Source organism: Streptomyces aurantiogriseus (assembly GCF_014649375.1).
Lineage (GTDB): Bacteria > Actinomycetota > Actinomycetes > Streptomycetales > Streptomycetaceae > Streptomyces > Streptomyces aurantiogriseus.
Window position 1 is genome coordinate 115,344 of the sequence record NZ_BMSX01000004.1, and the last position, 230,686, is coordinate 346,029.

At 71.2% G+C, this 230,686-nt stretch carries 191 protein-coding genes, 2 tRNA genes and 5 pseudogenes (2 of these 198 only partly in view); 93 read left to right on the plus strand and 105 right to left on the minus strand.

Annotated features, from left to right (window positions below; all coding sequences use genetic code 11):
• The 5 genes from IE263_RS10005 to IE263_RS10025 all read right to left on the minus strand — a co-directional run.
• On the minus strand, nucleotides 1–168 hold the 5' end (the start) of the coding sequence (locus IE263_RS10005) for an HNH endonuclease family protein (protein WP_189934549.1). It extends 573 nt beyond the left edge of the window; only the first 168 of its 741 coding nucleotides appear in the window; its start codon is at nucleotides 166–168; its stop codon lies off the left edge, out of view.
• Nucleotides 169–579: 411 nt separating this feature from the next.
• A complete protein-coding gene (locus IE263_RS10010) occupies nucleotides 580–1,479 on the minus strand; it encodes an SCO6745 family protein (protein WP_189934551.1) in 900 nt (299 codons plus the stop codon).
• A 77-nt stretch (nucleotides 1,480–1,556) separates the two neighbouring features.
• Nucleotides 1,557–5,090: a transcription-repair coupling factor gene (gene mfd, locus IE263_RS10015; RefSeq protein WP_189934552.1), complete on the minus strand. Its 3,534-nt coding sequence runs from the start codon at nucleotides 5,088–5,090 to the stop codon at nucleotides 1,557–1,559.
• A 916-nt stretch (nucleotides 5,091–6,006) separates the two neighbouring features.
• Nucleotides 6,007–8,586, minus strand: a complete 2,580-nt coding sequence (locus IE263_RS10020) for an ABC transporter permease (RefSeq protein ID WP_189934554.1) — start codon at nucleotides 8,584–8,586, stop codon at nucleotides 6,007–6,009.
• A complete protein-coding gene (locus IE263_RS10025; protein ID WP_189934556.1) occupies nucleotides 8,583–9,371 on the minus strand; it encodes an ABC transporter ATP-binding protein in 789 nt (262 codons plus the stop codon). The genes IE263_RS10020 and IE263_RS10025 overlap by 4 nt, the downstream gene beginning before the upstream one ends.
• 476 nt (nucleotides 9,372–9,847) lie before the next feature.
• Between IE263_RS10025 and IE263_RS48350 the strand changes: the two genes are divergently transcribed.
• The 3 genes from IE263_RS48350 (at nucleotide 9,848) to IE263_RS10045 (ending at nucleotide 13,795) form a co-directional block, all read left to right on the plus strand.
• Nucleotides 9,848–11,521: an MFS transporter gene (locus IE263_RS48350; RefSeq protein ID WP_229910881.1), complete on the plus strand. Its 1,674-nt coding sequence runs from the start codon at nucleotides 9,848–9,850 to the stop codon at nucleotides 11,519–11,521.
• 175 nt (nucleotides 11,522–11,696) lie between these two features.
• Complete coding sequence (locus tag IE263_RS10040; protein ID WP_189934558.1) at nucleotides 11,697–12,113, plus strand: DUF485 domain-containing protein; 417 nt, start codon at nucleotides 11,697–11,699, stop codon at nucleotides 12,111–12,113.
• 101 nt (nucleotides 12,114–12,214) lie between these two features.
• Nucleotides 12,215–13,795, plus strand: a complete 1,581-nt coding sequence (locus IE263_RS10045) for a sodium/solute symporter (protein WP_229910928.1) — start codon at nucleotides 12,215–12,217, stop codon at nucleotides 13,793–13,795.
• 30 nt (nucleotides 13,796–13,825) lie between these two features.
• Here IE263_RS10045 and IE263_RS10050 read toward each other — a convergent pair whose 3' ends face one another.
• From IE263_RS10050 to IE263_RS10060, 3 genes are all read right to left on the minus strand, one after another.
• Nucleotides 13,826–14,776 carry a DivIVA domain-containing protein gene (locus IE263_RS10050; protein WP_229910882.1) on the minus strand — a complete coding sequence of 317 codons (951 nt, stop codon included), beginning with the start codon at nucleotides 14,774–14,776 and terminating at the stop codon, nucleotides 13,826–13,828.
• Nucleotides 14,777–14,970: 194 nt separating this feature from the next.
• Nucleotides 14,971–17,919: an SUKH-4 family immunity protein gene (locus tag IE263_RS10055; protein WP_189934562.1), complete on the minus strand. Its 2,949-nt coding sequence runs from the start codon at nucleotides 17,917–17,919 to the stop codon at nucleotides 14,971–14,973.
• 7 nt (nucleotides 17,920–17,926) lie between these two features.
• Complete coding sequence (locus IE263_RS10060) at nucleotides 17,927–18,922, minus strand: SMI1/KNR4 family protein (RefSeq protein ID WP_189935324.1); 996 nt, start codon at nucleotides 18,920–18,922, stop codon at nucleotides 17,927–17,929.
• 308 nt (nucleotides 18,923–19,230) lie between these two features.
• Here IE263_RS10060 and IE263_RS10065 point away from each other — a divergent pair, with 308 nt between their 5' ends.
• Complete coding sequence (locus IE263_RS10065; protein ID WP_189934564.1) at nucleotides 19,231–19,746, plus strand: YwqJ-related putative deaminase; 516 nt, start codon at nucleotides 19,231–19,233, stop codon at nucleotides 19,744–19,746.
• 167 nt (nucleotides 19,747–19,913) lie between these two features.
• Nucleotides 19,914–20,408, plus strand: a complete 495-nt coding sequence (locus IE263_RS10070; RefSeq protein ID WP_189934566.1) for an SUKH-3 domain-containing protein — start codon at nucleotides 19,914–19,916, stop codon at nucleotides 20,406–20,408.
• Nucleotides 20,409–20,471: 63 nt separating this feature from the next.
• On the opposite strand, the gene IE263_RS10075 is transcribed toward IE263_RS10070, so the two are convergent.
• Nucleotides 20,472–21,764, minus strand: a complete 1,293-nt coding sequence (locus IE263_RS10075) for a sensor histidine kinase (RefSeq protein WP_189934568.1) — start codon at nucleotides 21,762–21,764, stop codon at nucleotides 20,472–20,474.
• A 166-nt stretch (nucleotides 21,765–21,930) separates the two neighbouring features.
• On the opposite strand from IE263_RS10075, the gene IE263_RS10080 reads away from it, so the two are divergent.
• From IE263_RS10080 to IE263_RS10115, 8 genes are all read left to right on the plus strand, one after another.
• Nucleotides 21,931–22,791 carry a helix-turn-helix domain-containing protein gene (locus IE263_RS10080; RefSeq protein ID WP_189934570.1) on the plus strand — a complete coding sequence of 287 codons (861 nt, stop codon included), beginning with the start codon at nucleotides 21,931–21,933 and terminating at the stop codon, nucleotides 22,789–22,791.
• 15 nt (nucleotides 22,792–22,806) lie between these two features.
• Nucleotides 22,807–22,879: transfer RNA gene (locus IE263_RS10085), tRNA-Gln, on the plus strand.
• Nucleotides 22,880–22,991: 112 nt separating this feature from the next.
• A complete protein-coding gene (glmU, locus tag IE263_RS10090; protein WP_189934572.1) occupies nucleotides 22,992–24,440 on the plus strand; it encodes a bifunctional UDP-N-acetylglucosamine diphosphorylase/glucosamine-1-phosphate N-acetyltransferase GlmU in 1,449 nt (482 codons plus the stop codon).
• Between the two features lie 130 nt (nucleotides 24,441–24,570).
• Nucleotides 24,571–25,545 (plus strand): ribose-phosphate diphosphokinase, encoded by a 975-nt coding sequence (locus IE263_RS10095; RefSeq protein WP_189934574.1) that lies wholly within the window; start codon nucleotides 24,571–24,573, stop codon nucleotides 25,543–25,545.
• Between the two features lie 209 nt (nucleotides 25,546–25,754).
• Nucleotides 25,755–26,351, plus strand: coding sequence for a 50S ribosomal protein L25/general stress protein Ctc (locus IE263_RS10100; RefSeq protein ID WP_189934576.1), 597 nt, complete (start codon nucleotides 25,755–25,757; stop codon nucleotides 26,349–26,351).
• 72 nt (nucleotides 26,352–26,423) lie between these two features.
• Nucleotides 26,424–27,026, plus strand: coding sequence for an aminoacyl-tRNA hydrolase (gene pth / locus IE263_RS10105; protein WP_189934578.1), 603 nt, complete (start codon nucleotides 26,424–26,426; stop codon nucleotides 27,024–27,026).
• A gap of 137 nt (nucleotides 27,027–27,163) precedes the next feature.
• Complete coding sequence (locus tag IE263_RS10110; protein ID WP_373311932.1) at nucleotides 27,164–27,709, plus strand: hypothetical protein; 546 nt, start codon at nucleotides 27,164–27,166, stop codon at nucleotides 27,707–27,709.
• Nucleotides 27,710–27,842: 133 nt separating this feature from the next.
• Nucleotides 27,843–28,601 carry an LPXTG cell wall anchor domain-containing protein gene (locus tag IE263_RS10115; protein ID WP_229910883.1) on the plus strand — a complete coding sequence of 253 codons (759 nt, stop codon included), beginning with the start codon at nucleotides 27,843–27,845 and terminating at the stop codon, nucleotides 28,599–28,601.
• Between the two features lie 64 nt (nucleotides 28,602–28,665).
• On the opposite strand, the gene ppc is transcribed toward IE263_RS10115, so the two are convergent.
• On the minus strand, nucleotides 28,666–31,395 hold the full coding sequence (gene ppc, locus IE263_RS10120) for a phosphoenolpyruvate carboxylase (protein ID WP_189934584.1): 2,730 nt from the start codon (nucleotides 31,393–31,395) through the stop codon (nucleotides 28,666–28,668).
• Nucleotides 31,396–31,690: 295 nt separating this feature from the next.
• Here ppc and IE263_RS10125 point away from each other — a divergent pair, with 295 nt between their 5' ends.
• Both IE263_RS10125 and IE263_RS10130 read left to right on the plus strand, forming a co-directional pair.
• Nucleotides 31,691–32,701 (plus strand): acyl-CoA desaturase, encoded by a 1,011-nt coding sequence (locus IE263_RS10125; protein ID WP_189934587.1) that lies wholly within the window; start codon nucleotides 31,691–31,693, stop codon nucleotides 32,699–32,701.
• On the plus strand, nucleotides 32,698–33,375 hold the full coding sequence (locus IE263_RS10130; protein ID WP_189934589.1) for a TetR/AcrR family transcriptional regulator: 678 nt from the start codon (nucleotides 32,698–32,700) through the stop codon (nucleotides 33,373–33,375). The genes IE263_RS10125 and IE263_RS10130 overlap by 4 nt, the downstream gene beginning before the upstream one ends.
• Before the next feature lie 87 nt (nucleotides 33,376–33,462).
• Here the strand turns inward: IE263_RS10130 and IE263_RS10135 are convergent, their stop codons facing one another.
• The 3 genes from IE263_RS10135 to IE263_RS10145 are packed head-to-tail and all read right to left on the minus strand — an operon-like array spanning nucleotide 33,463 to nucleotide 34,877.
• Complete coding sequence (locus IE263_RS10135) at nucleotides 33,463–33,636, minus strand: CsbD family protein (protein ID WP_189934590.1); 174 nt, start codon at nucleotides 33,634–33,636, stop codon at nucleotides 33,463–33,465.
• A gap of 37 nt (nucleotides 33,637–33,673) precedes the next feature.
• Nucleotides 33,674–34,069 (minus strand): VOC family protein, encoded by a 396-nt coding sequence (locus tag IE263_RS10140; RefSeq protein ID WP_189934592.1) that lies wholly within the window; start codon nucleotides 34,067–34,069, stop codon nucleotides 33,674–33,676.
• A 1-nt stretch (nucleotide 34,070) separates the two neighbouring features.
• On the minus strand, nucleotides 34,071–34,877 hold the full coding sequence (locus tag IE263_RS10145; protein WP_189934594.1) for a trans-aconitate 2-methyltransferase: 807 nt from the start codon (nucleotides 34,875–34,877) through the stop codon (nucleotides 34,071–34,073).
• 119 nt (nucleotides 34,878–34,996) lie between these two features.
• Here IE263_RS10145 and IE263_RS10150 point away from each other — a divergent pair, with 119 nt between their 5' ends.
• Complete coding sequence (locus IE263_RS10150; RefSeq protein WP_057600602.1) at nucleotides 34,997–35,494, plus strand: MarR family winged helix-turn-helix transcriptional regulator; 498 nt, start codon at nucleotides 34,997–34,999, stop codon at nucleotides 35,492–35,494.
• Here the strand turns inward: IE263_RS10150 and IE263_RS10155 are convergent.
• Nucleotides 35,453–36,220, minus strand: coding sequence for a LuxR C-terminal-related transcriptional regulator (locus tag IE263_RS10155; protein WP_189934596.1), 768 nt, complete (start codon nucleotides 36,218–36,220; stop codon nucleotides 35,453–35,455). The two genes, IE263_RS10150 and IE263_RS10155, sit on opposite strands and share 42 nt — an antisense overlap.
• A gap of 258 nt (nucleotides 36,221–36,478) precedes the next feature.
• Between IE263_RS10155 and IE263_RS10160 the strand changes: the two genes are divergently transcribed.
• Nucleotides 36,479–36,934, plus strand: a complete 456-nt coding sequence (locus IE263_RS10160) for a GNAT family N-acetyltransferase (protein ID WP_189935326.1) — start codon at nucleotides 36,479–36,481, stop codon at nucleotides 36,932–36,934.
• A gap of 155 nt (nucleotides 36,935–37,089) precedes the next feature.
• Here IE263_RS10160 and galK read toward each other — a convergent pair whose 3' ends face one another.
• Genes galK through galT form a run of 3 tightly spaced genes read right to left on the minus strand, consistent with a single transcriptional unit; the run spans nucleotide 37,090 to nucleotide 40,270 of the window.
• On the minus strand, nucleotides 37,090–38,244 hold the full coding sequence (galK, locus tag IE263_RS10165; protein ID WP_189934598.1) for a galactokinase: 1,155 nt from the start codon (nucleotides 38,242–38,244) through the stop codon (nucleotides 37,090–37,092).
• Complete coding sequence (gene galE, locus IE263_RS10170) at nucleotides 38,244–39,212, minus strand: UDP-glucose 4-epimerase GalE (RefSeq protein WP_189934600.1); 969 nt, start codon at nucleotides 39,210–39,212, stop codon at nucleotides 38,244–38,246. The genes galK and galE overlap by 1 nt, the downstream gene beginning before the upstream one ends.
• Nucleotides 39,209–40,270, minus strand: a complete 1,062-nt coding sequence (gene galT / locus IE263_RS10175; RefSeq protein WP_189934602.1) for a galactose-1-phosphate uridylyltransferase — start codon at nucleotides 40,268–40,270, stop codon at nucleotides 39,209–39,211. The genes galE and galT overlap by 4 nt, the downstream gene beginning before the upstream one ends.
• Before the next feature lie 130 nt (nucleotides 40,271–40,400).
• Here galT and IE263_RS10180 point away from each other — a divergent pair, with 130 nt between their 5' ends.
• Both IE263_RS10180 and IE263_RS10185 read left to right on the plus strand, forming a co-directional pair.
• Entirely contained in the window at nucleotides 40,401–42,095 is a 1,695-nt protein-coding gene (locus IE263_RS10180; protein ID WP_189934604.1) for a sodium:solute symporter family protein, read from the plus strand.
• Nucleotides 42,096–42,131: 36 nt separating this feature from the next.
• Entirely contained in the window at nucleotides 42,132–42,515 is a 384-nt protein-coding gene (locus IE263_RS10185) for a hypothetical protein (protein ID WP_189934606.1), read from the plus strand.
• Nucleotides 42,516–42,558: 43 nt separating this feature from the next.
• Here the strand turns inward: IE263_RS10185 and IE263_RS10190 are convergent, their stop codons facing one another.
• From IE263_RS10190 to rsmI, 12 genes are all read right to left on the minus strand, one after another.
• A complete protein-coding gene (locus IE263_RS10190; RefSeq protein ID WP_189934608.1) occupies nucleotides 42,559–43,488 on the minus strand; it encodes an aminoglycoside phosphotransferase family protein in 930 nt (309 codons plus the stop codon).
• A gap of 223 nt (nucleotides 43,489–43,711) precedes the next feature.
• A complete protein-coding gene (locus tag IE263_RS10195; protein ID WP_189934610.1) occupies nucleotides 43,712–44,419 on the minus strand; it encodes a helix-turn-helix transcriptional regulator in 708 nt (235 codons plus the stop codon).
• Nucleotides 44,420–44,710: 291 nt separating this feature from the next.
• Nucleotides 44,711–47,038 (minus strand): outer membrane protein assembly factor BamB family protein, encoded by a 2,328-nt coding sequence (locus IE263_RS10200; RefSeq protein ID WP_229910884.1) that lies wholly within the window; start codon nucleotides 47,036–47,038, stop codon nucleotides 44,711–44,713.
• A gap of 124 nt (nucleotides 47,039–47,162) precedes the next feature.
• Nucleotides 47,163–48,986 (minus strand): outer membrane protein assembly factor BamB family protein, encoded by a 1,824-nt coding sequence (locus tag IE263_RS10205; protein WP_189934612.1) that lies wholly within the window; start codon nucleotides 48,984–48,986, stop codon nucleotides 47,163–47,165.
• Nucleotides 48,987–49,566: 580 nt separating this feature from the next.
• On the minus strand, nucleotides 49,567–51,372 hold the full coding sequence (locus IE263_RS10210) for an ABC-F family ATP-binding cassette domain-containing protein (protein ID WP_189934614.1): 1,806 nt from the start codon (nucleotides 51,370–51,372) through the stop codon (nucleotides 49,567–49,569).
• 186 nt (nucleotides 51,373–51,558) lie between these two features.
• Nucleotides 51,559–52,686, minus strand: coding sequence for an N-acetylmuramoyl-L-alanine amidase (locus tag IE263_RS10215; RefSeq protein WP_229910885.1), 1,128 nt, complete (start codon nucleotides 52,684–52,686; stop codon nucleotides 51,559–51,561).
• A 242-nt stretch (nucleotides 52,687–52,928) separates the two neighbouring features.
• Nucleotides 52,929–53,837: a 4-(cytidine 5'-diphospho)-2-C-methyl-D-erythritol kinase gene (locus IE263_RS10220; protein ID WP_189934617.1), complete on the minus strand. Its 909-nt coding sequence runs from the start codon at nucleotides 53,835–53,837 to the stop codon at nucleotides 52,929–52,931.
• Nucleotides 53,834–54,706 (minus strand): 16S rRNA (adenine(1518)-N(6)/adenine(1519)-N(6))-dimethyltransferase RsmA, encoded by an 873-nt coding sequence (rsmA, locus tag IE263_RS10225; RefSeq protein ID WP_189934619.1) that lies wholly within the window; start codon nucleotides 54,704–54,706, stop codon nucleotides 53,834–53,836. Before rsmA ends, IE263_RS10220 begins: the two co-directional genes overlap by 4 nt.
• A 211-nt stretch (nucleotides 54,707–54,917) precedes the next feature.
• A complete protein-coding gene (locus IE263_RS10230) occupies nucleotides 54,918–56,471 on the minus strand; it encodes a resuscitation-promoting factor (RefSeq protein WP_373311933.1) in 1,554 nt (517 codons plus the stop codon).
• Nucleotides 56,472–56,589: 118 nt separating this feature from the next.
• Complete coding sequence (locus IE263_RS10235; RefSeq protein ID WP_189934621.1) at nucleotides 56,590–57,468, minus strand: TatD family hydrolase; 879 nt, start codon at nucleotides 57,466–57,468, stop codon at nucleotides 56,590–56,592.
• A 57-nt stretch (nucleotides 57,469–57,525) separates the two neighbouring features.
• Nucleotides 57,526–57,966 (minus strand): hypothetical protein, encoded by a 441-nt coding sequence (locus tag IE263_RS10240; RefSeq protein ID WP_189934623.1) that lies wholly within the window; start codon nucleotides 57,964–57,966, stop codon nucleotides 57,526–57,528.
• Between the two features lie 306 nt (nucleotides 57,967–58,272).
• Entirely contained in the window at nucleotides 58,273–59,136 is an 864-nt protein-coding gene (gene rsmI, locus IE263_RS10245; protein WP_189934625.1) for a 16S rRNA (cytidine(1402)-2'-O)-methyltransferase, read from the minus strand.
• Between the two features lie 63 nt (nucleotides 59,137–59,199).
• On the opposite strand from rsmI, the gene IE263_RS10250 reads away from it, so the two are divergent.
• From IE263_RS10250 to IE263_RS10260, 3 genes are all read left to right on the plus strand, one after another.
• Nucleotides 59,200–60,951, plus strand: coding sequence for a dolichyl-phosphate-mannose--protein mannosyltransferase (locus tag IE263_RS10250; protein ID WP_189934627.1), 1,752 nt, complete (start codon nucleotides 59,200–59,202; stop codon nucleotides 60,949–60,951).
• Between the two features lie 189 nt (nucleotides 60,952–61,140).
• A complete protein-coding gene (locus tag IE263_RS10255) occupies nucleotides 61,141–62,781 on the plus strand; it encodes a penicillin-binding transpeptidase domain-containing protein (protein ID WP_189934629.1) in 1,641 nt (546 codons plus the stop codon).
• Nucleotides 62,782–63,273: 492 nt separating this feature from the next.
• A complete protein-coding gene (locus IE263_RS10260) occupies nucleotides 63,274–64,953 on the plus strand; it encodes a penicillin-binding transpeptidase domain-containing protein (RefSeq protein ID WP_189934631.1) in 1,680 nt (559 codons plus the stop codon).
• Nucleotides 64,954–64,960: 7 nt separating this feature from the next.
• On the opposite strand, the gene IE263_RS10265 is transcribed toward IE263_RS10260, so the two are convergent.
• Nucleotides 64,961–65,335: an SsgA family sporulation/cell division regulator gene (locus tag IE263_RS10265; RefSeq protein WP_189934633.1), complete on the minus strand. Its 375-nt coding sequence runs from the start codon at nucleotides 65,333–65,335 to the stop codon at nucleotides 64,961–64,963.
• Nucleotides 65,336–65,532: 197 nt separating this feature from the next.
• Here IE263_RS10265 and IE263_RS10270 point away from each other — a divergent pair, with 197 nt between their 5' ends.
• From IE263_RS10270 to IE263_RS10285, 4 genes are read left to right on the plus strand one after another with little or no spacing between them, the layout of a single operon-like run.
• Complete coding sequence (locus tag IE263_RS10270; RefSeq protein ID WP_189934635.1) at nucleotides 65,533–66,594, plus strand: energy-coupling factor ABC transporter permease; 1,062 nt, start codon at nucleotides 65,533–65,535, stop codon at nucleotides 66,592–66,594.
• A 1-nt stretch (nucleotide 66,595) separates the two neighbouring features.
• Entirely contained in the window at nucleotides 66,596–67,357 is a 762-nt protein-coding gene (gene cbiQ / locus IE263_RS10275; RefSeq protein ID WP_189934637.1) for a cobalt ECF transporter T component CbiQ, read from the plus strand.
• A complete protein-coding gene (locus IE263_RS10280; RefSeq protein ID WP_189934639.1) occupies nucleotides 67,345–68,121 on the plus strand; it encodes an energy-coupling factor ABC transporter ATP-binding protein in 777 nt (258 codons plus the stop codon). The genes cbiQ and IE263_RS10280 overlap by 13 nt, the downstream gene beginning before the upstream one ends.
• Before the next feature lie 11 nt (nucleotides 68,122–68,132).
• Nucleotides 68,133–68,600, plus strand: coding sequence for a MarR family winged helix-turn-helix transcriptional regulator (locus IE263_RS10285; protein WP_189935332.1), 468 nt, complete (start codon nucleotides 68,133–68,135; stop codon nucleotides 68,598–68,600).
• 318 nt (nucleotides 68,601–68,918) lie between these two features.
• Here the strand turns inward: IE263_RS10285 and IE263_RS10290 are convergent, their stop codons facing one another.
• The 3 genes from IE263_RS10290 to IE263_RS10300 are packed head-to-tail and all read right to left on the minus strand — an operon-like array spanning nucleotide 68,919 to nucleotide 70,708.
• The gene (locus tag IE263_RS10290; protein WP_189934641.1) at nucleotides 68,919–69,581 is read right to left on the minus strand and encodes a DUF5701 family protein; all 663 of its coding nucleotides are present in this window, start codon (nucleotides 69,579–69,581) and stop codon (nucleotides 68,919–68,921) included.
• A gap of 26 nt (nucleotides 69,582–69,607) precedes the next feature.
• Entirely contained in the window at nucleotides 69,608–69,988 is a 381-nt protein-coding gene (locus IE263_RS10295; RefSeq protein ID WP_189934643.1) for a VOC family protein, read from the minus strand.
• A 36-nt stretch (nucleotides 69,989–70,024) separates the two neighbouring features.
• Complete coding sequence (locus IE263_RS10300) at nucleotides 70,025–70,708, minus strand: CatB-related O-acetyltransferase (RefSeq protein ID WP_189934645.1); 684 nt, start codon at nucleotides 70,706–70,708, stop codon at nucleotides 70,025–70,027.
• A 135-nt stretch (nucleotides 70,709–70,843) separates the two neighbouring features.
• Between IE263_RS10300 and IE263_RS10305 the strand changes: the two genes are divergently transcribed.
• The 3 genes from IE263_RS10305 to IE263_RS10315 all read left to right on the plus strand — a co-directional run bounded on the left by IE263_RS10305 (nucleotide 70,844) and on the right by IE263_RS10315 (nucleotide 73,310).
• A complete protein-coding gene (locus IE263_RS10305) occupies nucleotides 70,844–71,509 on the plus strand; it encodes a TetR/AcrR family transcriptional regulator (RefSeq protein ID WP_189934647.1) in 666 nt (221 codons plus the stop codon).
• 159 nt (nucleotides 71,510–71,668) lie between these two features.
• Nucleotides 71,669–72,073: an organic hydroperoxide resistance protein gene (locus IE263_RS10310; protein ID WP_189935334.1), complete on the plus strand. Its 405-nt coding sequence runs from the start codon at nucleotides 71,669–71,671 to the stop codon at nucleotides 72,071–72,073.
• Nucleotides 72,074–72,146: 73 nt separating this feature from the next.
• On the plus strand, nucleotides 72,147–73,310 hold the full coding sequence (locus tag IE263_RS10315; RefSeq protein WP_189934649.1) for a serine hydrolase domain-containing protein: 1,164 nt from the start codon (nucleotides 72,147–72,149) through the stop codon (nucleotides 73,308–73,310).
• A gap of 213 nt (nucleotides 73,311–73,523) precedes the next feature.
• Here the strand turns inward: IE263_RS10315 and IE263_RS10320 are convergent, their stop codons facing one another.
• The gene (locus IE263_RS10320) at nucleotides 73,524–73,799 is read right to left on the minus strand and encodes a DUF1876 domain-containing protein (protein ID WP_189934651.1); all 276 of its coding nucleotides are present in this window, start codon (nucleotides 73,797–73,799) and stop codon (nucleotides 73,524–73,526) included.
• Between the two features lie 306 nt (nucleotides 73,800–74,105).
• Here IE263_RS10320 and IE263_RS10325 point away from each other — a divergent pair, with 306 nt between their 5' ends.
• The gene (locus tag IE263_RS10325; protein WP_189934653.1) at nucleotides 74,106–74,504 is read left to right on the plus strand and encodes a VOC family protein; all 399 of its coding nucleotides are present in this window, start codon (nucleotides 74,106–74,108) and stop codon (nucleotides 74,502–74,504) included.
• Between the two features lie 40 nt (nucleotides 74,505–74,544).
• Here the strand turns inward: IE263_RS10325 and IE263_RS10330 are convergent, their stop codons facing one another.
• The 3 genes from IE263_RS10330 to IE263_RS10340 are packed head-to-tail and all read right to left on the minus strand — an operon-like array spanning nucleotide 74,545 to nucleotide 77,881.
• A complete protein-coding gene (locus tag IE263_RS10330) occupies nucleotides 74,545–74,952 on the minus strand; it encodes a hypothetical protein (RefSeq protein WP_189934655.1) in 408 nt (135 codons plus the stop codon).
• Entirely contained in the window at nucleotides 74,949–77,519 is a 2,571-nt protein-coding gene (locus IE263_RS10335) for a DUF6185 family protein (protein ID WP_189934657.1), read from the minus strand. The genes IE263_RS10330 and IE263_RS10335 overlap by 4 nt, the downstream gene beginning before the upstream one ends.
• Nucleotides 77,501–77,881: a hypothetical protein gene (locus tag IE263_RS10340; RefSeq protein WP_189934659.1), complete on the minus strand. Its 381-nt coding sequence runs from the start codon at nucleotides 77,879–77,881 to the stop codon at nucleotides 77,501–77,503. The genes IE263_RS10335 and IE263_RS10340 overlap by 19 nt, the downstream gene beginning before the upstream one ends.
• Before the next feature lie 482 nt (nucleotides 77,882–78,363).
• On the opposite strand from IE263_RS10340, the gene IE263_RS10345 reads away from it, so the two are divergent.
• Both IE263_RS10345 and IE263_RS10350 read left to right on the plus strand, forming a co-directional pair.
• Nucleotides 78,364–78,705 carry a hypothetical protein gene (locus IE263_RS10345; RefSeq protein WP_189934660.1) on the plus strand — a complete coding sequence of 114 codons (342 nt, stop codon included), beginning with the start codon at nucleotides 78,364–78,366 and terminating at the stop codon, nucleotides 78,703–78,705.
• Between the two features lie 266 nt (nucleotides 78,706–78,971).
• Nucleotides 78,972–79,655, plus strand: a complete 684-nt coding sequence (locus IE263_RS10350) for a maleylpyruvate isomerase N-terminal domain-containing protein (protein WP_229910886.1) — start codon at nucleotides 78,972–78,974, stop codon at nucleotides 79,653–79,655.
• A 247-nt stretch (nucleotides 79,656–79,902) separates the two neighbouring features.
• Here IE263_RS10350 and IE263_RS10355 read toward each other — a convergent pair whose 3' ends face one another.
• The 3 genes from IE263_RS10355 to IE263_RS10365 form a co-directional block, all read right to left on the minus strand.
• The gene (locus IE263_RS10355; protein ID WP_189934662.1) at nucleotides 79,903–80,394 is read right to left on the minus strand and encodes a YbaK/EbsC family protein; all 492 of its coding nucleotides are present in this window, start codon (nucleotides 80,392–80,394) and stop codon (nucleotides 79,903–79,905) included.
• A gap of 184 nt (nucleotides 80,395–80,578) precedes the next feature.
• A complete protein-coding gene (locus IE263_RS10360; RefSeq protein ID WP_189934664.1) occupies nucleotides 80,579–80,788 on the minus strand; it encodes a hypothetical protein in 210 nt (69 codons plus the stop codon).
• 93 nt (nucleotides 80,789–80,881) lie between these two features.
• The gene (locus IE263_RS10365) at nucleotides 80,882–82,156 is read right to left on the minus strand and encodes a hypothetical protein (protein ID WP_189934666.1); all 1,275 of its coding nucleotides are present in this window, start codon (nucleotides 82,154–82,156) and stop codon (nucleotides 80,882–80,884) included.
• Nucleotides 82,157–82,682: 526 nt separating this feature from the next.
• On the opposite strand from IE263_RS10365, the gene IE263_RS10370 reads away from it, so the two are divergent.
• On the plus strand, nucleotides 82,683–83,156 hold the full coding sequence (locus tag IE263_RS10370; RefSeq protein WP_189934668.1) for a carboxymuconolactone decarboxylase family protein: 474 nt from the start codon (nucleotides 82,683–82,685) through the stop codon (nucleotides 83,154–83,156).
• A gap of 42 nt (nucleotides 83,157–83,198) precedes the next feature.
• Here the strand turns inward: IE263_RS10370 and IE263_RS10375 are convergent, their stop codons facing one another.
• A complete protein-coding gene (locus tag IE263_RS10375; RefSeq protein WP_189934670.1) occupies nucleotides 83,199–83,384 on the minus strand; it encodes a DUF397 domain-containing protein in 186 nt (61 codons plus the stop codon).
• Nucleotides 83,381–84,186: pseudogene (locus tag IE263_RS10380) on the minus strand (helix-turn-helix domain-containing protein). Before IE263_RS10380 ends, IE263_RS10375 begins: the two are co-directional and overlap by 4 nt.
• Nucleotides 84,187–84,234: 48 nt before the next feature.
• Between IE263_RS10380 and IE263_RS10385 the strand changes: the two are divergent.
• Complete coding sequence (locus tag IE263_RS10385; RefSeq protein WP_189934672.1) at nucleotides 84,235–84,678, plus strand: ATP-binding protein; 444 nt, start codon at nucleotides 84,235–84,237, stop codon at nucleotides 84,676–84,678.
• Between the two features lie 66 nt (nucleotides 84,679–84,744).
• Here the strand turns inward: IE263_RS10385 and IE263_RS10390 are convergent, their stop codons facing one another.
• Nucleotides 84,745–85,356: a lamin tail domain-containing protein gene (locus tag IE263_RS10390; RefSeq protein WP_189934674.1), complete on the minus strand. Its 612-nt coding sequence runs from the start codon at nucleotides 85,354–85,356 to the stop codon at nucleotides 84,745–84,747.
• Nucleotides 85,357–85,765: 409 nt separating this feature from the next.
• Between IE263_RS10390 and IE263_RS10395 the strand changes: the two genes are divergently transcribed.
• Nucleotides 85,766–86,014, plus strand: coding sequence for a hypothetical protein (locus IE263_RS10395; RefSeq protein ID WP_189934675.1), 249 nt, complete (start codon nucleotides 85,766–85,768; stop codon nucleotides 86,012–86,014).
• A gap of 140 nt (nucleotides 86,015–86,154) precedes the next feature.
• On the opposite strand, the gene IE263_RS10400 is transcribed toward IE263_RS10395, so the two are convergent.
• Nucleotides 86,155–88,404 (minus strand): MMPL family transporter, encoded by a 2,250-nt coding sequence (locus tag IE263_RS10400; protein ID WP_189934677.1) that lies wholly within the window; start codon nucleotides 88,402–88,404, stop codon nucleotides 86,155–86,157.
• A gap of 156 nt (nucleotides 88,405–88,560) precedes the next feature.
• Nucleotides 88,561–89,160 (minus strand): TetR/AcrR family transcriptional regulator, encoded by a 600-nt coding sequence (locus IE263_RS10405; RefSeq protein ID WP_189934679.1) that lies wholly within the window; start codon nucleotides 89,158–89,160, stop codon nucleotides 88,561–88,563.
• Between the two features lie 189 nt (nucleotides 89,161–89,349).
• Here IE263_RS10405 and IE263_RS10410 point away from each other — a divergent pair, with 189 nt between their 5' ends.
• Nucleotides 89,350–92,637, plus strand: coding sequence for a S41 family peptidase (locus IE263_RS10410; protein ID WP_189934681.1), 3,288 nt, complete (start codon nucleotides 89,350–89,352; stop codon nucleotides 92,635–92,637).
• Between the two features lie 91 nt (nucleotides 92,638–92,728).
• Here IE263_RS10410 and IE263_RS10415 read toward each other — a convergent pair whose 3' ends face one another.
• The 4 genes from IE263_RS10415 to IE263_RS10430 all read right to left on the minus strand — a co-directional run bounded on the left by IE263_RS10415 (nucleotide 92,729) and on the right by IE263_RS10430 (nucleotide 96,377).
• Nucleotides 92,729–92,929 (minus strand): hypothetical protein, encoded by a 201-nt coding sequence (locus tag IE263_RS10415; RefSeq protein WP_189934683.1) that lies wholly within the window; start codon nucleotides 92,927–92,929, stop codon nucleotides 92,729–92,731.
• 87 nt (nucleotides 92,930–93,016) lie between these two features.
• Nucleotides 93,017–93,901, minus strand: a complete 885-nt coding sequence (locus IE263_RS10420; RefSeq protein ID WP_189934685.1) for an SDR family oxidoreductase — start codon at nucleotides 93,899–93,901, stop codon at nucleotides 93,017–93,019.
• Nucleotides 93,898–94,803, minus strand: coding sequence for an alpha/beta fold hydrolase (locus IE263_RS10425; RefSeq protein WP_189934687.1), 906 nt, complete (start codon nucleotides 94,801–94,803; stop codon nucleotides 93,898–93,900). The genes IE263_RS10420 and IE263_RS10425 overlap by 4 nt, the downstream gene beginning before the upstream one ends.
• Nucleotides 94,800–96,377 (minus strand): flavin-containing monooxygenase, encoded by a 1,578-nt coding sequence (locus IE263_RS10430; RefSeq protein WP_189934689.1) that lies wholly within the window; start codon nucleotides 96,375–96,377, stop codon nucleotides 94,800–94,802. The genes IE263_RS10425 and IE263_RS10430 overlap by 4 nt, the downstream gene beginning before the upstream one ends.
• A 165-nt stretch (nucleotides 96,378–96,542) precedes the next feature.
• Here IE263_RS10430 and IE263_RS10435 point away from each other — a divergent pair, with 165 nt between their 5' ends.
• Nucleotides 96,543–97,187, plus strand: coding sequence for a MerR family transcriptional regulator (locus IE263_RS10435; RefSeq protein ID WP_189934690.1), 645 nt, complete (start codon nucleotides 96,543–96,545; stop codon nucleotides 97,185–97,187).
• Between the two features lie 43 nt (nucleotides 97,188–97,230).
• On the opposite strand, the gene IE263_RS10440 is transcribed toward IE263_RS10435, so the two are convergent.
• Entirely contained in the window at nucleotides 97,231–98,034 is an 804-nt protein-coding gene (locus tag IE263_RS10440) for an exodeoxyribonuclease III (RefSeq protein WP_189934692.1), read from the minus strand.
• Between the two features lie 80 nt (nucleotides 98,035–98,114).
• Between IE263_RS10440 and IE263_RS10445 the strand changes: the two genes are divergently transcribed.
• Complete coding sequence (locus IE263_RS10445) at nucleotides 98,115–98,597, plus strand: GNAT family N-acetyltransferase (protein WP_189934694.1); 483 nt, start codon at nucleotides 98,115–98,117, stop codon at nucleotides 98,595–98,597.
• Here the strand turns inward: IE263_RS10445 and IE263_RS10450 are convergent.
• Both IE263_RS10450 and IE263_RS10455 read right to left on the minus strand, forming a co-directional pair.
• On the minus strand, nucleotides 98,587–99,276 hold the full coding sequence (locus IE263_RS10450) for a response regulator (RefSeq protein ID WP_229910887.1): 690 nt from the start codon (nucleotides 99,274–99,276) through the stop codon (nucleotides 98,587–98,589). The genes IE263_RS10445 and IE263_RS10450 overlap by 11 nt on opposite strands.
• On the minus strand, nucleotides 99,219–100,586 hold the full coding sequence (locus tag IE263_RS10455; RefSeq protein ID WP_189934696.1) for a sensor histidine kinase: 1,368 nt from the start codon (nucleotides 100,584–100,586) through the stop codon (nucleotides 99,219–99,221). Before IE263_RS10455 ends, IE263_RS10450 begins: the two co-directional genes overlap by 58 nt.
• Nucleotides 100,587–100,756: 170 nt before the next feature.
• Here IE263_RS10455 and IE263_RS10460 point away from each other — a divergent pair.
• Nucleotides 100,757–101,488: pseudogene (locus tag IE263_RS10460) on the plus strand (ABC transporter ATP-binding protein); the annotation flags it as partial.
• A 233-nt stretch (nucleotides 101,489–101,721) separates the two neighbouring features.
• A complete protein-coding gene (locus IE263_RS10465) occupies nucleotides 101,722–104,127 on the plus strand; it encodes an ABC transporter permease (protein WP_189934698.1) in 2,406 nt (801 codons plus the stop codon).
• A 115-nt stretch (nucleotides 104,128–104,242) separates the two neighbouring features.
• Here the strand turns inward: IE263_RS10465 and IE263_RS10470 are convergent, their stop codons facing one another.
• Both IE263_RS10470 and IE263_RS10475 read right to left on the minus strand, forming a co-directional pair.
• Nucleotides 104,243–104,887 (minus strand): LuxR C-terminal-related transcriptional regulator, encoded by a 645-nt coding sequence (locus tag IE263_RS10470; protein WP_189934701.1) that lies wholly within the window; start codon nucleotides 104,885–104,887, stop codon nucleotides 104,243–104,245.
• Entirely contained in the window at nucleotides 104,872–106,113 is a 1,242-nt protein-coding gene (locus IE263_RS10475) for a sensor histidine kinase (protein ID WP_189934703.1), read from the minus strand. The genes IE263_RS10470 and IE263_RS10475 overlap by 16 nt, the downstream gene beginning before the upstream one ends.
• Before the next feature lie 173 nt (nucleotides 106,114–106,286).
• Here IE263_RS10475 and IE263_RS10480 point away from each other — a divergent pair, with 173 nt between their 5' ends.
• Nucleotides 106,287–108,314 carry a serine hydrolase domain-containing protein gene (locus IE263_RS10480; RefSeq protein ID WP_189934706.1) on the plus strand — a complete coding sequence of 676 codons (2,028 nt, stop codon included), beginning with the start codon at nucleotides 106,287–106,289 and terminating at the stop codon, nucleotides 108,312–108,314.
• Nucleotides 108,315–108,460: 146 nt separating this feature from the next.
• On the opposite strand, the gene IE263_RS10485 is transcribed toward IE263_RS10480, so the two are convergent.
• From IE263_RS10485 to IE263_RS10545, 13 genes are all read right to left on the minus strand, one after another.
• Nucleotides 108,461–108,691 (minus strand): acyl-CoA carboxylase subunit epsilon, encoded by a 231-nt coding sequence (locus tag IE263_RS10485; protein WP_189934708.1) that lies wholly within the window; start codon nucleotides 108,689–108,691, stop codon nucleotides 108,461–108,463.
• A gap of 15 nt (nucleotides 108,692–108,706) precedes the next feature.
• Entirely contained in the window at nucleotides 108,707–109,903 is a 1,197-nt protein-coding gene (gene metK / locus IE263_RS10490) for a methionine adenosyltransferase (protein ID WP_189934710.1), read from the minus strand.
• Nucleotides 109,904–110,674: 771 nt separating this feature from the next.
• Nucleotides 110,675–111,790, minus strand: coding sequence for a class I SAM-dependent methyltransferase (locus IE263_RS10495; protein ID WP_189934712.1), 1,116 nt, complete (start codon nucleotides 111,788–111,790; stop codon nucleotides 110,675–110,677).
• A gap of 53 nt (nucleotides 111,791–111,843) precedes the next feature.
• On the minus strand, nucleotides 111,844–112,596 hold the full coding sequence (fabG, locus tag IE263_RS10500; protein WP_189934714.1) for a 3-oxoacyl-ACP reductase FabG: 753 nt from the start codon (nucleotides 112,594–112,596) through the stop codon (nucleotides 111,844–111,846).
• The gene (locus tag IE263_RS10505) at nucleotides 112,593–113,723 is read right to left on the minus strand and encodes a beta-ketoacyl synthase N-terminal-like domain-containing protein (RefSeq protein ID WP_189934716.1); all 1,131 of its coding nucleotides are present in this window, start codon (nucleotides 113,721–113,723) and stop codon (nucleotides 112,593–112,595) included. Before IE263_RS10505 ends, fabG begins: the two co-directional genes overlap by 4 nt.
• Before the next feature lie 2 nt (nucleotides 113,724–113,725).
• Complete coding sequence (locus tag IE263_RS10510) at nucleotides 113,726–114,946, minus strand: beta-ketoacyl-[acyl-carrier-protein] synthase family protein (protein ID WP_189934718.1); 1,221 nt, start codon at nucleotides 114,944–114,946, stop codon at nucleotides 113,726–113,728.
• Nucleotides 114,943–115,197, minus strand: a complete 255-nt coding sequence (locus IE263_RS10515) for an acyl carrier protein (protein WP_189934720.1) — start codon at nucleotides 115,195–115,197, stop codon at nucleotides 114,943–114,945. The genes IE263_RS10510 and IE263_RS10515 overlap by 4 nt, the downstream gene beginning before the upstream one ends.
• Nucleotides 115,198–115,270: 73 nt before the next feature.
• On the minus strand, nucleotides 115,271–115,474 hold the full coding sequence (locus IE263_RS10520) for an MbtH family protein (RefSeq protein ID WP_189934722.1): 204 nt from the start codon (nucleotides 115,472–115,474) through the stop codon (nucleotides 115,271–115,273).
• 159 nt (nucleotides 115,475–115,633) lie between these two features.
• A complete protein-coding gene (locus IE263_RS10525; protein WP_189934724.1) occupies nucleotides 115,634–122,887 on the minus strand; it encodes a non-ribosomal peptide synthetase in 7,254 nt (2,417 codons plus the stop codon).
• A complete protein-coding gene (locus IE263_RS10530) occupies nucleotides 122,884–130,788 on the minus strand; it encodes a non-ribosomal peptide synthetase (RefSeq protein WP_189934726.1) in 7,905 nt (2,634 codons plus the stop codon). The genes IE263_RS10525 and IE263_RS10530 overlap by 4 nt, the downstream gene beginning before the upstream one ends.
• Nucleotides 130,785–131,789, minus strand: coding sequence for a 2,3-diaminopropionate biosynthesis protein SbnA (sbnA, locus tag IE263_RS10535; protein ID WP_189934728.1), 1,005 nt, complete (start codon nucleotides 131,787–131,789; stop codon nucleotides 130,785–130,787). The genes IE263_RS10530 and sbnA overlap by 4 nt, the downstream gene beginning before the upstream one ends.
• A 27-nt stretch (nucleotides 131,790–131,816) precedes the next feature.
• A complete protein-coding gene (locus IE263_RS10540) occupies nucleotides 131,817–132,032 on the minus strand; it encodes a hypothetical protein (RefSeq protein ID WP_189934729.1) in 216 nt (71 codons plus the stop codon).
• A gap of 321 nt (nucleotides 132,033–132,353) precedes the next feature.
• Nucleotides 132,354–132,620, minus strand: a complete 267-nt coding sequence (locus tag IE263_RS10545; RefSeq protein WP_189934731.1) for a hypothetical protein — start codon at nucleotides 132,618–132,620, stop codon at nucleotides 132,354–132,356.
• A 246-nt stretch (nucleotides 132,621–132,866) separates the two neighbouring features.
• Between IE263_RS10545 and IE263_RS10550 the strand changes: the two genes are divergently transcribed.
• Nucleotides 132,867–133,835, plus strand: coding sequence for a helix-turn-helix domain-containing protein (locus IE263_RS10550; RefSeq protein WP_229910889.1), 969 nt, complete (start codon nucleotides 132,867–132,869; stop codon nucleotides 133,833–133,835).
• A 387-nt stretch (nucleotides 133,836–134,222) separates the two neighbouring features.
• Here the strand turns inward: IE263_RS10550 and IE263_RS10555 are convergent, their stop codons facing one another.
• Both IE263_RS10555 and IE263_RS10560 read right to left on the minus strand, forming a co-directional pair.
• Complete coding sequence (locus IE263_RS10555; protein WP_189934735.1) at nucleotides 134,223–134,999, minus strand: ABC transporter permease; 777 nt, start codon at nucleotides 134,997–134,999, stop codon at nucleotides 134,223–134,225.
• The gene (locus tag IE263_RS10560; protein WP_189934737.1) at nucleotides 134,992–135,954 is read right to left on the minus strand and encodes an ATP-binding cassette domain-containing protein; all 963 of its coding nucleotides are present in this window, start codon (nucleotides 135,952–135,954) and stop codon (nucleotides 134,992–134,994) included. Before IE263_RS10560 ends, IE263_RS10555 begins: the two co-directional genes overlap by 8 nt.
• A gap of 230 nt (nucleotides 135,955–136,184) precedes the next feature.
• Between IE263_RS10560 and IE263_RS10565 the strand changes: the two genes are divergently transcribed.
• Nucleotides 136,185–138,416 carry an MMPL family transporter gene (locus tag IE263_RS10565; protein ID WP_189934739.1) on the plus strand — a complete coding sequence of 744 codons (2,232 nt, stop codon included), beginning with the start codon at nucleotides 136,185–136,187 and terminating at the stop codon, nucleotides 138,414–138,416.
• A 59-nt stretch (nucleotides 138,417–138,475) separates the two neighbouring features.
• Nucleotides 138,476–139,507: a 2,3-diaminopropionate biosynthesis protein SbnB gene (sbnB, locus tag IE263_RS10570; RefSeq protein ID WP_189934741.1), complete on the plus strand. Its 1,032-nt coding sequence runs from the start codon at nucleotides 138,476–138,478 to the stop codon at nucleotides 139,505–139,507.
• A gap of 117 nt (nucleotides 139,508–139,624) precedes the next feature.
• Here the strand turns inward: sbnB and IE263_RS10575 are convergent.
• The 7 genes from IE263_RS10575 to galU all read right to left on the minus strand — a co-directional run bounded on the left by IE263_RS10575 (nucleotide 139,625) and on the right by galU (nucleotide 145,251).
• Nucleotides 139,625–139,698: transfer RNA gene (locus IE263_RS10575), tRNA-Ala, on the minus strand.
• 83 nt (nucleotides 139,699–139,781) lie between these two features.
• Complete coding sequence (gene sepX, locus IE263_RS10580; protein ID WP_189934743.1) at nucleotides 139,782–141,077, minus strand: divisome protein SepX/GlpR; 1,296 nt, start codon at nucleotides 141,075–141,077, stop codon at nucleotides 139,782–139,784.
• A gap of 169 nt (nucleotides 141,078–141,246) precedes the next feature.
• The gene (locus IE263_RS10585) at nucleotides 141,247–141,855 is read right to left on the minus strand and encodes a GNAT family N-acetyltransferase (RefSeq protein ID WP_229910890.1); all 609 of its coding nucleotides are present in this window, start codon (nucleotides 141,853–141,855) and stop codon (nucleotides 141,247–141,249) included.
• Between the two features lie 59 nt (nucleotides 141,856–141,914).
• Nucleotides 141,915–142,457, minus strand: a complete 543-nt coding sequence (locus tag IE263_RS10590) for a MogA/MoaB family molybdenum cofactor biosynthesis protein (protein ID WP_189934745.1) — start codon at nucleotides 142,455–142,457, stop codon at nucleotides 141,915–141,917.
• Entirely contained in the window at nucleotides 142,454–142,933 is a 480-nt protein-coding gene (gene moaC, locus IE263_RS10595) for a cyclic pyranopterin monophosphate synthase MoaC (RefSeq protein WP_189934748.1), read from the minus strand. The genes IE263_RS10590 and moaC overlap by 4 nt, the downstream gene beginning before the upstream one ends.
• Nucleotides 142,934–143,017: 84 nt before the next feature.
• On the minus strand, nucleotides 143,018–144,343 hold the full coding sequence (gene glp, locus IE263_RS10600; RefSeq protein ID WP_189934749.1) for a molybdotransferase-like divisome protein Glp: 1,326 nt from the start codon (nucleotides 144,341–144,343) through the stop codon (nucleotides 143,018–143,020).
• Nucleotides 144,340–145,251, minus strand: a complete 912-nt coding sequence (gene galU / locus IE263_RS10605) for a UTP--glucose-1-phosphate uridylyltransferase GalU (RefSeq protein ID WP_189934751.1) — start codon at nucleotides 145,249–145,251, stop codon at nucleotides 144,340–144,342. Before galU ends, glp begins: the two co-directional genes overlap by 4 nt.
• 104 nt (nucleotides 145,252–145,355) lie before the next feature.
• Here galU and IE263_RS10610 point away from each other — a divergent pair, with 104 nt between their 5' ends.
• The gene (locus tag IE263_RS10610) at nucleotides 145,356–145,970 is read left to right on the plus strand and encodes a 5-formyltetrahydrofolate cyclo-ligase (RefSeq protein WP_189934753.1); all 615 of its coding nucleotides are present in this window, start codon (nucleotides 145,356–145,358) and stop codon (nucleotides 145,968–145,970) included.
• Between the two features lie 51 nt (nucleotides 145,971–146,021).
• Here IE263_RS10610 and IE263_RS10615 read toward each other — a convergent pair whose 3' ends face one another.
• On the minus strand, nucleotides 146,022–148,817 hold the full coding sequence (locus IE263_RS10615; RefSeq protein WP_189934755.1) for a penicillin acylase family protein: 2,796 nt from the start codon (nucleotides 148,815–148,817) through the stop codon (nucleotides 146,022–146,024).
• Between the two features lie 268 nt (nucleotides 148,818–149,085).
• Here IE263_RS10615 and IE263_RS10620 point away from each other — a divergent pair, with 268 nt between their 5' ends.
• The 6 genes from IE263_RS10620 to mscL all read left to right on the plus strand — a co-directional run bounded on the left by IE263_RS10620 (nucleotide 149,086) and on the right by mscL (nucleotide 154,923).
• Entirely contained in the window at nucleotides 149,086–150,585 is a 1,500-nt protein-coding gene (locus IE263_RS10620) for a potassium/proton antiporter (RefSeq protein WP_189935342.1), read from the plus strand.
• Nucleotides 150,586–150,862: 277 nt separating this feature from the next.
• Nucleotides 150,863–152,155 carry an MFS transporter gene (locus IE263_RS10625; RefSeq protein WP_189934757.1) on the plus strand — a complete coding sequence of 431 codons (1,293 nt, stop codon included), beginning with the start codon at nucleotides 150,863–150,865 and terminating at the stop codon, nucleotides 152,153–152,155.
• Between the two features lie 67 nt (nucleotides 152,156–152,222).
• Nucleotides 152,223–152,525 carry an FmdB family zinc ribbon protein gene (locus IE263_RS10630; RefSeq protein WP_189934759.1) on the plus strand — a complete coding sequence of 101 codons (303 nt, stop codon included), beginning with the start codon at nucleotides 152,223–152,225 and terminating at the stop codon, nucleotides 152,523–152,525.
• A gap of 135 nt (nucleotides 152,526–152,660) precedes the next feature.
• On the plus strand, nucleotides 152,661–153,494 hold the full coding sequence (locus tag IE263_RS10635) for an S-methyl-5'-thioadenosine phosphorylase (protein WP_189934761.1): 834 nt from the start codon (nucleotides 152,661–152,663) through the stop codon (nucleotides 153,492–153,494).
• A 154-nt stretch (nucleotides 153,495–153,648) separates the two neighbouring features.
• The gene (locus tag IE263_RS10640; RefSeq protein ID WP_189934763.1) at nucleotides 153,649–154,311 is read left to right on the plus strand and encodes an RcpC/CpaB family pilus assembly protein; all 663 of its coding nucleotides are present in this window, start codon (nucleotides 153,649–153,651) and stop codon (nucleotides 154,309–154,311) included.
• A gap of 138 nt (nucleotides 154,312–154,449) precedes the next feature.
• Nucleotides 154,450–154,923: a large conductance mechanosensitive channel protein MscL gene (gene mscL / locus IE263_RS10645; RefSeq protein ID WP_189934765.1), complete on the plus strand. Its 474-nt coding sequence runs from the start codon at nucleotides 154,450–154,452 to the stop codon at nucleotides 154,921–154,923.
• A gap of 55 nt (nucleotides 154,924–154,978) precedes the next feature.
• Here mscL and IE263_RS10650 read toward each other — a convergent pair whose 3' ends face one another.
• Nucleotides 154,979–155,161 (minus strand): hypothetical protein, encoded by a 183-nt coding sequence (locus IE263_RS10650; protein ID WP_189934767.1) that lies wholly within the window; start codon nucleotides 155,159–155,161, stop codon nucleotides 154,979–154,981.
• 439 nt (nucleotides 155,162–155,600) lie between these two features.
• Here IE263_RS10650 and IE263_RS10655 point away from each other — a divergent pair, with 439 nt between their 5' ends.
• The 3 genes from IE263_RS10655 to IE263_RS10665 all read left to right on the plus strand — a co-directional run bounded on the left by IE263_RS10655 (nucleotide 155,601) and on the right by IE263_RS10665 (nucleotide 159,013).
• On the plus strand, nucleotides 155,601–156,632 hold the full coding sequence (locus IE263_RS10655) for a P1 family peptidase (protein WP_189934769.1): 1,032 nt from the start codon (nucleotides 155,601–155,603) through the stop codon (nucleotides 156,630–156,632).
• Nucleotides 156,633–156,788: 156 nt separating this feature from the next.
• Complete coding sequence (locus IE263_RS10660) at nucleotides 156,789–158,009, plus strand: L,D-transpeptidase (RefSeq protein ID WP_189934771.1); 1,221 nt, start codon at nucleotides 156,789–156,791, stop codon at nucleotides 158,007–158,009.
• A gap of 257 nt (nucleotides 158,010–158,266) precedes the next feature.
• Nucleotides 158,267–159,013 carry a DUF6227 family protein gene (locus IE263_RS10665; RefSeq protein WP_189934772.1) on the plus strand — a complete coding sequence of 249 codons (747 nt, stop codon included), beginning with the start codon at nucleotides 158,267–158,269 and terminating at the stop codon, nucleotides 159,011–159,013.
• Between the two features lie 635 nt (nucleotides 159,014–159,648).
• On the opposite strand, the gene IE263_RS10670 is transcribed toward IE263_RS10665, so the two are convergent.
• The 4 genes from IE263_RS10670 to IE263_RS10685 all read right to left on the minus strand — a co-directional run bounded on the left by IE263_RS10670 (nucleotide 159,649) and on the right by IE263_RS10685 (nucleotide 165,667).
• Complete coding sequence (locus tag IE263_RS10670) at nucleotides 159,649–161,895, minus strand: PTS fructose transporter subunit IIABC (RefSeq protein ID WP_189934774.1); 2,247 nt, start codon at nucleotides 161,893–161,895, stop codon at nucleotides 159,649–159,651.
• A gap of 262 nt (nucleotides 161,896–162,157) precedes the next feature.
• A complete protein-coding gene (gene pfkB, locus IE263_RS10675) occupies nucleotides 162,158–163,105 on the minus strand; it encodes a 1-phosphofructokinase (protein ID WP_189934776.1) in 948 nt (315 codons plus the stop codon).
• Entirely contained in the window at nucleotides 163,102–163,863 is a 762-nt protein-coding gene (locus IE263_RS10680; protein ID WP_189934778.1) for a DeoR/GlpR family DNA-binding transcription regulator, read from the minus strand. Before IE263_RS10680 ends, pfkB begins: the two co-directional genes overlap by 4 nt.
• Nucleotides 163,864–164,158: 295 nt before the next feature.
• Nucleotides 164,159–165,667 carry an MFS transporter gene (locus IE263_RS10685; protein ID WP_229910930.1) on the minus strand — a complete coding sequence of 503 codons (1,509 nt, stop codon included), beginning with the start codon at nucleotides 165,665–165,667 and terminating at the stop codon, nucleotides 164,159–164,161.
• Nucleotides 165,668–165,876: 209 nt separating this feature from the next.
• Between IE263_RS10685 and IE263_RS10690 the strand changes: the two genes are divergently transcribed.
• A complete protein-coding gene (locus IE263_RS10690; protein ID WP_189934780.1) occupies nucleotides 165,877–166,851 on the plus strand; it encodes a helix-turn-helix transcriptional regulator in 975 nt (324 codons plus the stop codon).
• A gap of 70 nt (nucleotides 166,852–166,921) precedes the next feature.
• Here the strand turns inward: IE263_RS10690 and IE263_RS10695 are convergent, their stop codons facing one another.
• Complete coding sequence (locus tag IE263_RS10695; RefSeq protein ID WP_189935344.1) at nucleotides 166,922–167,689, minus strand: TetR/AcrR family transcriptional regulator; 768 nt, start codon at nucleotides 167,687–167,689, stop codon at nucleotides 166,922–166,924.
• 739 nt (nucleotides 167,690–168,428) lie between these two features.
• Nucleotides 168,429–169,427, minus strand: coding sequence for a sigma-70 family RNA polymerase sigma factor (locus IE263_RS10700; RefSeq protein WP_189934782.1), 999 nt, complete (start codon nucleotides 169,425–169,427; stop codon nucleotides 168,429–168,431).
• Nucleotides 169,428–169,631: 204 nt separating this feature from the next.
• On the opposite strand from IE263_RS10700, the gene IE263_RS10705 reads away from it, so the two are divergent.
• Nucleotides 169,632–170,162, plus strand: coding sequence for a GNAT family N-acetyltransferase (locus tag IE263_RS10705; RefSeq protein ID WP_189934784.1), 531 nt, complete (start codon nucleotides 169,632–169,634; stop codon nucleotides 170,160–170,162).
• An 84-nt stretch (nucleotides 170,163–170,246) separates the two neighbouring features.
• On the opposite strand, the gene IE263_RS10710 is transcribed toward IE263_RS10705, so the two are convergent.
• Nucleotides 170,247–171,011 carry a dioxygenase family protein gene (locus IE263_RS10710; RefSeq protein ID WP_189935346.1) on the minus strand — a complete coding sequence of 255 codons (765 nt, stop codon included), beginning with the start codon at nucleotides 171,009–171,011 and terminating at the stop codon, nucleotides 170,247–170,249.
• 175 nt (nucleotides 171,012–171,186) lie between these two features.
• On the opposite strand from IE263_RS10710, the gene IE263_RS10715 reads away from it, so the two are divergent.
• Nucleotides 171,187–171,696, plus strand: a complete 510-nt coding sequence (locus tag IE263_RS10715; protein ID WP_189934786.1) for a MarR family winged helix-turn-helix transcriptional regulator — start codon at nucleotides 171,187–171,189, stop codon at nucleotides 171,694–171,696.
• 36 nt (nucleotides 171,697–171,732) lie between these two features.
• Here the strand turns inward: IE263_RS10715 and IE263_RS10720 are convergent, their stop codons facing one another.
• Both IE263_RS10720 and IE263_RS10725 read right to left on the minus strand, forming a co-directional pair.
• Nucleotides 171,733–173,271 (minus strand): MFS transporter, encoded by a 1,539-nt coding sequence (locus IE263_RS10720; protein WP_189934789.1) that lies wholly within the window; start codon nucleotides 173,269–173,271, stop codon nucleotides 171,733–171,735.
• Between the two features lie 169 nt (nucleotides 173,272–173,440).
• A complete protein-coding gene (locus tag IE263_RS10725; RefSeq protein WP_189934791.1) occupies nucleotides 173,441–174,085 on the minus strand; it encodes a TetR/AcrR family transcriptional regulator in 645 nt (214 codons plus the stop codon).
• A 259-nt stretch (nucleotides 174,086–174,344) separates the two neighbouring features.
• Here IE263_RS10725 and IE263_RS10730 point away from each other — a divergent pair, with 259 nt between their 5' ends.
• From IE263_RS10730 to IE263_RS10765, 7 genes are all read left to right on the plus strand, one after another.
• Nucleotides 174,345–175,673, plus strand: coding sequence for a M6 family metalloprotease domain-containing protein (locus IE263_RS10730; protein ID WP_189934793.1), 1,329 nt, complete (start codon nucleotides 174,345–174,347; stop codon nucleotides 175,671–175,673).
• Nucleotides 175,674–175,830: 157 nt separating this feature from the next.
• Complete coding sequence (locus tag IE263_RS10735; protein ID WP_229910892.1) at nucleotides 175,831–177,708, plus strand: IclR family transcriptional regulator domain-containing protein; 1,878 nt, start codon at nucleotides 175,831–175,833, stop codon at nucleotides 177,706–177,708.
• Nucleotides 177,709–178,042: 334 nt separating this feature from the next.
• Nucleotides 178,043–178,507 carry a hypothetical protein gene (locus tag IE263_RS10745; RefSeq protein WP_189934796.1) on the plus strand — a complete coding sequence of 155 codons (465 nt, stop codon included), beginning with the start codon at nucleotides 178,043–178,045 and terminating at the stop codon, nucleotides 178,505–178,507.
• A 79-nt stretch (nucleotides 178,508–178,586) separates the two neighbouring features.
• The gene (locus IE263_RS10750) at nucleotides 178,587–178,994 is read left to right on the plus strand and encodes a hypothetical protein (RefSeq protein WP_189934797.1); all 408 of its coding nucleotides are present in this window, start codon (nucleotides 178,587–178,589) and stop codon (nucleotides 178,992–178,994) included.
• The gene (locus tag IE263_RS10755) at nucleotides 178,991–179,221 is read left to right on the plus strand and encodes a hypothetical protein (RefSeq protein WP_229910893.1); all 231 of its coding nucleotides are present in this window, start codon (nucleotides 178,991–178,993) and stop codon (nucleotides 179,219–179,221) included. The genes IE263_RS10750 and IE263_RS10755 overlap by 4 nt, the downstream gene beginning before the upstream one ends.
• A 102-nt stretch (nucleotides 179,222–179,323) precedes the next feature.
• Complete coding sequence (locus tag IE263_RS10760; protein ID WP_189934799.1) at nucleotides 179,324–180,208, plus strand: DNA-processing protein DprA; 885 nt, start codon at nucleotides 179,324–179,326, stop codon at nucleotides 180,206–180,208.
• A 12-nt stretch (nucleotides 180,209–180,220) separates the two neighbouring features.
• On the plus strand, nucleotides 180,221–180,976 hold the full coding sequence (locus IE263_RS10765; protein WP_189934801.1) for a hypothetical protein: 756 nt from the start codon (nucleotides 180,221–180,223) through the stop codon (nucleotides 180,974–180,976).
• A 12-nt stretch (nucleotides 180,977–180,988) separates the two neighbouring features.
• On the opposite strand, the gene IE263_RS10770 is transcribed toward IE263_RS10765, so the two are convergent.
• A complete protein-coding gene (locus tag IE263_RS10770) occupies nucleotides 180,989–181,330 on the minus strand; it encodes a helix-turn-helix domain-containing protein (RefSeq protein WP_189934803.1) in 342 nt (113 codons plus the stop codon).
• A 388-nt stretch (nucleotides 181,331–181,718) separates the two neighbouring features.
• A complete protein-coding gene (locus IE263_RS10775; protein WP_189934804.1) occupies nucleotides 181,719–182,048 on the minus strand; it encodes a hypothetical protein in 330 nt (109 codons plus the stop codon).
• A gap of 66 nt (nucleotides 182,049–182,114) precedes the next feature.
• Between IE263_RS10775 and IE263_RS10780 the strand changes: the two genes are divergently transcribed.
• The 4 genes from IE263_RS10780 to IE263_RS10795 all read left to right on the plus strand — a co-directional run bounded on the left by IE263_RS10780 (nucleotide 182,115) and on the right by IE263_RS10795 (nucleotide 186,037).
• Nucleotides 182,115–182,315, plus strand: a complete 201-nt coding sequence (locus tag IE263_RS10780) for a hypothetical protein (RefSeq protein WP_189934806.1) — start codon at nucleotides 182,115–182,117, stop codon at nucleotides 182,313–182,315.
• Between the two features lie 280 nt (nucleotides 182,316–182,595).
• Nucleotides 182,596–183,285: a helix-turn-helix domain-containing protein gene (locus IE263_RS10785; RefSeq protein WP_189934808.1), complete on the plus strand. Its 690-nt coding sequence runs from the start codon at nucleotides 182,596–182,598 to the stop codon at nucleotides 183,283–183,285.
• Between the two features lie 330 nt (nucleotides 183,286–183,615).
• Nucleotides 183,616–184,563, plus strand: coding sequence for a site-specific integrase (locus IE263_RS10790; protein WP_189934810.1), 948 nt, complete (start codon nucleotides 183,616–183,618; stop codon nucleotides 184,561–184,563).
• Nucleotides 184,556–186,037 carry a hypothetical protein gene (locus IE263_RS10795; protein WP_189934812.1) on the plus strand — a complete coding sequence of 494 codons (1,482 nt, stop codon included), beginning with the start codon at nucleotides 184,556–184,558 and terminating at the stop codon, nucleotides 186,035–186,037. Before IE263_RS10790 ends, IE263_RS10795 begins: the two co-directional genes overlap by 8 nt.
• Before the next feature lie 201 nt (nucleotides 186,038–186,238).
• Here the strand turns inward: IE263_RS10795 and IE263_RS10800 are convergent, their stop codons facing one another.
• Complete coding sequence (locus IE263_RS10800) at nucleotides 186,239–186,496, minus strand: hypothetical protein (protein ID WP_189934814.1); 258 nt, start codon at nucleotides 186,494–186,496, stop codon at nucleotides 186,239–186,241.
• A 560-nt stretch (nucleotides 186,497–187,056) separates the two neighbouring features.
• Between IE263_RS10800 and IE263_RS10805 the strand changes: the two genes are divergently transcribed.
• Complete coding sequence (locus tag IE263_RS10805; RefSeq protein ID WP_308430600.1) at nucleotides 187,057–189,861, plus strand: AAA family ATPase; 2,805 nt, start codon at nucleotides 187,057–187,059, stop codon at nucleotides 189,859–189,861.
• Nucleotides 189,862–189,999: 138 nt separating this feature from the next.
• On the opposite strand, the gene IE263_RS10810 is transcribed toward IE263_RS10805, so the two are convergent.
• From IE263_RS10810 to IE263_RS10830, 5 genes are all read right to left on the minus strand, one after another.
• On the minus strand, nucleotides 190,000–190,347 hold the full coding sequence (locus IE263_RS10810) for a WhiB family transcriptional regulator (protein ID WP_308430601.1): 348 nt from the start codon (nucleotides 190,345–190,347) through the stop codon (nucleotides 190,000–190,002).
• Between the two features lie 15 nt (nucleotides 190,348–190,362).
• The gene (locus IE263_RS10815; RefSeq protein ID WP_189934818.1) at nucleotides 190,363–190,866 is read right to left on the minus strand and encodes an SsgA family sporulation/cell division regulator; all 504 of its coding nucleotides are present in this window, start codon (nucleotides 190,864–190,866) and stop codon (nucleotides 190,363–190,365) included.
• A 308-nt stretch (nucleotides 190,867–191,174) separates the two neighbouring features.
• Complete coding sequence (locus IE263_RS10820; protein WP_189934820.1) at nucleotides 191,175–192,083, minus strand: GlxA family transcriptional regulator; 909 nt, start codon at nucleotides 192,081–192,083, stop codon at nucleotides 191,175–191,177.
• A 10-nt stretch (nucleotides 192,084–192,093) separates the two neighbouring features.
• Nucleotides 192,094–192,693, minus strand: a complete 600-nt coding sequence (locus IE263_RS10825; RefSeq protein WP_189934822.1) for an isochorismatase family protein — start codon at nucleotides 192,691–192,693, stop codon at nucleotides 192,094–192,096.
• A 202-nt stretch (nucleotides 192,694–192,895) separates the two neighbouring features.
• Complete coding sequence (locus IE263_RS10830; RefSeq protein ID WP_189934824.1) at nucleotides 192,896–193,858, minus strand: LysR family transcriptional regulator; 963 nt, start codon at nucleotides 193,856–193,858, stop codon at nucleotides 192,896–192,898.
• Nucleotides 193,859–193,907: 49 nt separating this feature from the next.
• Between IE263_RS10830 and IE263_RS10835 the strand changes: the two genes are divergently transcribed.
• The 12 genes from IE263_RS10835 to IE263_RS10890 all read left to right on the plus strand — a co-directional run bounded on the left by IE263_RS10835 (nucleotide 193,908) and on the right by IE263_RS10890 (nucleotide 206,339).
• A complete protein-coding gene (locus IE263_RS10835) occupies nucleotides 193,908–194,873 on the plus strand; it encodes a nitrilase-related carbon-nitrogen hydrolase (protein WP_189934826.1) in 966 nt (321 codons plus the stop codon).
• Between the two features lie 145 nt (nucleotides 194,874–195,018).
• Nucleotides 195,019–195,852: a sulfurtransferase gene (locus tag IE263_RS10840; RefSeq protein WP_189934827.1), complete on the plus strand. Its 834-nt coding sequence runs from the start codon at nucleotides 195,019–195,021 to the stop codon at nucleotides 195,850–195,852.
• 63 nt (nucleotides 195,853–195,915) lie between these two features.
• Nucleotides 195,916–197,700 carry a nitrite/sulfite reductase gene (locus tag IE263_RS10845; protein ID WP_189934829.1) on the plus strand — a complete coding sequence of 595 codons (1,785 nt, stop codon included), beginning with the start codon at nucleotides 195,916–195,918 and terminating at the stop codon, nucleotides 197,698–197,700.
• A 237-nt stretch (nucleotides 197,701–197,937) separates the two neighbouring features.
• Nucleotides 197,938–198,243 (plus strand): MSMEG_0570 family nitrogen starvation response protein, encoded by a 306-nt coding sequence (locus IE263_RS10850; RefSeq protein ID WP_189934831.1) that lies wholly within the window; start codon nucleotides 197,938–197,940, stop codon nucleotides 198,241–198,243.
• A 47-nt stretch (nucleotides 198,244–198,290) separates the two neighbouring features.
• Entirely contained in the window at nucleotides 198,291–199,589 is a 1,299-nt protein-coding gene (locus tag IE263_RS10855) for an MSMEG_0569 family flavin-dependent oxidoreductase (RefSeq protein ID WP_229910894.1), read from the plus strand.
• 14 nt (nucleotides 199,590–199,603) lie between these two features.
• Nucleotides 199,604–200,419: an amidohydrolase family protein gene (locus tag IE263_RS10860; RefSeq protein WP_189934835.1), complete on the plus strand. Its 816-nt coding sequence runs from the start codon at nucleotides 199,604–199,606 to the stop codon at nucleotides 200,417–200,419.
• Between the two features lie 58 nt (nucleotides 200,420–200,477).
• Nucleotides 200,478–201,008 (plus strand): MSMEG_0572/Sll0783 family nitrogen starvation response protein, encoded by a 531-nt coding sequence (locus IE263_RS10865; protein WP_189934837.1) that lies wholly within the window; start codon nucleotides 200,478–200,480, stop codon nucleotides 201,006–201,008.
• 10 nt (nucleotides 201,009–201,018) lie between these two features.
• The gene (locus IE263_RS10870) at nucleotides 201,019–202,134 is read left to right on the plus strand and encodes an MSMEG_0568 family radical SAM protein (protein ID WP_229910895.1); all 1,116 of its coding nucleotides are present in this window, start codon (nucleotides 201,019–201,021) and stop codon (nucleotides 202,132–202,134) included.
• Nucleotides 202,104–203,588 carry an MSMEG_0567/sll0787 family protein gene (locus tag IE263_RS10875; RefSeq protein ID WP_229910896.1) on the plus strand — a complete coding sequence of 495 codons (1,485 nt, stop codon included), beginning with the start codon at nucleotides 202,104–202,106 and terminating at the stop codon, nucleotides 203,586–203,588. The genes IE263_RS10870 and IE263_RS10875 overlap by 31 nt, the downstream gene beginning before the upstream one ends.
• Entirely contained in the window at nucleotides 203,585–204,436 is an 852-nt protein-coding gene (locus IE263_RS10880) for a carbon-nitrogen hydrolase family protein (protein ID WP_189934839.1), read from the plus strand. The genes IE263_RS10875 and IE263_RS10880 overlap by 4 nt, the downstream gene beginning before the upstream one ends.
• Complete coding sequence (locus IE263_RS10885) at nucleotides 204,433–205,266, plus strand: carbon-nitrogen hydrolase family protein (RefSeq protein WP_189934841.1); 834 nt, start codon at nucleotides 204,433–204,435, stop codon at nucleotides 205,264–205,266. The genes IE263_RS10880 and IE263_RS10885 overlap by 4 nt, the downstream gene beginning before the upstream one ends.
• Nucleotides 205,263–206,339: an MSMEG_0565 family glycosyltransferase gene (locus IE263_RS10890; RefSeq protein WP_189934843.1), complete on the plus strand. Its 1,077-nt coding sequence runs from the start codon at nucleotides 205,263–205,265 to the stop codon at nucleotides 206,337–206,339. The genes IE263_RS10885 and IE263_RS10890 overlap by 4 nt, the downstream gene beginning before the upstream one ends.
• 216 nt (nucleotides 206,340–206,555) lie before the next feature.
• On the opposite strand, the gene IE263_RS10895 is transcribed toward IE263_RS10890, so the two are convergent.
• On the minus strand, nucleotides 206,556–209,372 hold the full coding sequence (locus tag IE263_RS10895; protein WP_308430602.1) for an AAA family ATPase: 2,817 nt from the start codon (nucleotides 209,370–209,372) through the stop codon (nucleotides 206,556–206,558).
• Between the two features lie 494 nt (nucleotides 209,373–209,866).
• Between IE263_RS10895 and IE263_RS10900 the strand changes: the two genes are divergently transcribed.
• The 5 genes and pseudogenes from IE263_RS10900 to IE263_RS48360 form a co-directional block, all read left to right on the plus strand.
• Nucleotides 209,867–210,262, plus strand: a complete 396-nt coding sequence (locus tag IE263_RS10900) for a hypothetical protein (protein WP_189934845.1) — start codon at nucleotides 209,867–209,869, stop codon at nucleotides 210,260–210,262.
• 351 nt (nucleotides 210,263–210,613) lie between these two features.
• Nucleotides 210,614–211,216 (plus strand): ABC-2 membrane transporter-related protein, encoded by a 603-nt coding sequence (locus IE263_RS10905; RefSeq protein WP_189934847.1) that lies wholly within the window; start codon nucleotides 210,614–210,616, stop codon nucleotides 211,214–211,216.
• Nucleotides 211,217–211,858: 642 nt separating this feature from the next.
• Nucleotides 211,859–212,338: a non-structural maintenance of chromosomes element 1 family protein gene (locus IE263_RS10910; RefSeq protein ID WP_189934849.1), complete on the plus strand. Its 480-nt coding sequence runs from the start codon at nucleotides 211,859–211,861 to the stop codon at nucleotides 212,336–212,338.
• A 48-nt stretch (nucleotides 212,339–212,386) separates the two neighbouring features.
• Complete coding sequence (locus tag IE263_RS48355) at nucleotides 212,387–212,881, plus strand: helix-turn-helix domain-containing protein (protein WP_229910897.1); 495 nt, start codon at nucleotides 212,387–212,389, stop codon at nucleotides 212,879–212,881.
• Nucleotides 212,796–213,128 (plus strand): annotated as a pseudogene (locus IE263_RS48360) (transposase family protein); the annotation flags it as partial. The gene IE263_RS48355 and the pseudogene IE263_RS48360, both read left to right, overlap by 86 nt.
• A gap of 252 nt (nucleotides 213,129–213,380) precedes the next feature.
• Here IE263_RS48360 and IE263_RS10920 read toward each other — a convergent pair.
• Nucleotides 213,381–214,157: a polysaccharide deacetylase family protein gene (locus IE263_RS10920; protein ID WP_189935358.1), complete on the minus strand. Its 777-nt coding sequence runs from the start codon at nucleotides 214,155–214,157 to the stop codon at nucleotides 213,381–213,383.
• 997 nt (nucleotides 214,158–215,154) lie between these two features.
• A pseudogene (locus IE263_RS10925) lies at nucleotides 215,155–215,383 on the minus strand (enolase C-terminal domain-like protein); the annotation flags it as partial.
• Nucleotides 215,384–215,550: 167 nt separating this feature from the next.
• On the opposite strand from IE263_RS10925, the gene IE263_RS10930 reads away from it, so the two are divergent.
• The 3 genes from IE263_RS10930 (at nucleotide 215,551) to IE263_RS10940 (ending at nucleotide 217,979) form a co-directional block, all read left to right on the plus strand.
• Nucleotides 215,551–216,024: a nuclear transport factor 2 family protein gene (locus IE263_RS10930; protein WP_189934851.1), complete on the plus strand. Its 474-nt coding sequence runs from the start codon at nucleotides 215,551–215,553 to the stop codon at nucleotides 216,022–216,024.
• 766 nt (nucleotides 216,025–216,790) lie between these two features.
• A complete protein-coding gene (locus tag IE263_RS10935) occupies nucleotides 216,791–217,246 on the plus strand; it encodes an ATP-binding protein (protein ID WP_229910898.1) in 456 nt (151 codons plus the stop codon).
• A gap of 157 nt (nucleotides 217,247–217,403) precedes the next feature.
• Complete coding sequence (locus IE263_RS10940; RefSeq protein WP_189935362.1) at nucleotides 217,404–217,979, plus strand: TetR/AcrR family transcriptional regulator; 576 nt, start codon at nucleotides 217,404–217,406, stop codon at nucleotides 217,977–217,979.
• Nucleotides 217,980–218,572: 593 nt separating this feature from the next.
• Here the strand turns inward: IE263_RS10940 and IE263_RS10945 are convergent.
• Nucleotides 218,573–219,031: pseudogene (locus IE263_RS10945) on the minus strand (transposase); the annotation flags it as partial.
• 232 nt (nucleotides 219,032–219,263) lie between these two features.
• Between IE263_RS10945 and IE263_RS10950 the strand changes: the two are divergent.
• Together IE263_RS10950 and IE263_RS10955 are read left to right on the plus strand one after the other, a co-directional pair.
• Complete coding sequence (locus tag IE263_RS10950) at nucleotides 219,264–219,716, plus strand: SsgA family sporulation/cell division regulator (protein WP_189934853.1); 453 nt, start codon at nucleotides 219,264–219,266, stop codon at nucleotides 219,714–219,716.
• Nucleotides 219,717–219,875: 159 nt separating this feature from the next.
• Nucleotides 219,876–220,493 (plus strand): HD domain-containing protein, encoded by a 618-nt coding sequence (locus tag IE263_RS10955; protein WP_189934855.1) that lies wholly within the window; start codon nucleotides 219,876–219,878, stop codon nucleotides 220,491–220,493.
• 221 nt (nucleotides 220,494–220,714) lie between these two features.
• On the opposite strand, the gene IE263_RS10960 is transcribed toward IE263_RS10955, so the two are convergent.
• A complete protein-coding gene (locus IE263_RS10960; protein WP_189934857.1) occupies nucleotides 220,715–221,473 on the minus strand; it encodes an SDR family NAD(P)-dependent oxidoreductase in 759 nt (252 codons plus the stop codon).
• Between the two features lie 137 nt (nucleotides 221,474–221,610).
• Between IE263_RS10960 and IE263_RS10965 the strand changes: the two genes are divergently transcribed.
• Nucleotides 221,611–222,285, plus strand: a complete 675-nt coding sequence (locus tag IE263_RS10965) for a TetR/AcrR family transcriptional regulator (protein WP_189934859.1) — start codon at nucleotides 221,611–221,613, stop codon at nucleotides 222,283–222,285.
• Nucleotides 222,286–222,462: 177 nt separating this feature from the next.
• Here IE263_RS10965 and IE263_RS10970 read toward each other — a convergent pair whose 3' ends face one another.
• Complete coding sequence (locus tag IE263_RS10970; protein ID WP_189935364.1) at nucleotides 222,463–222,930, minus strand: nuclear transport factor 2 family protein; 468 nt, start codon at nucleotides 222,928–222,930, stop codon at nucleotides 222,463–222,465.
• A 122-nt stretch (nucleotides 222,931–223,052) separates the two neighbouring features.
• Nucleotides 223,053–223,604, minus strand: coding sequence for a carboxymuconolactone decarboxylase family protein (locus tag IE263_RS10975; RefSeq protein ID WP_189934861.1), 552 nt, complete (start codon nucleotides 223,602–223,604; stop codon nucleotides 223,053–223,055).
• Between the two features lie 1,161 nt (nucleotides 223,605–224,765).
• On the opposite strand from IE263_RS10975, the gene IE263_RS10980 reads away from it, so the two are divergent.
• Nucleotides 224,766–227,636, plus strand: a complete 2,871-nt coding sequence (locus tag IE263_RS10980; RefSeq protein ID WP_229910899.1) for a helix-turn-helix transcriptional regulator — start codon at nucleotides 224,766–224,768, stop codon at nucleotides 227,634–227,636.
• A gap of 367 nt (nucleotides 227,637–228,003) precedes the next feature.
• Here IE263_RS10980 and IE263_RS10985 read toward each other — a convergent pair whose 3' ends face one another.
• The 3 genes from IE263_RS10985 to IE263_RS10995 all read right to left on the minus strand — a co-directional run.
• On the minus strand, nucleotides 228,004–228,645 hold the full coding sequence (locus IE263_RS10985) for a TetR/AcrR family transcriptional regulator (RefSeq protein ID WP_189934863.1): 642 nt from the start codon (nucleotides 228,643–228,645) through the stop codon (nucleotides 228,004–228,006).
• Nucleotides 228,646–228,752: 107 nt separating this feature from the next.
• Nucleotides 228,753–229,967, minus strand: coding sequence for an acyl-CoA dehydrogenase family protein (locus tag IE263_RS10990; protein WP_189934865.1), 1,215 nt, complete (start codon nucleotides 229,965–229,967; stop codon nucleotides 228,753–228,755).
• A gap of 388 nt (nucleotides 229,968–230,355) precedes the next feature.
• Nucleotides 230,356–230,686, minus strand: the final stretch of a protein-coding gene (locus IE263_RS10995) for an alpha/beta fold hydrolase (protein WP_189934867.1). It continues 359 nt past the right edge of the window; only the last 331 of its 690 coding nucleotides appear in the window; its start codon lies off the right edge, out of view — the gene reads right to left on this strand; it ends in the stop codon at nucleotides 230,356–230,358.

A 230,686-nucleotide genomic window follows, 5' to 3' on the forward strand; every position in this document is an offset into this window, starting at 1 on the left:
CAGCGACTCGGCGGCCGCGAGGGCCGCTCCCCCGCCCGCTGTCCCGGTCGGTCCCTGTCCGGCGGAGCCGGTGCCTGCGGATCCGGTGCCGGCGGTCTGCTCCGTGCAGCCGGCCACGGCACACACCAGCACGACGGCGACCGCCGCCCCACCTCTCAGACGCCTCACGTGCGCCCCTCCCCTTGCCCGACCGCTGTCACCCGCACAGGGCGGCTTCCCCTGTCGGGCTCGCGTACACCGTAGGCGAGGGGCGTGCGGGGGTGGACGGGGGTGGGGGTGGGAGGTGCGGGCGGGAGGTGCGGGCCGCGCCGGTTTCCCGTGGGCCTTCGGGGCAGTCCACGCACATTCCTCGGCGCGAAAGGCGACGAGACCACGGGCCACGTACGCGTCCCAGGTCGACTCCGCGAAGCGGCCCGCACCGGCGGCTCGGCACGGACGGCGACCGGCTCGACCCGCCCGACCGGCCCGGACAGCGGCCGTGCCCGGCGACCCGGCGCGCGCCCGAGGCCGCCCGCCAGGACAACCGCCCGCAGGCGCGGCTTCGGGTTGCCGCACATCAGGCCGGGGCCGCCTCGACGGTCACACCTTCCCGATCCCCAGCGTCGACTCCGAGGGCAGCAGGCCGGAGCCGAGCGCCGCGACCCAGTAGTCGCCGAGCAGGGTGGCGAGGCGCTCGGTGTCCTCCGGGCCGAGAGCCTGCCAGGGGCCCAGGGCGAGCCGGTCGGTGTCCCGCTCGACACGGCGGCGCAGCTCACGGCCCGCCTCCGTGGCCGTGCCGTCGGCGTCGAGCAGTCCCCGAGCGGTCAGGCGCTCCCGCGCCGCCGCCCACTCCTCGGGCGTCCAGCCGCGGCTCTCGAAACGCTCGACGGACGCGGCGCCCACGGCGGCGAAGGACACCAGCGCCTCGACGGGGTCGAGGCCGGCGGTCAGCAGGGCGGCGAGGTGGCCGTCACCGCGGTGTTCGCGCAGGATCGTCGCCGCCTGCCACAGCTGGAGGTGCGGCTCGGACGGCCAGTCCAGTGCGGCGTTGGCCGCGGCGAGGGGGCGTCCCGCGAGGTCGGCCGCTTCGGCGGCGCGCCGGACGAGCGCGGCGGCCTCCACCAGCTCGGGACTGCCTGTGCGGTCGCCGAACAGGGTGCGATACGTCCGGTCGATCCCGCGCAGTCGCGCCGCCAGCGCCGCTTCGGGGCCGGCGGCCTTCCACATGCCGTCCACGTACCGGGCGACCATGCCCGGCCGGAAGCTGTAGAAGGCGGAGGCCACCGCCTCGGTGCCGACCGGACCGAGCGGCGCGGCCCGGAGCGGGAAGTAGCTCGACCAGCGGTCCTCGGTGGAGTAGCCGAGCGCACCGGCCTCCTCAAGGACCTCCGGCGCGAAGTACAGCACCGCGTGCAGCGGCTCCAGGAGATGCCAGAGGCGGCGCGCCTGAGCCGGCTGCACCTGCCCCTCTGCGTGAGCTCCCTCTTCGTGTGCGGACATGACGTCTCCCCCTCGTTCCGTACAGCGCTCGTCACGGCTCGAGACCGCCCCCGGGCCCCGGCCGGCCGCTACAACCGCTACGACCCCAGCACTGAAGCCAAGAACTCCCCGACCCACCCGAGAAGTTCCCGCCCGACGAGCGGCTTGCCGCCGACCTTCGCGGTCTTCGGGCGGGGGACGAGCACCTGGTGGACCGCCGGCTTGATGACCGACCCCGGATACAGCCGCTTGAGCCGCAGCTCCTGCGACTCGCGCAACTCCACCGGCGCGAAGCGGATGTTGGTGCCCTGCAGGACGATCTCGCCGACGCCGCACGCGCGCGCGAGCATGCGCAGGCCGGCCACCAGCAGCAGGTTCTCCACCGGCTCGGGCAGTTTGCCGTAGCGGTCGACGAGTTCCTCGCGGACGGCCTTGATGTCCTCCTCCGTGGTGGCGGAGGCGATGGACCGGTAGGCCTGCAGGCGCAGCCGCTCGCCGGGGGCGTAGTCGTGCGGGACGTGCGCGTCGACGGGCAGCTCGATCTTGACCTCGAGGGGCGGCTCCTCCTCGATCCCGCCGGTCTCCAGCTGGCGCCGGTAGTCGGCGACGGCCTCGCCGACCATCCGGACGTACAGGTCGAAGCCGACGCCCGCGATGTGACCGGACTGCTCGCCGCCCAGCAGGTTGCCCGCGCCGCGGATCTCCAGGTCCTTCATCGCCACGTACATGCCCGCGCCCATCTCCGTGTGCTGGGCGATGGTGGCGAGACGCTCGTGGGCGGTCTCCGTCAGGGGCTTCTCCGGCGGGTACAGGAAGTACGCGTAACCCCGCTCGCGGCCACGGCCGACGCGGCCGCGCAGCTGGTGCAGCTGCGACAGGCCGAAGGTGTCGCCGCGCTCCACGATGAGCGTGTTGGCGTTGGAGATGTCGATGCCGGACTCGACGATCGTCGTCGAGACGAGCACGTCGAACCGCTTCTCCCAGAAGTCGACGACGACCTGCTCCAGCGCTGCCTCCGACATCTGGCCGTGCGCGGTGGCGATCCGCGCCTCGGGGACGAACTCCCGCAGCCGGGCCGCCGCGCGGTCGATCGACTCGACCCGGTTGTGGATGTAGAAGACCTGGCCCTCGCGCAGCAGTTCACGGCGGATGGCGGCGCCGATCTGCTTCTCCTCGTACGGGCCGACGAAGGTGAGCACCGGATGGCGCTCCTCGGGCGGTGTGGTGATCGTCGACATCTCACGGATGCCCGTGACCGCCATCTCCAGGGTGCGCGGGATCGGGGTCGCGGACATCGTCAGGACGTCGACGTTGGCGCGCAGCTTCTTCAGCTGCTCCTTGTGCTCGACGCCGAAGCGCTGCTCCTCGTCGACGATGACCAGGCCCAGGTCCTTGAACCTGGTCTCCGACGAGAACAGGCGGTGGGTGCCGATGACGACGTCCACGGCCCCCTCGCGCAGCCCCTCCAGGACCGCCTTCGCCTCCGTGTCGGTCTGGAAGCGGCTCAACGCCCGTACGTTCACCGGGAACTGCGCGTACCGCTCGCTGAACGTGCCGAAGTGCTGCTGCACCAGCAGCGTGGTCGGCACCAGCACCGCGACCTGCTTGCCGTCCTGCACGGCCTTGAAGGCGGCGCGGACCGCGATCTCCGTCTTGCCGTAACCGACGTCGCCGCAGACCAGCCGGTCCATCGGGACCGACTTCTCCATGTCGTCCTTGACCTCGGCGATGGTGGTGAGCTGGTCGGGCGTCTCCGCGTAGGGGAAGGCGTCCTCCAGCTCGCGCTGCCACGGCGTGTCCGAGCCGAACGCGTGGCCGGGGGCGGCCATACGGGCGCTGTAGAGCTTGATGAGGTCGGCCGCGATCTCCTTGACGGCCTTCTTCGCGCGCGCCTTGGTCTTCGTCCAGTCGGCGCCGCCCAGCCGGTGCAGGGTGGGCGCCTCGCCGCCGACGTACTTGGTGATCTGCTCCAGCTGGTCGGTGGGGATGTAGAGGCGGTCGCCGGGTTGGCCGCGCTTGGCGGGGGCGTACTCCACGACCAGGTACTCGCGTGTGGCGCCCTGGACGGTGCGCTGCACCATCTCGATGTAGCGGCCCACGCCGTGCTGTTCGTGGACGATGTAGTCGCCCGCCTCCAGGGTGAGCGGGTCGATGGTCTTCCGGCGGCGCGCCGGCATGCGCGCGCCGTCCTTGCCGGCCGCCTTCTGGCCGGACAGGTCGGTCTCCGTCAGGACGGCGAGCCGGAGCGCCGGGTCGACGAAGCCGTAGTCGATCGAGCCGCAGGCGACGTGGACGAGCGACGGGGACAGCTCGTCCAGGTCGGCGTCCAGGCGGGCCGCCACCCCCTCGCCGCCCAGCACCTCGACGGTACGGGCCGCCGGGCCGTGGCCCTCGGTGACGAAGACGACGCGCCAGCCGTCGGCCAGCCAGCCCTTGGTGTCGGCGAGCGCCTTCGCGGTGTCGCCGCGGTAGGTCTCCGGGGCGTGCATGCCGAGCTGGAGGGTGTCCGCCTCCAGCTCGAGGTCGGCGGCGAACGGCGACACCGACCACCACATCATGTCCAGCTCGCGCGCGCGGTCGCGGACGTCCGCGATGGACCACAGGGAGGCCGCGCCGACATCGATGGGTGCCTCGCCGCCGCCGGCGGTGGCCGCCCAGGACGCCTGCAGGAACTCCTGCGAGGTCGCCACGAGATCGGCGGCACGCGTGCGTACCCGCTCCGGGTCGCACACGACGGTCATGGCGCCCTTCGGCAGGACGTCGAGGAGCAGTTCCATGTCGTCGACGAGGACCGGGGCCAGGGACTCCATGCCCTCGACGGCGATCCCCTCAGCGATCTTGCCGAGCAGCTCGCCCAGCTCGGGGTGCTGTTCGGCGAGGGCACGCGCGCGTGCGCGGACGTCGTCCGTGAGAAGCAGCTCGCGGCAGGGGGGTGCCCACAGGCCGTGCTCGGCGACTTCGAGGGAGCGCTGGTCGGCGACCTTGAAGTAGCGGATCTCCTCGACGTCGTCGCCCCAGAACTCGATGCGCAACGGGTGTTCCTCAGTGGGCGGGAACACGTCCAGGATGCCGCCGCGGACGGCGAACTCGCCGCGCTTCTCGACGAGCTCCACGCGCGCGTACGCGGCCGCCGCGAGGGCTTCGACGATCTCGTTCAGGTCGGCCGTCCGACCCGACTTCAGGGCCACCGGCTCCAGGTCGCCGAGGCCCTTGACCTGCGGCTGGAGCACGGAGCGCACGGGGGCGACGACGACGGAGACCGGGCCGGTCTCGGGGTCGTCGGGGCTGGGGTGGGCCAGACGGCGCAGGACGGCGAGGCGGCGGCCTACGGTGTCGCTGCGGGGGCTGAGGCGCTCGTGGGGCAGGGTCTCCCAGGAGGGGTACTCCACGACGCCGTCCGGGGGGAGCAGGGAGCGCAGGGCCGCGGCCAGGTCCTCCGCCTCGCGGCCGGTGGCCGTCACCGCGAGGACCGTCCGGCCGGTTTCGCGGGCGAGGGCGGCGATCGCGAAGGGGCGGGCCGCCGGGGGGCCGACCAGGTCGACGTGCATGCGGTTGCCGTCTGCGGCTGCCGGGATCGCTTCCGCGAGGGCGGTGTCCTTGACTACGGCGTCGAGCAGACCGTGCAGGCTCATGGAGGGCTTTCCGTCCGGGGGTGGCGAGGTGGTCCTAGGGGTCCTAGGCGGTTCCAGTGGTCCTAGGCGTTGCCGGGTGGTGCTGGGTGGTGCCGGGTGGGCAACGCGAAGGGCCCGACGCGTGTCACGGGCCGGGGGTGTCCAGAGTACGACGGGGGCGGGTTCATGTGCCGGGGCTGTGGATAACGCCGGGGGTGGCGGGGCGGGGTTTTCCTCGCCTCCGCTGCCCCTGCCCTTCCCGTCCCCAGGGGCTCCGCCCCTTCGACCCCGGCGGGGGTTCAGCCCCCGGAACCCGACGGGGCTCCGGCCCTTCGTCCCTCTCAGGGGCTCCGCCCCGGACCCGGCGGGTCTCTGCCCCGCTGCCCCCCAGGCAGGGCTGCCCCCCAGGCAGCGCTGCGCCCCAGGCAGGGCTGCCCCCCAGGCAGCGCTGCGCCCTGCAGCCCTCGTGGGGCTGCCGCCCCGCACCCCGCTTCGGCCCCGAACGGGCCTCGTCCTCCAACGCCGGACGGGCTGGATCACCCTGATCGGCGCTCGCCGGACACCGCCGGCCGGGCGGTGTCGGCGCGGTCGAGGCGACCCTGACCAGGGTGAGCGTGGGGCCGGCCTCTCAGCCGGCCGCGTCGGGCTGTGGGTGGGCACAGGCCCGGGGGTCCAAGGGGCGGAGCCCCTGGGGCGGGACGGCAAGGGGTCTCGGCCTCCGACGCCGGACGCGCTGAAACGCCCGACCCCGCCTGTCGACCGACCGAGTCGGGTGGCGGCGGGCACAGGCCCGGAAGTCCAGGGGGCGGAGCCCCCTCGAGCGGGACTGCGCGGGGTCTCGGCCCCGGTGCCGGACGAGGTGAGCCCCGTACAAGAAACCCGGCGCCGAAGAGTCCCCCGTGACTCCTCGGCGCCGGGCTCCCCCCGTGCGCGGTGGCTAGTCCGTCGCGATCGCGTTCAGTACGTTCATGCGGCCCGCCCGGAACGCCGGGATCAGCGCGGCGAACAGGCCCACGAAGGCCGAGGCGATGAAGACGCCGATGATGGTCGGCCACGGGATGTCGAGGACTTTCAGGCCCTCCAGGGCGAGGAGTTGCTGGGCCGTCGCGCCCCAGCCCATGCCCAGGCCGAGGCCGAGGAGGGCGCCGAAGAGGGCGATGACGACCGACTCCATGCGGATCATGCGGCGCAGCTGGCGGCGCGAGAGGCCGATCGCGCGCATCAGGCCGATCTCCCTCGTGCGCTCCACCACCGACAGGGCGAGGGTGTTGACGACGCCGAGGACGGCGACGACGATCGCGAGCGCCAGGAGGCCGTAGATCAGGTTCAGCAGCTGGCCGATCTGGTCCTTGAGGGCCTGCTTGTAGTCGGTCTGGTCGCGGACGGTGTACTGCGGATAGTCGTGCAGCGCGGACTTCAGCGCCGTGTAGGCGGCGTCCTGCTGGCCTTCCTTCGCCGTGGCGAAGACCAGCTGGTCGAGCGGCATCCTGTCGGCCGGGACGTACTTCGCCGCCGTCGCGATCGACGCGTACATCGCGCCCTTGTCGATCACCACGTCGTCACTGGTGATCGCGCGGACCGTGAGCGTCGCCGTCGTGCCGTCCTTGAAGTCGACGTCGACCTTCGAGCCGAGCTTGATGCCGTGCTCCTTGGCGAAGCCCTCGAAGACGGACATCGAGTCGGGCCGGTAGGCGTCCGCGAGGTTGCCGGCCACCGTCTCGGTGCGCAGGTCCGTCGCGTACGTCGGGTCGGCCGCGTTGATGGTCTCCTTCGCCGACGTCTTGCCGTCGGGAGTCCTGATGTCGGCGTCCAGGACCTTGTACTCCGTGACGCGCTCCATACCCGGCGTGGACTTCACGGCTTGTACGGCCTGCGGGGTGATCTGCTGGCCCGTGTCGCTCTGGATGATGAAGTCCGTGCCGACGGACTTGTCGAGCTGGTCCGTCGCCGAGGCGACCATGGAGGAGCCGACCACCGACAGGCAGGCGACCAGCGCGAGGCCGATCATGAGGGCGGCGCCGGTGGCGCCGGTACGGCGCGGGTTGCGCAGGGCGTTTCGCTCCGCCATCCGACCGACCGGGCCGAAGGCCCGCAGCAGGACCGCGCCCAGGACGCGGACCACGCCGCTCGCCAGCAGCGGGCCGATCACCACGAAGCCGATGAGGGTGAGCACCACGCCCAGGCCGAGCCAGAGCGAGCCCTCCTTCGCCTTGTCCGCTGCGGCGGCCAGGTAGAGGCCGCAGCCGCCGGCGCCGGTGAGGAGCAGGCCGAGCACGGCCCGTACGACACCCGCCTTGGCGTCGGCGGGGGCGCCGACGTCGCGCAGGGCGGCCATCGGGGAGACCTTGCCGGCGCGGCGGGCGGGCAGGTAGGCGGCGAGGACGGTGACGACCACGCCGAGGATCATGCCGATGACCGGGGTCGTCCAGGCGACCGTCAGGTCGTCGGTGGACAGGTTCATGCCAGTCATGCCCATGAGCTTCATCAGGCCGACGGCGATGCCGACGCCCGCGCCGACGCCGAGGATCGAGCCGACGACACCGAGCAGCAGCGCCTCGGCCAGGACGGAACGGTTGACCTGCCGGCGGCTGGAGCCGATGGCCCGCATCAGGCCGATCTCACGGGTGCGCTGCGCGACCAGCATCGAGAACGTGTTGATGATCAGGAAGATGCCGACGAGGAAGGCGATCCCGGCGAAGCCGAGCATCGCGTACTTCATGACGTTCAGGAACTCCCCGACGTCCTTCCGGTTGGCGTCGGCGGTCTCCTTCGCGGTCTGCACCTTGTAGTCACCGCCGACCGCGGCCGCGACGTTCTTCTTCAGCTGCGCGTCGGACACCCCGGCCGCGGCCGTGACGTTGACGTTCGTATAGACGTTCGACTCGCCGACCAGGGTCTCCTGCGCGGTCCTCGTGTCCAGGTAGAAGATCGCCGCGCCGGGGTTGGTGACCTGGAAGGCGGCGATGCCGGAGATCTTCGCGGTGTGCGTGCCGACCGCGGTGATCACGCCGATCTCGTCGCCGAGCTTCAGGTGGTGCTTGTCGGCGGTGTCCGCGTCGACCATGACCTGGCCGGAGCCCTTGGGCGCGGCGCCTTCGGTGACCTTCATGGTGCGGGCCTCGTTGGCGTTCCAGCTTCCGACGATGGTCGGGGCGCCGCTGGAGGGCGACAGGTTGTCCTTGTCGGCGTCGACGACGGTCACCGAGGTCGAGAAGACGGTCCCCTCCGCCGACTTCACGCCGTCCGCCTCACGGACCTTGGCGAGCACGGCGGCCGGCATGACCGGCGGCTTGCCGTTGCCGGAGGTCGTCTCACCGGTGTCCGAGGCACCCTTCGCGCTCACCGTCACATCGGAGGAGGTGGCCGCGAACAGCTTGTCGAAGGTGGTGTTCATGGTGTCGGTGAAGACAAGGGTGCCTGTCACAAAGGCCACCGACAGCAGGACCGCCACGGCCGACAGGGCCATGCGTCCCTTGTGCGCGAAGAAGTTGCGCATCGAGGTCTTCATCACGGTCATGACGTACGCCCCCGCGCGTCGAAGTCCTTCATGCGGTCCAGGACGGTGTCGGCGGTCGGCTTGTACATCTCGTCGACGATCCTGCCGTCGGCCAGGTACAGCACCCGGTCCGCGTACGAGGCCGCGACCGGGTCGTGGGTGACCATCACGATCGTCTGGCCCAGCTCGTCCACGGAACGGCGCAGGAAGCCCAGCACCTCGGCGCCCGCGCGCGAGTCGAGGTTTCCGGTCGGCTCGTCACCGAAGATGATCTCGGGGCGCGCGGCGAGGGCGCGCGCCACGGCCACGCGCTGCTGCTGGCCGCCCGAGAGCTGGGTCGGCCGGTGCTTGAGCCGCCCGGCGAGGCCGACGGTCTCCACGACCTGGTCCAGCCACGCCTTGTCCGGCTTCCGGCCGGCGATGTCCATGGGCAGGGTGATGTTCTCGATCGCGTTCAGCGTGGGCAGCAGGTTGAAGGCCTGGAAGATGAACCCGATCCGGTCCCGGCGCAGCTGCGTGAGCTTCTTGTCCTTCAGCCCGGTGATCTCGGTCTCGTCCAGGTGGATCTGACCGCTGGTCACGGTGTCGAGACCGGCGAGGCAGTGCATCAGCGTGGACTTGCCGGACCCCGACGGGCCCATGATCGCGGTGAACTGACCGCGGGCGATGTCCACGTCGACGTGGTCCAGGGCGACGACCCGGGTCTCCCCGGACCCGTACGCCTTGACGACCTGCCGCGCCCGCGCGGCAACGGCCGTACGCCCTCCAGTGCCCCCGTGCCTGGGAATGGTCACAGCCGAAGTCACGGTATGTCTCCTATGTCGGAAGTGAATGAGACGCGCGAAGTGCCGCGTCGGTACGTGATGAGTCCTGCGAGGTGCTGCGGGGTCCGCCGGGCCCTGCCAGGTCCTGCGAAGTGCTACGTCGAAGAGTCTGTCGGCGGAAAGGGGTCCGGCGCGCTGGTGCTCGGGCCCGTCTTTCCCGGGGGTTAACCCCACCCCCCGACCGTGGGGGTGGCCCGCCCCCAGCGGCGTAAAGCCAGGTTAAGGACGGCCACCCGCCCGTCTCGTCCTCCGGCGGTACGAACCCTCCCCCAGCCGTAGTACGGAGGTACCCCTAGGGGCCGTCCACCGACGGGTGGAGTGCTCCTCGGGGTCGGGTCCACCCTGCGGCTCCACCCTCCGGCCCTTTCAGGCTTCACCCTCCCGTCGCGTCAAGGTCAAGTGGGAAGCTGTGGGCAGCAGATAGCTGCAAGGGGCACGGGAGACACAGGGGGCATCCGGTGGGGGACACGCAACCCGCGACACGACACGCCGCACAGCGCACGGCCACCGGGAAGCGGGGAGCGGTCGTCGCCGCGCTCATGCTCTCCATGGCGCTGGCCGCCCTCGACTCCACCGTCGTCTCCACGGCGGTCCCTCAGATCGTCGGCGACCTCGGTGGGTTCTCCGTCTTCTCCTGGCTGTTCTCCGGCTATCTGCTCGCCGTGACGGTCACCCTGCCCGTCTACGGCAAGCTCTCCGACACCTTCGGCCGCAAGCCGGTGCTGGTGGCCGGCGCGTCCCTGTTCCTGCTCGGCTCGCTGCTGTGCGCCCTCGCCTGGAACATGGGCGCACTGATCGCGTTCCGCATCGTGCAGGGCCTGGGCGGCGGGGCGTTGCAGGGCACGGTGCAGACGCTCGCCGCGGACCTGTACCCGCTCGAGGAGCGCCCGAAGATCCAGTCGAAGCTGTCCACGGTGTGGGCGGTGTCCGCGGTCGCGGGTCCTGGCGTGGGCGGCCTGCTGGCGGAGTACGCGGACTGGCGCTGGATCTTCCTGGTCAACCTGCCCATCGGCGCGGTGGCGTTGTGGCTGATCGTGCGTCATCTGCACGAACCGGCACGGGGGTCGGCGCGGGAGCAGGAGCGCGCGCCGGACCGGGAGCGCGCGCCGGACCAGGAGGGCGCGCCGGACCGGGAGGGCGCGCCAGACCGGGAGGGCGCGCCAGACCGGGAGGGCGCGCCAGACCGGGAGGGCGCGCCGGCGCGCGCGCCGGCGCCGCGGTCGGGGCAGGAGCCGGATCGGACGTCGCCCGCACGCGCGCGTGTCGACTGGGCGGGCGCGCTGACGGTGTTCGCGTGCGGCGGCGTACTGCTGACCGCGCTGGTGCAGGGCGGGGTGGCCTGGCCGTGGCTGTCGGCGCCGTCGCTCGGCCTGTTCGGCGCCGGCCTCGCCCTGGCCGCGCTCGTCGTCGTCATCGAACGCCGGGCCGCCGAGCCGATCATCCCGGGCTGGGTGTGGCGCCGCCGTACGATCGCGGCGGTCAACCTCGCCCTGGGCGCGCTGGGTCTGCTGATGGTGGCCCCCACGGTGTTCCTGCCGACGTACGCCCAGTCGGTGCTGGAACTGGACCCGGTGACCGCCGGATTCGTGCTGTCCGTGTGGACGCTGAGCTGGCCGCTGTCGGCCGCCCTGAGCCAGCACGTCTACCGGAGGATCGGCTTCCGCGACACCGCCCTGCTCGGCATCGGCACGGCCACGCTGATCCTGCTGGCCTTCCCTCTCCTGCCGTATCCCGGGCAGGCCTGGCAGCCGACCGTGCTGATGCTGCTGCTCGGCGCCGCACTCGGCCTGTTCCAACTGCCGCTGATCGTCGGCGTGCAGTCGACGGTCGGCTGGTCGGAGCGCGGCACCACGACGGCCTCCGTCCTCTTCTGCCGCCAGACGGGCCAGACCGCCGGCGCCGCCGTCTTCGGCGCCGTCGCCAACGGTGTCCTGGCCGCCCGTCTCGGCGGCGCGGGCGACCTGGACTCCGTCACACGCGCCCTCGACGCCGGACCGGCGCACGAAGCGACCCGGCGCGCCGTCGCGGACGCCGTGCACGCCGTCTACCTGGGCGCGTCCTGCGCCGCCGCGCTGGCCTTCCTGGTACTGCTCCTTCTGGCGCCGCGCCGCTTCCCCGTCCTGAAGGACTGAGTTAACGCGGGTAACACCCCAGGTCAGCGGCCCACGCGCCATAGCAAGCGCATACCGACCGATCAGTTCGTCCAAACCCTCGCCTAAACCCCTACTCACCGGTAGCGTGCGTGACTCGCACCCCCCACCTCCCTGCGGTCCGCCGCCACGGACCCGAGCCACGCAAGGAGCCGGGATGTCCCACGGCCCGTTCCCGCACCACCCGACCCATCCCTGGCAGCCGCCACCCGCGGCACCCGAGCCCGCCCGCCCGCGACCCGCCCACCACGCGCCATCCGGCCACCACAGCGACCTGCGGATCCTGCGCGGCGCCTACCGCCGGCAGCGACGCGTCGCCACGCTCACCGCGCTCGGCTACTTCGTCCTCTTCCTCGTCCTGTCCGCCTTCGCGCCCTCCCTGATGACCAGCAGCGTCGCCGGACTCCCCGCCGGCCTGCTGCTCGCCCTGCTCCAACTCCCCGTCACCTGGCTGGCGATCGCCCTCTACGAGCACACCGCCCGCCGCCACGTCGACCCGCTCGCGCACCGCATCCGCAAACAGGCCGAACTCGACGCCAGGCGCACCGCCCGGCACGAGGGGACGACGCGATGACGGACACGACGACGAACGCGACGCCGGGCTCGAGTGACGAGTTCGACGGCATACGGCAGGCAGCCGGCAGCATCACCGAACTCAGCGGCGACGCACAGACGATGTCCCTCGTGGCGTTCACCGCGGTCGTCACCATCACCCTGCTGCTGTGCGTGATGACCGGCCCCGACCGCGACGACCTCGACGAGTTCTACACCGGCTACCGCTCCCTGTCCCCCCTGCGCAACGGCCTGGCCATCGCCGGCGACTACATCTCCGCGGCCACCGTCCTGGGCACCGGCGGCGTGATCGCCCTGTACGGCTACGACGGTGTCGTCCTCGCCCTCAGCACAGCCCTGTCACTGATGCTGCTGATGTTCCTGCTGGCCGAACCCCTGCGCAACGCGGGCCGGTTCACCATGGGCGACGCCCTCGCCCGGCGCATGCCCGGGCGCGCGGTACGCATCACGGCGTGCGCGGTCACGATCGCCGCGCTGCTGCCGATGATGCTGGTCCAGCTCGCCGGAAGCGGCCAGCTCCTCGCGTTCCTCCTGGGATTCTCCGGCGAGTCGGTGAAGACGGCCTGCATGGTCGGCATGGGCGTCCTGATGATCACCTACGCGGCGATCGGCGGCATGAAGGGCACCGCCCTCATCCAGATCCTGAAGATCGTCATGCTGCTCGGCTCCGGCGCCGTGGTCGCCGTCCTCGTCCTGCACCGCTTCGACTGGAACCCGGGCGCCCTGTTCGACGCGGCGGCCGCGGGCAGCGGGATCGGCGACGCCTTCCTCCGCTCCGGCCTGCAGTTCTCCACCGGCCCGTACCCCGGCCTCGACATGATCAGCTCCCAGCTCGCGGTCGTGCTCGGCGGCGCCTGCCTGCCCCACATCACCATGCGCATGAACACCGCCTCCTCCGCCCGCCAGGTCCGCCGCTCGATGTCCTGGGCGGTGTCGGGCGTGGCCCTGTTCGTGCTGGTCATCACGGTCGTCGGATGCGGCGCGACGGCCCTGATCGGCCGCGCGGCGATCGCCCGGGCCGACCCGCAGGGCAACACCGCCTACCTGCTGGGCTCCCGGGCCGCCTTCGGCCAGGACGTGTCCACGGCGGAGACGCTGCTGTTCACCACCGTCACGACAGCGATCTTCCTCACCGTCCTCGCCTCGGTCGCCGGCATGATCCTCGCCTGCGCCAACTCCCTCGCCCACGACGTCTTCGCCGCACGCGCGCGTGAGACGTCCCCGCGCCGCGAGATGCTGCTGGCCCGCCTGTCCGCGCTGGCCGTCGGCGTGCCGACGATCCTGCTGGCCGCCCAGGTCCAGCACCGCAGCCTCCAGCCGCTGGTCACCCTCTCCTTCTGCCTGGGCGCCTCGGCCCTGGCCCCCGCCCTCGTCTACAGCCTCTTCTGGCGCCGCTACACCCGAACGGGCCTGCTGAGCACCCTCATCGGCGGCACCCTGACCGTGCTCCTGCTGATGCCGGGCACCAACCTGGTCTCCGGCTCGCCCGCGGCCGCCTTCCCCGACGCCGACTTCAACTGGTTCCCGTTCACCACGACGGGCCTGGTCACCATCCCCCTCGGCTTCGCCCTCGGCTGGCTGGGGACGGTCGCCTCGGGCCGGAACAAGGCCCAGGAGCAGCGGCGTCAGTACGAAGCGGTGGAGGGATGGATCCTGGCGGGAGCAGTACGGAGGGGAAGCTGACGCGGGCGAGCGGGGAAGGCGACGGACGGACTACTCCACCTGGTCGAGGAGCGGACGGACCGACGACTCCACCTGGTCGAGGAGCGGACGGCCCGACGACTCCACCACACGCCCCGTGAGCGCTCTCAGACTGTCGCTCACGGAGTCCATGTGCGCCTGGACGTCGTTGCTCCGCTCGCTGTGCTCACGCAGCACCCGTTCCGTCTCCCGGGCGATGCGCTCCTCCCGGAGGCGGGCCTCGGCGAGAAGCGAGGAGGCACGTGCGCGTGCCTCCTCCTCCCGCCGGCGGGACGCCTCCTCCGCCTCGGCCAAGTCCCGCTGCGCCTCGGCCAGGGCCTCCTCGGCGCGGGCCATCGCCCGGGCATGCTGCGCGTCGAGGGCGGCGGCCCGTTCGGCGGTCTCACGCTCCAGCGCGGCCAACCGCTCGGCGTACTCCTTCTTCGGTTCGACGAGCAGGCCGGCGGTGCCGTGCCGCACCTCGCGCAGCGCCGTGAGCGCCTCGGTGCGGAACTCCTTCACCTTGCGCCGGGCGCTGACTCGGATGCCGTGCGCCTCGGCGCGCGCGGCGAGCAGCCGCCGACGGACGTGTTCCTTGGCCTCCGCGCGGACCTCGTCCGCCTGTTTCTGCGCCGCCTGGCGCATGGCGACGGCGTGCGCCTCGGCCTGCGCGACATGCTCGTCCGCTTCACGCCGGGCGCGTTCGCGCAGCTCGGCCGCCTCCTCCTGGGCGAGCTGGAAAATGCGCCGCGCGCGCTCCCCGAGAGTGTCGTACGTCTGCGGCTCGAGCCCCGTCGCAGACTCACGCAACTGCTTGGCCTCCACCACCATCTCCTGGGCGAGCACGGTGAGCCGTGCGACCCGTTCCCAGGCGGCGTCGCGTTCGGTGGTGAGCGCGGCGGTGTACGCCTCGACCTCTTTGGGCCGGTAGCCGCGCCCGCGAACGGTCACGAACCCCAGCGGTGACACCTTTGCGCTGCTCATTCTGTAGCCCCTCTGCACCGGACGGACGCGAAATGATGATTTCGGTCATATCTTGATGTATCAGGCTTAAGTGTTCATAACGCGACACTCCGCGCGTAGGCCAGCCACAGGCAATCCCGTACACAAAAGGACCGGGCCCGGTCATACGACCCGGCCCGGCCCTCGACACACAGGGTGTCAGCGAGGCGTACGCCTCACAGCAGCCCGTCCCACATCTGCTCCAGCAGCACCGACCACCAGCTGTCCGGCGAACCGAGCGCCGCCGGGTCGAGCGAGGCCAGCTGGGCCTGGAAGTCGACGGTCCAGCGGCCCGCCTGCTCCTGGTTCAGGCCGAACCGCAGCCGCCACATCCGCCCGAGCAGCGCCAGGCAGCGCGCGAACTCCGGCAGCCCGGTGTTCACGAACTGCGGCGGCACGGGCGCCCCGCCCGGCCCCGCCTCCACGGGTACCGCGACGATGTTCGCCGTCCCGTACTGCACACAGATCGCCTTGCCGAAGTCGCTGCCCATGACGAGGTACGAGCCCGCGTCCGGGGCCGGCTGCACACCCCGCTCCGCCGCCAGCTCCGCCAGCGTCGGCACGGGCCGCCCCGGCTGGGCCTGCGCCCAGAAGAACGGACCCATGTCCATCGGCAGACCCGCCACCACCAGCGTGTGCGCCACGACCGGCGGCACACCCTGCCGGGACACCGCCGCCTGCTCGAACCGGAACACGCCCGGCCCGAACGCCGCCCCCAGCTCCTGCGCGATCGCTTCCGGCGGAACCGGCGGCGCAGGCTGCACCGGCGGCAACGGCGCACGCACCGGCGCGGGGCGCGCCGGGCCGTCGGCCACCTGATGCAACTCGCCCTGGTGCGCGAGCAACTGCCGCATCCCCTGCTGCCGGCTCGCGTGATCCGTCCCGTACGGCGCGATACTCGTGATCCGCGCCTGCGGCCACTGCTCCCGGATCATCCGCGCACAGTACGCACCCGGCAGCTCACACGACTCCAACTCCGTGTGCAGCTCCAGCACCTGGTCCGGCGGCACGTTCATGGCGCGCAGCTCGTGGAAGATCTGCCACTCCGGATGCGGCGTCCCCGGCGCCGAACGCCGGATCAGCTGCTGCTCCGACCCGTCCTGCGCGCGGTAGCGCAACACGGCCTGATAGCCCGGGCCGACCGTCGGCTGCCCCTGCTGCGGATACCCGTACGCCGGCGGCTGCCCCGGCACCGGCGCACCCGGCGGCATCGGCTGCGGGGCACCCGGAGGCATCCCCGGAGCGCCCGGGACACCAGGTACGCCGGGGGCGTGCGGCGGCGGGGGCGCGCCGGGGCCGCCCGACGGGGGCGCGGCCAGCATCGTCTCCGCGTGGTGAACGGCCCCTTGCCCACCACCGGCAGCACCGTGCCCGCCCGGGGCGCCAGGCGTACCAGGGGCGCTCGGGGGCTGGGGTGCGCCGGGAGCACCCGGGATGTTGGGGGCGCCCGAAGGGCCCGGTGCGCTGGGGGCGCCAGGCGCACCGGGCGAGCCAGGCGTGTTCGGCACACCCGGGGCGCCCGGAGGCTGCGGCACGCCGCCCCCCGCGCCCATCCGGCCGGGGTCGGCCAGCATCGTGGCGGCATGGTGAACCCCACCCGGGGGCGTGCCTCCGGGGCTGTTCGGCGCGACGGGCGCGTCCGGAACGCCGGGAGCGCCTGGGACACCCGGCGCGCCAGGCGCATTCGACGCACCCGGGGCGCCCGGGGTACCTGGTGCGCCCGGGACACCCGGCCCGTCAGGGCCGAGCGCCGACACGAACTGCGTCGGCACGTACCCACCCGCCGGAGTACCGGGGGCGCCCGGACCGGAGGAGGGCGGAGGCGGCGGCGTGTTGCCGGGCCGCGCGCCCGGCGTGCCCGGCGCACTCGGCGGGGGCGGCGGAGTCGCCCCACCACCGCGCCCGCGACGTGGAGGCGGCGCCGCCTTGCTGGTCGCGGCGTCGGCGATGTCACCGGCGTTCGGCGCGAGCGGCCGCGCGGGAGCGCCCGGAACACCAGGCGCGCCCGGCGCACCAGGCACACCCGGGGCGCCCGGAGCCTGTGGCGCGCCCGCCCCCGGCGCACCCGGAGCCGGAGCACCGGGCCCCTGGGGATACCCGTACGACTGCGCACCCGGCGGAGGCGGCGGCGTGTTGCCCTGAGGGCCGCCCGGCGCACCCGGGCCCTGCGGGTAGCCGTACGAGGGCGCGCCCGGGCCGGGCGGCGGAGGGGGCGTGTTCCCCGGCGCGGACGGCACGCCCGCGCCCTGCGCACCCGGCGCACCAGCCGGCGTGTTCGGGTCGTCGAGCGCCGGTGCGACCGCCGTCGGCGGGAGCTGGCTGCCGCCCGACATGAGCGCCGTCTTGGCGTCGGGCAGGACGGAGGGCGGCGCGTCGTCGTCGGAGCCGCTCAGCGGCGGCGCGAACACGGTCGCGGGAAGAGGGACCGAACGATCCTCGCCGGCGTCGGCGTTGGTGTCCGTGCCCGTCCAGGGCGTCGCCCCGACGGGCGTGGCGGCCGCCCCGGAACTCGCGTCCACCGGCACCCCGGCGTGCGTCTGAGGCAACGACGGATCGGGCGTCACCACCCCACCGGAACCAGCCGGCCCACCGCCCGGCCCACCGGCCGTTCCACCCACAGCCGCACCCGAACCCGACCCGACACCCGCACCCACACCCGCGGCCGAGCCCGAACCGGAACCGGAACCGACAGACGAACCCGGCCCCGCAGACGCACCCCCGGAAGAACCCGCCGCCCGCTGCTCCCCGATCCCCAACTTGTCCGCCGCCTCCTGCAACCACTCCGGCGGCGACAGTAGGAACGACGTCTGGTTCAGATCCACCCGGGCCGCAGGCGCCGGCGCGGACTGCGCGGCCTCGCCCTCCGGACGGCCGTACTCCTCCTCGTACCGGCGGATCACCTCACCCACCGGCAGCGACGGCCACAGCGAGGCCTCCCCACTGTCCCGGGCGAGCACCAGCCGCTGCTCACCCCCGTCCGAGCGCGGCCCCTCCGCACGGTCCTCCGCCCAGACCACGAAGCCCAGCCCGAACTCCCGCACCCGCACCTCACGATGCTGGTACGCCGGGACATCCCCGTTGATCCACTCTTCCCCGCGCTCCTGCGCCTGTGCGAACGTCACCATCGCCCGATCACTCCCCCACGCCCACGGACGATACGGAAGCGGCCCGCGCGAACCCGCCGTCCACCATCAGATTCGCCACCGTCTCCAACTCCGGCGGCCGGCCCGCCAGCCGCGACAGGAACACGTCGAAATCCTCACCGCACGGCAGCAGCAGCCGCTCCGTCCGCTCGGCCGGGGACCACGCCGGATCGACGTCCCGCGCGTCGTCGTACGCGCAGAACCACACCGAACCGATCCGGTCACCCTTCACCTTCACGGCCAGCAGACCACCCTGCACGAAACCGACACCCAGATAGTCCTTGGTCAGATGGTCACGCAGACACTTGTTGACGTACACCAGGTCGTTGACGGCCGCCTCGTCCCGCACCGTGAAGAACGGCTGATCCACCAGCAGCCCCAACTCCGCGTCCAGCGCCGCCCCCACAGGCGCACAGCCACCCGCCGCCTTCAGAAACGACCGGTACGCGCCCGGCAACCGGTACCCGAGATCCTCCTCGACCCCCTGCACCTGCTGCTCCGTCACCGCCACGCCCGACTTCGGCAACCCGAAATGCGCCGGACGCGTCTCCTGCAACGGCCGCGTCCCCCGCTTGGTCTGGTCCACCGCCGCCGTCGCGACACCACCGTGATGCCGCAGCAACGCCTTCACCTCGACCGGGACCAGCTCCAGACGCCGCGAACCCACCGCGTGATGCCACGTCCAGCCGTGCGGAGTCGCCACATTCGCCACCGTGTCCCACAACTCGTGGCCCGACGCCGCCAACGCCGCGTTCGCCGACACATAGTCCGTCAGCCGCAACTCGTCGACCCCGAAACCCTCCGGCGGCTCCGCGATCTCCGCGGCCGCACGCGCATACGGCGAGAAGTCGGGGTAACCACGCTCGTCAACCCGTACCCCCCTCGGGTGACGTGCGGCCCGGACCGGATCCGGGAAATGCACGACCTGCCCGGCATAGGCCGCGTTCGGCGGCGCGGCTTGCTGCCCGAGCCGACCTGTCGTCATGGCGGTTGCCCCCTGCGGCACTCTGTACGGACCGCAGGGCCGGTCCCGCTTCCGGTTCCGACCACCACGCCCCGTATTCGACTGTCTCCAACGGTCTCCAACGCGCGTCAACCGCGCGCCGGGCGGTGCCGACAGCCTATGCGGTACGACGACACCGGTCACCGGGCCTCCGCTTCCGTGACCTGCCGTCACCCCGCCGTGACAGCACGCCCCGAAGCGGGCGTGTCGCACCGCCCCAGCTTCCCCACCGGCCTCGCCATTTGGCACCCTGTGACGTCCGGGGGGATGCACGGGAGGGGAAGACGATCATGAACGCCACGCAAACGGGACCGCACACCAACCACTCCGGCGACCCCCGCATCGGCTGGAGCCACGACGAAACCCCCCATGCCCCCACCCTCCGCCACCGCCGCGACGGCATACTCCCCACCATCGCCGCCGCCCTCTCCGTCCGCGGCGCCACCCTCACCGGCACCGCCGCCCGGAGCGACCAACCCCCCACCCTCCACCCCCTCGTCCAGGACTTCCTCGACACCCTCACCAGCGGTGAGCGCGACCGCTTCACCGGCCGCTGCGCCGAAGCACTCCTCATCTCCCGCCACCTCGCCGCCGTCGACGCCGCCCGCAGCAGACGCGCCGCCCGCAAGCCCATGACCAACGGCGAAGCCCGCAAAGCACTCAAACAGGCCAAACTCACCGCCCGGCGCATCCGCGAGGACGGCGACCCCCTCCACGGCAGCTTCGCCGCCCCCTGCCGCGCCTGCACCGCCCTCAGCGCCCACTTCGGCGTCCGCATCGTCGACCCGACAGCACCCGAGGACTGACCGCGAGGACCGAGCCGAGGGCCGACCCGAAGACCGAGCCGAGGACCGACCCCAAGACCGAGCCGAGGACCGACCGCGGCCCACCCCCACCACCGCACCACAACAGGCCACCGGCCCCACCCCCGACAGGCCACCGGCCCCACACGATCTCGACGAACGAAGGGCAGATGCACCCCGACCGCGCCTCCACCACGCGCTTCCCCGTACCCGTCGACGCCGCCCTGCGCGCCGCCGGCTGGCAACCCGGACGCTGGCACATCAAACAAGCCGAGATCTGGGCCGACACCCTCCGCGAACACACCTCACCCGCCGGCCACCGCCACGCCGTCTTCCCCGCCGCCGTCGAAGCCTGGGCCGAGTTCGGCGGCCTGCGCATCACCCCCACCGGCCCCGGCCGCCAGGTCGCCCCCGTCGCCCTCGACCTCAACCCCCTCCACGGCCTCCACCTCGCCCGCACCCTCGCCGACCTCGGCCGCGCCCTCGACACCGACGTCAGCCCCCTCGGCACCGAGACCGACACCCACGCCCTCCTCGCCATCGACGCCGAAGGCCGCGTCTACACCCTCGACCACACCGGCGACTGGTACCTCGGCGCCGACATCGATCACGCCCTCGGCGCCCTCGTCTCCGGCACCGAACCCGTCCGCCTCACCGCCGGCTGAGCCACCGAGACACCCGCCGAAGCCCTCACGCCGGCTGAGCCACCGAAACGCCCGCCAAGGCCCTCACGCCGCCGGAATCACCGCCGACACCCGAAAGCCCCCGGCCTCCGTCGGCCCCGACACGAACACCCCGCCCAAGCCCACCACCCGCTCCTTCATCCCCACCAACCCGTTGCCCCCCGAAGGCAACCGCGCCGACGACGCCGACCCCACCTCCGGCGGCGGCTCGTTCTCCACCTGCATCGCGATCTCCGCCACCCGATGCGCCAACCGCACATGCGTCTTCGCCCCCGCCGCATGCTTGTGCACGTTCGTCAACGCCTCCTGCACCACCCGGTACGCCGTCTGCTCGATCTCCGGCGTATACCCCCGCACCTCACCCTCCACCGACAGATCCACGACCATCCCCGCTGCCGCCGACTGCCCGACCAACTCGTCCAACTCCGACAGACACGGCCCCTCCCCCTCCTCCATCACCCGGGAAGCCTCAGCAGCCGCCCCCACCACCGCCAGCGGCACCGACGCACTCCGCGTCCCCTCACCACTGCGCAACACCCCGAGCATCTCCCGCAACTCCGTCAACGCCTGCCGCCCCATGTCCCCCACCAGCGCGGCGTTCTTCACCGCCTTCTCCGGATCCTTGCGCGCGACCGCCTGAAGCGCCGCAGCATGCACGACCATCAGACTCACCCGATGCGCGACCACGTCATGCATCTCCCGCGCGATCCGCGTCCGCTCCTCGTTGCGCGCCCACTCGGCCCGCTCCTCCGCCCGCTCCGCGAGCAACTGCAACTCCCGCTCCAGGCTGTCCGCCCGCTCCCGCAGACTCTCCATGAGCCGCCGCCGCGCCCCCACGTACAGCCCGAGCAGCAAAGGCGGCGCGATCAGCCCCAGCGACGTGGCGATCGAAGCAAAGGGGACGAACCAGTCCCCCAGATCCAGATCCCCCCGCACCATGTCCTGCCGCACCCGTACGAACGTCACGATCAACGTCCCCACCAGCTGCATCGCCGCCAGCGACCCGATGATCCGACGCGGCAACTCCGACGCGGCGAGCGTGTACAGCCCGACGATCCCCATCAGAAAGCCCATCTGCGCCGGCGTGATCGCGATCGCCACCAGCACCACCGCGATGGGCCACTGCCTACGCACCAACAACACGGACCCGGCAAGCAACCCGAAGACGACCCCCGCCGCCACCGGAATCCCCGCGTCCCGCGCGAACGGAACCCCCTCCAGCGCGCACTCCGCGGCAGACACCGCCGCCAGGCTCCAGTCGAACACCGCGCTGCGCCGCCTGGCCCACCACCACGGCCCTCCCCGAGCCGTCGCGTCCTCTTCCCCCGTCGTGGTCATGCCTCCAGCCTACGGGCGCGACCCCCGGCTTTTCCGGCGCATTTCCACGACTGGCCTACACCACACTCCGTAACCGAACAGCACCGAAACCCACCGGTATCCCTCGAACTGCTGAACCAGGGCCGTTCGAGGCCGGAACCCTCCATTCCGGCCGGACGGTATGTCCATGGCACATTCCCATGGCAAGTACGCGGACTTCGAGGGGCTCAGGGAGCAGGCGGTCGCGCTGCGGCGGGCGGGACTCAGCCGACGCCAGATCCGGGACCGACTCCGCGTCGACAACAACGACATCCTCAACCGGCTCCTGGAAGGCGAGCCGCCACCCGAGTGGACGAAGCGACCGAACGCGAAGGACGACCTCAGGGCCAGGGCGAGGGAACTCCGGCTCCAGGGCTGGACGTACGACCAGATCCAGGTGGAGCTGGGGTGCTCGAAGAGCTCGATCTCGCTGTGGGTGCGGGACCTGCCGAAGCCTGAGCGGCGTGACCCTGCGGAGCAGGCGAGGCTGGCGTGCCGGAAGAGGTGGGAACACGAGCTGGCCGTGCGGGACGAGCAGCGTCAGCGGACCAAGGCGGCCGCAGCGGCGCAGATCGGCGAGATGTCCGACCGCGACTTGTTCATGGCGGGCGTCGCTCTCTACTGGGCGGAGGGCTCCAAGGACAAGCCCTACGACCGCCGAGAAAATGTCCTCTTTGTCAACAGCGACCCCGACGTGATCCAGCTCTATCTGGCCTGGCTCGCCATGCTGGGCGTAGGACGCGAGCGCCTGACCTACCGCGTAATGATCCACATGACCGCAGACGTAGAAGGAGCCAAGCACTATTGGGCAGACTTGGTCGGCGTCGACGTCTCCACGTTCCAGAAGACGACGATCAAGAAGCACAACCCCAAAACTGTGCGTAAGAACGTTGGCGAGAACTACCGAGGCTGCCTGGTGATTCGGGTGTTGCAGGCAGCAGAGCTGTACCGCCAGATCGAAGGTTGGTGGAAGGGAATGGTGGCTCAGGCTCCAGCACGTCTCGGGTAAGGTCTGACGCAGCGATCCGCCATGGGGTAACTGGTAGCCCGCGGGCCTTTGAAGCCCTGTAGTGCTGGTTCGAATCCAGCTGGCGGAGCTGCGGGTTCGGGTCCTGACCTACACAGGTCAGGGCCCACTCCCATGTCCCCCAAGAAACGCCCCGGTATCCTTCGGATGTCCCCACCCCTACACAGCCGAAGGGCAACTCCGTGAGCGCCATTCGCCCGGCAGCCGTCGTCGTTCTCGCAGCGGGTGAGGGCACCCGTATGAAGTCGGCCACACCGAAGGTCCTGCACGAGATCTGTGGTCGCAGCCTCGTGGGTCATGTGCTGGCCTCCGCCCGTGAGCTGAACCCCGAGAACCTGGTCGTCGTGGTCGGGCACGCGCGGGAGAAGGTCACCGCGCATCTGACCGAGATCGACCCGGACGTGCGCACCGCCGTGCAGGCGGAGCAGAACGGCACCGGGCATGCCGTCCGGATGGGGCTGGAGGAGCTCGGCGGGAGCGTCGACGGGACGGTCGTCGTCGTCTGCGGAGACACGCCCCTCCTCACCGGTGCGACCCTCGCTCAGCTCGCCGCGACCCACCACTCCGACGGCAATGCCGTGACGGTCCTGACCGCCGAGGTGCCGGACGCGACCGGGTACGGCCGGATCGTGCGGGACCCGGCCTCCGGTGCCGTCACCGCGATCGTCGAGCACAAGGACGCGACCGAGGCGCAGCGGGCGATCCGGGAGATCAACTCCGGTGTCTTCGCCTTCGACGGGCAGCTGCTCGCGGACGCGCTGAAGCAGGTGCGCACGGACAACAGTCAGGGCGAGGAGTACCTGACGGACGTGCTCGGGATTCTGCGTGAGGCCGGTCATCGTGTCGGTGCTTCTGTCGCCGTCGATCACCGTGAGATCGCCGGGATCAACAACCGGGTTCAGCTGGCCGAGGCGCGTCGGACCCTCAACGACCGGCTTCTCACCGCCGCGATGCTGGCCGGTGTGACCGTCGTCGACCCGGCCAGCACGTGGGTGGATGTGACGGTCACGTTCGGGCAGGACGCCGTGATCCACCCGGGGACGCAGCTCCACGGGTCGACCCATGTCGGTGAGCGTGCCGAGGTCGGTCCGAACAGCCGGCTGAAGAACACCTCGGTCGGGGCGGGCGCCCGGGTGGACAACACCGTCTCGGAGAGCGCGCAGATCGGTCCGGACGCGACGGTCGGTCCGTTCGCCTACCTGCGGCCGGGCACGCGCCTCGGCGCGAAGGGCAAGATCGGTACGTACGTGGAGACGAAGAACGCCTCCATCGGGGAGGGCACGAAGGTGCCGCATCTCTCCTACGTCGGTGACGCGACCATCGGTGAGTACACGAACATCGGTGCCGCGAGCGTGTTCGTGAACTATGACGGGCAGGACAAGCACCACACCACGGTGGGCTCGCACTGCCGTACGGGGTCGGACAATATGTTTGTGGCTCCTGTCACGGTCGGGGACGGCGCGTACACCGCCGCGGGGTCCGTGATCACGAAGGATGTGCCGCCCGGTTCGCTGGCCGTGGCCCGTGGTCAGCAGCGGAATATCGAGGGTTGGGTGGCTCGTAAGCGTCCGGGCAGTGCGGCGGCGAAGGCGGCTGAGGCGGCGTCCCGGCCGGGCGGGAGCGAAGACTGACCGGAAACGAGTGCGCCAAACACGGCGTACCGTGATAAGTGCACACCCGCACCCACCAGCTGAGACGACCTCTCATGCCCAGCCGAGGTCGCTCGACACCCAGCTGAGACACCTCTGAGGAGACAGTGCTGTGACCGGGATCAAGACGACCGGCGAGAAGAAGTTGATGTTCTTCTCCGGCCGCGCCCACCCCGAGCTTGCCGAGGAGGTCGCCCACCAGCTGGGTGTCGGGGTCGTCCCGACGAAGGCCTTCGACTTCGCCAACGGTGAGATCTACGTCCGTTATCAGGAGTCGGCGCGTGGTGCGGACTGTTTCCTGATCCAGAGCCACACGGCTCCGATCAACAAGTGGATCATGGAGCAGTTGATCATGATCGACGCGTTGAAGCGTGCTTCGGCGCGTTCGATCACCGTCATCGTGCCGTTCTACGGTTATGCGCGGCAGGACAAGAAGCACCGTGGGCGTGAGCCGATCTCGGCGCGTCTGATCGCGGACCTGATGAAGACGGCGGGTGCGGACCGGATCCTCACGGTCGATCTGCACACGGACCAGATCCAGGGTTTCTTCGACGGACCGGTGGACCATCTGTTCGCGTTGCCGCTGCTGGCGGACTATGTGGGCAGCAAGGTGGACAGTTCGAAGCTGACCGTGGTGTCCCCGGACGCCGGCCGTGTCCGGGTCGCCGACCGCTGGTGCGACCGCCTGGGCGCCCCTCTCGCCATCGTGCACAAGCGGCGCGACAAGGACGTGGCGAACCAGGTGACGGTGCACGAGGTCGTGGGTGAGGTCAGGGGCCGGGTGTGTGTCCTGGTCGACGACATGATCGACACGGGTGGCACGATCTGCGCCGCGGCGGACGCGTTGTTCGCGCACGGCGCGGAGGACGTGATCGTGACGGCGACGCACGGTGTGCTGTCGGGTCCGGCGGCGGACCGCCTCAAGAACTCGAAGGTCAGTGAGTTCGTCTTCACCAACACCCTGCCGACGCCGGGTGAGTTGGAGCTGGACAAGATCACGGTTCTGTCCATCGCGCCGACGATCGCGAGTGCGGTGCGTGAGGTGTTCGAGGACGGTTCGGTGACGAGCCTGTTCGACGAGCAGTGAGCCGCTGACCGGGCGTGTGATCGCGCGCGCCCGGGGATGCTCAAGGTCGATTTTTCTGCGGCCTCCCGCGCCGAGTAGACTGCTGCAGTTGCTCGGCGAGGGAGGCCGTACGCGTGTGTACGGCGGTCCGTTATCGACGCGCTCTTCGTAGCAGGCCGTTCGTGGCCGGGTGACCACGTCCGTTCCGATTCCTACGAGGAGTGATCCATATGTCCGAGGTGAAGCTCGCCGCCGAGACGCGCACCGAGTTCGGCAAGGGTGCCGCGCGTCGTATCCGCCGCGACAACAAGGTCCCGGGTGTTCTGTACGGTCACGGCTCCCAGCCGCTGCACCTGACGCTGCCCGGTCACGACCTGCTGCTGGCGCTGCGTACGCCGAACGTTCTGATCTCGCTGGACATCGACGGCAAGACGAACGAGCTGGCGATTCCGAAGGCCGTGCAGCGTGACCCGCTGAAGGGCTTCCTGGAGCACGTCGACCTGCAGCTGGTCAAGCGTGGCGAGACGGTCACGGTCGAGATCCCCGTCCACACCGAGGGTGAGCTGGCCGCGGGTGGCAACCTGCTGGAGCACGTTCTGAACGCGCTGCCGGTCGAGGCCGAGGCCACCCACATCCCCGAGTCCGTCACGGTGTCCGTCGAGGGCCTGGCGGCCGGTGCCTCCGTCCTCGCCAAGGACATCACGCTGCCGAACGGCACCAAGCTGGCCGTCGACGAGGACGCGGTCGTTCTGCAGGTCCTGGCCGCGCAGGCCGAGGAGGCCCCGGGCGAGGCCGCCGAGGGCGAAGAGGCCGCTGCCGAGGCCTGATCCTCACCGTCGTCGTTTGTTCGTCAGCCGCTGTTCCCGCCGGGGACAGCGGCTGGCGCGTATCAAGGAGACATGGACGTGACGACCGACCCAAGTGCCCCGTGGCTGATCGTGGGCCTCGGCAATCCGGGCCCCGACTACGCCATGAACCGGCACAACGTGGGGTTCATGGTGGCCGATCTGCTGGCCGAGCGGATCGGGGGGAGGTTCAAGCGGGCGAGCAAGGCGCAGGCGCAGGTCGTCGAGGGGCGGATCGGTCCGCCGGGGCCGGGGAACCGGCGGGTGATCCTGGCGAAGCCGATGTCGTACATGAACCTGTCGGGTGGCCCGGTGAACGCGCTGCGGGACTTCTACAAGGTGCCGGCCGCCCACATCGTCGCCGTGCATGACGAGCTCGACATCGACTACGGGGTGCTGCGGCTCAAGCTGGGTGGCGGGGACAACGGGCACAACGGGTTGAAGTCGATGACGAAGGCGTTCGGTGCGGACTACCACCGGGTGCGGTTCGGGATCGGGCGGCCGCCGGGGCGGATGCAGGTCGCGGACTTCGTGCTGAAGGATTTCTCGTCGGCGGAGCGCAAGGAACTGGACTACTTCGTCGACCGGGCGGCGGACGCGGTGGAGTGCCTGGTGATCGACGGGCTGGAGCGGGCGCAGAGCACGTACAACTCCTGAGGCCGGACCGACTCCCGAGGCCGGACCGAATCGTGAGGCCGGGCCGACTCGTGGGACCGGGCGGTCGGCCGGAGAAAGGTACGGACAACTCGCCACTTGTCCCCCACCGAGGTTGACGGTTCGTTCAGGCATGGCCAATGATCCCCGCCATGCCTGCCACAGCCGCCCCCTCCCGTCGGCGCTCCCGTCAGGGGGCCTCCCGCCGGGGGTCCTCCCGCCGGACCTCGGTCACCGCGCTGCGCTTCGGCCGGCTTGCGGCGATGGGTGTGGTCGCCCTGCTCATCCTGATCGCGGGGGTGTGGGGGTCGTGGGGGACCGCGCAGCACGTGATGCTGACGAAGGGCCACGAACAGGGCACGATCAAGGTGACCCGGTGCGGTGCGGATGCGTGCACGGGGCCGTACACGCCGTTGTCGGCGGGTTCGACGGCACGCGCGCGTGTGGTGATCGAGAAGACGGTGGCGGTGCGCGCGGGGCAGACGTACACGGTGGTGGTGAAGCCGGACAGCGACGAGGTGGTGCGGTCCGGTCCCGCCGGGGTGCTGTACTCGTGGGTGCCGATGGGCGGGGCGCTGCTGCTGGCGTCGGTGGTGGTGGCCGGCGGGCTGGGGCGGACGCGGGTCGGGTGGGTGCTGGCGGGGTCCGGGGTGGCGTTGCTGACGGCTGTTTTCGTGACGATCTGAGGGCGGCGCCGTTCTCCGGGTGTGGAACGGGGGTTCGTTGCCTCTTCGTGCTTGACCTGAGGTCAGCGCGGGCCGGATGCTGAACCGCCCCCTCCACATCTTCCCCTTTCGTCACTCGAAGATGGATTGCCCCATGCGTACCCTCACTCGCGCCGGCGTTTTCGTCGCCGCGTCCTCGGCTGTTTTCCTGTTGGCCCCCGCCGCCCACGCCACGGGTGACGACACGTACACCGTGCAGCTGCGGCAGCAGCTGCCGCGGACCGCGACCACCGATGACGGGGGTGCGCCGCAGGAGTCGCGGGACGAGTGCCCCGGTGTCCCCGACGGCCAGGACGGCTGGCATTTCGTGCTGCCGGGGAAGTCGTCGGATTTCGTGAAGCTGACGGTGACCTTCGAGCCGGGCGGTCAGCAGGTGGTGACGGACTTCGGCCCGCCGTCCGACAAGCACGCCTACGTGTGGTCGCTCCCGGGGGCGAAGCTGACGTCGGCGGTCGCCGAGGTGCGCGGCGGTGAGCTGGAGCTGTTCAACCTCTCGCACACCTGCCCGGTGACCGGGGGCACGCCGAGCGGCTCGGCGTCACCGTCGTCGAGCACCAGCCCCGAGCCGTCGTCGAGCACGAGCACGTCCCCGTCGTCGAGCACGAGCACGTCCCCGTCCTCGAGCACGAGCACGTCTCCGTCGACGGGCACGACCACGGAGCCGACCGCGTCGCCCACCGGCAGCGGTGCCGCCGCCCCGGCCGCGTCCTCGTCGGCGCAGGCCGGCGGCGGTGACCTCGCCGAGACGGGCAGCGGCGCCCCGGTCGGTGCCCTGTCCGCGGTCGCGGCCGTGCTGGTCGCCGCGGGCGGTTTCCTGGCGTTCCGCCGTCGCAACGGCGCACGTCAGGGCTGATGCATGGACGAAGGTGCCCCCGAGCCGGTACGGGCTCGGGGGCACCTTCGTGTGTGAGCGGCGGTCAGCCGGTGTTGCGCAGGCCCGCTGCCACGCCGTTGACGGTGAGGAGCAGGGCGCGGGAGAGGAGGGGGTCGGGTTCCTCGCCGGCGGCTGCGGCGTCGCGCTGGCGCTTGAGCAGGGTGACCTGGAGGTAGGAGATGGGGTCGAGGTAGGCGTCGCGGATGGTGAAGGTCTGCTTGAGGACGGGGGTGGCGTCGAGCAGTTCGCGCTCACCGGTGATCTTGAGGACCTCGGCGACGGTGAGGGCGTGCTCGGCCTCGATGGTCTCGAAGACGTGCTTGAGGTCGTCGGGGACGAGGGTGTCGACGTAGTGGCGGGCGATCCGCAGGTCGGTCTTGGCGAGGGTCATCTCGACGTTGGAGACGAAGTTGCGGAAGAAGTGCCACTGCTCGTGCATCTCGTCGAGGACGGTGTCGAGGCCGGCCTCGCGCAGGGCCTTCAGGCCGGAGCCGACGCCGAACCAGCCGGGGACGATCTGCCGGGACTGGGTCCAGCCGAACACCCAGGGGATGGCGCGCAGTCCGTCGAGGCCGGCGCCGGAGTCGGGGCGCCGGGAGGGGCGCGAGCCGAGGTGGAGGTCGGCGAGCTGGTCGACGGGGGTGGAGGCGAAGAAGTACGCCGGGAGGTCGGGGTCCTCGACGAGCCTGCGGTAGGCGGCGTGGGCGGCGTCCGAGACGACGTCCATGGCGGCGTCCCAGCGGGCGAGGGCCTCGTCGGACTGGCGGGGCGCGGTGTGCAGGGCGGAGGCCTGCAGGGTGGCGGCGACCGTCAGTTCCAGGTTCTCGCGGGCCAGGGAGGGGATGAGGTACTTGTCGGAGATGACCTCGCCCTGTTCGGTGACCTTGATCTCGCCTTCGAGGGTGCCCCAGGGCTGGGCGAGGATCGCGTCGTGGGAGGGGCCGCCGCCGCGGCCGACGGTGCCGCCGCGGCCGTGGAAGAGGCGCAGGCGGACGCCGTAGCGGTGGGCGACGTCGCGCAGGCGGCGCTGGGCGCGGTGGATCTCCCACTGCGAGGTGGTGATGCCGCCGAACTTCGAGGAGTCGGAGTAGCCGAGCATGACCTCCTGGACGTCGCCGCGCAGGGCGACGAGGCGTCGGTAGGAGGGGTCGGCGAGCATGTCCTCGAGGATGGTGTCGGCGGCCTTGAGCTCGTCGGTGGTCTCCAGCAGCGGCACGATGCCGATCTTCGCCCAGCCGGCGTGCAGGTCGATCAGGCCGGCCTCGCGGGCGAGGACGGCGGCGGCGAAGACGTCGTCGGCGCCCTGGCACATGGAGATGATGTACGACTCGATGACCTCGGGTCCGAAGACCTCCAGGGCCCGCTTGACGGTGAGGAAGACGCCGAGGGTCTTCTCGCCGGCCGCGTCGACGGGCGCCGGGGTGGGCGCGAGGGGCCTTCTGGACCGCAGTTCCTTCGCGAGGAGCTTCGTGCGGTACTCGCGGGGCATGTCGGCGTAGCGCCAGGACTCCTCGCCGAGACGGTCGAAGAGCTGGCCGAGGGCGTGGTGGTGGGCGTCGGCGTGTTCGCGGACGTCCATGGTGGCGAGCTGGAGGCCGAAGGCGGACAGGGTGCGGATGGTGCGGTTCATGCGGCCGTCGGCGAAGAGGCCGCCGCGGTGCTCGCGCAGGGAGGTCTGGATGAGGGTGAGGTCGCGCAGGAGTTCGCTGGTGCCGAGGTAGTCGCGGCCGGGTTCGTGCGGGGTGCCCTTGGCGAGGCGCTGCTTGGTGTTCTCCAGCTTCTGCCGGATGCAGGTGGCCTTGAGGCGGTAGGGCTCCTCGGCGTTGAGGCGCTTGTAGCGGGGGCTGATCTCGGGCAGCCGCTCCAGGTCGGTCTTCAGGGACTCCAGGAGTTCCTCCGTGGCTCCGGTGTACCTGATGGAGTTGGAGAGGAAGCCGCGCAGCTCGTCGATCATCTCCAGGGCGTCGTTGATGCCGTGCTCGTGCTGGAGGATCAGGACGTCCCAGGTGACCTGGGGGGTCACGTTGGGGTTGCCGTCGCGGTCGCCGCCGATCCAGGTGCCGAAGGTCAGCGGACGGCTGTCCTCCGGGACGGTGACGCCGACGCGTTCCAGTTCGGCGGTGAGGTCCTCCAGGACGTCGCCGACGGCGCCCGCGTGCAGCTCGTCGAGGTAGTAGATGGCGTTGCGGGCCTCGTCGGCCGGTTCGGGGCGGACGACGCGCAGTTCGTCGGTCTGCCAGACGAGGTCGATGTTCTCGGCCAGCCGGGTGTCGTGGCGGCGGCGGTCGGCCTCGATGACGGGGGTCTCCAGGAGCGCGGCGACGCGCCGGAGCTTGTTCAGTACCGACCGGCGCGCGGCCTCGGTGGGGTGGGCCGTGAACACGGGGCGGACGTTGAGGTTGCGGACGGTCTCGCGGACGTGGTCGGGGTCGGCGTCCTTGAGGCGGTCGGCGGTGCGGGCGAGGAGGCCGCCCTCGGCGGCGCGCCTGGCGCGCAGTTCGCGGCCGCGGTGGACCTGCTCGGTGACGTTGGCCAGGTGGAAGTAGGTGGAGAAGGCGCGGACCAGCTTGGCCGCGGTCTCCAGTTCGGTGCCGCGCAGCAGTTCGGCGGCGGCCTCACCGTCCTCGCGGGTGAGGCGGCGGACCTTCTCGACCAGGTCGAGGAGCTCGGGGCCCTCCTGCCGGACGAGGGTCTCACCGAGGAGGTCGCCCAGTCGGCGGATGTCGGCGCGCAGCTCGGTGCTGGTCGTCGTCTGGTCGTCGGCACTGCTCACAGGTGCGGCTCCTTGCAGTGTTGAAGCTCGTCCGGGAGGGGAACCCGTCAAGTCGGGCCCCGCGGCGGGCGCCGCATACGGGCCAGAACATCCGGGAATGAATCAGAGCGGACCGCGCTGTCCGACCGTCTCCAAGGATAGGTGTCCGTGCGGACGCGCTGGCTTCCGGGCTCGTGCCGCCCGGGCTGCGCACTGCCATACTTACGATGCCGTAGGTTACGGAACCGTAGGAAAAACTCTCCGCGGTTGCCGGCCCGGCTTCTGTCTCGAATCCACGACCCCCCAGGGGACGCGCATGACCACAAGCTCCGACGTGATCGAAGACCCTTCGAAGGCGCCCGACGACTCCTCCACGCCCTCCGCCACCCTGGGTGGCGAACAGAAGCGTTCGATCGAGCAGATCACGCTGCTGCTCTTCATCACCGTGCCGTTCCTGGCGCTGCTCGCGGCGGTGCCGCTGGCGTGGGGCTGGGGGGTGAGCTGGCTGGATCTGGGATTGCTGGTCTTCTTCTACTTCCTCGGATGCCACGGCATCACGATCGGCTTCCACCGCTACTTCACGCACGGCTCGTTCAAGGCCAGGCGGCCTCTGCGGATCGCACTGGCGATCATGGGGTCGCTGGCGGTGGAGGGCCCGCTGGTGCGCTGGGTGGCCGACCATCGCAAGCACCACAAGTTCTCCGACGCGGAGGGCGACCCGCATTCGCCGTGGCGGTTCGGGGAGACGGTCCCGGCGCTGATGAAGGGCCTGTGGTGGGCACACATCGGCTGGATGTTCGACGAGGAGCAGACGCCGCAGGACAAGTACGCGCCGGATCTGATCAAGGACCCGGCGATCCGGGCGATCTCCCGGCAGTTCGTGCTGTGGACGGTGGTGTCGCTGGCGCTGCCGGCGCTGATCGGCGGTCTGGTGACGATGTCCTGGTGGGGTGCGTTCACCGGGTTCTTCTGGGGTTCGCTGGTGCGGGTCGCCCTGCTGCACCACGTGACGTGGTCGATCAACTCGATCTGTCACGCGGTGGGCAAGCGCCCGTTCAAGTCGCGGGACCGTTCCGGGAACGTGTGGTGGCTGGCGGTCCTGTCCTGCGGAGAGTCCTGGCACAACCTGCACCACGCCGACCCGACGTCGGCGCGGCACGGTGTGGAGCGCGGGCAGCTGGACTCCTCCGCGCGCCTCATCCGCTGGTTCGAGAAGCTCGGCTGGGCGTACGACGTGCGCTGGCCGTCACGCTCACGTATCGATTCGCGCCGGAACACCGGTGGGGACGGCTCCCGGCGCCGGAAGGTGACCGCTGACGCGGCATGATGGACGCCGTGGCGACCGACTCCAGCAGTACCCCGAGCAATGAGAAGCCGCGGCGGACGCGTCGCACCCGGATGACCGGTGCCGAGCGCCGCCAGCAGCTGCTGGAGATCGGTCGTACCCTCTTCGCGGCCAAGGGGTTCGAGGGCACGTCGGTGGAGGAGATCGCGGCGAAGGCCGGGGTGTCCAAGCCGGTGGTGTACGAGCACTTCGGCGGCAAGGAGGGGCTGTACGCGGTGGTGGTGGACCGTGAGATGCGCCGTCTGCTGGACATGGTGACCAGCTCTCTCACCGCCGGCCACCCCCGGGAGCTGTGCGAGCAGGCGGCCTTCGCCCTCCTCGACTACATCGAGGAGTACACGGACGGTTTCCGCATCCTGGTCCGCGACTCCCCGATCCCCCAGTCGACGGGTTCCTTCGCCTCTCTGATCTCCGACATCGCCACCCAGGTGGAGGACATCCTCGGCCGCGAGTTCAAGAGCCGCGGCTTCGACCCGAAGCTGGCTCCCCTGTACGCCCAGGCCCTGGTCGGCATGGTCGCCCTGACCGGCCAGTGGTGGCTGGACGTGCGCCGCCCGAAGAAGGCGGAGGTGGCGGCGCATCTGGTGAACCTGGCGTGGCACGGTCTGGACGGCCTGGAGCAGAAGCCGCGGCTGATCGGCCACCGCAAGAGCTGACCGCGTGCGTGGGCCCCCGTCCGGGTTCCGGCCGGGGGCCTCTTCGCGTTCCTGTCCGTGCTTCGTCTGTGCTTCGTGCGTGCTTCGTCAGTGCTTGAAGATGTCCTTCATCTTCTCCTTGGCCTGGCGTGCGTCGCCCTTGGACTGCCCGGCGCGGCCCTTGGCCTCCGCCCTCGCGTCGCCCGCGGTGCGCCCGACGACTTCCTTGGCCTTGCCCTTGGCCTGTTCCTTCTTCGCCTTGGCCTTCTGCTCTCGCGCCACCGTCGATCACTTCCAGTCAGGTCCGACTACGGTGTCGCTACAGCGGGTAACCCTGCCCGCGCCGCTCAAACTCCGGCCAGGGCTCCAGGAACTCCAGCCGGTTGCCGACGGGGTCCCAGGCATGGAAGCGCTGGTGGCCGGGGAGGTCGCCGTCCCGGACCACCCGCACGCCGTGGGCCTCCAGCCGGGCGGCGTACGCCTCGATACCGCTGACGCGGAGTCCCGGGTGGGCCTTCGGCGACGGCCGGAAGTCCTTCTCGATGCCGAGGTGGAGCTGGACGTTCCCCGCCTGGAACCAGCAGCCTCCCCGGGCCGCGAGCAGGGGCGGCTTGGGGATCTCGGTCATGCCGAGGGCGTCGGCGTAGAAGGGGCGCAGGAGGTCCTCGGAGCCGGGTGGGGCGGCGAGCTGGACGTGGTCGACAGCGGTGATCACCTCACGCCTCCTTCCGGGCCACCACGAACAGCCGGCGGAACGGCAGGACCGTGCCGTAGGCGTGGGACGGGTAGGCCTCCCGGAGGAGGTCGCGGTACTCGGTGACGAAGGCGTCGCGGGCCTCGGGGTCGTCGGCGAGGGCGGTGAGGACGGGGCGCAGGGCGGTGCCCTTGGTCCAGTCGAGGACGGGGTCCTCGCCCTCCAGGACGTGGTGGTACGTCGTCGTCCAGACGTCCGTGTCGCAAGCGAGGCGGGCGAGGTGGTCGAGGTAGACGCCGGGGGCGTGGACGGAGTCCTCGTGGCGCAGGACGGGGGCGAGGCGGTCCTTCCAGCGGGGTGTGTTGCCGAGGTCGCGCAGGAGGGCGTGCAGGGGAGCGTGGACGTTGTCGGGGACCTGGAAGGCGAAGGTGCCGCCGGGGGCGAGGCCGTCGAGCCAGGCGGGGAAGGCGTCCAGGTGGCCGGGGACCCAGTGGAGAGCGGCGTTCGACACGATCAGGTCGTACGTCTCCGTCGGCGTCCAGGTGGTGAGGTCGGCGTACGCGAAGTCGAGGCGCGCGCCGGCGTGCGCCTGCGCTTCGGCGAGCATCTGCTCGGAGTTGTCGTAGCCGGTGATGCGGGCGGTGGGCCAGCGGTCGGCGAGGACGGTGGTGACGTTGCCGGGGCCGCAGCCGAGGTCGGCGATGCGGGGTGGCCCTGCGGGCGGTTCGGTGGGCAGGTCGGGGACGCGGGCGAGGAGGTCGGTGAAGGGGCGGGCTCGGTGGCCGGCGTGACGCAGGTACTGCGCGGGGTCCCAGGTGGGGGCGGGCATGGGTGGGCCTCCTCGTCGTGACGGTTCCGGCGGGTCCAGCCTCCCAGCGAATTTAGCTTGACGTCAAGAGACTCGACATCAAGAGACTTCATGTCGACACAACCACTACACTGATCGTCATGGAGGACGAGGTCGATCGGCTGGTCGCAGCATGGCGCCGGGAGCGCCCGGACCTCGACGTGGAGCCGCTGGAAGTGCTCAGCCGGGTGAGCAGACTGGCCCGGCATCTGGACCGGGCACGCCGGCTGGCGTTCTCCGAGCATCAGCTGGAGCCCTGGGAGTTCGACGTCCTGACCGCGCTCCGGCGCGCGGGGGCGCCGTACCAGCTGTCGCCGGGGCAGTTGCTGACGCAGACGCTGGTCACGTCGGGCACGATGACGAACCGGATCGACCGGCTCGCGAAGAAGGGCCTGGTGGAGCGGCTGCCCGATCCGAGCGACCGGCGCGGTGTGCTGGTGCGGCTCACGGACGACGGCAAGGACCGCGCCGACCAGGCGCTGGCCGGCCTGCTCGACCAGGAGCGGGCGATCCTGGCCGAGCTGTCCCACGCCCAGCGCGGCGAACTGGCCGGACTGCTACGCCAGCTGACCGCCCCGTTCGACAACATCCCCGGCTAGGTCGGCCGGCCCGACGCCCGCGCGGCGCGCGAGGGCGACCGCGGCCAGCGTGGAGTGCACGCCCAGCTTGCCCAGCACGTTCTGCATGTGGGTGCGGACGGTGTGCGGGGAGAGGAACAGGCGCTCGGCGACGGCTTTGCGCCCCAGCCCCGCGACCATGCAGCGCAGCACCTCCCGCTCGCGGGGCGTGAGGGACTCCACGAGCCGCTCGCTCTCGGTGCGGTGCTTGCGCGCGGCCGTCAGTTCCCGCAGCACGCCCGTGAGCAGGGCGGGCGGCAGATGCGTCTCCTCGCGCAGCACCCCGCGGATGACGGTGAGCAGCCGCGACAGCGAGCAGTCCTTCGCCACCCAGCCGGATGCCCCGGCCTGCAGGGCGAGGGCCGCGCGGCGCGGGTCGTCCTTCTCGGCGAGGACGACGACCCGGACGTGCGGCTGCGCGCTGCGGACCCCGGCGACGAGGGAGATCCCGTCGACGAGCCCGTCCTCGCCCACCTCCTGCACGGGCACCGCGGGCCGTACGCCCGGCAGGCGGCCGCCCAGATCGGCGTCGACGAGCAGCACGTCGTACCGGCGTCCCTCGGCGGCCGCGCGCTCCAGGCTGCGCAGGGCCGCCGGGCCGCTGCCGGCGGCGGAGACGTCGACGTCGGGCTCGGCGGCCAGTGCGGCGGCGAGCGACTCGGCGAAGATACGGTGGTCGTCGACGACCAGGACTCGGATGCGAACCACGAAACCCCCTTCCCCAGGCTCCTTCACGGAGCAGGGGATACCCCAGGTCCGGAGAACGACGACCGGCGCGGGTACGACGCCCGGAGGGGGTCCGCCCACACGGCCGCCGCCGTGCAGAAACCGCTACCCCCACCTCGGGCGCCGTACCCGACTGTCTCGCCCCCTGATCAGCACCGGCCCCCACCGGTGCTGTTCACAGGGTAGGGCTGTGGGCGGGGAGGGGAAGGCAATTTGCAGAACTGGCCGTCCGGCGCGTTTATGGTGTGCCGCATGTTTCGTCTTGAGACAGAAGTCGACAGGACCCGGCGTGATCTTCTCCGCTCGCGGCTCCTCGACACCAACACGGCGGCCTCCCCCATCCTGCGTGCCCTGCGCGGAACACCCGCCGAACGCGAAACCCCGCTGCACGTCTGGGCGTCGGACGGCACCGGCGACCTGGCCGGCGGCCTCGTCGGCCACACCTGGACCACCTGGCTGCACGTCACCTACCTCTGGGTCGACGAACGCCACCGCGGCACCGGCCTCGGCACCCGCCTGCTCACGGAGGCGGAACGCGTCGCGCGGCAGGAACGGGGCTGCCGGCGGGTGCGGCTGGAGACCTGGGACTTCCAGGCGCCGGACTTCTACAGGAAGCGGGGGTACGAGGTGGTGTGCGTGATCGAGGACTATCCGCCGGGGGTCACGGAGTTCACGTTGACGAAGCGGCTGGGGTGAGCGGGGGGGGGCGGGCGGAGCGCGGCAGCAGCTCGAGGCGGCCGCGCCCGTCGGAGCGCGCGCGTATCGCGTCGCCCCTCACCGTCCCGCCCCCGCCCCCGAAAAAACCGTCAGCCCCGCACAGGCGTACGGGGCTGAGGAGGCTGCCGAAGAGCTCAGCTCACCCGTCGGGCCCCCGCCGAGGGCACCGCCTCGAACACGCGCGGGGCCGTCAAGCCGGCCGCGGCGAAGGCCTCTTCGACCGCCTTGGTGATGGTGTCGACGTCGGCGGCCTCCGCGAGGACGATCGCCGAGCCGCCGAATCCGCCGCCGGTCATCCGGGCGCCGAGGGCCCCCGAGGCGAGGGCGGTGTCCACGACGAGGTCCAGCTCGGGACAGGAGACACGGAAGTCGTCGCGCAGGGAGGCGTGGCCCTCGGTGAGGACCGGGCCGATGGCGCGGGTGTCGCCCGACTCCAGCAGGGCGACCACGCGTTCCACGCGCTCGTCCTCCGTCACCACGTGACGGACCAGCCGGCGGACCTCCTCCTCGTCGCCGAGCCGGGCGAGTGCCGCGTCCAGCTCGGTGTACGGGACGTCCCGCAGGGCGTCGACGCCCAGCAGGGCCGCGCCCTTCTCGCAGCCGGCGCGGCGCTTGCCGTACTCGCCGTTGCTGTGGGCGTGCTTGACCTGGGTGTCGACGACGAGCAGGCGCAGCCCCAAGGCGGCCAGGTCGAAGGGGATCTGCTTCTGGGAGAGGTCGCGGGTGTCGAGGAACAGGGCGTGGCCGGCCTCGCAGCAGGCGGACGCGGTCTGGTCCATGATCCCGGTGGGGGCGCCGACGTAGACGTTCTCGGCGCGCTGACACAGGCGGGCGAGCTGCCAGCGCTGCAGGCCGAGGTCGTACAGGTCGTTGAGCGCCAGCGCGACGACGACCTCCAGGGCCGCCGAGGAGGACAGGCCCCCGCCCGACGGGACCGTCGAGGTGAGGTGGATGTCGGCGCCGGCGACCGGGTGGCCGGCCTCGCGCAGCGCCCAGACCACGCCGGCCGGGTACGCCGTCCAGTTCCCGTCCGTCTGCGGGGTGAGGTCGGCCGGCCGCAGCTCGACGACGCCGCCCTCGACGTCCGCCGAGTGCAGACGCAGGACGCCGTCCTCGCGGCGCGCGACCGCGGCGGTGGCGGTGTGCGGCAGCGCGAAGGGCATCACGAAGCCGTCGTTGTAGTCGGTGTGCTCCCCGATGAGGTTGACGCGGCCGGGCGCCGACCAGACGCCCTCGGGCTCGGCCCCGTACAGCTCGACGAAGCCGTCCCGCACCTGCTCTGCGCCCACTACTGCTCCCTTGCGATCTTCTGCGTGAACTCCCACGCGTCCGCGACGATACCGGCGAGGTCCGCGCGGGACGGGTTCCAGCCCAGGCGCTCCCGGGCGGTGGCCGCCGAGGCGACCAGGACCGCCGGGTCGCCGCCGCGGCGGGGGGCCACGACCTCGGGGATCGGGTGGCCGGTGACCTTGCGGACGGTCTCGACGACCTCGCGGACGGAGAAGCCGTTGCCGTTGCCGAGGTTGCAGATGAGGTGCTCGCCGGGGGTCGCCGCCTCGACGGCCAGCAGGTGGGCCTCGGCCAGGTCCGCGACGTGGATGTAGTCGCGGATGCAGGTGCCGTCCGGCGTCGGGTAGTCGTCGCCGAAGACGGAGATCGCGTCCCGCCTGCCCTGCGCGACCTGGAGGACGAGCGGGATGAGGTGCGACTCGGGGTCGTGGCGCTCGCCGTACGCGCCGTAGGCACCGGCCACGTTGAAGTAGCGCAGGGAGACCGCGCCGAGTCCGTGGGCGGTGGCCTCGCCGGTGATCATGTGGTCGACGGCGAGCTTGGACGCTCCGTAGGGGGAGGTCGGCGCGGTGGGGTCGGTCTCGGTGATCGGGGTGTTGACGGGCTCGCCGTAGGTGGCGGCCGTCGACGAGAAGACCAGCTTGCGCACGCCCGCCTCGCGCATGGCGCCGAGCAGGGCCATGGTGCCGCCGACGTTGTTGTCCCAGTACTTCTCCGGCTTCACCACCGACTCGCCGACCTGCGAGAACGCGGCGAAGTGGAGGACGGCGTCGAAGGAGGGGTCGAGCCACTTGGCGGCGTCCCGGATGTCGCCCTCGACGAACGCGGCGCCCGCCGGGACGCCCTCGCGGAATCCGGTGGAGAGGTTGTCGAGGACGACGACCTCGTGTCCCGCCTCCAGCAGGTGCTGGGCGACCACGCTGCCGACGTACCCCGCGCCGCCCGTGACCAGATACTTGCCGCTCATGAACTCGCTACCTCTCGCAGTCGCTCGGCCGCGCGCTCCGGCGGCACGTCGTTGATGAACACGCTCATGCCGGACTCGGAACCCGCGAGGAACTTCAGCTTGCCGGACGTGCGGCGGATGGTGAAAAGCTCGAGGTGGAGCGCGAAGTCGTCGCGGTTGACGCCCTCGAACTCCTCCAACTGCCCGAACGGCGCCTGGTGCCAGGCCGCGATGTACGGCGTCGGCGGCTCACTCTCCCCGAAAATCCGGTCGAAGCGCCTCAAGAGTTCCAGATAGACCTTGGGGAACTCTGTGCGCGCCGCCTCGTCGAGGCCGAGCAGGTCGGGGACGCGGCGCTTGGGGTACAGGTGCACCTCGTACGGCCAGTGCGCCGCGTACGGCACGAACGCGACCCAGTGTTCACCCTCCAGGACGACCCGCTCCTCGGCGAGTTCGCGCTCGAGGACGGCGTCGAAGAGGTTCTCCCCGCCGGTGGCGTCCTTGTGTGCGGCGAGTGAACGCAGCATCAGGGCGGTGCGCGGAGTGGTGAACGGGTAGGCGTAGATCTGCCCGTGCGGGTGACCCAGGGTCACACCGATCTCGGCGCCGCGGTTCTCGAAGCAGAACACCTGTTCCACGGAGGGCAGATGCGACAGTTCGGACGTCCGGTCCGTCCACGCGTCGAGCACCAGGCGTGCCTGCTCCTCGGTGAGGCCGGCGAAGGAGGCGTTGTGGTCGGAGGTGAAGCAGACCACCTCGCAGCGCCCGGAGTCGCCGGCGAGGGAGGGGAAACGGTTCTCGAAGACGACGACGTCGTACGACGAGTCCGGGATCTCGCTCAGCCGGTCGCCCTGGGACGGGCACAGGGGGCACTCGTCGGCCGGCGGGTGGTAGGTGCGCCCCTGCCGGTGCGAGGCGACGGCGATGGAGTCGCCGAGGAGCGGGTCCCGGCGTACCTCCGAAGTGGTGACGGTGCGCTCCAGCGGACGGCGGTCCACCGCGTCGCGCACCGAGTCGTCCCGCAGGTCGTAGTAGATGAGCTCACGACCGTCGGCCAAGCGGGTCGAGGTCTTCTTCACCGCGACTCTCCATCCGTGCACCGAGCAATATCAACAAAGCTTCAAACAGAACCGAACACATAAAACCATAACCCCCCACGAGAGTCACCACCACAACCAAACAGAGAACCCCAAGCGAAGTGAGCAGTGCATGCGAACCCCCACGTATTTCGCGGCAGAGCCCCTGGCTGCGGAGCTACGGCTCCCCACCAACTGGCTCGACTACACGATCCTCGGGATCTACTTCGTCGTCGTCCTGGGCATCGGCTTCGCCGCCCGCCGCTCGGTGAAGACCAGCCTCGACTTCTTCCTCTCCGGCCGCTCCCTGCCCGCGTGGATCACCGGCCTCGCCTTCATCTCCGCCAACCTGGCGGCGACGGAGATCCTCGGCATGGCCGCCAACAGCGCGCAGTACGGCGCGTACACCGTCCACTGGTACTGGATCGGAGCCATCCCGGCGATGGTGTTCCTGGGCCTGGTGATGATGCCGTTCTACTACGGCTCCAAGGTCCGCTCGGTCCCCGAGTTCCTGCTGCTGCGCTTCGACCGGGGAGCCCACCTGCTCAGTTCCCTGCTGTTCGCCTTCGCCGCCATCCTGATCTCCGGCGTGAACCTGTACGCGCTCGCCATCGTCGTCGAGGCGCTGCTGGGCTGGCCGCAGTGGGTGGCGATCGTGGTCGCGGGCTTCTTCGTCCTGGCGTACATCACGCTGGGCGGTCTGTCCTCCGCGATCTACAACGAGGTGCTCCAGTTCTTCGTGATCCTGGCGGCCCTGATCCCGCTGTCGGTGCTGGGACTGAAGCGGGTCGGCGGCTGGGACGGCCTGACGGACTCGCTGACGAAGGCCCGCGGCGACGACTTCGTGACGGCGTGGGGCGGCACGGGCATCGGCAGCGACAATCCGCTGGGCGCGAACTGGCTGACGATCGTGCTGGGCCTCGGCTTCGTGCTGTCCTTCGGCTACTGGACGACGAACTTCGCGGAGGTCCAGCGCGCCCTGTCCGCGCGGAACCTCTCGGCGGCCCAGCGCACGCCGCTGATCGCCGCGTTCCCGAAGATCTTCATCGTCTTCCTCGTGATGATCCCGGGCCTGGTGGCGGCGGTCCTGGTCCCGCAGATCGGCACCGCGGACTCCGACCTGCAGTACAACGACGCGATCCCGTACCTGATGGAACAGCTGCTGCCCAACGGCGTGCTGGGCATCGCGGTGACGGGTCTGCTGGCGGCGTTCATGGCGGGCATGGCGGCGAACGTGTCGTCCTTCAACACGGTGTTCACCAACGACATCTGGGCGAAGTACGTGGTGCTCGGACGGGAGGACGCGTACTACGTCCGCTTCGGCCGGCTGATCACCGCGATCGGCGTGCTGGCGTCGATCGGCACGGCGTTCCTGGCCTCGTCGTTCTCGAACATCATGGCCTACCTGCAGACTCTGTTCTCCTTCTTCAACGTGCCGATGTTCGTCGTCTTCATCGTCGGCATGTTCTGGAAGCGGGCGTCGATGAAGTCCGGCTTCTGGGGCCTCCTGGCGGGCACCACGGCCGCGATGGTCAACTACTTCGTCCTCTACAAGCAGGACGTCATCGGCATCCCCACCGACCAGGGCGCCAACTTCGTGTCGGCGATCGCGGGCTTCGTGGCGGGCGCGGTGGTGATGGTCGCGGTGTCGCTCTTCACCGCTCCGAAGCCGGCGGAGGAGCTCCAGGGCCTGGTCTACGGCACCGTCTCCCCCGGCATGGCCGAGCCGCCCGCGCCGGGCGACGAGGCCTGGTACCGCAAGCCGGCCCTGCTGGGCTGGGGCGCGGTGATCCTGGCCGCCGCCTGCTACATCCCGTTCTCGTTCTGAGCCCGCCGACGCCGATCGCGGGAGGATGGAAAGACCATGTCCGAGCAATTCGAACCCGACGAGCGCGCGGCGGCAGCCGAGCGGCTGCGGCACGCGGGTTTCTCCGAGGCCGACGTCCAGCGGGAAGTCACCGAACTCGAGGAGAAGTCCGCGACCGCGGCCCGCATCTTCGACCTGCGCCGCATCATCGGCGGCCTGTTCGTCGTCTACGGCGTCATCGTCACCATCACCGGCCTGACCGACAGCGACGCGGATATCGCCAAGGCCCAGGGGATCAACATCAACCTGTGGACGGGCCTGGGCATGCTGCTGCTGGGGATCTTCTTCCTGGTGTGGCTGAAGCTGCGGCCCGCGGCCCATCCGACGCCGCCGGTGCCGCCGGTGCCGCCGGAGGCGGTGGAGGAGAAGCGGCCGGAATGACACCTGTACGGCTGTCCGTGGGCCTGGTTCGGCAGGGCTGACGTCAGGCGGTGCCGAACCAGGCCCGGGCGAGGGCGGGGAGGGTGCCCTCGAGGGGCGTGCCCAGCTCGCGCAGGTACCAGGGAAGGTTGCTGTACACGTGCAGCAGCGTGTACGCGAGGAGGGTGTCCGGGTCGAAGGTGTGGCCGTACGCGGCGCAGAGGCGGGCGAGCAGTTTGGGGTCGCCGCGGGTGACGAAGAGGCCGACACCGACGAAGTCGTAGGCGCGGTCGCCGATCATGGCGGGCTCGAAGTCGAAGAGGCCGGTGAGGCGGTGGGTGGCGGGGTCGAGAAGGAAGTGCTGCTGCATGACCTCCGTGTGCAGGAGGGAGGGGCCGGGCTGCGGGGTGCGGGGCAGCGGGACCGAGGCGAGGAAGCCGGGGATCTGCTCCACCCAGGCGGCCGCAAGGCCACGCTCGCGCTGCCGCTCCACGGCTCCCGCACGCTGCCGGTCCAGGAAGGCTCCCCAGTCGCCGGGACCGAGGACGTCCTGGAGGGGGCTGGGGTCGAGGGCATGGAGAACGGCGAGGGCCTCGCCGATCTCGGTGACAAGGCGTTCGCGGTCGGCGCGCGGGACACCGCCCCAGGTCTTCGCGAGGTTCTCGCCGGGGAGACGGGACATGAGGACGTACTGCCAGCCGTTGTCGTACGGGCCGAAGGCGTGGACGTCGGGGGTGCGGATCGGCAGCCTGCCCTGGAGGTGGGAGAGGACGCGGCCCTCGGCGATGCCGTCCTCGGCCGCGGCGCCCGGGAACAGCTTCAGCACGTGGTCGTCACCGACGGCGTAGACGGGCTGCGAGCCGTCCGGGAAGCGGGTGAGGGGGACGCCGGCGAGACCGAGGCGGGCGGCGAGGGCCTCCGCGCCGGGGCGCATGATCGTCTCGTCGGGGACGATCGCGTCCCACTGTTCGTCGGTTTCCACGGGGGGCAGCATGATCGGCACGGTAGGCGGCGGCCCCTGCCCGGACAACGGAGTTTCGCCGCGCGAGCACGGTTCGATGGCGTCGAGGGGCCTGCCGACCGTCACGGGCTGTCTTGCGCGGCTTCGGCGAGGGGACGGCCGGCGATCTGGTTCGACAGCGAACGCCGGCCATTCACGGTGACGGTCGAGGGCGAGGAGGCCGCGGCCGGCGGAAGTCCCGTGCGCGGCGCCGCGGTTACGACTCCGGCCCCGCGTCCGTCTCCCGAGGCCCGTGCGGCAGCGGACCCGCCCGGTCCAGCAGTCCCGTCCGCGCCGCCAGCGCCGCCGCCTCCAGCCTCGAGCCCACCCCCAGTTTCATCAGGACCCGCTGGACGTGTGTGCGGGCCGTGGACGGGGCTATGCCCATGCCGGCCGCGATCAGGCGGGTGTCCTCGCCGTCGGCGACGCGGACGAGGACCTCGACCTCGCGCGGGGTGAGCATCTGGAGCAGACGCTGGCCCTCGTCGTCGGGCTGGGCGGCGGGGTTCAGCAACTCGCTGAAGGCGCCCTGCAGGAGCTGGGGGGCGACCGCCGCCTCGCCCGCCCTCGCCTTCATGATCGCGCGTTCGACGCCCTCGATGCGCTCGTCGTGCCGTACGTACCCCGAGGCGCCGGCCGCGAAGGCCGCCGCGATGCCGCGCGGGCTCGGGACCGGGCCCAGGACCAGGACGGCGACCTGCGGCCGCTCCCGTTTGATCCGGACCACCGGGTCGAAGATCCCCGGCTCGGCCGGGGTCGCCGTGCCCAGCAGGCACACCTCCGGCGCCCGCGTGATCACGAGTTCCGCCGCGCCCGCGGCGGGCGCCGCCGCGGCGAGCACCCGGTGCCCCCGCAGTTTCAACGCCGAGGCGAGCGCCTCGGCGAGCAGTCGGTGGTCGTCGACCACCATCAACCGCACTCCCATCGAGCAACCCCCCAGTCCCCCCATGGATGCCCACACGGACACACAGGCAAAGCCAGATACCACCATGTGCACCTGGATCCTGCGCACAGACACGCACAGACAAAAGGTGCCCCCCGGCACCTCGTCCTTCATGCCCCCGGAAGCTACACGCTTGTTCGACGTTGCGCTGCCCCTACTCGTGAGAAGTGCCCCGGATCGCCGAAATTCCTCTCATTCGAGGGTGATGAGCGGTACGCGAACGGCCCCGCCCCTGAGCAGGGGCGGGGCCGTCGACGGCCGCCACGGGGGCGATCAGCCGCTCGTGCCGAACGCCAGCGCCAGGTACTCCTTGTCACCCGAGGCGGAGTCGTCCGCGTACCCCGAGGCCATGTACAGGTGACCCTGGGAGTAGATGATCTCGGAGTACTCCGGGAGCATGCCGGCCTCCGCGTCCCGCACCGACTCGGTGGCCGGGTTCTGCATCAGCTTGGTCTGCTTGAACGAGCCGCCGTCGATGCTGACGATCTGCCCGCCCTCGTCGTACGGCGGCCGCTTGTAGGCGATCAGGTTGCTGCCGTCCATACGCAGCGGGGTGAGCTCGTAGCCGTCGCCGGCGTCGGCGCGCTGGCCGGTCTGCTTGCCGGTGGTCAGGTCGAAGGCGACGATCTCGTTCGTACGGCTGTACTCGCCCGTGCCGTCGTGCTCCTCGGTCGGCAGGTACAGCCGGCCCGCGCCGACCGCGATGCCGGAGCAGTGCTCGATCCTGGTGATGCCGTCGCAGCGGGCCGCGAACTGCTCGCCCGGCGCGGAGATCCGGGTCTTCAGCTTGCCGGTCTTGTTGTCGATGGAGAAGAAGTCCGAGATGCCGCTGCCGTCCTGGGCGCTGTCGCCGACGTCGGCGGCCACGACCAGCGGCTCCGTCGACACGACGCTCGCGTACTCGATGCCGGTCGCCATCTTGTACTCGGAGATCACCTTCCCGGAGGCCGGGTCGATGGTCTGGATGTGCAGCTCGCGCGCGTCGAAGTCACCGCACTTGCGCACCGCGACCAGCTTGGGTCCGCCGCCGTAGCCGGCGTCGTAGCAGGTGTCGGCCGGCTTCGGCGCCCACAGCTGCTTGCCGGTGTCGATGTCGAAGGCCGCGCCGCCCTCGGTGGCGCCGAGGGCCACCGTGTTCCCGCTGACGGTGACGTTGTCGAAGGTGACCGGGTAGTCGCCGGACGAGACGGTCTTCGTCCACAGCTGCTTGCCCGCGGCGAGATCGATCGCCGCGACCTGGGTGCAGCCGGCCGAGGAGTCCTTCGCGGGCATCTTCGGCTGGAAGACGATCGCCGTCCTGCCGTCGTCGGTGGCGTGCTCACTGGCCGTGCACACCGGGCCGGGCAGCTTGATCGTCCACAGCTTGGTGCCCTTGTCCGGGTCGTAACCGACGACCTCGGCGACACCCGACTTCACGTATGCCTTCTCGGTCAGCCAGGAGCCGCTCACGATCACGCTGTCGTCCTTGGCGACCGTGGGCGACGGGAGCTGGAAGAGGAGCTTGGAGGCGGGGTCGGAGGGCACCTTCTCGGTGCCACCGGAAGAGGTGCCTCCGGAGCCGCCCTTGTCGTCGCCGCCTCCGCCGGTCGTGCCGCCGGAGCTCGCCGTCTCGTCCTTCTTGCCGCTGTCACCCGAGCTCGCGTACCAGACGCCACCGCCGACGATCAGCGCGATCGCGACGACCGCGGCGACGATGATGGCGACCTGGGCGCTGACCTTGCGGCCACCGCCGCCCGGCTGACCCGGCTGGGGGTGCAGGGGCATGGTGGGCTGGCCGGGGTAGCCGTAGCCCGGCTGCGGGTAGCCCGGCTGACCGGGGTGGCCGGGCTGGCCCGGGTAGCCGTAACCCGGCTGCTGGCCGTATGCCGGTTGCTGGCCGTACGCGGGCTGTTGGCCGTACGGGGGCTGCTGGCCGTACGCGGGCTGGTGGGCGTAGGGGTTCGGCTGGCCCGGCTGACCGGGCTGGCCCGGTGCCGGCTGGCCTGGTGCCGGCTGGCCTGGTGCCGGCTGGTTCGGGTAGCCGTAGCCCGGGCCGGTGGGGGGCTGGGGCGGCTGGGCGGGCGGGGCTGCCTGCGGGTAGCCGTAGCCCGGCTGGGGCTGCGGGGGCTGGGGCGGGGTGCTGGGTGCCTGCGAGGGCTGTGCGGGCTGTGCGGGCTGTGCGGGCTGGCCGGGCTGTGCGGGCTGGCCGGGCTGTGCGGGCTGGCCGGGTTGTGCGGGCTGGCCGGGTTGTGCGGCTTGGGCCGCCTGGGCTGCCTTGGCCGCCTCGAAGTTCCGCAGTACCTGGTCCGCGGTGGCCACCTGGTGGGGCATGGGACCGCCCGGGTCCTTGCTGAGCTGCGGGCCCTCGGGCGGGGCCTGCGGTGGCGGGGCCTGGGGCTGAGGGGCGGCGGGCTGGGGGGCGCCGAAACCGCCCTGGGGCGGGGCGTCCTGCGGGGCCTGCGGCGGCTGGGGCTGCTGGGGCTGCTGGGGCGCGCCGAAGCCGGCCTGCGGTGGGGCGTCCTGCGGCGGAGTGTCCTGCGGCGACGCGTCACGCGGGGGCTGGTCCTGGGGAGGGGTGTCCCGCGGGGGCTGGTTCGGCGGTGGGGGCGGCGGCTGGGTCATGGTGTGGGTACCTCGGGAGAACGCTCGGGGAGACGGGGCACGGGGCCGGGACGACAGGGCCGGGGAGAGCGGAGGGGCCGGGCGGCTGCGGAAGTACGCGCCGCCGCGGCCGGGGTCGCCCGCCTCACTTGCCGTAGGCGAGCATCAGCTTCTCCTTCGTGTCGTCGTTGCCCGTCAGCCGGGTGGAGGAGAGGTAGAAGCGCCCGTCGACCCAGGCGACGTCCTTCGAGTAGAAGCCGTTCTCGATGCCGACCGTGCTCTCGGGCATCTGCAGCAGCGTCGTGGGCGTGTGCGTGGAACCGGCGACAGGGATCGACACGACCCGGCCGGCCGCGTCGTACGACGGCTCGACGTACGCGACGAGGTTGCCGCCCTCCAGGCGCACCGGCAGCATCGACTCGTCGGCCGGGGACTTCACACGCCACTTCTCCTTGCCGGTGGCGAGGTCGATCGCGACGATCTCGTTGGGGCCGGTCGTCGCCTGGGTCGGCAGGTACAGGGTGTTGGCGTCGGCGGCCGTGCCCACGCAGCCGCTCAGGTTGCGCTGGAGGATGGCCCAGCCGCACTCCGGCGCGAAGTCCTCGTCGAAGGCGACCTGCGAACGGAAGCCGCCGCCCGGCTTGAACGCCGCGATGTTCCAGACGTTCTTGTCCTTGTTGGTGCTGTAGACGACCAGCGGATCGACGGAGTACGCGCGCTCGACCGTCCAGCCCTTCTCGAACGCCTGGGTCCACTTGACCTTGCCGGTCGCCGGGTCCAGCTCCTGCACCTCGTCGTGCTCGTTCGCGCCGGTCGCGTCGCAGGACGCCACCGAGAACAGCTTGGTGCCGCCCGCGAAGGCGGTGGGGAAGCAGGCGTCGCCGTACCTCTTCTTGTCCCACAGCTTCTTGCCGGTACGGACGTCGTACGCGGTGCCGGACTGGGAACGGCCCACCATCAGCGTGTTGCCCGTGAGGGACATCTGGATGCTGAGCACGCTGTCGAACAGCTCACCGTCCTCGACGACGGCCTTCCAGCCCTTGGCGCCGGTGTTGAGGTCGATCTGCTGGAGCTCGTTGCACTTGGCGCGCTCGCTGGTGCCGCTCATGTACGCCACGACGACCTTGTCGTCCGCGGTCTTCTGCGGTGTGACCGCGCAGATCTTCTGCGGGAACGTGAGGGTGTCCCAGGTGGGCCTGCCGTCACCGACGTTGTAGGCGACGATCTCCTTGTAGGCCGCCTTCACCGCCGTCTTGGAGGTGATCCACATGGCGGGGGCGTCGGCGCCGGAGGCGGGGGCGTCGGGTGCCTCCTTGTACCAGAGCACCTTGGCCTCGCCGGCCTTGCGGCCCGCGTTGAAGTCCTCCGGGTCCTCGCCGCCGTCGCCGCTGCCGTCGCCGGGGTTGACGGGGCTCTCGCTCGCGGTCGCCTTCCCGTCGTCGCTGGGTCCGGCGACCGGCTTCTTCTTGCCCTCGTCGTCCCCGCCGCCCGTGACCGCGAACACCGCCCCGCCGATCACCAGCAGCGCCGCCACCGCGGCCCCGACGACGAGGGCGGGCTTCCCCTTGAAGGGGTTGCGCGAACCGGGCGCCGGGGCGCCGGGGGCACCGGGGAACTGGGCTCCGGGCGGAGGCGGGTAGCCGTAACCGGGCTGCTGTCCGTAGGGTCCGCTCGGCTGGCCGTACGGGCCCGGCTGCTGCGGCCCGCCGTACGGTCCGGGCGCGGCCGGGGCGCCGTAGGGGCCGGCCGGCTGGGCGTACGGGCCGGACTGCGGCGGCTGTTGCTGCGGGTGGCCGTAGCCGGGCTGCGGGGCCTGTGGCGGCTGGGCCGGCATCTGCGGCGCGCCGAAGCCGCCGCCCTGCGGGGCCTGCGGAGCCTGTGGCGGCTGCGGTGGCTGGTCCTGGGGCGGCTGCTGCTGTGGTGCTCCGAAACCGCCCTGCTGCGGCGGCTGGTCGGGCGGCTGAGTCATCAGCGTGTTCCCCCTCGTTCACTGATTTTTAGCCACGCCCTGAGGTTCGTTACGGACCCAGAGTCGTTCTCACATGGTTCTCAGACGGCTCTTTCTATCACCCGGCACCGACAGCACACCGGCTCGTATCCGCCCCTGTTCCCAAGGGAGCACACCGCCGTGATGCCGTCGTTATGCGCCTTCACGCCCCCTTCACGCAGCGCACGCGCCGTCATCGCGCGCGGGGAGTGGGGGAGTTGGGCGGGGCGCGGGTGGGGGTTGTTCACGCCAGGGCAGGTGGGGGGCTTGGGGGGCGTGGGTGGAGTGATTCGCGCCAGGGGTGGTCAGGGGTGGGCTGCGCGAGCGGGGGTGAGGCGCGCGGTTGGGGCGTGCGGTTGGGGCGTGCGCGCCGACACCGGGGGCGCGCGAGGGCGTTACGGGCGCCGCAGTGGGCGGCGCGTCAACTGGTTGCGGGCGGCGCGTCGACCGGTTGCGGGCGGCGCGTCGACCGGTTGCGGGCGGCGCGTCGACCGGTTGGGCGCGCCGGGCGGAGCGGCGCGCCGCGGCTCACGGCGCGCGCAACCGCCGCACGCGCCCCTGCCTACGCGTCCTCCGCCAACTCCAGCCAGCGCAGTTCCAGTTCCTCGCGCTCCCCGGCCAACTCGCGCAACTCCGCGTCGAGTTTGGCGACCTTCTCGAAGTCGGTGGCGTTGTCGGCGATCTGGGTGTGGAGTTTGGTCTCCTTCTCGGAGATCTTGTCCAACTGGCGCTCGATCTTCTGGAGTTCCTTCTTGGCGGCGCGCTGGTCGGCGGCGCTCTTCTCCGGTACGGCCTTCGGGGCGGCCGGCGTGGCGGCGGCCGCCACGGCCTCCTCCATGCGGTGGCGGCGTTCCAGGTACTCGTCGATGCCGCGCGGCAGCATCCGCAGGGTGGCGTCGCCGAGGAGGGCGAAGACGCGGTCGGTCGTGCGCTCGACGAAGAAGCGGTCGTGGGAGATGACGATCATCGAGCCGGGCCAGCCGTCGAGGAGGTCCTCGAGCTGGGTGAGGGTCTCGATGTCGAGGTCGTTGGTGGGCTCGTCGAGGAAGAGGACGTTCGGCTCGTCCATCAGGAGACGCAGGATCTGCAGGCGGCGGCGCTCACCGCCGGACAGGTCCCCGACCGGCGTCCACTGCTTCTCCTTGTTGAAGCCGAACGTCTCGCACAGCTGCCCGGCCGTCATCTCGCGCCCCTTGCCGAGGTCGACGCGCTCCCGCACCTGCTGGACGGCTTCCAGCACCCGCCAGTTCGGGTCGAGTTCGGCGACCTCCTGGGAGAGGTAGGCGAGCTTGACGGTCTTGCCGACGGCGATGCGGCCGCCCGCCGGCTGGTTCTCGCCCTGTGTCCGGGCCGCCTCGGCCATGGCCCGCAGCAGGGACGTCTTGCCGGCGCCGTTGACGCCGACGAGGCCGATGCGGTCGCCGGGGCCGAGCTGCCAGGTGACGTGCTTGAGGAGCACCTTGGGGCCGGCCTGGACGGTGACGTCCTCGAGGTCGAAGACGGTCTTGCCGAGCCGCGAGGAGGCGAACTTCATCAGCTCGCTGCTGTCGCGCGGCGGCGGCACGTCCTTGATGAGCTCGTTGGCGGCCTCGACCCGGAAGCGCGGCTTGGAGGTGCGCGCGGGGGCGCCCCGGCGCAGCCAGGCCAGCTCCTTGCGGACGAGGTTCTGCCGCTTGGCCTCCTCCGTGGCCGCGATCCGCTCACGCTCCGCGCGCGCGAAGACGTAGTCGGAGTAGCCGCCCTCGTACTCGTGGACGTCGCCGCGCTGCACGTCCCACATGCGGCTGCAGACCTGGTCGAGGAACCAGCGGTCGTGCGTCACGCACACGAGCGCGGAGCGCCGCTCGCGCAGGTGCTGGGCGAGCCAGGCGATGCCCTCGACGTCGAGGTGGTTGGTGGGCTCGTCGAGGACGATGAGGTCCTGTTCCTCGATGAGCAGCTTGGCGAGCGCGATACGGCGCCGCTCACCGCCGGAGAGCGGGCCGATGACGGTGTCGAGCCCCTGGGGGAAGCCGGGGAGGTCGAGGCCGCCGAAGAGGCCGGTGAGGACGTCCCGGATCTTGGCGTTGCCCGCCCACTCGTGGTCGGCCAGGTCCCGGATGACCTCGTGGCGGACGGTGGCCGCCGGGTCGAGGGAGTCGTGCTGCGTGAGCACGCCGAGCCGCAGGCCCCCGGAGTGGGTGATCCGGCCGGTGTCGGCGTCCTCCAGCTTGGCGAGCATGCGGATCAGGGTCGTCTTGCCGTCGCCGTTGCGGCCCACCACGCCGATGCGGTCCCCTTCGGAGACGCCGAGGGAGACGCCGTCGAGCAGGGCACGCGTGCCGTACACCTTGCTGACGTTCTCGACATTGACCAGGTTGACGGCCATTTCTCTCCTGACAAGGGGGACGATCGACCCTCCAGGGTAGTCGGCGGGGCCGGTGGCCATCGGCGGGCAGGGTTTCTCGCCCTCGCCGCCCCTGCCCGTCCCCTTTCCGGGGCGCCGGTTTCCGGGGCAGCAGTCAGGGAACGGCCGTGCGCCCCGGGGGCACCACCACCCGGGGCGTACGGCGTTTCAGTGGCTCGGGCGGGCCGCTGCCGCCCGGACCTCGTCGAGAAGGTCGTACATCGTTCGGCCGGGGCATTCGGTGTCCAGCCAGTCACGGTGGCCGGAGACCGTCGTCACGTCCTTCGTGACGCCGTTGACCGGGTTGACGTAGGTGATCTTCGCCTGGGGGTCGAGGCCCTTGAAGCGGGCGATCACCTTGATCAGGCGGATCAGGGCCTTCTTGGCCGCGTCCGTCGGCGGTCGGTCGGTGAGGGTGCCGAGGAAGGCGATGCCGAGGTTGCCGGAGTTGTAGCCGGCGGTGTGGAAGGCGGTGACGAGCTTGCCGTCCGGGTCGAAGGCGGGGAGGGCGTCGTCGCCGGAGTAGCGGCCCTCGTAGACGGTGCCCGCCTCGTCGATGAGGAAGTGGTAGCCGATGTCGCCCCAGTCGAGGGTGACCGCGTGGTACTCGTAGATGCCCCGGACGGTCGCCGCGGGGTCGGGGTCGTCGTTCGGCGTGTCCGTGTGATGGACCGTGATCGACTGCAACGGGTAGTACTGCTCGGGCGAGTTGACCTTGCCGTCCTTGTAGCGCTTCGACTCGTCGGCGCCCCATGCCGGCCGCGGCAGGTACGGCACGCCCCGCACGCGCGTGGGCTCGGACGGGACCTTGAAGTGGCGCGCGGGGCCGTCGGTCGTGTCGATCGCGAGGGCGCGCACGGCGCTCGCGCCCGCGGGCGCCTTCAGCTCGTACGCCGTGGCGTCGCCGGCCGCGATCAGCGCGGTACCGCCGTCCTCGACGGTCGCGCAGCCGCCGTTCAGCGTCTGCCAGGTGCCGGGGGACGCCGTGCCGTCCGTGAATCGGATGCCCGCGCCGGCGCGTGCGCCGCTCCAGCGGACGCCGACGTAGGAGGCGGCGAAGGCGGCCGTGGCCGCGCCGGCGCCGGTGGCCGCGTCCGTGCGGGTGGCCGGGAAGGACTCGGTCTTCGTGCCGGACGGGGAGGCGCCGGAGCCGGAGCCCGAGTCGTCCGAGTCGGTCGCGGCGAACACCGCCGGGGTGAGGGCGGCCCCGGCGGCGACGGCTCCGGCGGCCCCGATCACGCCACGGCGCGAGAGGGGCGTCTTCCTGCGATGGGAGGGGGTGGGGGGTTCGGACACGGATGTGGCCTTCCACAGTGGTTCACGGGGGGGGAGCGCCGCGTGACAGTACGTCACATGCGGTGCTTTAAACATCAAGCGACCCTAGAGGCCCCTGATTTCTCCCGTGTACTGCGAGCGCAGTAATTCCGTGTGGAGATCTCGCGAAGAGTGTTTACCGCGTCACGAGGCGGCACAGAGGAGTCACGCTCCGCCTCCGTCCACCCATCCGCCCGTCCGCCCTTATGCCCTCTGACGCCGGATCAGCGCGACGGACGTCCGAGCACGGTCGCCCCCGGCGCCGGCCCCGACGCCGTGCGCACGCTCCGGCAGGTTCCGGATGTCCGCAGCGCCTCGGCGACCTTCGCTGCGGAGGAGGGGTCGCGCGCGAGGAACGCGGTGGTCGGGCCCGAGCCCGAGACGAGGGTCGCGAGCGCCCCGGCCGCGCGCCCCGCGGCGAGCGTGTCGGCGAGTTCGGGGAAGAGGGACAGGGCGGCGGGCTGGAGGTCGTTGGAGACGGTCGCCGCGAGTGCGTCGGGGTCGCCCTTGGCGAGGGCGTCGAGGAGTTCCTCGGAGGCGACGGGTTCGGGGATGTCGCGGCCCTCGGCGAGCCGGTCGAACTCCCGGAACACGGCCGGCGTCGACAGCCCCCGCTCGGCCATCGCGAACACCCAGTGGAAGGTGCCGCCGACCTCCAGGGCCGTCAGTTTCTCGCCCCGCCCGGTGCCGAGGGCGGCGCCGCCGACCAGGCTGAAGGGCACGTCGCTGCCCAGTTCCGCGCAGATGTCGAGGAGTTCGTCGCGGCTCGCGCGCGTGCCCCACAGCGCGTCGCAGGCGAGGAGCGCGCCGGCGCCGTCCGCGCTGCCGCCCGCCATGCCGCCGGCGACGGGGATGTCCTTGGCGATGTGGAGGTGCACGTCCGGCGTGCGGCCGTACCGCTCGGCGAGCGCGACGGCCGCGCGCGCGGCGAGGTTCGTGCGGTCCAGGGGGACCTGGCCGGCGTCCGGGCCCTCGCAGGTGACGCGGAGTTCGTCGGCCGGGGTCACCGTGACCTCGTCGTACAGGCCGACCGCCAGGAAGACGTTCGCCAGGTCGTGGAAGCCGTCGGGGCGGGCGGCGCCCACGGCGAGCTGGACGTTGACCTTGGCGGGCACGCGGACGGTGACGCTCACTCGGAATCCTTCTGCTGGTGCTCGGCGATCCGCGCGAACTCCTCGACGGTCAGCGACTCGCCGCGCGCCTGCGGGGACACACCGGCCGCGACGAGCGCCGCCTCGGCCCGTGCCGCGGACCCCGCCCAGCCGGCGAGCGCGGCCCGCAGGGTCTTGCGGCGCTGGGCGAACGCCGCGTCGATGACGGCGAAGACCTCGTTCTTCGAGGCGGTGGTCTTGAGCGGCTCGGCCCGGCGGACCAGCGAGACGAGCCCGCTGTCGACGTTCGGCGCCGGCCAGAAGACGTTGCGCCCGATGGCGCCGGCCCGCTTGACCTCGGCGTACCAGTTGGCCTTCACGGACGGCACGCCGTACACCTTCGAGCCGGGCGCGGCGGCGAGCCGGTCGGCGACCTCCGACTGGACCATGACGAGGGTGCGTTCGATGCTCGGGAAGGTGTCGAGCATGTGCAGCAGCACGGGCACGGCGACGTTGTACGGCAGGTTCGCCACGAGCGCGGTCGGGGCGGGGCCCGGCAGTTCGGTCACGTGCATCGCGTCGGAGTGCACCAGCGCGAAACGCTCCGCGCGCTCCGGCATGCGCGCCGTGATCGTCGCGGGCAGCGCGCTCGCCAGCACGTCGTCGATCTCGACGGCCGTGACCCGGTCGGCGGCCTCCAGCAGCGCGAGGGTGAGGGAGCCGAGCCCCGGCCCGACCTCGACGACCACGTCGTCGGGCCGTACCTCCGCGGTACGGACGATACGGCGGACCGTGTTCGCGTCGATCACGAAGTTCTGACCGCGCTGCTTGGTGGGACGCACACCGAGGGCTGCCGCCAGCTCACGGATGTCGGCGGGGCCCAGGAGGGCGTCGGGGGTGGGGCTGCTCACGGGACAAGGGTACGGGGGTGCGGTGGGGGCGGCTGCCGTACGGGGTGCACCGGGCGCGGCTGTCCAGGCTGCCCGGCGCTGCCCGGCGCTGCCGGCGCTGCTGCTCGGGGGTGGGTGGCGCGGCTCGGCGCTGACGGGGTGCCGCCCTTCTGCAGCGGGAGCCGCCCCAAGGCGGCACGACTGCCCGCGGTTCCACGCCTGCGGCCGGCGCTCAGCCCTGAAGTCGCGCCCCGCAGTGCGGCCAGGGGCTCGTGCCCTGGCGCATGTACAGCTTCTTCGCGCGGAGGGTCTGTTCTGCCGCCGAGGCGTCCTGGGGGCGGCCGGTGCCGCCGAGGCTGTGCCAGGTGCGGGTGTCGAACTGGTACAGGCCGCCGTAGGTGCCCGACGGGTCGACCGCGTTCGGGCGGCCGCCGGACTCGCAGGCGGCGAGGCCCTGCCAGTTGAGGTGGTCGACGCCGTGTACGGAGGTCGGCAGGGGTTTCGTGCCCACCTTCACGACCTGGGCGCGCGGCTCACGGACGAGCTCGGTCCTGAGCCGCTTCGGCCGCTGGCGGACGCCGTTGACGGTGCGCAGGGAGTACGTGACCCGTCGCAGCCCGGGCTGCCCGGCGCGCTCCACGACCTCCGTGCCCTTGAACAGGGACGGGTCCTCGGTGCGCCGTACCCGGAACGGGATCGCCTCCTCGCGCACTTCTTTCATCCCGGTGATGCGCAGCACGGTGACCGTCTGTCCGTCGCGCGGGAAGCTGCCGGGCGGGACGGACGTGGTGTCCTGGCCGCGCAGGGTGATGCCGGCCGCCTCGACCGCCTCGCGCACGGTCGCCGCGTTGGTGCGGATGGTGCGGGAGCGGCCGTCGGCCATGATCGTCAGGGCGCGCTCGGTGCGTACGTCCAGCGCGAGCCCCGCGCGTCCGATGCGCTGGGAGCGCGCGGCAGAGAGATACGCGCCCTCGGCGCGCACCCCGAGCTGTTTGAGCGCCTCCTCCACCGTGCGCGCCGTCGTCCACACTTCGCGCCGGTGTCCGTCCAGCGTGAGCCGTACGAGGCGCCCGTAGCGCACCGCGATCTCGTCGCCGCTGGCGAGCGCCGTCCCGCGGGCGGGCGCCACCAGGTCGTGCTCCCCCACTGTCACGCTCTGCTCCGCCAGCAGCTCGGTCACGTCGTCGGCGAAGGTGTGCAGGGTGCGCGGCTTGCCGTCGACGGTGAGCTCGATCGCCTTGTCCTCTGCGACGAAGGCGGTGGTGCCGCCGGCGAGGAAGGCGACGACGAGTGCCTGCGGCAGCAGACGGCGCACCGTGGATTCCGGGCGCTCGGCGAAGCGCGCCCTCCGCCGGCGCGCGGCCCGCCGCCTCGCTCCGGCGTGCGCGACGGGCGCCGGAGCCCACTCGACCAGCGTGCGCGCGTCACCGACGGCGCTCACCGTGACTCCCGCGCCGCCGACGCCGTCGACGACGCCCTGAACGCCGTACGCGCCGTCAATGTCCGCCACGCCCGGGCTCCCGGCACCTTCGGGATACCCCGCACCCCAGCCCACCTGACGTGGAAGCGTCGCTTCGGGCATCTCGTAGGCGGGCCGGTACGTGTCCTCGTACGCCCCGGGCATCTCGTACGCGCCGGGCGTGCCCTGCTCTCCGGGCGCCGCGTACGTCCCGTACGCCAGCGTCTCCGCGGTGTGCACGTCGAGGTACGGGTCGGGGGTGCCGTACGGGTCGGCGTGGGGGTTCTGTGCGTACTGCGCGTTCCACGGATGGGAGGAGTTGCTCACGCCGACACGCTCCAGGGGTCCTGGGGTCCGGAGGGGTCCGGATCGGGCCCCCAGAACCTAGCGGAGCCACCGTCACTCTCCAAAGCGACGCGGCTACTCAGAGTTGTGTTCGGATGAGTCAGTAGTCGAACGCGCGGGCCGTGTTGGCGGCGAGGGCCGTCGCCAGGGTGTCCTCGTCGATGCCGCGGACGGCGGCCATGGCACGGACCGTGACGGGGACGAGATACGGGGCGTTGGGCCGTCCGCGGTAGGGCGCCGGGGTGAGGAAGGGGGCGTCGGTCTCCACCAGGACCAGCTCCAGGGGGGCGACGGTGAGGGCGTCGCGCAGGTTCTGGGCGTTCTTGAAGGTGACGTTGCCGGCGAAGGACATGAAGTATCCGGCGCGGGCGCAGATCTCCGCCATGTCGGCGTCGCCGGAGTAGCAGTGGAAGACGGTGCGCTCGGGGGCGCCCTCCTCCTTCAGGATCCGCAGGACGTCGGCGTGGGCGTCGCGGTCGTGGATGACGAGGGCCTTGCCGTGGCGCTTGGCGATCTCGATGTGGCTGCGGAAGGACCGCTCCTGCGCCTCCTTGCCCTCCGGGCCGGTGCGGAAGTAGTCCAGTCCCGTCTCGCCGACACCCTTCACGTGGGGGAGCGCGGCCAGGCGGTCGATCTCGGCGAGCGCCTCGTCGAGCGCCCTCGCGCCCCCCGGCTCGCGTGCTCCCTGCCGGGACCAGCCGTCGGGGTCGCCGTGGACGATGCGCGGGGCCTCGTTGGGGTGCAGGGCGACGGCGGCGTGGACGCTCTCGTGGGCGGCCGCCGTTTCGGCCGCCCACTGGGAGCCGCGGACGTCGCAGCCGACCTGGACGACCGTCGTCACGCCGACCGACGCGGCTTTCGCGAGGCCCTCCTCCACCGTGCCGGACTGCATGTCGAGGTGGGTGTGGGAGTCGGCGACCGGCACCCGGAGGGGGGCCGGGAGCGGCGGCGCCGCGTTCTTGTCGGCGTTCGAAGGCATGCCCCGATCCTACGGAAGGCGCATGCCCGTTCGGCCGCCCGCCGGTCGCCGACCGGCTCAGCTCGCCTTGCGCTGGAAGGGGTGCAGCAGATCGGACAGGTGCCAGTGGTGGTGCTGCTGGGAGCGCTCGTCGTGGCCCTCGCGCCCCTCCCGCACCTCGTGCTCCCCGTCGGCCTCCGGCGCCTCCACCGGCCCGGCCGCCGGCGTGTGCCGGGACCCGCGGGCCGCACTGAGCACCGAGGAGACCTGCCCCGGCCGCATGATGCGTACGACGTGCCCGTCGCAGTTCTGGCACGTGGGGCGGCTCAGCGGGGACGGCACGATCCGGCCGTTCGCCACGTACTGGACGAACTCGTGTCCGTCGGCGTCGGTGTGGTGCTCGATCTCGTACGACTGCTCCCAGCCGTGCCCGCAGCGCATGCAGGCGAAGGAGTACGACTCGTGCACGACGGGGATCGCCGCGGTGCGCAGGCCGGTCTGCCCTGTGATGTCACTCATGCCAGCTCCTGATCGTCCGCTGGACAAACGCCCCCGGTGCGCGGGTTCCCCCCGGAACCCAGTGGGGGCGAGGGACGGGTGCGTCCCTGAGTCCAGTGGACTCCCCTGTCGGGGCGAAGGCATCAGACCTGTCGAGTGTTGGGTCCGATTTGGGCGTTCCTTGCCGAAGCGGCCTGGGCGAGGGGCCTGGGCTTTGCCTTTCGCGAAGGCGTTTTGCCCGGCCATGGGGCGCGCGCTCAGGGGAGACGCGCCCCGCTCAGAGGAGGCGTCCGCCCTGGTCAGGGGCGCGCACCGCAGGCGCACCCCTCATCCCACACGCCCCGCGTTCTTCGCGGCGACCACGGCGTCGAACACCTCCCGCTTGGGCACCCCCGCCTCCGCCGCCACCGCCGCGATGGCCTCCTTGCGGCGCTCGCCGGCCTCCTCGCGCACCCGCACGCGCCGTACGAGCTCCTCCGCGTCGAGTTCCTCGGGCCCGCGCTCGGGCGCCCCGGCCACCACCACGGTGATCTCGCCACGCACGCCCTCCGCCGCCCAGGCGGCCAGCTCGCCGAGCGGCCCGCGCCTGACCTCCTCGTACGTCTTGGTCAGCTCCCGGCAGACGGCGGCCCGCCGCTCTGCGCCGAACGCCTCGGCCATGGCGGCGAGCGTGTCGTCGAGCCGGTGCGGAGCCTCGAAGTACACCAGGGTGCGGCGTTCCTCCGCCACGTCCCGCAGCCGTGACAACCGCTCCCCCGCCTTGCGGGGCAGGAACCCCTCGAAGCAGAAGCGGTCGACGGGCAGCCCGGACAGGGCGAGGGCCGTGAGGACGGCGGACGGGCCGGGGACGGCGGTGACCCGGATGTCCTTCTCGACGGCCGCGGCGACCAGCCGGTACCCGGGGTCGGACACGGACGGCATCCCGGCGTCGGTGACGAGCAGCACGCGCGCGCCGCCGAGCAGGTCCTCGACGAGTTCGGGCGTGCGGGCGGACTCGTTGCCCTCGAAGTACGACACGACGCGCCCCTTGGGCGTCACGCCGAGCGCCTGCGTCAGCCGGCGCAGCCGACGCGTGTCCTCGGCGGCGACGACGTCGGCGCCGGCCAGCTCCTCGGCGAGCCGGGGCGGGGCGTCCGCGATGTCCCCGATGGGGGTGCCTGCAAGGACCAGGGTTCCGGGTGCGACTGTCACGTTTCCATCCTCGCAGGGGGAGAGACACGGGACTCGCACAGACGGGTTCCCTACGATGGCGCGGTGACCAGTACCGCGTCCTCCACGGACTCCACGGACTACCGGCAGGACCACGCGCCGCAGGACCAGCGGCCGACGTGGCGGCAGCGGCTGCGCCGTTTCGGATACACGACGGCGCCGAGCAGCGACGTCCGTGAACGGCTGGTGCCGCCGTTCGCCGAGCCGAGCCCGCGCCTGTGGCAGGCGCTCGGCGTGCCGCCCACTCTGGCGGACCGCGTCACGCGCTGGTCGGGCTGGGCCGGTCCGCTGCTGATCACGCTGGTGGCGGGGGTGCTGCGGTTCTGGAACCTGGGCAGCCCGAAGGCGGTGATATTCGACGAGACGTACTACGCGAAGGACGCGTGGGCGCTCGTCCACCGCGGTTTCGAGGTCAACTGGGACAAGAACGCCAACGACCTCATCCTCTCCTCGGGCGGTCATGTCGGCGTCCCGACGGACGCCGCGTACGTGGTGCATCCGCCGGTCGGCAAGTACGTGATCGGGCTGGGCGAGCTGATGTTCGGCTTCGATCCGTTCGGCTGGCGGTTCATGACGGCGCTGCTGGGGACGCTCTCCGTCCTGATGCTGTGCCGGATCGGCCGCCGCCTCTTCCGCTCCACGTTCCTGGGCTGTCTGGCGGGCGCGCTGATGGCGGTCGACGGGCTGCACTTCGTGATGAGCCGCACCTCGCTGCTCGACGGGGTGCTGATGTTCTTCGTGCTGGCGACGTTCGGCTGTCTGGTGATCGACCGGGACAAGGCGCGCGAGCGGCTCGCGGCGGCGCTGCCGCCGGACGCTGACGGCCGCCACCGCCCGGACGCGCACATCGCCGAGACCGCGCGCCTGGGGTGGCGCCCCTGGCGCTGGGCGGCCGGTGTGATGCTGGGGCTGGCGATCGGCACGAAGTGGAACGGCCTGTACATCCTGGTCGCGTTCTGCCTGATGACGGTCCTGTGGGACGTGGCCTCGCGCCGGGTCGCCGGTGCGCGCCACCCGTACCGGGCGGTGCTGAAGCGCGACACGGGCCTGGCGTTCCTGGCCACCGTGCCGGTCGCGCTGGTGACGTACGTGGTGTCGTGGACGGGCTGGATCCTCTCCCCCAGCGACGGCTCCGGCGGCTACTACCGCAACTGGGCGGCCACCGACGGCAGGGGCGGCAGCTGGACGTGGCTGTTCCCGGACTGGTGGCGCAGCCTGTGGCACTACGAGCACGAGGTGTTCGAGTTCCACACCCACCTGACCTCGCCGCACACGTACCAGTCGAACCCGTGGAGCTGGATCGTCCTGGGCCGCCCGGTCTCGTACTTCTACGAGTCCCCGGCGCCCGGCAAGGACGGCTGCCCGGTGGACGCGGGCGAGAAGTGCGCGCGGGAGGTCCTGGCGATCGGTACGCCGATGCTGTGGTGGGCGGCCTGCTTCGCGATCCTGTTCGTGCTGTGGCGCTGGCTGCTGCGCCGCGACTGGCGCGCGGGCGCGATCGCCTGCGGCATCGCGGCCGGCTACCTGCCGTGGTTCCTGTACCAGGAGCGCACGATCTTCCTCTTCTACGCCGTCGTCTTCCTGCCGTTCCTGTGTCTGGCGGTGGCGATGATGATCGGGGCGATCGTCGGCCGGCCGGGGTCGAGCGACACACGGCGGGTGGCGGGGGCGACGGGCGCGGGCGTGCTGGTGCTGCTGATCGCGTGGAACTTCATCTACTTCTGGCCGCTGTACACGGGGACATCGATCCCGATCGACGACTGGCGGTCGCGGATGTGGCTGGACACCTGGGTGTGAGTCCGTCACCGGATCGCCCAAATATCCCCAAAACCCGATCTCCGTTCGGACAACTTCCGGAAACTCCCGTCACAGGAGACCCCGCCTCCGCATACAGTGCGAGCACGACCCGGCCTTTCTGAACGCGTTCAGAAAACGCTCGGAGAGGCTCACGGGGGACCGAAGGGGAGAACGGGGAGGGTTCGCATCATGCGCAAGGGGGCCAAGGCGGCGATCGTCGGCTCGGTGTTCGCCGTGATGGTGGGCGGGGCGGGGTACGGCGCCTTCAACATCGTGAACGCGCTGAACGGGGACGGCACCGGCGGATCGGGGGGCGGCGAGCCGGTGGCGGTGAAGAAGAGCGGGCCGCCGAGCGACTCGGAGGTGAAGGACACGACCGCCCAGTTCTTCGCCGCCTGGGAGAAAGGGGAGGCCGCGGCCGCGGCGGCGCTCACCAACAACGCGGAGAAGGCGGAGCCGCTGCTGACCTCGTACGCGCAGGCCGCGCACATCAGCGGCGTGAAGATCACGCCGGGGTCGGCGACCGGGGACACCGTGCCGTTCACGGTGCAGGCGACGGTGTCGTACGAGGGGAAGTCCAAACCGCTGTCGTACAAGAGCTCGCTGACGGTGGTGCGGGGCATCACGACCGGGAAGGCGCTGGTGGACTGGCAGCCGTCGGTGGTCCATCCGGAGCTGAAGTCCATGGACGACACGCTCGTCACGGGTGAGTCGGCGGCGCCGCCGATCGAAGCCGTGGACCGCAACGGCAAGGTGCTGACGAAGGAGAAGTACCCCTCGCTCGGGCCGATCCTGGACCAGCTGCGCGCCACGTACGGCGACAAGGCGGGCGGGACGGCCGGTGTCGAGCTGGCGATCCGGCACGCCACGCCGGACACCGCCGACACCTCGCTGCTGACCCTCGCCGAGGGCAAGGCGGGCAAGCTGCCCACCACGCTCGACGCGGGCATGCAGGCGGCGGCCGAGAAGGCGGTGCAGAAGTACAGCAAGTCGTCGGTGGTGGCCGTCCAGCCGAGCACCGGTGAGGTGCTGGCGGTCGCCAACCACCGCGACGACGGCTTCAACGCCGCCTTCCTGGGAGAGCGGGCGCCCGGCTCCACCATGAAGATCATCAGCGCGGCCACCCTCATCGACAACGGGCTCACCACGGCGAACGGTCCGGCGCCCTGTCCGGACGAGGCGGTCTCCGAGAGCCAGACCTTCCACAACCTCGAGAACATGACCCCGAACAACAACGCGACCCTCTCGGAGAGCTTCGCCCGTTCCTGCAACACCGCGTTCGTGAAGTTCGCGGACGAGGTCCAGGTCGACTCCCTCACCAACGAGGCGCAGGATCGTTTCGGGCTCGGGCGGGACAACTGGAAGACCGGCATCCCGTCCTTCGACGGCCGTGTCCCGGCCTCCGGCGGCCCGGACACCGCGGCCAACCTGATCGGCCAGGGCCAGGTCCAGATGAACCCGCTGAACATGGCGTCCGTGACGGCGACCGCGATGACGGGCACCTTCCGGCAGCCCGTCATCGTGCCGCAGAGCCTCGACGACCGTGAGCTCGCACGCGCGCGCGGGCTGTCCTCGAGCACCGTGGAGCAGCTGCGCTCGATGATGAACCGCACCGCGACCAGCGGCACCGCCGCCGAGGTCATGTCCGAGCTGAGCGGCCGCATCGGCGCGAAGACCGGCTCCGCCGAGGTCGACGGAAACGCCCGGTCCGACAGCTGGTTCACCGGCTACCGCAACGACACAGCCGCCGCGGCCATGGTCGAGGACGGCGGACACGGCAGCGACGCGGCCGGCCCGATCGTGGCGACGGTGCTGCAGGCGGGCGGCTGAGGCGCACGGGCCGGCGCTGCGGGCGGCGGCCGAGCCCGCGCGGGGGCCGACGGCCGAGCCCGCGCACGGGGCCGTCGGCCCGGCGCGGGCTCGCGACCGCACGCCGGCGTGCGCCGAGCCCCGCACGCCGGGGGCGCGCGCACCCGCGCCCGGGTCGGCGGCTGAGGCGCCGGCGGAGGCCGCGGCACCAGGCCTGCCTTCAAGTCCGCGCGCGGGCCCGTGCCCCTGTCGGCGTCGGGGCGGGGAGCCCGGGCGCGGGTTTTTTCGGCCGAGGCACGGGCCGCGGGGCCCGGACCTGCGGTCGAGGCCGGGCAGGGAGCCTCAATCGGCCCGCTGGACGGGCCCGTCAGGGCGTGGCTGACGTCACATGTGACGTCTGTTCACGTGAGGGGACTCTAGGGTGGTCGTGGTCGTTGGGGTCGGTGAGGGCAACGGCAGCTGGCGGGGTCAGTGGGGCCGACGGGCTCCCGGGATCGCGGAGGATCGCAGGCAGTGGGCAAGAGAAGGCGCGTCGCCGAGCGACGGAACAAGCGGCCTGCCGTGGTCGCCGGCATGATCGCCGTCGTCGTCGGCGGTGCCGGCTTCGGCGTGTACGCACTGTACGGCGGCGGAGCGGCGGCCGAGGACGGCGCGAGCGCGGCTGCCGAGAAGAAGCCGGCGGTCAAGACCGGCCCGCTGTCGGCGACCGAGGTCACCACCGCGGCCCAGACGTTCCTCACGGCCTGGCAGCAGGGGAAGGCCGCCCAGGCGGCGGCCGTCACCGACGATCCGGCGGCTGCCACGGCCCTGCTCACCGGGTACACCAAGGACGCGCACATCACCGGCGTCACCCTCACCGCCGGCACGCGCGCGGGAAACGCAGGCAACACGGTCCCGTTCTCCGTGAAGGGCACGGTGACCTACAAGAAGACGACGAAGCCGCTGACGTACGACAGCAGGCTGACCGTCGTGCGGCGGGCGAAGGACGGCAAGCCGCTGGTCGACTGGCACGCCTCCGTGGTCCACCCCGATCTCGCCGACGGGGACACCCTGGTGACCGGCGAGGCCGGCGACCCGCCGGTCAAGGCGCTCGACAAGCACGGCGGTGAGCTGACCGCCAAGAAGTACCCGTCGCTGGCCACCGTGCTGGACGGCCTGCGCGAGAAGTACGGCAAGAAGGCCGGCGGCACGGCGGGCGTCGAGCTGCGGGTGGTGCGCGGCAAGGCGTCGAAGGCGAAGAAGGCCTCCGACAAGACGCTCCTGGAGCTCAGCGAGGGCACGCCGGGCACCGTGAAGACGACGCTGAGCCCGACCCTGCAGGCCGAGGCGGAGAAGCTGGTGGCGAGCCGTCAGCGCGCCTCGGTCGTGCTCATGCGGGCCTCGACGGGCGAGATCCTCGCCGTCGCCAACAGCAACCCCAACTTCAACACGGCCTTCCAGGGTTCCCTGGCGCCCGGCTCCACGATGAAGGTCATCACCTCGTCGCTGCTGATCGAGAAGGACCTGGCGTCGGCGGACAAGGCGCACCCCTGCCCGAAGTACTTCACGTACGGCGGCTGGAAGTTCCAGAACGACGACAAGTTCGAGATCAAGGGCGGCACGTTCAAGGCGAGCTTCGCGCGCTCCTGCAACACGGCCTTCATCAGCCAGGCGGGCGAGCTGGACAACGACAGCCTCACGAAGCAGGCGCAGCAGGTCTTCGGGCTGTCCATGAACAACTGGTCGATCGGGGTGCCCACCTTCGACGGCTCGGTTCCGGTGCAGTCGGCCGCCCAGATGGCCGCGTCGCTGATCGGGCAGGGCGGGGTGCGGATGAACCCGCTGAACATGGCGTCGGTCGCCGCGACCGTCAAGGCGGGCACCTTCCACCAGCCGTACCTGGTGGCGCCGTCGGTCGACGACCGCACGCTCGCCACCGCCTCGCGCACGATGTCGTCGTCGACGCTGTCGCAGCTGCGGGAGCTGATGAACTACACGGCCGCGTACGGCACGGCGGCCGAGGCGATGTCCGGGCTCGGCCCCGACTACGGCGCGAAGACCGGCTCGGCGGAGGTGGACGGCCAGGAGAAGCCCAACGGCTGGTTCACCGCCTACCGGGGCGACCTCGCGGCGGCGGGCGTCGTCCAGCAGGGCGGCCACGGAAGCGACACGGCCGGGCCGATCGTGGCGGCGCTGCTGAAGGCGGGCGGCTGAGCAGCCGTCAGTGGGTGACGTGCGGCCGGCGGCCGACGGGCTGTGCCGCCGCCGTGTAGGTGCGGCGCAGGAAGCGCAGCAGCGTCTTGGACTCGAACTGCACGACCGACACGCCCTGCGAGGAGTGGAACTCGACCACGGCCTGCACCCGTCCGCACGGCCACACCCGGACCTCTCCGCTGCCGGCCGGGGCGCGCAGGCCCTGTTCGAGGAGGGCGCGGGCGATGGTCCGCTCGTGGGCGCCGGGCAGTCCGACCCGGACGGTGCGGGGGTCGTCCTCGGGGTCGTAGCGCAGGACGACGGGGACGGCCGCGTGTTCCTCGTCGAGGAGGTCCGCGTCCGTGACGATGTGGGCTCGCGCGTACTGCTCGACTACAGACATCGAGACGCCCTCTCACCGTATGTGACCTGTGTGGAAGCTGTGCGTCCGCTCCCCCTCCAATGTCGCATATTTTCCGGAGGCCGCTCCTTGGGGCGGGGGTATCTCACATGTGCGATACACGGGAGCAACAGAGCGAGAGCAATGAACGAGTCACTCGCTCTTGCGAACCGTTCGCATTAAGCCACTATCATCGAACGGTGCACGTACCTGACGGATTCATCAACGCCCCCACCTCCGCCGTGACCGGAGTCGTCGCCGCGGGCGCCATCGCCGTGAGCCTGCGCGGCGCGCGCCGGGAGCTCGACGAACGCACCGCGCCGCTGGCCGGCCTGGTGGCCGCGTTCATCTTCGCCGTGCAGATGCTGAACTTCCCCGTCGCGGCGGGAACCAGCGGCCACCTGCTCGGCGGCGCGCTCGCCGCCATACTCGTCGGCCCCTACACAGGGGTCCTGTGCATCTCCGTGGTCCTGCTGATGCAGGGCATCCTCTTCGCCGACGGCGGGCTGACCGCGCTCGGTGTGAACATCACCGTGATGGGCTGCGTGACGACGGTCGTCGCGTACGCCGTCTTCCGGGGGCTGGTGAAGGTGCTGCCACGCGGTCGCCGGTCCGTCACCGTCGCGTCCTTCGTCGCCGCTCTCCTCTCCGTCCCGGCCGCCGCGCTCGCCTTCACGCTGCTGTACTGGATCGGCGGCACCACCGACGTGGCGATCGGCAAGGTCGCCACCGCGATGGTCGGCGTGCACCTGCTGATCGGCATCGGCGAGGCCGCGATCACCGCGCTGACCGTCGGCGCCGTCATCGCCGTACGGCCGGACCTCGTCCACGGGGCGCGCGGGCTGCAGCAGAAGCTGCAGTTGCGGGTGAACGGCGCACTCGTCGACGTACCCGCCGCCGAGGGGGCGCGCACGGCGCCCGTCGCGGCGCGCACCTCCCGGCGCACGCTGTGGGTGAGCGGTCTGGTCACCTCCCTCGTCCTCGCCGGCTTCGTCAGCTTCTACGCCTCCGCCAACCCGGACGGCCTGGAGAAGGTCGCCGCCGACAAGGGCATCGACGAGAAGGTCGAGGAGCACGCGGCCGCCGACTCCCCACTCGCCGACTACGGCGTCAAGGACGTCGACAACGCCCGCCTCTCCGGCGGTCTCGCGGGGGTGATCGGTGTCGGGGTGACCGTCGTCGCGGGCAGCGCGGTGTTCTGGGCGGTGCGCCGGCGCCGTGGCGTGGACGACGCGTCCCCGACGGCCGTGGAGAACGTCTGAGATGGGCGCCGGGCACGCGCACAGGCTCTACCGGCACGGGCACTCGCCCGTGCACGCCCTGCCCCCGCACACCAAGCTCGCGGCCACGTTCGCCTTCGTGGTGGTCGTGGTGTCGACACCGCGGGAGGCGATGTGGGCGTTCGGCCTGTACGCGGTCCTGCTCGGCCTCGTCGCGTTCCGCGCGCGCGTGCCGGCCGGTTTCCTGCTGAAGCGGCTGCTGATCGAGGTGCCGTTCGTCGCGTTCGCGGTGCTGATGCCGTTCGTGGCGGAGGGCGAGCGGGTGGACGTCCTGGGCGTGTCGCTCAGCGTCAACGGCCTGTGGGGCGCCTGGAACGTCCTCGCCAAGGGCACCCTGGGCGTCGCCACCTCCGTCCTCCTGGCCGCCACCACCGAGCTGCGGGAGGTCCTCCTCGGCCTGCAAAGGCTGAAACTCCCGCCGCTGCTGGTGCAGATCGCGTCCTTCATGATCCGCTACGGCGACGTCATCACGGACGAGCTGCGGCGCATGCGGATCGCGCGGGAGTCGCGCGGCTTCGAGGCGCGCGGGGTGCGGCACTGGGGGGTGCTCGCGAAGACGGCGGGCGCCCTCTTCATCCGCTCCTACGAGCGCGGGGAGCGCGTGCACCTGGCGATGGTGAGCCGGGGGTACGCCGGCGCGATGCCGGTGATCGACGAGGTGACCGCCTCGCGCGCTCAGTGGTCGTACGCGCTGACCCTGCCGTTCGCCGCGCTGGTCGTCTGCGTGTTGGGATGGGCTCTGTGACTGCTGCTGTGACGCCTCCGCCTTCCCTCGACGTGGCCGGACTGGCCTTCGCCTACCCCGACGGGCACCAGGCCCTCTTCGGCGTGGACTTCTCCATCGCGCGCGGGGAGCGGGTGGCGCTGCTCGGGCCGAACGGCGCCGGCAAGACCACCCTCGTGCTGCATCTCAACGGCATCCTCACCGGCGGCACCGGCACGGTGACGGTCGCCGGACTGCCCGTCGGCAAGCAGCACATGGCCGAGATCCGGCGCAAGGTCGGCATCGTCTTCCAGGACCCTGACGACCAGCTGTTCATGCCGACCGTGCGCGAGGACGTGGCGTTCGGGCCGGCCGCGGCCGGGATCAGGGGCGCGGAGCTGGAGGAGCGCGTGGACCGGGCGCTCGCGCGGGTCGGCATGGCGGAGTTCAAGGACCGCCCGCCGCACCACCTGTCCTTCGGGCAGCGCCGCCGGGTCGCCGTCGCGACCGTCCTCGCGATGGAGCCGGAGATCCTCGTCCTGGACGAGCCGTCCTCCAACCTCGACCCCGCGTCGCGCCGCGAACTCGCCGACATCCTGCGCTCGTTGGACGTCACCGTCCTGATGGTCACCCACGACCTGCCGTACGCCCTGGAACTGTGCCCGCGCTCCCTGATCCTGAGCGAGGGCGTGATCGCGGCGGACGGGCGCACGGCCGATCTGCTCGCCGACGACGCGCTCATGCGGGCCCATCGTCTGGAGCTGCCGTTCGGTTTCGATCCGCGCTCCGTGACAATGGGCGCGTGACGAACGGGCGCGTGACCAACGAGGAACCCCCCGCCGACGGCTCGCTGCTGCTGGACCAGCAACTGTGCTTCGCGCTGTACGCGGCCCAGCGCGCCGTGACGGCCGCCTACCGCCCCCTCCTCGACGAGCTGGGCCTGACCTACCCCCAGTACCTCGTGCTGCTGGTGCTGTGGGAGCGCGGCGAGACGACGGTGAAGGAGCTGGCGGCCGCCCTGCGGCTCGACTACGGGACGATGTCGCCGCTGCTGAAGCGGCTGGAGTCGGCGGGGCTGGTGCGCCGGGAGCGCTCGGCGCGCGACGAGCGCTCGGTGCTCGTCGCGTGCACGGGGCGCGGGGAAGAACTCAGGGGGCGCGCGGCGCGCGTACCCGGCGCCCTGCTCGCGGCGACGGAGCTCGGCGGCGCGCAGGTAGCGAGGTTGCGCGAGGAGCTGTGGCAGCTCGCACAACGGGCGGAGACGGCAGCAGAGCGCTCCCGCTGACACCGCCGCCCCGCGCTCCGGCCTCGCGGCCCGCGCTCCCGCCCCGCCAGCCACCGCCCCGGGGCAGCCCGGGACACCCGCCGGCAGGGCCCACCCCCGGTGACCTGAGACACCCGCCGGCGGGACCTACACCCCGCGCTCAGCGCGCACGCCCGGCGTGCACGCCCGGCGGCCTCACAACGCCACCCGCCCCCCGCTCCACCACCTCCCGCCCCCATCCCGGAGCGGGCGCCCGGGACAGCAGCCGACAGGGCCTACACCCCACGCCCGGCGCGCCCGCCCGGCGGCCTCACAACGCCACTCGCCCCCCCGCCCTGGCTACATCGCCCCGCCTCGGCCACCCGCCGAAGCCATGCCCAGCCACGTGTGCGGATTACCGGCCCAGCACCATCCCAGCTTCGGCGTGTTCCGGCTGATCCAGATCGCCGGGACCCGGCGGTCACTCGAGCGGGAGCCGCCGAGGGAGAAGCACTTGTTCTTGACGAGGAGTTGCGGGAAGTGGGTGACCAGGGCGACCCCCTCCTCGATGGTGAGCAGGGTGCGCCCGCGCTCGGCGATGACGTCCATGGCGTCGTTGGGGACGACATCGCAGAACTCCTCTCCCCGCTCGACGTCGAACAGGAGATAGGCGCGCCGGTCGGGAAGCGCCGTCGACGGGATGGCGACGAAGCGCTCCAGGGCGCCCGGTTCGAAGCTGCGGTCGACGAAGCCGGACTTGTCCTTGCCGCGCAGGGTGGTGAGGGGCATCGTCTGCTCGATCGGCACGACCTCACGGCTGACCACGAGCAGGAAGGGCACCCGGCCGCCCTCCGGGTCGTACGGCGTGGGGGCTGCGCCCAGGGCGAGGTCGCGCAACGGCGCGAGCAGCGCCGTGAACCGCTCCGGGTCGAGGCCGGCGAGGTCCGGGTAGCCGAGGTCGGTCAGGTTGCGGACCTGCCGGTCGAATTCGGTACCTGCGTCGAAGGAGGTCTGAGGAGTCATGCAGTCCTTTCGATGGGGGACGGTGGTCAGAGGTACGGCCTGGTGATCAGTTCGATGGCGTGTCCGGCGGGGTCCTTGAAGTAGACGCCGCGACCGCCGTGTTCGGTGTTGGTCTCGCCGGGGCGGGTCATCTGCGGGTCGGCCCAGTGCTCGACGCCCTGGTCCACGAGCCGGGCGTAGGTCCGGTCGAAGAGGTCGTCGTCGACGAGGAACGCGTAGTGCTGCATGAGGATCTCCTCGACCCCGGGCAGGACCGCGAACTGCAGCAGCACCCCCTCGTCGAGCAGCACGTTGGCGAACGGCCCCCACGAAGGCGCCTCGGGCAGTTCGAACAGCTCGCGGAAGAACCGCGCCGACTCGCCCGCGTCCTTGGCGGCGATGATGGTGTGGTTGAAGGTGACGGGCATGAGGGTCCCCCTGTTCAGGTGTGTGAGGCGCGCTGTTCAGGTGTGTGAGGCGCAGTCGTCTGCCGGAACGGCCTTCTCCAGGCCGTGCTCGGCCGCGATGCGCGCGATGTCGGCGGGTGTCCCGGCCATGATCGTGCGGCAGTTCTCGGTCACCAGGTCGACGGGCCAGTCCCACCACGCGGCCCGTAGCAGCCGCTCGACGTCGGCGTCGTCGAAGCGGCGCCGGATGGGCTTCGCCGGGTTCCCGCCGACGATCGTGTACGGCGGGACGTCGGCGGTGACCACGGAGCCGGCTGCGATGACGGCGCCGTCACCGATCCGTACGCCCGGCATGACGGTGCATTGGTAGCCGAACCAGACGTCGTTGCCGACGACGGTGTCACCGCGGCTGGGCATGCCGGTGACGATGTCGAGCGTCCGCTCGGTCCACTCCCCGCCGAACATGGTGAACGGGAAGGTCGACACCCCCATCGTCGGATGGTCCGCGCCGGCCATGAGGAACCGTGTGCCCGAGGCGATCGCGCAGTACCGGCCGATGACCAGCCGCTCGGGGCCGTAGGCGTACAGCACGTTGCGCTGCTCGAAGCCGGTGGCTCCGTCGGGGTCGTCGTAGTACGTGTACGCGCCCACCTCGATCTTCGGCGAGCTGACCAGGGGTTTCAGGAACACCACCCGCTCGTGGGCGGGCAGGGGATGGAGCACAGCAGGGTCGGGGGTCACTCGTAACAAGTAAGGGGTCCTCTCGACGGCCGGGGGCGGGCTCGGACCGCCCGCCCTCGACACGGGTACAAACTTATGTCCGACCTAGAAATATGTCAAGCACTTTTTTGGGTGCGACCTAGATATAGTGGAAGCATGAGCGGGCAGACGACGAGCCTGAGAGCCCTGAAGAAGCAGCAGACCAGGGAGAACATCTCGCGCCAGGCCACCAGGCTGTTCCTGGAGCGGGGCTTCGACAACGTGACGATCGCGGAGGTGGCGACGGCCGCGCAGGTGGCCAAGATGACCGTCACCAACTACTTCCCGCGCAAGGAGGACCTCGCGCTGGACCTGGCGGACGTCTTCGTCGAGATGCCGGCCACGACGATCCGCGAGCGCGCCCCGGGCGAGTCCGCACTGGCCGCGCTGCGTCGCGCCTACCTGGCTTCGGCGGCCGAGCAGGACCCGGTCATCGGCTTCTCGGGCCCGGAGTTCGCCCGCATGATCACCGGCAGCCACGCCCTGGTGACTCGCCTGCGCGACTTCCACGACGACCGGGAGAGGGCCATGGCCCGCGTCCTCACCGAGGAGACCGGCGCCGCCCCGGACGACATCCGCCCCCGCGTCGCCGCGGCCCAACTGGGCGCCGTCCATCGCCTGTTGTTCGAGGAGACCCTGCGCCTGACCCTGGACGGACGCCCCAACGACGAGATCGCGCAGATCGTCACCGACTACGCCCGCATCGCCTTCGGCGCCCTGGAGCCCTCCCTCGCCGACTACGCGGTCCGCCCGGCCGGCCGATCCGCCCTGACGTCACCCTGACGTCGTGTTACCCGCGGTTGCCACCCCCTGGTAAGCGAGCGCTCCCCTACCGGCCGGTACCTTGTGCACGATGTAATCGCACCATCCTCTGGGGGAGGGCCCGCCGTGACCGAGGACGACGCCGGCGCCGGCACTGTCGACACCCGTCCGACGAAGATCATGTACGTCGCCGAGGCGACCGCGCACGGTGGTCGGGACGGGTATGTGACCAGTCAGGACGGCCAGATCGAGCTGAAGGTGGCGATGCCGCCGGAGCTGGGCGGCGACGGGAACGGCACGAACCCGGAGCAGCTGTTCGCCGCCGGCTACAGCTCCTGCTTCCACAACGCGCTGATCCTGGTCGGCAACCGCGCGGGCTACGACCTGACCGGCTCGACGGTCGCCGCGAAGGTCGGGATCGGGCCGAACAAGTCCAAGGGCTACGGCCTCGCGGTCGCCCTCAGCGTGTCGCTGCCCGTGCTCGACGCCGACCTCGCCACGAAACTGGTGAACGCGGCGCACGAGGTGTGCCCCTACTCGAACGCGACGCGCGGCAACATCGACGTAACGATCCTTCTCGGCTAGCGGGACGCAGGAATCGCAGGCTGCGGGCGGGTGTTCTCCCCACGGTCGAAGGCGAGCCGAAAGGACGTAGGGCGTGGACGTGAACGGTGCGGTGGCCGCGGGCTTCGAGCCGGTCAGGGAGGCGTTCGTACGGAACTTCGAGGTGCTCGGGGACCGGGGTGCGGCGGTGACCGTCTACCGGGACGGGCGCAGGGTCGTCGACCTGTGGGGCGGCAGCCGGGACGTGGACGGCGGGGCGCCCTGGGAGCGGGACACCGCGCAGATCGTGCGGTCGGCGACGAAGGGGGTCGCCGCGGCCGTACTCCTGCTGCTGGTGCAGCGCGGGGAGCTGGATCCGGACGCGCCGGTGGGGGCGTACTGGCCGGAGTACAAGGCGGCCGGCAAGGAGCGGACGGTCGTACGGGATCTGCTCGCGCATCGTGCGGGGGTGCCCGTGCTGGACCGGCCGTTGACGCCCGCGGAGGCCGCCGACCCGGAGCTCGGTGCGGCGGCGGTGGCGGCGCAGACACCGGTGTGGGAGCCGGGGACGGACCACGGGTACCACGCGCAGACGTACAGCTGGCTGACCGGGGAGCTGGTGCGCAGGGTCACCGGGCGGACGATCGGCGCGTGGATCGCGGAGGAGATCGCCGGGCCGGTCGGGGCACAGCTGTGGCTCGGGCTTCCGGCGGAGCAGGCCGCGCGCGTGGGGCGGGTCGGGCAGGTCGAGACGCCCGCGCAGGCCGGGGCGTTGAGGACGCGGCCCAAGCGGGCCGTCGCCGACGCGTACGCCGACCCCGCCTCCCTCACCCGGCGCGCGTTCGCCGCGATCACGCCGATGCCCGACGAGAACGACCCCGCCTACCGGGCCGCCGCGCTGCCCGCCTCCAACGGGATCGCCACGGCGGACGGCCTGGCCCGTTTCTACGCGTCGCTGATCGGCGGGGTGGACGGCGGCACACGCCTCTTCACGCCCGAGACGGTCGAGCTGGCGCGTGGCGAGCGTTCGGCGGGGGCGGACCGCGTCCTGGTCGTGCAGACCCGCTTCGGCCTCGGCTACATGCTGCACGGCGCCGCGTCGCCGCTCCTGTCCCCCACCTCCTTCGGTCACCCGGGCCGTGGCGGCGCCCTCGGCTTCGCCGACCCGGAGTCGGGCATCGCCTTCGGGTACGTGACCAACGGGTTCCGTTCGAGCGTGACGGCGGACCCGCGGGCGCAGGCGTTGGTGCGGGCGGTGCGGACGGCGATCGTGGGCTGAACCGCCAGGACGGCTCAGCCCACGACCAGGACCACCCGGAGACGTGGACCAGACGCTGACCGGACGAGGCTCAGTCGCTGATCCGACGTGAATCAGACGCGGATCGGACGCGGATCGGACGCGGATCGGACGCGGATCAGACGTCGATCCAGTGTGATCAGACGTCGATCAGCGTCGACCCAGCCCTCGATTCAGCCCTCGATTCAGCCGTGATCAGACGTGGATCGGGTGCGACGTACGCCCCGACGCCTCGTCGATCTCCGTGTGGGCCTTGGTGAGGAGCTGCATGGCGAGCTCGTTCAGCGCCCGAGCGCCCGCTATCTCCTCGCCGACCCTTGGCTGGTTGGCGTCGACGCGGTGGCGGCTGGCGTGCCCATGGGCCCGGACCTCGGTCCCGTCGGGCAAGCGCACCAGCGCTGCCGCGCGCGTGTGCGTGTCGTCCTCCTCGAATTCCAGCTCGACATGCCATCCCACAGTGGTGTGCATCATGACGATCACCTCCGGAACATCTGATTCCAGGGTGCTCCTTCGGGCGGGCGGACGCACCCACGCGGATCGAAAGTCGTCAAGACGTCGTAGGCCCTCCCGTCGGTCCCGTGATGGCCGAGATCTTGATTGCGGCGGCCTGCGGCGGACCAGTACCGTCGGCCGGGTAGCCGGGTCGGCCATGGGCCATGCACGAGTGGGGCTCCCGGCCTCGGCGTGAGCGCGAGGCGGGCGCGGGGCCCGCCGTGATCTCCGTGTTCCTCGATCTCTTCCGCACAGGACACCGAGACCCGGAGACATCCACACCCCATGCCTGACCAGACGCCTCTCCCCCAGCTCAACCACACCGCCGTACTCGCCCGCGACCGGCGGCTCTCGGCCGAGTTCCTCGCCGCGATCCTGGGACTGCCGGTCGGCGCCCCCTTCGGCCCGTTCCTGCCGGTCGACCTCGGCAACGGCGTCACGCTCGACTTCTACGAGAAGCGGGACGAGCCGATCCAGTCCCAGCACTACGCGTTCCTCGTGCCGGAGGAGCAGTTCGACGCGATGATCGACCGTCTGGAGGCCGTCGGCGTCACGTACTACGCCGATCCCCAGCACACCGAACCCGGCCGGATCAACCGGCTCTTCGGCGGCCGGGGCGCGTACTTCGACGACCCCGACGGCCACAACATGGAGATCATGACGCGGCCGTACGCGCGGCCGTAGCCGCGCCGCGACGGGGATCTCCTTCGCTCGACGATGACGGTCAGCTCTCGCACCCCGTGATGTCGTCCTCGCAGTCCTGTACGTCCTCGGGGGCGACGGTGCTGAGTCGCCAGAGGACGAGTCCGTCGGCGTCCCGGTTCGGCGGGGCGATCCGGGCGCTGAAGGAGCCGCCGGCCGGGAGGTTGAACTGCTCCGCCTCGCGGTCGCCGCACTCCACCTCCCATTCGCTCGCCGTCTCACCCCGTACCAGAATCAGGGTGAGCGTGTGCGGCGCCGGGGTCTGGTAGGCGACGTCGAAGGTGTACGGTTTCGCGCCCCGCGTCGTGAGCGTCCTGTCCAGCCCCTCCCCCAGGGCCGCCGTGCCCGAGTCCTCGTCCGACCGCCGGAGCGCAGACCAGCCGGTGTCAGCCGTGACCGGCGCGCGACGGGCGGTCTGGCCGGCGGTCACTTGGTGGCGATCGCTTGCCAGATACCTGCCGCAGCCGCCAACTGCGTGATCAGGAAGGCGAGCTGCCCGGACAGCCCCTGCACCTGGTAGATCGATTTCAGCAGGCCGAAGCGTTTTGTCCAGTAGGGCCGTTCACGACGGAACGTGTCGGTGTCCACCCACATGCTCGTCAGGGTCAGCACAATGAGCATCAGGATGACGTTCAGGGTCGCCAGGCCCAGCTGTTTGAGGCCGATGCTGTGGTTGAGCGCGGCAACGACAATGATGGGCACGAGCCAGGCGATGAACAGGTTCAAAGCTCGCATGGGGCCACGCTCTCCGGGCAGCACACGCCACAGCGCACCAAGGACAAGTCCCGCACCGGCGAAGGAGATCTCCCGCGTCAGGAACGACCCGACCGCATCAGGAATGCCTGTGGGCAGGTCGACTGTGAATTCCCAGCGCTTGTCGCCATGCACATGCTGGTACCAGGCGGTGACTACGCTGGGGAGAATGCCGAAGAGGGAAGCCCAGCGGGCGGCGTTGAGCGCGTTCCCCCACCAACGCGGCTGCGGTCCCCAGCTGAGGGCGACATCGACCACGGACACCGGGTCCGGTAGGCAGGCGTGGCGACATCCGGTGGGCCGCCAGCGGTGCAGCGAGTGGAGTTGTTCCTCCAGGCTGCTTCTCCCGGTTTCCTCTGCGCCCGCGTGATCAACGAGGTGAAGCCGGTGGAGAAGATCGCGGCAGCGGCGGGCATCATCCATCAGCTGATCGTGCTTCGCCGGGTCGCTCAGTTCTGCTACGACGCAAGGTGTCTCTGCTTTCCGGTCCACCCGGCTCAGTACCGACCATCGACGCCCCGCCTTCACCACGGCGTAGAGTGCGACCATATTCAGAGGCAGCCAGAGGCCGTACACCGCCGCCACGCTTCCCGCGAACGGGACAGCCCTCACCACGACGATGGCGAAGACGGCGGTCACCAGCAGCAGATCCACCCCCTCCGGTCCCAGGGACGTCTCCGGTCCGGTCCGGGATTTGCTGTGGAGGAGCGCCACCAGTGCGATCCCGGCCAGTACCCACGTGTAGGTGTATATCCACTGAGGACCCATGAATGCGAAGTCCGCGAGTTGCTGACTCAGGGCGCTCCTGTAATCGATGCCGAAAACAGAGCCGGCGTCCCCCATCCAGTCGGCGCGTTCCCACTTCTTGTGGAAAGAGAAAACACGGCACGCCACCACCACAGCTGCGACGACAGCCAGTGCCACCCCGACCACGACGACAGGGCGGAGGAGAGGCGCGGCCGGGCTTACGCCCGAGGACTCGGGACGCTCAGGTCGGCCTTCACCCGCGGGTTCGCCCAACTTCCCTTCCCGTGCGAAACGCCACGCCCAAGCAACGATCGCGGTCAGCCATAGCCACAGCATGGAGAAGTCCAGCAGAGCCAGTCCGACAATTCCTGAAGTCGGCGGCGAGGCTTTCGGCATCAGATTGGTCGGGAGGCCGAAGAGGTGAGGGGACACGATCACCAGCAGACCGGTCACTGCCGCCACCCCCGCGAAAACGCAAGCGACCGCCTTGCGGTTCCTCATTCCTCTGTGATGGCCGTCGGAGCCCTGCTTCAACGGAAGCCATGGCCGCGCGAGGAGCACGAGAGTGAAACCCGACGAGATGCCGATGAACGCGCGCCAAGGGTTCACGCGAGGAGAGGGTTGAAGCAACAGCAGCAATGTGAGACCGAGGGCCGCACTCACCCCTGCCCACTGCAAAGCCGTGTAGGCCAAATCGGTCTTTCTGCGGAGCGGCCATGCTGACGCGGCGATCACGATGGAGGCGGCGATCCACCAGGAGACGACACCCAGAGAACGGATCCACGAAGCGCGGCCCTGCCTGGCAAGATCCTTTGGCGGCGCCATGGTGACGTAAATCGCCTTTTCGGATTCCGGCTTGTATCCGCTCCACACCCTGCTGTCTTTATCGGCGATCGAGACTTCGGGCACATCGGGCACATCGCTGATTTTCAGACCGCCTGGATCGACCTCGATCCGCTGCCACGTGGATTTGGCCAGAGCGCCCGATGGATGGAGGGTGACTTTCCAGCCCTTGGTCCCGACCTTGACCGTCCATGGACCTACTTCGAACATGCCGGCCGAGCGGATGAGATTCCATGATTCATACTTCACCACGACCGCGTCTTTTTCTGTGGACGGCTGGTCGACGGTCGACGGCCACTCCGGGTACCACGTGTTGAGGTCGATATCCTGGGATGAGTTTCTCCCGAGCAGCAGACAGTGGAGCGCACGACGGTAACTGGGCACATCTGGACTGAGTGTCAGGTCGTCTGCATCCTCGTTCTTTTGTTTCGGCACCTTGATGGTGGTCACCTGTAGCGCCTTGACGAATTCGGTATGCTTTCGACTGAAGGAAAGCTCGGCAGTGACGTTTATCTTATGCGGTTCGCCGATTGTCGGGCACTTACTTGCATCGACGGCATGCGCCTCAACCGGTAGGACTGCCCAGCACCCGAGCGTGGCGATGGCGAGCAGGATCCACCGCCACGCAAGGAACCTCATTTCTGCGGCGGACATCCGCTGTAGGGGTCGCACACCAGGACGACCTCATAGGGGTCGTCGGCGAACTCGACGCGGCGTGAGTGGTCGACGCCGGGGAGAAACCGCCACTGGGTGGGCTTGCTGTGCTTGGTCCGGTTCACCTTCTCCACGCGGGTGTGGAGGGTGCGTGTCTCTGCATCGGTCGTCTCGGCCAGGATCTCGCCCTCAGCCAGAGGAAAATGGTCGTGCAGCAGGCACAGGCCGAAGCGCTCGAGGTTGCCGTGCCTTTCCAGGACCGCGACCAACTCCTGGACGAATACCGCGTCCTGCGGTCCGAGAGGTTCGGCCTCCTCGAACCGCGGGAGACTCGGCTTCGAGGTCTCCTTATGAGTGCTCACCGCGACCTCCATGATTACCTAGAGGATCCACAGTGTCACCGTAAGTGCCCACAGGGTGCCCCGCCACCCGACCCAGACCGGACACGACCCCGGGCGCACCCATAGGCGTCGCGAAGCCGATGACGCGTCGGTGATGAGCAGCAGGGCGGCATCGGTGTGCGGCCCTGACTCAGGACGGTGACGAAGAGGGCTGCGCCCAGCAGGCCGAGGGCGGCGAAGGGGCGGCGGGTGGTGACGACTCCGAAGAGCCCCGGCTCACCGCGCCCTGCTCGAGTGCGGAGAACCAGTAACCGTCGCTGAGGAAACGTCAGCGCCGCATAACGTATTTCGGTTTAAAAAATCATAGCTTTCAGCGTGGCAGAGGTGTGGAGATAAGCGCCATTGGGACTTTGGGTTGGCCATGGATACCGCGCGTCACTTACCGTCTGTGTCCGTCGATGCGGCCCGTCGCGGACTGCATCGCACAGAGGAACGGAGAAGCAATGCGTAAGTTCCAGAAGGTCGCTGTTGTCGCGGCCACGGTCGGTAGCGTCGGCCTCGCCGGGATGGGGACTGCCCAGGCACAGGGCCACGACGGTGAGGACGACCACGGCAAGAAGCCGAGCGTTGTCTACAACATCGAGTACAACTGCTATGTAGGCGGTGACGTAAACTCCACAACCCCCAGCGAGGGTTTCTCGACCCTGGCCATCCTCGTGGATCCTCCGTTCTTCGTGTCGGCCGCCACCCAGCCGCAGGGAGTCAACTCGAACGCGTCTATCTGCTCTCCCGGAACCACCACGATCTTCAACGAGCCTGACCCGGCCCAGGTCTCCAGTAGTTGACGACTGAGAGCCCATGGTGCTCGTGTCCCTGCACGAGCACCATAGGCTGCCGAGGTGTTCAGGTTGACCTCGTGGATTCCGTGAGCCCATGAACGCCCTTGATGCCCTCCTGGACGCCGGAGTTGAACCCGGCGGAGGGCATACGGCCAGTTCTCAAACAGCATCTGGCCGACATTGCCGTCGACTGTTTCCGCTTCTTGAATTCGAGCCCCAGATTGACTGACATCATTCTCGTTGCCGAGACGCCTGATCGGTAGCTTGATCCAATGGATCAAGCTCAGGTGATGCAGACTCTTGAAGGCGAGGTCGGCGCGCTCGTCCGCGGCCTCTCCGATCTGTCGGAAAAGGACTGGGAGCGCCCGACTCGTTGCGAGCCGTGGCGAGTACGGGAGCTACTGAGTCACATCCACGTTGTGGTCGGATGGCTTCCGGTGATGCTGGCAGCGCCGGCGCCGCCACATGCCGAGATTTCCGCGGCGGAGTACTACCGACCGGACGACCGCTTCGCACCGCAGACCAATGCGGCCCGCATCGAGCTTGCCCAGCAGCATGCAGCGGCCCCGGTGCGCGGTGCCGCCCTGGTGAAGGACTTCGCTGCCTTGTGGCAGCAGGTGGACCGGCTGTGCCAGGCCCAGCCGCACGGACGAGTGGTGCGCACTCGCCACGGGGACGCCATGCTGCTGTCCGAGTTTCTGCTGACCCGCCTGGTCGAAGTCGCCGTCCACGGCCTGGACCTGGCGGACGCACTCGAGCAGGAGCCTTGGCTGACCCATGCTGCTGGGGAGCTGATAGCGGGGCTGCTCGGGGGCCCGGACCCAGCAGACATGGCGCGTGAGCTCGGCTGGGACACTGCGAGGCTTGTGCGCAAAGCCTCCGGGCGAGAACCGTTGGAAGGCCAGGAAGCCGTCCAGGTCGAGCGGCTCGGTCTGCAATGGCTCACGCTCGGCTGACCTTCGAACGAAGCCGGAGCTGAGTTGCATTGCAGGCTCGGGCATCGGAGCGCTCAGCCGTGCACGATCAACCGGCGTACACCTGCGGGTGACCAGCCCGACGCGGGCCGACCACGACCCCGGCCATACCGAGGACTCACGGCGCAGGACGACACCGAGGTGCAGGGCCGGAGGACGGTGAAAGTTTCGCCGCGCCAGCGGGTGAACGCGTACGTGGCGAACAGGACGGCCGCGGTGACCAGTGGGGTCACACGGTGTGCTCGCGTACGTCCACGAGGGTCGCGCCGGCGTGTTCGACCAGCTCCTCGGGGGCCATGGGGAAGACGGTGTGCGGGGTGCCCGCGGCGGCCCAGACGACGTCGTGCGCGAGGAGGCTGCGATCGGCCAGGACGCGGGTGCGGGTGCGGTGCCCGAAGGGCGGTACGCCGCCGATCGCGTACCCCGTCGTCTCCCGTACGACGTCTGCGGCGGCCCGCGTCACCTTGTCCGCGCCGAGTTCCTTGCGGACGAGGTCGACGTCGACCCTGGACGCCCCGTCCATCAGCACCAGCACCGGCACCCCGTCCGCCGCGAAGATCAGCGACTTGCAGATCTGGCTCAGCTCACACCCGATCGCGGCGGCGGCCTCGGCGGCGGTACGGGTCGCGTCGGGGAAGCGGCGGATGCGGGTGTGCAGGTCGTCGAGGCCCAGCTCGCGCAGGGCTTCCGAGAAACGGGGGTGGGCTTCGGGCGTCGTCATGGACAGGGACGGTAGCGGTGGGTGCAGGGAGCGGGCGAGTGGGTTGTCGACCGCTTCTCGGAGTGGGCTCCTCTGCCGGATCCTTGAGAGGTCGTTCTCTCCCGTTGGCCGCCTCCGGCCCCGCCCGGGGAACTGGCCGGGCGGGGCCGGAGGCGGATGCGCTCCCAGGTGTGGTGAGCGGTTTCTAGTGGTAGACGGTGCCGATGTTGGTGGACCGGTTGACGGCCGTGCACTGGACCTGTCGGCGGCTGCCGGTGGCGGTGACCGTCAGATCATTGGGGTTGCCGCAGTTGTTGTTCTGCCGGCCCGACTGTGCGGTGTTCTGCTGAGACAGACCCATCGCGCTGGAGCCGCCCTCCGCCTTCGCGCCGTGGCCGATCTCCCTCGTTCCCACGTTCGTGGACTCATCGACCGTCGCACACCCGATCTCCGACCGGCTGTCCGTCAGGTCGATGTCCGAGTCATTGAGGTTGGCGCAGTTGTTGTTCTACCGCCCCTCCTGCGCCGTGTTCTGCTGGAACACGCTGCCGCCGGTGCTGGAGCCGCCTTCGGCGTGAGCTTCGCCGCCCTTGACCAGGCTGTGCTTGGTGCGGGAGGCGTCCTTGTTCACACACCCGCTCTCCTGCCGCCCACCACCACTCGCGCCGACGGCGGAGCGGTTGGGGTTGGCGCAGTTGTTGTTCTGCCGACCCTCCTGCGCGGTGTTCTGCTGGAACCCGCTGCTGGTGCTGGAGCCGCCCTCGGCACGCGCCCCGCCCCCCTTGACCACGCTGTGCCTGGTGCGGGAGGCATCCTTGTTCACACACCCGCTCTCCTGCCGCCCACCACCACTCGCGCCGACGGGGGAGAAGTTGGGGTTGGCGCAGTTGTTGTTCTGCCGCCCCTCCTGTGCCGTGTTCTGCTGGGCCACGCTGCTGGTGCTGGAGCCGCCCTCGGCGCGCGCCCCGCCCCCCTTGACCACGCTGTGCCTGTTGCGGGAGGCATCCTTGTTCACACACCCGCTCCCCTGCCGCCCACCATCGATCGCGATGACGCTGGGGCCGTCGGGGTTGGCGCAGTTGTTGTTCTGCCGACCCTCCTGCGCGGTGTTCTGCTGGAACCCGCTGCTGGTGCTGAAGCCGCCCTCGGCACGCGCCCCGCCCCCCTTGACCACGCTGTGCCTGGTGCGGGAGGCATCCTTGTTCACACACCCGCTCCCCTGCCGCCCACCATCGATCGCGATGACGCTGCTGACGTTGGGGTTGGCGCAGTGGTTGTTCTGCCGCCCCTCCTGCGCGGTGTTCTGCTGGACCACACCACCCGTGCTGGAGCCGCCCTCGGCGCGCACCCCGCTCCCCTTGACCACGCTGTGCCTGGTGCGGGAGGCATCCTTGTTCACACACCCGCTCCCCTGCCGCCCACCATCGCTCGCGGTGACGTCGGAGCGGTTGGGGTTGGCGCAGTTGTTGTTCTGCCGCCCCTCCTGCGCGGTGTTCTGCTGGACCACACCACTCGTGCTGGAGCCGCCCTCGGCGTGTGCCCCGCCCCCCTTGACCACGCTGTGCCCGTTGCGGGAGGCATCCTTGTTCACACACCCGCTCCCCTGCCGCCCACCATCGCTCGCGGTGACGCTGCTGACGTTGGGGTTGGCGCAGTGGTTGTTCTGCCGACCCTCCTGCGCGGTGTTCTGCTGGAACACACCGCCGGCGCCGGAGCCGCCCTCGGCGCGCGCCCCACCCCCCTTGACCACGCTGTGCTTGTTCCACGAGGCGTCGTCGGTCACGCAGCGCACGCTTGTCCGGCTGTCCGTCAACTCAAGGTCTGCGGCAGGGGAGTTTTCCTGTGCACAGTTGTTGTTCTGCCAGCTCTCCTGTGCGGTGTTCTGCTGGAACAGCTCACCAGCGGTACTCGAGCCACCCGCTGCGACGGCGTCCGGGTCATCGGCAACGGCGATCCCGCAGTTGGCAGACGCCAGGCCGCCGACAGCCAAGGCCACCAGTGTGGCCATCCTGATCCTGTGTGTGCGCACCCATTCCTCCCGGGCGGGCTCGGGGTGCCGGGTTCACCGGCCTCCCCTCCGGAACGACGGCGGAGCCCAGTGCGGCATGGCCCGGGCCATGCTCACTCCCTGGACGGCCTATCAATTCCCCCCTGTAGGCCTGCCGCGCGCATTCGAACGGGCCCGACGCCGTCAGACCAGCCGGCCACCGAGCCCAGGTGAGAGACGCACGTCACATTTGGCCATGTCACAGCTCGCCGGGCCGATCCGTCAATGAGGTGTAGCCACGACAACGACAAAGGAGTTCGTCATGGAAGCCCGCCTGAACCTCTTCGAGAGCCCGCTCGCCGCCAAGCTCCTGAAGCACTTCGTCTCGGCCGGCAAGGTGGTCTCGGACTCGACGCTGCCGGCCGCGACCCGGGAACTGGTGCTGCTCCGCGCCAGTCAGATCAACGGCTGCGCCTTCTGCACCGACATGCACACCAAGGACGCCGCGCACGCCGGGGAGACCGCTCAGCGTCTCCACCTGGTCGCCGCCTGGCGGGAGGCCAAGGTGTTCACGGAGGCCGAGCGCGCCGCCCTGGAGCTGACCGAGCAGGGCACCCGTATCGCCGACGCGGCCGGTGGCGTCACCGACGAGGCCTGGGCGAACGCCGCCAAGCACTACGACGAGGAGCAGCTCGTCGCCCTGGTGGCGACCATCGCCACCATCAACGCCTTCAACCGACTGAACGTCATCGTTCAGCAGCCCGCCGGGGACTACCAGCCCGGCCAGTTCGCCTGACGAGGAAATCGGCGGTTGACCCGGCCGACGGCCGGGTCAACCTCATTTCTCGGCGTACGTGAGGAAGTCCGCCCAGGCGCCGGGAGAGACGGTGAGCATGCCGTGGCCAGGGTTCTTGGAGTCGCGGATGTGGACGGTGGCGGAGGTGGTGGCCACTTCGACGCAGTCGCCGGGTTCGCTGCTGTCGCTATAGCTGCTCTTGAACCAGTGCAGTTGCATGGCGCTCATAGTCTCCCCAGCATGTGCTCGATGAAGGCCTGCGACTCCCTCGGTGTGAGAGCCTGCGCTCGGATCATCCCATAGCGCAATTCAAGGATCCGGAGATCCCTGGGGCTCGAGACCGGGCGGCCGTTGAACGCGCCGTCGGAGCGTCCGATCGCCGTGCCGTCGGCGAACTTCAGCACGTCAACCAGGCCCTGCATCCCAGCGTGGTCCTCGCGGTCGGTCGGCATGACCTGCAACGTGACGTTCCTCAACTGCCCTACCTCCAAGAGGTGTTCGAGTTGTCGGCGCAACACCATCTTCCCGCCGATCGGCCTTTCGAGCGTTACCTGTTCCTGGACGAAACCGAGCGTCGGAGCGGGTTCCCGATCGAAGACCGCCTTGCGGGACATGCGTGCGGCCGTCTCCCTGTCCACCACGTCCGGGGCGAGCGCGGGTTGATGGGTCTCGAACAGCGCCTTCGCATACTCCGGCGTCTGCAACAGGCCGTGGATGTTGTGGTTGCGGTAATGGAGCAGTTCAACCGCGCGGGCCTCCAACTCGGCCAGTTCCCGCACCTTTTGGGATACCTGGCCTTTCTCATGTCCTCCATGAAGGCCTTGAGGTGCCCCTGCGCCTTGAGGACCTGGTCCGCTCGTTCCAGGAACTCCGGGCGGGGGATGCGCACCCCTCGTTCCATCTTGCGGATCATGTCCTCGCCGTACCCCATGGTCTCCGCCAGGTCGGCCGGTCGCATCCCTGCCGCCTCACGACAGACCTTGAGCAGGCGTCCTACCGCCTGGACAACCGGCTCGACCTCGTCCCCCACAGGCGTCGCCGCTCACTCAAGTAAGCAACAGCAGCCACGCTGAGTGACATGAATCAAGGAACCCGTGCCCCTGAAAACAACCTCCGCGCTCACTTCCGCAACTTCAGCGTCCTGTTGTCCCCCACGCCCCGCGGCGCCCGTCTGGCGCGCCTGCTCGCGACCGAGCAACTCCGGGAGTGGGGGCTGCCGTTGGACACCGCGCCGCTGATCGTGGCCGAGCTGGCGGCGAACGCGGCGACCCATGGGCGGGTCCCGGGGCGGGACTTCCGGCTGACGCTCTACGTCATCGCCGACACCCTCCGTATCGAGGTCACGGACACCCTCGGCGACCGGCTCCCCCGGCTGGACCGCCCCTCTCCCGACTCGGACTCCGGCCGAGGGCTCCTCCTCGTGGACGCCCTGGCCCACCGCTGGGGTGTCGTACCGGAGCCGTGTCCGCGCAAGACGGTGTGGGCGGAGGTGCTGTGCGGGCCGGGGCGGCACGGGACATAGACGAGCGGCGCGCCCGGCCCGGGAGGAGGAAGGGCTGGACGCGCCGCTGTTCACGCGGGCTCGGTGTCAGTGACGGTTGCCGTCGTGGTGGCGGTCGCCGTCGTGGTGGCGGTTGCCGCCGTGGTGGCGGTCCCCGTCGCGGTAGCGGTCGCCGCCGTGGTGGCGGTCCCCGTCCCGGTAGCGGTCCCGGTCGCGGTAGCGGTCCCGGTCGCCGTGGTGGCGGTCGCCCCAGGAGGCCTCGTCGACGATGCGGTGACGGTCGTTGCGCAGGGTGGCGGTGCCGAAGTGGTTGTCCCACACATGGCGGTTGCGGTCCAGGTACAGGTCGGAGCGGGTGTCGCGGCCCTCGCCGGTGTGGACGCGGACGGTGGCGCGGGCGGCCAGCCGGTAGCGGTCGAAGGTGTACTTCCGGCCGTCCTCGTCCGACAGCGTCCACCCCTCGAGGTTGATCGCGTGGCGGGTGTTGTTGGTGAGTTCCACCCACTCCTTGTTCAGGGAGTGGTTGGCGCGGGTGTCACGGCCCGGCGCGTCGTACTGGACGGCGCTGATCTCCACCTGGGGCCGGTCCGGGCGCGGGTGCCCGGCGGCGGACGCCGGCAGGGCCACCGCGCCGATCAGGGCGGCGGCCGCGAGCGAGGCGGCGGCCAGACGGCGGGCGGAAACAGGGGAAGCGGACACAAGGTCTCCTTGCGTGGGGCGTTGCGGGTCGCGACCGGTCGGCCGCAGGACCACACCTGACCACCCGACACGGCCCGTTCGCCGTATCCGCGCCCTCTGTTACTGATCCTTCACATTTCAGTGACGTTCGCATGCAATGTCCATTGATGCGCCGAATGCGCAAGGGTGCCGCTCCGCCGCCGTTTCCGGCCCGCTCCGGTGCGGGTCCTCACCCGAAAGTGCGTCACAGACGACGGGACCCGGGCAGTTCAGCAGGTCATATGAGCGCTCGGCGCCGGACTGCTGCATCCGGGTGGTCCCTGCTGTCGTCCGGAACCGGGCTCACCGACGGTGAAGTCCCTTAGCGCAACGCAGAGTTCGGGCACCCCGGTGTTCGAACACCCCGTGCATGAGAGGAAGGAGCCTGACCATGGCCCACACCACCCTGATCGGCCGGCAGTCCCAGGCACACGACGACTTCCTGCTGCCGCCGCCCAACCCCGCCCAGCGCGTCGACGTCGTCCTCGATCCGCGTGACGTCCGCCGTCTGGAGATCCACGCCGCGCTCACCATCGCCGGTATCGCGCCCATGCCGGGCGATCTGGAGGCCATCGAGCACCTCAGCTCCCTCCCCCACAGCGTCCACACCGCGCTGCACCGCTGGCTGACCGCGTCGTAGCAGGGCATGAAGTCGTCGCAGAGCAGGAACTCGTAGCAGAGCAGGAACTCGTAGCAGGGCATGAAAGAGGCCGGTGAGGGCGCCCCGTCCCCACGGAGCCCTCACCGGCCGTCCTTCGACTGCGCCCGCTCAGCGCAGCGTCACACGCGGACCAGCTCGCGGTCCTCGTCCGGGTCCGTGTCCTTCGATTCGGCGTGGGTCTTGAGGCCCTCGCCCTCGACGTCCACGTTGGGCAGGGCCCGGTCCAGCCACTTCGGGAGCCACCAGGCCTTCTTGCCGAGCAGGGCCAGGACGGCGGGCACGATCGCCATGCGGACGACGAAGGCGTCGAAGAAGACGGCGATCGCGAGGCCGAAGCCGATCATCTTGATCATCGACTCGCCGGAGCCGATGAAGCCGGCGAAGACGGCCATCATGATGACCGCGGCGGCCGCGACCACCCGGGCGCTGTACTTGAAGCCGGTCACCACGGCCTGGCTCGGGTTCTCGCCGTGGACGTATGCCTCGCGCATGCGGGTCACGAGGAACACCTCGTAGTCCATCGCCAGACCGAAGACCACGCCGACCATGAAGATCGGCATCATCGACATGATCGGTCCGGTCTCCTCGACGCCGAGGAGGCCCGCCAGCCAGCCCCACTGGAAGACCGCGACCACGGCGCCGAGCGCGGCCAGCACGCTGAGCAGGAAGCCGAGGGCGGCCTTCAGCGGGACCAGGATCGAGCGGAAGACCACGATCAGCAGGAGGAAGGCGAGGCCCACCACCAGTGCCAGGTACGGGACCAGCGCGTCGGTGAGCTTCTGCGAGAAGTCGATGTTCATCGCGGTGGCGCCGGTGACCAGCACCTGCGCGTCGGTGTCGGCCTTCACGCCGGCGCCCGCGTCACGGATGGCGTGCACCAGGTCCTCGGTCTGCGTCGAGGACGGCTTCGAGTCCGGGATCACCGTGATCATCGCGGTGTCGCCGGCCTTGTTGAACCTCGCCGGGGTCACCGTCACGACGTCCTTGAGGCCCTTGACCTCGTCGGTCACCGCGGTGGCCGCGGCCTGCGGGTCGGCGCTGTCCTCGGCGTCCACGACGACCATCAGGGGGCCGTTGAAGCCGGGCCCGAAGCCCTCGGACAGCAGGTCGTACGCGCGGCGCTGCGTGGTGGACGTCGGCTGCGAGCCGTCGTCGGGCAGGCCCAGCTCCAGCCGGCTCGCCGGGAGGGCGATCGCGCCCAGGCCGACCACGCCGAGCAGCAGCACGGCGACCGGACGGCGGACGACGAAGCTCGCCCAGCGGGTGCCCATGTTGGGCTTGGCCGCGGCGGAGTCCTTGGTGGAGCCCTGGGCGGAGTCCTTGGCCTTGCCGCGTCCGAGCAGCTTGCCCTTCGCGCCGGCCGGGCGGATCCTGCGGCCCGCGTAGCCGAGCAGCGCCGGGATCATGGTGAGGGCGATGAGGACCGCGATGACGACCGTGCCGGCCGCCGCGAGACCCATCTTGGTCAGCATCGGGACGTTGACGACCGCGAGACCGGCCAGCGCGATGACGACCGTGAGGCCCGCGAAGACCACCGCCGAGCCGGCGGTGCCGACGGCGCGGCCGACCGCTTCCTCGCGGTCCCGGCCCTCGGCCAGTTCGGACCGGTAGCGGGAGACGATGAACAGCGCGTAGTCGATGCCGACGGCGAGGCCGATCATCAGGGCGAGGGTGGCGGTGCTGTCGCCGAGGTCGAGCGTGCTCGCGAGGGCGGTGATGGTGGAGACGCCGATCCCGACGCCGATGATCGCCGTCAGCAGCGGCAGTCCGGCCGCGACCATCGAGCCCAGGGTGACGACGAGGACGACCGCGGCGAGGGCGAGGCCGATGATCTCGCCGGTGGCCGCCGTCTCGGGCTCGGGCTGCAGCGCGTCACCGCCCATCTCGACGGTCAGCCCGGCGTCCTGGGCCTTGTCCGCGGTGGCCTCCAGGGCCTCCCTGGAGGAGTCCTCCAGCTCCATGGCCGGGACCTTGTACGCCACCGAGGCGTAGGCGACCGTCCCGTCCTTGCTGACCGCGTTGGTGGTGAACGGGTCGGAGACGGAGACGACCTCGGAGCCGTCACCCAGTTCCTTGACGGTCTCCGCGACGGTCGCCCTGTTGGCGGCGTCGGTCATCTTCTCGCCGTCGGGCGCCTTGAAGACGACCCGCGCGGTGGCACCGTCCGCGCTGGAGCCGGGGAAGCGCTGTTCGAGCAGGTCGAAGGCCTTCTGGGCCTCGACGCCGGGGATCGAGAAGGAGCTCGAGCCGGCGGCGGGCGCGGAGGCGGCGCCGACGCCCGCGAGCGTCAGCAGCGCCACCCATATCAGGGCGACGAAGTGCCGTCGCCGGAAGGCGAGCCGGCCGAGTTTGTAGAGGAACGTGGCCACGGAGGCGTACTCCCGGTCAGGTCGTGGGGTGTGGGCGCCCGGCCGGGGTTTCGACACAGGCCCCAAGGGCAGGGGTGACCAACCCGGCGGGGAGGCAGGGGTGATCGGCCCGACGACGTGAGCGGTGACGTCAGGGTGGGCGGACCGCGGGGACGGTCAGGTGGTGGGGACGCCGAGGGCGGGGAGGACCACGGCGTCGATGTACGAACGCAGGAACTCCTGCGTGGGAGGCAGATCGTCGATCAGCGTGCGGGTCGCGAAGGCGCCGACCAGCATGTGCACGATGTACTCGCGCGCCGGGCAGTCGGCCCGGACCTCGCCGCGGTCGATCGCGCGCTGCATGACCCGCTTGAACTCGTCCATCTCGGGTTCGACGAGCAGCTCCTTGAACGCCCGCATCAGATCGGGGTTCGAGTGCACCGCCATCGCCAGCGCCCGCATCAGACTGGAGTTCCGCTCCATGGTGCAGTCGTCCTCGAGGGTCACGAGGGTGTGGAGGTCTCCCCGCAGGGATCCGGTGTCCACGTCGGCGATTCTGCCCGGCTTGCTGTGTCGCATGGCCTTCACGACCAGCTCGGCCTTGCCGCCCCACTGGCGGTAGAGCGTCGCCTTGCTGGATCGGGTGCGGGCGGCCACGGCGTCCATGGTGAGGGCGTCGTAGCCGACCTCCCGGAGCAGGTCGAGCACGGCCGCGTAGAGCTCGGCCTCGCGCTCGGGGGTGATCCGACTGCGACGCGCCGTCGCGACATCGGTCATCTCGCTCACCTTCCCACTCCGTAAGGGCGTTCGAAGGACCTCCGAACGACACGGTTTCGTACGTGATGAATGTAGCGCACCCGGCGTGCGAAACGAAACGGTTTCGTTCGTGTCGTAGGTCACGGCGCGCCTGATCGCCCCGATACGGCACGACTTGCCCGGCTCTTCTGACCGGAAAAGCATGGGGAGGTGACCTATTTGCGCCTGCCGCACCTCAGCGGTGATCTGTTGTGCTTCGTGGCCGAGGACGACCTCTGGCTGGCCCCCCTCGACGGGCCGGGCCGCGCCTGGCGGCTCACCGTCGACCGCTCCAAGGCCGGCCATCCCCGCTTCTCGCCCGACGGCCGCCATGTCGCGTACACGAGCTGGCGCAGTCTCGTCCCGGAGATCCACCTGGTGCCGGTGGACGGCGGGCCGGGGCGCCGGCTGACGTACTGGGGGAGTCCGGACACCCAGGTGTGCGGCTGGACACCCCCCGACCAGGAGGGACACGCCGACATCCTCGCCGTCGCCTCCCACGGCGAGCCCTTCTCCCACTACACCTGGGCCTACAAGGTCTCCCCCGACGGCGACCCCGGCCGCAAACTCCCCTGGGGCCCGGTCACCGACCTCCAGGTCGCCGACCTCGAGGGCGAGCGCAGGACCCTGCTGCTGACGGGCACGCCCCCGCACGAACCGGCCGCCTGGAAGCGCTACCGCGGCGGCGCCACGGGCCGCCTCTGGCTGCACGGGCAGCGGCTGCTCGCCGACCTCGGCGGCCACCTCCACTCCCCCATGTTCGTCGGCGGACGCATCGCCTTCCTCTCCGACCACGAAGGCGTCGGCAACCTCTACTCCTGCGCCCACGACGGCTCCGACCTGCGCCGGCACACCGACCACGACGCCTTCTACGCCCGGCACGCCTCCAGCGACGGCACACGGGTCGTGTACCAGTGCGCCGGGGACCTGTGGATCGTCGACGACCTGTCCGCCGGCTCCGAGCCGCGCCGGCTCGACGTACGGATCGGCGGGCCGCGGGCCGGGCGGCGGCCGTACCAGATCCCGGCCGCTCAGCACGTGGACGGGATCTCCGTGGACGAGACCGGGCGGGCGAGCGCGGTCGTCGTCCGCGGAAGTCTGTACTGGATGACGCACCGGGACGGGCCCGCGCGGACGATCACCGACACGCCCGGGGTGCGGGTCCGGCTGCCGGAGATGCTCGGCTCGGGCGGGCAGGTGGCGTACGTGACGGACGCGGAGGGCGAGGACGCCGTCGAGATCGCCTACCTGCCGCGCGCGACCGGGGACCGCGAGCCACGGCGGCTGGCCTCCGGGGAGCTGGGCCGGGTGCTGGAGATGGTGTCCGACCCGGAGGGCGAGCGGCTCGCCATCGCCTCGCACGACGGACGGCTGCTGCTCCTCACCGTGTCCGACGAGGCGGCCGCCGCCGCGGGGACGGAGGACTCGAACGGCGAGGTCACCGAGCTGATCCGGTCGATCAACGGGCCCGTGCGGGACCTCGCCTTCTCGCCGGACGGGGCCTGGCTGACGTGGTCGCATCCGGGGATCGGGCGGTCGCTGCGGCAGATCAAGATGGCCCGGATCTCCGGACTCGGCAAGGGGGAGCGGCTGATCGTCGATGTGACCAACGGCCGGTTCGAGGACGAGAACCCCGTCTTCACCCGGGACGGCCGCTACCTCGCCTTCCTGTCCTGGCGCGGCTTCGACCCCGTCTACGACGTGCACACCGGGGACCTGTCCTTCCCGCTGGGCTGCCGGCCGTACCTCGTACCGCTGTCGTCCGCGACCCCCTCGCCCTTCGCGCTGAACCCGGAGGGCCGGCCGGCCGCCGGAGGGCTGGATCCGCTGGAGGAGGACGAGGAGGGCAACGGCACGGTGACCGTCGAGATCGAGGGGCTGGAGAGCCGCGTGACGCCCTTCCCGGTGGCCGCCTCCAAGTACTCGGCGCTGTCCCCGGTGGCGGGCGGCGGCCTGGTGTGGCTGCGCTGGCCGATCTCGGGCGCGCTCGGCGAGACCTTCGTCAACCCGGACGACACCAGCGGACGGCCGACGCTGGAGTACTTCACCATCAGCAAGGCGAAGAAGTCCGAACTCGTCGGGCATCTGGACTGGTTCGCGGTGAGCGCGGACGGCACACGGCTGGTCGTCGTCGACGAGGGCGACCTGCGGGCGGTGCCCTCGACGGAGTCCGGCGACCTCGACACCACCGTCTGGATCGACGTACGCCGGATCATGCACGAGGTCGACCCGGGCGCCGAGTGGCGGCAGGCGTACGCGGAGGCCGGGCGGCTGATCCGGGCGTACTTCTGGGATCCGGGGATGTGCGGGATCGACTGGGACGCGGTGCTGGAGCAGTACCGGCCGCTGGTCGAACGGGTCGCGTCCCCCGACGAGTTCGCGGACCTGCTGCGGGAGGTGCTGGGCGAGCTGGGCACGTCGCACGCGTACGTCAGCGCCGCGCGCCGCAACGAGGGGCCGCCGCACTACCAGCGGCGGCAGGGCCTATTGGGCGCCAACTTCGTCCGGCGGGACGCGGGTTGGACGGTCAGGCGGATCCTGCCCGGTGACTCCTCCGACTCCAAGGCGCGTTCGCCGCTGGCGGGGACCGGGATCCGGGAGGGGGCGGTGCTCACACACGTCGACGGGCGGCCGGTGGATCCGGTCGCCGGGCCCTACCCGCTGCTGGCGCAGGCGGGCGGGACGACGGTCGAGCTGACCTTCGTCCCGGCGGAGGGCGAGTCGGGGCACGCCCGGCGGGTCGCCGTGATGCCCCTCGTCGACGAGCGGCCGCTGCGCTACCAGGACTGGGTGGCCAAACGACGCGAGGTCGTACGGGCGTTGAGCGGCGGGAAGTGCGGCTACCTCCACATCCCCGACATGGGCGGCTCCGGCTGGGCCCAGTTCAACCGTGACCTGCGCATGGAGGTCTCCCGGCCCGCGCTGATCGTGGACGTGCGCGGCAACGCGGGCGGCCACATCAGCGAACTGGTGGTGGAGAAGCTCACGCGCACCATCCTCGGCTGGGACCTGACCCGCAACGCCCAGCCGGTGTCGTACGCCTCCAACGCGCCCCGGGGCCCGGTCGTCGCGCTCGCCGACGAGGCCACCTCCTCCGACGGCGACATGATCACGGCGGCCTTCAAGCTGCTGAAGCTCGGGCCGGTCGTCGGTCAGCGCACCTGGGGCGGCGTCGTCGGCATGACCGGCCGGCACCAGCTCGGCGACGGCACGATCATCACCGTCCCCATGAACGCGGCCTGGTTCGACGCCTACGGCTGGTCCGTCGAGAACCACGGAGTCGCCCCCGACCTGGAGGCCCTGCGCACCCCCCTGGACTGGGCGGAGGGCCGCTACGCGCAACTGGACGACGCGGTGAGGCTGGCCCTGGATCTCCTGGAGACGACCCCGTCGGCCGCCCCGCCGGACCACAGGGGCGTACCGGACCGCTCACGTCCCGAACTGCCTCCGCGCAACTGACCCGGGGCGCGGGCCTCTTGAGAAGAAAGCGCAGGGTGCCCTCCCGAAGAACGGGAGGGCACCCCACGTCAGCGGCTGAGGCCGAGCGCAACTACACGTCGTAGTCGGCGTCGAACCGCTCCTTCTCATCGCGCTCGCGGTCCCGCTCCCGCTGCGTCCGCTGAGGGTCGTCCTCGCGGTCACGCTGGCGGCCGCCGCGCTGCTTGGTCTGCTCCTTGGCCTGTTCCATCTTTTCCTTGGCCTGGTTCTGCCACTGCTCGGCCTGGTCCTGGAACTTGTCCTTCATACCCATGTGGGTTCACTCCCGTGAGGGTGAGGGGAACGGCCCTTGGTGGGGCCTCGACCAGATTCACACGGGCGGACACGGCACGCATTTCGATCAACTACGCTGCGTAGCACGGGCTTCCTCGTCGGCCGCCCCACCTGCGCCGACGAGTCCCGTGCGCATCCCCTGCAGCCTGGGCGCGAACCGCCTCATCTCCCGTTGCCCGACGGTCCCGATGAGTCCGGGCAGGTAGCCGCGCACGCTCTGCATGCCGCGCAGCCACCACTGTCCGTACACATGTGAGGAGCGCCGCTCGATGCCGGCGACGATCCGGTCGACGGCCGGGCCCAGCGGATACGTCTTGTTGGACGGCCACGGCAGCCGCTGCCTCAACTCCCGCATGACGGCCTCCTGGTCGGCGCCGCGCACCATGTCGGTGTCCGTCCAGGACAGGTAACCGACGCCGACACGCACGCCCTTGTGGCCGACCTCGGCGCGCAGGCTGTGCGCGTACGCCTCGACGCCCGACTTGGACGCGCAGTACGCGGTCATCATCGGGGCCGGGGTGATCGCGGCGAGGGAGGCGATCTGGAGGAGGTAGCCGCGACTGGCGATCAGCAGCGGCAGGAAGGCGCGGGCGGTGACGGCCGAGCCGATGAGGTTGACCTCGATGACGCGGCGCCAGGCGTCCGGGTCGGAGTCGACGAAGGGGCCGCCGGTGGCGACGCCGGCGTTGGCGACGACGACGTCCACCTTGCCGAAGCGGTCCTTCACCTCCTGGGCGACGCGGGTCATCGCCTCGTGGTCGGTGACGTCGGCGTACCAGTGGGCGCTGTCGCCGTGCAGGCGCTCCGCGACCCGCTTGAGGGCGTCCGGCTCCAGTCCGACCAGCGCGATCCGCGCGCCGCGTGCGGAGAGTCTGCGGGCGAGGAGTTCACCGACGCCGCGTGCGGCGCCGGTCACGACCACGACCTGTCCTTCGAGGCCGACCTTGCTCATGAGCCCTCCTTGAGGTGCGGTGCGTAGGCGGTGACGAGTTCGCGGAGCCTGCCGGACACCAGGTCCGGTGCCTCGACCGGGGTCATGTGGCCGAGGCCGGGCAGTTCGGTCAGGCCGACGCAGTCCGGGAGCGCCTCGGCGAGGCGGCGGGCGTGCACCGGCGGGGTCAGACGGTCGGCCGTGCCCACGATCACCGCCGTCGGCACCCTCAACTCCCGTACGCCGTGGTCGAGATCGAGCAGGTGCAGGACATGCGACCAGGCGTGGCGGACCGTGCGGGGGCAGGCGTGCACGATCCGGGCGCAGGTCTCGACCATGTGCGGGGCCGAACCGGCGCCCATCGTGGCGTACTTGAGGATCCGGCGGGCGACCGGGGTGACCGGGCCGAGCGGTGCCCTCGACCCGAGGATGTGGCCGGTCAGCCAGGTGCGCAACCGGCCGGGGCGCAGGGGCAGGACAGTCGACTCGGCCACCAGCCGCGAACTGCCCGTGCTGCACAGCAGGACGGCCGCCGCGTGCGCGCGGAAGGCGGGGCGGGCGGAGGCGGCCATGATCGTCATGCCGCCCATGGAGTGCCCGGCCACGACCGCCTTCTCGCCGGGCGCGAGCGTCGCCGTCAGTACGGCTTCGAGGTCGTCGGCGAGGACGTCCGTACCGCACGCCGGGCTCGCCGGGGTGCGGCCGTGGCCGCGCTGGTCGTAGGCGATGACCTTGTGGTCGGCGGCGAGGGCGCGGATCTGCGCCGCCCAGAACGCGGTCGAGCAGGTCCAGCCGTGGGAGAGGACGACGGCGGGCGCGGTGTCCGGGCCGTGCACCTCGACGTGGAGGGGGGCGCCGTCGGCGGAGACGACGGTGAGGGTGCGGGACGGGGCGGGCGGGGCGTCGCCGGTGGTCGTGGTCACGCGGTGGCCTCCGTCTTCGGCGCCGTCTCCTGCGGGGACTCCGGTGCCGTCTCCTGAGAGGTCTTCGGTGCCGTCTCCGGCAGGGTCTTCTTCGTCGCCGGCGGGCGCAGGACGACGTACTCGGCGAGGTCCACGCGCCGTGTCACCCGGCGGAACTCGCTCGTCGTGCCCGGCCAGATGGTGGTGTTGCGGCCGTTCGCGTCGAGGTACCAGCTGGTGCAGCCGCCGGTGTTCCACACCGTGCGCCGCATACGGTCCTGCACCCGGCGGTTCCAGGCGTGCACGGCGCTGGGGCGGGCGTCGAGGGCGACGCGGCCGCCGAGGACGGTCAGCTGGCGGAGGTGGTCGACCATGTAGTTCAGCTGGGACTCGATGATCAGGATCATGGAGGAGTTCCCGAGGCCGGTGTTGGGGCCGATGATCGACATCCAGTTGGGGAAGCCGGGCGCGGACGCGCCGCGCAGGGCCTCCATGCCGCCCTTCCACGCCTCCGCCAGGGTCCGCCCGTCGGCGCCGACGACCCGCTCGGCGATCGGCATGTCGGTGACGTGGAAGCCGGTGCCGAAGACGATCGCGTCGGCCTCGGCCTCGCTGCCGTCGGCGGCGACGAGGGTGGAGCCGCGGATCTCACGCAGCCCGCTCGCGACCACGTCGACATTGGGCCGGGTGAGCGCCGGATAGTACTCGCTGGACAGCAGGATCCGCTTGCAGCCGATGCGGTAGTCGGGGGTGAGCTTGGCGCGCAGCACCGGGTCCTTGACGGCGCGGGCCATGGTGCGCTTGGCGAGCTGCTCGACGAAGCCGAGTTCGTTCGGGTGCTTGGTGAAGGCCTGGACCTGGAGCTCGCGGACGCCCCACAGGAGGCCGCGGCGCACCTTGGCGGTGAGCGGCAGCAGTTGGTGCAGCCGGCGCTCGGCGCGGCTGATGGCCCGGTCGACGCGGGGCATCACCCACGGCGGGGTGCGCTGGAAGAGGGTGAGGCGGCCGACCTTCGGCTGGATGGCGGGCACGATCTGGATGGCCGAGGCACCCGTGCCGACCATGGCGACGCGCTTGCCGGTGAGGTCGTAGTCGTGGTCCCAGCGGGCGGAGTGGAAGACCTTGCCCGGGAAGGCGTCGAGCCCCGGGATGTCCGGGATCTTCGGGTCGGACAGCGGCCCGGTCGCGGAGACGACGAAGTCGGCGGAGAGCGACCCGCTCACCGTCTCGATGTCCCAGCACAGCCGTTCCGCGTTCCAGGTCATGCGCTGGACCTCGGAGTCGAAGCGGAGGTGGGGGCGCAGCCCGAAGACGTCCGTGACGTGCTCCAGATACGCACGGATGTGCTCCTGCCCGGAGAAGGCGCGCGGCCAGTCGGGGTTGGGCGCGAAGGAGAAGGAGTACAGGTGGGAGGGAACGTCGCAGGCGCACCCCGGGTAGCTGTTGTCCCGCCAGGTGCCGCCGACGCTGCTCGCGCGTTCGAGGACGACGAAGTCGGTGATCCCCTCCCGCCGTAGCCGTACGGCGGCCCCGAGCCCGCCGAACCCCGACCCGATCACCGCCACCCGCACGTGTTGGTGTCCGTGCTCGGTCATCCCGACGCCTCCCTGCCTCACGCGACCATGCCAGTGAACACTGGCGCAATGGAGGTTAGAGCAGCTCGATACTGATGGGTAGGGGTCGTACGGGGGACGTTCGTGGGACTTTCACCTCAGCGGCCACCGCCGCGGGCACCCGGGGGTACGACATAGGCTTCCGGCGTGGCGGACAAGCGGGAATACCGGACGGAGGAGCTGGCCAGGGAGGCCGGCATCACGGTGCGCACCCTGCGCTTCTACCGCGAACGGGGGCTGCTCCCACCGCCCCGCCGCGAGGGCCGCATCGCCTGGTACGACGACCACCACCTGGCCCGTCTGCGCACGATCGCGGCGCTGCTGGAACGCGGCCACACCCTGAACGGCATCGCGGAACTCGCGGAGGCCTTCGACCACGGCCGCGACGTCGCCGACCTCCTCGGTGTCGACGCCCCCACCGAGGAGGAGCCGGTCCGCCTCACCCCCGAGGAACTCGCCGCGCGTTTCGAGGGCCAGGTCACCACCGAGAACCTCGCCGCCGCCCTCGACCTCGGCTACCTCGCCGCCGACGGCGACGACATCGTCCACATCAGCCGCCGCCTGCTGGACGTTTCCGCCGCCCTGGTCCGCGAGGGCATCCCCCTCGCGGAGATCCTGGCGGCGGGCGCCCGCGTCCGCGAACACGCCGACGCCCTCGCCGAACTCTTCACCGAACTCGTCCTGCGCCACGCGACCGAGGAGGACCTGCCGCGCCTGCGCCCGCTGGCGCGCAGCGTGGTGGAGGCGGAGGTGTCGCTGGCGTTGGACCGGCGGCTGCGGAAGCTGAGCTAGCGGGAACGGGGACGGGCGGCAACAAGAACGGGCGAGAACGGGACTAGAGGTCGTAGACCACGGTCACCGGCGCGTGGTCCGACCAGCGCTCGGCGTGCGTGGCCGCCCGCTCGACGTAGCCCTTGACGGCCTTGCCGGCCAGACCGGGGGTGGAGACATGGAGGTCGATCCTCCACCCCGAGTCGTTGTCGTAGGCCCGGCCCCGGTACGACCACCAGGTGTACGGGCCGGTGACGTCCGGGTGCAGGGCGCGGACCACGTCCACGTAGCCGCCCGCCTCCGGGGTGAGGACCTGGGTCAGCCACTCCCGCTCCTCCGGCAGGAAGCCCGAGTTCTTCGTGTTGGAGCGCCAGTTCTTCAGGTCGGCCTGCTGGTGGGCGATGTTCCAGTCGCCGCAGATCAGAACCTCACGGCCGTCGGCGGCGGCGCGTTCGCGGAGGGTTTTGAGGTAGGCGAGGAACTCGCCCATGAAGCGGACCTTCTCGTCCTGGCGGGCCGTGCCGACCTCGCCGGAGGGGAGGTAGAGGGAGGCGACCGTGACACCGGGGAGGTCGGCCTCGACGTAGCGGCCGGAGGTGTCGAACTCCGTGGAGCCGAAACCGACGCGGACACGGTCCGGTTCGCGGCGGGTGTAGAGGGAGACACCGGCGCGGCCCTTGGCGGCGGCGGGGGCGTGGGTGACGTACCAGCCCTCGGGGGCGCGGACCTCCTCCGGCAGCTGGTGGGGCTCGGCGCGCACCTCCTGCAGGCACAGCACGTCGGCGGAGGTGTCGGCGAGCCACTCCACGAAACCCTTCTTCGTGGCGGCGCGCAGACCATTCACGTTCACGGAGGTCACGGTCAGCACCCGGGCACGATACCGGCACACTGGACGGAGTCCAGATTTCTCTGTCGCCGACCGCACTGTATGGATGTACCTTGCCTCGCATGAATATACGTCGCGTTTCCTTCGACCACCCCGACGCCGTCAAGCTGAACGACGAGGTCCAGGCCGAGTACCACGAGCGCTACGGCGACGGCGGCGACGCCACGGTTCTGGAGCCGGGCGACTTCGAGCCGCCGCGTGGCGTGTACTTCATCGCCTACGACGAGCTGGAGAGGCCCGTGGCCACGGGTGGCTGGCGCAGTCAGGACGAGAACGGCGAGGGGAACGAGGACGGGGACGCCGAACTCAAGCGGATGTTCGTGATCAAGGAGATGCGCGGGCTCGGGCTGGCCCGGCGGATGCTGGCCGCGCTGGAGGAGGACGCGCGGGCGGCGGGGCGCCGGCGGATGGTGCTGGAGACCGGGACCGAGCAGCCGGAGGCCATCGCGCTGTACACGTCCAGCGGCTACGAGCCGTGCACGAAGTTCGGCTACTACCGGGCCTACGAGTCCAGCCGGTGTTTCGCGAAGCCGCTCAGCTCCTGAGGTAGGCGAGGACCGCCAGAACCCGGCGGTGGGTGTCGTCCGCCGGGGGCAGGTCCAGTTTCGTGAGGATGCTGCCGATGTGCTTGCCGACGGCGGCCTCCGACACGACCAGTGCTCGGGCTATCGCGCCGTTGGACTTGCCCTCCGCGACCAGCGCCAGCACCTCCCGTTCACGTGGGGTGAGCCGGGCCAGCGGGTCGCGGCGGCGGCGCAGCAGCTGTCGTACGACCTCCGGGTCGACGACCGTGCCGCCGGCCGCGACGTCGTGGAGGGCGTCCACGAACTGCTCGACCTGGCCGACGCGGTCCTTCAGGAGGTAGCCGACTCCCGTGCCGTCGCCGGAGTCGAGGAGTTCGGCGGCGTAGGCGCGCTGGACGTACTGGCTGAGGACGAGGACGGGAAGGCCGGGGTGTTCGGCGCGCAGGCGGATCGCCGCGTGCAGGCCCTCGTCCTGGAAGGCGGGCGGCATACGGACGTCGGTGACGACGATGTCGGGGGTGTGGTCGGCGACCGCCGTCAGCAGGGCCCGCGCGTCGCCCACCGCTGCCACGACCTGGTGGCCGAAGCGGGTCAGCAGCGCCGTCAGGCCGTCGCGCAGCAGGACGCTGTCCTCGGCGAGGACTACGCGCAGGCCGTCCCGCCCAGGTGACTCGGCTCGCTCGACTCGCTCGACTCGCAAGGGATCTCCACACGCAACAGGGTCGGTCCGCCCGGCGGGCTGGTCAGCGACAGTCTTCCATCGAGCACCGACACACGGTCGGCGAGACCGGTGAGGCCGGTGCCGCGCGCGCTGTCGGCGCCGCCGTGACCGTCGTCCGTCACCTCCAGGACGAGCAGCCGTCCGTCCCGGAACTCCGCCCGCACGCGCGCGCGTTCCGCCCCGCTGTGCCGGGCCACGTTGGCGAGGGCCTCGCAGACGACGAAGTACGCGGCCGCCTCGACGGGTTGGGGAAGGCGGCAGGGGAGTTCGAAGTCCACGTCCACAGGGACCGGTGAGCGGTCCGCGGCATCGGCCACGGCCGCCTCCAGGCCGTAGTCGGCGAGGACCTTCGGGTGAATGCCGTGGATCAGCTCGCGCAGTTCCGCGAGGGCCGCGCCCGCCTCCTCGTGAGCTTTGGCGAGCTGTGCGGCGAGGAGGCCGTCGGGCGGGGCGTCGAGGCGGGCCAGGCCGAGGGTCATGGTGAGGGCGACGAGGCGTTGCTGGGCGCCGTCGTGGAGGTCGCGTTCGATGCGGCGGCGTTCCGCCTCGAAGGCGTCGACGAGGCGGGCGCGGGAGCGGGTGAGTTCGACGACCCGGGCGTCCGGGTCGCCCTCGCGCGGGGCGAGCAGCAGGCGGGTGAGGGCGGCCCGGGCGCCGGCGGCCACGCCGAGGACGTAGGCGCCGGCGGCCAGCAGCAGCACGCCGAGCGCGGCTGCGGCGAAAGCCGTCGGCCAGTCGGTGACCGTCCACACCTTGAGCACCTTCGTCTCACGGCCTTCGCCGACCGTCGCCAGGAGGAGCGGGGTCGCGACGATCGAGAGGGGGGAGGCGAGGGCCAGCGTGAGCAGGAGCGCCTCGGCCGGCCAGAGGAGGCCCGCGGTGAGGACGGTGTGGCCGAGTTCGCGCCAGGTGGCGCGTTCGCGCAGGCGGGTGGTGAGCCAGCTGCGCAGGCCGGGGACGGGGGGTTCGGTGTGCGGGTCGGGGGCGCCGGCCGTGTCCACCAGTCGCAGGCGGCGGCGCTCCAGCGCGGCCACGGGCAGTCCGGCGAAGGCCAGGGCCGCGAGGAGGGGCAGTCCGACCAGGGCGACCGCGAGCACTCCGCCGACGGCCACCCAGGTCACCAGGCCCACGAGGACGACGGCTCCGGTGACCGCCCCCGTCAGCAGGTACCCGGCGGCACGCCAGGGCCACGGCGACAGCAGGTAGGCCGGGCGGGAGAGGGCCGGCCACACGGAGACACGGGCGGCCGCGGGCTCGGGCGCGGACGGAGACGCGGGTCGGGGGTGCATGCGGATCACCGTAGGAGGGGGGCGAGGGGCCGGGCCATCCCTCCAGGGAGAGGTCCGGAGGTAGGCCTGGCCCTACCCCAGGTCTCGTTCCTGCCCCAACGACCGGGGCGGGTGTCCCGCGGTTTCGTGGACCCACCGACATCGATCAACGGGTGGGAGCTCAGGCAGAGATGACCGAACACGCCGTCCAACTGACCGCCGTACGGCGGAGATACGCCGCGAAGGGCGCCGCGGAGGCCGGCGTCACCGCGCTCGACGACGTCACGCTCGCCCTCCCCCGCGGCTCCTTCACCGCCGTGATGGGGCCGTCGGGGTCGGGCAAGTCGACGCTGTTGCAGTGTGCCGCGGGGCTGGACCGGCCCGACTCCGGGTCGGTGCGGATCGGGGGGACGGAGCTGACCGGGCTGAGCGAGCGGCGGCTGACGTTGCTGCGGCGGGAGCGGATCGGGTTCGTGTTCCAGGCGTTCAATCTGCTGCCGGCGCTCACCGCCGAGCAGAACGTGGCCCTGCCGCTGCGGCTGGCCGGGCGGCGCCCGTCGAAGGCGCGGGTGCGGGAGGTGCTGCGGCAGGTCGGGCTCGCGGAACGGGGCCGGCACCGGCCCGGCGAGCTGTCCGGCGGACAGCAGCAGCGGATCGCCCTGGCCCGCGCGCTCATCACCCGTCCCGAGGTGCTGTTCGGCGACGAGCCGACCGGCGCCCTGGACACGACGACCGGCCGCGAGGTCCTGGCGCTGCTGCGCGGCATGGTCGACGGGGACGGCCGAACGGTCGTGATGGTCACCCACGACCCGGTGGCCGCCTCCTACGCGGACCGGGTGGTCTTCCTGGTCGACGGACGCGTGCACGGGGAGCTGGTCGGGGCGGACGCGGAGACGGTCGCGGCACGCATGGCGGGACTGGAGGGCCACGGGCGAACGGGCGAGGCCGGCACCGCTCGAGCCGCCCTCGACGCCGGGACAGGAGGCCGGCACGACGACGCCCCGGCCCGCCCGCACGCCGGGCGAGCGGGCGGGGGCGGTGCGGGGCGGGGCGCGCAGGCCGCGCAGGCCGCCCAGGGCGCGCAGGCCGCGCAGAGCGCCCAGGCCGCGCAGGGCCCGCAGGCCGCGCAGGGTCTCGCGGCCTCGGAGGGTGCCTCGTGTTGAGTGTCGCGTTGCGTACGTTGCGGGCTCGGTGGGTGGGCTTCGTCGGGAGTTTTGTCGCGCTCGGGTTGGGGGTGGGGCTGCTGGCCGTGATGGGGCAGGCGCTGGCGGCCTCGCTGGAGGCGCCCGTGCGCGGGCCGGAGCGGTTCGCTGCGGCGCCGGTGGTGGTGAAGGGGCAGGACTCGCTGCGGGTGGAGACGCCGATCGGGGTGCGGACGGCGGAGTTGGCGCAGCCGCGGGCCGTGCCGGACGACGTCGTCGCCGCGTTGCGGGCGCTCGGGCCCGTCACCGAGGACCGGTCCTTCCCCGTGCGGGTGGAGGGCGCGCCCGCGGGGCTGGTCGGGCACCCGTGGTCCACGGCGCGTTTCGCCCCGTACGAGCTCAGCGCCGGGCGTGCCCCCCGGGCGGGCGGTGAGGTCGTGATCACGGGTGACTGGGCGCACGTGGGTGAGCGGCTGAGCAACGGGGACCTCGTCGTGGGGACCGTGCGGGGACTCGGGTTCGAGGACGCCGTGTTCTGCACGGACGGCCGGGCGGCCCGGTCGGCGCCCGTGGCACGGCAGTTGGTCGTGGAGGCGGACCCGGCTGCCGTCCGGGCCGCCGTCGGCGGATCGGGGGCCGTCGTGCTCACCGGGGACGACCGGCGGCTCGCCGACGCCGACCCGGGGCGGGACGGCGAGGCCCTCACCGCGCTGAACGCGCTGTTCGGCACCGCCGGCGGGGTGACCGCGTTCGTGTCGGTGTTCGTCGTGGCGTCCACCTTCGCCTTCGCGGTGGAGCGGCGGCGCCGGGAGTTCGGGCTGCTGCGGACCGCCGGTGCCACGCCGGGGCAGGTGCGGCGGACGGTCCTGGCGGAGGCGCTGCTGGTCGGGGTGCTCGCCTCGGCGGCGGGGTGCGCGCTGGGTGCGTACGGCGCGCCGGTGCTGGGCGAGGTGGTCGTCGAGGGCGGGCTCGCGCCGCGGTGGTACGCCATCGGCGGGCACACCTGGCCGTACCACCTCGCCTTCTGGACCGGCCTGTCGGTGGCCCTGTCCGGTGCGGCCGTCGCCGCGTGGCGGGCCGGACGGACCGCGCCGACGCAGGCCCTGCGCGAGGCGTCCGTGGACGGACGTGCGCTGACCCGGGGACGGCGGGTGTGCGGGGCGGCGCTGCTGGTCACGGCCCTCGCGACCCTGGCGTACGCACTGGTCGCCGACCCGGGTGAACTGCTGCACCGGAAGACGTACGTCAGCCGGCCCATGCTGCTCATCACGGCGGTGGCCCTCCTCGCGCCCGCTCTCGTCCGGCCGTTGGTGCCCCGGCTGCCGGGGACGACCGGTCTGCTGGTGCGGGCGAACGCCGTCGCCGCGGTCCGTCGTACCGCCGCCGTCGCCGCGCCCGTGCTGGTCACCGTGGCCCTCGCGGGCTCCCTGCTCGGCGCCACGGCCACGCTGAACGAGGCGCGGGCGGCGGAGGTGCGGGAGCGGACCGTGGCGGACTTCGTGGTGACCTCGCAGGAGGGAACCGCCGTGGATGTGCGGGCACTTGAGCGGGTGCCGGGGGCCGTCGTGTCGCCCTCCGCCCCGACCGCCGTCCACACCCTGGAGGATGGGGTCGCGCTGGTGAGATCCGAGGCGCGGGCCGTGGATCCCGCGCTGCTCGCCGGGACCGTACGGCTGCCGGTGACCGCCGGGCGGGTCGCCGACCTCGACGACGGGTCGATCGTCGTGAACGAGGAGTGGGCCGAGCACCGGGTGGGGCAGCGGGTGCGGGTGTGGCTCGGGGACGGCACGGCGAAGTCGCTGCGGATCGTCGCCGTGCTGGCCACGGGGACCGGGGACAACGGGGTGTACGTCACCGCCGCCAACGCGGGCGGGGCCGGTGTCGACCGGGTCGACGTGCGGGTGCGGGCGGGGGCCGACGCGGCGGCCGTCGTCGAGGGGCTGCGGGCGGTCGACGGGGTGCGGGTGGCGAGCAGGGCGCAGTGGGTGGCGGCGAGTCACCCGGAGACCGACCGGACGACCCGGCTCGGTGTGCTGCTCGTGCTCGGCATCGCGCTCGTCTACACCGGTGTCTCCCTCGCCAACACCCTCGTCATGGCCGCCGCCGAGCGTGCCCGGGACCTGGCGGCGCTGCGGCTGGCCGGGGCGACCGGCGGGCAGGTGCTGTGGACGGCCGCCGTGGAGGCGCTGACGGTGGTCGGCGTGGGCGGGGTGCTGGGGCTGCTGGTGACGCTCGCCAATCTGGCCGGAATGGGCGGGGCGCTGGCGCTGTTGTCGGCGCCGGTGGCCGTGGTCGTGCCGTGGGCGGAGCTCGCGTGGACGACGGGGGCGTGCGCGGTACTCGCGGTGGTCGCGGTGCTGGTGCCGACGGGGGTGGCGTTGCGGCGGCGGGCCGGGGAGACGGCCGGGATGCGGGAGTGAGTCGTCGGAGCGGCGCGCCCCTCGGGGAACGCGAGAACCGCCGGCGCGCGCAGGTCCGGGCGTCGTGGCCGACGGGGGTGGCGGTCGGCTCCCGGCAAGTCCCTTGTGCAGTACGTCACTTGAGGAACGCCAGAACCGCCAGCACCCGCCGGTTGGCGTCGTCCGACACCGGCAGGTCCAGTTTGGCGAAGATGTTCGACGTGTGCTTGATGACGGCGCGTTCGGTGATCACCAGGGACTGGGCGATCGCGGCGTTGGAGCGGCCCTCGGCCATCAGGGCCAGCACCTCCCGTTCGCGGGGGGTGAGGCGGGCGAGGGAGCCGGTCGGGCCGGTGTCCTTGGCGAAGAGCTTGGCGACGACGTCGGGGTCCATCGCGGTGCCGCCGGCGGCGACCCGGCGGACGGACTCCACGAACTGGTCGGGGTCGAAGACCCGGTCCTTCAGGAGGTAGCCGATGCCTCCGCTGCCGTCGGCGAGGAGTTCGCGGGCGTAGAGCTGTTCGACGTACTGGGAGAGGACGAGGACCGGCAGGCCCGGGACCTGCCTGCGGGCCTGCAGGGCGGCCTGCAGGCCCTCGTCGGTGAAGGTGGGCGGGAGGCGTACGTCGACGACCGCGACGTCGGGCCGCTCGTCGACGAGGGCCCGTAACAGGCTGGGGCCGTTGTCGACGGCGGCCACGATCTCGAAGTCGTACGCCTCCAGCAGCCGCACCAGACCGTCGCGCAGGAGGAAGAGGTCTTCGGCTAGGACAACGCGCAAGGGATCTCCAGGGTGAGGGTGGTGGGTCCGCCCACGGGACTGGTGACCGCGAGCAGACCGTCGAAGGCGGCCAGCCGGCGCTCGATGCCGCGCAGGCCGGTGCCGCGCGAGGGGTCGGCACCGCCGTGGCCGTCGTCGGAGACCTGGGCGCGGATCCGGCCGTCGGCGTACCAGAGGTCGACGGAGACGTGGGTGGGGGCCGCGTGCTTGGCCGCGTTGGTGAGGGCCTCGGAGACGGCGAAGTAGAGGGCGGACTCGACGGGGGCGTCGGCGCGGCCGGGCAGGTCGGCGGTGACGGTGACGTCGAGGGGGCTGTCCATGGCGAGGGCGCGGACGGCGTCGGCGAGACCGCGGTCGGCGAGGACCGGCGGGTGGATGCCGCGGATCAGGTCGCGCAGCTCGTTCAGGGCGGTGGCGGACGCCTTGCGGGTGTCGGCGAGGATCGCGCGGACCGCCTCCGGGTCCTTGGCGAGGAGCTGCTCGGCGACGCCGAGGTTCATGCCGAGGGCGACGAGACGGGCCTGGGCGCCGTCGTGCAGGTCGCGCTCGATGCGGCGCAGTTCGGCGGCGGAGCTGCTCACGACCTCGGAGCGGGTGCGGGTGAGGTGGAGGACCTTGCGGGAGGTCTCGGTGGGGGCGAGGAGGGTGCGGGCGAGCTTGGCGTGGTCCCGCAGTGAGGCGGGGGCGATGAACAGGCCCATCAGGACCGTCGGCACGCCCAACCCGAGGGCGTACAAGGCCGACTGACTGTCCGTCACCTTGATGAAGAAGTACCAGTTGTTGCCGCCGTTGCTCGTGATGTCCTCCCACAGCACGGGCATCAGCAGGCCGAAGACACCGAAGGCGACCAGGAGGAGCGGCAGCAGCACCATCAGGACGCCGACGACCGGGTTGACCAGCATCCAGGCCAGGTCCCGCCAGGTCGCCGGGTCGGTGAGGATCCACTGGGTGCGGGTCCACCAGCCCTTGAGGCCGGCCTCGCGGGGCGGCTCGGGCAGGTACGGCTCGGGGATGCCGCCCTCCAGGCGGGCGCCGGCCAGTCGGCGGGTGACGTTCACCGTGCCGCGGGCGGCGATCGCGGCCGCCGGGATCAGGAAGAGGCCGATGCCCGCCCCGAGCAGGGAGACCGCGGTCACCAGCAGGGAGAAGCAGAAGACCTCCACGATCGCGAGACCGGCCAGCGGAAGTCCGGCGCCGACGGAACGCACGCTCTTGGGGATGCTCATACTTCAACTCCTTGGATCTGACGGCCCGTTGCCGCCGAACGTGTTACATCCTGGTGCGCCACGTGCCGCCGATCACGGGACCATTGTCCCCTCTCGGGGGGTGTAGTCAGGTACCCCTCGGACACCACACAGGGCCATGGGACGTGGCGCCCGCGGCGGGTGGAATCGGAGGTATGACGAGCCGAGAGCGAATCCTCATCCTGGTGGCGGCCGTGGTGGCCGCCGTCCTGTGCGTGGTGACCCCGGCCGCCGCGGACGGGCGTACGAGCGCCGGCACGGGTACGGGTACGGGTACGAGCGCCGGTACCCGTACGGGTACAGGTACCGGTACGGCGTCCGCACGGCAGGGCGGCGGACCGGCCGCGCTGCTGGACGAGCTGGTGCCGAAGCAGCTGGCCGAGTACCGCATCCCGGGCGCCTCCGTGGTCGTCGTCCAGCGCGACGGGCGGACGCTGACCAAGGGCTACGGGCTGGCCGACGTCGAGCGGGGCGTACGCAGTGACCCGCGGCGCACCGGCTACTTCATGGCCTCCGACGCCAAGCTGTTCACGGCGGTCGCCGTGCTCCAGCAGGTGGAGAAGGGCAAGCTGAGCCTGAACGCCGACGTCAACCGCTACCTGACCACCTTCAAGATCAAGGACAGCTACCCCGGCCGTCCGGTGACGGTCCGTCATCTCCTCACGCACACCGCCGGTTTCGACACCAGCATCCTCGGCCGCGGCGGCACCGCTCCCGAGCCGTCGGACGCGCTCGGCGCAAGCCTCGCCGAGCACCAGCCGTCCCGGGTACGGCCGCCGGGCGAGGTCGCGAGCTACGACAACTACGGCGTGGCGCTGGCCGGTCACCTCGTCGAGCGGGTCACCGGCACGCCCTTCGCCACGTACGTCGACCGCGCGATCCTCGAGCCGCTCGGCATGACCCGCACGACCTTCGCCCGCCCCGACGCCCGCACCGCGGACAGCCTGGCCCGCGGCTACCGGCCCGACGGCGGCCGGCAGCGTGCCGAGGACGGCCAGTACGGCGCCTGGACGCCCACCGGCGCCGGCGCCGTCACCACCGCCGCCGACATGGGCCGCCTGATGCGCGCCCTGCTCACCGACGGCGGCCCCGTCCTCTCCCGCGCCTCCACCCGGGCCATGCTGCACCGCCAGTTCGCCAACGACCCGAGGCTGCCCGGCATCGGCTACGTACTGGAGGAGCGCGTACGGAACGGACACCGCCTGTGGGTGAAGGACGGCGACCTGCCCGGCTTCCACGGCAACCTGGCGCTGCTGCCGGCCTTCGGCGTCGGCGTGTACGTCGTCTACAACGGCGACGGGAAGGACGGCAGCGCCTCCTACGCCGGGCAGGAGCTGGTGAACCGCATGGCGGACCGGCTGACGGGAGGAAAGAACGCCGCCGACGCCCCCTCCACCACCGACCGGGACGAGGGCCCCGCCGAGGCGACGCCCGCCGCCCCCGCCCGCCTCACCCGGCCGGGCGGCAACGGCGCCTCCCCGTACGCCGGCTACTACCGCACCACCCGCACCAGCGCCTCCGACCTGACGCGGGTCGCGGCGCTCACCTCCTCCGTGCACGTCAGCGCCGGTACGGACGGTGGGCTGACCACCACCGGGCTCGCCCGCGACCCGCGGGTCGGCGAGCAGCACTGGATGCCGGTGGCGCCCGGGGTTTTCCAGGAGCGGGGCGGGCAGGACCGGATCGCCTTCCGGGACGGCCGGCTGGCCCTGGCCTCCGACCCGACCCAGATGTTCGAGAAGCTGCCCTGGTACCAGTCGCCCGCACTCCACCAGCAGGCCCTGCTCGGCGGCCTCGCGCTGCTCGGCGCGGCCGTGCTGCTCCTCCCCCTCGTGGCGTACGTACGGCGCCGCAAGGCGAAGGCCCCCGGCGGCCGGGTCGCCTGGGCCCTGGCCTGGGTCACCGGCGCACTGCTGGCCACGGCCACCGTGTGCTTCGTCCGGCTCACCGGCGACGGCAACGCCCTCAACCGCACGGTCCTGGTGGGCGACTCGCCGCTCCTGACCCTGATCCCCCGGCTGATCGCCGCCGCGGCCGCCGCCACCGCCCTGCTGGCCGTGTGCACCGTGGTGGCCTGGCGCCGCCACTGGTGGCCGGTGGCCGGCCGGCTGGTGTTCACCGGCCACACCCTGGCGGCGGCGGTGGTCGTCGGCCTGGGCGCCGCCTACGGGCTGATGCCATAAGCGGCCGCTCATCCGGTGTCCCCCCAGGAACCCGCCGTCCGGTACTCGCCCGGGCGGCGGCGCCACGGGTGGCAGCGGCGGCGGCACGGGTGGCCGGTGGCCGGCCAGGCGGCGTCCACCGGCCACACCCCGGCGCAAGCGGCCACTCATCCCGTGTCCCGCCACGAACCCGCCGACCGGTACTCGCCCGGGCGGCGGCGCCACCATTCCGCCACCGAGAGGGTGGCCTCCGCCGACTCGGGGCGGGACTGGGTGAAGGCGTACAGGACGAGGGTGAGGGCAGCGAGTTCCGTCATGTCGGGCTCGCCGGAGACGACCTCGAACCGGGGCGCGGGAAGCCCCGCGGGCAACGGGAGTGCGGGCGGCTCGGTGTACATGATCGGTCCCTCCCCTCAGCCCAGGCCCGCGGCGGCGCGGAGCTTGTCGGCGCGGTCGGTGCGCTCCCAGGTGAAGTCGGGCAGCTCGCGCCCGAAGTGGCCGTAGGCCGAGGTCTGCGCGTACACCGGACGCAGGAGGTCGAGGTCGCGGATGATGGCCGCCGGGCGCAGGTCGAAGACCTCGGCGACGGCTTCCTTGATGCGGGCGACGGCGACCCGGGCGGTACCGAACGTCTCCACGAACAGGCCGACCGGCTCGGCCTTCCCGATCGCGTAGGCGACCTGCAGCTCGCAGCGGTCGGCGAGACCGGAGGCGACGACGTTCTTCGCCACCCAGCGCATCGCGTACGCGGCGGAACGGTCCACCTTCGACGGGTCCTTCCCGGAGAAGGCCCCGCCGCCGTGCCGGGCCATGCCGCCGTACGTGTCGACGATGATCTTCCGACCGGTCAGGCCGGCGTCACCGGTCGGCCCGCCGATCTCGAAACGGCCGGTCGGATTCACGAGGATCCGGAAGTCCTCGGTGTCCAGCTCGATCCCGCGCTCGCGCAAGGCTGCCAGCTCGGGCTCGATCACATGCGTCCGGATGTCCGGGGCGAGGAAACTGTCCAGGTCGATGTCCGCCGCGTGCTGCGCGGACACGACCACCGTGTCCAGGCGGACCGGACGGCTGCCCTGGTACTCGACGGTGACCTGCGTCTTGCCGTCCGGCCGCAGGTAGGGGACGGTGCCGTCCTTGCGAACGGCGGTGAGCCGCTGCGCGAGACGGTGCGCGAGCGACACCGGCAGCGGCATCAGCTCCGGGGTGTCCCGGCAGGCGTACCCGAACATCAGGCCCTGGTCGCCGGCGCCCTGCGCGTCCAACGGGTCGCCCTCGGCGCCGTCCGTGTCCACCCCGCGCGCGATGTCCGGGGACTGCTGGCCGAGCGAGACGGAGATCCCGCAGGTCGCGCCGTCGAATCCCTTGACGGAGTGGTCGTACCCGATCTCCAGGATCTGCCGGCGGACGATGCCGGGGACGTCGAGGCAGGCGGCCGAGGAGACCTCACCGGCGAGGTGCACCTGCCCGGTGGTGATGAGCGTCTCCACAGCGACCCGGGCATACGGGTCCTGCGCGAGGTGCGCGTCCAGGACGGCGTCACTGATCCGATCGGCGATCTTGTCCGGGTGTCCCTCCGTCACGGACTCGGAGGTGAAGAGGCGGCGGGTCATTGTGGGCTCCTTCCGGAAGGGTGGGGTGGAGCGGGGAGGGTGAGGTGGGGGGTGGTGGTGGGGTGCGGTGGGGGCGGGCGAGGAGGGGGCCGAGATGAGGGGGCCGAGATGAGGGGGCGGTGAGGAGGGGGCGGTGAGGAGGGTGGTCGTGTTGGAAGGGTTGGGGAGGAGGCGAGGTGAGGGGCGGGCGAGGCGGGGACCTCGCAGGTGCGGGAAGGCACCTGCGAGGGGTGCGGGGGGCGGCCCCGAGCAGGGGTGCAGGGGACGCAGTCCCCGCCCGGGGTCCGGGGCGGAGCCCCGAGGAGGGCCACGGCAAGGCCGGGGCGCAGCCCCCGGCAGGGGTGCAGGGGACGCAGTCCCCGCCGGGGTCCGGGGCGGAGCCCCGAGGAGGGCCACCCCTCAACCCCACCGAGTCGGGCGGGTGGGCGGGCAAGGCCGGGGCGCAGCCCCCGGGGCAGGGGTGCAGGGGACGTAGTCCCCGCCCGGGGTCCGGGGCAGGGGTGCAGGGGACGCAGTCCCCGCCCGGGGTCCGGGGCAGGGGTGCAGGGGACGCAGTCCCCGCCCGGGGTCCGGGGCGGAGCCCCGAGGAGGGCCACCCCTCAACCCACCGAGTCGGGCGGGTGGGCGGGCAAGGCCGGGGCGCAGCCCCCGGCAGGGGTGCAGGGGGCGCAGTCCCCGCCGGGGTCCGGGGCGGAGCCCCGGGGTGGGGGACCTCTCAGCCCACCGAGTCGGGTGGGTGGGTGGGCAGGAATCCCCCAGCCGTCCGCAGGATCACCTCCCCGCCAGCAACACCCGATGCATCGGCGTGTCCAGCAGCGCCACCCGCCGCAACCCCGCATCGGCCAGCCACTGGTCGTAGTCCTGCACGGTGTACGCATCGCCACCCCCGGTGGCGAGCATCGACGCGGCGAACAGCCGGAAGAACCGGTTCTGGACGTTCGCCCCGCCCGCCTCCTCGTCGACTATGTGGTCGACGATCGCGATCAGCCCACCCTCGGTGAGCCCCTTCGCCGTCTTCAGCAGCAGCTCGTGCGCGGACTCCGGCGTCTGGAGGTGGAAGATGTTGACGAACAGCGCGAGGTCGGTGCCGTTGCCCCAGTCGTCGTTCCAGAAGTCCGCCGTCAGCGGCTCGAAGCGGTCGTGGACACCGAGCCGCGCGGCCTGCTCGGAGGCGATCGCGGTGATCCGCGGCGCGTCCAGCCCGCGCGCGGTCAGCCGCGGGAAGGCCTCCAGCATCAGGTGGCTGTAGATACCGGTGCCGCAGCCGACGTCCAGCAGCAGCGCGTCGGTCTCGTCGCCCCAGCCGCGCTCGCGCAGCGCGTCGGCGAGGACGGAGACGACCGGCGGCGCCCAGAAGTTGATGCCGCGGGCGAGGGCGGTGTAGTCCTCCTCGGATATCTGGTTGACCTGCTGCCCGCCGTGCGCGCTGCGCGCCCCGCTGCGGACGTTGTCGGCGAGGTGCCGCCAGGCGTGCCAGGCGACGTTGCGGTCGTGGGTGATCTTCCCGGCGAGGCTGAACAGCCCGTCGGGTGCGAACACGCCGTGCAGGGAGGCGGGCAGCGTGTAGACGGCCTGGCCGTCCCCGCCGCGCTCGCGCTGGACGATGTCGTAGGCGTGCAGGCCGTCCAGCAGGACGCGGGTGGCGCGCAGGTCGGTGCCGAGGGTCTCGGCGAGGCCGGCGGCGGTGGCCGGGCCGGCGGTGAGGGTGGCGAAGACGCCGAGGTCCTGGGCGGCCTCGATGACGCCGGGCGCCCACATGCCGATGAGGTGCTCGTAGACGCGGTGGGTGGCGCGGGCGCCGGCGTCGTCGAGGGGCAGCAGGCGGGTGTCGACGAGCGGGGTGTGGTTGGCGGTGGCCTTGGGGGTGAGGTCGACGGGCGCGGTCATGGCAGATCTACTCCCGGAAGGAAAGGAACGGACGATGTCGGTGGAGCCGGCGGTCACACGACGATCCCGCCGTCGATGCGGAGCACCGCGCCGGTGATGTACGCGGCCTTGTCGGAGACGAGGAAGGCGATGGACTCGGCGACCTCCTCGGCGGTGCCGAAGCGGCCGAGGGGTACGGCGGCGAGGGTGCGGGCGCGCTGTTCCTCGGTGAAGGCCTCCGCGGTCATGTCGGTCTCGATCATGCCGGGGGCGACGGCGTTGACCCGGATGCCGAAGCGGGCGGCCTCCTTGGCGAGGGCGCAGGTCAGGCCGATGATTCCGGCCTTGGAGGCGGAGTAGTTGCCCTGTCCTGGGTTGCCGGCGCCGGAGACGCTGGAGAGGGTGACGATCGAGCCGGCCCTGCGCTTGACCATCGGGAACAGGGCGGCCCGGCAGACGTGGGCGGTGCCGTCGAGGTTGGTGTCGATGACGTCCTGCCAGTCCTGGTCGGACATCAGCAGCAGGGGCCGGTCGCGGGTGATGCCGGCGGAGGCGACGGCGACGGTGACGGGCCCGAGTTCGCTCTCGGTGCGCCCCACCCAGTCCCGTACGGCCGGTGCGTCGGCGACGTCCAGCCGCTGCGCCAGCCACCGCACGCCCAGCGCGTCCAGCTCCTTCCCGAGCCGGTTCGCGGCGTCCTCGTCGGCCCGGTAGGCGAAGCTGACGTCGTACCCGTCCCGGGCGAGCCGCAGGGCGGTGGCCCGCCCGATACCGCGCGACCCGCCGCTGATCAGGGCGGTGCCGAGGCCGTCCCGTGCCCCGCTCACGTCTCCTCCCCGAGCAGTCGCACCACCGCGCAGGCCACGGACCCGTCACGGTCGATCGAGGTGATCACGGCCGGTCTGCCGTGGCTCGTGGGATCGCCCTTCGCGGTGGCGAGGAGGGCGGCGAGCTGGAAGGTGGTGGAGGCGGCCGCGGTGTCGCCGATGTGGGTGTGGACATGGACCCGATCCGTGGCCTCGGGGCCGAACAGGCGCCTGAGCAGGGCGGTTTCGACGTGGCCCGTGCGTCCCGTGAGGCCGCCCGCCACCGCGGCCCAGACGTCCGGCGCCTCGACGCCGGCGGCGGCGAGGGCGGCACGGACGCAGGCCTCGGCCGTCGTCGCGAGCCGGTCGTCGACGTCCACGCGGGCGTCCACGGCGAGGAGTTCGGCCAGCGCGGTGCGACCGGCCGGTATGCCGTTGCCCGGCTCGACCAGGAGGAGGGCGCAGCCCTCGCCGAGCGGTCCGGGCGTCTCGTCGGCGGCGCGGGTGTGGTGCTCGATCCAGGAGCGGGACGGCGAGTACTCCTCGACGGCGCCGACCAGGACCCGTTCGGCGCGGCCGGCCGCGAGGAGGCGGCGGGCGTAGCCGAGGGCGAGGAGGCCGGAGGGGCGGCCGCCGGCGAGGGTGGTGTTGGGGCCCTTGAGGCCGAAGCGGATGGCGCTGGCGGCGGCGGGGCAGTTCATCAGGACGTTCGGCATGTACTGCGCCGGCACGTCGTAGGGCTTCTCCCCGGTGAAGGAGGCGTGCGCGAAGTCGTGCTGGCTCTGCGCGCTGCCGAGGGTGGTGGCGAGGACGAGTGCGGTGCCCGTGCCGACCGGTACCGGCCGCCGCGCGCGGGACGCCTCGTCGAAGAGTTCCCGTACGGCGGTGACGGCGAGGCCGGTGGCACGGTCCATGGTGCGGGTGCCGGCTCGGCCGAGCACCTCGCGCACCTCGAACCCGGGGACGAGGCAGGCCTGTTCACCGGCGTGCCCGTCGGGGACGGGGACGGCACGGCTGCCGTCCCCGGCGTCCGCGGCGACGTCCGCTGTGACGCCCCGCGCGTAGTCGGCGCTCTCCAGGCCGTACGGCGAGACGGCCGACCAGGCGGTGATGAAGTGGCGGTCGGTGGGGACCGCGACGGTCGTCATGATCAGCTCTCCTGGTGTCTGCCGAGGACGACGGCGGCGTTGTTGCCGCCGAAGGCCAGGCCGTTGTTGACGACGACCCTGAGGTCGGCGTCGACGGCGTGGTTGGGCACGCAGTCGACGGCGCACTCGGGGTCGGTGGTGCGGTGGTTGACGGTCGGCGGGACGAAGCCGTGCGCGAGCGCGAGCGCCGAGGCGGCGGCGCCGAGGGCGCTGGCGGCGCCCATGGTGTGGCCGAGCATCGACTTCAGGGCGACGGTGCGCGGCGGCCGGTCCCCGAACACCTGGCGGACGGCCCGGATCTCGGTGACGTCGTTGGTGGGGGTGCCGGTGCCGTGCGCGGAGATCAGGTCGACCTCCTCGGGTTTGACGCCCGCGTCGGCCAGGGCGAGCCGCATGACCTGCGCGACGCTGTCCGTGTGGGGCGCGGTGGGGTGGTGGGCGTCGCAGTTGAGGCCGTAGCCGAGGAGTTCGGCGTAGACGCGGGCGCCCCGGGCCCGCGCCGACTCCAGGTCCTCCAGGACGAGGACGCCCGCGCCCTCGGCGGTGAGCAGTCCTTCCCGGTCGGCGTCGAAGGGCCGGCAGCGGTCGGAGGCGACGAGGCCGAGCCGGTGGAATCCGGCGAAGGTGCGCCGGGTCAGCGCGTCGGCCCCGCCGACGAGCGCCCAGTCGGCCTCGCCGGAACGTACGGCGTCGTAGCCGTCGCCGACGGCGTAGTTGCCGGCCGCGCAGGCGGTGCCGAGGACGGAGGGCACCGCCCGGGACAGCCGCAGTTCCCTGACGACGGCGAGGGCGAGGCGGTGGGCGGCGAGCCGGCCGACCGCGACCGGGTCGAGGTCGGCCGGTACGGTGCCGTTCGCCTGGGCCTCGACGAGCCGGTCGAGGGCGTCGGCCTCGCCGTCGGTGGTGCCGACGGTGACCAGGCCCGGCCGCTCCCGCAGGTCCGCCGGGTCGAGCCCGGCGTCGCTCACCGCCATGCGGGCGGCGGCGACGGAGAACTGCGTGGCGCGGCCGAGCTGTTCGGCCGGCGTGTGGCGGACCCACTGGGACGGGGTGAAGTCGTGCACCTCGTGGGCGAGTTGCCGGCGGAAGCCGGTGCTGTCGAAGCGGGTGATGGGGCCCGCTCCGCACCGGCCCTCGCGCAGGCCCCGGGTGAACTCGGTGACGCCGTTGCCGATGCTGGACAGGACCCCGATCCCGGTCAGCACCACACGCCGGGCGGTCATCGCGCTTCGGCCCGCGCCAGGACCTCGAGGACGGCCTCGAGGTTGACCATCTTCGGCAGTTCGTCCTGCTCGATCGTCACGCCGAAGGTCTTCTCCAGCGTGGACAGCAGCTCGATGGCGGCGAGGGAGTCGGCGCCGTAGTCGTCGACGAACAGGCCGGTCCGGGTCAGCTCCTCCTCGAGTTCGAGGGCGTCGGCGATGATCTCTCTCACCTGGGCCTCGACGGCCTCGTCGATGGTGATGGCACTCATGGCGTTCCTTTCCTGTCCTTCGTGTGAGGTGGTGGTGGTACGAGGTGGGGTCGGTGGCCGGTGGTGCGGTCGGTCAGCTCGCCTCGGCGAGGCTGCGGGGCCGCAGGTCGGTCCAGGTCCGCTCGATGTGGTCGAGGGCCTCGGCCCGTGACGCGTCCGACAGGACGGCACTCCAGCCGTCGGGTATCTGCGCGAACGCCGGCCACAGGCAGTGCTGTCCCTCCTCGTTGACCAGCACGTGAAATGTCCCGGCCTCGTCGTCAAACGGATTTCCCATTACCGTGACGTGTCCCTTCTTTTTCCACGGACGCGGGCGCACTGATCCCGCGCGGGCATTTCATGGAATGATTCGGATTCGGAATCGGAACCGGTGTGGGAACCGGGATCCGAATCGGAATCGAAATCGGAATTCAGAGTTCGGTTCTGCTTTCGCTCCTCATTCCATGAGGTCGGTCAGCACGCGGGCGATGGCCGCCGCCGGGGCGGCGTCCAGCATTCCGTCGTGGTCGGCGTCCACCGCGTGCCGGACGATCCGGCCGGCGGTGTGGTCGGCCCAGACGGACTCGGTGGGGGCGTGCGTGTCCCCTCCTCGCGTCGCCGCGAAGAAGTGCAGGTCGCCCTGGTGAAGGCGGGGGCGGTGGGTGACGGCGAGACCGTCGAGGGCGCGGATGACCCGCAGCAGGCGGGTGTACTGGCCGTCGGTCAGCTCCGTCAGCGCGTTGCCCGCGGCGCCGAGCCGGGCGCGCAGTTCGGCGCTCAGCAGGACGTCATCGGGTACGCCGTCCGCGGAGTCCGCACCGTGCTTGGAATCCCCCGATTCCCCCGATGCCCCCGTCTGTTCGGCCGGCTGCGCCGGGAACCCGTCGAGGTTCGCCAGCAGGGCGACCTTTTCCCCGGCCGCCACGATGTGGCATGCCATTTCGTGGGCGACCAGGCCGCCGAACGACCAGCCAAGAATATGGTACGGGCCGTCCGGCTGGATTTCCACCATTCTTTCGACGTATTGGGCGGCCATTTCCGAAACGGAGGCCGGCTGCGCGGCGTCGTGCTGGATTCCGCCGGCCTGGAACGCGTACACGGGCGTGTCGGGAAGGTGTGCGGCGAGGGAGAGGAAGGGCCAGCCGAGGCCGACGCCGCCGTGCACGCAGAACAGGGGCGGGCGGCTGCCGTGCGGGCGGATCGGCAGGACGGGGGCGAAGGCGGCGTCGCCGGAGGTGTCCGGGCCGCTCCGCTCGTCCCGGCCGGCGAGGTCCTGGACGGCGAGGTCCTGGACGGCGATCCCGGCCAGCGCGGCGACCGTGCGGTGCACGAAGACGTCGGCCGGCGTGAACCGGACACCGGCCGCCCTGGCCCGGCCCACCAGCCGGATGGAGCGGATCGAGTCACCGCCGAGCGCGAAGAAGTCGTCGTCGGCGCCGACCCGTTCGACCCCGAGGGTCTCGGCGAACAGCCGGCACAGCAGCTCTTCCAGCGGGGTGTCCGGCGCCCGCCCGGCGGCCGGCGCCGGGGTGTCGGGCACGGGCAGCCGTGCGCGGTCCACCTTGCCGTTGGGGGTGAGCGGCAGCGCCTCCAGGGGTACCAGGGCCGCCGGGACCATGTAGTCGGGCAGCCGGCGGGCCAGGTGGGCGCGCAGGTCGGGACGCTCGTCACCGCCGTCCGCGGGTGCGGCGTGCACGACGTACCCGGTCAGCCGGTCCTCACGGACCACGACCGCCGCCTGGGCGACCGCCGGATGGTCCGCCAACGCGGCCTCGATCTCGCCGAGTTCGATGCGGAAGCCCCGCACCTTGACCTGGTGGTCGACCCGGCCGAGGTAGTCGATCGTGCCGTCGGACCGCTGCCGTACGAGGTCGCCGGTGCGGTACATCCGGGCGCCCGGTGCGGAGGTGAAGGGGTCGGCGACGAAGCGTTCGGCGGTGAGGGCGGGGCGGCCGTGGTAGCCGCGGGCCAGGCCGACGCCGCCGATGTACAGCTCGCCGGTGGCGCCGGTCGGGGCCGGCTGCAGGTCGGGGCCGAGGACATAGGTGCGGTTGCCGCCGAGGGGGCGGCCGATGGGCGGGGTGCCGGTGCCGTCCAGTTCGGTGGCGGTGGACCAGATGGTGGTCTCCGTCGGGCCGTACAGGTTGGTCAGTTTGCGGGTGGCGGCGGCCAGCCGGGCGGCGAGCGCCGGGCTGATGGCCTCGCCTCCGGTCAGCGCGTGGAGGCCCGCGAGTGCGGCCGGGTGCTCGGTGACCAGGGCGTGCCACAGGGTGGGCGTGGCCTGCATGACGGTGGCGCCGGAGGCCGTCAGCAGCGCGGCGAGCGCGTCCGGGTCGCGGACGGTGTCGTGGCCGGCGAGGACCAGGGTGGCGCCGGAGACCAGGGGGCCGAACAGCTCCAGGTTGGCGATGTCGAAGCCGAACGTGGTGACCGCGACGAACCGGTCGTCCGCCCCGAGGCCGAGGCGTCCGCGCAGGTCGGCGAGGAAGTTCGCGAAGGCCGCGAAGGAGATCACCACGCCCTTGGGGCGGCCGGTGGAGCCGGAGGTGTAGATGGTGTAGGCGGCCTCGGCGGGCGCCGGAACGCCGGTGAACTCCGGTGCGGCCGGGACGGGTTCGTCCAGCAGCAGGCGCGGTACGGCGTCCAGCGCGGGCAGGCGGCCGGCCACGTCCGTCGTGGTGAGGACCAGCACCGGGCCCGCGTCCTCCACCACGTAGCCGATGCGCTCCGACGGGTAGGCCGGGTCGATCGGCAGATAGGCGGCGCCCGCCTTGTGCACGGCGAGGACGGCCACCACCAGCTCGGCCGACCGGCGCAGGGCCACGGCGACCAGGCTGCCCGGGCCGGCGCCCCGGGCGCGCAGGGCCCGCGCGAGGCGGGAGGCCCGCTCGTCCAGCTCGCGGTAGGTCAGCTCCTGGTCCTCGAAGACGAGGGCGGTGCGGTCCGGGTGGGCGGCGGCCCGCTGTTCGAACCAGCGGTGCGGGGGCTCGTCGCAGGGGTGGGCCGCGGCCTGGTTCCACTCCTCCAGCAGCGTCTCGCGCTCGCCGGGCAGCAGGGCGGAGATCTTGCTCAGGGGCTGGTCGGGGGCGGCGGTCAGGGCGGCGAGGAGGTGCGCGAACCGGTCGGCGAGACGCCTCGCGGTGTCCTCGGCGAACAGGTCGGCGCTGTACTCCAGCCGGCCGGCGAGACCCGCGGGCCCGCCCGCGCTGTCGTGGTCCTCCGCCAGGTCGAAGGCGAGGTCGAAGCGGGCGCCTCCGGTCTCGGCGGACCCGAACTCCACCTCCAGTCCCGGCAGTTCGAGATCGGCGCGGGCGTTGTTGTGCAGGGCCAGCAGGGTCTGGAAGAGGGGGTGCCGGGCCGGCGAGCGGTTCGCGGCGAGCGCCTCGACGAGCTTCTCGAACGGCACGTCCTGGTGGGCGAAGGCCGCCAGGTCCGCCGTACGGACGCGGTCGAGGAGTTCGGCGAAGGTGGGGTCGCCGGAGACGTCGGTGCGCAGGACGAGCGTGTTGACGAAGAAGCCGACCAGGTCGTCCAGGGCCTCGTCGGTACGGCCCGCGACCGGGGTGCCGACGGGCACGTCGTGGCCGGCGCCCAGCTTGGCGTACAGGGCCGCCAGCGCGGCCTGGAGCACCATGAAGAGGCTCGCGCCGCTGCGGGCGGCGAGGCCGGCGGCCCGGCGGTGCGTCTCGGCCGGGACGGTGAAGCCGACGGTGCCGCCCCGGTAGGAGGCGACCGCGGGCCGGGGCCGGTCGGCCGGGAGCTGGAGCTCGTCGGGCAGACCGTCCAGCGTCTTGCGCCAGAAGGCGAGTTGCTCGTGCGCCACGGTCCCCGGGTCGTCCTCGTCGCCGAGCAGCTGCCGCTGCCACAGCGCGTAGTCCGGGTACTGCACGGGCAGCGGCGCGAACCGTGGTGCCGCCCCGCCGAGCCGGGCCCGGTAGGCGGTGCCGAGGTCATGGGCGAGGACGGCGTTGGACCAGCCGTCGGCGGCGATGTGGTGGATGACGACGGCGAGCAGGTGCTCGTCGTCGCCGGTCCTGAACAGCGCGGCCCGCAACGGGAGTTCGACGGCGAGGTCGAACCCGCGGGCGGCGAAGGAGGAGACGTCGTCGCCGTCGAACAGCGGCAGCTCCACGCCGGCCGTGTCCAGCACCCGCTGGTACGGCTCCCCGTCCGCCTCCGGGAACACGGTCCGCAGCGCCTCGTGCCGCGCGACCACGTCGTTCAGCGCCGCGTGCAGCGCCTCCCGGTCCAGCGGCCCCGACAGCCGCAGCGTCCAGGGCAGGTGGTACGCCCCGGCCGTCCCCCCCAGCCGGTTCAGCACCCACATCCGCCGCTGGGCGTACGACAGCGCAGGCCGCTCGGGCCGTACGGCGGGCGCGAGGGCCGGGCGTGCCGCTCCCCCCGTCCGCAGGCGGGCGGCGAGGCGGGCCGGGGTGGGCTCCTCGAAGACCAGCGCCATGGGCAGTTCCGCGCCGAGCAGCGCCCGCACACGGCTGATGAGCCGGGTCGCGAGCAGCGAGTGGCCGCCGAGGTCGAAGAAGTCGTCGTCGGCGCCGACCCGTTCGACACCGAGGACGTCGGCGAAGGCCTGGCAGAGCGCGGCCTCCTGCGGGGTGCGCGGCTCGCGGGTCGTGACGCCGGCCAGGTGCGGGGCGGGCAGGGCCTTGCGATCCACCTTGCCGTTCGAGGTGAGCGGCAGCGCGTCCAGGACGACGAAGGCGGACGGCACCATGTACTCGGGCAGCAGCCCGGCGAGGGCCTGCTTCACGCGCGCGGGGTCCGCGTCACCGGCGAGGTACGCGGCGAGGCGGGCGGTGCCGGTCTCCCCGAACACGGTGACCACGGCGTCCGCGACACCCGGCAGGGTGCGCAGGACGGCCTCGATCTCGCCGAGTTCGACGCGGTGCCCGCGCACCTTGACCTGGTGGTCGCGCCGCTCCAGGAACTCCAGCCGCCCGTCCGCGTGCCGCACGACCCAGTCGCCGGTGCGGTACATCCGCGCCCCCGGCACCCCCGCGAAGGGGTCGGCCACGAACACGGCGCCGGTACGCCGGGCGTCGTCGAGATACCCGCGCCCGACCCCGCGCCCCCCGACATACAGCTCCCCCGGCACCCCGGCGGGCACCGGCCGCAGCGCGTCGTCGAGGACGTACAGCCCGGTCTCCCGCACGGCCCGCCCGATCGGGGCCCGTACGTCGCCCAGGCCGATGTCGGAGCCGATCAGGGCGTGGGTGACGTCGTCGGAGCACTCGGTGGGGCCGTAGGCGTTGACCAGCCGGATGCCGGGGAAGCGGGCGAGCCAGCGACGGCACAGGTCGGCGGGCAGCGCCTCCCCGGTGACGACCAGGTGCCGCAGCCCCGTCAGCGCCGGCGGCCGCGCCCCCGCGTCCCAGGCGTCCAGCGCGGCCCGCAGCAGCGACGGCACGACCTCCAGCACGGTCACCGCCTCCGCGTCGGCGAGTCCGAACAGCGCCTGCGGATCGGCGGCCGTGGACCGGGCCACCACCCGCAGCCGGCCACCGCTGACGAGCGCGGCCAGCATCTGCCACACGGAGATGTCGAAGGTGACCGGCGCGTTGTGCACCAGCACGGTCCCCTCGTCCAGCCCCAGGTCCTCCACCTTGGCCAGCAGATGGTTCACCATCCCGTCACGGTGCACCATCGCCCCCTTGGGACGACCGGTGGAACCCGAGGTGAAGATGACGTAGGCGAGGTCGAGGGGGGTGCCGGGGGCCGGGGGGAGGGGGGCTGCGGACAGGGTGGTCACCACGGTGACGGGGATGCCGACCGAGGGCTCGCCGACGAGCGCCGGGCCTCCGGCCGCGACAGGCGCCGTCCCGCCGGACACGGGGAGCGCACCCCCACCGGACCCGGCCGGGCGCGTCGGCGCCCCGGCCACAGGCACGGAGAACTCAGCCCCACCGGCCCCGCCCGAGCGCACCGGCGCCCCGGCCGCGGGCGCGGGAAGCGGCGTTCCGCCGGACACGGCCGGCTCCGTCGGTGCCCCGGCGGCGGCGGTGAGCAGTTCCCGTGCCGCTCCCGCGTGCTCCTCGTCCACCAGCAGGTGCCGCACCCCCGCGTCCCGGACCAGCGAGGCGCTGCGGGCCGGCGGCGCGTGTACGTCGAGGGGGAGCCAGGCGGCGCCTGCCGCGAGGGTGCCGAGTACCGAGGCGACGAAGTCGCAGCCCGGTGCCGCGAGGACGCCGACCAGGGAGCCGGGGCCGATGCCGGCGCCGGTGAGGTGGGCGGCGATGCCGCCGGCGCGCTCGGACAGCCGACGGTAGGTGAGCCGCTCGTGGTCGTCGGCGACGGCCTCGGCGTCGGGGCGGGCGGCGGCGAGGCCGCGGACGCGGGCCACCACGTCGGTGAAGGCGTCGCCCCAGGCCGACCGTACCGGCAGGTCCAGCACGTCCTCGCCGGGCAGCAGCGTCCCGATCCTGCCGAACGGCGTCTCCGGCTCGGCGACCGCCGTCCGCAGCACCCGCTCCAGCCGCTCGACGACACGGGCCGCGTCGGCGGGGGCGTAGCGGCCGGGGTCGTAGGAGAGGGTCAGGCGGAGCCGCTCGCCGGGGATCGCCATCAGGCTCAGCGGGTAGTGCGTGGCGTCCTTCGCCTCCAGGCCGGTCACCGTGAGGCCGGGGACGGGGTCGCGCAGGGCGGCCGGGTCCAGGGGGTAGTTCTCGAAGACCAGCACGGTGTCGTACAGCTCGCCCAGGCCCGCCGTCCGCTGGATGCGGGCGGCGCCGAGGTGCTGGTGGGGCAGGAGCGCGGCCTGCCGGTCCTGGAGCCGGGCGAGGATCTCCGGGAACGTGCGGTACGGGTCCAGCGTGACCCGCACCGGCACGGTGTTGATGAACAGGCCCACCATCGACTCGACGCCGGGCAGCTCCGGCGGCCGCCCGGAGACGGTGCCGCCGAAGACGACGTCGCTGCGGCCGGTGAGGGTGCCCAGGACGGCGGCCCAGGCGCCCTGCACCACCGTGTTGAGGGTGAGGCCCCGCTCCTTCGCCCAGGCGGTGAGGTCGGCCGTGAAGCCGGCGGGCAGGTCGAGGACGTGGTGGTCGGGCAGCCGTGAGCCGTCCGTGCCGCCCGGGGCGACGAGGGTGGCCTCGGTGAGCCCGTCCAGCGCCTCCCGCCAGGCCGCCTCCGCCCCGGGGACGTCCCGCCGGGCGAGGTGGGCGAGGTAGGCCTTGTACGGGGTGACCGGCGGCAGGGGCGCCGCCGGGTCGCCGTACAGGGCGAACAGTTCGCCGATGATGACCGGCATCGACCAGCCGTCGAACAGGATCTGATGAGCCGTCAGCACGAATCGGTACGTCTGCTCGCCCGTTCTCAGCAGCCGGAACCGGAGCAGCGGCGGGCGGGCCATGTCGAAGGGCCGCAGCCGGTCCTCCTCGGTCAGCTCCCGGACGCGGTCCTCGTCCCTGACGTCGTCCTCCCGCCACGGCAGGGTGACCGTGCGCGGCACGAGCTGGACGGGGTCGCCGTTGTCGCGGTAGCGGAAGCCGGCCTTCAGGTGCGGGTGGCGATCGAGGAACCGCTCGGCGGCGGCCCTCAGACGCGCCCCGTCCAGCGGGCCGGACAGGTCCAGGACCAGCTGCACGGTGTAGACGTCCAGCTCCCGCCGGCCGGAGACCGCGTGGAAGAGCAGGCCCTCCTGCAGTGGGGTGAGCGGCAGGACGTCGCTCAGGTTGGATCGTCCTCGTGTCACAGGGAGGCCCCCCAGTCGTCCATCTCGTTCTCGAATGCGTCCAGTTCGTCCTGGCTCAGCGCGATCAGGTCCACGTCGCTGGGCGTGTGGCCGCCCGCGTCGGGCCCCTGGGCGTGGGCGACGAGCGCCCGCAGCGCACGGAACCAGCCCTCGGCGACATCGGCCGCATCGGCCTCGTCGAGGAGTTCGCCCGGCCAGGTCCAGGTGGCGGTCAGGCGCGGCCCGTCCGGCCCGTCCTCGGTGAGGGCGTTGAGGCCGAGCACGTGCGGCAGCGCCAGCCCGGGGTCGGCGCCCGCCGCGATCAGCGGTGACTCCGCGGTGGTCGCCCAGTCCGCGTCGCGCGCGGCGGGCAGCCGGCCCAGGTAGTTGAAGCCGAGCTGCGGGGTCCGCTCCAGGCCCGGGTGGGCGGCGAGCCGGCGCAGGAGGCCGTGGCCGATGCCGTGGTCGGGCACGGCCCGCAGCTGCTCCTTCACCTGCTTCAGCACCCGCCCGGCCGACGGCCCGCCGGCCCACACCTCCGTCCAGTCCGGCGCGCCCAGCTCGACCCGCAGCGGGTAGGTGGTGGTGAACCAGCCGACCGTGCGGCCCAGGTCGACCCCCTCGGCGATCTCCTCGCGCCCGTGCCCCTCCATCTCGATCAGCACCGCGCTGCCGTCGTTCCCCTCGCCCCGCGTGCGGCGCCGCCAGTCGGCGACGGCCAGCGCGTAGGCGGTGACGAGCACGTCGTTGATCTCCGCGTGGAAGGCGGCGGGCACGTCGGTGAGGACGGCCCGGGTGGTCTCCGCGTCGAGGGTGAGGCGCAGGGTGCGGGCGGTGGCGTGGGTGTCCCGCGCCGGGTCGAGGGGCCGTGCGGCGAGCAGCGGGTCGGGCGCGGACAGCATCCGCTGCCACAACTCCGCCTCGGCGGAGCGCCGTTCGGAAACGGCCTCCTCGGCGAGCAGCCCCGCCCAGTACCGTACGGAGGTGCCGACCGGCTCCAGTTCCGCCGGCTCGCCCGCGGCCGCCGCCTCGTGGGCGCGGCGCAGGTCGTCCAGGAGGATCCGCCAGGAGACGCCGTCGCAGACCAGGTGGTGCAGGGTCAGCACGAGCCGCCCGGGCCGGCCGGCGCCCGCGTCGAGCCAGGTCGCGCGGAGCATGGTGCCGTCGCGGGGGGCGAGGCGTGCGGCGCCCTCGCGCGCGGCCCGCCGCACCGCGTCCGCGACCTCGGCGGCGTCCAGCCGGGCCACGTTCTCCCGGCCCAGCAGCCAGGGCGCGTTGACCGAGCCGGGCTCGCGCACCTTCAGTGTCCAGGTGCCGTCCGCGCCGTCGACGGACAGGCGCATCCGCAGGGCGTCGTGGTGGTCGATCACCGTCTGCAGGGCGGTCGCGAGGACGGTGCGGGTGAGGCCGGCCGGGGTGCGGACGGCGACCGCCTGGTGGAAGGCGTCGTACGGGCCGTCCAGCTCGCGCAGCCAGTGCACGATCGGGGTGGGCGCGAAGTCGCCGACGCCGTCGTCCGTGCCGCGCACGACCTGCTCCTCGACCGGCCGGGCGACGACGGCGAGCGCGGCGGGGGTGCGGTGCAGGAAGACGTCCTGCGCGGTGAGCAGCAGCCCCGCCGCCCGGGCGCGTCCGACGAGCTGGATGGAGCTGATGGAGTCGCCGCCGAGGTCGAAGAAGCCGCTGTCCGCGCCGACCTCGGCCAGCCCCAGCACCTCGCCGAACACCGCGCACAGCACCCGTTCCTGCTCGGTCACCGGCGCCCGGCCGCGTGTCGCGTCCGTGTAGTCGGGCGCCGGCAGGGCGCGCCGGTCGAGCTTGCCGTTGGTGGTGAGCGGCAGGTCCGCCAGCGTCACCACGGCGGCCGGGACCATGTAGTCGGGCAGCCGCCCGGCCACGTGGGTGCGCAGGGTCGCCGGGGGCGGGGTCGCGCCGGCCGCCGGGACGACGTAGGCGACGAGCCGCTTGTCGCCGGGCCGGTCCTCGCGGACGACGACCGCGGCCCGGTCGACCTCCGGGTGGGCGAGCAGCGCCGACTCCACCTCGGCCAGTTCGATGCGGAAGCCCCGCAGCTTGACCTGGTCGTCGGCGCGGCCCACGTAGTCGAGGGTGCCGTCGGCCCGCCAGCGCACCAGGTCGCCGGTGCGGTACATGCGGGCGCCGGGCCCGCCATGGGGGTCGGTGACGAACCGCTGGGCGGTCAGGTCCGGGCGCCCGAGGTAGCCGAGCGCGAGGCTCGCGCCGCCGACGTACAGTTCGCCGGTCACGCCGACCGGGACGGGCCGCAGGTCGTCGTCGAGGACGTGCACCACCGTGCCGGCCAGCGGGGTGCCGATCGGCGGCCTGCCGCCGGGGATCAGCGGGGTGCTGACGGTCGCGCAGACCGTCGTCTCGGTCGGGCCGTAGGCGTTGAGCAGCGTGGTGTTCGCGGCCCACTTCTCCACCAGCGCGGGCGGGCAGGCCTCCCCCGCCGTGATCACGGTGATCCCGGGCGGCGCCGGCCGGTCCTCCGGCCAGGCGGCCAGCACGGCTGGCGGCAGGCACACCACGTCGATACCGGCGTCGGTGAGGTAGGTGGCGAGCGGGTCGCCGGGGCCGCGCTGCTCCTCGGTGGCCAGCACCAGGACCGCGCCGGTCACCAGGGTGGTCAGCACCTCCCAGGCCGCCGCGTCGAAGCTGAGCGAGGCGAACTGCAGCACCCGTGTGCCCTCCCGCACCCCGAACCGCCCGGCCTGCGCGGTCAGCGCGGCGGCGGAGGCGTGCCCGACGACCACGCCCTTGGGGCGGCCGGTGGAGCCCGAGGTGTAGATGACGTACGCCGGGTCGCCGGGCGCCGGACCGCGCCCGGGGGCCCGGGTGGGCCGGCCCGCGAGGTCGGCGAGGGTCCCCTCCGCGTCCAGCACGAGCGGCTCGGGAGCGCTCGCCGGGACCCGGTCGGCGACGGCCGCCGTGGTCAGCACCGCGGCCGGGCGGGCGTCGCCGAGGACGTACGCGATCCGGTCGTCCGGGTAGGCCGGGTCGACCGGCAGGTACGCGGCCCCCGCGGCGAGGATCGCGAGCACCGCCGTGACGGTGTGCGCGGACCGCTCAGCCATCAGCGCGACCACCTGCCCGGGCCCGACGCCCCGCTCGACGAGCAGGTGCGCGAGCCGGTGCACCCGGTCGGCGAGGTCGCCGTAGGAGACGGTCGTGCCGTCGGGGAGGGCGAGCGCGGGCCGGTGCGGGTCGGTGGCGGCGCGGGCGGCGAACAGGCGGGGAACGGTGGTCGGTTCGGGGGCCGCGACGGACGAGCCGTTCCACTCGCCGAACAGCCGCTCCCGCTCCTTCGGCAGCAGCGCGTCGAAGCCGCTGAGCGCGGTGTCGGGCCGCTCGGTGAGGGCGCGCAGGAAGCTCGACAGGCGGGCGGCGACCGACTCGGCCGTCGCGTGGGTGAACAGGTCGGCGCTGTACTCCAGCAGGCCGCCGATGCCGGCGGGGCGGCCCTTGTCGTCCTGCTCCTCGGTGAGTTCGAAGGCCAGGTCGAAGCGGGCGGTGCCCGTCGGGACGGCGGTCGTCTCGGCGCGGGTGCCGGGCAGGGCGAGGTCGGCCGGGGCGTTGTTCTGCAGGGCGAGCAGCACCTGGAACAGCGGCTGACGGGCCAGCGAGCGCTCCGGGTTGAGGGCGTCCACCAGCCACTCGAACGGCACGTCCTGGTGGGCGTAGGCGGCGAGGTCGGTGGCGCGGGCGCGGGCGATCAGGTCACGGAAGGTGGGGTCGCCGGAGACGTCGGTGCGCAGCACCAGCGTGTTCACGAAGAACCCGACCTGCCGCTCCAGCGCCGCGTCCGTACGCCCCGCGACCGGTGTGCCCAGCGGGATGTCGGTGCCGGCGCCCAGCTTGCGCAGCAGCGCGGCGAGCGCGGCCTGCAGCACCATGAAGGTGCTGGCGCCGGTGGCGCGGGCGAGCGCGGTGACCGCCTCGTGCAGCTCCCGGTCCAGCCGGAAGAACACCTGGCCGCCCCGGTGACCGGGCAGCGCGGGCCGCGGGAAGTCCGCGGGCAGCTCCAACTCGTCGGGGATCCCGGCGAGTTCCTCGCGCCAGAAGGCGAGCTGACGCGCGGCGAGCGAGGCGGGGTCGGCGCTGTCGCCGAGCAGCTCCCGCTGCCACAGCGTGTAGTCGGCGTACTGCACCGCCGGCGGCTCCCAGTCGGGGGCGCCGCCCTCCGCGCGCGCCGTGTACGCGGTGCGCAGGTCCTCGGCGAGCGGCAGCACCGACCAGCCGTCCCCGGCGATGTGGTGCAGCACCACCAGCAGCACGTGCTCGCGCGGCTCCTGGCCGTCGCCTTCCGGCAGCGCGAACAGTTCGGCCCGCAGGGGCAGGTCGACGGCGAGGTCGAAGGGGCGTACGGCCCGCTCCGCGAGCGCCGCGTCCAGGTCCTCGGGGGCGATCTCGGTGACCGGCAGCAGCGGGCGGTGGGCTCCGGCGTCCAGGACGACCTGGACGGCCCGGCCGTCCTGCTCGGGGAAGACCGTGCGCAGCGACTCGTGCCGGTCGACGACGTCCCCGAGGGCCGCGGCGAGCGCGTCCCGGTCCAGGCGTCCGGTCAGCCGCACGGCCCGCGGCAGGTGGTAGCCGACGGCCGCGTCGGCGTCGAGCCGGTCCAGGAACCACAGGCGCTGCTGCGCGAAGGACAACGGCAGCTCGTCGGGCCGCTCGCGGGCGGTGACCGCAGGGCGCGCGGCACCGGCCTCGGCGAGCTTCGCGGAGAGTTCGGCGACCGTGGGCGCCTCGAAGAGGACCCGCACGGGCAGTTCGGCGCCGAGCAGCAGCCGGATCCGGCTGATCACCCGGGTGGCCAGCAGGGAGTGGCCGCCGAACGCGAAGAAGTCGTCGTCGATGCCGACCTGTTCGACGCCGAGGACCTCCGCGAACACCGCGCACAGCACCTGCTCCTGCGGGGTGCGGGGGCGGCGGCCCGTCTGTCCGGCGGCGAGGTCGGGCGCGGGCAGCGCCTTGCGGTCGACCTTGCCGTTCGGGGTCAGCGGCAGCCGGTCCAGGACCACGAACGCGGCCGGGACCATGTAGTCGGGCAGGGTCCCGGCGAGCTCCGCCTTCACCTCGGCGACATCGACGTCCCCGGTGACGAACGCGGCCAGCCGCATCGTGCCGGCGCTGTCCACGGCGACGTCGACCGCCGCGTCGGTCACCCCGGTGACCTGCCGCAACGCGGCCTCGACCTCGCCGAGTTCGATGCGGTGTCCGCGGATCTTGACCTGGTGGTCGACGCGCTCCAGGAACTCCAGCCGGCCGTCGGCGCGGTGCCGTACGCGGTCGCCGGTGCGGTACATGCGGGCGCCCGGCGTCGGCGCGAACGGGTCGGCGACGAACACGGCCGAGGTGCGGCGCGGGTCGTCCAGGTAGCCGCGGCCCACGCCGACGCCGCCGACGTACAGCTCGCCCGGCGCGCCGACCGGCACGGGGCGCAGGCCGTCGCCGAGGACGTACAGGCGTGTGTTGCGGATCGCGGAGCCGATCGGGGTGTGGACGTCGCCGAGGTCGGCCTCGGAGCGGATGAAGGCGTGGGTGACGTCGTCGGAGGCCTCGGTCGGGCCGTAGGCGTTGACCAGCGGGACGTCGGGGAAGTGCGCGAACCAGCGGCGGCACAGGTCGGCGGGGAGGGCCTCGCCGGTGACGACGAGGTGGCGCAGGCAGGACAGCGCGGGCCGGGCGGCGCCGCTGTCCCAGTCGTCGACGGCGGCCCGCAGCAGCGAGGGCACGACCTCCAGGACGCTGATGTCCTCCTCGTCGACCAGCGCGAACAGGCCCTGCGGGTCGGCGGCCAGCGAGCGCGGCACGACCCTGGTGCGGCCGCCGGAGACGAGCGCGGCGAGCATCTGCCAGACGGAGATGTCGAAGGTGACCGGCGCGTTGTGCACGACCGTGTCGGCGGCCGTCAGCTCCAGGTCCTCCACCTTGGCCAGCAGGTGGTTGACCATGCCGGCCCGGTGCACCATGGCGCCCTTGGGGCGGCCCGTGGAACCGGACGTGAAGATCACATAAGCCAGGTCGTCGCCCACGCCCGCAGCCGCCACAGAAGGCGTACGAGCACCCGTCGGCGCATCGGAGGGCTCCCCCTCGTGGAGTTCGACGATCTTCGGCCAGTGCTCACCGGCCGCCAGCAGCTGGTGGGCGTACCCCTCGCGGGCGGGGCTGAACAGCAGGGCGTCCGCGCCGCTGTCGGCGAGCAGGGCGGCCCCGCGGGCCACGGGCGCGTGCACGTCCAGCGGGATCCAGGCGGCCCCCGTGGCGAGCACCCCGAGCACGGCGGCGACGAACTGCGCCCCCGGATCGGCCACCAGCGCCACCAGCGACCCGGTGGACACCCCGGCCCCCGACAGCCGCAGCGCCACCTCGTCGGCCCGCGCGCACAGCTCGGCGTACGTCAGCCGTACGGTGCCGTCGTCGACGGCGATCGCGTCCGGGGCCTCGGCGGCCAGCTCGCGCACCCGCTCCACCACGTCGGTGAAGCCGCCCGTGCGGACGGTGGCGTTCCAGTCCTCCAGCACGACCTGCCGTTCGGCGGGCAGCGTGACGTCGATGCGGCCCAGCGGCAGCGCGGCCGGGGCGAGCGCGAAGCTCTCCAGGTGACCGAGCAGACGCTCGCCGTGCGCGGCGAGTTCCTCGTCCGTGAACAGGCCCGGGTTGGCGTCCAGCCGCAGCGTCCAGCGGCCGTCCGGGGCGTCGAGGTAGATCACCTGGAGGCCCGGCACGGGCCCGGTGGAGTGGTTGTGCAGCCGGGCGGTGCACTCCCCGAAGACGAGGCCGGCCCCGGACTCCAGCACGTTGACGGTCGGCCCGTACGACAGCTCGGCCTCCGCGGACAGGCCGAGCTCGCGGCGGAGCCGGTCCCCGCGGTAGCCCTGGTGGCGCAGGGTGGAGCGGAGTTCGGCCGCGGTGTGCTCCAGGAGGGCGTCGCGGGTCAGGGCGGGGGTGACGTCCAGCGGCAGCGGCAGGAAGTTGGCGCGCATCCCGGGGACGGAGCGCGCGACCGGCGTCGACCGGGCCGGCACGGGCAGCGTCAGCAGGACGCGGCTGCCGCCCGTCACCTGGGCCAGATAGGAGGCGGTGGCGGCGACCAGCGCGGCCGGCAGGGTGACCCGGCTCTCCCAGGCGACGCGCTCCAGCCGGGTCACGGTCGCCGCGGGAACGGGGGAATTCCACCGCAGCGTGTGCCGTGCCCGTGCGGAGCGGCGCGGGGAGAGCCGGGTCGGCTCGGGGGTCTCCGCGAACCGGCCCGCCCAGAACCGGGCGTCCCGCTCGTGTTTCGCGGAGTCGAGGTAGGCCCGCTCGTCGTCGACGAGGACGCGCAGGGCCGGCAGCGGAGCGCCGGTGGTGTCGCCGGCGTACAGCTCGGCGAACCGCCGGTAGAAGGGCGTACGGCTGAAGCCGTCCAGCAGGATGTGGTTGGCGGAGACGTAGAAGCGGTGGTGCTCGTCGGTGAGGCGGTGCAGATCCCACCGCACGGCGCCCACGTCCAGGGAGGAGGGGCGCGCCAGGTCCTCCGCCATCAGCCGCCGGGAGACGGCGTCGGGGTCGCTCTCCCGGCGCAGGTCGCGGACGGGGACGGTGGGGGTGGCTAGGGGGCCGGTGGGGTGGGTCGGTTCGGCGGGGTGCAGGCCGCCGGCCGACTCGGTCCGCGCGGTGAACTCCCGGATCGTCTGCACGGCCTCGCCGTCCCGCTCCGTGAACACCGCGCGCAGGGCGTCGGTCTCCGCGAGCAGGCGCCGCCAGGCCGCCTGGAGGCGGGCGGGGTCCAGGGGGCCGTGCAGGTCCAGGTGGTCGGCCATGGTGAAGACCGGGTTGCCGGGGTCGAGCTGCTGGGCGTACCACATCTCCCGCTGCGCGAGCGAGAGCGGCAGTTCGTGGCTGAACGACTCGCTCATCGTTGATTCACTCCAGAGGTGGCGGGGGTCGGCCCGGTGCCGAGGCCGAACTCGTCGAGGCCGTAGATGTCCTGGACCCAGTTGCTCTGGTAGATCGTGTCCAGGTAGCGATCACCGAGGTCGGGGGAGATGGCCACGGCGGTGACGTCCTCCCCGGGCCGGTGCTCGTCCAGCCAGCGCACCGCGCCGTTGACGACCGTCCCGGTCGATCCGCCGAAGAGGAACCCGCTGCGCGCCAGCTGGTGGCAGGTGCGGATGGTGTCGATCTCCGGCACGAGCACCATGTCGTCGACGTACGACTCGTCGAAGAGGGCCGGCCGTACCCCGGCGCCGAGCCCGGGGATCATGCGGGGCCCGGCGGGCCCGCCGAAGGTGACCGAGCCGACGCTGTCCACGCCGACCACGGTCACCTGGGATCCGGGCCGGTCCTTGAAGTAGCGGGCGCAGCCCATCAGGGTGCCGGTGGTGCCGGCGCCGACGAACAGCAGCTCCAGTCCGGGGAACTGCTTCTCGATGGCCGGCGCGGTGGTCCGGTAGTGCGCCATCCAGTTGTTGGCGTTGGCGTGCTGGTTGAGCCAGAGCACCCGCTCGTCGCGGGAGCACAGCGCCCGTACGTGGTCCAGCCGGGCGCCCAGGAAGCCGCCCGCGCCGGTGGCCTCGGTGATGACGTGCACCTCGCCGCCGAGGGACTCGATGGCCTGTCGCGTCGTCAGGTTGGTGCGGGCGTCCACGACGCAGATGAAGCGATATCCCTTGGCCGCGGCGATCATGCTGAGCGCCAGGCCCAGATTGCCCGACGAGGACTCCACCAGCACGGAGTCCGGTCCCAGCGCGCCGCTGCGCTCGGCCGCGTCGATCATGGAGGCGGCGGCCTTGAGCTTCACCGAGCCGGCGAAGTTGAAGGCCTCGCACTTCAGATAGAGCGGCCATCCGTACAACTGCCGCAGATCGACGAAGAGATCCTCTTCGTGGAACTCCTGCGGGGTACCGATGATGGGCACCGTGCCCGACCTCCCCCGTCCGTCCCGTCAGGACCACTCGGGCTCTTGGTACAACCCGGCCAGCGCCGGGAGGGACCCGAGGAGCGACAGGCCGGAGAGCTCGACACCGACCGTCACGCCGACCGCGGCCCCGCTGTTCGTGGCCGGCTCGGTGAGCTGCTCGGCGGACGCCGACGCGGCACCGAGGCAGAGCGCGGAGAGGGCGACGGTGGTGCAGGCGGCAATTCGGAGCGTCGACCGCATGGCAATTCCTCGATTCAACTTGTTGGGAAATTCCGGAGGCGCCCGCTCGGATTTTCTCGGAGGAAATCCGGGGCATCTCGTCCGATGCGATGATTCTTACAACGGGTCACCCGCTGGTTAAGGCTTTTCGCTGTCAGGGTCCTGCCGTGACAACGTCATGCCAGATTCTTTTCCGGGGTGCCTCGCGAGCGCAGGGAAAAGGGAATTAATGATTCCCCGACAACACCTCAGGGTGCGGGCCAAAAGGAGCCCGGCATTCCGGGAATCGCCGCGCCACGAGGGCCCGCGAACCGCCGGCGCCACGAGCCCCGCCGCGCCCGCTCACTCCCCGGCGGACTCGCGGATGACCCAGCCGCGCAGCGACTCCACCTTCAGGAAGCGGGTCACCACGCGGCGCGCCGCGGCATGCGCGGCCGCCTGCGTGGACGCGGTGACGAAAAGCACGAGATCGGCGCCGTCGGCACCGACCTCCGCGTAGACGTGCTGCAGACCGTCCTGGTCACCGGCCACGTCCCGCACGGACCGGCGCAGTTCGCCGTCGTCCAGCGGCCTGAGACCCCGGGCCAGGCGCACGTTAATCATGTACATAGCACGCTCTTGATGATGTACACAGCAAGCTCTCCCAGCTTGGCCCCTAATCGGTCAACTTGGGCTGTATTCACGCCACAGGTGTCTCATTCCGGTAGGACAGCCGCAGGCTGTCACTGACGATCTACTCAGCCCGCGGGGACGGGAGAGCGGGGAGACCGGTGCGTGGTCCAATACGTACATAGGGGGCGAAGAGTGTTGCGGATACTCGGGCTTGCTTCGGATGCCGAGAGTCTGTATCGAGCCATGATCGGCGAACCCCATCAGGACGTACCGGGGCTCGCCGCGCATCTGCAGTGGCCCGAGGAACGGGTCCGTCACGCCCTCGACGAACTGGCCCGGCTCGCCCTGGTCCGCCCCTCCGGCGACCCTCCCGGCGAACTCCTCGTCGTCAACCCCGAACTGCGGCTGACCGCCCTGCTCACCCAGGAGGAGGTCCGCCTCGCCGAGCGCCAGCAGCAGATCGCCAACAGCCGCCAGGCCGTCACGGAGATCATCGACAGCTATCACAACGCCGTCCGCAACCAGCGCGGCCTCGAGGTCGAGCGCATCACCGGCCTCGAGATGATCCGGGCCCGGCTGGAGGAGCTCTCCCAGGAGTGCGCCGAGGAGCTGAGCGCCTTCATCCCGCTCAGCCGGCACCCGGCCGACTCCCGCCGCGCGGTCCGCCCGCTCGACGAGAACCTGCTGGGCCGCGGGGTCCACATGCGCAGCATCTACCTGCAGGGCGCCCTCAACGACCCGGACATGACCACGCACTTCGACTGGCTGACCGACCTCGGCGGCCGGGTGCGCACCGTGGCCACCCTGCCCCTGCGCCTGATCATCTTCGACCGGCGCGTCGCCATGGTGCCCTCCGACCCGGAGAACACCGCCTCCGGCGCCCTGCTGCTGCGCGGCAAGGGCCTGGTCTCCGCCCTGTGCTCGCTGTTCGAGCACGTCTGGGAGGCCGCGACCCCCTACGGCCAGGAACCGATCAACGACAGCCGCACCGGCCTGTCCAGCCAGGCCCGCGCCATCCTCAGCCTCCTCGCCCAGGGCTACACGGACGACGTCGTCGCCCGCAAGATCGGCGTCTCCGTCCGCACCTCCCGCCGCATCACGGCCGAACTGATGAGCCAACTCGGCGCCCGCAGCCGCTTCCAGGCCGGCGTCCTCGCCGGCGAACGCGGCTGGCTCCGCGGCGCGACGGCGGAGGGCGGGGGGCCGGTGTGAGACGGGCACCCCGGACCGCCGCGAGGCGAACGGAAACCCCCGCCCCGGAGCGACCACACCCGCCCGGCCCGAGACAGAAACGACCAAGCAGCCCGAAGCAGGCACAGCCCAGCAGCCCGAGGCGAACACGGGCGACCGACCCGAGCGGAACGGAAACCACCGCCCCGAGCGGAACGGAAGCCACCGCCCCAAGGCCGCCGGCACCGACCGGCCCCAGACAGAAACGACCAAGCAGCCCGGAGCAGGCACAGCCCAGCAGCCCGAGGCGAACACGGGCCACCGACCCGAGGCGAACGCGGGCAGCCGGCCCGAGGCGAGCAGGGACGATCGGCCCGAGGCGGGTGCCGCGGCCGTAGCAGCGGGCCGCCGCGCCACGGCACCCACCCCTCACCGTGTCGCGGCCGTGCGGAACGCCCGCAGTGCCAGCGGTACGACGACCGCCAGCAGCACCGCCAGGGTGAGGACCGACGCCAGTTCGGGATGGCGTACCGGCAGGCTCGCCCCCTCGGAGGCGGGGGCGTTGTGCCACAGCACCCGGCAGGCCTCGGCCACCGAACTGACCGGGTTCCACTCGGCCACCGTGCGCAGCCACCCCGGAAGTCCCCGCAGCGGCATGAACGAGTTGGACAGGAACGAGAACACGACGAGCGCGAGCGCGGTGACGCCGTTGATCGCCTCGAGATTGCGCATCACCAGCCCGATCAGCACGCCCAGCCAGAGCATCGTGTACGTGAAGCCGAGGAGCAGCCCGACGGCGGCGAGCGACTCCAGGAGCCCTCCGTGGATCCGCCACCCGACCAGCAGCCCGACCCCGGACACCGCACCCATCGCGGCGACCGCGGTGACCAGGTCCGCCACCGTGTACGCGAAGAGCACCGAGGCCCGCGAGATGGGCATCGACCGGAACCGGTCGGTGAGCCCCGTCTGCAGGTCCGACGCCACCCCGATCGCGGTGGAGCCCACACAGGCCAGCCCGACCTGGGCGAAGACGCCCGCCATCACGTAGTCGTGGTAGGCGCCGCCCTCGACGGTGATCACGCTCGCGAAGAGGTAGCCGAGGATCACCACCATCGCCACCGGCGTGAGCGACACCGCGATGATCTTCTCCGGGGTCCGCCGCAGATGGGTCATCTGCCGCCCCGTCAGGGACAGGACCTCACTCATCGCCGCTCTCCTTCACCTGGGCGCTCGCCCCCGTCAGCTGCAGGAACACCTCGTCGAGCGACGGCCGCCGCACGGCGAAGTCGGTCACCGGCACACCGCAGCGCTCGAGTTCGGCGGCCGCGCGGGCCACGCCCCCGATGCCGTCGGCGAGCCGCACCGCGATCCGGCGCGTCTCCCGGTCCACCACGGGGGCCTCGGACACCGCCCGCCCGAGCGCCGCCGCGGCCGGCTCCAGCGCCTCGACGCCCTCGACCGACACCTCCAGCCGCTCGTCGCCCACCTTGCGCTTGAGCTCGTCGGCGGTCCCCTCGGCGATCACCCGGCCGGAGCCGAACACGGTGATGCGGTCGGCGAGGAAGTCCGCCTCCTCCAGGTACTGCGTGGTCAGCAGCACGGTGACCCCGCGGGCGATCTGCTCGCGCACCTGCTGCCACAGCGTGATCCGGCTCGCCGGGTCCAGCCCGGTGGTCGGCTCGTCGAGGAACAGCACCTGCGGCGAGGCGACGAGACAGGCGGCCAGATCCAGCCGCCGCCGCATCCCGCCCGAATACGTCTTCGACGGCCGGCCGGCCGCGTGCTGCAGACCGAACCCGTCGAGCAGTTCCTCGGCCCGGGTGCGGGCACCTCGCCGGCCGAGGCCCATCAGCCGGCCGATCATGACCAGATTCTCACGGCCCGTCAGCAGTCCGTCGACGGCCGCGTACTGCCCGGCGAGCCCGATCCGGCGGCGCACCTCACGGGGCCGGCGCACCACGTCGTACCCCGCCACCGTGGCCCGGCCGCCGTCCGGCGCGAGCAGCGTGGCCAGGGTGCGGACCGTGGTGGTCTTGCCGGCGCCGTTCGGTCCGAGCAGCCCGAGCACCGTTCCCGGCGGCACGGAAAGGTCGACTCCGGCCAGCACTTCGTGATCACCGAATCTCTTTTTCAACCCTTCGGCTTGAATGGCGAATTCCATGCCCCTCCCCGCCCTCTGTGGATCTTTCTCGGGTGTGTGCGGATTCCCTTTCCGACGCTGGAAGGTAGCAGGATAAATACCGGCCAGGTGCCCGTTTTGCCCGGTATGGCATGGCAGCACTCTGCAGCCGCAGCATGCTGCCTCCGCGAGACCTACGAATGCCCCGGAACCCGCCCCTAGCGTTTTTGGAGAAACCCCGCACCCCCCATGCCGCAGGAGAGAAGAAGCGAATGGCAGCCAAACGGAACCTCGCAGCCGCACTCGGCAGGTGGAGTGCCGGACACCGGAAGACCGCGGTGTTCGGCTGGCTCGTCCTGGTCGTTCTGGTCATGACGCTGGGCAGCTCCGCGGGCCAGGTCAACCTCACCGAGGCCGACTACGGAACCGGCGACTCGGGCCGCGCCGAGCGCATCCTCCAGGACGCCGGCCTGACCGAGCCCGCCGGCGAGCTGATCTACGTCCACAGCGACGAACTCACCGCCGACAACCCCCAGTTCACCAAGGCCGTCACCGACACCGCCGACGCCGTCGAGGCCACCGGCCTCACCGCCCGCGTCCGCACCCCCGACACCACGAACCTCGTCTCCGCCGACCAGCACGCCGTCCTCATCACCTACGACGTCAAGGGCGACCCGGACACCGCCGCCGACCGCATCCAGCCGGTCATCGACGCGGTCAAGAAGACGGACGCCGCCCACGCCGAGGTGACCCTCGGTCAGTACGGCGCCGCCACCGGCCTGAAAGCCATCAACGACAGCCTCGGCGAGGACTTCGTCCGCGCCGAGTACACCGCGCTGCCGGTCTCGCTGGGCATCCTGCTCGCCGTCTTCGGCGCGCTGGTCGCCGCCCTGCTGCCGATCGCGCTCGCGGTGACCGCCTGCGTCGGCGCGATGGGCCTGCTCGCCCTGACCAGCCACGTGGTGCCGGTCGACGGCATGACCAACTCCATGATGTTCCTGATGGGCCTCGCCGTCGGCGTCGACTACTGCCTGTTCTACCTGCGCCGCCAGCGCGAGGAGCGCGAGGCCGGCCGCGACAACGCCACCGCGCTCCAGATCGCCGCCGCCACCTCCGGCCACTCCGTGCTGATCTCCGGCATCACCGTCTGCGTCGCCATGGCCGGCATGTTCCTCTCCGGCCTGACCGTCTTCGAGGGCTTCGCCATCGCCACCATCGAGGTCGTCGTCATCGCCGTCCTCGGCTCCATGACCGTCCTGCCCGCCCTGATGGCCATGCTCGGCGACCGGATCGGCGCCGGTCGCATCCCGTTCCTGGGCCGCCGCCGCGCCCGCAGGGCCGCGGCCGGCACCCCGCGGGGCAACAGCCTGCTGCTGCGCGGCGTCCTCGCCCGCCCCGGCGTCTTCGCCCTGCTCGCCGCGGCCGTCCTGCTCGCCCTGGCCGCGCCCGCCCTCGGCATGAAGACCGAGAAACTCGGCACCGACAAGCTGCTGCCCGCCGACAACCCGACCGTGAAGGTCTCCCAGCAGATCGAGAAGGACTTCCCCGGCTCCCCGGCCCCCGCGAGCGTCATCATCAGGTCCGCGGACATCGACTCGGCGCAGATGAAGCAGGCCCTCGCCGACTTCGAGGCGAAGGCCCTGGCCTCCGGCCAGACCGGCAAGTCCATCGACGTCACCGTCCACAGCAAGGAGAACATCGCCGAGGTGAGCGTCCCGCTGGCCGGCAACGGCTCCGACGACACCTCCAAGAAGGCCCTCACCACCCTGCGCGAGACCCTCGTCCCCGACACCTTCGGCAAGATCGACGGCACCACCGCCCTCGTCCGCGGCGACCTCGCGTTCTCCGTCGACTACAACGACCAGCTGAAGAAGAGCATCGTCCCGGTCTTCGCCTTCGTCCTCGGCGTGACCTTCCTGCTGATGCTGTTCTCCTTCCGTTCCCCCGTCATCGCCCTCACCTCGATCGTCCTCAACCTGCTCTCGGTGGGCGCCGCCTACGGCGTGATGACGGCCGTCTTCCAGCACGGCTGGGGCGCGTCCCTGGTCGGCACGGAGGGCATCGGCGCGGTCGAGTCCTGGATGCCGCTGTTCGTCTTCGTGGTCCTGTTCGGCCTGTCCATGGACTACCACGTGTTCGTGGTCTCCCGGATCCGCGAGGCCTACGACCGCGGCGCCACCACCCGTGACGCCATCGCGCACGGCATCCGCTCCACGGCGGGCGTCGTCACCAGCGCCGGCCTGATCATGGTCGCCGTCTTCGCGGTCTTCGGCACCCTGGACATGCAGGACTTCAAGCAGCTCGGCGTCGGCCTCGCGGTCGCCGTCCTGCTGGACGCCACCCTGGTCCGCGCCGTCCTGCTCCCCTCGGTGATGCTCCTGCTCGGCAAGGCCAACTGGGCGGCCCCGTCCTTCCTGCGCGCCTCCCGCCCGACGCCGACCGGCACCACCCACCCCGTCCCGTCCGCGCCGACGACCCCGGAACACGCGGCGGCAGGCCGATGACCCCCACCACCGGGGCCACGGCGACGACTTCGACGACGACTTCTACGGAGAGGACCCCCGTGTTCGAGTTCAGCGTGGTCGGCGGCACCACGGCCCGCGCCGTCATCGACCGTACCCGCCCCGAGATCGTGCGCGAGGTCCGCTCCACGTACCTGGCCCACGACGACGGCGACTCGGTCAACCCCGACAGCTACTTCCTGCGCTTCCCCGACAAGCCCGACGCCCGCATCATCGCGCTCCCCGCCTACCTGGGCGGCGAGCACGACGTGGCCGGCATCAAGTGGATCGGCTCGTTCCCCCAGAACATCGCCGACGGCATCCCCCGCGCGAGCGCCGCACTGCTCCTGAACGACTACGCCACCGGCTACCCCTTCGCCCTGCTGGAGGCCTCCCAGATCAGCGCCGCCCGCACGGCCGCCTCCGCGGTCCTGGCCGCCGAGCAGCTGACCGGCTCCCGCACCGCCGGCCATCTGTCGGTGATCGGCGGCGGCATCATCGCCCGCAACGTCCTGGAGTTCTTCGCCGCGCAGAACTGGCAGTTCGGCGGCGTCACCGTCCACGACAAGATCCCCGAGTACGCCGAGGCCCTCGCCGCCCACACCACCGACCAGCTCGGCTACCGCACATCGACCACCGCGAGCCTCGAAGTCGCCCTCCTCAAGGCCGACATCGTGGTCTTCGCGACGACGGCCGCGGAACCCTACGTCCTGGACGCGGGCGCCTTCGCCCCCGGCCAGGTCGTGTTGAACATCTCCCTGCGCGACATCGGCCCGGAGCTGATCAACGACGCGTACAACATCCTGGACGACGTCGACCACTGCCTGAAGGCCAACACCTCACCCCACCTCGCGGAACAGAAGTACGGCCACCGCGACTTCATCACCGGCACCCTCGCCCAGCACATCCGCGGCCGGGTGACCACCGGCACCGACAAGCCGGTGATCTTCTCCCCCTTCGGCCTCGGCGTCCTCGACCTCGCGGTCGGCCTCCACGTCTACCGCGAGGCCCGCGCCACCGGCGAAGCCGTCCCCGTCGACGGCTTCTTCGGCGAGACGACCCGCTGGCCGACCCGCCCGCCACAGCACGGCTGACCGTCCCGACATGACGGAGCCCCCGCCGGCTTCACCGGCGGGGGCTCCGTCATGTCACGTCATGTCACCCATGGCAAGGGGCCCGTTCCTGTGTCAGGAACGGGCCCCTATGCTGCGTGGACCTGAGGGGATTTGAACCCCTGGCCCCCTCGATGCGAACGAGGTGCGCTACCGGACTGCGCCACAGGCCCTTGCAACGAGTGAAACTCTAGCACCCCGATCGGGCTGCTTGGAAATCCGTTCCCCGGCCCCGACCACGCAGGACAGGGTCCGCTCACTCGTTCGCGGCCCGGGGCCGCTCCCCGTCCTCGTACTGGTCGAACAGCGGTGTACGCCCCCGCTCCCGCGACCGGCGAGCCGACGCGGCACGGCGGGCGTCACTGCGCTCGCCCCCCTCGGCCCTCGCCGTCCCGCCCGACGCGTCACTCTCCGCGGAGGGCCCGGGATCGCCCTCGGTGTCCCCGTCCGCCGCCTCCTGCTCCGGCGCGACCGAGCTCGACCGGGCCGAGCTCCATGTGTCCGGCGCCCCCAGGTCGACGCCGGCCGTGGCGCGCGGGGCGACCGGGGCGGTCACATACGTCGGCAGGGGGACGGGCACCGGGTCCCAGCTGTCCCCGTGGCCCGGCCGCCGCTGCCGCTCACGCTGCTGATCGACCCACTCCGCGTGATCGGTCTGCTCGACGAGCGCCCTGCGGTCCGCGGCGAGCGCCAGCAGGCCCGGGTCGGTCTCCGGCTCGGGGGCCTCGTGCGGCTCCTCCGCGCCGGGGTCGGGGACGTCGTCGGCCGCCGCGGGCGCGGAGGCGGGGGTCCGCCGGCGCGGCTGGCGCTCACGCAGCCGCTGCGCGGCGGCCTCGGCGCGTCTGCGGTCCATCTGGTAGGCGAAGCGGCGACGCTCCTGGGAGCGCAGGTGCGCGATGTACGCGCTGAGCAGGATGGCGGGCACGCCGGGCGCCCACAGGAACGCGAGCCCTCCGACGGCGGCGACGATCGCGCCCAGCGTGAACGCGAGGAACAGCACCACGGTGGTGCGCCGTCGGCGTGCGAGCACCTTCGTGCGCCGGGCGCGCGCGGCGGCCGCCTGCGCGGAGGCGGTGGGAGACGTGCGCCGAGCGTCGGGCACGCGCGGGTGCGCCGGCGCGGCAGCCGATTCGTGCGCGGGCTTGGACGCTTGTTCACGCGCCGGCTTGGCGCTCTGTTCACGCCCGGGCTTGCCCGCCGCTTCACGCGCCGGATCGCGCGCCGCCTCCGTGCGCTCCTGCTCGCGCTCCTGAACCGTCGCCTTGACCTGCGGACGCGTCGGAGGCACGGCGAAGGCCCGGACGTCCACCGAGTCGGTGACGGCGTCCGGTGCGTCGGCGTCGTACTCCCCCTCCTCGGTGGAGCGCGCCCGCAGGTCCCTGGCGTACCGGCGCTCCATGCCCGCCCGTCCGGACAGGAGCCGGATGGCGGTGCTGAAGCGTTCCGTCGGACGGGCCTCGTTCAGCTCGTCCTGCCTACGGAGCCACATCGGCACCAAGTAGGCGGCCCAGGCCCCGACAATGACTGCGTAGATGAGGCCGCTGCTGCTCACGCCTCACACGGTAGAGGGGTTTGCGTGAGGCCATCCGCCAATTGGGCCGGTGTGTCGCACGATCTGGCTGATATTTCGAGCTTTTTTTGGGACCGATGCGATCAGCAGGCCACCCGGAGCCGTGAATTCAATGCCCGGAGACGGTCACCACCCGATCACTTTCGAACACTTATTCAATTTCCCGGCCGGTGGGATTCCGTCGCGTGTTCCGCGGGTCACGGGGCGTGCTCCGGGCCCGGGTGCGCCGCCAGCGGCTCAGCAGGCCCTCCGGGACTTCCTCCGCCGTGAGCGCGAAGACGAGATGGTCGCGCCAGGCTCCGTCGATGTGGAGATAACGCGGCCGCAGCCCCTCCTCACGGAATCCGAGTTTCTCCACGACCCGGCGGCTGGGGCCGTTCTCGGGCCGAATGCAGACCTCGATGCGGTGCAGCCCCACGGTCCGGAAACAGTGGTCCACGACGAGCGCCACCGCCGTCGGCATCACCCCGCGGCCGGCCACCGCCTCGTCCACCCAGTAGCCGACGTGCCCCGAGCACATGGACCCCCACGTGATCCCGGCGACCGTCAACTGCCCCACGAGCCGCCCCTGGTACTCGATGACGAACGGCAGCATCCGCCCCGCGTTCGCCTCGGACCGCAGGTGCCGGACCATCTGGCGGTAGGTCGGCCGGTGCGCGATCGGCCCGCTCGGCGCGGGCGGCGGGATGGTCGCCTCCCAGGGGCGCAGCCAGTCCCGGTTGCGCCGGTTGACCTCGCGCCAGGCCCTCTGGTCGCGCATCTTTATCGGCCGCAGGACGACATCGCCCTCCGCGAGTTCGACGGGCCAGGACGGGCTGTTCAGCTCGCACCCCCACTACCGGCGCCGGGTCTGGGGTGGTCACCGCCGCGCAGCTGCTCCACGGCGTGCACCAGCAGGGGCTCCAGGACGGTCAGCCCGTCCTTCACCCCACCGGTGGAACCGGGCAGATTCACGATCAGCGTCCGGCCCGCCACCCCGGCCAGGCCCCGGGAGAGCACCGCGGTCGGCACCTTCTCCCGGCCGAACGCCCTGATGGCCTCCGCGATGCCCGGCACCTCGTGGTCGATCACCCTGCGGGTCGCCTCCGGGGTGCGGTCGGTGGGCGAGATGCCGGTGCCGCCGGTGGTGACGATCACGTCGTACCCGGCCTCCACGCCGGCGCGCAGCGCGGCCTCCACCGGATCCCCGTCGGGCACGACCTGCGGCCCCTCGACGGCGAACCCGAAGCCCGTCAGTCCCTCGGCGATCAGCGGGCCACCCTTGTCCTCGTACACGCCCGCGGAGGCGCGGTTGGAGGCGGTCACGACCAGCGCGCGATACGGCGCGCGCGGCGCGCCACCGGCGGACGGCGCGGCGCTCACGACCGGCTCCAGTCGCCCGACTTCCCGCCCGTCTTCTCCTCCACCCGCACGTCCGTGATGACCGCTCCCTTGTCGACCGCCTTGACCATGTCGATCACGGTGAGGGCGGCGACGGAGACCGCGGTGAGGGCCTCCATCTCGACGCCCGTGCGGTCCGTCGTCCGCACCGTGGCCCGGATCTCCACGGCGTCGTCCGCGACCGACACATCCAGTTTCACACCGGACACGGCCAGGGGGTGACAGAGCGGGATGAGGTCCGGGGTGCGTTTGGCGCCCATGATGCCGGCGATCCGCGCGGTGGCCAGGGCGTCACCCTTGGGGACGCCCTCTCCGCGCAACAGCTCGACCACGCGGGGTGAGACGAGGACGCGTCCGCTGGCGCGCGCGGTGCGCGCGGTCACGTCCTTGTCGGATACGTCGACCATGCGGGCGGCGCCCGCCTCGTCGATGTGCGTCAGTCGGTCCTGCGTGCTCATGCGTGTGGCGCTCCCGGTCCGGGCCCGTCGCGGTGCGGCGCACGGGCCTGCTGTGCGCGACACGGTACCCCCAACCTGGAGGGTTCAGCCGAGCAGGACCACCTCGACCTCGGTTCCCGGCTCGACGGACTCCACGTCCTCGGGGACGACGATCAGCGCGTCGGCGTGGGCGAGGGCGGCGATCAGGTGGGAGCCGGCGCCGCCGACGGGGCGCACGGTGCCGTCGGCGTAGGTCGCGCGCAGGAACTGTCTGCGCCCCCTCGGCGAGGTCAGCGCCTTGTCCGCGGTCAGCTTCGCGCGCGTGGTGGGCCGGTGGACGTCCTCGAGCCCCATCAGCGTGCGGATCGCGGGCCGCACGAACAGCTCGAAGGAGACGTACGACGACACCGGGTTGCCGGGGAGGGCCAGCAGGGGGGTGTGGTCGGGGCCGATGGAGCCGAAGCCCTGGGGCTTGCCGGGCTGCATGGCGAGCCTGCGGAAGTCGATCCCGCTGCCCGCCTCGTCCTCGTCCCCGACGTACGACAGGGCCTCCTTGACGACGTCGTACGCGCCGACGCTGACGCCGCCCGTGGTGACGACCAGGTCGGCGCGGACGAGCTGGTCCTCGATGGTGGAGCGGAGGGTCTCGGCGTCGTCGGCGACGGCGCCGACGCGGTAGGCGATGGCGCCGGCGTCCCGGGCGGCCGCGGTGAGGGCGAAGCTGTTGGAGTCGTAGATCTGGCCGCTGCGCAGTTCCTCGCCGGGCTGGACGAGTTCGCTGCCGGTGGACAGGACGACCACGCGCGGGCGGGGGCGCACCCGGACCATGCCGCGGCCGATCGCGGCGAGCAGGGCGATCTGCGGCGGGCCGAGGACGGTGCCGGCCTCGAGGGCGCGGTCCCCGGCCTTCACGTCGCTGCCCTTCGCACGTACGTGCGCGCGTGCCTCGGCGGGCCGGTGCACGCGCACGTGCCCCGAGGCCTGTTCGGGGGCGAGGCTGCGGGCGCGCATCCCGTCGACGGGGCCCTCGCCGAGGCCCCCGTCGGTCCACTCCACGGGGACGACGGCCTCGGCGCCGGGCGGCAGCGGCGCTCCGGTCATGATCCGGGCGGCCTGGCCCGGTCCCACGTGCAGCAGGTCGGCGGCCTGTCCGGCCGCGACGTCCCCGACGACCTCCAGGACCGCCGGGAACTCCTCGCTCGCGCCCGCCACGTCCGCGACCCGCACCGCGTACCCGTCCATCGAGCTGTTGTCGAACGGCGGCAGCGAGACCGGCACCGTGACGTCCTCGACCAGGACGCACCCCTGGGCGTCGGGCAGTTGCAGCTCGATGGGTTCCAGGGGGCGGACGGTGGCGAGGATGTCCTCCAGGTGCTCGTCCACCGACCAGAGGTGGTCCTGGCCGGTGGGGCGGGGCGCGGCGGTGCTCAAAGTTGCTGCATCTCCTCGGTGACGTAACTGCGAAGCCAGGTCCGGAAGTCCGGACCCAGATCTTCACGCTCGCACGCGAGTCTGACAATGGCACGCAGGTAGTCGCCGCGGTCGCCGGTGTCGTAGCGGCGGCCCTTGAAGACGACGCCGTGCACCGGGCCGCCGACCTTCTCGTCCTGTGAGAGCTGCTGGAGGGCGTCGGTGAGCTGGATCTCACCGCCGCGCCCCGGCTCGGTCTGGCGCAGGACGCCGAACACGGCCGGGTCGAGGACGTAGCGTCCGATGATGGCGTAGTTCGACGGGGCGTCGGCCGGGTCCGGCTTCTCCACCAGGCCGGTCACCTTGACGACATCGCTGTCCACGGTGGTCTCGACGGCGGCGCAGCCGTAGAGGTGGATCTGCTCGGCGGCGACCTCCATGAGCGCGACGACGCTGCCGCCGTACTGCTCCTGGACCTCGATCATCCGCGCGAGGAGCGGGTCGCGGGGGTCGATCAGGTCGTCGCCCAGCAGGACGGCGAACGGCTCCTGCCCGACGTGCGGAGCGGCGCACAGGACCGCGTGCCCGAGGCCCTTGGGGTCGCCCTGGCGCACGTAGTGCATGGTCGCGAGGTCGCTGGACTGCTGGACCTTGGCGAGGCGCTGGGCGTCGCCCTTCTTCTCCAGAGCCGACTCGAGTTCGTAGTTGCGGTCGAAGTGGTCCTCGAGGGGGCGCTTGTTGCGGCCCGTGATCATGAGGACGTCGTCGAGACCGGCGGAGACAGCCTCCTCGACCACGTACTGGATCGCGGGCTTGTCCACGACCGGCAGCATCTCCTTGGGAGTGGCCTTGGTCGCCGGCAGGAACCGGGTGCCGAGACCGGCCGCGGGGATGACAGCCTTGCTGATCCTGGGGTGCGACTGAGTCATGGCGGCCACCTTATCCGGTGGCTTTGCGATGAATCTGTAGCTCCGGTTAATTCGTGATCATATGGGTGTATTGGACCAGTGGCGGAACGGTGCGGGAGCGACAGATGAGCCACCTCAAGGGCGGACCGGAGTCTGGCAAACGTATGTTGCGGCGCGAGCTCCTCGCGGTGAGAAACACGTTGACGACGGATGACGTACGGGAGGCGGGCTCAGCGCTGGCCGAGCGCGCCCTGGAGCTGCCGGAGTTGGCGCACGCGCGGACGGTGGCGGCGTACGTGTCGGTGGGGAGCGAGCCGGGGACGCTCGCGCTGCTGGACGCGCTGCGCGCCCAGGGCGTGCGCGTCCTGCTCCCCGCGCTGTTGCCCGGCAACGATCTCGACTGGGGCGCCTACGCCGGTGAGGGCTCCCTCGCGCGGGTACAACACGCCGGGCGGATGGCCCTCTTCGAGCCCGTCGGCGAGCGCCTGGGCCCCGACGCCGTGACGGACGCCGACGTGGTGCTGCTGCCGGGCCTCGCGGTCGACGGGCGCGGTATGCGCTTGGGGCGCGGCGGCGGCTCGTACGACCGCGTGCTGGCGCGTCTGGCGCACGCCGGCGCGCGTCCCTCGCTGGTGGTGCTCCTGTACGACACCGAGGTCGTCGAGCACGTCCCGGAGGAGGCGCACGACCGGCCGGTGCACGCCGTGGTGACGCCGTCGGGGGTGCGCCGCTTCACCTGAGACATGCGGAAGGGGCCCTCCACGCGCGCGTGGAGGGCCCCTTCCGGTGGCTCACGGCTTGAGCACGAGTGTGTCGCTGGTGCTGTCGTCGACCGCCTTCTTGGAGAAGGACCAGTCGAGCAGTTCGCCCTTGGCCCACTTGCCGGTCTGGTCGGTGTAGTGGGCGCTGAAGGCGTGTCCGGAAGCGCCGCTGAGGTTGATCCACTTCGACTTGTCGAGGTCGTCGAGGTTGACCACCATCCGCATGGACGGCACCCACACGACGTCGTAGCCGCCGGCGGCGTTCCAGCCGGTCGCGTTGACCGCCGCCTCACCGCCGCTGAGCTTCCACGGCCCGCGGTTGAGGAGGTACTGCAGGAAGCCGGGGCCGTTGGTGCCCAGGGTCTGGTTCTTCAGGAACAGGCGGTGCAGCCGGCCCCAGCTCCAGGTGTCGATGTCCTTGCCGAGCTTGGCGGTCAGCTCCCAGCGGGCGTCGATCATGGCGCGTTCGAACAGCTTGTCGCGGTTGTGGTCGGCGCCGGGGCGCCGGCCCACCTCGGGCGTCGTCCACCAGTCGCTGTCCGGCTTCTGCATGAGGTTGCGCACGACCTCGAACCAGCGGTCGCCGCCGTCGGGCTGCGCCTGGTCGCCGTCGCGCCGGCCGCACTCGCGGACCTTGCCGGTGTCGTCGACCGGCCCCGTGCTGTTGACCGGGTCGACCCACAGGCACTGGCCCTCGACCCGCACCTCCTTGGGCAGCTTGTGGCCGAAGGCGAGCTTGAGGATGTTGCGCCACACCGCGTTGAAGTAGGCGGCGGCGGCCGAGTCCGCGTCCTGGGTGTAGTCCCAGCCCTGCAGCAGCTCCTGCGCCTCACGGACGTCCGGGTCGTCCAGGTTGATCTTCAGCAGCGCGGGCACGAGCAGCGTGGCGATCTGGCTCCTGTTGTCCAGCTGCATCTGGCGCATGTCGTCCGTGGAGATCTTGCCGCCGCCCTCGATCTTCAGCTTGATCAGGTCGGTGATGCGCTGGCTGCGGGTGCCGTAGCCCCAGTCCGTGGTGAGCGTGTAGGGGTACTTTTCCGGGTCGACCACGGCCTGGTTGGCGGTGACGATGTAGCCACGCTCCGGGTCGTACTCGTAGGGCAGCTCGTCGAAGTCGATGAAGCCGGTCCACTTGTACTTGGAATCCCAGCCGGGCGCCGGGATCGAGCCGTCGTGGCCCTTCGCGCGCGTGGGGATCTTCCCGGGGAGCTGGTAGCCGATGTGGTTGTCGGTGTCCGCGTAGATCAGGTTCTGCGAGGGCACGTCGAAGAGCTTGGCGGCGGCGCGGAAGTCGTCCCAGCCGGCCGCCTTGTTCATGGCGAAGACGGCGTCCATGGAGGTGCCCGGTTCCAGCGCGGTCCACTTCAGCGCGACGGCGTAACCGTCGCCGCGGTCGGGGGCGGCCTCGTCGACGGTCGCCTTCTTGCCGACCTGTACGAGTTCGTCGTCGCGGTCGGACAGCAGGGGCATCCCGTCCTCGGTCTGCCGGACGACGATCTTCTTGGGCGCGCCGCCGGCGACCTTGATGGTCTCCTCGCGCGTGGTGAAGGGCTTCACCTTGTCGTCGTACTGGTAGCCGTCGCCGGAGAGCTTCTCCAGGTAGAGGTCGGTGACGTCGACGCCGGAGTTGGTCATGCCCCAGGAGATCTTCTGGTTGTGGCCGATTATCACGCCGGGCATGCCCGCGAAGGTGTAGCCGGAGACGTCGTACTGGCAGGTGCTGGAGACCGTGCGGCAGTGCAGGCCCATCTGGTACCAGACGGAGGGCAGCGAGGGCGACAGGTGCGGGTCGTTGGCCAGCAGCGGCTTGCCGGTGATCGTGTGCTTGCCGGCGACGACCCAGGAGTTGGAGCCGATGCCGTTGCCGTTCACGCCGACGGCCGCGGGCAGGTCGTCCAGGACGTCGTAGAGGCCGGAGAGCTGGCTCTGCAGGGCCGAACCCTCGGTGCCCGAGGAACTGCCCGTGCCGGTGCCCGTGCTGCTGCCCGTGCCGTCCGCCGATCCGTCCGTGGAGGAGCCGCCGGAGCCACTGTCGCCGCCGTCCTGCTCGAACTTGCCGGTCAGCTCGTCGTACTGGCCTTCCTGGACGATCGTCTGGCGGTCGGAGGGGTACTGCGGGTACAGCTCGGCGATCTGCTGCGGGCCGAGGCGGCTGGTCAGCAGCGCGCGGTCGATCTCGTCCTGCATGTTGCCGCGCAGGTCCCAGGCCATCGCCTTCAGCCAGGAGACCGAGTCGACCGGCGTCCACTGGGCGGGCTTGTAGTCGTTGCTGAACCCGAGCGCCGCGTATTCGAGGGAGATGTCCTCGGCGCCCTTGCCCTTGAGGTAGGCGTTGACTCCCTTGGCGTAGGCCTGGAGGTACTTCTTCGTGGAGTCCTTCAGCTTGGTGTCGTACTCCTGCTTGGCGACACGGTCCCACCCCAGGGTGCGCAGGAACTCGTCGTTGTCGACCTGACTCTTGCCGAACATCTCGGACAGGCGCCCGGAGGTCATGTGCCGGCGCACGTCCATCTCGTAGAACCGGTCCTGCGCCTGGACGTAGCCCTGCGCCATGAACAGGTCCTCGTCGGAGGACGCGTAGATCTGCGGGATGCCGTAGCCGTCCCGCTTCACGTCGACGGGGCCGGACAGGCCGTCGAGGGTGATCGAACCCTTGGTCTGCGGGAAGGAGGCGCGGACGGTGCTGACTGACCAGTAGGCGCCGAAGGCGATGCCGCCGATGAGGGCCAGCACCAGTACGAGGACGATCAGACGGGCTTTGCGCCCCTTCTTCCTGCCGGACTTGCCGGGCTTGTCACTCGTTGTGGCGGTGGTGTTGGGGGGCATCGCTGTCCTTGCTGTCCTAACGCGAGCGGCAGGTCGGGCTGTGACTATGAATGAGCGCTGGAGCAACCATAGGCGCAGGGGTCCGCGGCACTTGACGCGGAGTCGGCAAGCAGCGCGGAAGGATGTTCGATCTTGCCCGGGCCAACGTCAAGAAATCGTCAAGAGTTAGGTAAGGTAACGAAGTAGTTGGGTGCGGGGCGCGCTGCTTCGTGTCCGATGTACGTGTGCACCCGCGCGCGGCGCGCGCGCCAGGTGAAGGGAACCGCCGCTGACTGTCCACCACCTCAACCAGCTCCTGCTCGTCTGCTCGCTCGTCCTGCTCGTCGCCGTCGCAGCGGTCCGGATCTCCTCGCGCAGCGGGCTCCCCAGCCTGCTCGTCTACCTGGGCATCGGCGTCCTCATGGGCCAGGACGGCATCGGCAACATCCACTTCGACAACGCCGAACTGACCCAGGTCATCGGATACGCGGCCCTGGTCGTGATCCTGGCCGAGGGCGGCCTCGGCACGAAGTGGAAGGAGATCAAGCCGGCCCTGCCGGCCGCCACCGCGCTGGCGCTGGCCGGGGTCGCGGTGAGCGTCGGGGTCACGGCGGCGGCCGCGCACCACCTCATCGGGCTGGAGTGGCGGCAGGCGCTCATCGTCGGAGCGGTGGTGTCCTCGACGGACGCGGCGGCGGTCTTCTCCGTCCTGCGCAAGATCCCCCTCCCCGCGCGCGTGACGGGCACACTGGAGGCGGAGTCCGGCTTCAACGACGCCCCGGTGGTCATCCTGGTCGTCGCCTTCTCCACCGCGGGTCCCGTCGAGCACTGGTATGTGCTGCTGGGCGAGATACTGCTGGAGCTGGCCATCGGCGCCGCGATCGGCCTCGCGGTGGGCTGGGCGGGCTCCTGGGGTCTGCGGCACGTCGCCCTGCCCGCCTCCGGCCTCTACCCGATCGCCGTCATGGCCATCGCGGTCGTGGCGTACGCCGCGGGCTCCCTGGCGCACGGCAGCGGCTTCCTGGGCGTGTACCTCGCCTCGATGGTCATGGGCAACGCGAAACTGCCGCACTGGCCCGCCACGCGCGGGTTCGCCGACGGGCTCGGCTGGATCGCCCAGATCGGCATGTTCGTCCTGCTCGGCCTGCAGGTCACGCCGCACGAACTGGGCGACGACGTCGTGCCCGCGCTCGTCATCGGCCTGGTGCTGACCATGGTGGCCCGCCCGCTGAGCGTGGTGCTGTGCCTGGTGCCGTTCCGGGTCCCGTGGCAGGAGCAGACCCTGATGTCCTGGGCGGGGCTGCGCGGCGCCGTGCCCATCATCCTGGCGACGATCCCCATGGTGGAGGGCGTCGAGGCCAGCCGCCGCATCTTCAACATCGTCTTCGTCCTGGTCGTCGTCTACACCCTGGTCCAGGGACCGACGCTGCCCTGGCTGGCCCGCATGCTGCACCTGGGCGAGGACACGGAGGCCGCCGACCTCGGCATCGAGTCGGCGCCCCTGGAGCGGCTGCGCGGGCACCTGCTGTCGGTCGCGATCCCCGAGGGCTCGAAGATGCACGGCGTCGAGGTCAACGAGCTGCGCCTGCCCGCCGGGGCCGCCGTCACCCTCGTCGTGCGCGACGGCACCTCGTTCGTGCCGCTGCCGACGACGGTGCTGCGGCGCGGCGACGAACTCCTCGTCGTCGCCACCGACCCCGTCCGCGACGCGGCCGAAGCCCGGCTGCGTGCCGTGGGGCACGGCGGCAAGCTGGCCGGCTGGCTGGGCACGAACGGCAACACACGTTAAGTGCACGTTTCACACCGTTCACACCCCCTTCATTCGGAGGCGATCAGCATCGGTGGTGCTCGTTTTCACAGGCCAGACGGGTGACGTCCCTGTACGATGAAGGCGCACCTAGATCGAACCAACTCTGCCTGACGCAGAGCTGGCGCGACCGTATGGCGGCCGGGACGCCTCCCGCAGTGGCGCCGGTATCTACCGCGTACGCGCAAGAGGACAGCTCTCGGCGCCCCCGCCCGACACACCAGGGGTCGCGCTACCAGGCGGCAGAAAGGCACGGGCCGTGGCATCCACGGTCACCTCCGAGCCGTCGAACGACTCGTCGGCATCCTCCCGCCCGGGATACGGGCAGCTGCTGCGCACCCGCCGCGCATGGACGTTCCTGCTGCCCGGCTTCGCGGCGCGCCAGCCGTTCGCGATGCTCACCATCTCCATCGTGCTGCTCGTGCAGCACACCACCGGCTCGTACGGCGCGGCGGGCGCCGCCGCGGCCGTCACCGGCGTCTCCATGGCGCTGTGCGCTCCCTACGGCGGGCGCCTCGCGGACCGCTACGGGCAGCGCGCCGTGCTGATCCCCGGCGTGCTGGTGCACACGCTGTCGGCGCTCACGCTGACGGCGCTCGCGCTGGCGCACGCGCCCCTGTGGGCGCTGTTCGCGGCAGCCGTGCCCACCGGCGCCTCCGTCCCGCAGATCGGCCCGATGGTCCGCGCCCGCTGGGGCGTGACCCTGAAGGGCTCACCCCTGATGACCACCGCGGCGGCCTTCGAGTCCGTCACGGACGAGCTCACCTTCGTCGTCGGCCCGCTGCTGGCGACGGCCCTGTGCACCGCCGTGAACCCGGCCGCCGGCCTGGTGACCGAGGCCTCGCTCACCCTGCTCGGCGGCCTGCTGTTCGCCGCGCAGAAGAGCACGCAGCCCCCGGTCGCCCACGACCGGCACGCGCGCGTGCAGCACGTCTCGGCCCTGCGCGTCCCGGGCGTGCGCGTACTGGTCGTGACCTTCCTGGGCATCGGATCCGTCTTCGGCGGCATGCAGGTGTCGCTGGCCGCGTTCACCGAGTCGATCGGCGAGCCCGGCCTGAACGGCGTCCTGTACGGCACCTTCGCCGCCGGCAACATGCTCTCCGGCCTGGTCTGCGGCGCCGTCGCCTGGAAGGCGGCCCCGCAGCACCGCCTCGTCCTCGGGTACGGCGCACTGGCGCTGACGGCCTCCGGCCTGTGGGCCGCGCACTCCGTGCTCGTGCTGGCCGGCCTCGGCCTCCTGGTCGGCATGTGCATCGCGCCCGCGCTGATCACCGGTTACACCCTGGTCGAGAACCTGGTCCCGGCCGGGGCGCGCACCGAGGCGTTCACCTGGCTCACCGGCGCGGTCGCGCTCGGCCAGGCGGCCGCCGTCACGGTCGCCGGACAGCTGGAGGACCGCTTCTGGGACGGCGCCGGGTTCCTGGTGCCCATGGGCGGCACCCTGCTGGCCCTGGCGACCCTGCTGGCCCTGCGTTCCCGGCTGGTGACGCACCCCCGGAGCCGTACCGTCGCACGTGGCGTCGGTCACCGCGTGCCGGTGACAGTGGACTGATCCCGAGGAATACGTCACTATGGACCGTCGTTAGCACTCATTGAGTGAGAGTGCCAGGAGGAAGACAGTGCCGACCTACCAGTACCAGTGCACCGAGTGCGGCGAGGGCCTCGAGGCGGTGCAGAAGTTCACCGACGACGCCCTGACCGAGTGCCCCAACTGCGGTGGCCGCCTCAAGAAGGTGTTCTCCGCGGTCGGCATCGTCTTCAAGGGCTCCGGCTTCTACCGCAACGACAGCCGCGGCTCCTCGTCGAGCAGCTCGCCGTCGTCGTCCAAGTCGTCGACGTCCTCGGCCTCGTCCTCGTCGTCCTCCTCGGACACGAAGTCGTCGAGCACCGGCAGCTCCGCCGCCGGCACCTCCGCCGCGTAAGACTTCCTCCCGGGACCCTGCCGTCGTGCGACGACAGGGTCCTCGGCGTTTGCGGAGGCGGGGCCGTTCGCGGAGGCGGGAAGCGATTCCGGAGCCGGGAACAGGGTGCGTTCGATTCCGGCTACTGTGCTGGTCATGGCGAACGCAGAGATCGGCGTAATCGGCGGCTCGGGCTTCTACTCGTTCCTCGACGACGTGACCGAGATCCAGGTGGACACCCCGTACGGACCACCCAGCGACTCCGTCCTCCTCGGCGAGATCGCCGGCCGGCGGGTCGCCTTCCTGCCCCGGCACGGACGCGGCCACCATCTGCCGCCCCACCGCATCAACTACCGCGCCAACCTGTGGGCGCTGCGCTCGGTCGGAGTGCGCCAGGTCCTCGGGCCGTGCGCGGTGGGCGGTCTGCGCCCCGAGTACGGGCCCGGCACGCTGCTCGTCCCCGACCAGATGGTCGACCGTACGAAGTCGCGGGTGGGGACGTACTTCGACGGACTGCCGCTGCCCGACGGCTCGGTGCCCAACGTGGTGCACGTGTCGCTGGCCGATCCCTACTGCCCCGCCGGCCGCTCGGCGGCGCTGAAGGCGGCGCGAGGCCGGGACTGGGAGCCGGTGGACGGCGGGACGCTGGTCGTGATCGAGGGACCACGGTTCTCGACCCGTGCCGAATCGTTGTGGCACCAGGCGCAGGGCTGGTCGGTGGTCGGTATGACGGGCCACCCGGAGGCGGCGCTCGCCCGCGAACTCGAGCTCTGTTACACCTCGTTGACCCTCGTCACCGACCTGGACGCGGGCGCCGAGAGCGGCGAGGGCGTCTCGCACGAGGAGGTGCTGCGGGTGTTCTCGGCGAACGTGGACCGGCTGCGCGGGGTGCTGTTCGACACGGTGGCGGCGCTGCCCGCGAACGCCGAGCGGGACTGCCTGTGCACGAAGGCGCTGGGCGGCCTGAACCCGGGGTTCGACCTGCCGTAGCCGGGGCCGGAAGGAAAGACGCGGGAGGCGGAACTCATCGTTCGAGTGAGGGAGTTTTCCACAACCCCTGGGTGATCCACCGGCTCCTGCGAGCGGCGGCGCGAAGGCCCATCGTGGCTTCGCACACCGATTCCTCGTCGCTGGTGGTGATCCCGTGTCCCTTTCTCCGTCGCCTCCCTCTCCCTTCGCCCATCCGTCGCCATCCGAGTCCCCGCCCTCGTCCCCGTCCCGCTCCGCTTCGCGCCCGCCCGGCACGGACGCTCCCGCGACCTGCGAGGTGCCGCTGTTCGCTCCCGTGCGGGTGCGCGGCGGGCGCTGTCGGCTGCGGCGGCTCGTCCACAGCCGCAGGCGTGCCCTGGCGCTCGCTCTCGCCGTCACCGCCGCCGCGCTCGTGGCGGCGGGGCCGGAGGACGCAGGCGCGTCCCGCGGGCACCCGGACGGGGGCGCGCACGCCCGCGCGCAAGCCCCGACGGGCGACCCCGTACGCCGTCGTCCCACCACCGACACTGCCGAGGCCGTCGAGGCGCCGGTGCGGATCGCCGACGCGGCCGCCGTACGGCTGTTGCGGCCCGGTGACCGGGTCGACGTCATCGCCGCCGAGCAGACGGCGGCGGGCGGTGAGGCCCGTGTGGTCGCGCGCAGGGCGCTCGTGACGAAGGTGCCCGAGCCGCTCGACGGGGCGGCCGGCGCGGCCGGCCCCGCCGCTGGGGATGTGGTCGACGGCGGCGCGCTGGTCGTGCTGTCGGTGCCGCCGCCCACCGCGGCACGCCTGGCGGGTGCGAGCGCCACGGCCCGGCTGGCGGTGACGTTGTGGTGAACCTCGTTGTTCGCGTTCTGCGCGGCATGCTGTCGAGTCGCTCGTTCGTGCCCCCGCGTTGGACACGGCGGCCTCGCCCTGACGTAGGTTGCGGAACTGTTTGTTCCCCTACCCGTTCAGACGAGGAGTGTCCCCGAGGTGAGCGAGAGCAAGAAGGAATCGAGCGTCTGGCAGGACTTCAAGGCCTTCCTGATGCGCGGGAACGTCGTCGATCTGGCAGTGGCGGTGGTGATCGGCGCGGCCTTCACGAACATAGTCAACTCGGTGGTGAAGGGCATCATCAACCCGCTGGTCGGCGCCTTCGGCACCAAGAACCTGGACAGCTACAGCTCCTGCCTCAAGGGTCCCTGCACCGGTACCGGCGACGCGGCGACGGGCGTCCGGATCCTGTGGGGCTCGGTCCTGGGCGCGACACTCAGCTTTGTGATCACGGCGGCGGTCGTCTACTTCCTGATGGTGCTGCCCATGTCGAAGTACCTGGCGAGGCAGGAGGCGCGCCGGAAGGCACGGGAGAGCACGCACGAGGCCATCGAGGTGACCGAGTTGGAGGTGCTCAAGGAGATCCGCGACGCGCTGGTCGCGCAGCGGGGCTCGGGGCACAACGAGCCGTAGCGGCGACGGTCGTCCGCGGAACCCGGCGAGCGTGGGCCCGCTGTGCCCGGCGGCTTCAGAGGTGGTGGGGCGGCTTCTCGTCGAGGAAGCGCCTGAGGTCGGCCGCGCTGTCGCCGCCGGCTCCCGGCCGCTCGCCCCACCCACGGTCCGTGTCGTCCGAGGACTGCTGGTCCAGCGGGTCGTCGAAGATCAGCGCGGCCTTCGGCTCGCGCGGCTCGGGGGCGGAGGGGGTGCTCATGCGTCCAGGGTACGGCCCCGGGACCGCCCCTGACGGGGCCCGTGCCGACGGACCACCGACCGCGCGCCCGCGCCTCGGCCTCGTCCAGCCGGTGGAGGAGCAGGCCGTCGGCGCGCCGGTGGAGGAGCAGGGCGTCGGCGCGCGTGACCTCGCCGAGGAAGACGGCGGAGGCTGCTACCGATCACGACAGGGCGTCGACGGCGGGCGGCCACGAACTCGTGCGTGCCGCCTGGCCCTCGGGTTCGCCGACAGTACTGACCCTCCTGCGCGCGGGCGTCCCTGTGCAAGGTACACAGGCGGTTATCTGATGTGCTGGGACCCGTGACGACCAAGCCCCGCTCCGCCGCCCTCCTCCTCCGGCGGGCCCACGCGTCGCGGGCTTCGAGTGCGACGGTGTGACACCCGCTGTCCGCGCGTGCGCGGGGTGAGACTGGCTCCCATGACAGTTGACGCTCTGACGGACGTCGCCGGCCTGCGGGTGGGTCATGCGACGCGCACCGGCGACGGTTGGCTCACCGGCACCACGGTCGTGCTCGCTCCGGCGGGTGGGGCCGTCGCCGCCGTGGACGTGCGCGGCGGTGGCCCCGGCACGAAGGAGACCGATGCCCTGGACCCGCGCAACCTGGTGCAGCGCGTCGAGGCGATCGTGCTGACCGGTGGCAGCGCCTACGGGCTCGACGCGGCGTCCGGGGTGATGGCCTGGCTGGAGGAGCAGGGGCGCGGGGTGCCCGTCGGCACGGACCCGGCGCACGTCGTACCGGTCGTACCCGCCGCCTGCGTCTTCGACCTGGGACGCGGCGGCGACTTCCGGGCCCGCCCGGACGCGGCCACGGGCCGGGCCGCGGTCGAGGCGGCCGCGGCGAGTGAGCCCGGCGCGCGCGTGCCGGAGGGATGCGTGGGTGCCGGAACGGGCGCCGCGGTCGGGCCGATGAAGGGCGGGGTGGGCACTGCCGGCACCGTGCTCGACTCGGGGATCACCGTGGCCGCCCTGGTCGTGGCCAACGCGGTGGGATCCGTGATGGACCCCGAAACGGGCGTGCTGTACGGCGAGTTGTTCCAGGGGCGTGTGGAATATCCGGAGGGGCGCGTGCACGACGCCGCGCGCCGGCGCCTCGCGGAGAGTGCTGCGAAGAGCGCGCCCGCTCCCCTGAACACGACGCTCGCGGTGGTCGCCACCGACGCGGACCTGACGAAGGCGCAGGCGCAGAAGCTGGCGGGCACGTCGCACGACGGCATCGCACGCGCCGTGCGCCCGGTGCACCTCCTGCACGACGGGGACACGGTGTTCGCGCTGGCGACGGGCGCGCATCCGCTCACGCCCGCGCACCCGCTCGCACTGAACGACATCCTCGCGGCGGGCGCGGACATGGTGACGCGCGCGATCGTGCGGGCCGTGCGCGCCGCGGAGTCGGTCGAGTCCGCGGGCGGGCAGTGGCCGTCGTACACGGAGTTGTACGGCGACCGCCGGTAGCGCGCCGCCAAGAGTGCTTCGAGAACAGGCGATTGTCCCGGTTCTGTCACGCGATGGCGTCCATGGCGCACGGAGGGAACCCCTCCGTGCGCCGAGCTCCTCTTCCTCCACGTACTGGAGCGGACCAACGCACATCACATGAAGCTGGAGCAGCCCGTGACAACGCCGGACATAGCAGCGCGGCGCGTACTGGGGGCCTGTGCCGTCCTGGTGGTCGGCGCCCTCACCCTGACAGCCTGCGGTGGCAACGCCACCGCCAAGAACGACGACGACAAGGGCGGGAAGGACGCCGCCAGGACGTCCACCGCGAAGATCGTCATCTCGGCCGAGGACGGATCGACGGGGGCGTCGATCAACACGACCGGCGTGAAGGTGAGCGACGGCGAGCTCACCGGCGTGAAGATGACGGTGGCAGGGACGGGCCAGGTGGTGGAGGGCTCGGTGTCGGGCGACGGCCGCAGCTGGAAGCCCAAGGAGCAGCTGGAGCGGGGAACGAAGTACGAGATATCCGCGACGGCGAAGGACGCGAACGGGCGGACGGCCGCCGCCAACTCCATCTTCACCACGGTCACTTCGGCCAACAGCTTCATCGGGACGTACACGCCGGACAACGGGACGACGGTCGGCGTCGGGATGCCCGTGTCGTTCACCTTCGACAAGGTGATCAGCGACAGGAAGGCCGTGCAGTCGCACATCACGGTGACGTCCAGCAGCGGGCAGAAGGTGGTCGGGCACTGGTTCGGGGCGCAGCGGCTCGACTTCCGGCCCGAGGAGTACTGGAAGGCCGGCTCCAAGGTCACGATGAAGATCGACCTGGACGGCGTGGAGGGCGCGAACGGCGTCTACGGGGTGCAGAAGAAGACGGTGACCTTCACCGTCGGGCGCTCGCAGGTGTCGACGGTGGACGTCGACACGCAGACCATGACGGTGGTGCGGGACGGCCGGACGCTGAAGCCCGTCCCGATCTCGTCGGGCAGCGCGCAGCACACCACGTACAACGGGCAGATGGTGATCTCGGAGAAGTTCACACAGACCCGCATGAACAGCCGGACGGTCGGCCTGGGCGGCGAGTACGACATCCCGGACGTGCCGCACGCGATGCGGCTGACGACGTCCGGCACCTTCATCCACGGCAACTACTGGTACAACCGGGGCAACCCGCCGTTCGGACGCGAGGGCACCAGCCACGGCTGCGTCGGGCTCGCGGACGTACAGGGCGCGCAGGGTGACACGCCCGCCAAGTGGTTCTACGACAACTCGCTCATCGGTGACGTGGTGATCGTCAAGAACTCTCCGGACAAGACGGTGGCTCCGGACAACGGGCTCAACGGGTGGAACATGGCGTGGAGCGAGTGGATCGCCGGGAGCGCCGCGTGAGGGGGCGGCAAACCGGTCGGAGCGGCTGGGTGACGAGTGAGTCCGGTGACTGCCGGCGCGGCTGACGGAACCCGGCCGTTCTGGCGGAACAGGCCGCTGACCGGCTGTTTCTGACGGATCCTCGGGCCGTGCGGGAACTTTTCGCGCGGCCCGCGCGTTTTCCCGGCGTACGTTTTCTCGGTTCCCGGACATGATGTCCGGCCGAGAGGCTACGGTATGCACCCACAAGGTGACATGCAGCAACGCCGGGAGAAACCTTGAGCGTTCCGTACGAGACGGCAGCGCACGAACCAGCCGAGTCGCCCGAGACTCCGGACGTACACCTCGAGCGGCTCCTCGGTCGCGCCCTGAACTCGTTCGAGCTGCCCGACGACACGATAAGGCGGCTCGACTGCGCCCTGGCGCACGACAGCTCGCTGCACTCCGCGCACCACAGCGCGGGGCTGCACCGCGAGACGTACCGGCACACCTGGCTGCTGGCAGACGGCTCCGCGCTCACCCTGTGGGAGCTCGTCCACAATCCCGAGCCGGGCAGCGAGCCGCAGCACGAGGTGTACGTCGACGAGGAGGAGCTGCACGCCGCCACGGCCCGGCTGCCGCTGCCGCCGGACGCGCCCGACTTCGAGCTGCCGGTGTTCGCCCAGCTGTCGCCGATCCCCGCGCCGCGGCATGTGTACGTGCCGGACGACTCGGCGGACCACGCGCGCCGGCTGCTGCGCCGCGCGGAGAACGCCGACAGGCCCGGCCCGGACACGGCGACGCTGCTGCGGACGGCGTTCGCGCACCAGATCACGCAGGCGTTCGGTCGCCCGTGCCGCGCGGGGCGCATCGGTCTGGGCTTCGCGCTCTACGAGCACGCGTTCCTGCTCCGCGACGGCCAGGAGATCTCCCTGTGGGAGGTCGAGCACACGGCGACGCCCGACGGGCGGCACATGTGCGAGGTGTATCCGTCGGAGGACGCGGCCCGGGAGGCGATGGAGCGGCGGGCGGCGCAGGTCTCCTGACGCCGGGCGCGCTCAGCGTCCGCTGCGGGCGCGCTCAGCGTCCGCTGCTGAGTCGGCGTACGAGGCCCGCGAAGGCGGCCTGTTCCGCCGGGGTCAGTTGCACGGTCTCCAGGTGCGGGCCGACCTGGCGTTGGCGCGGGAGGGCGGGAAGGGCGGGGAAGGGATGGAAGGCTTCCCTCGCCGGGTGGTGTACGCCGGCTCCCCGGCGTCGTATGCGCGCCCCTGAACGCAATCCGCCTGCCCCAGGGCGCGCCCTGTCCGCCTTTGAGCGCCGTGTGCGCCCTTCAGAGCGGCGCGCGCCGGTCTCGAAGCCCCCTGTGCCGGCTGCGCCCCCTCGGCTGCGGCGCAGAACGCGGGTGAGGCCGACCAGCCAGGCGGCGCACGCCAGGGCGAGGAGGGCCACGCCCACCGGTTGGGGGATCGAGAGGTGCTCGGGCATGCGCACCAGTAGACACGACGGTCCGGGACGTTGGTCCCGGACCGTGACGTATCTCGCAGGTGGTGCAGGTCGCACTAATGCCCCATGTGGCGCGAAGGAGTTGGGAACCGTGCACAGCGCGCCAAAAGGGCGAGCGGTCGGCCGCAGCCCTGTCCCGCGAGGGCTGTGACCGGCCGCTCCGGCAGGAACTTCGCCGCTATGCCGCCACCGGCTGCTTCTTCTCCGCCGCCGTGGCGGCCGCGCCGCTCTCCGCTCCGGGGGCCGTGGCGCCGGGGGCCGGCTTGCGCAGGCCCTTGAGGATGACGACCAGGGCCGTCGTGACGCACACACCGGCCGCGATGGCGATCAGGTAGAGGAACGGGTTGCCGATCAGCGGGACCACGAAGATGCCGCCGTGGGGGGCGCGCAGGGTGGCGCCGAAGGCCATCGACAGGGCGCCGGTGACCGCGCCGCCCACCATCGAGGAGGGGATCACGCGCAGCGGGTCGGCCGCGGCGAACGGGATCGCGCCCTCGGAGATGAAGGAGGCGCCCAGGACCCAGGCGGCCTTGCCGTTCTCACGCTCGGTCTGTGTGAAGAGCTTGCCGCGCACGGTCGTCGCCAGTGCCATCGCCAGCGGCGGGACCATGCCGGCCGCCATGACCGCGGCCATGACCTTCATCGCGGAGTCGCTGGGGTCGGCGACGGCGATGCCGGCGGTGGCGAAGGCGTAGGCGACCTTGTTGACGGGACCGCCGAGGTCGAAGCACATCATCAGGCCGAGCAGGACGCCGAGCAGGATGGCGTTGCTGCCGGAGAGACCGTCGAGCCAGTCCGTCATGCCCTTCTGGGCCTCGGCGATGGGCTTGCCGATCACGACGAACATCAGGAAACCGACGACGATCGAGGAGACCAGCGGGATCACGACCACCGGCATGATGCCGCGCAGCACCGGCGGGATCTTGATTCGCTGGATCGCGAGGACCACGCCACCCGCCAGCAGACCGGCGACCAGGCCGCCGAGGAAGCCGGCGGCGATGGTGGAGGAGATCATTCCGCCGACGAAGCCGGGCACGAGGCCTGGCCGGTCCGCCATGCCGTAGGCGATGTATCCGGCGAGGACCGGGATGAGGAAGCCGAAGGCGACCCCGCCGATCTGGAACAGCAGGGCGGCCCAGCTGTCGACCTGGGTCCAGGAGAAGTGCTCCATGACCGAGGGCGCCTTGTTGATCTCCCAGCCGCCGATCGCGAAGCCGAGAGCGATCAGCAGACCGCCCGCGGCGACGAACGGGACCATGTAACTGACGCCCGTCATCAGCCACTTGCGGAGCTTGGTGCCGTAGCTGTCGTCGGACTCCCCGGCCCGCTCGACCGGCGTACCGCCCCTGGCGCCCGCGGTGACCTCGCCGCGCTCGGCCTTGCCGCGCACCTCCGTGATCAGTTCGGCGGGACGGTTGATGCCCGCCTTCACGCCGACGTCCACGGTGGGCTTGCCGGCGAAGCGGTCCTTCTCGCGGACGGGGACGTCGTGGGCGAAGATGACGCCGTCCGCCGCGGCGATGACAGCCGGGTCGAGCCGGGTGAAGCCGGCCGAGCCCTGGGTCTCGACGACCAGCTCGACGCCCGCCTCGCGGCCGGCGTTCTCCAGGGATTCGGCCGCCATGTAGGTGTGGGCGATACCGGTCGGGCAGGAGGTGACGGCGACGATACGGAAGGGGCGCTCGTCGGAGCCCGAGGGGGCGTCCGCGGCCGGGGCTTGCGCGCCCGGTGCGGGCGCCGTGTCAGCCGCCGTGGCGTCGCGAGAGGCCGCCCCCGACGCCACGGCGGTGTCCTTGGAGGCGCCGGCGGCGCCCTGTGCGCCCTCACCGGCGCTCTTGGTGCCTTCGTCAGCGCCGTGCGCATCCGCGCCCGCGCGCTCCTCAGCGCCGTGCGCGCCCGCGCCCGTGCCCTCGTTCGCGCTGGCCGCGTCCTCGTCCGCCCCGGCAGCGGTGCCCTCCGCGGGCGCCGTAGCCGCGGTGGCCGCCTCGTCGCCCCGGATCAGCGCCGCCGCGGCTCCCGCGTCCTCCACCGACCGCAGCGCGGAGGTGAAGTCGGTGTTCATCAACTGGCGGGCCAGGGACGACAGGATCGTGAGGTGGGCGTCGTCGGCGCCGGCGGGGGCGGCGATCAGGAAGATCAGGTCGGCGGGGCCGTCCGGGGCGCCGAAGTCGATGCCGGGGGCGCTGCGCCCGAAGGCGAGCGTCGGCTCGGTGACGTGGGTGCTGCGGCAGTGCGGGATGCCGATGCCGCCGTCGAGGCCGGTCGGCATCTGGGCCTCGCGGGCGGCCACGTCGGCGAGGAAGCCCTCCAGGTCGGTCACCCGGCCCTGGGCCACCATGCGTTCGGCGAGGGATCGCGCCGCCGCTTCCTTGGTGTCGGCGGACAGGTCGAGGTCGACCAGGTCCGCGGTGATCATGTCGCTCATCGCGGGCTCCTTCGCACGCGTATCGCCCGGAGTGTGGGGTGGGCGGGGGAGGGGACGGGGGTGCAGTGGGGGGCGGGGTGGGGCGGGAGGGGGGAAGCAGGGGGCGCGGAGACGGGGTCGGGGAAACCCCGCCTCCGCGGGGCGGCAGAGCGGCTCAGGTGGCCCTGCCTCCCGTCTGCCGTGGCGAGTAACGGGGCGCCTCGCCGTTTCGGGGCCGGTGACGTGAGCGCCTCGGCAGGCACGTCGGGGTTGACGAGGAGGGTCATGACACCGGCTCCTTCAGTTCGCGGTTCACCGGCACCTCCGCCGTGACCGTCACCGCCGCCGGGTCCAGGTCGGCCGGGGTCGGCATCACGCTGCCGGGCAGCTGGACGGCGGCCGCGCCGTGCGCGACGGCGGAGGCGAGCGCCTGCGGGCCGCTGCCGCCGGCGATGAGGAAGCCGGCGAGGGAGGAGTCGCCCGCTCCCACATTGCTGCGGACGACGTCGACGCGTGCGGAGGCGAACCAGGTGCCCGCGTCCTCCACGAGGAGTTGTCCGTCGGCGCCGAGGCTCGCGAGCACGGCGCGTGCGCCCATCTCGCGCAGCTCCTCGGCCGCCTTCACCGCGTCGCCCACGGTCGCCAGGGGGCGCCCGACGGCCTCCGCGAGCTCCTCGGCGTTCGGCTTCACCACGTCGGGCTGCTCGCGCAGCGCTTCGAGCAGCGCGCGCCCCGAGGTGTCGAGCGCGATCCGCGCGCCTCCGGCGTGCGCCCGCGCGACCACATCGGCGTACCAGGACGGCGCGAGCCCTCGGGGCAGGCTGCCGCAGCAGGCGATCCAGTCGGCGTCGTGCGACTGTTCACGCACCGTCTCCAGCAGCAGTTCCTGCTCGGCGGACGTCAGCTCCGGCCCGGGCGCGTTGATCTTCGTGAGCACTCCGTCCGACTCCGCGAGCGCGATGTTCGAGCGGGTGGCTCCGGCGACCGGGACCGGCGCGACCTCGATGCCTTGCGCGTCGAGCAGGTCGGCGACGAGCGCCCCCGGCGCACCACCCAGAGGCAGGACGGCGACCGTGCGCCGTCCGGCGGCCGCGACGGCGCGCGAGACGTTGACGCCCTTGCCGCCGGGGTCCATGCGTTCGCCGGTGGCGCGGATGACCTCGCCGCGCTCCAGCGCGGGGACCTCGTAGGTGCGGTCGAGGGACGGGTTGGGGGTGACGGTGAGGATCATGCGCGCACTACTTCCGTGCCGCCGCGCTCGATGGCGGCCGCGTCGTCGGGGCTCAGACCGCTGTCGGTGATCAGCAGGTCCACGTCGCTCAGGTCGCCGAAGCGGGCGAAGTGCTCCTGGCCGTGCTTGGAGGAGTCGGCGAGCAGCACCACCCGGCGGGCCGCGGCGATCGCCGCGCGCTTGACCGCGGCCTCGGCGAGGTCGGGGGTGGTCAGGCCGTGCTCGGTGGAGAAGCCGTTGGCGGCGACGAACAGGACGTCGGCGCGGATCTCCCCGTATGCGCGGAGCGCCCAGGCGTCCACGGCGGCGCGCGTGCGGTGCCGTACGCGCCCCCCGACGAGGTGGAGTTGCATGCCGGGGTGGTCCGCGAGGCGGGCCGCGATGGGCAGGGAGTGGGTGACGGCGGTGAGCGAGGCCTCCAGAGGGAGGGCGGCGGCCAGGCGGGCGACCGTTGTGCCGGCGTCGAGGATCATCGTGCCCTCGGACGGCAGCTCGGTGAGGGCCGCCTTGGCGATGCGGTCCTTCTCGTCGGCGGAGGTGGACTCGCGTTCGGCGAGGTCCGGCTCGAAGTCGAGGCGTCCGACCGGGATGGCGCCGCCGTGCACGCGGCGGACGAGGCCGGCGCGGTCGAGGGCCTTCAGGTCGCGGCGGATGGTCTCCGCCGTGACCTGGAACTCCTCGGCCAGCGACAGGACATCCACCCGGCCGCCGTCACGGGCGAGCCGCAGGATCTCCTGCTGCCGCTCCGGTGCGTACATGTCCGTCGCCTCCGACTCATGTCCGACTCATGTCCGGCCGATGCCCGACTGTTTCCGACTCATGCCCGAACTTGTGGTTTCTCCTCGGAGGCTACGCCCGGATTTCCAGAAAGTAAACAGGTTCGGGCCTTATTCGGGCATGAACGGACTTCAGGCCCTGGCAGGGCATGCCGAAGGGCCCGGCACCGGGAGCGGCGCCGGGCCCTTCGGCGGGCCCTCGGGCCCTGGGCTTCGTCCGGGTCGGCCTTCGGCCGCCCTTGAGTCGGCCTTGGATCGCCCTCGGATCGTCCTTCGGTCAGCCCACCAGTTCGGGCTCACGCCCCTGTGCAGTGGACTCCTGCCCAGCCGGCGTCTCCCCACTCGGCTTCTCCGCGGAACGCTCCTCCCCGGAGCCCCCCGCTTCCGCCCCCGCCCCCGCGCCTTCCACATGCTGCGCCGGCCGCTTCGGCAGGGCGAACATCAGCAGGAAGATGACGGCCATCACCGCGGCCACCCAGCCCAGCGCGTACCGGAAGGCCTCCGCGAACTCCGGGCCGATCCGGACCGGGGTCAGCCGTTCGCCGATCCGCCCGAAGAAGACGACGGACACCAGACCGAGGCCGAGCGCGTTGCCCATCTGCTGCACGGTGTTGATGAGCCCGGACGCCGAGCCGGCGTGCTCACGCGGCACCTCCGACAGCACGGCGTCCGTCAGCGGGGCGACGATCAGGCCCATGCCGACGCCCATCACGACCAGCGGCAGCGCCATCTGCCAGGAGGCGATGCCGAGGCCGTACCGCTCGGACTCCCAGATGTAGAGCAGGACGCCGACGGCCATGGCCAGGGCACCCGCCTGGAGCACCTTGCGGCCGAAACGCGGGACCAGCTTCTGCACGGACAGACCGGCGGCCGTCGACACGGCGAGGGAGAACGGGATGCCGGTCAGGCCGGCGCGCAGGGGGCTCCAGCCGAGGCCCTCCTGCATGTACAGCGTCCAGACCAGGAAGAAGACGCCGAGGCCGACACCGAAGACCGTCTGCACCGCGATGCCCGCCGCGAAGCTCTTCACCCGGAAGAGGGAGAGCTCGATCAGCGGCGAGCCGTCCCGCGCGCCCTTGCGCCGCTCGTACGCGACGAGCGCCCCGAACACGCCGAGCGCGCCGGCCATCGAGACGTACCCCCACAGCGGCCAGCCCAGCTCGCGGCCGCGGGTGAGCGGGTAGAGCAACATCAGCAGGCCCAGCGTCACGAGGACGACGCCGACGAGGTCCAGCTTCAGCGCCTTCGGCGCGCGGGACTCGGTGATGAAGCGGCTGCCGAGGATCAGGCCCGCGATGCCGACGGGCAGGTTGATGAGGAAGATGGGCCGCCACTCCAGCCCGAACAGGTTCCACTCCGTCAGCAGAGCGCCGAGCAGCGGACCGGAGACGGCTCCCAGCCCCACGATCGCGCCGAAGAGCCCGAACACCTTGCCGCGTTCGTGCGCCGGGAAGGTGGCGTGCACGATCGACAGCACCTGCGGCACCATCAGCGCCGCCATGGCGCCCTGCAGGATGCGGGAGGCGACGAGCATCTCCGGGTTCGCGGCGAAGCCGCACAGCGCGGACGCGACGGTGAAGCCGCCGATGCCGACGAGGAACAGCCGCTTACGGCCGTGGATGTCGCCGAGGCGGCCGCCGGTGATGAGGCCCGCGGCGAAGGCGAGCGCGTAGCCGGCGGTGATCCACTGGATCTGGCTCCAGGAGGCGCCCGCGTCCTGCCGGATGGACGGGATGGCGATGTTGACGATCGTGACGTCGACGAGGTCCATGAAGGCCGCGGTCATCACGATCGCCAGGGCGAACCAGCGGCGGCGGTCTCCAGCGGCGTTCTCAGCGCTGTGCTCACCGGCGTTTCCCGTGGCGCTCTCGGGGTTCTCACCGGCGTGTCCGGTGTTCCCACCGGCGGTGGGCGTGGTCTCGGTAGAAGTCATGCTGCGACGCTAGAAGGGCATTAGGTCAGACTGTGTCCTAGAGGTGCGGCATCCTCGGAAGCATGACGACGGACACCCCGGCACGGCTGCTGCAGTTGCTCTCCCTCCTCCAGACGCCCCGTGAGTGGCCCGGTGGCGAGCTCGCCGAGCGGCTCAGCGTGTCCCGCCGTACGGTCCGGCGGGACATCGACCGACTCCGTGAGCTGGGCTATCCCGTGCAGGCGACCAAGGGCTCGGACGGCGGGTACCGGCTGGTCGCCGGCAAGGCCATGCCACCGCTCGTCCTCGACGACGAGGAGGCGGTGGCGATCGCGGTCGGTCTGCGCGCGGGCGCCGGGCACGCCGTGGAGGGGGTGGACGAGGCGTCCGTACGGGCCCTCGCCAAGCTGGAACAGGTCCTGCCGTCCCGGCTCCGCCACCGCGTCTCCACACTCCAGGCGGCGACCACCCCGCTGACCAGCGGCGACGGAGCGAGCATCGCGCCCGAGACACTGACTGTCATGGCTTCGACGGTGGCCGGACGGGAGCGGCTGCGCTTCGCCTACCGGGCGAAGGACGGCACGGAGTCACGACGGCTGACCGAGCCGTACCGGCTGGTGTCGACGGGACGCCGCTGGTACCTCGTCGCCTACGACCTCGAACGCGAGGACTGGCGCACGTTCCGCGTCGACCGTGTCCGCGAGCCGTTCGCCACCGGGGTGCGGTTCGCTCCACGGGAGGTACCGAAGGGCGATCCGGCGGAGTACCTGCGGCAGTCGATCCAACGGCGCCAGGAGACGTACGAGTTCGATGTCGCGTTCGCCGCGCCGGCGGAGTACGTGGCGGGGCGGATGCCGGCGTGGTTCGGGAGCCCGGTGGAGCAGGAGGGCGGGTGTTCGCTGCGCGGGGTCACCGGTGATCCGGTGGAGTGGCTGGCGGTGCGGCTGGCGATGGTGGGGTGCGAGTTCTCGGTGCGGGGGCCGGGTGAGCTGGTGGACTGCGTACGGGAGTTGGGCGGGCGGATGGCGAGGGCGGGCGCCACCGGACGACCCCACTGAGCCCCTGCTCCTCCCCCGCCGGGTCCGCCGAGCTCTTCGCCTCTCCCTCCCTCGGCCCCGGCCAAGCGCCTCACCCCTGCGCCTCACCCCTCCCCTCCACCCACCCGAACCCGCGCAACGCCTCAAGATTGCGCAACGCCAACTCCGCCGGACCCCCCGCACCGCTCGGCGGGCTGTCCGTCATGGCCCAGCTCTCCACGGCCACCCTGACCGCGGCACTCGCGACCGCCGCCGTGAAGCGTTGACGGGGCGTGGGGGAGGAAGCGGACGCCGGCTCGGCACGGTTCGCGGAAGCCGACCCAGCACGGCTCGCGGAAGCCGACCCGGCACCGTTCGCGGAAGCCGGCTCGGCACCGTTCGCGGAAGCCGGCTCGGCACCGTTCGCGGGAACCGACCCGGCACCGTTCGCGGGAACCGCCTCGGCAACGTTGTCAGCACCGAAGGTGCGCCCCTTGAGCACCTCCGCGAGTGCTCCCTCCGACGCGTGGCAGACCTCGGCCCAGACCTTGCCCAGGGCGGGACTGGCCGTCGCCAGGCGGATCAGGGTGCGGGCCCACTCCCACGAGGCCGCCGACACTCCGGCGCCGGGGGTCAGGGTGTGCCGTACGGCGTGTTCCAGGGCCTCTGGCAGCGGCAGTTCCGCGGGGGCCGCGCGTACCGCCTCCGCCCAGCGCTGGGCGCCTGCCGCGTAGAGGGGGGCGACGGCCTCCTCCTTGGTGGCGAAGTACCGGTAGAAGGTGCGCGGGGCGATGCCGGCGGCCTGGGCGATGTCCTCGGCGCGGGTGGCCTTCAGGCCGTGTTTCACGAAGAGGCGGGCCGCTGCCTTGGCGATCTCCATCCTGGTCGCCGCTTTGCGTCGCTCCGTCAGCGAAGTCGGGGCGGGCGGCGTTCCGGGGGAGGGCAGTGGTGCTGGGGTGGAGCTGGTCACATCGGCAGGCTATGCCCATGTGGCAGAATCTGCCATTCGGGCGGGTCACCCCGTGGTTCAGGTACGGGGTGCCCCGCCTCCAGCATGCCCACAGGCCGGGCCCAGCGCCCGTCGGCCCTCCCTCGCCCCTCCCCCAGCCGCTCCGCCCGCTCCCGCTGAGTCATGTGCGGCAGCAATCAGCCGCCTCGCCTCCGCGCCTCGACCGCACGAGAGGAGCCGGGCCCCGGCGCCTGGGGGGAAGGCGCCGAAGCCCGGCTCGGGAAGTCCCGGCGCCGGGGGGGGGATTGCGTCGGGACTTGGTCCAGGGTGTGCTGGTCCAAGGCGTGCTGGTCCAGAGTGTGCACAGACCCACGGCGTTCACGGGTCCGGGGTGTTCATGGGCCCAAGGCGTTCACAGCTGCAGGGTGTTCTGACGTTCCGGGTGAAGCGGAGCGATCGCTGGAACAGTGCTCTGTCCGTGCTCTCACGCAAGGGCTTCGGGGTCCGGCGGTTCCGAACTCCCGTGCCCTGAAGTCTTGTTCCCCCGTCCCGCACGTTGAAGCGGCGTTGTACCGCCATGTTTTGCGCGTACTTCAGCCACCCCGCGTACGCCGGTGGCGCGGACCCCCGCGGCTCCACGCCACCTCACGTCGCCATGCCACCGGGTCGCTCACGCCGCTGCTTCGAACCCGGTGTCCCGGGCCAGCTTCTTCAGCTCCAGCAGCGCGTGCTTCTCGATCTGCCGGATCCGCTCGCGGGTCAGCCCGTGCTCCTTGCCGACCTCGGTCAGCGTCCGCTCGCGGCCGTCCTCGATGCCGTACCGCATCTTGATGATGGAGGCCGTGCGCGGGTCGAGACGGTCGATGAGGCCGTCCAGCGCCTCGCTGCGCAGGAGGGTCAGGACGGACTGCTCCGGGGAGACCGCGGAGGTGTCCTCGAGCAGGTCGCCGAACTGGGTCTCGCCCTCGTCGTCGACCGACATGTTCAGGGAGACCGGGTCGCGGGCCCAGTCGAGCACGTCGATGACGCGCTCCGGCGTGGAGCCGAGTTCGGCGGCGATCTCGACGGGCTCGGGCTCGCGGCCGTTCTCCCGGTTGAACTCGCGCTGGACGCGGCGGATGCGGCCGAGCTCCTCCACGAGGTGGACGGGCAGCCGGATGGTGCGCGACTGGTCCGCTATCGAGCGGGTGATGGCCTGGCGGATCCACCACGTCGCGTACGTGGAGAACTTGAAGCCCTTGCGGTAGTCGAACTTCTCGACCGCGCGGACCAGGCCGGCGTTGCCCTCCTGGATCAGGTCGAGCAGGGGCAGTCCGCTGCGGGGGTAGCGGCGGGCGACCGCGACGACCAGGCGGAGGTTGGAACGGATGAAGATGTCCTTGGCGCGCTCTCCCTCGGCGACGAGCGCCTCGAGCTCCTCGCGGGAGGCGTCCGCCTTGGACTCCTCGTATCCGTCGAGGACCTGTCGCGCGAACACACCCGCCTCGATGATCTGCGACAGCTCGACTTCCTTCGCGGCGTCGAGCAGCGGTGTGCGTGCGATCTCGTCGAGGTACATGCCGACCAGATCGCGGTCGGCGATCTCGCCGCCGTGGACGCGAGCGCTGCTTGCCGCGTCGGCCGTCTCGCCGGTGGCGGACTGACGACGGGCGACGGCACGGGTTGCCATGCGTGCTCCCTTGCGATGGTGGGGTCAGCGGGTGGTCCGTGGACACCGGGCCACTACTCGGGTCCTCCCGGGACTCTCACCGGGACTCTCCTCGGGTGCCCTGCATCCGATGGAAACAACGACTGGAATCAGGACAGAATTCCCAACCCGCCCCTCATTTTTTCTGATCTTGCAGTACCCTGTCCGGCCACACGAGGAGGCACGATGCCGCCGGAACGCACAGAGGTGCAGGTCAGGCCGGGAGTCGAGGGTGACCTCGCAGCCCTCACGGACCTCTACAACTACTACGTTCGTGAGACGCCCATCACATTCGATACCGCGGTGTTCACTCCGGAAGAGCGCCGCCCTTGGCTGCTCTCCCACCCTGAAGACGGCCCGTACCGGCTGATGGTTGCCACGGAGAGCGACCTCGGAGGGAACTCACAGGAGATCCTGGGGTACGCCACATCCAGCCCTTACCGGCCGAAGGCCGCCTACTCGACCTCGGTGGAGGTGACGGTCTACGTCGCCCCGCACGCCGGCCGCCGCGGCATCGGCACGCTGCTGTACAAGGCCCTCTTCGCGGCCCTGGCCGGCGAGGACCTGCACCGTGCGTACGCGGGCATCGCCCAGCCCAACGAGGCGTCCGTCCGCCTGCACGAGCGCTTCGGCTTCCGCCACATCGGCACGTACGGCGAGGTCGGCCGCAAGTTCGGCAGGTACTGGGACGTGGCCTGGTACGAGAAGGAGCTCTGACCCCAGGAAACCCCGGGCACCCGGCGAAGGGAACCCCTGCCGCCCAGAGGCCGCCCGGGGACCCCGGGGGAAGCCCGCCCCGGCTCAGCCGAACTGCACCGACCGCTTCGCCAGCCCCAGCCAGAACCCGTCGATCACCGACTTCTGGTCCCCCAGCTCGCCGGCCGCGTCGGCGGCCCCCATGGTCACGAACAGGGGCGCGAAGTGCTCGGTGCGGGGGTGGGCGAGCTGCCCCGCCGGGGACTTGCGGGTGAAGTCGAGCAGCGCGTCGATGTCACCGGCCTCCAGCGCCCGCCGGCCCCAGTCGTCGAACTCGGCCGACCAGCCGGGTACCCCGCCCCCGTGCCGCAGGGCGGCCAGGTTGTGGGTGAAGAAGCCGGAGCCGACGATCAGCACGCCCTCGTCGCGCAGGGGCGCGAGCCTGCGGCCGATCTCCATGAGCCTCACCGGGTCGAGGGTCGGCATGGAGATCTGCAGGACAGGAACGTCAGCGGCCGGGAACATCTCGACGAGCGGGACGTAGGCGCCGTGGTCGAGGCCGCGGTCGGGGATGTCCTGCACGGGCATGCCGGGCGCGCGCAGCAGTTTGCGTACGGACGCGGCGAGCTCGGGTGCGCCGGGGGCGTCGTAGGTCACCTTGTAGTAGTGCTCGGGGAAGCCCCAGAAGTCGTAGACGAGGGGGACGGTCTCGACGGCGCCGAGGGCGAGCGGGGCCTCTTCCCAGTGGGCGGAGACCACGAGGACGGCCTTGGGGCGGGGCAGGTCTGCGGACCAGGCGGCGAGCTGGCCGGGCCAGACGGGGTCGTCCGCGAGGGGCGGGGCGCCGTGACTGAGGTAGAGGGCGGGCATGCGCTCCTGCGGGACGGCGCGTTCCTCGGTGGCGGCGGACATGGCGGCGACTCCCTCCGAGGGCCTGTCGGCAGGCCCCCGCTTCCATCAGTACTTGAACTCTAAATCTCGTACGCTCATTACTGTATAGCCCATTTGTTTAATCTTCAAGGACAGGACCCGTACAGTGGAGTACATGACGAAGGCAGCCGCATCCACTGACGAGCCCCAGTGGCTCACCGCAGAGGAGCAGCGCATCTGGCGCTCCTACCTGCACGCCACCTACCTCCTCGAGGACCACATGGACCGCCAGCTCCAACGGGACGCCGGCATGCCCCATGTCTATTACGGGCTGCTCGTCAAGCTGGCGGAGTCCCCTCAGCGGCGGCTGCGCATGACCGAACTGGCGATGCACGCCAAGATCACCCGTTCCCGTCTCTCCCACGCCGTCGCCCGCCTGGAGAAGAACGGCTGGGTACGGCGCGAGGACTGCACCTGGGACAAGCGGGGCCAGTTCGCGGTCCTGACCGACCAGGGCATGGAGGTGCTCAGGAACGCCGCGCCGGGCCATGTGGCCACCGTGCGCAACGCGCTCTTCGACCGGCTCACCCCCGAACAGCAGAAGTCCCTCGGCGAGATCATGGAGATCATCGCCGAGGGACTCCAGCCCGACGAAGCGGGTGCGGACCTCCCCTGGCTCCGCTGAGGACCCAGGGGGCATGGCCCTGATCAGGTACGGACGTCAGTGGGCGACCACCGGCACCGGCACGGCGTCCTCGGCGTCCTGCTCCCCCGAACCGCTGACCGCGCCCATGTCCGGCTTGCCGGCGTTGACGAGGGTCAGGGCGATCACGGCGGCGGCGACCAGGATGCCGACGGCGAACCAGATCGCGCTGGTGTAGCCCTGCACCATGCCCTCCAGCTGGACCAGCTGCTGCTGCGGCCTGGAGGCCGCACCGGCGATGTGGTCCTTGATGTAGGACGTGGTCGCGGAGGCGGCCACGGTGTTCAGCAGGGCGGTGCCGATGGCGCCGCCCACCTGCTGCGAGGTGTTGACCATCGCGGAGGCGACACCGGCGTCCCGCGGCTCGACACCCTGCGTGGACAGGGACATGGCCGGCATGAACGCCGTACCCATGCCGAGGCCCAGCAGCAGCATCGCCGGCAGCAGCAGGGCCGTGTACGAGGAACCGATCTCCAGGCGGGTCAGCAGGAGCATGCCGAGCGCGGCGACCAGGAAGCCCGGGCCCATCAGCAGCCGGGGCGCGACCCGGGTCATCAGACGGGTGCCGATCTGGGTGGAGCCGGTGATCATGCCCGCGATCATCGGCAGGAACGCGAAGCCGGTCTTCACCGGCGAGTAGCCCTTCACGATCTGCAGGTAGTAGGTCAGGAAGAGGAACAGGCCGAACATCGCGATGATCGCGAGGCCGAGCGAGAGGTAGACACCGCCGCGGTTGCGCTCGGTGATCACGCGCAGGGGCAGCAGCGGGGCCTTGACCTTGGCCTCGACGAGCACGAACGCGGCGAGCAGCACCCCGGAGGCGACGAACATGCCGACGGTCAGGGAGTCGCTCCAGCCCTCGGACTCGGCGCGGGTGAAGCCGTAGACCAGGGCGACCAGGCCCAGGGTGGAGAGGATGACGCCCGGGATGTCGAGGGGGGAGCGGTTGCGGCTGCCCTCCGGCTCACGGATGACGAACCAGGCACCGGCCGCGGCGGCCACCGCGAAGGGGATGTTCACGAAGAACGTCCAGCGCCAGTCCAGGTACTCGGTGAGGAAGCCGCCGAGGATCAGACCGACGGCGCCGCCGCCACCGGCGATCGCTCCGTAGATGCCGAACGCCTTGGCGCGCTCCTTGGCGTCCGTGAACATCACGGCGAGGAGGGAGAGCGCGGCGGGCGCGAGCAGCGCGCCGAAGACGCCCTGGAGGGCGCGGGCGCCGAACATCATCACCTCGTTGGTCGCCGCACCACCCAGCGCGGAGGCCGCGGCGAAGCCGGCCAGGCCGACGAGGAAGGCGTTCTTGCGGCCCCACAGGTCGGCGATGCGGCCGCCGAAGAGCAGCAGACCACCGAAGGCGAGGGCGTAGGCCGTCACGACCCACTGCCGGTTGCCGTCGGAGATGCCCAGGTCCTGCTGGGCGGAGGGCAGGGCGATGTTCACGATGGTCGCGTCGAGGACGACCATCAGCTGGGCGAGCGCGATGAAGACGAGCGCTTTCCAGCGGCCCGGGTCCGCCTGGGGGACGCCGGGAGCCTTGGTGGCTGTTTCAGACATGGGGGTACCCACTTCGGGACTTCGTGACGGAAAAAAGGAAAAAGCGTGAGGTGCAGCGAGAAAAGGTGTGTCAGGGACGGCTCGCCCAGGGGACGGCCGGTGATCGGGTCAGGTGATCACTCGAGCGATCAGGTCGGGTGATCGGGTGGACCGGGTCGGCCCGGTTCGCTCAGGCCTTGCGCATGTCCTCCAGGGTCACGGCCGCCCCCGGCAGGACGGATCGGGCGGGGGCCCGCAGCCCGTCCAGGAAGAGCTGCAGATGGCGGTGGATGAAGCGGTCGGCGCTCAGGCAGCCGGTGCCCGCCGGGGGCCGGCTGAGCTGGGCCACGGCGAGCAGCAGATCACCGAAGCCGACGTCGTCGCGGAGCTGCCCGGCCCGCCGGGCGCGCTGCATGACCTCCTCGACGAGCTGCTCGGTGCGTTCACGGACCGCCACGAGATCCGGGTGGTTCTCGTCGAACGTGCTGGCGACCATCGGGCACAGCGCGCTGAGGCGTTCGTCGGCGGCGGCGTGCACGAAGCGCTCCAGCGCGCCGAAGGCGTCGCCCGTCTCCGCGAGCGCCTGCCGGGCCGCCTCGGCCGTCCGGTCCATGACGGAGCAGACGACGTCGCGGACCAGCGCGTCGCGGTCGGGGAAGTTGCGGTACACCGTGGCGTTGCCGACGCCGGCCCGGCGGGCGATGTCGTCGAGCGGCACGTCGGGCCCGAGTTCGACGAACAGCTCGCGGGCGGCGGTGACGATCCGCTCCCGGTTGCGCAGGGCGTCGGCGCGCGGCCGGGTCGCCTTGCGCGGCGCGGGGGCTGCGGTCTGCACGGCGTACTCCTGAGAGTCGTAGGCGAACCGATCCGGGGAAGGTCTCCCCGTTTCAGTCGGACGTCTGACTAAACGGGGAGACGATCCCCGGTTATTTCCCGCCAGGCGATCCAATTCCTGTGACCTGAGCCACACACGCCCCTACCGCCAAGTAATCCCCGAACGGTCGCCCCAGCGCGCGCCCCCGCCCGCCACGACGGAGGGTGATCGCAAGGGTGCAGTCGGCGACCGGTGGCTGCCTGGAGCGAAAGGTTCCTGCATGCAGCCGCGACCCGAGCGCCCCGGGGGAGGCCACCGGAGCACGTTCCCGGAGCCGCTCCCCCGGCGGATACGCCCGCGCCGCGTGGCCGCCCTCGCGTCCGTGACCGCGCTGACCCTCGCCGTCAGCACCTCGGCCGGCTCCGGACGCCCCACTCCGAGCCCGACATCGGCCGGGGCGGGCCCCATCTCCCTGGCCCGCTCCGCCGCCCTCGCCCCCTGCATGATCAACGGCCACCCCTCCGTCCAGATGTCCGAGGGCGTGCCGACACCCGGCGGCTACACCCGCTCCACGGGCACCGTCCGCGCCCTGACCCTGATGATCGACTTCTCGGACGCACCGGGCCGGGGCAGCGCGCGGAACCGTTTCCGCGAGTTCTTCCCCCAGACCCAGGCGTGGTTCCGCACCGCCTCCTACGGCCGCCTCGACTACCACCCGGCGACCCCGATCCCCGGCTGGCTGCGCATGCCCAAGCCGTTCAAGGAGTACGGCATAGACCGCGGCGCGCCCTTCGACCCCGGCTACCGGGAGCTGGTCCAGGACATCGTGGCCGCCGCCGACCCGGTCGTCGACTTCCGGGCGTACGACCTCCTGAACGTGCTGGTCACCCCCAACGCCGGCCCCTCCGCGCTGGACACGGTCCTGTCGGTGACGTTCGCCGGCAACCCCGAGGCCCCGGTCGCCGACGGTGTTCCCGTCTCGAACGCCTCCTTCGTCTACTCCCGCCAGGACGACGGCTCCGGCTCCTACGACAAGACCGGCTACCGCGTCCTGCCGCACGAGAACGGCCACGTCTTCGGCCTGCCCGACCTCTACACCCAGGAGGGCGGGGGCGCGGTCGGCCACTGGGACATCATGAGCGAGGACTGGGGCGCCAACAACGACCTGCTCGGCTGGCACAAGTGGAAACTGGGCTGGCTGGACGCCGACCAGATCAACTGCGCGGCCGCCCCCGGCACCACGGAGTACACCCTCACCCCCCTCTCCCGGGCCGGCGGTCCCAAGCTGGTCTTCGTCCCGCTGGACCGCCGTACCGGCTACGCCGTCGAACTGCGCACCCGCGGCGGCAACGACGAGGCGGTGTGCCGCCCCGGCATCCTCATCTACAAGGTCGACGCGGACGTCGACACCGGCATGGGCCCGATCACCGTCCACGACTCCCAACGCGGCAGCGGCGGCTGCACCCGCAGCCCGAACGTCCACGCGGAACTCTCGGACGCGCCCTTCGTACCCGGAGAGACCTTCAAGGACCCCAAGCGGGGCATCCGGATCTCGGTGACGGCGGCGGACCTGGAGGGGGACTACCGGGTGCGGGTGACGCGGCGCTGAGGCGCTGAGGCCGGCCCGGGAGCCGTTGTGAATGCCGAGGTCCCCCGGCCCGGGACCCGCTGTGACCATGCCTGAGTCCCGGATCCCCTTCTGGATCCCGTCCGGGGACGCGTTGTGACTACGGTGGGCCTGCCCCGACCGCCGTACCGGAGAGCCGATGCCCGCGAAGACGCCCCCGCCCGCCCCGGAGACCTCCGCTCCGTCGTCCGTTCCGGAGGAGGCGGTCACGCCGTTGATCCGTGGGATCGCCGTGCTGCGGGAACTGACGATGGCGGGCGGCACGATGAGCCTGAGCGCCCTGGAACGCGCCACCGGCCTCGCCCGCTCCACGGTCGACCGCATCGCCGCGACCCTGGCCCGCATGGGGTACGTCCGCCTCGACGGCCGTGACGCCGTACTGGCACCACCGGTGATGGAGCTGGGCAACGCCTACCTCGCGGCCCTGCGCCTCCCGGCCCTGCTGTCCGCCCGGGCCGACGCCCTGGCCGACGAACTCGACGAGTCGGTGTCGCTCGCCGTCCCCGACCGCGACGGCATCCGCTTCATCCACCAGGCGACCCGCCGCCGTGCCATGTCCCTGAGCTTCCGCATCGGCGACCTGCTGCCGGCCGAACGCACCGCACCAGGCCCTCTCTTCGCGACGGAGTGGACGGACGCCGACTGGACCCACTGGCGCACCCGCCGCACCACGGACCCCCAGGACCGCGCCTTCCCCGCCGTACCGCCGGCCCCGCACGCCACCCCGGACGAGGACTTCGTACGGCGGGCCGAGCGGGCGAGGGAGGACGGCTGGTCCCTGGACGACCAGCTGATCGAACCGGGCCTGGTCGCCGTCTCCGCCCCCGTACGGGACCCCCGGACGGGACGCATCGCCTGCGTGGCGAACGTGGTGAGCCACACCAGCAGACACACGGCGGCCGGCCTGCGCGCCGCCCTCCTCCCCCGCCTCAGGACGGCGGTGGCGGCTATGGAGGAGGACCTGCGCCAGGCACCGCCCCCCGAGCCGGGCCCACCCCCCGCGGGACTGGCCCTGTGGACGGGCGCCTCGAAGCAGGAACTGGGCCGCGAGTTCATCGAATCCCTCGCCCGCGGCCTGACGGTCCTCACCGCCTTCGGCGAGGGCCGGGCCGCCCTCACCCTCACGGAGGTGGCCAAGGCGACCGGCCTGGCGAGGGCGACGGCCCGCAGGGCCCTGATCACCTACGACCACCTGGGCCTGGTGACCCCGACCCCCGACCGGGCGTTCACGCCGACGCCCAGGGTCCTCTCCCTGGGCTTCCCTCCCCTGTCCCGCACCTCCCTCCCACGCATCGCGACCCCGCACATGGCAGCGCTCACGGACCACATCCACGAATCGACGTCCCTGGCGATCCTCACGGAGACGGGCGAGGACATCCAGTACACGGCGAGGGTGACCGCGCGCCACGTGATGAGCGTGGACGTCGGGGTGGGGACACGAGCACCGGCGGACAGGACGTCGGCGGGGAGGGTGCTGCTGGCGGGGGGCGTGCTGCCGGCGGAGAGCGTGCTGGCGGCGGGGGGCGTGCTGCCGGCGGAGAGCGTGCTGGCGGCGGGGGGCGTGCTGCCGGCGGAGAGCGTGCTGGCGGCGGGGGGCGTGCTGCCGGCGGAGACGGAGACCCGGGACGGGGCCGGGCACGGAGCCGGGGACGGGGCCGATGGCAGGGCCGGGGATGGGTCTAGGGCCGGTGGCGGGGCCGATGGCAGGGCCGGGGATGGGTCTAGGGCCGGTGGCGGGGCCGGGGCCAGTGGCGGTGGCGGTGGCGGTGGCGGTGGCGAGCCTTTGCCCTACGCCCTTACGGACGAGGAGTTGGAGGAGGGCCTGCGCACCATCGCGGTCCCCGTCCGTGACCGCGCCGGCCGCACGGTCGCCGCCCTGAACGTCGCCACCCACGCGGCCCGCCGCACACCGCAGGAATGCGTCCAGGACATCCTCCCCGCCCTGACCGCGACGGCGTCCCACATCGAGACGGACCTCCATGTGGCGTCCCGGTTCACCCATGTCCCCCTGACCTGACCACCACACCCCGCCCCACCAGATCCGGTACGCTGACGCCTGTGGCCCGCGCGGCCATGGCTCCGCCTTCGTGGGGCTTGTAGAAAACTCCGTCGCCGCAGGTCAGCGGGTGGTCAGGAGATCGCTCCGAAACGCACTCCTGCCGATCCGGAAACGCTGAGCTGATCGCTGCAGGTCAGGGCGCGTCCTCGGTCGCGCCGTCCAACGTTGCAGCATCAGCTGCCAGACGCCTTCGCTGCAGCGGCCCGCTTCAGTGAATGGCTTCTTTTTCTAGGCTTCATTCTTTTCCGGTCCAGAGAGGGCGTATGCGCCGATTCTGACCGATGCTCAGGGCATGAGGACCGAATTCCGAAATAAGTCGCTGCGCACCGCCCTGACTGTGATCGATCACGAAGAGCGTGTACTGCTGTGCAGAGTTCACGGTGACCCCTCGTGGCGGCCGGTCGCTTCTCGGGTAATCCGCCTTCTGCCGTCACAGTTCTCTGTCATTCATGTTCTGGACTCACTCTTCTCGCACTGGTTCCTAGCGCGTACTCCGGTTGTCGGACGTTACAACCCGCTACCGGAGCGAGACAGGCTGGAGGAATCGACGCACATCTTTGCAGTCCGTCGCAGCAGAATGAGATCGATCAGTCTTCGCGCCCGCGCACGTGTCGTCACGAACGTCGATTACGTCTGGCACCCGTTGTCGAACGTCGAGGACGAAAAATTCGATGCATACCCGCGCGAGCTCGGCCTATTTCTCCGTGGATATATCGAAGGCTGGATTCCTGACGGCGTCATCACTCTCGTCGAATGACTACTCTCCCAACCAAGGGGTATGCCTCGTGACAAGTGCTCAGCATCGGCTCCAGCCGCCAGGCCGCGGACCGCTGCGGTTGGAGATCCGGACGCTCCTGGCGGCGGCCGGGCTACCCGAGGCGGACAACGACGACCGTTACCGTGCCCACGGCGTCGTGGTGACCGATCGCGGTGAGTCGGTCGGCGTGGAGTGGTTCGTCTCCCGTAGTCTGCGCCGCACCGCGGCCGACGAGCAGCTGCGGGGCTGGCCCATGGGTCCGGCGGATCGCGCGCAGGAAGCCGCCCGGCGTCATCTCCATGCGGCCTTGTTCGGCATTCTGACGGAAGTGGGGTACCTGGTGGAGGCTGATCCGCCTGATACTCCCGGTGCTCTTTCCGTTCGGGCCGGCCGGGTTTCCGCGCCCACGACATTGGCTGCGGACATCAGGCGCATCCTGGCGGACCCGCACGGCGTCGCGGACGCACCAGAGGACTCCGGACTGTGAGCGCCTCTACCCTGACCTGGATGGCCCAGGGCAAGCGGCCAGACGTGGATGGGCTTGCAGCGCTGTGCGCGTGGTCCGGTCTCGACGCGGACGACTTCGTCCGCTCCGAGGACGAGGACCGGCCGACGGCTGAGCCGCTGGCAATGATCTCCACCTATCTCCGCGGCGACCGCAACCTCTCCCCGGAGTCGGCTGCCGCGCTGGAGGAAGTCATCAAGATCACCTAAGAACGGTCCGAAAATCTGTCACGATCTGCGATCTCATCACTACGAGAGACCCAGCCCGCTCGATCCTCGTCCCACCACGTCTGCCCTTCCTATACTTGCGGCATGGACCAGGAGCTGGAGCGTGCCGCCCTCGTCGCGCTTCTGCGGCGCGGCGATCGCCCCTGGCCGGAGCTCACCGACCAGGTCGAGACGGTCGGGAGCGCACGCGAGGTCCTGGAGAGCGCGCTCGACGCCTCGGGACAAGGTGCGCTCTTCGACACTGAGCCCGCCGTGGACCTGGAGGCCGTGGCCGCCGAGATCGGCGCCTGGGGACGCGAGGGCATGCGGCTGGTGACCATCCTGGACGAGGACTACCCGCTGTATCTGCGGCTGGTCCACCAGCGTCCGCCGTTCCTGTTCCTGCGGGGAACCGCGCTTGAGAACGATCTGCGGGTCGCGGTCGTCGGTACCCGCAACCCGACCCCGGAGGGAGTCGCGCACGCGCGAGCGATCGCGGGCGGGCTCGCCGAGCGCGGCGTGACCGTGGTCAGCGGTCTGGCCGCCGGCATCGACACGGCCGCTCACGGCACCGCCCTCGCCGTCGGTGGCCGTACGGTCGCCGTCATCGGCACCGGCCTGCGCCGCTCCTACCCTGCCCAGAACGCCCGTCTCCAGCAGGAGATCGCCGAGCGGGGGTTGCTCATCTCTCAGTTCTGGCCGGAGTCGCCGCCCTCGAAGGCGTCGTTCCCCATGCGCAATGCCGTGATGAGCGGCTACAGCCTGGCCACCGTCGTGGTCGAGGCCGCCTACCGCAGCGGTGCCCGCATGCAGGCTCGCCTCGCCCTGGAGCACGGTCGACGCGTTTTTCTGATGCGTTCCCTCATGACTCACGAATGGGCGCGCGAGTACGCGTCCAGGCCCAACACCACCGTCATCGACGGCCCTGACGACGTCTTCTCGGAACTCGGCTCCCTCGTCCCGGCCACGGGCGAGCTCACCTGGGCATAGCGGGCGGTCCGGGTGGCAACCGTCGGCGAGCTGTCCGCCCGCTACACCAACTTCCTCGTCCACCCACCGCTGCCCGGCCCCGGCGTCTGCCAGGTCTGCCGGGGCATGGCGAACAACGGATACCCCACGTGCTGGCCCTGCCAGCAGGCGACAAAGATCCTCGGAACCGATGTCGCCGATGCCGTGGTTCCCGTGAGCCTGGCCCTCAAGGGCGAGCAGTACGCCAACGAACTGTGGCGCTACAAGAACACCGTGGGGCCGCAGCAGGAGTACTTCCGTATGGGGTTGGCAGCCGTGCTGTGGCGCTTTCTCGCGCTGCACGAAGCCTGCGTCGCAGCGCACTGCGCGGTACCCGCCTTCGACACGGTCACCTCGGTGCCCAGCACCAGCGGACGCCCCACCCATCCCCTGCGGGACATCGTCGCCGACATGGTCGCCGTCACCCGAAGCCGCCACCGCGACCTGCTCAGCCCGACGCCGGACGCAACATCTCTCGGCCGCGCCGCTTCCTCCCAGCGCTACACGTCATCGGCGTTGTGGGGCAACAACGTGCTGCTCATCGACGACACATGGACCACCGGCAACCACGTCCAGTCAGCGGCGGCAGCTCTGAAGTCCGCCGGTGCCGGCAGCGTGGCGGTCGTCGTCCTCGGACGTCATCTCAACACCTCCTATGGCGACACCGCGGCCCATGTGCACCAGGCGCGGCTGCGTCGCTTCTCCTGGGCCGCCTGCACGCTCAAGCCCTGGGATCACGCACAGGCCTGACCCGCTCCCACCTCATCGACCCAAAGTCCCTGGAATCGAGACCGCGGCCGAACGCACCGCGGACGGTCCCGGCCAGAGCTGATGGTCGAGGGCGTCCTCCAGGCGTGTGAGGGTGCCGATGTCGGGAAGCACGTCACCGTTGACCACGCGGGCGACGGTGGAATGGGCGACACAGGCGACCTCGGCGAGTCCCCGCAGGGACAGATCACGTGACCGCATCGTCCGGCGCAGGTCTCGCGCCAGCAACAGGCCGCAGTGAGCGCTCAGCGGAGCATCCGAGGCGAGGGTTACCTCAGGCCAGGTGCCGTCCGCCACATAGAACAGAGGGGGCTTGTCGTTGTTGCTGCGTGGCATGGCCCGATCGTGCCACGCGCAGTACCACCCCTGGGCAGGCTGTGCGAGCGCTGCAACCCGTCGAAATACGGTCCGGACACGGGGCCTACCCTCGTCCAGGGTCGCCAGCGGCGCCTGAAGCCGTCCCCTCAGGGTCACGGACGACGACTGGGCATCTACGCCTCCTCTCCTCTTGCACCTGTCGGCGCACCTATCCCTGCACCTGCCAACCGCCCGCGAAACTAAGTGACTTGCCACTACGCGTCGCTGATCTAATGCATCAACTCTCCTTAGTGACTGGCAGGTTGGACGCAACGCGCTGACGCAAGTGGCCTTAGATCACCACTAATCCGACCGCTCGACGTGAGCAGACGAACCATCAGATGCGTTTTGCTCACGGAGCATTTGGCTACTTGCTGCAGTTGGCTGCGCCGCCAGGTAGGGTGATCCACAAGTCGCTCCGGAAGCAGCCGAGGAGGGTGTGGTGGCTAACGCGACGAGCACTTCTGCTCAGCCGCTCATCACTCGTCTTCGGGAGCTGGCAGATGTCGAGCGAGCCCGTCGCGAAGCGGCCGATCTGGCCGTAGCGGAAGCCGAGCGCGTGCTGCAGGAAACCCAACACCTTCAGCGTGTCGCGGCCGAGCGCCATGCCGCTGTCCTGGCGACCGTCGAGGCCGCCGAAGCGTACGTGGGGCAACAGGCACAGGACGCATCGGACATTGGTTCCCGCGACGAACAAACAGAGCAGCCTAGCGCGGACACGGCTGCCGCTCCGAGTGCTCCAGGGCGTTCCCTGAAGCACCTCGTGGTGGACGCGTTCGACATCGGAGAGATCACTCCACTGACGCTGATCTACGAGCGCGTACGAGAGGTCCGACCGGACTCGACCGCAAGTGCGATCCGCGCCGCCCTAGCGGCTCTGCACAAGAGGGAGACGGTGGAAATCGTCCGCCGGGGCGCCTACCGACTGCTGGTGATCCCGGAGGCGTACCGCACAGACACCTAGAGATTGCAACCTCACACCCAGCAGCAACGTGCGCGTGGCGCCGCCAGAGAGTACTTGCCGGTTCTCCTCCAGCGGCGCCGGTGACACGTCAGCTGAGGGCCCACGCATCGAACACCACCCTAGGGCATAGCCCCTGTTCCGCGTCGGGCCCTGATCAGAAATGCCTGTAGCAGGACACGAACTGAGGGCCCGTTATGCCATTCCTGGCGCCATACATCAGCAAATGCCGCTCCTCCGCGCTGCCCATGACCCGTTGCGCCCTGCGTACAGGAGGTGCGTGATGGCGCCCTCCGATTCCTCGCGATCGCGGATCCTTCCGACCGAGCGCCTCACCCCGCGCCGGCAGCTTGAGGTCATCGACGCCATAGCCGAACTCGGCGGCCCCGGCCGGTCTGCCGTCAGGGCCACTACCGTCGGGAAGCGGCTGAATATCGCTCCGAGGTCCGTCAGCGGGGCGGCAGGTTTCCTTGCCCAGGCCGGGATCTTCCGGGCCGACCCCGGCTCCTTGGCACTGACCGAGCTCGGCTTCGCCCTCGCTCAGTTGCGCAGCACCGATTCGGCACGTGCGCGGCTTCTGCTGCGAGACAGCTGGCAGGGCCAGTGGTTCCAGCGATCCGCCGTACAGCACCTGTCGTCCGGGCCTTTGGAGGAGGCCGAGCTGGCCCGACGACTCAAGGCCGGCGCTCCTGGCCCTGCGGAACGCGGCCTCTATCTCACGGAGTGGCTGGTGTACGCCCTGCTGGTCGACCGTGACGAGCTAGGGCGATGCACGCTCCCCGCCGGAGAGGAGTGTCCCACGGCCTCCGCGCCGAAGGAGCAGGAGTCCTACGGAGTCCTGGACCCCTTGATGAGTGCCACTCCCGCGCAGATCTCCGCGCTGCCCGATGACCAGTTCATCGCGCTGATGGGCGCCTATCGGACCGTCTTTGCCTCGCTGTCCCCGCGGATTCGACAGCGGACCAACGGCTGACCGAGCCCGCTTCCCGGCGCCGCGTGGCTTCTCAGCCGTGACGCCTCTTCACCCGCCTGCACTCGTTGAGCCAGGCGGTCAGCGGTCGTGCCACTACGGAGCCGTTGCGTCGGCGCGGCGCTTGAGCATGTCTGCGTCCTGCCAGGGCGGCCGCTGCGTCTGTCACCCCCGTTTGCCTCCCTCCTGTTGCCGCGGAGATCATCCATGCCCAAGGTGTCGCATGTATGGAACACCACCATTTCAACCGTTTCGACCCCTTCGTTCGCGCATCCTGTCGTTGCGGGATCAGAGCCGGTTGTGCTGGTGCCACCCCGGCGAAGGGCCCTCACTGTGGGAAGCGACCCCTCTCTCACGTACGCGTTCGACCGCGTTCAGGACACCTGGCAGACCATGGCCACCCGCGGCGAATTCACCGAGCAGACCCTCGACAAGTTCGGTCTGCTGCTCAAACGCTGCGAGCGCTACATGCAACTGCGCGGCGCCGTTGTCCTCGGCGATGTCACCGCCGATCTCGCGGAGGACTTCGTCACCGCCCGCGGCCGCAGCCGCCACGGCCGGGTCACCGACTCTGCGGCGGCCACGATGCGGCTACGCCGCTCAGTGGTCCGCACTGCCTACCGCACCCTGCGCGAGCTCGGTCTGAGCGACGCCGATCCCGCCCGGGACATCGTCCTGCCCGCTCGGGCGATCGGTGGTGTCCGGCCGCTGGCCGAGGACGAGGTCATCGATCTGCGCCACCGCGCCTCGTTCGTCACCCGTCCCAGCCGTCATGGAGCCGCCGCCGCGCTCGCGCTGGCCGGCGGGCACAGCGGGGAGATCGGGCACATCCGCGTACGCGACCTCGACGTCAACCACCGCCGTGTGCGGATGCACGGCTCCACCAAGGTGGACGCACGCTGGTGCCCCCTGGACGACTGGGGCCTCAACGTTCTGACCAGCCGCGCCGAGTTCGTCAGCGCGCGGCAGCTGCGCAAGGAGTCCGCGCCGAACGCCCGCCTGGCCGTGTCCGACCGGCACGGCTCCGACGCCTACTTGCAGGCACGTGCCTGTGTCGCCCTGGGCGACCTCCTCAGGCGCATCGGCCTGGGCGACGAGGAGGATGTCAAACCGTCCTCGATCACCGCCTGGGCGGCGGTCGCGGAGTTCGAGCGCACCGGGCGCATCGAGGACGCAGCCCGTCGCCTCGGCCTGCGCTCCCTGGACCGAGCCGCAGCGGTCGTCGGCTACACATGGCGGACCTCCAGCGCTGAGGACGGGCAGGAGGCGGTCGGTGCCTGACGACGTCTTCGGCGACCCCGTCCCTCAGGAACTCCGGCCCAGCAGAAAGCGTCAGCTCAGCGACTGGGAACAACGCACGCAGCCGCAACGGATCGCGGACTGCCTCGATGAGCCCCTCATCTATGAGATGGCCGAACTGCTGCCCGCGTCGGCCAGCTGCGGCTGCCCCCGCCAGTACCCGGCCGTCGTCTACGTCCTGCTGGCCGCTCTGATGACCGTCACCGGTTCCAAGCGCTCCGCCGTCGGCACCCTGGACACCAGACAGTGGCGCGCCGTCCGCGCCTCCATACGGCGCAACGCCGGACGCACGGCAGCAGCCCTGCTGCCGGTCACCCCGCCGAGCCGTGGTCAGTACCTGTACGCCGAAGAGAAGCTCCTGGCCCCGAGCATCGAACTGCTTCAAGACCTCTTCGAGCAGCGAGCCGTCCAACAGGCCCTGCACCAAGGCTTGTTCCCAGTAGGTGCCGCACGGAACTGGGTGAGACCTGAACGCCGCCAGCTCCTCGTCGGCGACGCCACTGTCCCCAAAGCGCCCTCCAAAGCGGAACACGCCTTCACCGTCGACACCGCCACCGGGGAGATGCGCAGGCACCGAGTGGATCCCGCCGCCCGGCTCTACTACGAGAACGGCGAGAAGGAGAAGCGCCTGGCAAGGGGTACGAAGTGGTTCTTCGCCTCGGCGCGTGACGACGGCTACTGGCAGCGCGTGATCCTCGCCGTCCGGCACGTTGCCGGCGGCGACTACGAGGACGAGGCCGCCGTCGCCGTGCGCTCCTTCAGCCAGCTGAGCAGGCGGCTTCCCGGTTGCATGGGGGTCATCTACGACGGAGCGTTCCGCGGCGTCCACCGTGACGCCCTCGCCCGCCTCGGCCTGCTGGTCATCAACCGGCAGCACGGATCGGTCAAGCCCCGCGCCTACGAACTCCTGCGCTTCGGGCGCTGCCGCCACGACCTGTGGTGCGACCAGGGCCGCATCGCCGAGCGCGTCCTCCTCGACGACGGCACGAGCACCCTGATCCCGGTCCCCGTCAGCCGCCTCGAACACCGACAGGGCCGTACGAAGTCACGCTGGTACCACCTGCTCCTCATCCCCTGCCGCCACGGGGCACACACGTACCGGGTCCAAGTCGGGATCACCACGACCCCCAGTGACCGCATCGGCACGGATCCGGCCACCGGCCGCAGATTCAAGAGCGACACCGAACGCGACTTCCACCGCGCCGAATACCTTCAGCAGATACCGGAATCCACCCTCACCCACCAGCAGCTCTACCCCTACCGCAGCGACTCCGAGTCCGTACACAACCAGTTGGACCAGAGCATGTGGAACAACCGCATGATCTCCTACGGTCTCGAACGCCAGAAGGTCTTCCTCCTCTGCTTCGCCCTCGCCCAGAACGCCACCAGCAGACGCGTCTTCCTGGAGCGATCAGGGGCTCTGCAAGCGGTGGGTGCGGGGCGGAATCCGGCGTAGCGCGCTTTCCGACCGATCCCCGTTTCGGGGGCCTGCCGACGGCCAATGCGGCTTCGTGTTTCGCCGGCCACCAGTAGTGCAGCGTCGAAGCCCAAGTGCCGCTGGGCGGGGACTGGCTACGGCGTTCCGGATGCCTGCGCTCGGCAGCCGCTGCGTACGAACCGACCACGCTGGGGGCCGTGGGCGCGGTGCCGCCGACGGCTACACCAACGGGCCGCACTTGCGGCCCGAACGGACGTCCCGCGGCAAGGCATCGGCAAGCACGCCACTGGTCCGGGCCGTAAGACCATCGACCACCCGACCGCTCGTCATCGCGCACAGTTTCTGCGCGCATCCGAGGTACAGCGTGGTCAGAGCAGAGTCCGAGATGCCCCCCAGCAGTTCCTCCGGGCGCGTGCCGGTCAGTGCCGCGACACGGTGCAGCATGAGCGCCAAATTGTGGATCGCGGCGTCCTCCACGGCGCAACTTTCCTGGCTTTGTGCCGAGTCGACTCCCCCGAGGCAACACTCCGTTCCGTTTCCCGGTCCGTGGGTATCAAAGGTGGTCACGGCACTCCTTCCAGAGGTTCGGCGCCCGTGATGTGGTTCTCGTCTGCTGGGGTTGGCTTGTTGCGCTTTTCCTGGGAGGCGCCCCACTGCGGCGTACTACTTGCCATCAGGCTGCCGCCGATCAGACGCCCTGGCATCTGTCATACGACTGCGCCCACCTCGAAGGAGGGTTGCCGGCTCACCTCACGGGCCGCAGTGCCTGTCCGACAGCACGCTGGAAACGGCGGTGAAACCGGAGTAGCCCGCGGCTTCGGCATGGATCCCACCGGATGTGCTCATCAGCCGTTACGTGAATGAGCCAAGGTGGCGCATAATTGCGCCGGAATCGTGAGCGGCATACGCGGCATGACGCAATGCTGCCCGGTCAGGTTCGACAGCGGGCCTCCCACTCGGTCGTCTGAGAGCTCCACAGCAGCCGGGGTCTCGTCAGCATCGGTCATGGTGTGTCCGGCTCTCGAAGGGAGCAGTTCGTGGACAGCAACGATCGGGCGGTGCGGGGCGTCACCGAGGGTCTGATGGGGCGGTCCCGGGAGCTGGAGTTGCTCCTGTCCTTTGTCGAGGAAGCGACCGCCAGCGGTGGGTTTCTGCTGGTGTCGGGGGAGCCGGGGGTCGGCAAGTCGGTCCTCCTGGATGCCACGGCGAAGGCGGCCTCGGCTTCCGGAGCGCTGGTACTCCGCTCCGACGGCGTCGAGTTCCTGGCGGATCTGAGCTTCTCCACCCTGAGCCACGTGCTCATGGCCTTGCACCAGGAGCTCGACGGGCTCAGCGCAGTACACCGTGACGCGCTCGAGGTAGCGCTGGGGTTCAGCGAGGGCCCCACCGCGGACCGCCTCGTCGTCTACAGCGCTGCCCTCACCATGCTCCGCAGGGCCGCGACGGCCACTCGCCCGTTGATGGTGATCATCGACGACCTGCAATGGGTTGACCGCGCAAGTGCGGCGGCGCTCGCATTCGTCGCCCGGCGCCTGACCGGAAGCCACGTGGGGTTTCTCGCCGCATGGCGGCCTGGGTTCGAAAGTTTCTTCGATCGGGCAGGGCTTCCCGAACTCGAGTTGCGGCCCCTGAGCGACCAGGCCGCAGCCAGCCTGGTCCGGAGCCGTTTCCCGATGCTTCCCCCTCGAGTCACACAGCGCGTTCTGGCCGATGCCCAGGGCAACCCGCTGGCCCTGTTGGAGCTGTCGGCGGCGTTGAGCGACCCGCGGCTCGCAACGATGGGAGCGCTGGCTCCGGTGGTCCCGCTCGGTCGCCGTCTGCAGAACCTGTACGCGTCACGTGTCGAAGAGCTGCCGGCGCCCACCCGTCGTCTGCTGCTCCTGGCCGCTCTGGAGAGCACCGGTGATCTACAGGTACTGCGCGCGGCCGCCTCCGTTGATGACACGCTTGCCGACCTCGCGCCCGCAGAGCGCGCCGGACTGGTCCTTGTCGACGACAGGGAAACGGGACGATTGGCGTTCCGGCACCCGCTGGTCCGCTCGACGGTCGTGGGGGTCGCGGCCAGTGGTGAGCGTCTTGACGCCCACCGTGCTCTGGCGGAGGTGCTGGCGGATCAGCCCGATCGACGTGCGTGGCACCTCGCCGAAGCCACCCTCGACCCCGATGAGCAGGTCGCCACCCTCCTCGAGCGGACCGCCCACCGTGTCCGCCGACGTGGTGATGCCGTCGGTGCCTTCAACGCACTGGTACGGGCCGCCGACCTCAGCCCGGCTCCCGCCGACCGAAGCAGACGCCTGGCCGAAGCAGCCTACGTGGGCTCGGATGTCGCGGGCGAGCTGCGCACCGCGGCGCAACTGCTCGTCGAGGCCCGACGCATCGACCCCGATCTCAGGGGGTCACTCCAGGCCGCAATCGCGGCCTCCTACCTGCTGCTCAACGGCGACGGCGAGATCAATACCGCCCACCGGCTGCTCGTCGGAGCGATCATGACCCGCGCCGGCCGGTCGGACGGCGGTGATGACGGCGCGCTCCTCGAAGCGCTGCACACCCTGCTCGATGTGTGCCTCTACGGCGGCAGACCCGAACTCTGGGTTCCGTACCACGCCGTGATGACCCAGCTGACGCTGGATCTGCCTCCTGTCCTGCAGTTGCTCGCGGGCACTCTCGCCGACCCGGCAAGGACCACCGCGAAGGACCTCGCCCTGCTCGATACCGCGATCCACGGTCTGCATCTCGAATCCGATCCCACCAGGATCGAACGGACGGCGACGGCTGCGCTCTTCCTCGACCGGGCCATGGAATGCCGCACCGCGCTCTGGCGTGTCGTCGACGACGGGCGCAACGGGGGTGCCGTCGCTTCAGCCATCAACTCGCTGATGGTGCTGTCCATGGACTACTTCATGACCGGACAGTGGGACGAGTGCGAGCGGGTTGTCGCAGAGGGCCTGGAGATGTGCGACGGACACGGTTACGGGTTGCTGGCCTGGCCGCTCCGGCTGGGCCAGGCTCTGCTCGCCGCGGTAAGGGGCGACCACGACATGGTAGCGACACTGGCTCACGAGATCACTGGCTGGGCGGCCCCCCGCGGGGTCCGCGGCGTGGAGTTCTACGCACTGCACGCCACGGCGCTCGCCGCCCTGGGGCGCGGCGACTACGAAACGGCCTACCACAGCGCGTCGGCGATCAGCCCAGCGGGGGTTCTCGCCCCCCACGTCCCGCACGCCGTGTGGGTGCCCATGGACCTCGTCGAAGCCGCGGCCCGGACCGGCCGCCGGGCAGAAGCGCTCGCACACGTGACCGCGATGCGTGAAGCGGGCCTCGCCCTCCTCTCCCCTCGCCTGGCCATGGTGACGGCCGCGTCAGCGGCCATTGCCGCCCCCGAGGATCAGGCTGCCAAGCTGTTCGATGAAGCCCTCGTGATCCCCGGCACCGAGCGTTGGCCCTTCGAACTGGCCCGCGTCCGTCTCGCCTACGGGGAGCATCTCCGGCGGGCCCACCGAACCGACGCATCGCGGCTTCAACTCGCCACAGCCCTCGACACCTTTCACCACCTCGGCGCCACCCCCTGGGCGGCACGGGCGGCGGACGAGCTCCGCGCCGGCGGACAGAGCACTCCGTGGACGCACCAGGGGCCACGGGCAAACCCCCTCACACCGCAGGAATACGAGATCGCCGCACTCGCCGCTTCCGGCCTGACCAACAAGCAGATCGGAGCACAGCTTTTCCTCGCCCACCGGACTGTGGGGGCCCATCTGCACCGCATCTTCCCCAAGCTCGGCATCACGACGCGGGGGGCCTTGCCCGACGCGCTCGCCGAACTGCCGCCGCTGGAAACCTCCTGATCCAGCAGACGGCTCCCGGCAACCTCATTTCGTCGCGCTTGCCCGGGACCGTCCACGTGAGCGCGTACACGGCGATGGTCATGCGCCTGTTCGCGATCGCCGCCGCGTCCTCGCGCCTTCGCTGAGGAAGGGCCCGGTTCAAAGCGCCCCGCCGGAGCCTGGGCCCTGTCTATGCGTACCGCCGCCTGGCCCCTTACGGTGATGCGCAGCCCGCTCGCCTTCCGACAGACCGCCCCACACGCCGTGCTGCTGCCGCGTGCTGAGAGCGAACTGCGCACACGCATCCTGCACCGAGCACTGTCTACACACCGCCCGGGCACGTTCCTCCCGTTCTCGCCGCTTCAATGCGCGCTCACCGAAAGGTGAGAAGAATACCGAGGCGTCCATCCCACGGCAGGCGGCGAACATCTGCCATCCCCAAAGCGCGGCAACGGGGGCAAGGAGATGTCTGGTCATCGCATAGCTCCTCTTCGGCTGTCCACGCATGCGATCCGAGGGGCGCTATGGATGCGGCTCACCGGGCGCGCTGAGAAGCCGGTCGGCGATGTCGTCCATGTCCAAGTGCCGGTGCTCCGTTCCGAGAGGCACCAGATCCAGGGTTCGTCTCAGGAACGCGTCAAGGGCCAGTGCTCGGGCCTCCAGGACGACCGCCTCGTCCAGCGGGCCAATCGATATGCACACCTTGCTCACACCGAGTCGCCGCGACGGCCAGGCCCGCACGTCGCCAAGGCCCGTGAGCCGCTGCTGTCCACTCATCAGGAGATCACGGCCCAGTACCCACTGTGTGGTTGCATGGGGGCCCAGGTAAAAGGTCATGCACACGGCATAGGGGTCAGCGATGTCGTAACGCAGATCCGTTGGGAGGGGAAGGTCCACCTCATCTGTGCCAACGAGGCGTACGAGCATCCGGCACACCACCGACGTAACGGTGGCAGCTCTTTCGTAGCAATGGCCTGCGCTGGTTTCGACGGCGCGATCACGAGGGTTCGGGAATTGGCGTGTCATGGTACGAACCTCCGAAAGTCGGTGACACCGCAATTCTGTGAGCCGCCGGAAAACGCGACATCTGTCAAATGACCCGCACTACGCCTTCCAGAGGTGCGGACCGTGGCCTCCCTCACCGAAACACTGACGGGACGGGCAGCGAACGGCGGATCTCTGACCTCATCGACCAGGGCTCCTCGAACTGACCTGCAGGACACCTACTCAAGGCGCCTCCGCACCGGATTCTAAAATGACCGGTCAGAGGCTCCACCGGTAGACAGGCATGGGAGTCAGTTGCACTTCCCGGGCCGTTCGGTCATCTGGCGCAGTCAGGCCGTGCGGGCGCGGAGGCGGCGCAGCATGCGCGGGTCCTCGAAACCGACTGAGCGGGCGGCGGCGTCGATCGTCGCGCCGTGGCTGATGAGGTGTTGGGCGCGTTCGAGGCGGAGGGTCTGCTGGTAGCGCAGTGGGGTGAGCCCGGTGGCGCGGCTGAAGAGGCGGGTGAGGGTGCGTTCGCTCACGCCGACGGCGGAGGCCAGGGCGGGCAGGGGAAGTGGTTGGTCGAAGCGGGCGTCGATGAGGTCCTGGGCGCGGTGCACGGTGTCGTCGAGGTGGGACCGGTGCCGGAGCATCGCGCTGGACTGCGGCTCATGGCCGTTGCGGCGGGCGTAGACGACCATCTCCCGGGCCACCTGGGCTGCGACTGCGGGGCCGTGCCGGGTCGCGAGCAGGTGCAGTGCCAGATCGATGCCGCTGGCGATGCCGGCCGAGGTGATCACCAGATCGTCGGCGGTGAACAGGACGTCGCGGACGACCACCGCCCGGGGGTGGCGCCGGGCCAGCTCGTCCTGCACGTCATGGTGGGTGGTGCAGTGGCGGCCGTCGAGCAGGCCGGCCCGGCCGAGCGCCTCGGCCCCGGCGCAGACGCTCGCCACCGTCCCGCCCCTGGCGTGGTGGTCGCGGAGCACCTGCAGAGAGGCGTCGCCGATGGCGGGGGCGTCGCCCAGGTCGACTGTCCGCCAGCCGGGCACCACGATCAGGTCCTCGGGCGTGAGCTCGGGCCAGTCGAGCCCGGCCACCAGCGGAAGCCCCTGGGCGGTGGAGATCTGTGGCTGCTCGGCGACGTAGGCGAGCGTGTAGGGGTGCCCGAAGTCGGCGGCCGTGGAGAAGGCCTGCGCGGGGCCGGCCAGATCCAGAAGGTGGACTCCGGGCACCAGGAAGAAGACGATGTGGCTCACGATTCGGTCATCATGCCTGAAGTCCTGTCGCGGCCTCCAGCTGGTCGACGGTCGCGATGGTGGCGAAGCGTCCGGCGAGGGCGTACTCGGTGCGCCTGATGATCTCTTCGGCGGGCAACGTGCGGGGGTCGGCAAGCAGCTCGGCGACGGTCTGGTCGGCGGGAGCGTCGCGGTGCGGGATGGGATTGGTCGCGGTCGCGTCGATGACGAAGGTGACCTGGTAGCCGAGGTCGCCGGCGACGCGGGTGGTGGTCTCCACGCACTGCTCGGTGCGGATGCCGCAGACGGTGAGCTCGCGGATGCCGCGCTCGGTGAGGAGTTGCTGCAGGTTGGTGGTGGTGAAGGCGTTGTGCGAGGTCTTGTGGATCAGCGGCTCCCCATCCGCTCGCTCAAGCTCCTCCATCAGCCGGACATGGCCGAGAGCCGGGTCGAAGACATCGCCGGTGCCGGGCTCGCAGTGCAGCACCCACACCACCAGGTCCCCGGCCTGACGGGAGAGCCGGACCAGGCGGTTCACCTGGTCGGCGATCTTCGGGTCGGAGATGGTTTCCCACAGCGGACGGGCGCGGAAGGACTCCTGGACATCGATGACGATCAGTGCTCGGGTCATGTCCCCAAGCCTGAGCCTCACGGGCGGGCGGCGACAGGCCGCATCGGGTCCCGCAGCGGACCGATCCGGTCACGGAAGGTCAGGCAGTTGAGCAACCGGCCGCCGGCCTGGATACCGGGGCATGCGGAGCCGTCTCCACGACAGCCCCGCCCACGGGATACGGGCATGTCGGCGGGGAACACCACGTCACCGAGTTCCCACGTCACCGCTCCCGCGCCCAGCGGACAACTGCCTGTTCCGGCCCTCCGCCAAGCCCATCCACGCACTCCCTGACTGCCTGCCGCAGCCAGGCGTGAGCGGCGGCGTCTGCGAGAGCGGAGTGCCAGACCATCGACACGACGTAGTCCGGCATGGCGATCGGCGGCGGGCTCACCGCCAGACCGGCTGCCTGCGCGAAGGCGGCCGCCGCGTGGCTGGGAACGGTGGCGATGGCCGGTACGGACTTGAGCATCACCACGGCTCCGGAGAAGTGTGTGGTCGCGGTGATCACACGCCGAGTGAGGCCCTGAGCTTCCAGCAGATCGTCGACGATGCCGCGGCGTCCGTCGCGGGACACCAGGACGTGAGGGTGGGCGAGGTAGTCCTCCCGGGTGAGCGGAAGCGTCAGGTCCAGCCGCGCGGGGTCGAACACACAGGCGTAGCCGGAGGTGAACAGCGCCTCCTGGCGGTGATCCGCGGTAACCACGGGTGCGACGGCGACACCCAGATCGATCTCGCCGCGATCGAGCATGTCCGCGACCACGGTGCGGTTGGCCTGACGCGCCACGAACCGCAGCCCCGGGTGTTCACGCCACAGGCCGATCAGACGCGGCATGAGGTGCGCCTCGATGTCGTCGGACATACCCACGGTGAACGTCCGGTCCGCCCGGTCGGGGGCGAACTCCGCCGCGCCCGTGATGGCACCGTGCAGTGCGTGCAGCGCGGGCTCGACTTGCCGGGCGATCTCCAGCGCACGCGGGGTGGGCTCCATCCCCGTGCCGGTGCGTACGAAGAGCACGTCGCCGAAGAGCCGGCGCAGCCGTCCTACGGCGGCGCTGACCGCTGCCTGGCTCAGCCGCAGTTCCTGTGCCGCGCGGCTCACGCTCCTCTCGCGCAGCACTGCGGAGAAGACCACCAGCAGGTTGAGGTCGGCCCGCCGGAATTCGGCTTCGTAAATGTTGATCATTATGAGTATTAGTTTGCCGCATGTCCGGGGTTCTTCCTACGGTCGCCGTATGACTCCCGCGCATCACGTGACCGCCGCCGTCGTCCAGGCGGGCTCCCGGCTCTTCGACACCTCCGGCAACTTCGCGAAGGCCAAGGACCTCATCAGCCAGGCAGCTCAGCAGGGCGCCGAGATCATCGTCCTGCCGGAGGCGTTCCTCGGCGGCTACCCCAAGGGCCTCGACTTCGGCGTCACCGTCGGCAGCCGTACGGCCGAGGGGCGGGAGGTGTTCCGCCGCTACTTCGAGTCCGCCATCGACGTCCCCGGTCCGGAGACCGAGGAACTGGCCGCCCTCACCCGCGACTTGGGCGTCCATGTGGTGATCGGCGCCGTCGAGCGCGCCGGCTCGACCCTCCACTGCGTGGCACTGTTCTTCGGCCCGGACGGACTCCTCGGCAAACACCGCAAACTCATGCCGACCGCCGCCGAGCGGCTGATCTGGGGCTTCGGCGACGGCTCCACGATGCCAGTGGTCGACACGGGCCGCGCACGGCTGGGCTCTGCCATCTGCTGGGAGAACTACATGCCGCTGTTCAGAACCGCCATGTACGCCAAGGGTGTTGACATCTGGTGCGCGCCGACGGTGGACGACCGGGAGAACTGGCAGGCCACCATGCGCCACGTGGCCCTGGAAGGACGCTGCTTCGTCCTGAGCGCCAACCAGTACCTGCTCCGCTCCGACCTGCCCCCCGACCTCCACCCCGTGCAGGGCGACACCCCGGAGACCGTACTGATCGGCGGCGGCAGCTCCATCATCTCCCCACTGGGCGAGGTCCTGGCCGGACCCCTGCGGCACGACGAAGGCATTCTCACGGCCGAACTCGACCTCGGCGAGATCGCCCGCGGCCGCTTCGACTTCGACGTGACGGGCCACTACGCCCGGCCGGACGTCTTCAGCCTCAGCGTCGACGAAACGCCCCGGTCGGCGGTGGACGGACACCCGTTCTTGCCTTACAGGCAAAGCTTTTGCCCATGAGGCATTAGCCCGCCTATACCTGGTCATATACGCCGCCCTCCGGATACGGCCGGGGCGTCGCCCCTCACTGTCGGGCTCCAGTGGTGCGCTCCGTCTCGAAGGCTCCCGTCGCCTGCCCGACACCTACCGCTCAGGAGAACCTGCCGTGAGCCGAACCCGCGTACTCGTCGACGCCGACTGGGTTGAAGCCCGCCTCGACGACCCCGGCGTCGTTCTCGTCGAGGTCGACGAGGACACCGCTGCCTACGACAAGAACCACATCCGCGGCGCCTTGCGCATCGACTGGCGACAGGACCTCCAGGACCCGGTCCGCCGCGACTTCGTGGACCAGGCCGGCTTCGAAGCGCTGCTCTCGGCCAAGGGCATCGCGCGCGACGACACCGTCGTCCTGTACGGCGGTAACAACAACTGGTTCGCCGCGTTCGCCTACTGGTACTTCAAGGTCTACGGCCACCGGGACGTGCGGCTTCTCGACGGCGGACGCAAGAAGTGGGAGCTCGACGGCCGCGAGCTCGTCTCCGAGACCGTCTCCCGCCCGGCCACCGTCTACACCGCCTCCGCTCCGGACGACTCGGTACGCGCCCTGCGCGACGAGGTGCTCAGTGCGATCGGTTCGCAGAACTTGATCGATGTCCGCTCCCCCGAGGAGTTCTCCGGTGCGCTCAGCGCCCCGGCCCACCTGATCCAGGAGGCGGCCCTCCAGCGCGGTCACATCCCCACAGCGGTCAACGTTCCGTGGTCCAGGGCAGCCAACGACGACGGCACGTTCAAGTCCGACGAGGAACTCGCCGCCCTGTACGCGGCGGTGGACACCGATCGCGACACCATCGTGTACTGCCGCATCGGCGAGCGCAGCGCGCATACCTGGTTCGTCCTGAGCGAGATCCTCGGTCGGCCAGGCGTCAGGAACTACGACGGATCGTGGGCCGAGTACGGCTCCCTGGTCGGCGTTCCGATCACCCTGCCCACCGCCGAATAGCGCGCCGATGAGACGGCCCCTGCCCGGGCCGCCGCCTCATCCGATGCCGAAGGAGTGACACACATGGTCGACCGGCCGACATTCCAGCCGCCCGGGCCGCGGGCCACCACCACGGGCGTTTCAGGCGACCTCGGCCTGGTGTCCGTCCGCTCACCCGGGACGGGGCGTTCATCGTGTGCGGACGACGCGTCTGCCGGCACAGCGCGCAGGCGGCGGCCCGAGGGGCAGTGGGCCCTGGGCGAGATCGCCCCGCTCAACCCGAATGAGCGCTTCAAGCGGGACGACGACGGCCTCAATGTGCGCTCCCGCATCGAGGACGTGTACGCCTCCGCCGGTTTCGCCGGCATCGAACCGGAGGACCTGCACGGCCGGATGAGATGGTGGGGGCTCTACACCCAGCGCCGGCCGGGCATCGACGGCGGCAGGACCGGCAGCCTGCAACCCCACGAACTCGATGACGAGTTCTTCATGATGCGCGTCCGCGTCGACGGCGGACGGCTCACCACCGAGCAGCTCCGCACGATCGGAGAGGTGTCACGCGACTTCGCCCGCGACACGGCCGATCTCACCGACCGGCAGAACATCCAGCTGCACTGGGTGCGCATCGAGGACGTCCCGGAGATCTGGCGGCGCCTGGAAGCGGTGGATCTAACCACCGCCCAGGCCTGCGGGGACACCACCCGGGTGTTCCTGGGCAGCCCCGTCGCCGGTGTGGCGGCCGACGAGATCATCGACGGCAGCCCGGCCATCCAGGAGATCCACGAGCGCTGGATCGGCGATCCCGGCTTCTCCAACCTGCCGCGCAAGTTCAAGACCGCGATCAGCGGCTCGCCCCTGCAGGACGTCGCCCACGAGATCAACGACGTGTCCTTCGTCGGAGTGCGCCACCCCGAGCTCGGACCCGGATTCGACGTCTGGGTCGGCGGCGGACTGTCGACCAACCCGATGCTGGCCCAGCGCCTCGGAGTCTTCGCGACGCTGGAGGAGCTGCCGGAGATCTGGGCCGGTGTCGTCTCCGTGTTCCGCGACTACGGATACCGGCGTCTGCGCAACCGGGCCCGGCTGAAGTTCCTCATCGCGGACTGGGGCATCGAGCGGTTCCGGCAGGTTCTCGAACAGGAGTACCTGAAGCGCACCTTGACCGACGGGCCCGCGCCGCCCGCACCGGCCGGGCCGCGCGACCATGTCGGCGTCCACCGCCAGCGCGACGGCCGCTATTACGTCGGCGCCTCACCCGTGGTCGGCCGGACCCCGGGAACCATGCTGATCGCCCTGGCCGACCTCGCCGAGGCACACGGGGCACGGCGCGTACGCACCACACCCCACCAGAAGATCCTGCTCCTCGACGTGCCAGAGGATGCGGTGGAAAGCCTGGTCGAGGGCCTGGAGGCGATCGGCCTGGAGGCACGGCCGAGCACGTTCCGCCGCAACACCATGGCCTGCACCGGCATCGAGTTCTGCAAGCTGGCGATCGTGGAGACCAAGGCCAGGGCGGCAACCGTCATCGAGGAACTCGAACGACGCCTGCCGTCCTTCGACCAGCCCCTCACCATCAACGTGAACGGATGCCCCAACAGCTGCGCCCGCATCCAGCTCGCCGACGTCGGCCTCAAGGGCCAGCTCGTCCTCGACTCGGAGGGGCGCCAAGTCGAGGGATTCCAGGTCCACCTGGGCGGCGCCGTCGGAATGGATGCCCGCTTCGGCCGCAAACTCCGCGGCCACAAGGTCACCGCCGAGGAACTGCCCGACTACATCGAACGCGTCGTGCGGCGTTTCGACCACGCCCGCGCGGACGGGGAGACCTTCGCCACATGGGTCGCCCGCGCGGCAGAAGAAGACCTCACGTAGCACTCCGCCAACGGTCAGGCATCCGGCGCAGCCGCACCTGCTGACTGCAGGTGCGGCTGCGCCTTTGTATATTTGCCTCAGAGGCAACACCCCGTACACGACTCATCACTTGACGTGAGGAGCATGTAACGCCGCCTTATTCCGGATGCCTCGGTTCGGTAATCGCTCCTGGCTGAAGTTGTCCTCACAAGCAGCGGCGAGGTGTCAAGGCCTCGGCGCCTCGCATGGAGGAACTTCATGCCTGAGATCTATTTCCATGTGCGCTGGCCCGATGGCGTGACCCAGCGCTGCTACTCCCCCTCCACGGTGGTCGAGGACTACTTCGTGGCCGGCCGCGAGTACGAACTCACCGACTTCGTGGAGCGCAGCCGCACGGCGCTCGGTATCGCCGGTGAGCGGGTGAAGGAGAAGTTCGGCTTCTACTGCACCGGCGCCTCCGACCAACTCGCCCAGATCGAGCGGACCGCCGCCGCCTACGCGGCCGCCGACGGGGCCAAGGTCACCGTCGAATCCCTGGTCAACGCAGACGGGAGCACGCGATGAACCCCACGCCAAGGCCGGCCGGAGCCCTCCCCCATAGCCTGAAGGGCATGGGAGGTACCCCCATCCCGGTGGCCGTGATCGGCGGCGGACAGGCCGGTCTGTCGGTCAGCTACCACCTGCGCCAACGAGGCATCGACCACATCGTGGTCGAGGCGAACCGGGTCGGCCACGAGTGGCGCGAGCGCCGCTGGGACTCCTTCTGCCTGGTGACCCCGAACTGGCAGTGCAAACTGCCGGGCTTCCCCTACCGGGGCGACGATCCGGACGGGTTCATGGTCCGGGACGAGATCATTCAGTATCTCCAGGACTACGTGGCCTTCTTCCGGCCGCCACTGGTGGAGGGCGTATCGGTGACCGGGCTGCGGCGCGCCGCCGACGGCCACTTCGAAGTTGCCACCACGGAAGGCGAGTTCACCGCCGAGCAGGTGGTGGTGGCCACCGGCCCGTACCACGCCCCGTCCATCCCGCGGATGGCCGAGCGGCTGCCCTCCCACGTCGAGCAGATCCACTCCTCCCGCTACCGCAACGCGGACCAGCTCCCCGAGGGCGGCGTCCTGGTCGTCGGCACCGGTCAGTCCGGCTGCCAGATCGCCGAAGACCTGCACCTGGCCGGGCGGCAGGTCCACCTGGCCGTCGGCAGCGCGCCCCGCGTCGCCCGCTTCTACCGCGGCCGGGACTGTGTGGCCTGGCTCGACGACATGGGCCACTACACGAAGAACATCGACGAGTTCGACGACGCCGGTGCCGTCCGGATGCGCGTCAACCATTACGTCACCGGGCGTGACGGCGGCCGCGACATCGACCTGCGGGCCTTCGCCCGGGACGGCATGCGCCTGTACGGGCGACTGACCGGGATCGACGGTGCGGCGCTGGAGTTCGCGGACGACCTGAAGGTCAACCTGGACCGGGCGGACGCGGTGGCCGAGGGCATCAAGGACGCCATCGACGCCCACATCACGGCGCAGGGGATCGAGGCCCCCGAGGAAGCACGGTACGTACCGGTGTGGGAGCCCTCCGGGCACGTGGCCGACCTCGATCTGGCCGAGACGGGTATCACCTCCGTCGTCTGGGCCACGGGCTTCACCCGCGATCACCGGTGGATCGAGATACCCGCTTTCGACGGCCGCGGCTACCCCATGCACTGGCGCGGCGCGACGAGCACGCCCGGCCTGTACTTCCTGGGTCTGCCCTGGCAGTACTCGTGGGGCTCCGGCCGCTTCGAAGCGGTGGGCCGGGACGCCGGGTTCCTCGCCGACCACATCGACACCAGCCACCGCCTCGCCGACGTGTGCGGCGCCCTCACCGGAGCGCCGGCCTCCGTCGCCTCCGCCCTTCCCCTGGGCTGACAGGAACCACAGTCATGGTCTACGACGCACACCGCCACATCGGCGTCCTGCCCGCCTACCCGTTCTACGGCGGACCGCCCGTCAACCCGGACACCACCGCCCGCGCCACCGTCAAGCAGCTCGTCGCCGACCTCGATGACGAGGGCACCGAACGCGCCCTCGTCATCCCCAACTACGGCGTTCCCGACCCCGCCGTCGCCTTCTCCTTCAACGAGCTGGCGATCGAGGCGGCCCAGAGCGACGACCGCATCCGGGCCGGCCTGTGGGTGTCCCCACGCCCCGAGGACACCGAACGCACCGAGCAGGCCCTCGCCCTGGCGGGAGAGGACGGCGTACGGGCCCTGAAGCTCAGCTTCCTGCTCGGCGGCCGCCCCACGGACCCGGCCTGCCGCCCGCAACTGGACCGGATCTTCCGAACGGCACAGGAGCACGGGCTGGTCGTCCATGTCCACACCTCCCCGGGTGCCGCGTCCGACATCGACGAGGTCGGCCACCTCGTCGACTGGTACGCCGACCAAGTCCCCGTCCACCTCGTGCACTTCGGCGGCGGGATGAGCGGTCACATCAAGCTCGTCGGCTCTCGCTTCTTCGACTGGATCGAGTCCGGCAAGCGCGTCTACACCGACCTCTCCTGGGCCATCGGCTTCACGCCGCGCTGGCTGGCCCGGGAGATCGAGCGCCGCGGCATCGGCCACGACCGGGTGCTCTTCGCCAGCGACCAGCCGTGGGGCGACTTCACGGGCGAGTACGCCCGCCTCGCCGAAGCGACCGGCGGTGGCGAACTCGGCGAACTCGTCTTCAGGGACACCTTCGCCACGCTCTACGACTGACCGACCCCACCCCCTTTCCGCACCAACCCTCTTTTCCGTACCAAGCAAGGAGACAGCCATGTCCGAAACCGCCTCTGCCGCAGAGCTCACCGACGTCGAGCAGAAGTCCCTGGGCGAGATCCCGCACCCCTCCCTGCCCGAGGGCTCCAGCATCTACGGCTCCACCAAGGTCTTCCCCGACTACCAGGCCGAGAACGGCGAGAGCTACTTCACCCTGGTCCACGGCATCGCCCACGAGTCCTCGGTCTCCTTCGTCGCCGTCCTGCAGGCCACCCGCGCGCTGCGCAAGGGCTTCGAGGCCGCCATCTACTTCTACGGCCCCGGCTCCCTCAACTGCCTTGCCACGCGCGGCTTCCCGACCGTCGGCAACTCCGCCTTCCCCGGCGAGCACAACATCAACAACCAGCTCAAGACGTTCATCGCCGAGGGCGGCAAGGTCTACTGCTGCCGCTTCGGACTGTCCCTGCACGGCGCCCGCGAGGAGGACCTCATCGAGGGCGTCATCCCCACCCACCCCCTCGACGTCCAGGACGCGCTGATCCACTACGCGCGCAAGGGCGCCATCATCAACTCCACCTACCAGCTGTAAGGGGCAGGCCGTGAGCGTTGGCACCGAGCCGACAGTGACAGAGCGTACGGCGGTGGACGTGCGGATCATGACCCGCGCCGAACTCGCCCTGCGCGGCATCCGTCAGGACGTTGAGGTCGAACGGCCGGACGGCGCGGGCCCCAGCGACGACGGACACGTCCTCGTCGACGGCGCCAACGCCGCGCTCCCCCGCAACCCCGACAGTCCCTACACGGTCCGCGACGGCAAGGTCTGGCTCGGCGACGAGACCGGAGCCCTCACCGACACCGGGCTCTCTCTCATCCCTGTACGACGGCCCAGGTTCTACGACCTGACGACGGCCGACGGCACCCGGTACGAGCAGATCGCCCGGCTGCACGGCTCCGATGTCCTGGCCAGCACTGTCGTCCAGACCTGCATCCGCTACGCCGAGTCCGACCGCTGCCGCTTCTGCACCATCGAGGAGTCCCTGCGCTCGGGCGCCACCGTTGCCGCCAAGACCCCGGCGCAGCTCGCCGAAGTCGCCGAGGCGGCGGTCCGGCTGGACGGCGTGCAGCAGATGGTGATGACCACGGGCACGACCACCGGCCCGGACCGGGGTGCCCGCAATCTGGTCCGGTCGGTGCGCGCCGTCCTCGAAGCGGTACCCGGACTGCCCATCCAGGTCCAGTGCGAGCCGCCCGGAAACCTCGCGTGGATACGGGAGTTGTACGACGCCGGTGCCACCGCCATCGGTATCCATGTCGAGTCCCTCGACGACGAGGTACGGCGGCGCTGGATGCCCGGCAAGTCGACCGTCCCGATGGCCGAGTACGAGGCCGCGTGGGACGAGGCGGTGCGGGTCTTCGGTCCGAACCGGGTCTCCACGTACCTGCTCGTCGGACTCGGCGAGGATCCGGATGAACTCATCGCAAGAACAGGGAAGTTGATCGACCGCGGGGTGTACCCGTTCGTCGTCCCGTTCCGGCCGATGCGTGGCACGCTCGCCGCCCGCGACGGGATCGGGGCCCCGAGCGCGGAACTGCTGCGGTACGTCACCGAAGGCGTCGCCGCGAAACTGCGCGCGGCCGGGATGAGCGGCGCCGACCAGAAGGCCGGCTGCGCGGCCTGCGGGGCGTGCAGCGTGCTCAGGACGGCAGGCGGGTGACGATGTACCTCGACGGATCCACCGCACCGCCGGCGGCCGACCGTCCGGTCGACGTCCTGGCGCTGCTCGGAGACCGCAGCACCCTGGCCCGACAGCCCCTCTTCCACATCGAACAGGCATGTTCCGCAGCCGAGTTGTCCGACTATCGGCGCCTGCGCCGGGAGGCCTTCGTCCACGAACAGGGGCTCTTCACCGGCCATGACCTGGACGACCGGGACACCGACCCCCGCACCCTCGTCCTGGTCGCCAAGGACCAGGACGGCACCGTGGTGGGCGGCGTACGCCTCGGACCGGTCCACGACGGTCCCGACATCGGCTGGTGGCAGGGCGGACGCCTCGTCGTGGCCCGCCGGGCCCGCGGCCCGCACGGCATCGGCGCGGCACTGGTCCGGGCGGCCTGCGCCCGCGCGGAGGCCGAAGGAGTCCTGCGCTTCGACGCGACCGTCCAGGCCCGCAACGAAGTCCTCTTCAAGCGGCTCGGCTGGCGCTCCGTACGCGAGATCGAGGTCGCGGACGCGCCGCACATGTTGATGCGCTGGCCGATCGGCCGGATCGCGGCACAGGCAGCGGCCGCCAAGTCCGCACTCGGGCCGCTCCTCGCGGCCCTGCGCGAAAACGCGCGGGCCGCTTTCGGCGGGCCCGGGTTCGTCGGCGACGACGGCGCCCCCGTCCCCGGCACCGACGTGATCGCCGCGTGCGACGCGATCGTGCCGTCGATGGTCGAACGGGACCCGGACTGGGCGGGCTGGTGCTCGGTCCTCGTCAACATCAACGACCTTGCCGCGATGGGCGCTTCGCCGATCGGCCTGCTCGACGCCGTGGGCGCCAAGGACGCGGCGCATGCCGCGCGGGTCCTCGACGGGCTCGGGCGGGCGGCACAGGCGTACGGTGTGCCGGTCCTGGGCGGGCACACTCAACTCGGCGTACCCGCGGCGCTGTCCGTGACCGCGCTGGGCCGCGCGGACCACCCGGTGCCGGGCGGCGGCGGACGGCCCGGACACTTGGTGCGGCTCACCGCCGACCTCGGCGGCGGCTGGCGCACCGGCTACCGGGGCCGCCAGTGGGACTCGACCACCCATCGCCGTACGGACGAACTGCGCGCCATGACCGGCGCGGTGGCCGCCGCCCGGCCCGCCGCCGCCAAGGACGTGTCCATGGCGGGCCTCGCCGGCACTCTCGGCATGCTCGCCGAGGCGAGCGGCTGCCGCGCCGTCCTCGACGTGGCCGCCGTACCGCGCCCGAGGGCCGTACCCATGGGTGACTGGCTCACCTGCTTCCCCGGCTTCGCGATGCTGACGGCCGACGAGCCGGGCTCCGCACCGCTGCCCGCCGGGCCCGCCACGGGGGCCGTGTGCGGGGAGCTGACAGAAGGACAAGGCGTCGGGCTGTGCTGGCCCGACGGAGAGATCACAGACGCGGTCACCTCCACGGTGACCGGGATGGGGACCGCATGAGCACCCTTCGCATGGCGGCCGCCGCCGACGAGTTCGGCCGCGACCTCGAAGAGGACTTCGCCATCGCCGAACGGCTGATCAAGGAGGCCCGCGCTGACGGCGTACGCCTGCTCGCCCTGCCCGAAGCCTGCCTCGGCGGCTATCTGCTCAGCCTCGACAACGACACCGAACTGGACGAGGGCCCGCCCGCGCTCGCCCTCGACGGCCCCGAGATCCGCCGACTGGCCGCGCTGGCAGGCGAGATGACCGTCGTCGCCGGCTACTGCGAGGCCGGCACGGACGGCCGACGCTACAACAGCGTCGCGTGCGTCAACGGTGACGGCGTTCTCGGCAACCACCGCAAGGTTCACCAGCCGCTCAGCGAGGACGCCAGTTACGCCTCCGGCGACCGCTTCCACGCCTTCGAGACACCGGTCGGCCGGATCGGCATGATGATCTGCTACGACAAGGCGTTCCCGGAGTCGGCGCGCGCCCTCGCGCTGGACGGTGCCGAGATCGGCGTGGTCGTCTCCGCCTGGCCGGGCGCGCGGACCAACGCCACCACCGATCTCGCGGGCGACCGCTGGAAGCGGCGCTTCGACCTGTTCGACCGGGCCCGCGCGCTGGAGAACCAGATCGTGTGGCTGTCGGCCAACCAGGCGGGCACGTTCGGGTCGCTACGCTTCGTCGGCAGCGCCAAGGTCGTCGACCCCGGCGGTGAAATACTGGCGGACACCGGTGTGGGCGCGGGCATGGCGGTTGCCGAACTCGACGTCGCCCAGGCCCTGGAGACCGCCCGCCGCGCCATGGGCCACCTGCGCGACCGGCGCCCGGAAACCTACACGTACGCAGGAGCAGTCAGCGCATGAGCACGATCCGGATCGCGGCCGCCGCCGCCCACTTCGGCCGCGACCTGGAGTTCGACCTGGCCCGCATCGCCAAACTCATCGATGACGCCCGCAGGTCGGGCGCCGGGCTGCTCGTGCTCCCCGACGCCGCGCTCGGTGGCTATCTCGCCGATCTGCGCCACCCCGACCCGGAAGCGCTTCCCCCGTCCCTCAAGCCCGACGACCCGCTGATCCTCGAGGTCGCCCGGCTGGCCGCCGAGATGGTGGTCTGCGTCGGCTACTGCGAGGACGGTGGCGACGAGCGCTACAACGCGGCCGTCTGCGTCAGCGGCGACGGGATCCTCGGCCGCCACCGCAAGGTCCACCTCCCCGCCGGGGAAACCGCCGCCTACACCCCCGGCGACCGCTTCGACGCCTTCGACACGCCCGTCGGCCGCATCGGCATGCTCATCGACTACGACAAGACCTTCCCCGAGTCCGCCCGCTCCCTCGCCCTGGACGGCGCCGAGATCCTCGCCTGCCTCTCGGCCTGGCCCACCAGCATCACCAACCGCGCCCCGCGCATGGCCCAGGACCGCCAGGCCAAGCTGTTCGACCTGTACGACCAGGCGCGCGCCGCCGAGAACCAGGTCGTCCTCGCCTCCTCCAACCAGACCGGCGCCATGGGCGGTATGCGCTTCCTCGGCCAGTCCAAGGTCGTCGGCCCCGGCGGCGACATCCTCGCCCGCACCTGGGCCAAGGCCGGCCTCGCCGTCGCGGAAGTGGACGTGTCCGATGAGATCGACCGCGCCCGCCGAATCCTGCGCCATCTCGACGAGCGCCGCCCCGACGCCTACCGGGAGACCTCGTGAAGATCGCCCTGCTGAGCTACTCCACCAAGCCCCGTGGTGGCGTCGTCCACACCTTGGCCCTCGCCGAGGCGCTGGCCGCCAACGGGCAGGACGTCACGGTCTGGTCGCTGGGGCGGGGCGGCGACGACGGCTTCTTCCGCGCGGTCGACCCGGATGTGCGCGTACGGATCGTGCCGTTCCCCGACGGACCCGCGGCGGAGACCGTCGGGGAACGCATCCTGCGCTCCATCGCCACCCTCCGCGACGCCTTCGACCCCACCCCGTACGACGTCGTCCACGCCCAGGACTGCATCAGCGCCAACGCGGCCGGCCGCTGCATCCGCACCGTCCACCACCTCGACCACTTCACCACGCCCGAGCTGGCGGCCTGCCACGAGCGGGCCATCGTCGAGCCCTACGCCCACATCTGCGTCTCGCGCTCGGTCGCCGACGAACTCGCGCAGGGCTGGGGCCTGAAGGCGGAGGTCATACCCAACGGCGTGGCGTACAACCGCTTCGCCGTCACCGACCCGGCGGCCCGCGAGGCCTGGCGAACCCGCCTCGGCCGCTACGTCCTCACCGTCGGCGGCATCGAACCCCGCAAGGGCTCCCTGGACCTCCTGGAGGCGTACGCGCTCCTGCGCGCCGACCACCCGGACGTGCGGCTGGTGATCGCGGGCGGCGAGACCCTCTTCGACTACCGCGACTACCGCGCCCGCTGGGAGGAGCGCGCCACCGAACTCGGCGTCGAACCGGTCGTCCTGGGCCAGGTCCCCGAGGACGATCTCCCGCCGCTCGTCGCCGCCGCGGACGCCTTCGCGTTCCCCTCCGTCAAGGAAGGCTTCGGCCTGGCCGCGATGGAGTCCCTCGCCGCCGGGGTTCCCCTGGTCGTCCGCGACCTGCCCGTCCTGCGTGAGGTGTTCGGCGCTTCCGCCCGCTTCGCCGACACCCCGCCGGACCTGGCCGACGAGCTCGGCGCGGCGCTCGCGAACGGCGACCCCGTATGCCGCAAGGCGGGCCGAGAGCTCGCCGCCCGTCACACCTGGGACGCCGCGGCCCGGCGCCACCTGAACTTCTACCGCACGCTGCGCTGAACGGTCAGACGGCCAACGCCTCGTGCGCGGAACGCGAGATGTGTGCCGGGGGGAGAGATGCGCCGTCGCGCTGGTCTGCTGACGCGCCGCACGATGTGCGGAACGTCCGACGCGGTCCGGGAGACACGGCGGTGGGCGGTGGAAAGTGACGGCCGAGCGACCAAGAGGGCGCGCGTTCAGCTGGACGCGGTGGCGGCGGATGCCGCGTTCGCGGACTCACTTGGACTCCAACTTCCTGCCACCGCCGTACAGGAAGGTGGCCAGCGCACCGCGCGACGTGACTCCTGTCTTGGCGAAGACCTTGTGCAGGTGGTATTCGACGGTACGCGGGCTCACGAAGAGCCGACTGCCGATCTCGGGATTGGTCAGGCCCTCGCTCGCGAGTCGCGCTATCTGCGCCTCCCGAGGGGTCAGGTCGTCGCCGCTGCTCCCGGCGCTCCGCTTCCGAGCGGTCTCCCCCGTGGCCTTCAGCTCGCGCGCCGCGCGCTCGACGAACGCCTCCATACCCGCGTCCGCGAACAGGTCGTGGGCCGTGCGCAGTTGCTCGCGCGCGTCGATCCGGCGCCGCTCGCGGCGCAGCCATTCGCCGTAGACGAGATGCGCCCGTCCGAGATCGGCTCGGCACAGGGTCCGTCCGAGTCTCTCGATCGCCTCCCGGTAGAGGCTCTCGGCGTCCCTGCCCTGGCTGAGGAGCGCCCGCGAACGGGCCTCTGTCCCGAGGGCCCAGTCGGTAGGGCTCGCCTGCGTCGTCCGCACCAGCCGCTCGAGTGCTCGGGAGGCGCTCTCGCCGTCGCCGCTCCGGACTGCCGCTTCGACCAGTTCGGCCGGCCCCCAGTGCACTGCGACGCCCGGAGCCGGCGGGTCGAGGACGACTCGTTCGGCGGCGGCTCGGGCGTCCTCGTACCGGCCAAGGCCGTTGCAGAGCACTGCACTGGCCCAGTCCGAGACAGTCAGCCCCACTCCCTCGCCCCGCAACGCCGCCTCGCTCGTGGTGGCGCGCACCAGTCGGTCGACCTCGGCCCGTCGTCCCTGCCACGCGGCGAGTGCGAGCGCGCCATAGTTGGTGATCTGAAAACCGGTCGCCGTGACGATCGTGCGCACCTCTTCGCTCAGCGACGCCGCTTCGGGCATTTCGCCCTGGAAGAGGTGCACGATGATGCGCGAACTCAGGCCCAGAGGCAGTGCGGCGAGCGCGCCGGTGTCACGGGCGAGACGGACATGGCGGTCCGCCAGTACACGACAAGACCTGTCGTCCCACAATGCCACGGCGATGATGAAGGCGAGCCACAGCCAGCGGAGTTCCTCCTCAGGGGAAACGTCGTCCTCGGTGAAGGCGCGTAGGGCCCGCCGCATAGCCGGCGCCGCTGTCCGTGCGTCGTCCGTCAGGAGCAAAGCCAGGGCGTCGAGGAGCAGGTCGGCGGCACGCGGGGCGACCGGCGTGGCCGGCGCCGCGCGAGCGGCTGCGGCGATCTCCAGGAGACCACCGCCCTCGACCGCCAGGCGGCCGGCGAACATCGCCGCGGACAACGCCTGCAGATTCGTTTCGCGCGCCAGTGGGACGTCCAGCGGCTCAAGTTGCCTGGCAACCTCGAGCAGCATCGGCGGAGCGAGATTGCCACGATTCGTGGTGAACGCGATCTCGGCCCGCAGCAAGGACGCGCGGGCACGTTGCAGCTCGTCAAGCGGGCCGGCCAGCGCCGCGGCCAGCAGCGACAGCGCGGCGTCGGGCGCTCCGGCCTCATGCTTGGCCTGGGCGGCGGCCAGGGCGCGCTCCGCCCGGCGCCCGGACTCGGGCGTGAGCGTGGCCGCGCGCTCCAGGAAGGCTGCGGCCGCGGCCAGGCCGCCCCGCCCCTGCGCGCGCCCGGCCGAGCGTTCGAGTTCCGCGGCAACGTCCTCGTCCGGCTCCACCGTGGCGTGCGCGCGGTGCCACGCGCGCCGATCCGGATCGGCCTCGGCATCGGTCGCTTCCGCCAGGGCGCGATGAGCCGTCCTGCGTTCCTCGGGCGACGCTGCCCGGTAGACCGCCGACCGTACGAGCGGATGCCGCAACCGCACCCGGGCGCCGAACTCGATCAGGTCGTCCGCGGCGGCGACGGCCGCGGTGTCGCCGGCGTTCCCCAGCCGTGTGGCCGCACGCCAGACCAGCGCCGGGTCACCGAGCGGCTCCGCGGCTGCCAGCAGCAACAGCTGTCGCGTCCGCACGGGCAGCGGCTCCAGCCGTCGCCGGAAGCTGCTCTCGATGCGCCCACGGAGGGTCTGTGCGGTGGGCGACCCGAAACCTCCCGCCAGTTCGTCGTGGGTCAGTTCGCGCGGTAGCTCAAGAAGCGCCAGTGGATTTCCGCGGGCCTCGGCGATGATCCGCTCACTCACCTGTTCGTCCAGCCGGCCGGGGATCACCGAGCGGAGCAGAACCCGCGCGTCGTCGTCGCGCAGGCCCGCGAGGTCCATCGTCGGCAGTCCGGACAACTCATGCATCGCATCGCTTGAGTTGCGTACCGCGAACACGCAGGCCACCGCCTCCGCGAACAGCCGACGCGCGACGAAGGCGAAAACCTGTGCGGAGGCCCGGTCGAGCCACTGCACATCGTCGATCACGCACACGAGCGGCCTGCTCTCGGCGGCCGCCGAGAGCAGGCCGAGCACGGCCAGACCGAGGAGGAAGCGATCCGGTGCGGGCCCGTCAAGGATCCCGAACACGATCCGGAGCGCGTCGCGCTGCGGACCCGGCAGGCTGTCCAGAAGGTCCAGCATCGGTGCCAGGAGCTGATGAAGCGCTGCGAACGGAAGCTCCATCTCGGCCTGGACACCCGTTGCGGACACCACGCGGCAGTCGGCAGCCCGGTCCAGCAGGTGTTCCAGCAGCGCGGACTTGCCCACCCCCGCCTCTCCCCGAAGGACCAGCGACTGGCTCTGGCCGGCGCGGACAGCCTCGACGAGCCGGTCGAGCACCTGGCATTCGGTGTGCCGTCCCAGCAAGACGGAGCGACGCCGCTCACGGGTCATGAACTCGTCACCGGACGGAGCCGCCTCCACGCCGCCTCCCGGGGAAATGGACCATCCTGGTCCAGTGCCACTCCAGTATGTCAGGGACGTCATGGGTTACCGGCCGGTCGTCGACCGGCCCCGCTGGTGGGCCGCGCCACCGCGGGCGTCTCACAGAGCACCTCCCCGGGCTCGCGGGTTTCAGGTACGTCTTTGCCGACCGGGCCACTGCGTCACCGCCGGGGCCGCGCCCGCCCGCGCCGCTACGTCGGCCAAGCGGGGCTCCGTCTCCCGGCAGGAGGGTGCCGGAGAGCCGGCCACCCGATGGCGACCGCCGACGGTGGTGCCGTCAGTCGTGGGTCCGGCCTCCGGGGCGGCGGTAGGGGATCTCGCGGTCCACCTTCTACCTGTACTTCCGCGACAAGGTCGACGTCATGCTGCGGGTGAGCGGTTCGCTCAGGACGCGGAGTGGGAGACCGCGGAGGCGTGGGAGCCCTGCGGCCCGACGGCCTGGCCCGCCCGCGGCCCTCGCCGCCCACCCGGCCGTGCACGGCGTACTGGCCGGCACCGGGCGCAACAACCTCTCCCTTGCGTTGCGGCTGCCGGACATCGCCGCCCTGTATCGCTTTCTCAGCGAGGACCTCACAGGTCTGGGGATCACCGCCACCGAGACCTTCCTGGTCGCCGCGCTATTAAGCGTCCGGGCTGAGTGGCGTGCAGTCGATGCGCCCGCGCACGGCGGCAGCGGCCGCCTGGCGGTCCGGCAGGCCCCCACGAACTACAGCACCCGGCTTCTGGCCGATGTCCTCCAGGCACGGCGGCAGCGGCCGCTGCGCACGGGGTCGCGCTCGCCCCGGGGCGGGGGCGTGCGGCAGAGGCCAAGGACTGGGGCGGGCCGCCGCGAGCGAAGCGACGTCGCGCGGCGAGGGGGCCGGGCCTGAGCGTGGCCCACTGGGCGAACGCCGTGCTCTGCAACGGTTTGGGCCGGTACCACCGCGACGCCGCCCGGCAGGCGTGCGTAGTCCCTGCGACGCCGGGCGTTGCGGCCCAGTGGGCTCCCGCCGAACTGGTCGAGGACGTCGAGGCCCTCTACTGTGAGGCGATCGACCGGCTCGGCCACACCCGGCTGCGATCGGAGACCGCCCGCGCCCACCTCCTGTTCGGCGGAGGGCTGCGCCGGGAGCAGCGTCGGCTCGAAGCCCGCGAGCAACTGCGCCACGCCCACGAGGCGTTCACCACGGCGGACATGAAGGCGTTCGCCGAGCGCACGACGCGCGAGCTGCGGGCCACCGGTGCTGGTGGCCAAACTCGCCGTCCCCACGGCGATGACCGTGGTGATCAGCGGAACCCTGGCCCTGGTGATGACGTGGTGGTGGCATCCGGCTGCCGAGGTGCTGGGCGAGCGGTTCCCCTGGTACGACTGGTACCCGTTCAACGGCATCGGCCCGGTGGTGGTGGGCCAATCCGTCCTCCTGCTGTTCCTCGGCGTGACCTTGGGCCTCCTGCTGCGCAGGACGGTGGCCGCGATGGGCGCGACCCTCGCTGTTGGGGCCGGCGTGCTCCTGGCGCTCGACCGGATCCGCAGTTATCTCCTGCCGACCGTGACCGTGAAGGCGCAGGGCATCACCGAGGCACCCGCTCCACACGGCGCCTGGGTGATGGCCGACGGTCCCCTTTCCCCGTCGGGAGCGCGTGTCCCGGACGTCATGGACTGCTACGCGGCCGAGGATTTCCGCGGGTGCCTGACGGCCCATGGACGCACCGGCCACTGGGCCGAGTACCACCCTGCTTCCCAGCTTTGGTCAATGCAGTGGGCGGAGACCGGGCTGTGTCTGCTTCTCGCGGGCGCGCTCGCGGCCCTGTGCGTATGGCGGGTCCGACGCCGGCTGGCCTGACGGCTGACCGAGACAGACCCTTGTAGGCCGCTCGACGCAGCGGCCCTATGCCCATGAGTGATTGCCTCACCTCCATCACCGCCTTGAGAGGTGACGAGCCGAGGCGCGGGAGCGTCACCTGTTGAACCAGTGACGCTCTCGGTGGTGGAACAACGAGAGCCTCCTGGGCATCGGTGCAGACTTCGCAATCGACACCGAACCCGGAGGCCCCTCGCCCCGTTCAAGCACCACGCCAGGCGTGTCGCCTGTCACCACCGTCCCCGAACAGCACACCTAGGTCCCACATCCTCCACCGCGGCCAGGCTTCATGAAGTCATTTGACCGATGCTCGCCGCCGCTCCTCGGGGAGGCTGCACCGGCCGTGAGTCGGCGCGACCTGATCCTGGTCGCGCGTAACCAGCAGAGCCTGGCCGACGAGGCCGAGCAGTACCGGCGCCCCTCACTGAGATCGTTTCATCCTGAAGTCGCTGGTCACGGGGCTGGTGTGGCCGATCGCGGTGGTGCTCGTGCTGGTCGGTGGCGTGATCGCTAGCAGGTGATCGTCTGGTCATGGAGCGATTCGCCGGAACTGCGGGCCCTGGATGCCTGCGCCGCCTACTGTCCACGGGATCAAGGAGTTCGCGGGACGGGAGGGGGCGGAGGGTGGCCGAGGTACTGACGTGGGTGATTCAGCGGCGGGTCGTGCTGGCGGACCGGGTCGAGCAGTTGCGCAAGGAACTCGCGGAGACGGAAGCCGAAGTGGGCCGTCCGGAGGCGGCGGAGGTCGTGTTCGGCCAGTTCATCGAGGTCGAACGCGCGGGCGAGGCGGACGATTCAGCTGTGGACGCGGAGTTCGAGCGCGTCACCACCGCTCCCGGGGCGGGTGGGATGCGGCTGATCCCGGACCGCGCGGACGGCATGGATGCCGGCGTGCTGCCCAAGGACTATCAGGCGATCATGCGGCTGGTGGCGGACGCCGCCGAGCCGGCCCAGGCCGGGCAGGTGAGCGAGGCACTCGGAAAGGGCACGCTGCCCGGGCAGGTCGAGGCGGTCCGCGCGAAGCTGAAGCGGCTCGCGGAGCGGGGCTGGCTGCACCGCACCCCCGGCGGCCGGTTCACGCTCCTCGATAACGGGCAGCGGTGACCGACGCCACACGTAACTCGCATACCCCCTAAGGCAGTTGGGGGTTTCATGTCGATGAACGCCGCTGTCGCCGAGGGTCTGGACCCGCTTGTCGACCAGTGCCGCCTGCCGCTGTCGACCGCCACCTTGGACATGTTCGCGCACCTGGTCCGTTCCCACTTGAACAAGATCAGATCCCGGTGGCGCAAGTTGTCGCCGGGCCGCATCACGCTGATCGTCCTGGCCGTACTCCGTCACGACCAGCGGCTCGCCGACATGGCGGGCGCCTACCAGGTGTCCGCCTCGACCGTGCGGCGCTGGCTGCTGGAAGTGATCCACCTGCTGGCCGCCCGCGCCGAGCGCCTGGACCGCGCCCTGAAGAAGATCGTCAAGCGGGGCGGTGCCGTCGTGCTCATCGACGGCACCCTGATACCCACCCGGCACCGACAACCGCCCGAACTACTCCGGCAAACGCAAGATGCACGGCCTGCACGTCCTCGCCTTCACCGACGAGAACGGCAATCTGATCTGGGTCTCGGCCGCCCGGCGCGGCCGCACCCATGACGTCACCGCCGCCCGGCACGACCACATCACCGCCCACCTGCGCGAAGCCGGCATCGGCGCGTTCGCCGACCTTGGCTTCCTCGGCCTCGACGACGACCCCGACAACCCGGTGATCATCACCGGCTACCGCGCCGCCCGCGGCCGACGGCTGACCGCCGCGCAGAAGGAGGCGAACAAGCTCGTGGCCCGCGAACGCGCCGTGAACGAGCACGGCTTCGCCGACTTGAAGAACTGGCGCGTGTTCACCAAGCTCCGCCTCGATGCCCGTCACGCCACCGCACTGCTGCGGGCCTTGCTCGTCCTCACCCGCACCGAAGTCTCCCGGTGGCGGGCAATCATCTGCTACCGATCCCGCCGCCGACCAGCACAAGCACCCCCCACGACCGGCCACACCTGGAATGGGATGCCGAACGAGTCACCGGAGTTCGACGGAACCGGTGGCCGCCGCTCCCGTGGTGGCGAGGGGCCCAAGAAGGCGGACGCTTCGCGCGTCAGTCAGTCACTTGTAGATCTTGCCGGGCTCGGCCTTGGCCGGAGCGAGCAGCTGGGAGACGGTCACGAAGGTGTAGCCCTGCCTGCTGAGCGCCTTCAGGATGGAAGGCATGGCCGGCACGGTGCCCTTGTGCAGCGGGTGGAGCAGGATGATCCCGTCGCGGCCAGCACCCGCGAGCACGCGCTTGGTGATCAGCGCGGTGTCGTCCGTCTCGTAGTCCTTCGCGGTCACCGTCCACAGCACCTGCGCCATCCCCAGTTCTTTCGAGACCTTGGAGACGCGGTCGTCGGTGCGGCCCTGGGGCGGGCGCATCAGCGTCGGCTCGCTGCCGGTGAGGCTGGAGATGGCCCGTGCCGTGCGGCGCAGCTCGTCGCGGATCTGCGCATCAGAGACATCGGTCAGCACCGCGTGCGTCCAGGTGTGGTCCCCGATCTCGTGGCCGTCCTTGGCAATCCGCCGCACCACATCCGGGAATTTGTGGATGCGCCGGCCCTCAAGGAAGAACGTCGACGGCGCCTTGTACTCCTTCAGGAGGTCCATCAGTCGGTCGGTGGGTCCGCCCGGGTTGCCGTCGAAGGTGAGCGCGATGCACTTGACCTTCCGGCAGTCCACCTGACCCGACGGTACGACCGCTCCAGACGCGGCCCGGTCACGTTCCTCGCGCGGGGAGAGCGTCTCCATCTTGTTCGCCTGGATGACCATGACGACGGTCACCGTCACGGCCGCCACCACGGCCAGGGTCAGGAGTATGAGTAGGCGAGGCCGCCTCTTCAGGATCTTCATCCCGAGGAGAAGATTTCAGCGCCGGAAGGGTTGCCCAGCGGCCTCGATAGTGAGGCAGGACACGTGTGTGCAGCGCGTTTCGAGTGCGCTGCGGCGCCACCTCGGCTGCGATCCGCTCCAGCGCCTCTCCGACGTGTTCGGCCGCCGACGGTGGCGCTGGTGTGCCTCGCGCCTTGCAACGGCCCGCTGCTGCGGCTGCCGCCAGGCGGGCCACCTCGGCTTCCGCCTCCGCGAGTTCCTTGCGCAGCTGCTCGACCCGGTCCGCCAGCAAGACCCGCCGCTGAATCACCCACGTCAGCACCGCGGCCACCCTCCGCCCCCTCTCTCGCCCCGTGAACTCCCTTGATTCCGTGGGCAGTAGACGGCACGGACGCCCCGCGGCCCCAGTTCCGGCGAATCACTCCATGACCAGACGATCACCTGCTACCGATCACGCCACCGACCAGCATGAGCACGCCCATGACCGGCCACACCAGCCTCGTGACCTGCAACTTCAGGATGAAACGATCTCACTCACACACTGAGCGCGAGCGTGGGTGATCAGGGGTTAACGATCCGAGGGCCGGTGTTGGACGGGCAGTACTCGAACGACACCATCGCTGCCAGCTGCCTCGCGCAGCTGCTGGTTCTCAACCTCTAGGACGTGCACGACCCGCACCAGCTGCTGCATAGGGGCCCCGCACGAGCCAGTTGTTGAGCACGTTCGCGGCAGCCAGGACGACAACGACATAGATGATCCGCATCCTCATTCCAGGATCCCCCGCCGGGGCCGGAAGCGGAACGTACCCCTGAGTCGGAGTCTGAGTCGGAGAAGGTCTGAGTCGGAGAAGCGGCTTCCAAGAACCCGAAGCAATCGCACACGCCGAGCCGAGCCTGTGATCAGGCCGCTCAGATCGCGTTGCCGGCTTCGGCGCCACGCCGGGGCTGCTCGCCGGCACGCCGCGTGAGCCCACGCCACTCGGTACGTACGCGTAGCCACGTACGCGCGATACGCGCGTCATGCCACCCGGTACTCCTTCACCTCGTCCGCCCGCAGGGTGAGTCCGTGGCCGATGGCGCCGTCGGGGTGGACGGTTCCGCCCATCGGATCCAGGACGGCGTCGAAGAACATCGACTCGATGCGCACGTGGTCGTGGAACCACTCGATGCGGCGGAGGTCCGGGACGGCCGCCGCCGCCGCAGCGTGGGCGTGCGGGGCAGCGGTGGGAGGAGCTCTCCAGGCCGTCGGGCATCGGCACCGCCACCATGTGGTCGTGTCGGTCTTGCGCGAGAACAATCGTTCTCGTACGGTTGCGCTTGACAGTGAGAACGTTCGTTCTCGCGATGGTCCACCCACGCCAACGGAACCCACACCCCCGCCGGCGGCGATACCGCACAGACCCAAGGAAGTGACATGACTGACGAAGCGCGCCCCCCGTTCCCGCCGTTCACCCGGGAGACCGCCATCGAGAAGGTCCGCCTGGCGGAGGACGGCTGGAACACCCGCGACCCGGAGAAGGTCGCCCTCGCATACACCGTGGACTCGCGCTGGAGGAACCGCACGGAGTTCGCCACCGGCCGTGACGAGATCATCGCCTTGCTCACCCGCAAGTGGAACCGGGAGTTGGAGTACCGGCTCATCAAGGAGCTGTGGGCCTTCGACGGCAACCGCATCGCTGTGCGCTTCGCCTACGAATGCCACGACGACTCACGCAACTGGTTCCGCTCCTACGGCAACGAGAACTGGGAGTTCGACGACAACGGCCTGATGCGACGGCGCTACGCCTGCATCAATGACCTCCCCATCAAGGAGTCGGAGCGCAAGTTCCACTGGCCCCTCGGGCGCCGCCCCGACGACCACCCCGGCCTGAGCGACCTCGGCCTCTGACCGCCCGGCCCCGCGCCGTGGATCCGGGCCCAACGCCGGATCCACGGCAGGGTCGTTCGCGCGTGAGGCCGTACCTGCGGCAGAGACCGCCGCGTACCTGGAGGGCAGTTCGGCTACGCCGCCATCCGCTCGATCGGCTCCAGGCTGAATGCACGGAAGCCCGAGGGCGATCCCCGGCCGTTGACTGCTTTGACGTAAGCGCCTGCCCGGCAGCCGTTCTGGCGCACCCCCGGGCGCACCGCAACCGGCCCGGCCAGAGGGCATCGACCGCAAGCCGTACCTGGCAGCAGGTCGGTACCGATTCGCCCCCGAAGCGATGGGGTGGCGGCTCGCACCCCATCCGCTTGCCCACCACCGGCGAGGGGAGCAGGACTCCCTCGCAGGCCTTGAAGACCCTCTCGCCTGCGGTGAGCGTGGGGCGTTGCTCCAGATTTCGGCAATTCTTTCGTCCCTCTTGCACTGAGAACCATCGTTCTATAGGCTGATCTCAAATGAGAGAACGACCGTTCTAGGCTGGAGTCTCACGACACTGCCACCGTTGGCCGGACGGATTGCCGGTTCGGCCGCCGCGAGTGCCGCGGGACCGCCGCCTCGGCCCTGACGTCGACCCAGTCCAGGGCCGAGGGCAAAGAAGCCGCAGAACATGAGCCTCTCGATGTGGGCTCGGAAAGTTCAGATGGGCGTTCCCATGACCCTCTCGCAAACCGCAACGCAACCCCCGCCGACGGCCATGTGCGTGTCCGGCGAACAGCCCCGGACAGCCCCCGTGACCACTGCGCCGGCCCATGTTCGCATGGGCATGCACCGGCACGGCGTGATCGCTCTTCCCGCCGAGGAGCGCTGGGTATACACAGCCCGCCGCTTCGCCGCGTCCCTGTTGGCCCGATGGGACGTCGTCCCGGAGGATCAGGACTCCGTCCTGCTGATCGTCGGCGAGCTTGCGGGGAACGCGGCCCAGCACGGACGGGCCGACATGATCGTGAGCCTTACGTTCGAAGGCCGGGCCGTGCGTATCGAGGTTGCGGACTCCGGTGCGGCGTCCTCGCCCCATCCTCGCTGCGCCGGCGCCGGTGATGAGCACGGCCGCGGCGTGGGCATCGTCGAGTTCCTGGCGGACTGGACCGAGACGCTCGAGGAACGGGATCGCCGACGGGACCGCGCCGGTCTGCGCGTCGCCACCGCACCGGCCGGGTCGTCCCGGGCGGACCTTGTGCTCGCTTGAGAGGGCAGAGGGCGGGCGGGGCCGCGGGCAACACACCCGGCCCCGCTCCGGGCAGAGCGCGTACGGCGACGGTCCGGCCCGCGCCCGGGAATGTACCTTGCGACCTGGCGCGCTATACCGTAAGAGAACGTTCGTTTTCGAGAATAAGGTGATCGAAGTGGAGCTCGAAACGACTGAGCAGCGGATCCTCGACGCTGCCGAGGAACTGTTCTACGGCCAAGGCATACAGTTGGTGGGAATGGACGCGATCCGCACCGCCTCCGGCGTGCCCCTCAAGCGCCTGTACCAGATCTTCCCTTCCAAGAATTCCCTGGTCGAGGCGTACCTGAAGCGGCGGGACGCGAGATGGCTCCACGATCTGGCTCAGTACGTGGACAGCTACGACTCACCTACGCAGCGGATGCTGGCGGTCTTCGACTGGCTGTTCCTCTGGTTCAGCGAGCCGGACTACCGCGGCTGCGGCTTCATCAACTCCTTCGGGGAACTGGGAGCGACCTCCCAGGCTGTGGCCGACATCGCGAAAGCCCACAAGGATGCCTTCCGGCGATATCTCGCCGATCTCGTGGCCGCCGCGGACGCGCCCACGTGGCTGACCGACCAGGTCGTTCTCCTTGCCGAGGGCGCGATGACCACAGCGGCCATCTCCGGGTCTCCAGAGCCCGCCCGTCACGCCAAGGACGCCGCACGCATTTTGCTGCGGACCGCTCACGCAGGCGTCGTCACCGCTGTCTGAGCACGCGGTCGCCTTCACTCACAGCCCGGGTCTTCGTAGGGGCATCCAGGCCCTTTACAGCTCGGGTCGGAGTGTTGGGACACAGAGCGAGGACAGCTCGAACGGGCTTGGTGATGTTGTGCGGCAGCCGCCAGGTCCTGAGTGCGGCACCACGGTCTGTTCGCCCGGTGCCCGAACCCGGGCGCGGGAAACGCTGACGGCACGCTGACCGGGCTGCCGGTGCATCCGAGGCGGCTTGGGTACGGACCGCGTGGGTGCGCAGCTCTCAAGTCGCGGCCCGCCGAAGCGACAGAGAGCAAGAAACCCCTCGGAGACACCGCCCCGGGCTGCCCACGCGCGATGTTCCTCCATCGTCCTGGGTGATCCCCGTGGCCGGAGCGGGCCCAGGGCCCCGCCTCCTCACCACGACCCCCTGTCGTGCCGGGATCGCGGGAAGCGGCGGGATCCGCAGCGGCAGCCCCGATCGCTCGAAGCTGATCGACGTGGCGGCCAGGGCGGCTCATCGGCAATGGCCGTCGGCACGGCAAACGGCTGGATCAGAAGGGCTTGGTGGGCAGGTACTTGCCGTCCAGGGTGATCACCGCGCGCTCGCCACCCTCGGGGTCGGCGACCTGGGCCTGGACCTCACCGGTCGTCAGGCCCTTCGCGGACAGCGAGATGACCATCTCGTCCACGCCGGGCAGGCGCTTCTGCCGCTTCTTGACGATCTTCGGCTCGAAGCTGCCCTCGCGGTCGCGGGGCACGGCTATCTCGACCGGGCCGACGTCCGTGAGCACGGTCTTCGCGCGGGTGCCGTTGCGGCTGTTGCCGCCGTTCTTCCCAGCAGGGTCGTGCTTGTCATAGCCGAGGCGGTCGGTGATCTCGCCTTCGAGGGCGGACTCCAGGAGCCACTTGGTCAGTTGCTGGAGCAGCCCGCCCTCGCCGGTCAGCTGCAGGCCCTCGGCCTGGGCGCGGCCGACCAACTCGTCGATGAGCTGGTCGTCCACCCGCTTCGCCGGGTCCGGCTCAGTGGCCTTGACGGACTCGGCCTCGGTCACGTTGTTACTGGTCATCGATGCATCTTCCTTGATCAGGAGTTACACCGATCGTTTTACAGTCCCACCTGTCGATGTCGGCAGACAGAGCAGCTGCTGTGCGTCGCATCAGAGCGGTGTCCAAGGTGTCCTCACGCCCAGGAACGCGCGACCGATCCGCCGTGCCGCAGTCAGATGACCGATGCACAGGAGGCGTCTGGGGAACCAGGGTGAACGGACTGGTATCGCACCCTTGAAAGCGGAGCCTCCCATGTCCGAGAAGCAGCCGGACGCGTCGGCGCACAAGCCCACTGCGGGCCCTATGCCTTCGCTGCGGATGCGTGTCCACAGGCTTCTGTGGTCGTCGATCCGCGTCCCGCTGGAGTCCGAATTCCGCTACACCGCGGACGAACCTCTCAGCGTGTCCGTCGAACTGCACACGCAGGAGGGGCATGCGGTCGCATGGCTGATCTCGCGTGACCTGCTCTACGACGGCACGCAGGAGCCGAGCGGGATGGGAGACGTGCGGCTGTGGCCGTCGGTCACCGACGCTTGCCCCGTGGTGTGCATGAGGCTGGAGAGACGCGGCATGTCAGTGCTCCTCGAGATGGATCTGAGGCAGCTGAAGCAATGGCTGCTGGAAACCTTCGGTCTCGTACATCGGGGCACGGAGACGGATCAGGTGGATTGGGACGCCGTTGTGGCGGGCCTTGTCGAAGGGTAGGGAGAGCAGACATCAAAGCCCCCGAGACCGTCGGCAAGGACAGCCGCGGCTGGGATGAAGCCAAGAAGATCAGCAGGAGGAGGAAGCGGCACCTGATCTGCGACCATCGCGGCCTGGTGCTGCTGGTCACGCCGACGGGACAGTCCCGCACATACCGACATGAAACTCAATGACCTGGCAATTCCCGACACCTTCGCTTGTACCGCGGCGTTCGAAGTGGCTTCCGCCTACTGCCCGCCCGCGCTCCTCAACCATTCCGTCCGGTCCTATGTGTGGGCGGCGGCCTACGGATCATCGCAAGGTATCCCCTTCGACGCGGAACTGCTCTACGTGGCGTCGATGTTCCATGACCTCGGCCTCGTCAAAGAGTTCGACAGTCACAGCGTGGCATTCGACGAAGCCGGTGGACATGTGGCGTGGGTCTTCGCGGCAGGAGTCGGATGGCCGGTGGAACGTCGCACGCGGCTGTCGGAAGTGATCGTCAGGCACATGTGGGATCAGGTCGATGTGAACATGGACGCAGAGGGGCACCTTCTGGAGCGTTCAACGGGTGTGGACATCTCAGGCCGCAACGTGGACGACTTCTCAGCCGCCTATCAGGCCGAAGTACTTCAAAGCTACCCACGTCTCGGCCTCGCTCAGGAGTTCCTGACATGCTTTGAGAGCCAGGCACTTCGTAAGCCGCACAGCTCGGCAGCCGCGTCGGTGCGCAACAACATCGCAGCCAAGATCCTGGCCAACCCGCTGGATGCCCATCTGCGGACGCAATCGCCATAACGGACTTGACATGCAAGAGCCACCGTGGAGGCGTTCCTGGGCCACTTCACCGGCACGGGGTGGCTTGTGCGGCTGTGTGGGCGAGAGGTGCCGGGTCGCGTTCTGCAGCAGGTATGCGATCACCCCGGACCTGCTCTCTTCACCCTGGCCCGACCGGGCGGCGGCCTTGTCGTTCGATCGGCGGGCCGCCGCCTCCTTGACCGGTTGTGGCAGCGGGTTTCCTACTGGGCTTTGTAGCCACCGTCAACGTTGAGGATGGTTCCGGTGACGAAGGACGCCGCCGGTGAGGCGAGCCAGGTGATGGCCGCGGCGATCTCCTCGGGGCGGCCCATGCGGTTCACCGGCTGAAGTGCCGCGATGGTGGCCTCGTCCCAGGTGCCGGCTTCGATGGCGTTGCTGAGGATGTCGGTCTTGGTCGCGGCAGGAGCGACACCGTTGATGCGGATGTTGTCGGTGGCGTACTCCAGTGCGGCGGACTTGGTCAGACCGACCACGGCATGCTTGGTGGCGGAGTAGTTGGCCGCGTAGCGGATGCCGCCGAGGCCCGCAATCGAGGCCAGGTTGATGATGGCTCCGCCGGGGTTGTCCTGAGCCAGCATCTGCTGGATCTGGTACTTCATGCCCCAGAAGACACCGAGCACGTTCGTGGTGATCATCTGCTGGAAGGCGCTGGTGGGCTCGTCGGCCAGACGGCCGGTGTCCAGGGAGACGCCGGCGTTGTTGACCGCGACGTCGAGTCGGCCGTAACGCTCGACGGTGGCGGCGATCAGGGCGGCGACGGACTCTTCGGAGTCGACGTCGGCGGCGATGAAGGCGGCCTGGCCGCCGTTGTCGCGGATCTCGCGGACTACGGCTTCTCCCGCCTCCTTGCGGCGGCCGGAGACGACGACGGCGTGGCCGGCGCGGGCCAGGGACAGGCTGGTCTCCTTGCCGATGCCGGTGGTGGCTCCGGTGACCAGGGCGACGCTGGAAACGCTCATGACGGTGGACCTCTTTCACGTGCCGGATGGTGTGTGCGGCCGACGATTCCGAAATAGAAGACCGCCGGTCTCTTGGCTTTCAAGTTAAGAGACCGGCGGTCTAATGTCAAGGGACCGACGGTCTGTAACATGGAGGGATGGCGACTTTCCAACGGGCGCGCAGTGAGGAACAGCGCGAGATCCGTCAGCGGGCGATCCTCGACACTGCGGCGGCGATGCTCGACGAGATGCCGGTGAGCGCGGTCAGCCTCAACGAGCTGAGCCGGCGCGTGGGCCTGGCGAAGTCCAACGTGCTCAGGTATTTCGAGTCGCGCGAGGCCATCCTGCTGGAACTCCTGGACCACAACTGGCGGCAGTGGACGGCCGGGCTCCCCGAGCAGCTGGACGCCGCGATCACCCCGGACGCTCCGGTGTTCCAGCGCGGCCGGGCGTTCGCCGCCGTCCTGACCCGTTCCCTCGCACAGAACCGGGTGCTGTGCGACCTGCTCAGCGCCCAGGCCGGCGTACTGGAGCACAACGTCTCCGCCGATGTGGCCGCCCGCTACAAGCGGTCCGCCCTCGACAATGTCGCCGCCCTGGCCGCCCTGGCCCGCCGCCACCTGCCCGAACTGGGCGACCGCGCCGACCAGTTGTGCGCCCAGGCTGTCATGGTGACCGGCGCCGTGTGGACGCACGCCCGGCCCTCCGCGGCGATGCTCGCCGCATACGAGGCGGACCCCTCGCTCGCCGCCCTGCGCATGGACTTCACCGCCACCCTGGAGGAGATGCTGACCACCCTCATCGTCGGCACCCTGGCCCAGGCGGAGGGGTGACCATGCGTGTGATCGCCTTCGGAGCGTCCGGCATGGTGGGGTACGGCGTGCTCGGCGCCTGCCGGCAAGACCCGTGGGTGGACGACATCACCGAAGCGCACGACACGCCACCCATAGCCGATCGCCGCGGCCCGGCACGGAATGGTGTCCTGCGTGCCGGTGCACCGGGACGGCCGCTCAGAGGCCGAGATCGCTCAGGCTCGGGTGGTCGTCGGGGCGGCGTCCCAGCGGCCAGTGGAACTTCCGCTCCGACTCCCGGATCGGCAGATCGTTGATGCAGGCGTGTCTGGCCCGCATCAGGCCGTCCTCGTCGAACTCCCAGTTCTCGTTCCCGTACGAGCGGAACCAGTTGCCCGCGTCGTCATGCCACTCGTAGGCGAATCGAACCGCGATCCGGTTCCCGGTGAAAGCCCACAGTTCCTTGATCAACCGGTAGTCGAGTTCCCTGGTCCACTTCCGTCGCAGGAGCGCCACGATTTCGTCGCGCCCCGTCGCGAATTCCGCCCGGTTCCGCCAGCGTGAATCCTTCGAGTAGGCCAGAGCCACCCGTTCGGGGTCCCTGGTGTTCCAGCCGTCCTCCGCAAGCCGCACTTTTTCGATGGCCGTCTCACGTGTGAACGGGGGGAGGGGAGGGCGAGCAGTCATCATGTCTCCTCTGTCGTGTCTCTTGTACAGGTATGCGCAGGGGCTCGGGTTGGATGCTCTCCGGCCCGCCGGCCCGGCCCCGTACGGGTTCGAGGTTTGGGGCCCACCGGCGGAGTATCCGGTCAGGCAGCAAGCCGGGCCGGGACAACGGCCGGCCAGTCGTTGTCGACCTTGGCGAGGATGTTGAAGTAGTTGGTCAGCACGTTCAGCGCGAGATGGCCGATGACCTCGCCGATCTCGGCGTCGCCGGCCCCGGCGTCCCGGGCGGTCTGCAGGGTGGCGTCGTCTACGGTGCCGCGTCCGCGGACGATGGCGTCGGACAGTGCCAGCAGCGCCGCTGTGTGGGGGTCGGACGACCGCGCGTGCCGGGCCTCGGTCAGTTCCTCGGCGTCGACCTTGGCGATGTTGGCGCCGACATAGGTGTGGGCGGACAGGCAGTACTCGCACCCGTGATACTCGGCGGTGGCGATGGCCAGACGCTCACGGACTCCAGCGGGCAGCACGCCGCCGGCCAGGGCTCCGGACAGTGCCAGGTAGCCCTTGAGGAGTGCTGGGCTATTGGCCATCACCTTTGTCATGTTCGGTGTACGGCCGAGAGTCTTCTGTACGTCGGCCAGAAGGTCGGCGGCCTTGCCGGTTGCTGTGGCGGGATCGATGGGGGTGAACGCCGTCATGAGATGTACGCTCCCTTTCATTTTCAACGCATGATGGGGCGAGTAACCGTGAGAAGTCTTGCGCGCTCCATTGCGAGTTAACGGGAAGGTTGGATTGCAACCGTTGGAATCGCGGTGGGATGGAGCGGTGCGACGCCGCCACGGTGTCATCGCCCGGACCGCCCGTACATCTGTCATGTGACGGTGGGGAGCGCAGGGCGGCCGGAGGCTGACCTGGTGACGACGGCCGTAAACCGCCGGCGGTCCACGGCGACGGGCCATGGTCCCTCGAGGGCGGGCAGCCGTGCCGGGCCCGGAGGCCGGCGACCCTCTTGCGGGACCGCGAGGATTCAGGTGGCCCTTTGGGGAGTGCTGGACTGCTGGTCGCTCGCCGCCTTTCTCACGTTCGGCGCAAGGCTGAGGGTCTTCCGTGCGCACTCGGTGAACTCGTCGGCGACGAAGCCTGGTTGCGCGCCGTCGCCCCCCGTACCGACCTGATGAACGCATCCGACCTCGACGCTTTGGCGGGGGACATCGACCGTCTCGCGCAACGGCTGATCGCGCTGCGCGACGCCCTTCGGCGGCTCGCAGCCGAAGTCACCGCCGACCCGCGGTCGGCAGCAGCATCCTCGGCAAGCGAACTGGATGCCGCCGTCGCCGAGTCAAAGAGGCCGCCGACGCGCCGTGGCCCGCTTCGTGGTGGCTGCCGGGTAACGCTCCGTGATGGGCCCGACGGTCCTCGGACAACCGTGCGGGCTCCGACCCGTGGCTCAGGCTAGGGATGTCACGGATGCGAGTGCGTGCATGCGCCGACGATGCTTGAAGAACAAGACGTGACTTCGCCCTTCGGGCGAAGATGCCCAACGACGAGCGTCGGCCGGGAACGTCATCGCCGTCGGCCCCGCACTCCTCGCGGACGTCGTTCGGGAGCGGTGCAACACGGCTGGACCAGGGACGCAGGGCCCCACAAGGGCTGGTGCTGCAATCGCACGGAGGAGGAGTCGCAGGCCAGGCCGGGCGTGACAGCCCGACGGGAGGGGCTCCGTCGACGACAGGGCCGTGGGGGCACCTCGTGGCCCGCGCCGGGCGCGGCCGAAGGCGTCGATACCTCTGGAAGGCAGGTGCGTCGTGGCGGTGCCAAGGGGGTGGCAGGCCACCCGGCGGACAAGGACCGCAACCCGTATGACGGTGCCGGATCACCGAGCATGGCCAGGAGGCAGTCGAATGACTCCATGGAAGCGTTTTGTGGCCGCCGGTACCGACTCCTTCGAGCACGACGAGGCCGACGCTCTGATAGGCCGGGACACGGATCTTCAGCGGATCCGCAGCCTCTTGGGCGTCGGGGGCGGAGGCGGAGCGCTTCTGCTGTCGGGAGAGGCTGGAGTCGGGAAAACGGCGGTGCTGCACGCTCTTGCCGAGGCCGCAGCCGCGGACGGGGCCCGGGTGCTGCGTGCCGTCGGCGTGGAGTTCGAGGCGGACTGCAGCTACTCGGGTCTCAACCAGGTCCTTTTCCCGTTCCAAGAGGTACTCGCCGACCTTGAGGCGGGGTATCGTGACGCGCTTCGCGTCGCGCTCGGCTTCGAAAGCGGCTCACCGCCGGAGAAGCTGGTCGTTTCCGAGGCCGTACTGGTCCTCCTCCAGACCCTCGCCACCGAAGAGCCGCTGCTCGTGATCGTCGACGACCTCCCTTGGATCGATCGGGCAAGTGCCGCCGTACTGGGTTTCGTGGCCCGGAGAGCTACTGGCGTCCCCGTGAGCTTCCTCGCCGCGTCACGCCCGGGATCGCACAGCCTGTACGAAGGTGGTGCACTGCCCACGTACCAGTTGCGGCCACTGAACGGGGAAGCGGCCGCCCACTTGGTCGGCACCAGATTCCCGGGCCTCGCCGGCAGCGTGCGCCAACGCCTGGTCTCCGCAGCGGGCGGTAACCCGCTGGCCCTGCTGGAGCTGCCGAGGGCCCTGCGAACGACGCAGAGTCCGGCACTGGACGGCGTGCCCGTCCTACGGCCGCCCGGCCGACGCCCGGACGTGCTGTTCGGCTCCCGGGTCGCCGGCCTGCCGCGGCCGTCGCAACGCCTGTTGCTGCTTGCGGCATTGGAGGGCAGTGGTGATCTCGATGTGCTGCAGGCGGCTTCGCGACAGGCCGACGACGGGTACGGCCTGGACGACCTCGCGCCCGCCGAGCGGCAGCAACTGGTGCAGGTCGACCGGAGCACACGGCGGCTGAGGTTTCGTCATCCGCTCATCCGCTCCGCCGTGGTGGAGCGCTCCACGAGCGGCGAGCGGCGCGCGGTTCACGGGGCGCTCGCTCAGGTGCTGGTGGATCAGCCCGAACGCCAGGCCTGGCATCTGGGTGAGGCGGCTGTGGAGCCGGATGAAGTGGTGGCCGCCTTGCTCGAACAAGCGGCACGTCTCACGATGCGTCGCGGTGACGCCAACGGGAGCATGCGGACTCTGATCCGGTCGGCGGCCCTCACGCCGCAGGGTCCCGACCGCGGCCGCCGGCTCGCGGAGGCGGCCTACATCGGAGCCGAGTCCTCCGGCACCCTGCCCAGCGTGCAAAGGCTCCTGGACGATGCACGGCGTGTTGCCCCGGACCTGAACCGCTCACTGCACTCGGCCGCGGCGGCGGCGCTTCTCATCCTGAACAGCGACGGCGACGTCGACACCGCTCATCGGCTGCTGGTGGGCGCCGTCGAAACCGGCGCCCATGGGTACGACGCCCACGACACGGCGCTCATCGACGCTCTTCACATACTGGCGCTGGTCTGCTTCTTCGGCGCCCGGCACGAACTGTGGAAGCCCTTCTACCACGCGCTGGAACGCCTGACGCCGAAGCCACCGCCGTTCCTGTCCGCGCTGGGCAAGACGTTCTCCGATCCGGCGCATACGGGCATCGCGGCATCCAGGGAACTCGACGGGCTCCTGGCAGAGCTCACCGAAGAGACCGATCCGGTCCAGATCAATCGGACGGGCACGGCGGCCCTCTATCTCGACCGGCTGAGTGAGGTACGCGAAGCGGAGTGGCGCGTGGTGCGGATGGGGCGTGAAGGGGGCCCGGCACGCTGGTACCTGTCGGGACTGACTCATCTGTGCCTGGACGACTACCTCACCGGAATGTGGGACGAGGCGTTGGGACTGGCCGACGAAGGACTCCAGGTGTGCGAGGACCACGGTTACCGGGCCTTCGCCTGGCACTTCCTGTACATCCAGGCCATCGTCCGTGCCGCCCGCGGGGAGGCGGACGGGAGTCAGGCGATGGCCGGCCGCATCATCCACTGGGCCTTGCCCCGGGGAGCACACTGCGCCGCGCACTACGCCCGCCACGCAGCCACCCTGGAGGCCCTGGGACGCTGCGACTTCTCCAGCGCATACCGGCATGCGAATGCCATCAGTCCGGCCGGGACTCTTGCGTCGCACGTGCCGCACGCGCTGTGGGTGACCATGGACCTGGTGGAGGCCGCCGTCCGGACCAACCGGCACACAGAGGCTGCCGCTCACGTGCACGCCATGCGGGAGGCCGGCACAGCGGATCTCTCGCTGCGTCACGCCCTGCTGACCCAGGCCTCGGCCGCCTGGTGCGCCACCGACGACGACGAAGCTCTGCGGTTGTTCGCACAAGCCCTGGCCGTTCCCGGGGCGGACCGGTGGCTCTTCGACTTCGCCCGTGTACAACTCGCCTACGGCGAACGGCTGAGGCGTGCCAGGGCGACGGCCGAATCCAGGGGACCCCTCAGCGCCGCGCTGGCCACGTTCGAGCATCTTCAGGCGCGGCCGTGGGCGGAACGTGCGGAGAAGGAGCTGCGTGCGGCCGGTTCCAGCAAGCGGCATTCCGGCACGTCGAGGGAGCGCACGCTCACTTCCCAGGAGAGGGAGATAGCCCAGCTGGCAGCCCGCGGCCTGACCAACAAACAGATCGCCGAGCGCCTCTTCCTCTCTCACCGGACCGTCGGAGCCCATCTCTACCAGATCTATCCGAAGCTGGGTATCACATCGCGTGGCATGCTGCGTGACGCGCTGGGCCCTCAATCCCCCTTGGAGATCCAGCAGTAGTCGGCGACCGGCGGTCGGCCAACCCGGAACCTTGCACCGTGCAGGTGCAGCGCCCGTCATACGGCAGCGCCCGCCCTGGCTTCCTGGAGACCACTCGGGCCGGGGGCCGACGCCGATCCCGTCGACCTGCCCCATGGGCCGGCGCTCATATCGTGCCGGGGCTACGGGCATCAGCAAGGACCGCCGCGCATCCCCCCTCGCACTGCGGGCGTCTCGCAGCGCGCCCGCGGGCTTCAGGTACGTCTTTGCCGACCGGATCACTGCATCACCGCCGGGGCCGCCCGCCCGCGCCGCTACGGCGGCCAAGCGGGGCTCCGTCTTCCGGCAGCAGGGTGCCGGAAGAGCCGGCAGCCCGACGGCACCGCCGTCAGTCGTCGGTCCGGCCTCCGGGGCGACGGTACACGCCGTACCAGTAGCCGCGTGCCAGTTCGCCGGCGACGAGGGCATCGTCGCTGCCGTCACTGTTGGCCACCTGCTGAGCGATGACCTGAGCACCTCCCTGGACGATCACCTTGGCGGCCGTCTGAGGGTCGATGTCCGCCGGTGTACGGCCGGCCTGCTGCTCCTTTTCCAGCACCGTCACGACGTTGTCGATGAATCGGTCCTGGTCGGCCGTCCACGCCTCGCGGACCAAGGGGTCGTACCCGGCCACTTCGTTGATCGCCGACAGCAGGGCCGCGTGTTCGCGGTAATGCCGCAGGATGAGTTCGTAGGTACGGGCCAGGCCGTCGACTCCGCCGTCGGGACCGCAGGGCCGCCAGGCTTCCGCAATCGCGAAGCTCTCCGTCTTGAGGGAACCGCTCAGCCGCAGCAGCACATCCACCTTGTCGCGGAAGTACAGATAGAACGTGGACCGCGAGATTCCCGCGGCGTGCGCGATCTGCTCCACGCTCAGCTCGGTGTAGGTCACACCACCGCGCAGCACCTCTTCGATCACGCACAGGATCCGCTTTTCGAGGGCGGCCCGCCGGTCGGCCGCGGTGGAGGGTCGTCGGGTGGTGGAAGCCATACGACCATCCTAGAGAGCCGACCGGAGGGCCTCACCACAGGCGTGTACGTGAGGCCCGTACCCGCCGAACAGATCTGAAGCGGTACACAGCGCCGCGGAGTGCGGGCTCAGACCATGAGGCTCACCCGCTCGCCGATGCCCAGAAGCGACTTGCCGTGGACCTCCAGGCCGACGGCCGGGACCAGGCCGGCGTGGCGCGCCGCGGTGTTGGCGTCCCGCCAGATGCGCTGCAGGGGGCTGGCGTCGGCGAACGCGGACGAGCCGTGGGCGTCCAGCAGGATGCCGATCGCCTCGATGATCTGCTGGGCCGCGTAGCCGGCCTGCGCCCTGATGTGCGCGCGTGCCGCGTAGTCCAGAGGGCCGGAGGCCGCGGCCTGGTCCACTTCGGTGACCGCGCGGTAGGTGTGCAGTCTGGCCGTCTCCAGCTTGATGGCCGCCTCGGCCACCTGCATCTGGACGCCCACCGAGTCCGCCTGCCGGCCATGGACGGTGAACGACAGCGGCTTTGCCGCAGCCGCCTTCACCACCAGGTCCAAGGCCGCCTCTCCGAGCCCGAGCAGCGGACCGACCAGGCACAGCAGCAGCATCGGGCCGAACGTCGAGCCGTACAGGTCCTCGTCGCGGTGCGAGCGCGGGTAGGCGCCCTCCGCGGCGGCGGGAACCGACAGCACACGGTGTTCGGGGACGAACACGTCCTGCCCGATAAGGGTGTTGCTGGCGGTCGCCTTCATGCCCGCCGTGTGCCAGGTGTCCTCGATGGTGAGGTCACAGGCGGGTATCAGAACCAGCCCCTGGTCGGTGACCGCGCCGCTGTCGTCCTTCAGCAGCACACCGACTGCCGCCCAAGTCGCATAGGGAGCACCCGAGTTGTACGACCAGCGACCGCTGACCCGCCAGCCGCCCGGCACCCGCTCTCCCATGCCCGTCGGCGCCGCCACTCCGGTCACACGGGCGTCCGGGTCGGCGCCGAACACCTCCTCCTGGGCCTTGTCCGGGAACAGGCACGCCAGCCAGTTGGTCACCGAGATAATCATTCCGACCCAGGCGGCCGATCCGTCACCCGCGCCCAGCGCCTGCGACACTTCGGTCAGCGTCCGCAGGTCGGTCTCGTGGCCGCCGTGCCGCTTGGGGGTCAGCAGCCGGAACACCCCGGCCTCGGCCAGCGCGTCGACTACCTCCTTGGGTACGACGCGCTCCGACTCGCCGCGTGCCGCCTGGTCCCGCAGCAGCGGCTGCAGGGCGGTGGCCCGAGCCACGAGTTCCGCCCGGATTTCTCTCTTGGACTGCGCACTCGCCTCGTCGTCACGGCGGGCACTGGTCATCACATTCTCCTTTGGTGCGGTCTTCTTGCTTGACACGGGGACCGTCCACCTCCGCGCGCCCGGCCCAGCCGGGCGCGGCGGCCCAGCGCCGGCGTGGAACGGCGGCCGCGGCGAAACCGAGGGGGCCTGTGGTGTCGTCCACGGTGACCTTGACGGTGCGGGTGTCAGCGGCGATACGACGGCGGATCCCCTCGGAGTGGGCGGACGAGGAGGCCGCCTCGGCACGTCCGGCGCGGGTCAGTCCTGTCGGGGACGGGAACCCACTGCTGCTCCACTGATTCCGTGCCGCTGGTGGGCTCATGTCCGAAGGGGGAGGCGGAGCGCGGGGCGAACCACCGCGCGCAGTTCCCTCCCCGAGGGTCTCGGGGGCGTGCGTCTGGTCCGGGGCTCAGCCGGCCGATCCGAGCGCGATCTTCGCCAGGAGGGCGGCGAGTTCCTCGGGCATCGACAGGAACGGCGAGTGGTGGCTGGCGATGCGGTGCACCGCGCCGGCCCTGGCGGCCAGCGTCTCCTGGTTCTGCGGCGGCAGCGCCTGGTCGTTCTCGCAGACGATGTACGTCGAAGGGACGGTGTGCCATCCCGCCTGTGTCAGCGTGTCGCTGAAGGACCTCGTGCTCTGCGGCACGAGCCTCTGGGCGGCCTCCTCGGCCTCGGCCCCGGGCACGTCTCCGTAGAACATGGGGGCCGGTTCGTCCGGTACGGCCTGGAAACCGTGCGGC

Coding starts and splice junctions, on each gene's coding strand:
- IE263_RS10010 (WP_189934551.1), bottom strand. CDS start 1,479: ATGTCCGCACACGAAGAGGGAGCTCACGCAGAGGGGCAGGTGCAGCCG.
- mfd (WP_189934552.1), bottom strand. CDS start 5,090: ATGAGCCTGCACGGTCTGCTCGACGCCGTAGTCAAGGACACCGCCCTC.
- IE263_RS10020 (WP_189934554.1), bottom strand. CDS start 8,586: ATGACCGTGATGAAGACCTCGATGCGCAACTTCTTCGCGCACAAGGGA.
- IE263_RS10040 (WP_189934558.1), top strand. CDS start 11,697: ATGTCCCACGGCCCGTTCCCGCACCACCCGACCCATCCCTGGCAGCCG.
- IE263_RS10045 (WP_229910928.1), top strand. CDS start 12,215: ATGTCCCTCGTGGCGTTCACCGCGGTCGTCACCATCACCCTGCTGCTG.
- IE263_RS10050 (WP_229910882.1), bottom strand. CDS start 14,776: ATGAGCAGCGCAAAGGTGTCACCGCTGGGGTTCGTGACCGTTCGCGGG.
- IE263_RS10055 (WP_189934562.1), bottom strand. CDS start 17,919: ATGGTGACGTTCGCACAGGCGCAGGAGCGCGGGGAAGAGTGGATCAAC.
- IE263_RS10060 (WP_189935324.1), bottom strand. CDS start 18,922: ATGACGACAGGTCGGCTCGGGCAGCAAGCCGCGCCGCCGAACGCGGCC.
- IE263_RS10065 (WP_189934564.1), top strand. CDS start 19,231: ATGAACGCCACGCAAACGGGACCGCACACCAACCACTCCGGCGACCCC.
- IE263_RS10070 (WP_189934566.1), top strand. CDS start 19,914: ATGCACCCCGACCGCGCCTCCACCACGCGCTTCCCCGTACCCGTCGAC.
- IE263_RS10075 (WP_189934568.1), bottom strand. CDS start 21,764: ATGACCACGACGGGGGAAGAGGACGCGACGGCTCGGGGAGGGCCGTGG.
- IE263_RS10080 (WP_189934570.1), top strand. CDS start 21,931: ATGGCACATTCCCATGGCAAGTACGCGGACTTCGAGGGGCTCAGGGAG.
- IE263_RS10100 (WP_189934576.1), top strand. CDS start 25,755: ATGTCCGAGGTGAAGCTCGCCGCCGAGACGCGCACCGAGTTCGGCAAG.
- pth (WP_189934578.1), top strand. CDS start 26,424: ATGGACGTGACGACCGACCCAAGTGCCCCGTGGCTGATCGTGGGCCTC.
- IE263_RS10110 (WP_373311932.1), top strand. CDS start 27,164: ATGATCCCCGCCATGCCTGCCACAGCCGCCCCCTCCCGTCGGCGCTCC.
- IE263_RS10115 (WP_229910883.1), top strand. CDS start 27,843: ATGCGTACCCTCACTCGCGCCGGCGTTTTCGTCGCCGCGTCCTCGGCT.
- IE263_RS10125 (WP_189934587.1), top strand. CDS start 31,691: ATGACCACAAGCTCCGACGTGATCGAAGACCCTTCGAAGGCGCCCGAC.
- IE263_RS10130 (WP_189934589.1), top strand. CDS start 32,698: ATGATGGACGCCGTGGCGACCGACTCCAGCAGTACCCCGAGCAATGAG.
- IE263_RS10145 (WP_189934594.1), bottom strand. CDS start 34,877: ATGCCCGCCCCCACCTGGGACCCCGCGCAGTACCTGCGTCACGCCGGC.
- IE263_RS10150 (WP_057600602.1), top strand. CDS start 34,997: ATGGAGGACGAGGTCGATCGGCTGGTCGCAGCATGGCGCCGGGAGCGC.
- IE263_RS10160 (WP_189935326.1), top strand. CDS start 36,479: ATGGTGTGCCGCATGTTTCGTCTTGAGACAGAAGTCGACAGGACCCGG.
- galE (WP_189934600.1), bottom strand. CDS start 39,212: ATGAGCGGCAAGTATCTGGTCACGGGCGGCGCGGGGTACGTCGGCAGC.
- IE263_RS10180 (WP_189934604.1), top strand. CDS start 40,401: ATGCGAACCCCCACGTATTTCGCGGCAGAGCCCCTGGCTGCGGAGCTA.
- IE263_RS10185 (WP_189934606.1), top strand. CDS start 42,132: ATGTCCGAGCAATTCGAACCCGACGAGCGCGCGGCGGCAGCCGAGCGG.
- IE263_RS10190 (WP_189934608.1), bottom strand. CDS start 43,488: ATGCTGCCCCCCGTGGAAACCGACGAACAGTGGGACGCGATCGTCCCC.
- IE263_RS10195 (WP_189934610.1), bottom strand. CDS start 44,419: ATGGGAGTGCGGTTGATGGTGGTCGACGACCACCGACTGCTCGCCGAG.
- IE263_RS10200 (WP_229910884.1), bottom strand. CDS start 47,038: ATGACCCAGCCGCCGCCCCCACCGCCGAACCAGCCCCCGCGGGACACC.
- IE263_RS10205 (WP_189934612.1), bottom strand. CDS start 48,986: ATGACTCAGCCGCCCGACCAGCCGCCGCAGCAGGGCGGTTTCGGAGCA.
- IE263_RS10210 (WP_189934614.1), bottom strand. CDS start 51,372: ATGGCCGTCAACCTGGTCAATGTCGAGAACGTCAGCAAGGTGTACGGC.
- IE263_RS10235 (WP_189934621.1), bottom strand. CDS start 57,468: ATGCCTTCGAACGCCGACAAGAACGCGGCGCCGCCGCTCCCGGCCCCC.
- IE263_RS10240 (WP_189934623.1), bottom strand. CDS start 57,966: ATGAGTGACATCACAGGGCAGACCGGCCTGCGCACCGCGGCGATCCCC.
- IE263_RS10255 (WP_189934629.1), top strand. CDS start 61,141: ATGCGCAAGGGGGCCAAGGCGGCGATCGTCGGCTCGGTGTTCGCCGTG.
- IE263_RS10265 (WP_189934633.1), bottom strand. CDS start 65,335: ATGTCTGTAGTCGAGCAGTACGCGCGAGCCCACATCGTCACGGACGCG.
- cbiQ (WP_189934637.1), top strand. CDS start 66,596: ATGGGCGCCGGGCACGCGCACAGGCTCTACCGGCACGGGCACTCGCCC.
- IE263_RS10280 (WP_189934639.1), top strand. CDS start 67,345: ATGGGCTCTGTGACTGCTGCTGTGACGCCTCCGCCTTCCCTCGACGTG.
- IE263_RS10290 (WP_189934641.1), bottom strand. CDS start 69,581: ATGACTCCTCAGACCTCCTTCGACGCAGGTACCGAATTCGACCGGCAG.
- IE263_RS10295 (WP_189934643.1), bottom strand. CDS start 69,988: ATGCCCGTCACCTTCAACCACACCATCATCGCCGCCAAGGACGCGGGC.
- IE263_RS10305 (WP_189934647.1), top strand. CDS start 70,844: ATGAGCGGGCAGACGACGAGCCTGAGAGCCCTGAAGAAGCAGCAGACC.
- IE263_RS10310 (WP_189935334.1), top strand. CDS start 71,669: ATGTACGTCGCCGAGGCGACCGCGCACGGTGGTCGGGACGGGTATGTG.
- IE263_RS10320 (WP_189934651.1), bottom strand. CDS start 73,799: ATGATGCACACCACTGTGGGATGGCATGTCGAGCTGGAATTCGAGGAG.
- IE263_RS10325 (WP_189934653.1), top strand. CDS start 74,106: ATGCCTGACCAGACGCCTCTCCCCCAGCTCAACCACACCGCCGTACTC.
- IE263_RS10335 (WP_189934657.1), bottom strand. CDS start 77,519: ATGTCCGCCGCAGAAATGAGGTTCCTTGCGTGGCGGTGGATCCTGCTC.
- IE263_RS10345 (WP_189934660.1), top strand. CDS start 78,364: ATGCGTAAGTTCCAGAAGGTCGCTGTTGTCGCGGCCACGGTCGGTAGC.
- IE263_RS10350 (WP_229910886.1), top strand. CDS start 78,972: ATGGATCAAGCTCAGGTGATGCAGACTCTTGAAGGCGAGGTCGGCGCG.
- IE263_RS10355 (WP_189934662.1), bottom strand. CDS start 80,394: ATGACGACGCCCGAAGCCCACCCCCGTTTCTCGGAAGCCCTGCGCGAG.
- IE263_RS10370 (WP_189934668.1), top strand. CDS start 82,683: ATGGAAGCCCGCCTGAACCTCTTCGAGAGCCCGCTCGCCGCCAAGCTC.
- IE263_RS10375 (WP_189934670.1), bottom strand. CDS start 83,384: ATGAGCGCCATGCAACTGCACTGGTTCAAGAGCAGCTATAGCGACAGC.
- IE263_RS10385 (WP_189934672.1), top strand. CDS start 84,235: ATGAATCAAGGAACCCGTGCCCCTGAAAACAACCTCCGCGCTCACTTC.
- IE263_RS10395 (WP_189934675.1), top strand. CDS start 85,766: ATGGCCCACACCACCCTGATCGGCCGGCAGTCCCAGGCACACGACGAC.
- IE263_RS10405 (WP_189934679.1), bottom strand. CDS start 89,160: ATGACCGATGTCGCGACGGCGCGTCGCAGTCGGATCACCCCCGAGCGC.
- IE263_RS10415 (WP_189934683.1), bottom strand. CDS start 92,929: ATGGGTATGAAGGACAAGTTCCAGGACCAGGCCGAGCAGTGGCAGAAC.
- IE263_RS10420 (WP_189934685.1), bottom strand. CDS start 93,901: ATGAGCAAGGTCGGCCTCGAAGGACAGGTCGTGGTCGTGACCGGCGCC.
- IE263_RS10430 (WP_189934689.1), bottom strand. CDS start 96,377: ATGACCGAGCACGGACACCAACACGTGCGGGTGGCGGTGATCGGGTCG.
- IE263_RS10445 (WP_189934694.1), top strand. CDS start 98,115: ATGAATATACGTCGCGTTTCCTTCGACCACCCCGACGCCGTCAAGCTG.
- IE263_RS10455 (WP_189934696.1), bottom strand. CDS start 100,586: ATGCACCCCCGACCCGCGTCTCCGTCCGCGCCCGAGCCCGCGGCCGCC.
- IE263_RS10475 (WP_189934703.1), bottom strand. CDS start 106,113: ATGAGCATCCCCAAGAGCGTGCGTTCCGTCGGCGCCGGACTTCCGCTG.
- IE263_RS10480 (WP_189934706.1), top strand. CDS start 106,287: ATGACGAGCCGAGAGCGAATCCTCATCCTGGTGGCGGCCGTGGTGGCC.
- IE263_RS10485 (WP_189934708.1), bottom strand. CDS start 108,691: ATGTACACCGAGCCGCCCGCACTCCCGTTGCCCGCGGGGCTTCCCGCG.
- metK (WP_189934710.1), bottom strand. CDS start 109,903: ATGACCCGCCGCCTCTTCACCTCCGAGTCCGTGACGGAGGGACACCCG.
- IE263_RS10495 (WP_189934712.1), bottom strand. CDS start 111,790: ATGACCGCGCCCGTCGACCTCACCCCCAAGGCCACCGCCAACCACACC.
- IE263_RS10505 (WP_189934716.1), bottom strand. CDS start 113,723: ATGACGACCGTCGCGGTCCCCACCGACCGCCACTTCATCACCGCCTGG.
- IE263_RS10510 (WP_189934718.1), bottom strand. CDS start 114,946: ATGACCGCCCGGCGTGTGGTGCTGACCGGGATCGGGGTCCTGTCCAGC.
- IE263_RS10515 (WP_189934720.1), bottom strand. CDS start 115,197: ATGAGTGCCATCACCATCGACGAGGCCGTCGAGGCCCAGGTGAGAGAG.
- IE263_RS10520 (WP_189934722.1), bottom strand. CDS start 115,474: ATGGGAAATCCGTTTGACGACGAGGCCGGGACATTTCACGTGCTGGTC.
- IE263_RS10530 (WP_189934726.1), bottom strand. CDS start 130,788: ATGAGCGAGTCGTTCAGCCACGAACTGCCGCTCTCGCTCGCGCAGCGG.
- IE263_RS10540 (WP_189934729.1), bottom strand. CDS start 132,032: ATGCGGTCGACGCTCCGAATTGCCGCCTGCACCACCGTCGCCCTCTCC.
- IE263_RS10545 (WP_189934731.1), bottom strand. CDS start 132,620: ATGTACATGATTAACGTGCGCCTGGCCCGGGGTCTCAGGCCGCTGGAC.
- IE263_RS10550 (WP_229910889.1), top strand. CDS start 132,867: ATGATCGGCGAACCCCATCAGGACGTACCGGGGCTCGCCGCGCATCTG.
- IE263_RS10555 (WP_189934735.1), bottom strand. CDS start 134,999: ATGAGTGAGGTCCTGTCCCTGACGGGGCGGCAGATGACCCATCTGCGG.
- IE263_RS10560 (WP_189934737.1), bottom strand. CDS start 135,954: ATGGAATTCGCCATTCAAGCCGAAGGGTTGAAAAAGAGATTCGGTGAT.
- IE263_RS10565 (WP_189934739.1), top strand. CDS start 136,185: ATGGCAGCCAAACGGAACCTCGCAGCCGCACTCGGCAGGTGGAGTGCC.
- IE263_RS10585 (WP_229910890.1), bottom strand. CDS start 141,855: ATGCGCGACCAGAGGGCCTGGCGCGAGGTCAACCGGCGCAACCGGGAC.
- moaC (WP_189934748.1), bottom strand. CDS start 142,933: ATGAGCACGCAGGACCGACTGACGCACATCGACGAGGCGGGCGCCGCC.
- galU (WP_189934751.1), bottom strand. CDS start 145,251: ATGACTCAGTCGCACCCCAGGATCAGCAAGGCTGTCATCCCCGCGGCC.
- IE263_RS10610 (WP_189934753.1), top strand. CDS start 145,356: ATGAGCCACCTCAAGGGCGGACCGGAGTCTGGCAAACGTATGTTGCGG.
- IE263_RS10615 (WP_189934755.1), bottom strand. CDS start 148,817: ATGCCCCCCAACACCACCGCCACAACGAGTGACAAGCCCGGCAAGTCC.
- IE263_RS10635 (WP_189934761.1), top strand. CDS start 152,661: ATGGCGAACGCAGAGATCGGCGTAATCGGCGGCTCGGGCTTCTACTCG.
- IE263_RS10650 (WP_189934767.1), bottom strand. CDS start 155,161: ATGAGCACCCCCTCCGCCCCCGAGCCGCGCGAGCCGAAGGCCGCGCTG.
- IE263_RS10655 (WP_189934769.1), top strand. CDS start 155,601: ATGACAGTTGACGCTCTGACGGACGTCGCCGGCCTGCGGGTGGGTCAT.
- IE263_RS10670 (WP_189934774.1), bottom strand. CDS start 161,895: ATGAGCGACATGATCACCGCGGACCTGGTCGACCTCGACCTGTCCGCC.
- pfkB (WP_189934776.1), bottom strand. CDS start 163,105: ATGATCCTCACCGTCACCCCCAACCCGTCCCTCGACCGCACCTACGAG.
- IE263_RS10680 (WP_189934778.1), bottom strand. CDS start 163,863: ATGTACGCACCGGAGCGGCAGCAGGAGATCCTGCGGCTCGCCCGTGAC.
- IE263_RS10685 (WP_229910930.1), bottom strand. CDS start 165,667: ATGACCGCGGCCTTCATGGACCTCGTCGACGTCACGATCGTCAACATC.
- IE263_RS10690 (WP_189934780.1), top strand. CDS start 165,877: ATGACGACGGACACCCCGGCACGGCTGCTGCAGTTGCTCTCCCTCCTC.
- IE263_RS10695 (WP_189935344.1), bottom strand. CDS start 167,689: ATGGAGATCGCCAAGGCAGCGGCCCGCCTCTTCGTGAAACACGGCCTG.
- IE263_RS10700 (WP_189934782.1), bottom strand. CDS start 169,427: ATGGCAACCCGTGCCGTCGCCCGTCGTCAGTCCGCCACCGGCGAGACG.
- IE263_RS10705 (WP_189934784.1), top strand. CDS start 169,632: ATGCCGCCGGAACGCACAGAGGTGCAGGTCAGGCCGGGAGTCGAGGGT.
- IE263_RS10710 (WP_189935346.1), bottom strand. CDS start 171,011: ATGCCCGCCCTCTACCTCAGTCACGGCGCCCCGCCCCTCGCGGACGAC.
- IE263_RS10715 (WP_189934786.1), top strand. CDS start 171,187: ATGACGAAGGCAGCCGCATCCACTGACGAGCCCCAGTGGCTCACCGCA.
- IE263_RS10720 (WP_189934789.1), bottom strand. CDS start 173,271: ATGTCTGAAACAGCCACCAAGGCTCCCGGCGTCCCCCAGGCGGACCCG.
- IE263_RS10730 (WP_189934793.1), top strand. CDS start 174,345: ATGCAGCCGCGACCCGAGCGCCCCGGGGGAGGCCACCGGAGCACGTTC.
- IE263_RS10735 (WP_229910892.1), top strand. CDS start 175,831: ATGCCCGCGAAGACGCCCCCGCCCGCCCCGGAGACCTCCGCTCCGTCG.
- IE263_RS10745 (WP_189934796.1), top strand. CDS start 178,043: ATGAGGACCGAATTCCGAAATAAGTCGCTGCGCACCGCCCTGACTGTG.
- IE263_RS10760 (WP_189934799.1), top strand. CDS start 179,324: ATGGACCAGGAGCTGGAGCGTGCCGCCCTCGTCGCGCTTCTGCGGCGC.
- IE263_RS10770 (WP_189934803.1), bottom strand. CDS start 181,330: ATGCCACGCAGCAACAACGACAAGCCCCCTCTGTTCTATGTGGCGGAC.
- IE263_RS10785 (WP_189934808.1), top strand. CDS start 182,596: ATGGCGCCCTCCGATTCCTCGCGATCGCGGATCCTTCCGACCGAGCGC.
- IE263_RS10810 (WP_308430601.1), bottom strand. CDS start 190,347: ATGCGTGGACAGCCGAAGAGGAGCTATGCGATGACCAGACATCTCCTT.
- IE263_RS10815 (WP_189934818.1), bottom strand. CDS start 190,866: ATGACACGCCAATTCCCGAACCCTCGTGATCGCGCCGTCGAAACCAGC.
- IE263_RS10825 (WP_189934822.1), bottom strand. CDS start 192,693: ATGACCCGAGCACTGATCGTCATCGATGTCCAGGAGTCCTTCCGCGCC.
- IE263_RS10830 (WP_189934824.1), bottom strand. CDS start 193,858: ATGATCAACATTTACGAAGCCGAATTCCGGCGGGCCGACCTCAACCTG.
- IE263_RS10835 (WP_189934826.1), top strand. CDS start 193,908: ATGACTCCCGCGCATCACGTGACCGCCGCCGTCGTCCAGGCGGGCTCC.
- IE263_RS10845 (WP_189934829.1), top strand. CDS start 195,916: ATGGTCGACCGGCCGACATTCCAGCCGCCCGGGCCGCGGGCCACCACC.
- IE263_RS10850 (WP_189934831.1), top strand. CDS start 197,938: ATGCCTGAGATCTATTTCCATGTGCGCTGGCCCGATGGCGTGACCCAG.
- IE263_RS10855 (WP_229910894.1), top strand. CDS start 198,291: ATGGGAGGTACCCCCATCCCGGTGGCCGTGATCGGCGGCGGACAGGCC.
- IE263_RS10860 (WP_189934835.1), top strand. CDS start 199,604: ATGGTCTACGACGCACACCGCCACATCGGCGTCCTGCCCGCCTACCCG.
- IE263_RS10865 (WP_189934837.1), top strand. CDS start 200,478: ATGTCCGAAACCGCCTCTGCCGCAGAGCTCACCGACGTCGAGCAGAAG.
- IE263_RS10880 (WP_189934839.1), top strand. CDS start 203,585: ATGAGCACCCTTCGCATGGCGGCCGCCGCCGACGAGTTCGGCCGCGAC.
- IE263_RS10885 (WP_189934841.1), top strand. CDS start 204,433: ATGAGCACGATCCGGATCGCGGCCGCCGCCGCCCACTTCGGCCGCGAC.
- IE263_RS48355 (WP_229910897.1), top strand. CDS start 212,387: ATGTCGATGAACGCCGCTGTCGCCGAGGGTCTGGACCCGCTTGTCGAC.
- IE263_RS10920 (WP_189935358.1), bottom strand. CDS start 214,157: ATGAAGATCCTGAAGAGGCGGCCTCGCCTACTCATACTCCTGACCCTG.
- IE263_RS10930 (WP_189934851.1), top strand. CDS start 215,551: ATGACTGACGAAGCGCGCCCCCCGTTCCCGCCGTTCACCCGGGAGACC.
- IE263_RS10950 (WP_189934853.1), top strand. CDS start 219,264: ATGTCCGAGAAGCAGCCGGACGCGTCGGCGCACAAGCCCACTGCGGGC.
- IE263_RS10955 (WP_189934855.1), top strand. CDS start 219,876: ATGAAACTCAATGACCTGGCAATTCCCGACACCTTCGCTTGTACCGCG.
- IE263_RS10960 (WP_189934857.1), bottom strand. CDS start 221,473: ATGAGCGTTTCCAGCGTCGCCCTGGTCACCGGAGCCACCACCGGCATC.
- IE263_RS10965 (WP_189934859.1), top strand. CDS start 221,611: ATGGCGACTTTCCAACGGGCGCGCAGTGAGGAACAGCGCGAGATCCGT.
- IE263_RS10970 (WP_189935364.1), bottom strand. CDS start 222,930: ATGACTGCTCGCCCTCCCCTCCCCCCGTTCACACGTGAGACGGCCATC.
- IE263_RS10975 (WP_189934861.1), bottom strand. CDS start 223,604: ATGACGGCGTTCACCCCCATCGATCCCGCCACAGCAACCGGCAAGGCC.
- IE263_RS10980 (WP_229910899.1), top strand. CDS start 224,766: ATGACGGTGCCGGATCACCGAGCATGGCCAGGAGGCAGTCGAATGACT.
- IE263_RS10985 (WP_189934863.1), bottom strand. CDS start 228,645: ATGGCTTCCACCACCCGACGACCCTCCACCGCGGCCGACCGGCGGGCC.
- IE263_RS10990 (WP_189934865.1), bottom strand. CDS start 229,967: ATGACCAGTGCCCGCCGTGACGACGAGGCGAGTGCGCAGTCCAAGAGA.